218 protein-coding genes and 1 tRNA gene (2 of these 219 cut by a window edge) are annotated in these 230,686 nt (G+C 29.9%); 135 read left to right on the forward strand and 84 right to left on the reverse strand.

Features of this window, described 5'->3' with window-relative positions; genetic code table 11:
• A protein-coding gene (locus ACY2RX_RS04045; protein WP_490102681.1) for a mechanosensitive ion channel family protein crosses the window boundary here: on the reverse strand, positions 1-353 show its 5' end (the start). It extends 1,294 nt beyond the left edge of the window; only the first 353 of its 1,647 coding nucleotides appear in the window; its start codon is at positions 351-353; the stop codon falls past the left edge of the window.
• 263 nt (positions 354-616) lie between these two features.
• Here ACY2RX_RS04045 and ACY2RX_RS04050 point away from each other — a divergent pair, with 263 nt between their 5' ends.
• Positions 617-1,078, forward strand: a complete 462-nt coding sequence (locus ACY2RX_RS04050; RefSeq protein ID WP_490102682.1) for a hypothetical protein — start codon at positions 617-619, stop codon at positions 1,076-1,078.
• Positions 1,079-1,244: 166 nt separating this feature from the next.
• Here ACY2RX_RS04050 and ACY2RX_RS04055 read toward each other — a convergent pair whose 3' ends face one another.
• The 3 genes from ACY2RX_RS04055 to ACY2RX_RS04065 all read right to left on the reverse strand — a co-directional run bounded on the left by ACY2RX_RS04055 (position 1,245) and on the right by ACY2RX_RS04065 (position 4,866).
• Positions 1,245-1,760, reverse strand: a complete 516-nt coding sequence (locus tag ACY2RX_RS04055; protein ID WP_490102683.1) for a gamma carbonic anhydrase family protein — start codon at positions 1,758-1,760, stop codon at positions 1,245-1,247.
• A 52-nt stretch (positions 1,761-1,812) separates the two neighbouring features.
• A complete protein-coding gene (locus tag ACY2RX_RS04060; RefSeq protein WP_490102684.1) occupies positions 1,813-2,544 on the reverse strand; it encodes a LytR/AlgR family response regulator transcription factor in 732 nt (243 codons plus the stop codon).
• Between the two features lie 129 nt (positions 2,545-2,673).
• Positions 2,674-4,866: a tetratricopeptide repeat-containing sensor histidine kinase gene (locus ACY2RX_RS04065; RefSeq protein ID WP_490102685.1), complete on the reverse strand. Its 2,193-nt coding sequence runs from the start codon at positions 4,864-4,866 to the stop codon at positions 2,674-2,676.
• Positions 4,867-5,107: 241 nt separating this feature from the next.
• Between ACY2RX_RS04065 and ACY2RX_RS04070 the strand changes: the two genes are divergently transcribed.
• Positions 5,108-6,232, forward strand: a complete 1,125-nt coding sequence (locus ACY2RX_RS04070; RefSeq protein ID WP_490102686.1) for a VWA domain-containing protein — start codon at positions 5,108-5,110, stop codon at positions 6,230-6,232.
• Positions 6,233-6,288: 56 nt separating this feature from the next.
• On the opposite strand, the gene ACY2RX_RS04075 is transcribed toward ACY2RX_RS04070, so the two are convergent.
• Together ACY2RX_RS04075 and ACY2RX_RS04080 are read right to left on the reverse strand one after the other, a co-directional pair.
• On the reverse strand, positions 6,289-7,119 hold the full coding sequence (locus ACY2RX_RS04075) for a glucosaminidase domain-containing protein (RefSeq protein ID WP_490102687.1): 831 nt from the start codon (positions 7,117-7,119) through the stop codon (positions 6,289-6,291).
• On the reverse strand, positions 7,116-8,075 hold the full coding sequence (locus ACY2RX_RS04080) for a 1-aminocyclopropane-1-carboxylate deaminase/D-cysteine desulfhydrase (protein WP_490102688.1): 960 nt from the start codon (positions 8,073-8,075) through the stop codon (positions 7,116-7,118). Before ACY2RX_RS04080 ends, ACY2RX_RS04075 begins: the two co-directional genes overlap by 4 nt.
• A 288-nt stretch (positions 8,076-8,363) precedes the next feature.
• Between ACY2RX_RS04080 and ACY2RX_RS04085 the strand changes: the two genes are divergently transcribed.
• Genes ACY2RX_RS04085 through ACY2RX_RS04095 form a run of 3 tightly spaced genes read left to right on the forward strand, consistent with a single transcriptional unit; the run spans position 8,364 to position 11,521 of the window.
• The gene (locus ACY2RX_RS04085) at positions 8,364-8,570 is read left to right on the forward strand and encodes a helix-turn-helix domain-containing protein (protein ID WP_490102689.1); all 207 of its coding nucleotides are present in this window, start codon (positions 8,364-8,366) and stop codon (positions 8,568-8,570) included.
• Entirely contained in the window at positions 8,563-10,470 is a 1,908-nt protein-coding gene (locus tag ACY2RX_RS04090; protein WP_490102690.1) for an HsdM family class I SAM-dependent methyltransferase, read from the forward strand. Before ACY2RX_RS04085 ends, ACY2RX_RS04090 begins: the two co-directional genes overlap by 8 nt.
• The gene (locus ACY2RX_RS04095) at positions 10,460-11,521 is read left to right on the forward strand and encodes a restriction endonuclease subunit S (RefSeq protein ID WP_490102691.1); all 1,062 of its coding nucleotides are present in this window, start codon (positions 10,460-10,462) and stop codon (positions 11,519-11,521) included. The genes ACY2RX_RS04090 and ACY2RX_RS04095 overlap by 11 nt, the downstream gene beginning before the upstream one ends.
• A 249-nt stretch (positions 11,522-11,770) precedes the next feature.
• Here the strand turns inward: ACY2RX_RS04095 and ACY2RX_RS04100 are convergent, their stop codons facing one another.
• Entirely contained in the window at positions 11,771-13,687 is a 1,917-nt protein-coding gene (locus ACY2RX_RS04100; RefSeq protein ID WP_490102692.1) for an ABC-F family ATP-binding cassette domain-containing protein, read from the reverse strand.
• Positions 13,688-13,761: 74 nt separating this feature from the next.
• Between ACY2RX_RS04100 and ACY2RX_RS04105 the strand changes: the two genes are divergently transcribed.
• Positions 13,762-14,142 (forward strand): DUF983 domain-containing protein, encoded by a 381-nt coding sequence (locus tag ACY2RX_RS04105; RefSeq protein ID WP_490102693.1) that lies wholly within the window; start codon positions 13,762-13,764, stop codon positions 14,140-14,142.
• A gap of 12 nt (positions 14,143-14,154) precedes the next feature.
• On the opposite strand, the gene ACY2RX_RS04110 is transcribed toward ACY2RX_RS04105, so the two are convergent.
• The 7 genes from ACY2RX_RS04110 to topA form a co-directional block, all read right to left on the reverse strand.
• Positions 14,155-15,195, reverse strand: coding sequence for an NAD(P)/FAD-dependent oxidoreductase (locus tag ACY2RX_RS04110; protein ID WP_490102694.1), 1,041 nt, complete (start codon positions 15,193-15,195; stop codon positions 14,155-14,157).
• A 76-nt stretch (positions 15,196-15,271) separates the two neighbouring features.
• Entirely contained in the window at positions 15,272-16,126 is an 855-nt protein-coding gene (porN, locus tag ACY2RX_RS04115; RefSeq protein WP_490102695.1) for a type IX secretion system ring subunit PorN/GldN, read from the reverse strand.
• Positions 16,127-16,143: 17 nt separating this feature from the next.
• Positions 16,144-17,673 carry a type IX secretion system motor protein PorM/GldM gene (gene porM / locus ACY2RX_RS04120; protein ID WP_490102696.1) on the reverse strand — a complete coding sequence of 510 codons (1,530 nt, stop codon included), beginning with the start codon at positions 17,671-17,673 and terminating at the stop codon, positions 16,144-16,146.
• 46 nt (positions 17,674-17,719) lie between these two features.
• A complete protein-coding gene (gene porL / locus ACY2RX_RS04125; protein ID WP_490102697.1) occupies positions 17,720-18,343 on the reverse strand; it encodes a type IX secretion system motor protein PorL/GldL in 624 nt (207 codons plus the stop codon).
• 24 nt (positions 18,344-18,367) lie between these two features.
• Positions 18,368-19,741: a T9SS ring complex lipoprotein PorK/GldK gene (gene porK / locus ACY2RX_RS04130; RefSeq protein WP_490102698.1), complete on the reverse strand. Its 1,374-nt coding sequence runs from the start codon at positions 19,739-19,741 to the stop codon at positions 18,368-18,370.
• Between the two features lie 103 nt (positions 19,742-19,844).
• Entirely contained in the window at positions 19,845-21,005 is a 1,161-nt protein-coding gene (locus ACY2RX_RS04135; protein WP_490102699.1) for a formimidoylglutamase, read from the reverse strand.
• 36 nt (positions 21,006-21,041) lie between these two features.
• Positions 21,042-23,540, reverse strand: coding sequence for a type I DNA topoisomerase (gene topA / locus ACY2RX_RS04140; protein WP_490102700.1), 2,499 nt, complete (start codon positions 23,538-23,540; stop codon positions 21,042-21,044).
• Between the two features lie 203 nt (positions 23,541-23,743).
• Here topA and miaB point away from each other — a divergent pair, with 203 nt between their 5' ends.
• The 7 genes from miaB (at position 23,744) to groL (ending at position 30,436) form a co-directional block, all read left to right on the forward strand.
• Positions 23,744-25,201, forward strand: a complete 1,458-nt coding sequence (gene miaB, locus ACY2RX_RS04145) for a tRNA (N6-isopentenyl adenosine(37)-C2)-methylthiotransferase MiaB (RefSeq protein ID WP_490102701.1) — start codon at positions 23,744-23,746, stop codon at positions 25,199-25,201.
• Positions 25,202-25,310: 109 nt separating this feature from the next.
• A complete protein-coding gene (locus ACY2RX_RS04150) occupies positions 25,311-26,534 on the forward strand; it encodes a sigma 54-interacting transcriptional regulator (RefSeq protein WP_490102702.1) in 1,224 nt (407 codons plus the stop codon).
• Positions 26,535-26,537: 3 nt separating this feature from the next.
• Positions 26,538-27,044, forward strand: a complete 507-nt coding sequence (locus tag ACY2RX_RS04155; protein WP_490102703.1) for an LptE family protein — start codon at positions 26,538-26,540, stop codon at positions 27,042-27,044.
• A gap of 95 nt (positions 27,045-27,139) precedes the next feature.
• Complete coding sequence (locus tag ACY2RX_RS04160) at positions 27,140-27,904, forward strand: DUF8458 domain-containing protein (RefSeq protein ID WP_490102704.1); 765 nt, start codon at positions 27,140-27,142, stop codon at positions 27,902-27,904.
• Positions 27,905-27,907: 3 nt separating this feature from the next.
• Positions 27,908-28,240 (forward strand): preprotein translocase subunit SecG, encoded by a 333-nt coding sequence (gene secG, locus ACY2RX_RS04165; protein ID WP_490102705.1) that lies wholly within the window; start codon positions 27,908-27,910, stop codon positions 28,238-28,240.
• Positions 28,241-28,416: 176 nt separating this feature from the next.
• Positions 28,417-28,692 (forward strand): co-chaperone GroES, encoded by a 276-nt coding sequence (locus ACY2RX_RS04170; protein ID WP_488008178.1) that lies wholly within the window; start codon positions 28,417-28,419, stop codon positions 28,690-28,692.
• A 109-nt stretch (positions 28,693-28,801) separates the two neighbouring features.
• Positions 28,802-30,436, forward strand: coding sequence for a chaperonin GroEL (gene groL / locus ACY2RX_RS04175; RefSeq protein ID WP_490102706.1), 1,635 nt, complete (start codon positions 28,802-28,804; stop codon positions 30,434-30,436).
• 103 nt (positions 30,437-30,539) lie between these two features.
• On the opposite strand, the gene ACY2RX_RS04180 is transcribed toward groL, so the two are convergent.
• From ACY2RX_RS04180 to ACY2RX_RS04235, 12 genes are all read right to left on the reverse strand, one after another.
• Positions 30,540-31,526, reverse strand: a complete 987-nt coding sequence (locus tag ACY2RX_RS04180) for a PorP/SprF family type IX secretion system membrane protein (RefSeq protein WP_490102707.1) — start codon at positions 31,524-31,526, stop codon at positions 30,540-30,542.
• Between the two features lie 189 nt (positions 31,527-31,715).
• Positions 31,716-32,414: a sulfite exporter TauE/SafE family protein gene (locus ACY2RX_RS04185; RefSeq protein ID WP_490102708.1), complete on the reverse strand. Its 699-nt coding sequence runs from the start codon at positions 32,412-32,414 to the stop codon at positions 31,716-31,718.
• Complete coding sequence (locus tag ACY2RX_RS04190) at positions 32,414-32,860, reverse strand: FixH family protein (protein ID WP_490102709.1); 447 nt, start codon at positions 32,858-32,860, stop codon at positions 32,414-32,416. The genes ACY2RX_RS04185 and ACY2RX_RS04190 overlap by 1 nt, the downstream gene beginning before the upstream one ends.
• 58 nt (positions 32,861-32,918) lie before the next feature.
• Positions 32,919-34,340, reverse strand: a complete 1,422-nt coding sequence (ccoG, locus tag ACY2RX_RS04195) for a cytochrome c oxidase accessory protein CcoG (RefSeq protein WP_490102710.1) — start codon at positions 34,338-34,340, stop codon at positions 32,919-32,921.
• A gap of 38 nt (positions 34,341-34,378) precedes the next feature.
• Entirely contained in the window at positions 34,379-35,233 is an 855-nt protein-coding gene (locus ACY2RX_RS04200; protein ID WP_490102711.1) for a cbb3-type cytochrome c oxidase N-terminal domain-containing protein, read from the reverse strand.
• Between the two features lie 12 nt (positions 35,234-35,245).
• Positions 35,246-35,413 carry a CcoQ/FixQ family Cbb3-type cytochrome c oxidase assembly chaperone gene (locus ACY2RX_RS04205; RefSeq protein ID WP_490102712.1) on the reverse strand — a complete coding sequence of 56 codons (168 nt, stop codon included), beginning with the start codon at positions 35,411-35,413 and terminating at the stop codon, positions 35,246-35,248.
• A 4-nt stretch (positions 35,414-35,417) separates the two neighbouring features.
• Positions 35,418-37,613, reverse strand: a complete 2,196-nt coding sequence (ccoN, locus tag ACY2RX_RS04210; RefSeq protein ID WP_490102713.1) for a cytochrome-c oxidase, cbb3-type subunit I — start codon at positions 37,611-37,613, stop codon at positions 35,418-35,420.
• A gap of 22 nt (positions 37,614-37,635) precedes the next feature.
• Positions 37,636-37,803 (reverse strand): cbb3-type cytochrome oxidase assembly protein CcoS, encoded by a 168-nt coding sequence (gene ccoS / locus ACY2RX_RS04215; protein ID WP_490102714.1) that lies wholly within the window; start codon positions 37,801-37,803, stop codon positions 37,636-37,638.
• A gap of 94 nt (positions 37,804-37,897) precedes the next feature.
• A complete protein-coding gene (hemN, locus tag ACY2RX_RS04220; RefSeq protein ID WP_490102715.1) occupies positions 37,898-39,259 on the reverse strand; it encodes an oxygen-independent coproporphyrinogen III oxidase in 1,362 nt (453 codons plus the stop codon).
• A 59-nt stretch (positions 39,260-39,318) separates the two neighbouring features.
• A complete protein-coding gene (gene deoD, locus ACY2RX_RS04225; RefSeq protein ID WP_490102716.1) occupies positions 39,319-40,017 on the reverse strand; it encodes a purine-nucleoside phosphorylase in 699 nt (232 codons plus the stop codon).
• A gap of 55 nt (positions 40,018-40,072) precedes the next feature.
• Positions 40,073-40,408, reverse strand: a complete 336-nt coding sequence (locus ACY2RX_RS04230) for a cupin domain-containing protein (RefSeq protein WP_490102717.1) — start codon at positions 40,406-40,408, stop codon at positions 40,073-40,075.
• Between the two features lie 5 nt (positions 40,409-40,413).
• A complete protein-coding gene (locus tag ACY2RX_RS04235; RefSeq protein ID WP_490102718.1) occupies positions 40,414-42,789 on the reverse strand; it encodes a heavy metal translocating P-type ATPase in 2,376 nt (791 codons plus the stop codon).
• A gap of 102 nt (positions 42,790-42,891) precedes the next feature.
• Between ACY2RX_RS04235 and ACY2RX_RS04240 the strand changes: the two genes are divergently transcribed.
• On the forward strand, positions 42,892-43,578 hold the full coding sequence (locus tag ACY2RX_RS04240) for a Crp/Fnr family transcriptional regulator (protein WP_490102719.1): 687 nt from the start codon (positions 42,892-42,894) through the stop codon (positions 43,576-43,578).
• A gap of 15 nt (positions 43,579-43,593) precedes the next feature.
• Here ACY2RX_RS04240 and ACY2RX_RS04245 read toward each other — a convergent pair whose 3' ends face one another.
• Entirely contained in the window at positions 43,594-43,989 is a 396-nt protein-coding gene (locus tag ACY2RX_RS04245) for a hypothetical protein (RefSeq protein ID WP_490102720.1), read from the reverse strand.
• A 120-nt stretch (positions 43,990-44,109) separates the two neighbouring features.
• Here ACY2RX_RS04245 and ACY2RX_RS04250 point away from each other — a divergent pair, with 120 nt between their 5' ends.
• The 5 genes from ACY2RX_RS04250 (at position 44,110) to ACY2RX_RS04270 (ending at position 53,472) form a co-directional block, all read left to right on the forward strand.
• A complete protein-coding gene (locus tag ACY2RX_RS04250; RefSeq protein ID WP_490102721.1) occupies positions 44,110-44,496 on the forward strand; it encodes a hypothetical protein in 387 nt (128 codons plus the stop codon).
• 26 nt (positions 44,497-44,522) lie between these two features.
• Positions 44,523-45,374, forward strand: coding sequence for a universal stress protein (locus ACY2RX_RS04255; protein ID WP_490102722.1), 852 nt, complete (start codon positions 44,523-44,525; stop codon positions 45,372-45,374).
• Positions 45,375-45,480: 106 nt separating this feature from the next.
• A complete protein-coding gene (locus ACY2RX_RS04260; protein WP_490102723.1) occupies positions 45,481-45,888 on the forward strand; it encodes a hypothetical protein in 408 nt (135 codons plus the stop codon).
• Positions 45,889-46,136: 248 nt separating this feature from the next.
• Positions 46,137-49,688, forward strand: a complete 3,552-nt coding sequence (locus ACY2RX_RS04265; protein WP_490102724.1) for a GEVED domain-containing protein — start codon at positions 46,137-46,139, stop codon at positions 49,686-49,688.
• A 187-nt stretch (positions 49,689-49,875) separates the two neighbouring features.
• Entirely contained in the window at positions 49,876-53,472 is a 3,597-nt protein-coding gene (locus tag ACY2RX_RS04270) for a GEVED domain-containing protein (RefSeq protein ID WP_490102725.1), read from the forward strand.
• Positions 53,473-53,591: 119 nt separating this feature from the next.
• Here ACY2RX_RS04270 and ACY2RX_RS04275 read toward each other — a convergent pair whose 3' ends face one another.
• Both ACY2RX_RS04275 and ACY2RX_RS04280 read right to left on the reverse strand, forming a co-directional pair.
• On the reverse strand, positions 53,592-53,960 hold the full coding sequence (locus ACY2RX_RS04275; protein WP_490102726.1) for a DUF3127 domain-containing protein: 369 nt from the start codon (positions 53,958-53,960) through the stop codon (positions 53,592-53,594).
• A 5-nt stretch (positions 53,961-53,965) separates the two neighbouring features.
• A complete protein-coding gene (locus tag ACY2RX_RS04280; RefSeq protein ID WP_490102727.1) occupies positions 53,966-54,826 on the reverse strand; it encodes a flavin reductase family protein in 861 nt (286 codons plus the stop codon).
• 161 nt (positions 54,827-54,987) lie between these two features.
• Here ACY2RX_RS04280 and ACY2RX_RS04285 point away from each other — a divergent pair, with 161 nt between their 5' ends.
• Positions 54,988-56,136: a sensor histidine kinase gene (locus ACY2RX_RS04285; protein WP_490102728.1), complete on the forward strand. Its 1,149-nt coding sequence runs from the start codon at positions 54,988-54,990 to the stop codon at positions 56,134-56,136.
• Here ACY2RX_RS04285 and ACY2RX_RS04290 read toward each other — a convergent pair whose 3' ends face one another.
• Positions 56,137-56,523, reverse strand: a complete 387-nt coding sequence (locus ACY2RX_RS04290) for an HIT family protein (protein ID WP_490102729.1) — start codon at positions 56,521-56,523, stop codon at positions 56,137-56,139.
• A gap of 117 nt (positions 56,524-56,640) precedes the next feature.
• The gene (gene greA / locus ACY2RX_RS04295; protein WP_490102730.1) at positions 56,641-57,114 is read right to left on the reverse strand and encodes a transcription elongation factor GreA; all 474 of its coding nucleotides are present in this window, start codon (positions 57,112-57,114) and stop codon (positions 56,641-56,643) included.
• 97 nt (positions 57,115-57,211) lie between these two features.
• On the opposite strand from greA, the gene ACY2RX_RS04300 reads away from it, so the two are divergent.
• Genes ACY2RX_RS04300 through ACY2RX_RS04315 form a run of 4 tightly spaced genes read left to right on the forward strand, consistent with a single transcriptional unit; the run spans position 57,212 to position 61,496 of the window.
• Entirely contained in the window at positions 57,212-57,676 is a 465-nt protein-coding gene (locus ACY2RX_RS04300; protein WP_490102731.1) for a Rieske 2Fe-2S domain-containing protein, read from the forward strand.
• A 57-nt stretch (positions 57,677-57,733) separates the two neighbouring features.
• Positions 57,734-58,894: a 5-(carboxyamino)imidazole ribonucleotide synthase gene (locus ACY2RX_RS04305; RefSeq protein WP_490102732.1), complete on the forward strand. Its 1,161-nt coding sequence runs from the start codon at positions 57,734-57,736 to the stop codon at positions 58,892-58,894.
• A 51-nt stretch (positions 58,895-58,945) separates the two neighbouring features.
• Complete coding sequence (gene purE / locus ACY2RX_RS04310; protein ID WP_490102733.1) at positions 58,946-59,425, forward strand: 5-(carboxyamino)imidazole ribonucleotide mutase; 480 nt, start codon at positions 58,946-58,948, stop codon at positions 59,423-59,425.
• Between the two features lie 52 nt (positions 59,426-59,477).
• Positions 59,478-61,496: a M3 family metallopeptidase gene (locus tag ACY2RX_RS04315; protein ID WP_490102734.1), complete on the forward strand. Its 2,019-nt coding sequence runs from the start codon at positions 59,478-59,480 to the stop codon at positions 61,494-61,496.
• 43 nt (positions 61,497-61,539) lie between these two features.
• Here the strand turns inward: ACY2RX_RS04315 and ACY2RX_RS04320 are convergent, their stop codons facing one another.
• Together ACY2RX_RS04320 and ACY2RX_RS04325 are read right to left on the reverse strand one after the other, a co-directional pair.
• Positions 61,540-62,778 (reverse strand): glycosyltransferase family 4 protein, encoded by a 1,239-nt coding sequence (locus ACY2RX_RS04320; protein ID WP_490102735.1) that lies wholly within the window; start codon positions 62,776-62,778, stop codon positions 61,540-61,542.
• Positions 62,779-63,252: a heme-binding domain-containing protein gene (locus ACY2RX_RS04325; RefSeq protein WP_490102736.1), complete on the reverse strand. Its 474-nt coding sequence runs from the start codon at positions 63,250-63,252 to the stop codon at positions 62,779-62,781.
• Positions 63,253-63,350: 98 nt separating this feature from the next.
• Here ACY2RX_RS04325 and lpdA point away from each other — a divergent pair, with 98 nt between their 5' ends.
• The 9 genes from lpdA (at position 63,351) to ACY2RX_RS04370 (ending at position 75,479) form a co-directional block, all read left to right on the forward strand.
• Positions 63,351-64,751, forward strand: coding sequence for a dihydrolipoyl dehydrogenase (lpdA, locus tag ACY2RX_RS04330; RefSeq protein WP_490102737.1), 1,401 nt, complete (start codon positions 63,351-63,353; stop codon positions 64,749-64,751).
• Between the two features lie 184 nt (positions 64,752-64,935).
• A complete protein-coding gene (locus tag ACY2RX_RS04335; protein WP_490102738.1) occupies positions 64,936-66,159 on the forward strand; it encodes an acyloxyacyl hydrolase in 1,224 nt (407 codons plus the stop codon).
• 43 nt (positions 66,160-66,202) lie between these two features.
• Positions 66,203-67,504, forward strand: coding sequence for an anthranilate synthase component I family protein (locus ACY2RX_RS04340; protein WP_490102739.1), 1,302 nt, complete (start codon positions 66,203-66,205; stop codon positions 67,502-67,504).
• Positions 67,505-67,511: 7 nt separating this feature from the next.
• Positions 67,512-67,748, forward strand: coding sequence for a hypothetical protein (locus tag ACY2RX_RS04345; RefSeq protein ID WP_490102740.1), 237 nt, complete (start codon positions 67,512-67,514; stop codon positions 67,746-67,748).
• A 22-nt stretch (positions 67,749-67,770) separates the two neighbouring features.
• Complete coding sequence (gene tilS, locus ACY2RX_RS04350; protein WP_490102741.1) at positions 67,771-69,096, forward strand: tRNA lysidine(34) synthetase TilS; 1,326 nt, start codon at positions 67,771-67,773, stop codon at positions 69,094-69,096.
• A 48-nt stretch (positions 69,097-69,144) separates the two neighbouring features.
• Entirely contained in the window at positions 69,145-70,521 is a 1,377-nt protein-coding gene (locus ACY2RX_RS04355; RefSeq protein WP_490102742.1) for a TlpA family protein disulfide reductase, read from the forward strand.
• A gap of 188 nt (positions 70,522-70,709) precedes the next feature.
• On the forward strand, positions 70,710-73,289 hold the full coding sequence (locus ACY2RX_RS04360; protein WP_490102743.1) for a phosphoenolpyruvate carboxylase: 2,580 nt from the start codon (positions 70,710-70,712) through the stop codon (positions 73,287-73,289).
• A 242-nt stretch (positions 73,290-73,531) separates the two neighbouring features.
• Positions 73,532-73,915: a hypothetical protein gene (locus ACY2RX_RS04365; RefSeq protein ID WP_490102744.1), complete on the forward strand. Its 384-nt coding sequence runs from the start codon at positions 73,532-73,534 to the stop codon at positions 73,913-73,915.
• Positions 73,916-73,940: 25 nt separating this feature from the next.
• A complete protein-coding gene (locus tag ACY2RX_RS04370; protein ID WP_490102745.1) occupies positions 73,941-75,479 on the forward strand; it encodes a YifB family Mg chelatase-like AAA ATPase in 1,539 nt (512 codons plus the stop codon).
• A 255-nt stretch (positions 75,480-75,734) separates the two neighbouring features.
• Here the strand turns inward: ACY2RX_RS04370 and ahcY are convergent, their stop codons facing one another.
• A complete protein-coding gene (ahcY, locus tag ACY2RX_RS04375; RefSeq protein WP_490102746.1) occupies positions 75,735-77,051 on the reverse strand; it encodes an adenosylhomocysteinase in 1,317 nt (438 codons plus the stop codon).
• Positions 77,052-77,115: 64 nt separating this feature from the next.
• On the opposite strand from ahcY, the gene ACY2RX_RS04380 reads away from it, so the two are divergent.
• The 6 genes from ACY2RX_RS04380 (at position 77,116) to ACY2RX_RS04405 (ending at position 82,959) form a co-directional block, all read left to right on the forward strand.
• Positions 77,116-77,742, forward strand: a complete 627-nt coding sequence (locus ACY2RX_RS04380; protein WP_490102747.1) for a 4'-phosphopantetheinyl transferase family protein — start codon at positions 77,116-77,118, stop codon at positions 77,740-77,742.
• A 131-nt stretch (positions 77,743-77,873) separates the two neighbouring features.
• Positions 77,874-78,596 carry a phosphoglycerol geranylgeranyltransferase gene (locus ACY2RX_RS04385; protein WP_490102916.1) on the forward strand — a complete coding sequence of 241 codons (723 nt, stop codon included), beginning with the start codon at positions 77,874-77,876 and terminating at the stop codon, positions 78,594-78,596.
• A 6-nt stretch (positions 78,597-78,602) separates the two neighbouring features.
• The gene (pnuC, locus tag ACY2RX_RS04390; RefSeq protein WP_490102748.1) at positions 78,603-79,232 is read left to right on the forward strand and encodes a nicotinamide riboside transporter PnuC; all 630 of its coding nucleotides are present in this window, start codon (positions 78,603-78,605) and stop codon (positions 79,230-79,232) included.
• Positions 79,196-79,855 carry an AAA family ATPase gene (locus ACY2RX_RS04395; RefSeq protein ID WP_490102749.1) on the forward strand — a complete coding sequence of 220 codons (660 nt, stop codon included), beginning with the start codon at positions 79,196-79,198 and terminating at the stop codon, positions 79,853-79,855. Before pnuC ends, ACY2RX_RS04395 begins: the two co-directional genes overlap by 37 nt.
• Positions 79,855-80,259, forward strand: coding sequence for an alternative ribosome rescue aminoacyl-tRNA hydrolase ArfB (gene arfB / locus ACY2RX_RS04400; protein ID WP_490102750.1), 405 nt, complete (start codon positions 79,855-79,857; stop codon positions 80,257-80,259). The genes ACY2RX_RS04395 and arfB overlap by 1 nt, the downstream gene beginning before the upstream one ends.
• A 366-nt stretch (positions 80,260-80,625) precedes the next feature.
• Positions 80,626-82,959 carry a TonB-dependent receptor gene (locus ACY2RX_RS04405; RefSeq protein ID WP_490102751.1) on the forward strand — a complete coding sequence of 778 codons (2,334 nt, stop codon included), beginning with the start codon at positions 80,626-80,628 and terminating at the stop codon, positions 82,957-82,959.
• Positions 82,960-83,012: 53 nt separating this feature from the next.
• Here ACY2RX_RS04405 and ACY2RX_RS04410 read toward each other — a convergent pair whose 3' ends face one another.
• The 16 genes from ACY2RX_RS04410 to ACY2RX_RS04485 all read right to left on the reverse strand — a co-directional run bounded on the left by ACY2RX_RS04410 (position 83,013) and on the right by ACY2RX_RS04485 (position 101,835).
• Positions 83,013-83,222 (reverse strand): YgaP family membrane protein, encoded by a 210-nt coding sequence (locus tag ACY2RX_RS04410; RefSeq protein WP_490102752.1) that lies wholly within the window; start codon positions 83,220-83,222, stop codon positions 83,013-83,015.
• Between the two features lie 28 nt (positions 83,223-83,250).
• On the reverse strand, positions 83,251-83,517 hold the full coding sequence (locus ACY2RX_RS04415; protein WP_490102753.1) for a heavy-metal-associated domain-containing protein: 267 nt from the start codon (positions 83,515-83,517) through the stop codon (positions 83,251-83,253).
• 5 nt (positions 83,518-83,522) lie between these two features.
• Positions 83,523-83,888, reverse strand: coding sequence for a rhodanese-like domain-containing protein (locus ACY2RX_RS04420; RefSeq protein WP_490102754.1), 366 nt, complete (start codon positions 83,886-83,888; stop codon positions 83,523-83,525).
• A 4-nt stretch (positions 83,889-83,892) separates the two neighbouring features.
• Entirely contained in the window at positions 83,893-85,299 is a 1,407-nt protein-coding gene (locus tag ACY2RX_RS04425) for an MBL fold metallo-hydrolase (protein WP_490102755.1), read from the reverse strand.
• A 78-nt stretch (positions 85,300-85,377) separates the two neighbouring features.
• A complete protein-coding gene (locus tag ACY2RX_RS04430) occupies positions 85,378-87,105 on the reverse strand; it encodes a SulP family inorganic anion transporter (RefSeq protein WP_490102756.1) in 1,728 nt (575 codons plus the stop codon).
• A gap of 46 nt (positions 87,106-87,151) precedes the next feature.
• A complete protein-coding gene (gene ruvB / locus ACY2RX_RS04435) occupies positions 87,152-88,174 on the reverse strand; it encodes a Holliday junction branch migration DNA helicase RuvB (RefSeq protein ID WP_490102757.1) in 1,023 nt (340 codons plus the stop codon).
• A gap of 66 nt (positions 88,175-88,240) precedes the next feature.
• Positions 88,241-89,107 (reverse strand): mechanosensitive ion channel family protein, encoded by an 867-nt coding sequence (locus ACY2RX_RS04440; protein WP_490102758.1) that lies wholly within the window; start codon positions 89,105-89,107, stop codon positions 88,241-88,243.
• A 1-nt stretch (position 89,108) separates the two neighbouring features.
• On the reverse strand, positions 89,109-90,293 hold the full coding sequence (locus ACY2RX_RS04445; protein ID WP_490102759.1) for a hypothetical protein: 1,185 nt from the start codon (positions 90,291-90,293) through the stop codon (positions 89,109-89,111).
• 139 nt (positions 90,294-90,432) lie between these two features.
• Positions 90,433-92,214 carry a cytochrome c oxidase subunit I gene (locus tag ACY2RX_RS04450; RefSeq protein WP_490102760.1) on the reverse strand — a complete coding sequence of 594 codons (1,782 nt, stop codon included), beginning with the start codon at positions 92,212-92,214 and terminating at the stop codon, positions 90,433-90,435.
• A 39-nt stretch (positions 92,215-92,253) separates the two neighbouring features.
• Positions 92,254-93,261, reverse strand: coding sequence for a cytochrome c oxidase subunit II (locus ACY2RX_RS04455; RefSeq protein WP_490102761.1), 1,008 nt, complete (start codon positions 93,259-93,261; stop codon positions 92,254-92,256).
• A 40-nt stretch (positions 93,262-93,301) separates the two neighbouring features.
• Positions 93,302-94,711 (reverse strand): quinol:cytochrome C oxidoreductase, encoded by a 1,410-nt coding sequence (locus ACY2RX_RS04460; RefSeq protein ID WP_490102762.1) that lies wholly within the window; start codon positions 94,709-94,711, stop codon positions 93,302-93,304.
• A gap of 26 nt (positions 94,712-94,737) precedes the next feature.
• Positions 94,738-95,289 (reverse strand): c-type cytochrome, encoded by a 552-nt coding sequence (locus tag ACY2RX_RS04465; RefSeq protein ID WP_490102763.1) that lies wholly within the window; start codon positions 95,287-95,289, stop codon positions 94,738-94,740.
• A gap of 10 nt (positions 95,290-95,299) precedes the next feature.
• Positions 95,300-95,827 carry a DUF3341 domain-containing protein gene (locus tag ACY2RX_RS04470; RefSeq protein WP_490102764.1) on the reverse strand — a complete coding sequence of 176 codons (528 nt, stop codon included), beginning with the start codon at positions 95,825-95,827 and terminating at the stop codon, positions 95,300-95,302.
• A 2-nt stretch (positions 95,828-95,829) separates the two neighbouring features.
• On the reverse strand, positions 95,830-97,284 hold the full coding sequence (gene nrfD / locus ACY2RX_RS04475; protein WP_490102765.1) for an NrfD/PsrC family molybdoenzyme membrane anchor subunit: 1,455 nt from the start codon (positions 97,282-97,284) through the stop codon (positions 95,830-95,832).
• Positions 97,285-97,393: 109 nt separating this feature from the next.
• Entirely contained in the window at positions 97,394-100,453 is a 3,060-nt protein-coding gene (locus tag ACY2RX_RS04480; protein ID WP_490102766.1) for a TAT-variant-translocated molybdopterin oxidoreductase, read from the reverse strand.
• 92 nt (positions 100,454-100,545) lie between these two features.
• Positions 100,546-101,835, reverse strand: a complete 1,290-nt coding sequence (locus ACY2RX_RS04485) for a c-type cytochrome (protein WP_490102767.1) — start codon at positions 101,833-101,835, stop codon at positions 100,546-100,548.
• A gap of 195 nt (positions 101,836-102,030) precedes the next feature.
• Between ACY2RX_RS04485 and ACY2RX_RS04490 the strand changes: the two genes are divergently transcribed.
• Positions 102,031-102,399, forward strand: coding sequence for an SPOR domain-containing protein (locus ACY2RX_RS04490; RefSeq protein WP_490102768.1), 369 nt, complete (start codon positions 102,031-102,033; stop codon positions 102,397-102,399).
• Positions 102,400-102,637: 238 nt separating this feature from the next.
• On the opposite strand, the gene infB is transcribed toward ACY2RX_RS04490, so the two are convergent.
• From infB to rimP, 3 genes are read right to left on the reverse strand one after another with little or no spacing between them, the layout of a single operon-like run.
• Positions 102,638-105,448 carry a translation initiation factor IF-2 gene (gene infB, locus ACY2RX_RS04495; protein WP_490102769.1) on the reverse strand — a complete coding sequence of 937 codons (2,811 nt, stop codon included), beginning with the start codon at positions 105,446-105,448 and terminating at the stop codon, positions 102,638-102,640.
• Between the two features lie 59 nt (positions 105,449-105,507).
• Positions 105,508-106,764, reverse strand: a complete 1,257-nt coding sequence (nusA, locus tag ACY2RX_RS04500; RefSeq protein ID WP_490102770.1) for a transcription termination factor NusA — start codon at positions 106,762-106,764, stop codon at positions 105,508-105,510.
• 12 nt (positions 106,765-106,776) lie between these two features.
• Positions 106,777-107,241, reverse strand: a complete 465-nt coding sequence (gene rimP / locus ACY2RX_RS04505; RefSeq protein WP_490102771.1) for a ribosome assembly cofactor RimP — start codon at positions 107,239-107,241, stop codon at positions 106,777-106,779.
• A gap of 172 nt (positions 107,242-107,413) precedes the next feature.
• Between rimP and ACY2RX_RS04510 the strand changes: the two genes are divergently transcribed.
• From ACY2RX_RS04510 to ACY2RX_RS04525, 4 genes are all read left to right on the forward strand, one after another.
• Complete coding sequence (locus tag ACY2RX_RS04510) at positions 107,414-108,241, forward strand: universal stress protein (RefSeq protein WP_490102772.1); 828 nt, start codon at positions 107,414-107,416, stop codon at positions 108,239-108,241.
• A gap of 311 nt (positions 108,242-108,552) precedes the next feature.
• Positions 108,553-108,750, forward strand: coding sequence for a helix-turn-helix transcriptional regulator (locus ACY2RX_RS04515; protein WP_068452248.1), 198 nt, complete (start codon positions 108,553-108,555; stop codon positions 108,748-108,750).
• Complete coding sequence (locus ACY2RX_RS04520) at positions 108,751-110,754, forward strand: DNA methyltransferase (protein ID WP_490102773.1); 2,004 nt, start codon at positions 108,751-108,753, stop codon at positions 110,752-110,754.
• A 2-nt stretch (positions 110,755-110,756) separates the two neighbouring features.
• Entirely contained in the window at positions 110,757-113,324 is a 2,568-nt protein-coding gene (locus ACY2RX_RS04525; protein ID WP_490102774.1) for a DEAD/DEAH box helicase family protein, read from the forward strand.
• Positions 113,325-113,702: 378 nt separating this feature from the next.
• Here the strand turns inward: ACY2RX_RS04525 and ACY2RX_RS04530 are convergent, their stop codons facing one another.
• The 8 genes from ACY2RX_RS04530 to ACY2RX_RS04565 form a co-directional block, all read right to left on the reverse strand.
• Complete coding sequence (locus tag ACY2RX_RS04530) at positions 113,703-115,295, reverse strand: NADP-dependent glyceraldehyde-3-phosphate dehydrogenase (protein WP_490102775.1); 1,593 nt, start codon at positions 115,293-115,295, stop codon at positions 113,703-113,705.
• 110 nt (positions 115,296-115,405) lie between these two features.
• A complete protein-coding gene (gene ilvA / locus ACY2RX_RS04535; RefSeq protein WP_490102776.1) occupies positions 115,406-116,668 on the reverse strand; it encodes a threonine ammonia-lyase IlvA in 1,263 nt (420 codons plus the stop codon).
• Positions 116,669-116,740: 72 nt separating this feature from the next.
• A complete protein-coding gene (gene ilvC / locus ACY2RX_RS04540) occupies positions 116,741-118,216 on the reverse strand; it encodes a ketol-acid reductoisomerase (RefSeq protein ID WP_490102777.1) in 1,476 nt (491 codons plus the stop codon).
• An 86-nt stretch (positions 118,217-118,302) separates the two neighbouring features.
• Positions 118,303-118,833: an acetolactate synthase small subunit gene (ilvN, locus tag ACY2RX_RS04545; RefSeq protein WP_490102778.1), complete on the reverse strand. Its 531-nt coding sequence runs from the start codon at positions 118,831-118,833 to the stop codon at positions 118,303-118,305.
• 67 nt (positions 118,834-118,900) lie between these two features.
• Positions 118,901-120,634 (reverse strand): biosynthetic-type acetolactate synthase large subunit, encoded by a 1,734-nt coding sequence (gene ilvB / locus ACY2RX_RS04550; protein WP_490102779.1) that lies wholly within the window; start codon positions 120,632-120,634, stop codon positions 118,901-118,903.
• Positions 120,635-120,729: 95 nt separating this feature from the next.
• Positions 120,730-122,406 carry a dihydroxy-acid dehydratase gene (gene ilvD / locus ACY2RX_RS04555; RefSeq protein WP_490102780.1) on the reverse strand — a complete coding sequence of 559 codons (1,677 nt, stop codon included), beginning with the start codon at positions 122,404-122,406 and terminating at the stop codon, positions 120,730-120,732.
• 469 nt (positions 122,407-122,875) lie between these two features.
• Complete coding sequence (gene leuB / locus ACY2RX_RS04560; RefSeq protein ID WP_490102781.1) at positions 122,876-123,997, reverse strand: 3-isopropylmalate dehydrogenase; 1,122 nt, start codon at positions 123,995-123,997, stop codon at positions 122,876-122,878.
• 101 nt (positions 123,998-124,098) lie between these two features.
• On the reverse strand, positions 124,099-125,274 hold the full coding sequence (locus ACY2RX_RS04565; RefSeq protein WP_490102782.1) for a 2-isopropylmalate synthase: 1,176 nt from the start codon (positions 125,272-125,274) through the stop codon (positions 124,099-124,101).
• Between the two features lie 129 nt (positions 125,275-125,403).
• Between ACY2RX_RS04565 and ACY2RX_RS04570 the strand changes: the two genes are divergently transcribed.
• From ACY2RX_RS04570 to ACY2RX_RS04590, 5 genes are all read left to right on the forward strand, one after another.
• On the forward strand, positions 125,404-126,963 hold the full coding sequence (locus tag ACY2RX_RS04570; protein ID WP_490102783.1) for a hypothetical protein: 1,560 nt from the start codon (positions 125,404-125,406) through the stop codon (positions 126,961-126,963).
• Between the two features lie 321 nt (positions 126,964-127,284).
• Positions 127,285-129,726, forward strand: a complete 2,442-nt coding sequence (thrA, locus tag ACY2RX_RS04575) for a bifunctional aspartate kinase/homoserine dehydrogenase I (RefSeq protein WP_490102784.1) — start codon at positions 127,285-127,287, stop codon at positions 129,724-129,726.
• Between the two features lie 82 nt (positions 129,727-129,808).
• Entirely contained in the window at positions 129,809-130,732 is a 924-nt protein-coding gene (locus tag ACY2RX_RS04580; RefSeq protein WP_490102785.1) for a homoserine kinase, read from the forward strand.
• A 78-nt stretch (positions 130,733-130,810) separates the two neighbouring features.
• A complete protein-coding gene (thrC, locus tag ACY2RX_RS04585) occupies positions 130,811-132,094 on the forward strand; it encodes a threonine synthase (protein WP_490102786.1) in 1,284 nt (427 codons plus the stop codon).
• A 181-nt stretch (positions 132,095-132,275) separates the two neighbouring features.
• Positions 132,276-132,332 carry an integrase core domain-containing protein gene (locus tag ACY2RX_RS04590; protein WP_490102917.1) on the forward strand — a complete coding sequence of 19 codons (57 nt, stop codon included), beginning with the start codon at positions 132,276-132,278 and terminating at the stop codon, positions 132,330-132,332.
• Positions 132,333-132,448: 116 nt separating this feature from the next.
• Here ACY2RX_RS04590 and ACY2RX_RS04595 read toward each other — a convergent pair whose 3' ends face one another.
• Complete coding sequence (locus ACY2RX_RS04595; protein ID WP_490102787.1) at positions 132,449-132,889, reverse strand: cation transporter; 441 nt, start codon at positions 132,887-132,889, stop codon at positions 132,449-132,451.
• Between the two features lie 139 nt (positions 132,890-133,028).
• On the opposite strand from ACY2RX_RS04595, the gene ACY2RX_RS04600 reads away from it, so the two are divergent.
• A complete protein-coding gene (locus ACY2RX_RS04600) occupies positions 133,029-133,901 on the forward strand; it encodes a DMT family transporter (protein ID WP_490102788.1) in 873 nt (290 codons plus the stop codon).
• Positions 133,902-134,063: 162 nt separating this feature from the next.
• Here the strand turns inward: ACY2RX_RS04600 and ACY2RX_RS04605 are convergent, their stop codons facing one another.
• Complete coding sequence (locus tag ACY2RX_RS04605) at positions 134,064-136,112, reverse strand: M16 family metallopeptidase (protein WP_490102789.1); 2,049 nt, start codon at positions 136,110-136,112, stop codon at positions 134,064-134,066.
• A 19-nt stretch (positions 136,113-136,131) separates the two neighbouring features.
• A complete protein-coding gene (locus ACY2RX_RS04610; protein ID WP_490102790.1) occupies positions 136,132-137,454 on the reverse strand; it encodes a M16 family metallopeptidase in 1,323 nt (440 codons plus the stop codon).
• Between the two features lie 259 nt (positions 137,455-137,713).
• Here ACY2RX_RS04610 and rplU point away from each other — a divergent pair, with 259 nt between their 5' ends.
• From rplU to ACY2RX_RS04680, 14 genes are all read left to right on the forward strand, one after another.
• Positions 137,714-138,379: a 50S ribosomal protein L21 gene (rplU, locus tag ACY2RX_RS04615; RefSeq protein WP_490102791.1), complete on the forward strand. Its 666-nt coding sequence runs from the start codon at positions 137,714-137,716 to the stop codon at positions 138,377-138,379.
• Positions 138,380-138,419: 40 nt separating this feature from the next.
• A complete protein-coding gene (gene rpmA, locus ACY2RX_RS04620; RefSeq protein ID WP_109404024.1) occupies positions 138,420-138,680 on the forward strand; it encodes a 50S ribosomal protein L27 in 261 nt (86 codons plus the stop codon).
• Positions 138,681-138,813: 133 nt separating this feature from the next.
• The gene (locus tag ACY2RX_RS04625) at positions 138,814-140,730 is read left to right on the forward strand and encodes a sensor histidine kinase (protein ID WP_490102792.1); all 1,917 of its coding nucleotides are present in this window, start codon (positions 138,814-138,816) and stop codon (positions 140,728-140,730) included.
• A 32-nt stretch (positions 140,731-140,762) separates the two neighbouring features.
• Positions 140,763-141,485, forward strand: coding sequence for a LytR/AlgR family response regulator transcription factor (locus ACY2RX_RS04630; RefSeq protein WP_490102793.1), 723 nt, complete (start codon positions 140,763-140,765; stop codon positions 141,483-141,485).
• 249 nt (positions 141,486-141,734) lie between these two features.
• Positions 141,735-142,988: a 3-deoxy-D-manno-octulosonic acid transferase gene (locus tag ACY2RX_RS04635; protein ID WP_490102794.1), complete on the forward strand. Its 1,254-nt coding sequence runs from the start codon at positions 141,735-141,737 to the stop codon at positions 142,986-142,988.
• Positions 142,989-143,079: 91 nt separating this feature from the next.
• Complete coding sequence (locus ACY2RX_RS04640) at positions 143,080-143,637, forward strand: YeeE/YedE family protein (RefSeq protein ID WP_490102795.1); 558 nt, start codon at positions 143,080-143,082, stop codon at positions 143,635-143,637.
• 3 nt (positions 143,638-143,640) lie between these two features.
• Positions 143,641-144,054, forward strand: coding sequence for a YeeE/YedE family protein (locus ACY2RX_RS04645; RefSeq protein ID WP_490102796.1), 414 nt, complete (start codon positions 143,641-143,643; stop codon positions 144,052-144,054).
• A gap of 64 nt (positions 144,055-144,118) precedes the next feature.
• The gene (gene moaA, locus ACY2RX_RS04650; protein WP_490102797.1) at positions 144,119-145,111 is read left to right on the forward strand and encodes a GTP 3',8-cyclase MoaA; all 993 of its coding nucleotides are present in this window, start codon (positions 144,119-144,121) and stop codon (positions 145,109-145,111) included.
• A gap of 88 nt (positions 145,112-145,199) precedes the next feature.
• Positions 145,200-146,390, forward strand: coding sequence for a molybdopterin molybdotransferase MoeA (locus tag ACY2RX_RS04655; RefSeq protein WP_490102798.1), 1,191 nt, complete (start codon positions 145,200-145,202; stop codon positions 146,388-146,390).
• Between the two features lie 48 nt (positions 146,391-146,438).
• A complete protein-coding gene (locus ACY2RX_RS04660; RefSeq protein ID WP_490102799.1) occupies positions 146,439-146,795 on the forward strand; it encodes a four helix bundle protein in 357 nt (118 codons plus the stop codon).
• A gap of 25 nt (positions 146,796-146,820) precedes the next feature.
• A complete protein-coding gene (moaC, locus tag ACY2RX_RS04665) occupies positions 146,821-147,291 on the forward strand; it encodes a cyclic pyranopterin monophosphate synthase MoaC (RefSeq protein ID WP_490102800.1) in 471 nt (156 codons plus the stop codon).
• Positions 147,292-147,375: 84 nt separating this feature from the next.
• On the forward strand, positions 147,376-148,542 hold the full coding sequence (locus ACY2RX_RS04670; protein ID WP_490102801.1) for an NTP transferase domain-containing protein: 1,167 nt from the start codon (positions 147,376-147,378) through the stop codon (positions 148,540-148,542).
• Positions 148,542-149,624, forward strand: a complete 1,083-nt coding sequence (locus ACY2RX_RS04675) for a HesA/MoeB/ThiF family protein (RefSeq protein ID WP_490102802.1) — start codon at positions 148,542-148,544, stop codon at positions 149,622-149,624. Before ACY2RX_RS04670 ends, ACY2RX_RS04675 begins: the two co-directional genes overlap by 1 nt.
• Positions 149,625-151,394 carry a MutS-related protein gene (locus ACY2RX_RS04680; RefSeq protein WP_490102803.1) on the forward strand — a complete coding sequence of 590 codons (1,770 nt, stop codon included), beginning with the start codon at positions 149,625-149,627 and terminating at the stop codon, positions 151,392-151,394.
• Here ACY2RX_RS04680 and gldD read toward each other — a convergent pair.
• The 5 genes from gldD to mutY are packed head-to-tail and all read right to left on the reverse strand — an operon-like array spanning position 151,391 to position 155,435.
• Entirely contained in the window at positions 151,391-151,945 is a 555-nt protein-coding gene (gene gldD, locus ACY2RX_RS04685) for a gliding motility lipoprotein GldD (protein WP_490102804.1), read from the reverse strand. The two genes, ACY2RX_RS04680 and gldD, sit on opposite strands and share 4 nt — an antisense overlap.
• Complete coding sequence (gene gldE, locus ACY2RX_RS04690) at positions 151,938-153,266, reverse strand: gliding motility-associated protein GldE (RefSeq protein WP_490102805.1); 1,329 nt, start codon at positions 153,264-153,266, stop codon at positions 151,938-151,940. Before gldE ends, gldD begins: the two co-directional genes overlap by 8 nt.
• 18 nt (positions 153,267-153,284) lie before the next feature.
• Positions 153,285-153,719 carry a single-stranded DNA-binding protein gene (locus tag ACY2RX_RS04695; RefSeq protein WP_490102806.1) on the reverse strand — a complete coding sequence of 145 codons (435 nt, stop codon included), beginning with the start codon at positions 153,717-153,719 and terminating at the stop codon, positions 153,285-153,287.
• Positions 153,704-154,357, reverse strand: a complete 654-nt coding sequence (locus ACY2RX_RS04700; protein ID WP_490102807.1) for a hypothetical protein — start codon at positions 154,355-154,357, stop codon at positions 153,704-153,706. The genes ACY2RX_RS04695 and ACY2RX_RS04700 overlap by 16 nt, the downstream gene beginning before the upstream one ends.
• Before the next feature lie 34 nt (positions 154,358-154,391).
• A complete protein-coding gene (mutY, locus tag ACY2RX_RS04705) occupies positions 154,392-155,435 on the reverse strand; it encodes an A/G-specific adenine glycosylase (protein ID WP_490102808.1) in 1,044 nt (347 codons plus the stop codon).
• Between the two features lie 140 nt (positions 155,436-155,575).
• Here mutY and ACY2RX_RS04710 point away from each other — a divergent pair, with 140 nt between their 5' ends.
• Both ACY2RX_RS04710 and ACY2RX_RS04715 read left to right on the forward strand, forming a co-directional pair.
• Positions 155,576-155,866: an HU family DNA-binding protein gene (locus tag ACY2RX_RS04710; RefSeq protein ID WP_087521132.1), complete on the forward strand. Its 291-nt coding sequence runs from the start codon at positions 155,576-155,578 to the stop codon at positions 155,864-155,866.
• Positions 155,867-156,151: 285 nt separating this feature from the next.
• On the forward strand, positions 156,152-157,684 hold the full coding sequence (locus tag ACY2RX_RS04715; protein ID WP_490102809.1) for an Rne/Rng family ribonuclease: 1,533 nt from the start codon (positions 156,152-156,154) through the stop codon (positions 157,682-157,684).
• A gap of 88 nt (positions 157,685-157,772) precedes the next feature.
• On the opposite strand, the gene ACY2RX_RS04720 is transcribed toward ACY2RX_RS04715, so the two are convergent.
• The gene (locus tag ACY2RX_RS04720; protein ID WP_490102810.1) at positions 157,773-158,828 is read right to left on the reverse strand and encodes an endonuclease/exonuclease/phosphatase family protein; all 1,056 of its coding nucleotides are present in this window, start codon (positions 158,826-158,828) and stop codon (positions 157,773-157,775) included.
• A gap of 144 nt (positions 158,829-158,972) precedes the next feature.
• Here ACY2RX_RS04720 and ACY2RX_RS04725 point away from each other — a divergent pair, with 144 nt between their 5' ends.
• On the forward strand, positions 158,973-161,717 hold the full coding sequence (locus tag ACY2RX_RS04725; RefSeq protein WP_490102811.1) for a carboxypeptidase-like regulatory domain-containing protein: 2,745 nt from the start codon (positions 158,973-158,975) through the stop codon (positions 161,715-161,717).
• A 19-nt stretch (positions 161,718-161,736) separates the two neighbouring features.
• Positions 161,737-163,059 carry a DUF5689 domain-containing protein gene (locus ACY2RX_RS04730; RefSeq protein WP_490102812.1) on the forward strand — a complete coding sequence of 441 codons (1,323 nt, stop codon included), beginning with the start codon at positions 161,737-161,739 and terminating at the stop codon, positions 163,057-163,059.
• Positions 163,060-163,479: 420 nt separating this feature from the next.
• Here ACY2RX_RS04730 and ACY2RX_RS04735 read toward each other — a convergent pair whose 3' ends face one another.
• Genes ACY2RX_RS04735 through ACY2RX_RS04745 form a run of 3 tightly spaced genes read right to left on the reverse strand, consistent with a single transcriptional unit; the run spans position 163,480 to position 164,114 of the window.
• Complete coding sequence (locus ACY2RX_RS04735) at positions 163,480-163,617, reverse strand: hypothetical protein (protein ID WP_490102813.1); 138 nt, start codon at positions 163,615-163,617, stop codon at positions 163,480-163,482.
• A complete protein-coding gene (locus ACY2RX_RS04740) occupies positions 163,614-163,751 on the reverse strand; it encodes a hypothetical protein (protein WP_490102814.1) in 138 nt (45 codons plus the stop codon). Before ACY2RX_RS04740 ends, ACY2RX_RS04735 begins: the two co-directional genes overlap by 4 nt.
• Positions 163,752-163,757: 6 nt before the next feature.
• The gene (locus ACY2RX_RS04745) at positions 163,758-164,114 is read right to left on the reverse strand and encodes a hypothetical protein (RefSeq protein WP_490102815.1); all 357 of its coding nucleotides are present in this window, start codon (positions 164,112-164,114) and stop codon (positions 163,758-163,760) included.
• A 136-nt stretch (positions 164,115-164,250) separates the two neighbouring features.
• Here ACY2RX_RS04745 and ACY2RX_RS04750 point away from each other — a divergent pair, with 136 nt between their 5' ends.
• The 48 genes from ACY2RX_RS04750 to ACY2RX_RS04985 all read left to right on the forward strand — a co-directional run bounded on the left by ACY2RX_RS04750 (position 164,251) and on the right by ACY2RX_RS04985 (position 199,085).
• Positions 164,251-164,496, forward strand: a complete 246-nt coding sequence (locus ACY2RX_RS04750; RefSeq protein WP_490102816.1) for a hypothetical protein — start codon at positions 164,251-164,253, stop codon at positions 164,494-164,496.
• Positions 164,496-165,026 (forward strand): KilA-N domain-containing protein, encoded by a 531-nt coding sequence (locus ACY2RX_RS04755; RefSeq protein WP_490102817.1) that lies wholly within the window; start codon positions 164,496-164,498, stop codon positions 165,024-165,026. Before ACY2RX_RS04750 ends, ACY2RX_RS04755 begins: the two co-directional genes overlap by 1 nt.
• A gap of 2 nt (positions 165,027-165,028) precedes the next feature.
• A complete protein-coding gene (locus ACY2RX_RS04760; RefSeq protein ID WP_490102818.1) occupies positions 165,029-165,208 on the forward strand; it encodes a hypothetical protein in 180 nt (59 codons plus the stop codon).
• Positions 165,209-165,238: 30 nt separating this feature from the next.
• On the forward strand, positions 165,239-165,832 hold the full coding sequence (locus tag ACY2RX_RS04765) for a helix-turn-helix transcriptional regulator (protein ID WP_490102819.1): 594 nt from the start codon (positions 165,239-165,241) through the stop codon (positions 165,830-165,832).
• Positions 165,832-166,074: a hypothetical protein gene (locus ACY2RX_RS04770; RefSeq protein ID WP_490102820.1), complete on the forward strand. Its 243-nt coding sequence runs from the start codon at positions 165,832-165,834 to the stop codon at positions 166,072-166,074. The genes ACY2RX_RS04765 and ACY2RX_RS04770 overlap by 1 nt, the downstream gene beginning before the upstream one ends.
• A 10-nt stretch (positions 166,075-166,084) precedes the next feature.
• Positions 166,085-166,507, forward strand: a complete 423-nt coding sequence (locus ACY2RX_RS04775) for a hypothetical protein (protein WP_490102821.1) — start codon at positions 166,085-166,087, stop codon at positions 166,505-166,507.
• Between the two features lie 579 nt (positions 166,508-167,086).
• Positions 167,087-167,635: a KilA-N domain-containing protein gene (locus ACY2RX_RS04780; protein ID WP_490102822.1), complete on the forward strand. Its 549-nt coding sequence runs from the start codon at positions 167,087-167,089 to the stop codon at positions 167,633-167,635.
• A gap of 33 nt (positions 167,636-167,668) precedes the next feature.
• Positions 167,669-171,124: a DNA primase gene (gene dnaG / locus ACY2RX_RS04785; protein ID WP_490102823.1), complete on the forward strand. Its 3,456-nt coding sequence runs from the start codon at positions 167,669-167,671 to the stop codon at positions 171,122-171,124.
• 12 nt (positions 171,125-171,136) lie between these two features.
• Positions 171,137-171,427 carry a hypothetical protein gene (locus ACY2RX_RS04790; protein WP_490102824.1) on the forward strand — a complete coding sequence of 97 codons (291 nt, stop codon included), beginning with the start codon at positions 171,137-171,139 and terminating at the stop codon, positions 171,425-171,427.
• A gap of 18 nt (positions 171,428-171,445) precedes the next feature.
• A complete protein-coding gene (locus ACY2RX_RS04795) occupies positions 171,446-171,598 on the forward strand; it encodes a hypothetical protein (RefSeq protein WP_490102825.1) in 153 nt (50 codons plus the stop codon).
• Positions 171,599-171,830: 232 nt separating this feature from the next.
• Positions 171,831-172,067 (forward strand): hypothetical protein, encoded by a 237-nt coding sequence (locus ACY2RX_RS04800; protein WP_490102826.1) that lies wholly within the window; start codon positions 171,831-171,833, stop codon positions 172,065-172,067.
• Between the two features lie 13 nt (positions 172,068-172,080).
• The gene (locus ACY2RX_RS04805; protein ID WP_490102827.1) at positions 172,081-172,275 is read left to right on the forward strand and encodes a hypothetical protein; all 195 of its coding nucleotides are present in this window, start codon (positions 172,081-172,083) and stop codon (positions 172,273-172,275) included.
• Positions 172,268-173,452 (forward strand): DNA cytosine methyltransferase, encoded by a 1,185-nt coding sequence (locus ACY2RX_RS04810; protein WP_490102828.1) that lies wholly within the window; start codon positions 172,268-172,270, stop codon positions 173,450-173,452. Before ACY2RX_RS04805 ends, ACY2RX_RS04810 begins: the two co-directional genes overlap by 8 nt.
• Positions 173,453-173,511: 59 nt before the next feature.
• Positions 173,512-173,943, forward strand: a complete 432-nt coding sequence (locus ACY2RX_RS04815; protein WP_490102829.1) for a YopX family protein — start codon at positions 173,512-173,514, stop codon at positions 173,941-173,943.
• A 120-nt stretch (positions 173,944-174,063) separates the two neighbouring features.
• Positions 174,064-174,396, forward strand: coding sequence for a hypothetical protein (locus ACY2RX_RS04820; protein WP_490102830.1), 333 nt, complete (start codon positions 174,064-174,066; stop codon positions 174,394-174,396).
• Positions 174,397-174,684: 288 nt separating this feature from the next.
• Positions 174,685-174,987: a hypothetical protein gene (locus tag ACY2RX_RS04825; RefSeq protein ID WP_490102831.1), complete on the forward strand. Its 303-nt coding sequence runs from the start codon at positions 174,685-174,687 to the stop codon at positions 174,985-174,987.
• 162 nt (positions 174,988-175,149) lie between these two features.
• The gene (locus ACY2RX_RS04830; RefSeq protein WP_490102832.1) at positions 175,150-175,812 is read left to right on the forward strand and encodes an ATP phosphoribosyltransferase regulatory subunit; all 663 of its coding nucleotides are present in this window, start codon (positions 175,150-175,152) and stop codon (positions 175,810-175,812) included.
• Positions 175,813-176,173: 361 nt separating this feature from the next.
• On the forward strand, positions 176,174-176,401 hold the full coding sequence (locus ACY2RX_RS04835; protein ID WP_490102833.1) for a hypothetical protein: 228 nt from the start codon (positions 176,174-176,176) through the stop codon (positions 176,399-176,401).
• A 52-nt stretch (positions 176,402-176,453) separates the two neighbouring features.
• Positions 176,454-177,260: a tyrosine-type recombinase/integrase gene (locus tag ACY2RX_RS04840; protein WP_490102834.1), complete on the forward strand. Its 807-nt coding sequence runs from the start codon at positions 176,454-176,456 to the stop codon at positions 177,258-177,260.
• 587 nt (positions 177,261-177,847) lie between these two features.
• Entirely contained in the window at positions 177,848-178,093 is a 246-nt protein-coding gene (locus ACY2RX_RS04845) for a hypothetical protein (protein ID WP_490102835.1), read from the forward strand.
• A gap of 39 nt (positions 178,094-178,132) precedes the next feature.
• Complete coding sequence (locus ACY2RX_RS04850; protein ID WP_490102836.1) at positions 178,133-178,600, forward strand: hypothetical protein; 468 nt, start codon at positions 178,133-178,135, stop codon at positions 178,598-178,600.
• Positions 178,601-178,703: 103 nt separating this feature from the next.
• Complete coding sequence (locus ACY2RX_RS04855) at positions 178,704-179,177, forward strand: hypothetical protein (RefSeq protein WP_490102837.1); 474 nt, start codon at positions 178,704-178,706, stop codon at positions 179,175-179,177.
• Between the two features lie 36 nt (positions 179,178-179,213).
• Entirely contained in the window at positions 179,214-180,632 is a 1,419-nt protein-coding gene (locus ACY2RX_RS04860; protein WP_490102838.1) for a S49 family peptidase, read from the forward strand.
• 19 nt (positions 180,633-180,651) lie between these two features.
• A complete protein-coding gene (locus tag ACY2RX_RS04865) occupies positions 180,652-181,599 on the forward strand; it encodes a hypothetical protein (protein ID WP_490102839.1) in 948 nt (315 codons plus the stop codon).
• A 17-nt stretch (positions 181,600-181,616) separates the two neighbouring features.
• Positions 181,617-182,057, forward strand: a complete 441-nt coding sequence (locus ACY2RX_RS04870) for a hypothetical protein (protein WP_490102840.1) — start codon at positions 181,617-181,619, stop codon at positions 182,055-182,057.
• Positions 182,058-182,060: 3 nt separating this feature from the next.
• Positions 182,061-182,633, forward strand: coding sequence for a hypothetical protein (locus ACY2RX_RS04875; RefSeq protein WP_490102841.1), 573 nt, complete (start codon positions 182,061-182,063; stop codon positions 182,631-182,633).
• Between the two features lie 393 nt (positions 182,634-183,026).
• Complete coding sequence (locus ACY2RX_RS04880) at positions 183,027-183,470, forward strand: hypothetical protein (RefSeq protein ID WP_490102842.1); 444 nt, start codon at positions 183,027-183,029, stop codon at positions 183,468-183,470.
• 2 nt (positions 183,471-183,472) lie between these two features.
• Complete coding sequence (locus ACY2RX_RS04885) at positions 183,473-183,715, forward strand: hypothetical protein (RefSeq protein WP_490102843.1); 243 nt, start codon at positions 183,473-183,475, stop codon at positions 183,713-183,715.
• 87 nt (positions 183,716-183,802) lie between these two features.
• A complete protein-coding gene (locus tag ACY2RX_RS04890) occupies positions 183,803-184,552 on the forward strand; it encodes a hypothetical protein (protein WP_490102844.1) in 750 nt (249 codons plus the stop codon).
• On the forward strand, positions 184,545-185,165 hold the full coding sequence (locus ACY2RX_RS04895; RefSeq protein ID WP_490102845.1) for a hypothetical protein: 621 nt from the start codon (positions 184,545-184,547) through the stop codon (positions 185,163-185,165). The genes ACY2RX_RS04890 and ACY2RX_RS04895 overlap by 8 nt, the downstream gene beginning before the upstream one ends.
• Before the next feature lie 177 nt (positions 185,166-185,342).
• Entirely contained in the window at positions 185,343-185,615 is a 273-nt protein-coding gene (locus ACY2RX_RS04900; RefSeq protein ID WP_490102846.1) for a hypothetical protein, read from the forward strand.
• Positions 185,616-185,692: 77 nt separating this feature from the next.
• Complete coding sequence (locus tag ACY2RX_RS04905; protein ID WP_490102847.1) at positions 185,693-186,253, forward strand: hypothetical protein; 561 nt, start codon at positions 185,693-185,695, stop codon at positions 186,251-186,253.
• Positions 186,243-187,757, forward strand: a complete 1,515-nt coding sequence (locus ACY2RX_RS04910; protein WP_490102848.1) for a hypothetical protein — start codon at positions 186,243-186,245, stop codon at positions 187,755-187,757. Before ACY2RX_RS04905 ends, ACY2RX_RS04910 begins: the two co-directional genes overlap by 11 nt.
• Positions 187,758-188,072: 315 nt before the next feature.
• The gene (locus ACY2RX_RS04915; RefSeq protein WP_490102849.1) at positions 188,073-188,414 is read left to right on the forward strand and encodes a hypothetical protein; all 342 of its coding nucleotides are present in this window, start codon (positions 188,073-188,075) and stop codon (positions 188,412-188,414) included.
• Positions 188,414-189,760, forward strand: coding sequence for a hypothetical protein (locus tag ACY2RX_RS04920; RefSeq protein ID WP_490102850.1), 1,347 nt, complete (start codon positions 188,414-188,416; stop codon positions 189,758-189,760). The genes ACY2RX_RS04915 and ACY2RX_RS04920 overlap by 1 nt, the downstream gene beginning before the upstream one ends.
• On the forward strand, positions 189,757-190,701 hold the full coding sequence (locus ACY2RX_RS04925) for a DUF6712 family protein (RefSeq protein ID WP_490102851.1): 945 nt from the start codon (positions 189,757-189,759) through the stop codon (positions 190,699-190,701). Before ACY2RX_RS04920 ends, ACY2RX_RS04925 begins: the two co-directional genes overlap by 4 nt.
• 163 nt (positions 190,702-190,864) lie before the next feature.
• Positions 190,865-191,485, forward strand: coding sequence for a hypothetical protein (locus ACY2RX_RS04930; RefSeq protein ID WP_490102852.1), 621 nt, complete (start codon positions 190,865-190,867; stop codon positions 191,483-191,485).
• A gap of 11 nt (positions 191,486-191,496) precedes the next feature.
• Positions 191,497-192,018, forward strand: coding sequence for a hypothetical protein (locus tag ACY2RX_RS04935; protein ID WP_490102853.1), 522 nt, complete (start codon positions 191,497-191,499; stop codon positions 192,016-192,018).
• Entirely contained in the window at positions 192,018-192,449 is a 432-nt protein-coding gene (locus ACY2RX_RS04940) for a DUF1353 domain-containing protein (protein WP_490102854.1), read from the forward strand. The genes ACY2RX_RS04935 and ACY2RX_RS04940 overlap by 1 nt, the downstream gene beginning before the upstream one ends.
• A 1-nt stretch (position 192,450) precedes the next feature.
• Positions 192,451-192,717, forward strand: coding sequence for a hypothetical protein (locus ACY2RX_RS04945; protein ID WP_490102855.1), 267 nt, complete (start codon positions 192,451-192,453; stop codon positions 192,715-192,717).
• Positions 192,717-193,337 carry a PAS domain-containing protein gene (locus ACY2RX_RS04950; protein WP_490102856.1) on the forward strand — a complete coding sequence of 207 codons (621 nt, stop codon included), beginning with the start codon at positions 192,717-192,719 and terminating at the stop codon, positions 193,335-193,337. The genes ACY2RX_RS04945 and ACY2RX_RS04950 overlap by 1 nt, the downstream gene beginning before the upstream one ends.
• On the forward strand, positions 193,334-193,798 hold the full coding sequence (locus ACY2RX_RS04955) for a M15 family metallopeptidase (protein WP_490102857.1): 465 nt from the start codon (positions 193,334-193,336) through the stop codon (positions 193,796-193,798). Before ACY2RX_RS04950 ends, ACY2RX_RS04955 begins: the two co-directional genes overlap by 4 nt.
• A 4-nt stretch (positions 193,799-193,802) precedes the next feature.
• Entirely contained in the window at positions 193,803-194,303 is a 501-nt protein-coding gene (locus ACY2RX_RS04960; protein ID WP_490102858.1) for a hypothetical protein, read from the forward strand.
• The gene (locus ACY2RX_RS04965) at positions 194,300-195,040 is read left to right on the forward strand and encodes a hypothetical protein (protein ID WP_490102859.1); all 741 of its coding nucleotides are present in this window, start codon (positions 194,300-194,302) and stop codon (positions 195,038-195,040) included. Before ACY2RX_RS04960 ends, ACY2RX_RS04965 begins: the two co-directional genes overlap by 4 nt.
• Positions 195,033-195,551 carry a hypothetical protein gene (locus tag ACY2RX_RS04970; RefSeq protein WP_490102860.1) on the forward strand — a complete coding sequence of 173 codons (519 nt, stop codon included), beginning with the start codon at positions 195,033-195,035 and terminating at the stop codon, positions 195,549-195,551. Before ACY2RX_RS04965 ends, ACY2RX_RS04970 begins: the two co-directional genes overlap by 8 nt.
• Positions 195,552-195,563: 12 nt before the next feature.
• Positions 195,564-195,818, forward strand: coding sequence for a hypothetical protein (locus tag ACY2RX_RS04975; RefSeq protein ID WP_490102861.1), 255 nt, complete (start codon positions 195,564-195,566; stop codon positions 195,816-195,818).
• Positions 195,819-195,908: 90 nt separating this feature from the next.
• Positions 195,909-196,283, forward strand: coding sequence for a hypothetical protein (locus ACY2RX_RS04980; protein ID WP_490102862.1), 375 nt, complete (start codon positions 195,909-195,911; stop codon positions 196,281-196,283).
• A gap of 3 nt (positions 196,284-196,286) precedes the next feature.
• The gene (locus ACY2RX_RS04985; protein WP_490102863.1) at positions 196,287-199,085 is read left to right on the forward strand and encodes a phage tail tape measure protein; all 2,799 of its coding nucleotides are present in this window, start codon (positions 196,287-196,289) and stop codon (positions 199,083-199,085) included.
• Here the strand turns inward: ACY2RX_RS04985 and ACY2RX_RS04990 are convergent.
• On the reverse strand, positions 199,082-199,309 hold the full coding sequence (locus ACY2RX_RS04990) for a hypothetical protein (protein ID WP_490102864.1): 228 nt from the start codon (positions 199,307-199,309) through the stop codon (positions 199,082-199,084). The two genes, ACY2RX_RS04985 and ACY2RX_RS04990, sit on opposite strands and share 4 nt — an antisense overlap.
• Positions 199,310-199,410: 101 nt before the next feature.
• On the opposite strand from ACY2RX_RS04990, the gene ACY2RX_RS04995 reads away from it, so the two are divergent.
• The 4 genes from ACY2RX_RS04995 to ACY2RX_RS05010 all read left to right on the forward strand — a co-directional run bounded on the left by ACY2RX_RS04995 (position 199,411) and on the right by ACY2RX_RS05010 (position 203,937).
• Positions 199,411-199,941, forward strand: coding sequence for a phage antirepressor N-terminal domain-containing protein (locus tag ACY2RX_RS04995; RefSeq protein WP_490102865.1), 531 nt, complete (start codon positions 199,411-199,413; stop codon positions 199,939-199,941).
• A gap of 212 nt (positions 199,942-200,153) precedes the next feature.
• On the forward strand, positions 200,154-200,618 hold the full coding sequence (locus ACY2RX_RS05000; protein ID WP_490102866.1) for a JAB domain-containing protein: 465 nt from the start codon (positions 200,154-200,156) through the stop codon (positions 200,616-200,618).
• Positions 200,619-200,729: 111 nt separating this feature from the next.
• Entirely contained in the window at positions 200,730-201,794 is a 1,065-nt protein-coding gene (locus tag ACY2RX_RS05005; RefSeq protein WP_490102867.1) for a hypothetical protein, read from the forward strand.
• Positions 201,766-203,937: a hypothetical protein gene (locus ACY2RX_RS05010; RefSeq protein ID WP_490102868.1), complete on the forward strand. Its 2,172-nt coding sequence runs from the start codon at positions 201,766-201,768 to the stop codon at positions 203,935-203,937. The genes ACY2RX_RS05005 and ACY2RX_RS05010 overlap by 29 nt, the downstream gene beginning before the upstream one ends.
• Here ACY2RX_RS05010 and ACY2RX_RS05015 read toward each other — a convergent pair.
• Both ACY2RX_RS05015 and ACY2RX_RS05020 read right to left on the reverse strand, forming a co-directional pair.
• Positions 203,934-205,091, reverse strand: a complete 1,158-nt coding sequence (locus tag ACY2RX_RS05015) for a tyrosine-type recombinase/integrase (protein ID WP_490102869.1) — start codon at positions 205,089-205,091, stop codon at positions 203,934-203,936. The genes ACY2RX_RS05010 and ACY2RX_RS05015 overlap by 4 nt on opposite strands.
• Positions 205,092-205,218: 127 nt before the next feature.
• A tRNA-Met gene (locus tag ACY2RX_RS05020) sits at positions 205,219-205,291 on the reverse strand.
• Positions 205,292-205,401: 110 nt separating this feature from the next.
• On the opposite strand from ACY2RX_RS05020, the gene era reads away from it, so the two are divergent.
• Complete coding sequence (era, locus tag ACY2RX_RS05025) at positions 205,402-206,286, forward strand: GTPase Era (RefSeq protein WP_490102870.1); 885 nt, start codon at positions 205,402-205,404, stop codon at positions 206,284-206,286.
• Here era and ACY2RX_RS05030 read toward each other — a convergent pair.
• The gene (locus tag ACY2RX_RS05030) at positions 206,283-206,807 is read right to left on the reverse strand and encodes a GTP-binding protein (protein WP_490102871.1); all 525 of its coding nucleotides are present in this window, start codon (positions 206,805-206,807) and stop codon (positions 206,283-206,285) included. The genes era and ACY2RX_RS05030 overlap by 4 nt on opposite strands.
• Positions 206,808-206,886: 79 nt before the next feature.
• Here ACY2RX_RS05030 and der point away from each other — a divergent pair, with 79 nt between their 5' ends.
• The gene (gene der, locus ACY2RX_RS05035; protein ID WP_490102872.1) at positions 206,887-208,197 is read left to right on the forward strand and encodes a ribosome biogenesis GTPase Der; all 1,311 of its coding nucleotides are present in this window, start codon (positions 206,887-206,889) and stop codon (positions 208,195-208,197) included.
• Positions 208,198-208,275: 78 nt separating this feature from the next.
• Positions 208,276-210,663: a GAF domain-containing protein gene (locus ACY2RX_RS05040; RefSeq protein ID WP_490102873.1), complete on the forward strand. Its 2,388-nt coding sequence runs from the start codon at positions 208,276-208,278 to the stop codon at positions 210,661-210,663.
• Here ACY2RX_RS05040 and ACY2RX_RS05045 read toward each other — a convergent pair.
• The gene (locus ACY2RX_RS05045; protein WP_490102874.1) at positions 210,660-211,862 is read right to left on the reverse strand and encodes a Pycsar system effector family protein; all 1,203 of its coding nucleotides are present in this window, start codon (positions 211,860-211,862) and stop codon (positions 210,660-210,662) included. The genes ACY2RX_RS05040 and ACY2RX_RS05045 overlap by 4 nt on opposite strands.
• A gap of 191 nt (positions 211,863-212,053) precedes the next feature.
• Here ACY2RX_RS05045 and msrB point away from each other — a divergent pair, with 191 nt between their 5' ends.
• Genes msrB through ACY2RX_RS05090 form a run of 9 tightly spaced genes read left to right on the forward strand, consistent with a single transcriptional unit; the run spans position 212,054 to position 221,641 of the window.
• Positions 212,054-212,515, forward strand: coding sequence for a peptide-methionine (R)-S-oxide reductase MsrB (msrB, locus tag ACY2RX_RS05050; protein ID WP_490102875.1), 462 nt, complete (start codon positions 212,054-212,056; stop codon positions 212,513-212,515).
• Entirely contained in the window at positions 212,508-213,044 is a 537-nt protein-coding gene (msrA, locus tag ACY2RX_RS05055; protein ID WP_490102876.1) for a peptide-methionine (S)-S-oxide reductase MsrA, read from the forward strand. Before msrB ends, msrA begins: the two co-directional genes overlap by 8 nt.
• Before the next feature lie 40 nt (positions 213,045-213,084).
• Positions 213,085-213,327 carry a glutaredoxin family protein gene (locus ACY2RX_RS05060; protein ID WP_490102877.1) on the forward strand — a complete coding sequence of 81 codons (243 nt, stop codon included), beginning with the start codon at positions 213,085-213,087 and terminating at the stop codon, positions 213,325-213,327.
• Positions 213,324-214,880 (forward strand): protein adenylyltransferase SelO, encoded by a 1,557-nt coding sequence (locus ACY2RX_RS05065; RefSeq protein WP_490102878.1) that lies wholly within the window; start codon positions 213,324-213,326, stop codon positions 214,878-214,880. The genes ACY2RX_RS05060 and ACY2RX_RS05065 overlap by 4 nt, the downstream gene beginning before the upstream one ends.
• Before the next feature lie 60 nt (positions 214,881-214,940).
• Entirely contained in the window at positions 214,941-215,885 is a 945-nt protein-coding gene (locus ACY2RX_RS05070; protein WP_490102879.1) for an aldo/keto reductase, read from the forward strand.
• 44 nt (positions 215,886-215,929) lie between these two features.
• Positions 215,930-216,955: an XdhC family protein gene (locus tag ACY2RX_RS05075; RefSeq protein ID WP_490102880.1), complete on the forward strand. Its 1,026-nt coding sequence runs from the start codon at positions 215,930-215,932 to the stop codon at positions 216,953-216,955.
• Complete coding sequence (locus ACY2RX_RS05080) at positions 216,956-217,543, forward strand: nucleotidyltransferase family protein (protein WP_490102881.1); 588 nt, start codon at positions 216,956-216,958, stop codon at positions 217,541-217,543.
• 26 nt (positions 217,544-217,569) lie between these two features.
• Positions 217,570-221,253 (forward strand): metallophosphoesterase, encoded by a 3,684-nt coding sequence (locus tag ACY2RX_RS05085; protein WP_490102882.1) that lies wholly within the window; start codon positions 217,570-217,572, stop codon positions 221,251-221,253.
• Between the two features lie 4 nt (positions 221,254-221,257).
• Positions 221,258-221,641: a DUF423 domain-containing protein gene (locus tag ACY2RX_RS05090; protein ID WP_490102883.1), complete on the forward strand. Its 384-nt coding sequence runs from the start codon at positions 221,258-221,260 to the stop codon at positions 221,639-221,641.
• On the opposite strand, the gene ACY2RX_RS05095 is transcribed toward ACY2RX_RS05090, so the two are convergent.
• The 6 genes from ACY2RX_RS05095 to ACY2RX_RS05120 all read right to left on the reverse strand — a co-directional run bounded on the left by ACY2RX_RS05095 (position 221,638) and on the right by ACY2RX_RS05120 (position 225,893).
• The gene (locus ACY2RX_RS05095; RefSeq protein ID WP_490102884.1) at positions 221,638-222,480 is read right to left on the reverse strand and encodes a hypothetical protein; all 843 of its coding nucleotides are present in this window, start codon (positions 222,478-222,480) and stop codon (positions 221,638-221,640) included. The two genes, ACY2RX_RS05090 and ACY2RX_RS05095, sit on opposite strands and share 4 nt — an antisense overlap.
• 6 nt (positions 222,481-222,486) lie before the next feature.
• Complete coding sequence (locus ACY2RX_RS05100) at positions 222,487-223,329, reverse strand: TPM domain-containing protein (RefSeq protein ID WP_490102885.1); 843 nt, start codon at positions 223,327-223,329, stop codon at positions 222,487-222,489.
• Positions 223,326-223,763, reverse strand: a complete 438-nt coding sequence (locus ACY2RX_RS05105) for a TPM domain-containing protein (RefSeq protein WP_490102886.1) — start codon at positions 223,761-223,763, stop codon at positions 223,326-223,328. Before ACY2RX_RS05105 ends, ACY2RX_RS05100 begins: the two co-directional genes overlap by 4 nt.
• A 2-nt stretch (positions 223,764-223,765) precedes the next feature.
• Positions 223,766-224,377: a LemA family protein gene (locus ACY2RX_RS05110; protein WP_490102887.1), complete on the reverse strand. Its 612-nt coding sequence runs from the start codon at positions 224,375-224,377 to the stop codon at positions 223,766-223,768.
• Positions 224,378-224,494: 117 nt separating this feature from the next.
• A complete protein-coding gene (locus tag ACY2RX_RS05115; protein ID WP_490102888.1) occupies positions 224,495-224,824 on the reverse strand; it encodes a MerR family transcriptional regulator in 330 nt (109 codons plus the stop codon).
• A gap of 100 nt (positions 224,825-224,924) precedes the next feature.
• Positions 224,925-225,893 (reverse strand): peptidoglycan DD-metalloendopeptidase family protein, encoded by a 969-nt coding sequence (locus ACY2RX_RS05120; RefSeq protein WP_490102889.1) that lies wholly within the window; start codon positions 225,891-225,893, stop codon positions 224,925-224,927.
• 160 nt (positions 225,894-226,053) lie between these two features.
• Here ACY2RX_RS05120 and alaS point away from each other — a divergent pair, with 160 nt between their 5' ends.
• The 3 genes from alaS to ACY2RX_RS05135 all read left to right on the forward strand — a co-directional run.
• A complete protein-coding gene (gene alaS / locus ACY2RX_RS05125) occupies positions 226,054-228,672 on the forward strand; it encodes an alanine--tRNA ligase (protein WP_490102890.1) in 2,619 nt (872 codons plus the stop codon).
• 213 nt (positions 228,673-228,885) lie between these two features.
• A complete protein-coding gene (locus ACY2RX_RS05130) occupies positions 228,886-229,836 on the forward strand; it encodes a GSCFA domain-containing protein (protein WP_490102891.1) in 951 nt (316 codons plus the stop codon).
• Between the two features lie 72 nt (positions 229,837-229,908).
• A protein-coding gene (locus tag ACY2RX_RS05135) for a hypothetical protein (protein ID WP_490102892.1) crosses the window boundary here: on the forward strand, positions 229,909-230,686 show its 5' portion. Its footprint extends 215 nt past the window's final position; only the first 778 of its 993 coding nucleotides appear in the window; the start codon lies at positions 229,909-229,911; the stop codon falls past the right edge of the window.

Here is a 230,686-nt window from a genome sequence, read left to right on the forward strand (position 1 = left end):
ACAAAAACCTGAGGCATTCTTTGTGGGAATAACACATACCTTTTGTAAGATGTATAACCAATAGTATCTTTATAATTTGCATTTGTAGGAATTCTGTTTAAATCTACAAACAACCCTTTGCCATCTAAAACTTGTTTAATTTTTATGGCTTTTGCAATAGCTTGTTCTTCAGAAAGTCCAAAAATAGTTTTTGCTGCTTTTTTAGGTTGATAAGAATCTGACTGTAAAAAATATAAATGCGTATAAATTGCTGCGTGAGGATTGCTTAAATCTACACGAATACTATCTTTACTATTTGTTTGAGAAAAAACTAAAAAAGGAATACATAAAAATATCCAAAACACTTTACCCATAACTACTTATGTTAAAATCTTGTTAATAAAGAATGCAAATTTAAACCTTTTCCTTTTTTATGTGTCAAAGAAATGTAGATAATATAAAAAATAACTAGTTTTGGGTTGATTAGTTTTTTAAAAAACTCGGTTTCTTAATTGAAATCGAGTTTTTATTTTTTGTAACAATTATATGTTAAGCATCTGTTAAAGTAAAAACTAGATTAAACTTTTTTAAATTCTTTCTGTCTTAGGTATGTAATTAAAAAATAACATTTATACTTATGAAAAATTTAGCATCTATTTTAGCCTTCGTATTCGCATTTACATTTACTGCTCAAGCTCAGCAAAAAAGAATGCTTAAAAAACCAAATTTTACGGTAGAACAACACGCAAATTTGGCAATTAAAAAAATGACATTAGCCTTAGATTTATCTGAAAAACAACAAAAACAAATAAAACCAATTTTGATGACAAAATTTGCAGAAAAGAAAGCTGCAATGAATAAAAGAAAAGAAGCCATAAAAAACAAACAAAAACCTACTACCGATGAAATTTATGCAATGAAAAGCAAGCAGTTAGACAATCAAATTGTGATGAGAAACAGAATGAAAAACATTCTGAATAAAGAACAATTTGAGAAGTTTGAAAAAATGCAGAAAAGGAGAAAAATGAAAGGAATGAAAATGATGAAAATGATGAAAAAGAAAAAAAGAAATCGTAAAAATTCTGATAACAGAAAATAATCTATTTTGATTGGTTTAGTTGATTGCAAAACCCTAATTTCTTAGTTGAAATTAGGGTTTTGATTTTAACAGCATTTCTTTTGCGTTAGGGATTGAAGTGGCATCCTTTTATGAAGAATGAATAAAAGATATAACGTAAAGCCCGACCTTGTGTAACGCCCAAAATCTACTCTTTAAACCAACCAGAATATTTTACATAATTATTGGCAATTCTGTCTATTTCTCCAGAAATTAATTCCTCAGAAATATCTTTTACTTTTTTAGCAGGAACTCCTGCATATATGCTTCCGCTTTCTACGTGTGTATTTTTCGTAACAACAGCTCCTGCAGCAATAATTGAGTTGGATTCTACCACACAATCATCCATAATAATTGAGCCCATACCCACCAAAACATTATCGTGAATTGTGCAACCATGTACAATAGCATTGTGCCCAATTGAAACATTATTACCAATATTTGTGGGCGATTTTTGATAGGTTGCATGGATAACTGCACCATCTTGAATGTTAACTTTATTGCCCATTTTTATATAATGAACATCTCCTCTAATTACGGCATTAAACCAAATAGAACATTCTTTACCAAGTGAAACTTGACCAACAATTGTGGCATTTTCTGCAACATAACAATCTTCTGGTATTTGTGGATGCTTGTTATTTACGGGTTTTATTATGGGCATAGATTTAATTTTACAGACCTCACAGGTTTTGAAAACCTGTGAGGTCTTTTAGTTACTTAAAAAAAGAAAGCAAATTAGCTTTTTTTGAAGCAGAAACCAAAATTTCTTTTCCATTAGAAACAATTACGCTTCCACCTTTTCCTTTTTTGTATTTTGTAATTGCATTTACATTTACCAAATACGATTTATGAATTCTTGCAAAAGTATAATCCTTTAAAGCATCTTCAAAATACTTTAGCGTTTTACTTACCAATTTTTTGGAATTTGTTAAATGAATTTCTGTGTAATTGTCATCTGCTTTACAAAAAACGATGTCATTTATATCTAAAACTTCAAAACCATCTTGTTGCGGAATGGTAATTTTTCCTTTTGCTGAATTTGTTTTTGGAGCTAAAATTTGATGTTGTAATTCGTTCTCTTTTTCTTTAATTTCTGTAACAATATTTACGGCTTTTATCAACTCGTCTATAGAAATGGGTTTTAGTAAATAGTAACTTGCGTGATTGTTTAAAGCCTCTATTGCATAATGATCGTAAGCGGTTACAAAAACAGTTTCAAAAGTTCTGTTTGCTATTTTTTCTAACAAATCAAACGCGTTACCAAAAGGCATTTCTACATCTAAAAAGACCAAGTCTAATTCGTATTTTTGAATTAATTGATAAGCTTCCTCTATATTTTCTGCTTCGCCCAACAAATTTACATTTGGGCAATATTTGCCAATATAATTTCGGAGAATAGCTCTACTAACTTGTTCGTCTTCTACAATAATTGCTTTTAGTTTCATAGTTTTTGTGTTTTAGGTTTGTAGATGGGAGTGTGAAGAGTGAAGTGTGGAGTGTGAAGTTACTTTTCTTATTTCCAACCTCCAACTTCCTACCCCCAACTTCCTGCTTCCTGCTTCCAACTCCCTACTTCAATCTTCACGCTTTAATAACAATTCAACTTTTGTACCTTCTCCGCTTTTTAATGCATCAGAAACATTTACAGAAATTCGTTCTTTGTACATATCATTTAAAATAGCAATTCTGTTTTTTATGGTACTCATTCCTTTTGATTTTTGTTTTAATTGATGATTCGTTTTTATTTCTTGCGATTTTTTTCTTCCAATTCCATCGTCTTTTATCATAATTACAACCGTTTTTTCATCTTTACTATTGATGGATATTTCTAAAAAACCTTTTTCTTTTTTGTATCTCAATCCGTGCCAAATAGCATTTTCTATATAAGGTTGCAATAACATTGGCGGAATTGAAAATTGTTCTAAGTTGATGTTTTTATCAACAGAAATTGTATAATCGAACTTTTCTTTAAAACGATTGTGTTCTAATTTTGTGTACAATTCTAACAATTCAATTTCTTTTGATAACGGGATAAAATCTTCGTCAGAATTTTCTAAAACCGAGCGCATTAAAACCGAAAATTCGCTTAAATATCTGTTGGCATTTCTTTCGTCATTTACAGCAATAAAACTATTTACAGAGTTTAAAGCATTAAAAATAAAATGCGGATTCATTTGCGAACGCATAGATTTTAGCGCCAATAAATTGTTGGCTAATTTTTGTTGTTTTATATTTCTAAACATAAAAAAAGCCAACAAGATCATCAACAAAAAACCGCCAATTAAAGAGTAAATAATTAAACGTTGTTTTTGATTACTTTCTTCAGACAATTTACGATCTATATATGCCAAACTAATTTTACTTTGCGCCAATTCTTTGTCTTTTTCTAAACTTGTAATTCTATTTTGATGATCAGAAATTGTTTTAGAAAAACGTTTTACTTGTTGTATTTCTTGTTCTTTTCTAATGTATAAAGAATCTACCAACGCAACATATTCTTTGTAATTTTTTAAAGCTTTTTCTTCTTCTCCTAAATTGGCATAGACTTCAGACAATTTACGTGTTGCATCTTTTTGAATAACAATATCTTTTTTATTGTCTGCATCTTTTATACTCTTTTTTAAAAACGGAATTGCTTCTCTGTATTCTTCTTTTAAAATATAAGCATTTCCTATTTTATAATTTATTTTTTGTGATGTTATAGAATCCGTTTCTATCAATCTTTTTTGAGTTGATTTGTTCTTCTTGGTCTTCATCAAACTTTCTTTTCTAAGCTTAATTTCATCATCAAAACGCCTGTTAGAGTTATAGAAATCAGCTACTTTTTCTTCTTCTTTTAAAGCTCTATTTACGTTTTCTTTTAGGGCTAAATTTAGTGAATTTTTAAAACGAATATTGGCTTGAGTTGTATTGCCTTCAGCCGCAAAAACGTCTGCTAATTTTGAATTTAAATCTGTAATTTTTGGCGTTACTAAATTTTCTTTTGCAATAGTTAATGCTTTATTATAATTTGTTTTAGCGTTATTATATTTTTTGATAGCAAAACTTACATCTCCTAAAGCTTCTAAAACAATAATTTTTTGATAATTACTTAGTTTTTGGCTTAATAAATCTTTAAAATTATCTTCACAAAGTTCATACTCTTTTAAAAGAAATTGTGCTTTACCCAGTGCAATTTTTGTAGTAATATTTTCTTTTATCTGATTAGAAAGTTTGTAATTATACGCAGCTAAATCGTATTGTTTCCAAAACAAATAAATATCTCCCAACAATTTATAGGTTGCAGCATTTCTTTTTTTAGATTCTTTTTTTCTAAGCACTTTTTCTATAAAAGAAATACTTTTATTAATGTCTTGTTTTTTATAAAACTTGGCAGAATCTAAGTATAAAAAATAATGATCTACTTTTTTAGGAATGGTTTTTCTTTTCGAAGAAAAACGCTCTTTATCTTCAAATCCTTCTACTAAAATTTTTATTTCTTCATCAGATTTTATGGTATAATAAATGGTTTCAAAGTCTGGATGAGAAACTTGTAATTGATCGCCAATTTTTGCTTTTACTTTATAACAATTATAGATTTCAGAAAAATAGAATACAATTCCATTAACAGTAACATCGGCATTTTTTATAGATTTACCAGACTCTTTTTCTTCAACTTTTACTTGAAGAAAGAACTCTTTTTTTTCTTTAAAACTATTAGTATTCTGAGAAAAAATGACAGAATTAAAAAGTAATAGAATGTAAAATATGTTTTTTTTAAAATTCATTCTCTTAATTATTATTGTAAACATACACACAAAAAATCAACCAAAAAAACGTGTTTGGTTTTAAATAAAATCAAAAAAGCATTTAAAATATAGGTTTACTCATTCAACCGCCTTTTTACTCATTCAAAAAGAGTGTTTGCTCATTGTGGTTTTTATAAGAAATAAGTTGGTGGTATTATTGATGCATCAAACTAAAAACCAAACTTTTAAACATCTGTAAACTCAAAAAAACAATTTAATTATGAAAACACTTGTATTAAAAGTAATTGCATTCTTTTTGTTAATAATAACCACAAATAGTTTTGCAAATCATCAACCCAAAAAAACAAAGAAACAAACCATAAAAGTTGCGCTATTATTAGATACTAGCAATAGTATGGATGGTTTAATTAACCAAGCAAAAGCACAACTTTGGGAAATTGTAAACGAATTATCGTATGCAAAATATGGCATTCAAAAACCTAATTTAGAAATTGCATTGTATGAATATGGAAACTCGAATTTATCTTCTAGAGAAGGCTATATCAGACAGGTTTTACAATTTAGTAGCGATTTAGATGAAATCTCTGAAAAACTGTTTTCTTTAACTACAAATGGCGGAAATGAGTTTTGTGGACAAGTAATTAAAACATCACTTAAAGAACTTTCTTGGGGAAAAAACAAAAACGATTTACGTTTAATTTTTATTGCCGGAAACGAACCTTTTACCCAAGGAAAAATAAATTACAAAGAAGCTATTTCTGAAGCCAAAGAAAAAGATATTTTAGTAAATACTATTTTTTGCGGAAATTACAATAACGGAATTTCTGGAATGTGGAAAGATGGCGCAGATTTGGGTGGAGGAGATTATATGACCATCAATCAAAATAAAAAAATTGTACATATTGTAACGCCTTATGATGATGAAATTATCATCTTAAATAAAAAATTAAATAAGACTTATATTTATTTTGGGAGTCAAGGTTTTTCTAAATATTCTAATCAAAAAATACAAGATTCTAATGCTTTAGAATTAGAAGAAGCTATTGCCGTTAAAAGAACCATTAGTAAAAGTTCTAGATTGTATGACAATTCTAGTTGGGATTTGGTGGATGCTGATAAAAAAGGAAAAATAAATTATAAGAAAATTGAAAAGAAAAGATTGCCAAAAAATTTACAAAATAAATCTGATGTAGAAATTAAAGCTTATGTAAAAACAAAAGCAAAACAACGGGCTGATATTCAGAAAAAAATTAAAGAATTAGATAAAAAAAGAAGAAGTTATATTGCAAAAAAACAAAAAGAAGGTAGCAAGAATAATAAATTAGATAATGTGATGATTAAAGCCATTAAAAGACAAGCAAAACTTAAAAATTATTCTTGGTAAAATCTGTAAGATGATTGATTAGCGTAAGTTCGTAAAGCATAAGTTTTACGAACTTTTTACTTAGTAAGCAAATGCTGACCAATGCTTAACTCGTTACTTTTTAAACCATTTATTTCTTTTAATTTGGCAACAGTTGTGTTAAATTTTTTAGCCAAAGAATATAAAGTATCGCCTTTTTTTACTTGATAATAATTGCCAATTGTATATTCTGGTTTTGGCAGTTTGTTTGTTTTTTTTGCGTATTTAAAATCCTTCTTCTTAATCTTATCAAACTCATACAATTTATACCTTTCAATAATACCAATTAATTTAGAAGGATATTTTCTATCTGTAGCATAACCCGCTTTTTTTAATCCTCTTGCCCAGCGTTTATAATCTTTTGTCTTATAATTAAATAAAAAAGCATAACGCCTTCTTTTGGTTAAAAACTCTGAGTGATCGTTGTAAGAAGTTGCTACATATTGATATTTTCTAAAACATTCTTGATCTTTATCATCATCATAATAAACACGTTCTCCTTTCCAACCTGTATGGCATTTTATGCCAAAATGATTGTTAGATTTTAACGCCAAATTTCCTTTACCACTGCCAGATTCTAAAATACCTTGCGCCAAAGTTATACTTGCAGGAATTTTATGAATATGCATTTCATTTACAGCAATTGCAGCATATTTTTCTATATATTTTAGCGTTGTTTTATTAAGCCTTTTGTTCGCTTTTACAAGCTTTTTAATGTGTTTATTTTCTTTTACACTTGGTAATTTTACAGGTTTTGTTTCATTTAAAACGACACCCGGATTTTTCTTTTTTTGTACCGCTTTTTTCTTAGCCCCACAACTTGACAAAAATAATACCGAACATAAAAAAAATATAATTCTTAACTTCATAAACACTTTATTATCTGTTGACTTTTCTTTTTTAATTTTTGATTGAATCCTTCTATTCCTTGAATTCCCCCTGTGTGGATTGCCAAAATTTTTGTTTCTTTTTTAAAATGATTTTTTTTAATTAAATCTATAATTCCAAAAATCATTTTACCCGTATAAATAGGATCTAACAAAACACCTGTTTGTGCTGTAAAATCGTTTATAAAACGAACTAATTCTGAATTATATTTTGCATAACCTCCAAAATGATAATTGGTTTGTAAACTCCAATTTTCTTTTTTTACAAATTGATGAATTTCAAGATTTAAAAAATTACCTTTTAAAGCAGGAAAACCAATTACTTTTTGATGTTTTTTTGATGCATTTATCAACCCAGAAATAGTACCTCCTGTACCAACAGCGCAACAAATATAATTGAATTTAGAATCTTCTTTTGTTAAAATTTCTTCACAACCTTTTATAGCAAAATTATTGGTTCCGCCTTCTGGAACCAAATAAAAATCACCCAACTTTTCTTTTAACTGATTGATAAAATAACCATCGGTTTTATTTCGATAATTTTCTCTTGAAACAAACTCAAAAGTCATTCCGTTTTTACGAGCTTCTCTTAACGTATAGTTTTCTAAAAGTACTTTTTCTAAGTTATTAGCAAGTTCATCACCTCTAATAACTCCAATAGATTTAAAACCATTTGAATTTGCTGCAACTGCTGTTGCTAGAATATGATTAGAAAATGCACCCCCAAAAGTTAATACTGTTTTTTTATGTTGATTTTTAGCTTCTTGTAAATTGTATTTTAGTTTACGAAATTTATTTCCCGAAACAAAAGGATGAATTAAATCTTCTCTTTTTATAAAAAGCTTAATGCTTTTTTCATCAAGAATAGGAAGCTTTATTTGTTGGTTTTCAACCTTTATTTCCGAATTAAAAATAGACTGATGTTGTGTGCTTTTCATTAACAACAAAAATAATAGATATATTTTTGAAAACGAACAAAACTAACTTGACTTTCTAAATTTAAAACACGAACTTCGCTAACTTCGAGCATAACATTTAAACGTTGCATATTCGTTTTAATCTTGTGTTTCATACCCGAAAAGCCAACCCACAAAACAAAGAGTGCTATCGCACACATTGTTTTTACCCAACGCTTCGATAATGATAAAGTGGATTTAAATACTCATAAAATGATATAAAAAACAAACTTTTGCTATATTAGCAGATTGAATAAAATCATTTCTAAAATGAATCGAATTAAAGAAGTTTTAGACAGGAAAGGAATTAAACAAATTTGGCTTGCGGAGGAATTAGGGAAAAGTTACAATATGGTCAATGGTTATGTGAAAAATCGTAGACAACCAAACCTAGCAATTCTAAACAAGATTGCAGACATTTTAAATGTAAGCGTTACCGAACTAATTATAGACAACAAGAAAGAAAGTAATGGCTAAAAAGGAAGTTGTAACAGATTTGTGGGTAAATGACTTACTCAAAGAGGCTAATATAAAACTTGACCCACAAGGAAGTACAATTAGAGAAATTGACGAAGCGTTAAAAACCGCTTCTAAATCGGATACTGGAAATATTGGGTTTCCTGAATATTGTGGCGTAGTAAAAGACTTTCTTTTAGTAATCGAAGATAAGGCGGATGTTTCTTTTCACATTAAAAGAAATTCAAAAGATATAATTTGTAGCAATATTAAAAGTAAAAAAGATTATGCTATAAATGGAGCTTTGCATTATGGAAAACACCTTGCTAAAAACACAACCTACAAAAAAATCATTGCTTTTGGTGTTTCTGGGAATGAAAAGAGACACAGAATAACACCTTTATTTATCAATGAAAGAGGAGAGTATAAAGAATTAGAAGATGTAGAAACTTTTACACTTTTCAATGAAATAAACATTGATGAGTATTACACTAAAAACATTCTAAAAGAACAAACTCCTGAAGAACAAACCACGGAAGAAATTTTAAAAAATGCTAAGAGCTTACACGAAGACCTAAGAAATTACGGAAGTATTCAAGATAAAGACAAACCCTTAATTGTTTCGGGTATTCTTTTAGCTTTGCGTGAAATGGAATACAAAGGCTTTAGAATTGACGATCTTATAGGAGATAAAATTTCAACAGATGGTGAAAAAATTTATGAAGCCATTGAAAAAAACCTAAAAAGAGTTAATGTTTCTCCTCAAGTAAAAAAAGACAAATTATTAAGTCAGTTTTTAGTTATTAAAGATACTAAGGCTATTAATGTTATAGACAAGGGATTAAACAAAACCCCTTTAAAGCATTTTACAGAATTTCTCTATGAGAATATTTACAAAAATATAAAATACATACAATCAGCCGAAGATTATTTAGGACGGTTTTATGGGGAGTTTATGTCATACTCTGGTGGTGATGGACAATCTTTAGGTATTGTTTTAACACCAAAACACATAACAGAATTGTTTTGTGATTTAGCAGAATTAAAACCTATAGATAAAGTTTTAGACCCTTGTTGTGGTACTGGCGGTTTTTTAATTGCAGCAATGCACGATATGGTTCAAAAAGCAGAAAATTCTCACCAAGAAAGAAGCATAAGAAAAAATCAATTACACGGTTTAGAATTACAGCCATATATGTTTACCATTGCCACTACAAATATGATTTTGCGTGGTGATGGAAAAAGTAATTTAGAACAAGAAGATTTCTTAAAAAATAATTCTTTTCAGCTTCAAGAAAAGTCTTGTACAATAGGAATGATGAATCCACCATATTCTATGGGTAGCAAAAACAACCCAAGTTTATATGAAATCAATTTTACAGAACATTTACTGGACTCTATTGTTGAAGATGGTAAAGTAATTGTTATTGTTCCTCAATCTTCAATGGTTGGTAAAACCAAAGAAGAAAAAACCATTAAAGCTAATGTATTAAAAAAGCATTCTCTTGAAGGTGTAATAACATTAAATAAAAACACTTTTTATGGAGTAGGAACAAATCCTTGTATTGCAATATTTACTGCTGGTGTACCACACGACAAAGAAAAAGAAGTTAAGTTTATCAATTTTGAAAATGATGGTTTTGAAGTCCAAAAACATAGAGGTTTAGTAGAAACCATAAACGCTAGGGACAGAAAACAACATTTATTAGATGTTTGGTTTAATAGAATTGATGCTCAAACCAAGTTTTGTGTAAAAACCACAATAGAAGATACAGACGAATGGCTACATTCTTTTTACTATTTCAATGACGAAATACCAACCGAAGCAGAATTTGAAAAAACAATTGCTGATTATTTAACTTTTGAGTTTAATATGGTAGCACAAGGTCGTTCTGATTTATTTAAAGATAATGAAAACTAAGATGGATTTAACTTTAGGAAATAGAGAGTGGTTAGCGTTTAAAATAAGTGATGTTTTCAGAATATCAACAGGAGCAAATATTCCTAAGAATATATTACAAAAAGGAAACATTCCAAGAATTACAGCAACAGACAATAATAATGGAGTGTTTGATTTTTATAAAGAAACTAATCATAAAAATAATAGAATTGAGACTAATTTTATTTCTATTTCTTTTTTAGGGAGTGTTTTTTACCACCCATATCTTGCAAGTTTAGATATGAAAATACATTCTGTTAGAATACCAAACATTGAATTAAATAAATTTTTAGCTGAATTTCTTGTTTTGTGTTTTAAAAAGATGTCTGCTAAATTCTCTTACGGTAACCAATTATCTAGTAAAGATTTGCCTAAAAATAAAATTCTTCTTCCTTCAACATTAAAAGGTGAACCTGACTACGAGTTTATGGAGCAATATATGCGACATAAAGAACAAGAAAAACATAAAGAATACCAGCAGTTTATAAAGGAAAAAATAAGCCAATTAAAAAGCACTCCTAAAACAACTTCTTTAGACGAAAAAGAATGGGGTGAATTTGAATTAGAATCTATTTTTAATATTAAATCTGGTGTAAGATTAACAAAGTCTGATATGAAGGAGGGTAATAAACCTTTTATTGGTGCAACTGATTCGAACAATGGTGTTACTGAATTTGTTTCAAACATAAACAGCTCTGAAGATAAAAATGTACTTGGTGTAAATTATAATGGTAGTGTCGTTGAAAATTTTTACCACCCTTATACTGCAATTTTTTCTGATGATGTTAAAAGGCTTACATTAAAAAACATTGAAGGGAATGAATTTTTATACTTGTTTATAAAGACAATAGTTTTAAAGCTAAAGGTAAAATACAGGTATGGTTATAAGTTCAATTCAACTAGAATGAAAAGACAAAAAATAATGCTTCCTATAAATAAACATAGTGAGCCTGATTATCAATTTATGGAAAACTATATGAAAAACTTAGAATACAAAAAACTGACTGAGTATTTGAAGTTTAAGAATGAATAGCCAACGCAAAGTTCAAGCACATTTAAAGTTTGTTCGTGCCTCACAAATTTAAAAGAGCTTTCACGCCAACGCTGACAGATAAACAGAATGAAAATAGTACGAAAACACAATAATGTATAAAAGTAAAAAGTAATATCTGTTTAATTGCTAAATCGAAAGTAAATAAATATAAAAAGGTCTGTGTCTAACCGAAAAGTTAGTGCATAAAAATTCGCTACTATTCTTATACTAGACTGTTAGCGAAACAACCTAAAAACTAGAAATCAGTTCTTCGACTTTTTCCCATTCTTCCATAAGCAAATCTACTTTTGCTTTTTTAGCTTTATAGATTTCAAAAAAGTTGGGTCTAGTAGAAACCTCATCGTAATTTTGAGCCAATTCTAAATCTATCTTCTCAATTTCTGTTTCTAAATCTGCAATTTCTGTTTCTATTTTTGATAGTTTATTGTTTAGTTTTTTTAATTCTTTTTCTTGCTCTTTAGATAATTTATAAGCTTGCTTTTTATCAGAGGATTTATCCGTTTTTACAACCGTTCTTTTTTCAGCTTCACGCAAACTTTCCATTTTGTGTTGCTCTAAGAAATAATCTATATCGCCCAAATATTCTTTAATCACTTTATCTTTAAAACCATAAACTGTTGTGGTTAAACCTTGTAAAAATTCTCTATCATGAGAAACTAAAATTAACGTTCCGTTAAATTTTTTTAATGCTTCTTTTAATACATTTTTAGAGGCTATATCTAGATGATTTGTTGGCTCATCCATTATTAAAACATTAAATGGTTGCAACAACAATTTGCATAACGCGAGTCTGTTTCTTTCTCCTCCAGAAAGTACTTTTGCTTTTTTATCTACTGCATCTCCTCCAAATAAAAACGCCCCTAACATATCTCTAACACGCATTCTGTTAGTATCTGTAGCAGCATCTTCCATAATTTCTAACACAGTTTTGTTTGGTGGTAAATATTCTGATTGATTTTGCGCAAAATATCCTATTTCTACATTATGACCTAGTTTAAATTTACCATCAAAAGGAATTTCGCCAACCATCATTTTTGCTAAAGTTGATTTTCCTTGACCATTTTGACCTACAAATGCAATTTTACTATTTCTTTCTATTAGTAAATCTACATTTTCTAACACTTTTTTATTACCATAACTTTTTGCTAAATTTTCTGCCTCAACAATAATTTTACCTGGTTCTTTTGATATTGCAAAACGTACATTCATAGTTGCATTATCTTCTTGATCTACCTCAATTCGTTCTACTTTATCTAGTTTTTTTATTAAAGATTGCGCCATTGATGCTTTATTGGCTTTAGCTCTAAATTTATCTATAAGTTGTTGCGTTTGTTTTATTTCTTTTTCTTGGTTTTTCTGCGCTTGTAATTGTTTTTCTTTAATCTCTGCTCTCAATAATAAAAATTGAGAATATGGTTTTTTGTAGTCGTAAATCTGACCCAAAGAAATTTCTATAGTTCTGTTGGTTACATTGTCTAAAAACATTTTATCATGCGACACCAACACAATGGCACCTGCATAATTTTTTAAGAAGTTTTCTAACCAAATAATTGACTCTATGTCTAGGTGATTTGTGGGTTCATCTAACAATAAAATATCATTATTTTGTAATAATAATTTAGCCAATTCTATACGCATTCTCCATCCGCCAGAAAAAGTATCTGTGAGTTTATCAAAATCTTCTCTTTGAAAACCTAAACCCTGTAAAATTTTTTCTGTATCTCCTTGATAGTTGTAACCGCCTAATAATTCATATCGCTCTTGAAAATCGGTTAAATCGTGAATTAAATCGCTGTAAGCATTACTTTCGTAATCTGTTCTTGTAGCTAATTGATTGTTAATTTCATCTAACTTTAACTCAATTTCTTTAATCTCTTCAAAAGCTTGATAGGCTTCTTCTAAAATGGTTCTACCTTGTACAAAATCTATGTCTTGACGTAGAAAACCTATTTTAATCTCTTTATCAAAAGCCATTGTTCCTCCACTACTTTCTATGTCTTTAGAGAGTACTTTTAAAAGTGTCGATTTTCCTGCCCCATTTTTTCCTATCAGTCCAATTCTATCGCCTTTATTTAGTTTAAAAGTGATTCCAGAAAACAGATCCGTTCCCATAAAAGAAACTGTTAAGTTGTGTACATTTAGCATAAATTGTAATAATAGTTACAGATTTAAAGTGGTAAAAAAATTACCTTTGCAAAAGTATATAATTTAAGATTAAGATGTTTAAAAAGGGAACAAAGTTATACAGCATTGTAAAAGGGAAATGCCCAAGATGCCATACTGGTAATTTTTTTAAATATGGTTTTACTTTTAATCCTGCTAAAATTACAAAACTGCATAATAATTGCCCAAATTGTGATTTTAAATATATGATAGAACCTTCCTTTTTTTATGGCGCTATGTATGTAAATTATGCAATAACAGTGGCTTTATCTATCATTACTTTTTTTATAAGTTCATTTGTTTTTAACCTAACTCTGTTAGAAAGTTTTGCCGCAATTATTGCAGCTTTATTAATTTTTGCTCCCTTTAATTTGCGTTTGTCTAGAATTCTTTGGATAAATATGTTTGTGTGTTTTAAAGATGGAAGTTTGAAGTGAAAAGTTTGGTAGCTAAGAAAACCTTTTAATATCTGTTTCTAAATCTAAATCTGTATGAGTTTCTAAATGATAAAATAATTGTTTTGCAACGGTTGGAGCAATCATAACTCCGCGAGTTCCTAAACCGTTTAAAACAGCTAAATTTTTATACTTTGGATGCTTTCCTAACAATGGCCTTCTGTCTTTTACAGCGGGTCTAATTCCGGCAGACTGATTGATTATTTTATAAGAAACATTGATTACTTTTTTTAATTTTCCTACCAATTCTTCTTTTCCTTCTTTAGATGGATTAGAGGTTTTATCTTTCCAATTAAAGGTTGCTCCCACTTTATAATGATGGTTGCCAATAGGCAACACAAACAACGTTGATTTTAGTAAAAAATTGATGTTTAAATCTGGAGCGTATATTGTTAACAATTCTCCTTTTGCTTCATTTAAAGGCAAGTAATTAAAATATGGGTTTTGTTGAATTCCAAAACCTTCACAAAAAACAACTTTTGAAGCTTCATAGTTTTTGTAAACAATACTCTTTTCTTCAATCATTAAATTTTGATGCAAAAAACTTTCGTTGATTAAATTATTGGTTTTCTCCAAATAATTTCTGTAAGCCTCAATTAACTTTTTGGTTTTAATTCTACCTGTATGTTTTACGTTGCCGAAATTATACTCTGCTAAAACTCCTTTATAATTTGCAGTATCTAATTTTGGGTCTAAAAAATCTTTTAGTTTTGGTTTGTCTAATGCCGTAAACCAATTGTTTTGATCTTCTATAAACTTAAAAGATTTTTTAGTTATAAATTTTTCATCAATTTGTATAGACAGTTTTTCTTCTAATTTTTTGTAAAAAGGAATTGCTGTTTCTAGTTGTTCTTTACCATTCCAAACGGGTGTAAACCTTTTTAAAACCACAGGATTATAGACTCCACCTGCAACTAAAGACGAATTTTGGGAATTGTCTTCGAAAACAATAAATGTTTTTTTTGCTGCAATTAATTCTTCGCAAAAAGCCAACCCAGCTAAACCTAAACCAACAATAATATAATCTACTTTCACACTTTAAAAGTAATTATTTTAAACCAAAAAAGCGTCTCAAATTGAAACGCTTTTTTAAACTATTTTTATTAGAATTTTAATAATTCCACATATCCATTTCTCTGTTTCTGATTCCTTCTTTTATTTTATTGGCTTCTAACAATTGAAATAAAGAATTTCCTCTAACATAATCTTCTATAGCTCTGTTACCATAAATATTTTCTTCTCTAACAATTGTAGCACTAAATCTTCTTGCGTTTAGCATATGATCGAAAGAAATTGGTTGAGATGCATTTTTAGGGTTAAATACTTTTGCATTATGCAGTACTTCTCTTGTAGATGGATAAAAAACCCAAAAAAGTTCATACAAATTATCATCTTCAATATCTTGTACTCCAATAGTTTGTACATCTTTACCCATAGGTGCTAAGGCTAACAATCTGTATTTTAATTCACCTTGACGTTTATCAAAATACCACATTCCTTTAATCATATAACCTTCTACATCCTGAGTTTGTAGTCTAAGAGTATCAGTATATCCGTTTTCATCTCTAATACTTGTTAATCTGCTGTCAATCTCATTTTTAGTGATTTTAGAAGTAAAGAAAGAATCTGAATAAGCTTCTTTAATTTTACCTTGTTTTATCCCTTTAATTAAAGTATCAAACAAAGATCTTCTTCCGTTAGAAATATTAACGGTATCTATTGGAAAATAATAAGGAAGGTTTATTTTTTGATTTAAATCTATAAACTCCCAAACTACTTTAGACCACATAACATCTCTATCATCTATATATCCGTAAGGTATAGGACCGTCATTATCCGCAGCTAATTGTTGCTGACTCTTTTTTCCTATTTGATCTATATTTTTAGCGTTCAATAAATTTGCTTGTGCATTTATTGAAGAACTAATCATCAAACTGAAAAATAATATTAAAAAAATTTTAAACATATTCTATTTTTTTGCTTCTAATTTGTTAACTCTATATTAACTGGCAATACTCTTTTAAGGTTATAACCATTAGCTGTAGCCTTTATACCATAAATATTAATGATATCTCCTCTTTTTGCTCTTGATAGTTTTTGTTTTGCTGCTGCAGTTAATTTATTTCCATTAACTAAAATAGTTAATTGCCCAGGTACTTTAATTTTAAAACTTTGAATTTTAATTTTTAAATCGAACTCAAAATCTGGCAAGCCCGCTGCAATTGGTGCTGTTGCCAACCCAGATTTTGGCATTCTTACGGTACCATACTGTCCTCTTACAGAACCCATAGCTGCTGGTATATCTTTAATTCTAAAAGTTGCTTTAGAATTTACAGTTTTACCACTACTTAATTTAGCACTTACATTAATTGTAGCAATATTACCTGCTGCTGGTTTAATTATATATCCTTTACCTTTTTTGGTTAATTTACCCCCTGTAGCTGAAACTCTTAAATTGTTAGAACCAACGCCTGGCAATGATACAGAAATAGGATTATCTAAACCTCTATACACCACATTCATTTTATCGGCAGAAACAACTGCGCTACTTGGTTCTGCAATTACTGAGTACTTACTTTCAAAATTTACAGGAATTTCTTCGCCGTTTTCTGTAAAGAAAATGGTTCCTTTTATGGTTTTCTCTCCAACATTACCTGCTGGCATATCAATGATTACTTGTCCGTCTTTTACATTATTAGTAGCATCTTTTCCATTTAGAGTTACTTTGTTTGGTACTAAAGTAGCATCATAACGTCCTAAAACTATTTGACCTTTTACTCTCTCTCCTGCAAAATATGCAGTTTTATTTAAGCTAACAATTCCTTCGTAATTATTTAAAGATAATGCTTCCTCTAATTTACCTCCTAATAAATCAGTAACAATATCTGCTTCAGTATTTTTGATATCTGCTTGCATTTGTGTTAAGTTCGTTAAAGAAGCAATTAAAGGATATCCTTTATATCTATAATCTAGCCATTTTATCGATTTTCCATCTCTGTTTGTTTCGTCTTCAGTAGAGAATCTATTATTTAATACCGAAACAAACTTATTATCATTACCCAAAACATCAATTACATTGGATCTATATCCATTAATTTTATTGATAAATTCTTGTCCTGCAGAAGTATAGCTATCACCTTTAAAAAAATACTCGTCTAAGAAAGCGGTTTTATCCATAGATTCGTAATCTTCTTTATCTTTTACACTCGTCATCATTTCACTTTTTAGCTTATCTATATAAGCGTAAAAATCTGCAGAGTATTTTTTAATTTGATTTGCTTGTTCATTTAGCTTACCAAATTTTTCTTTTTGTTCTGAAGCTTTTGTGGCTAAATTAGCATAGGCTTCATTATTTTTTACTGTGGTAGATTTATTGTTTTCAGTTAACTTTTCGTTCATAAACCCAAAAGAAGACAAAACCTCTTTACTCATATTTAATGCTAACATTGCAATAAACACAAGGTACATTAAGTTAATCATTTTCTGCCTTGGTGACATTTTTCCTGAAGCCATTCTAATTAGTTTTTTTCAAGTTAATATTCATTTAAATCTAACTTAATTAGTTTTTTGACATTGCAGAAAGCATTCCTCCATAAACTCCGTTTAAAGAAGACAAATTCTGTGCTAAAGACTCCATTTGTTCTTTTAACCTTTCTGTATTTTCTACTACTGCAGCATTTAGTTGTGTTTGTTGATCAGCATTTTCTACTTGAACTTTATATAAATTATTTAAAGACTCCATTTGAATCGCAGCTAAAGACATTTGCTCATTGTATTTATTTGTAGATGAAACAGATTCTGATGCAGCAGACAAACCTTCGGCGGCACTTTGAAAGTTTTTCATACTATTACCTAAGCTTCCCATTAATTCAGCATCTATATTAGCTTCTTGCAAAAGGTTGTCTAATTTTTGAGACAATAAGCCTTCTGCTCCAACTTTTTCTTCTGCTATTAATCCATCATCACCCAACTCTGGGTATACTTTGGTCCAATCTAAATCATCTTCAATAGGTTCAAATGCAGATATTGCAAATACAATTGCTTCTACTATCATACCAATTGTTAATATTTCAGAACCATAATTCCAATGTTGAATTTTGAATAACGCTCCAACAATAACAACTGCAGCTCCAAGGCCATAGGCCATATTAAATAATTTCTTTGTAGATCTTGATTGTGCCATAATTTTATTTTTTCAGAATTGTTTTTATTTGTTAGTTGTACCTATGTAATTTTGAACGGTTCTAAAACCAATGTAACTTCTTGCGGTATCTGCGTACTCAAAATCTCTAGAACCAACTTCTAAGTAATAAGCTACGTCTTTCCAAGAACCACCTCGTATAATTTTTCTTTTATTTTTTCTATCTTCAACATTAGGGTTCATTGTTGATGCCATATAATATGAAGATAAGTTATAAGCTGTATTTGTCCATTCAGAAACATTTCCTGCCATATTATAAAGTCCGTAATCATTTGCATTAAAAGATTTTGCTTCCATAGTATATAAAGCACCGTCTACTGCATAATTACCTCTTACTGGTTTAAAATTGGCTAAGAAACAACCTCTGTCGCTAGTAGTTCCTCCACTACCCCAAGGATAGGTTGCAAACTCTAATCCACCACGTGCAGCGTATTCCCACTCTGCTTCTGTTGGTAATCTAAAATCTGGAACTGAAGTTGCATTTTTTCGTCCTCTTAAATAATCGTTTTTCTTTTTTGTTTTGTAATTACAATAAGCATTTGCTTGCCCCCAAGTTACACCAACTACTGGATAATCTCCGTAAGATTGATGATAAAAATAATCTTGATGCATTGGGTCATTATAAGAGTAATTAAAATCTTTTACCCAAACTGTAGTATCTGGATAAATGTTTAGTACTTCTGTTTTTACAAAATCTTTTCTGCTGCCTCCTTTTCTTGCTGCATTGTCTCTATCGAACCAAGAATATCTGTATTTTAAGAACTTGGTATTAAAAGTTCTTATACCGTCTATTGCTTCTTCTCTACTAATAAAAAGAGAATCCATTACTTCTACATAGTCTACATCTGGGAAATCTTCTTTTTTCCAAATAATTTCTGGTTCCCAATTTAATGGTTTAATAGAGTCTATACCATCGCCTAAACTATAGTAGTTTTCGTACATATACTTTTGGTAAGGTGTTGCATTTATAGTATCTGCAACCGCAAATTTAAACTCGTGTATACCTCCAGATAAAGGCTCACCATTTGGGTTAGGAGTTCCTCCCAATTCTGCAAACTCTTGTTGATATGCCAATCTAGTTCTAACTATAGAGTCTCTTACCCAAAATACGAATTCTTTATACTCGTTATTAGTTACTTCTGTTTCGTCCATAAAATAAGGTCTTACAGTAACTGTTTTTGGTGGAGTATTCATAGCTCCTAAATCGTCTTCATCTTGTTTACCCATTGTAAAAGAGCCTCCTGGTATTAATGCCATACCAAACGGTTTTTCTGAAAACCATTTCTTTTTGGCTTTAACCCCTACTAACTCACCTCTATCATTAGAGCCACAACTGTAAATAACAACTATTAAAAGTGCAAAAATTGCTGCTTTCTTCATATTTTAATATCTCTTTACTAAAAAGTTCGTAAACCTATTATTTTTTTTGTTAAAAAACAATGTTCAAATTGAATTTACGTACTATTTTTCTTAATTTATTTAATTATATCAACTTTCTCATTGCTTTATACCACTTTTCTGGCATTTGATGATTCGTTGCATTTGTATAATCTTTGTATGTACATGGTATTAACGTATGTCTTTTGTATTTATTATCTGATAAAATATTTATCTCCATCCACCATCTTCCAGATTTATTGCTTTTATAAAAAACAATAGGATCGTCATTTTCTAACAATACTGTAAATTTTTGATAATTATCTTTACCTGAAAACGGGTAATCTTTTACTCTAAAATTAACTCCTTCAATAAAATACCAAATCATTTGCGCAATTAAATTGGCAGTTTGATGATTGTTATCTAACTTTGAATTGTACTCGTAAATACCAAAAGATGAGACTTTATCGCTTAAACCTGCATATCTAGAAATTGCACAAATTTCTTCGCCATAAAACCCATTTGGTGAAGCATTGTTGTTTGCTGGAGCTTCACTTTGCCTTACTGCTCCTAAATCTATAGAAACTATATCTGCATTTCTAAAAGCGGGTTCTATATTTTCTAATTCTTTAGCTTTACCTAATCTATAAGCATCAAAAAATAAATTGTCTAATAATTTAATTTCATCTTGAGCATTATAATAAGTTTGATAACCTACATTGCAATAGTTGAACAAATTGTTAGGTTCTTGCATTATTATTTTACTCAAGTAAGATTGTGAGGTTAACTCATCATCTAAATTCCCTATATCAAAACGACTATCTACGGCTGTTATATTTACAGATTGTTCTAAAGCATCATAAGCCCTATAATTTACATAAGTAATATCTTGCCCACCACCAATAATAATTGGAATAATATTCTTTCTTAAAAGATTTTTTAAAATTTCTTGTACCGCAAAGTAAGTATCCGTAACTAAACTTCCTTTTAAAACATTTCCTAAATCTGCAATTTCTGTATGCCAATTTCCAGGAAATAGAGCGTATAACTTTCTTCTGATAAAATGCAAATCTTCTCCACAACCAAAATTATTTTCAGAATTTCTATCTTCTTGAACTCCAAAAATTGCTATTTGAACATTTTCTAAATCAGGAAAACCATCTTGTTGAGAGTGAAATCTTATTTTTTTTCCCAAACATAAAGGAGATTGCAACACCAAATGTGCTACAACCGAATCTTTTATAGGGGTTAAAAAGTCTTGGCTCATCAATTTTTGTTAAATCAGATGCAATATATAAAAATACTATTTCTTTTTAGTTGTTTTTTTTGCAGTAGTTTTTCTTTTAGTCGTTTTTTTCTTTGGGGTTTTCGCTTCAATCATCTTAATAGCCTCTTGTTTAGAGAGCTTTTCTATCTTAGTTGTTTTGGGTAATTCAATCTTAATTTTACCTTTTAAAACATTAAATCTACCCCACCTTGCTTTTTCTACACGAATGCCAACATCTTCCCAATTATGAATCACTTTATCTATTTCTTTTTGCTTCTTTTCTTCTATTAAAGTAACAATATCATCATCAGATAAATTATCAAAATCGTATTTTTTGTTAACGTTGATAAACATTGAATTCCATTTTATAAAAGGACCAAAACGCCCTACTCCTTTTTGCACAGGTAAATCTTCGTAATGATAAATTGGTGCATCTGCTTTTTGTTTGGCAACAATTAATTCTTCTGCTCTTGGCAAATCTACTTCCATAGGATTTTCTCCTTTTGCAAGAGAAACAAATAGTTGCCCAAAACGAATATAAGGTCCAAAACGCCCGTTAGCAACTACAACTTCTTCACCTTGGTAAGTTCCTAAAGTTTTTGGAAGCAAGAACAATTCTAAAGCTTCTTCCATTGTAATGGTTCCTAGATTTTGATCTTTATTTAAGCTTGCAAATTGTTTTTCTTCATCTTCTGGAGCACCAATTTGAGCAATGGGTCCAAATTTTCCTAAACGTACCAAAACTGTTTTTCCAGAAACTGGATGTTTTCCTAAAATACGTTCACCACTTTCTCTGTCTGCATTTTCTTTAACATCTTCTACATTATTATGAAATTTCTGATAAAAATCTTTTATCATTTCTGTCCAATTTTCATCACCTTCAGAAATATCATCAAAAGAACTTTCTACTTTTGCCGTAAAACCAAAATCTAAAATATTAGAAAAATTGGCTACTAAGAAATCATTTACAATATTGCCAATATCGGTAGGAACTAATTTATTTTTATCTGAACCTGTTTTCTCAGTCAAAGTTTCACTTTTAACATTTCCAGCAGATAAAATAATTTGCTCATAATTACGTTCAACTCCTTCATTCGTTCCTTTTTCTACATATCCTCTTCTTTGTACAGTAGAAATTGTTGGTGCATAAGTTGATGGTCTACCAATACCTAATTCTTCTAATTGTTTTACTAAAGACGCTTCTGTAAATCTGTAAGGTGGACTTGTAAAACGCTGTGTTGCATTGATAAAATTATAGTCTAATTGATCATTTACTTTTAAGTTTGGCAACATTCCTGCTTGTTCATCTTCTTCATTATCTGTTCCTTCTAAATACACTTTTAAGAAACCATCAAATTTTATCATTTCTCCATTTGCCGTAAAGATTTTTTCGTTTTCAGAATTTTCAATTTTTACGTTGGTACGTTCTAATTGTGCATCACTCATTTGCGATGCCAAAGTTCTTTTCCAAATTAAATCGTACAATCTATTTTGATCATATTCTGATGAAATAGTATGCATTTTCATATTGGTTGGACGAATGGCTTCATGCGCTTCTTGAGCTCCTTTTGCTTTCGATTTAAAAACACGTTGTTTGCTATATTCTTTTCCGTAATAATTTACAATTTCTTCTTCGGCTTCATTTCTTGCATCTACAGATAAATTTACACTATCTGTTCTCATATAAGTAATTAAACCCGCTTCATACAAACGTTGGGCAACTTGCATTGTTTTACCTACTGGATATCCTAATTTACGTGAAGCTTCTTGCTGTAATGTTGATGTTGTAAATGGTGCTGCTGGCGATTTTTTTGCTGGTTTTTTTGTTAAATCAGCAATAGAAAAATCGGCATTTGCACACGATTTTAAGAAATCCTCAGCAGATTTTTTTGAATCGAAATTCTTAGGAATGGTTGCTTTAAACTTCTTCCCTTCATTGTTCAGAAATTCTGCAACAACCTTATAATGTGTTTCCGCTTTAAAATCTAAAATACTTCTTTCTCTTTCTACAATTAAACGCACTGCTACAGATTGCACTCTACCAGCAGATAAGCCACCTTTAACTTTACGCCATAAAACTGGCGATAACTCATACCCAACAAGTCTGTCTAAAACTCTACGTGCTTGTTGTGCATTTACCATATTATAGTCTATATCTCTTGGGTTTTCGACTGCTTTTAGAATGGCTTTTTTAGTAATTTCATGAAAAACAATACGTTTTGTGTTTTCATCTTTTAAATCTAATTGCTCTTTTAAATGCCATGCAATTGCTTCTCCTTCTCTATCCTCATCACTTGCTAACCAAACTGTTTCTGCTTTTTTTGCTAAGGTTTTTAATTTTTTAACAACGGGTTTTTTATCGTCCGAAATAATGTATTTAGGACTAAAATCGCCCTCTACATCTATTCCTAATTCTTTGGATGGTAAGTCTGCAATATGCCCATAACTAGATGCTACAAGAAAATCTTTTCCCAAAAATTTTTCGATGGTTTTTGCTTTTGCTGGTGATTCTACAATTACTAAATTTTTTGCCATTTATCTTTCTTTTGCTGCATAAAACACAACACTAACTGCGTGTTTTTGGATTGCAAAAGTAGACAGTTTTTTGTAAAAAAAAATTTTTTCGTCAATTTTCAATCAATTATTAACAGAAATACAACATTATTTTTTCTGCCAATTTGTCATAAAAAATTAAATTTGGTTGTATCTTTGTACACCTTTAAATGATAAATTGAAAGATGGAACACGTAGAAAAAATCATAAATGAAAAAATACAAGGCAAAGCTCTTGTAACCGAAAATAAGGAACAAAATTCTAAAAAATTATTCATAGAAAGTTATGGCTGCCAAATGAATATGAATGATAGCGAGATTGTTGCATCAATTTTAGACAAACAAGGTTACAACACAACTCAGGTATTAGAAGATGCAGATTTAGTTCTAGTAAATACTTGCTCTATTCGTGAAAAAGCTGAAACTACCATCCGTAAAAGATTACAAAAATACAATAGAGTAAAACAGCAATTTAACAAAAAAATGAAAGTGGGTGTTTTAGGCTGTATGGCTGAACGTTTAAAAGAAAAATTTTTAGAAGAAGAAAAAATTGTTGACTTAGTTGTTGGTCCAGATGCATACAAAGATTTACCTAATTTATTAGAAGAAGTAAATGAAGGTAGAGATGCTGTAAATGTAATTTTATCGAAAGAAGAAACTTATGGAGATATTTCTCCTGTAAGATTAAATTCTAATGGAGTTTCTGCATTTGTATCTATTACAAGAGGTTGTGACAATATGTGTACTTTTTGCGTAGTTCCGTTTACTCGTGGACGCGAAAGAAGTAGAGACCCAAAAAGTATTTTAGAGGAAATTCAATCTATGGTTGATAAAAACTTTAAAGAGATTACACTTTTGGGTCAAAATGTAGATAGTTTTTTATGGTTTGGTGGCGGATTGAAAAAGGACTTTAAAAAAGCTTCTGAAATGGCACAAGCAACAGCAGTAGATTTTGCGCAATTGTTAGATATGTGTGCTACCAAATTCCCAAAAACACGTTTCAGATTTTCAACTTCAAATCCTCAGGATATGAGTTTAGATGTAATTCACACAATGGCTAAACACAAAAACATTTGTAAATACATTCATTTACCTGTACAAAGTGGAAGCAACGCCATATTAAAAGCAATGAACAGACAACATACTCGTGAAGAATATTTGGAGTTGGTAGATAATATCTACAAGATTATTCCAGAAATGGCATTATCACAAGATATGATTGTTGGTTTTTGTGGTGAAACTGAGCAAGATCATAAAGATACTTTAGCCTTGATGAAAAGCGTAAAATACGATTTTGGCTTTATGTTTGCCTACTCTGAAAGACCAGGAACTTTAGCCGGAAAAAAGATGAAAGATGATGTACCTGCGGATGTAAAAAAACGCAGATTAACAGAAGTCATCAACCTACAACAAAAACACAGTTTATACAGAACTCAGCAACATTTAGGAAAAACAGAAGAAGTTTTGATTGAAGGAACTTCTAAGAAAAATCCTAATGAATGGAAAGGAAGAAATACACAAAACACCGTAATTGTTTTTCCAAAAGAGCATTATAAATTAGGTGATTTTGTAAATGTAAAAGTAGAAGATTGTACCTCAGCAACTTTAAAAGGAACTGCTGTTGGATATTCTGATAATAATTAAAATAAGAGTTTCAAAGCTACAAAGTAAAAAAAAGTTACAAAGTTTGGTTTTACCTTTTTTTTAAACTTTGAGACTTTGTAACTATGAAACTTTGATACTCAAAAAAGAAATGGAAAACTTACAAACATTAAAACAACGTTTCGGAATTATCGGTAACGATATTCACCTAAATCGTGCTTTAGAAAAAGCCGTTAGAGTTGCACCTACAGATATTTCTGTTTTGGTAACTGGAGAAAGTGGTGTGGGTAAAGAAAATATTCCAAAAATTATACATTCTTTATCACACAGAAAACACGCAAAATATATTGCTGTAAACTGTGGTGCAATACCAGAAGGAACTATTGATAGTGAACTTTTTGGTCACGAAAAAGGTTCTTTTACAGGCGCAACCCAAGACAGAAAAGGATATTTTGAAGTTGCAGATGGAGGTACTATTTTTTTAGATGAAGTTGGAGAATTACCACTAACCACCCAAGTGCGTTTATTACGTGTTTTAGAAAATGGCGAATTTATAAAAGTAGGTTCATCAAAAGTATTAAAAACCAATGTTAGAATTGTTGCTGCCACCAACGTAAATATGCAATCTGCCATTGAAAAAGAAAAATTTAGAGAAGATTTATATTACAGACTTAGTACCGTTGAAATTCATTTACCAGCATTAAGAGAACGTAATGAAGATATTCATTTATTGTTTAGAAAATTTGCAGCAGATTTTGCGCAGAAATATAAAATGCCTTCTATTCGTTTAGATGAAAATGCAGTAAATGTTTTGCTAAATTATCGTTTTCCAGGAAACATCCGTCAGTTAAAAAATTTAGCAGAACAAATTTCTGTCATCGAAGAAAATCGCACTTTAAGTGCTTCAAAATTGCAACAATATCTTCCTGATAATAACGGAAATTTACCTGCCGTAATTAGAGGTAAAAAAGAAAATGATTTTTCTACTGAACGCGATATTATGTACAAAATTTTGTTTGATATGCGTAATGATATCAACGATTTAAAGAAATTAACATTAGACTTAATGAAAAACGGAAATGTTGATAAAGTACAAGAAGAACATCATCAATTAATAGAAAAAATATACAGAAATCAAGAAGCAGAAAATACAAATGTAGAAGTTTTAAACATTCCGCAAAAAACATCCGCAGAAAAAGATTATGATTTTATTGAGACTATAGAAGAAGATGAATCTTTATCTTTACAAGACAAAGAAATAGAAATGATTAAAAAATCTTTAGAAAAAAATAACAATAAACGTAAATTAGCTGCCAAAGAATTAGGAATTTCTGAAAGAACGCTATACAGAAAAATTAAACAATACGATTTATAATCGATGAAAAAAATAACATTTATTATTTTATTTTCTTTAAGTGCAATCTTATTTGTTGCTTGTGGTGCATACTCATTTACTGGCGGAAATACGGGGAAAGCAAAAACAATTCAGGTTGATTTTTTTCCGAATCAAGCTCCGTTAGTAGAACCTACTTTAAGCCAAACTTTTACAGAAAATTTAAGAGATTTATTTACGCGTCAAACCAATTTAACCTTAGTCACTTCTAATGGCGATTTGTATTTTAGTGGAGAAATAACAGGGTACAGAATTAACCCAATGAGCGCAACATCGCAACAAACTTCCGCTCAAAACAGATTAACTGTAACTGTAAATGTTAGATTTACAAATAAATTAAACGAAAAAGACGATTTTGAAAAACAATTCTCTTTTTATGCTGATGTTGACGCTACTGCACAATTAACAGGAGGCATTTTAGAAACAGCTTTAGAAGAAATTTTAGAACGAATTACACAAGATATTTTTAACGCTTCTGTAGCAAAATGGTAGCTAAAGTTAGAAGTTAGAAGTTAGAAGTTAGAAGTTAGAAGTTAGAAGTTAGAAGTTAGAAGTTAGAAGTTAGAAGTTAGAAGAAATTTAAGAATTTGAAAACAAATAAATTCATAGAAGTTTTAGAAAAAAAGCAAAACATTCAACAATTAGAAACTGTTGAATTAAAATCTATTGTAGAAGAATTCCCTTATTTTCAGGCCGCAAAAGCCTTGTATTTAAAAGGATTAAAAAATCAAGATAGTTTTAAATACAATAATGAATTAAAACTAGCTGCAGCCTATACAACAGACAGAACGGTTTTGTTCGATTTTATTACTGCAAATGATTTTAACACCAAAAAAGAAGATATTCATCAGCAGATTTCAGAGAAAATTTCTGAGCAAAAAACTCTAGAAACTACAAAAGAGGTTTTAGATGCTGTAAAAGAAAAACTGAAAACAGAAGAAAAAATAATTGTTAAAGCTAAAGAAGAATTAAATATTGGAAAACCTATTTCTTTCTCATCTTCAGAAAATCATTCTTTTAGTGAGTGGTTACAATTATCAACCCAAAAACCAATAGTTAGAGAAGAAAAAATTAAAAAAACTATTGACAAAAAAGAGGAATTAATTAACAAATTTATAAAAAACAACCCTAAAATAGAACCCTTAGCTAAAGATAAAACAATTGCTGTTCCTATTTCTAAAAACAAGCAAAATTCGTCTTTAATGACAGAAACTTTAGCCAAAGTATATTTAGAACAAAAAAAGTACGAAAACGCAATACAAGCATATCGAATTTTAAGTTTGAAATATCCAGAAAAAAGTGGTTTCTTTGCAGACCAAATTAAAAGAGTACAAATTTTACAAAAAAAATAAATTATGAGTTATACAGCATTTTTAATCCTAATTTTGATTGTTGCAATCGCTCTAATCTTAATAGTTATGGTACAAAACCCTAAAGGTGGAGGATTATCTTCTTCTTTTGGAGGTGGTGGAGCACAGTCTTTAGGTGGCGTGCAAAACACCAATAACTTCTTAGACAGAACAACTTGGACCTTAGCTATTGCTATGTTTGCGTTAATTTTATTAGCAAACTTTGCAATTCCAAGAGAAGGCAACAATAATTTTAAGTTAGATAATACTTTAGACGGAGTAGAAACGACAACTCCTGTTGATAACACAACACCATCAACCACTAAAGACAGTATTTAACAAATACAATATTGAATAAAAAAATGCCAACGAAAATGACACGTTGGCATTTTTTTATATCTAAATTTTAAACTTAAAATTCATCAAAAGAAAAATTGTCAGTTTTCTATTAATGGCATAATTTCTGACAAAACACTAATTGAAAAAATTAATTTAATTAATCAAAATTTATAAAAATGGGATTAAACATTAAACCTTTAGCAGATAGAGTTCTTGTAGAACCTGCTCCTGCAGAAACAAAAACTGCATCTGGATTAATTATACCAGACAACGCAAAAGAAAAACCACAAAAAGGAACTGTTGTTGCAGTTGGTAATGGTAAAGTTGACGAACCTTTAACAGTAAAAATTGGAGACACTGTTCTTTATGGAAAATATGGTGGAACTGAATTAAAATTAGAAGGTAAAGATTATTTAATGATGCGCGAAAGCGATATTTTAGCAATTATTTAAAAAAGCTATATGCTCTTGGTTATTAGCCTTTAGCAAGAAAATAAAAAAATAGTAAAATCTTTTTAGCGAAAAGCCAAGTGCTAAAAGCTAAATGCAAAATTTAAAAACAATGGCAAAAGACATAAAATTTGATATAGAAGCTAGAGACGGATTAAAACGTGGCGTTGACGCTTTAGCAAACGCAGTAAAAGTAACTTTAGGACCCAAAGGAAGAAATGTAATTATTTCTAAATCTTTTGGTGCACCAACAGTAACTAAAGACGGCGTTTCTGTTGCAAAAGAAGTAGAATTAGAAAACGAGCTCGAAAATATGGGAGCTCAAATGGTAAAAGAAGTGGCTTCTAAAACGAACGATTTAGCGGGTGATGGAACTACAACTGCAACAGTTCTTGCACAAGCAATTGTAAAAGAAGGATTAAAAAACGTAGCTGCTGGTGCAAATCCAATGGATTTAAAACGTGGAATTGACAAAGCTGTAACTGCAATTGTTTCTGATTTAGAAAAACAAACTAAAAAAGTAGGTAATTCTTCAGATAAAATTCAGCAAGTAGCTGCAATTTCTGCAAATAATGATAATACAATTGGAGATTTAATTGCACAAGCTTTTACCAAAGTTGGTAAAGAAGGTGTAATTACTGTTGAAGAAGCAAAAGGTATGGAAACCTATGTAGATGTGGTAGAAGGTATGCAATTTGATAGAGGTTATTTATCTCCATATTTTGTTACAGATGCAGATAAAATGATTGCTGATTTAGAAAATCCTTATATTTTATTATTCGATAAAAAGATTTCTAACTTACAAGAAATTCTTCCAATATTAGAACCCGTTTCTCAATCAGGTAGACCTTTATTAATTATTGCTGAAGATGTAGACGGGCAAGCTTTAGCCACTTTAGTTGTAAATAAATTAAGAGGTGGATTAAAAATTGCTGCTGTAAAAGCTCCAGGTTTTGGAGACCGCAGAAAAGCAATGTTAGAAGACATTGCAATTTTAACGGGCGGAACTGTAATTTCTGAAGAAAGAGGTTTTTCTTTAGAAAACGCAACTTTAGATTTATTAGGAACTGCTGAAGGAATTACAATAGATAAAGACAATACAACTATTGTAAATGGTTCTGGAGATGCTGATGCTATTAAAGCAAGAGTGAATCAAATTAAAGCGCAGATAGAAACTACCACTTCAGATTATGATAAAGAAAAACTACAAGAGCGTTTGGCTAAATTAGCTGGTGGTGTTGCTGTTCTTTACGTTGGTGCTGCATCAGAAGTAGAAATGAAAGAAAAGAAAGACAGAGTTGATGATGCTTTACACGCTACAAGAGCTGCAGTTGAAGAAGGAATTGTTGCAGGTGGTGGTGTTGCTTTTGTGCGCGCAAAAAAAGTGTTAGAAAAACTACCTACAGATAATTTAGATGAAACTACAGGAGTTCAAATTGTTAATAAAGCTATTGAATCTCCTTTAAGAACTATTGTAGAAAATGCGGGTGGTGAAGGTTCTGTAGTAATCAACAAAGTGCTAGAAGGTAAAAAGAATTTTGGTTACGATGCAAAATCTGACGAATATGTAGATATGTTAGATGCTGGAATTATAGACCCTAAAAAAGTAACACGTGTGGCTTTAGAAAATGCTGCTTCTGTTGCTGGTATGATTCTAACAACTGAATGTGCTTTGGTAGACATTAAAGAAGATGCACCTGCTGGCGGAATGCCACCAATGGGTGGTGGAATGCCAGGAATGATGTAACCCACAAGCGTGGGTTTGCAAGTATCTCATTCTTGCAAAAATTATATTTCAAAATAAAAATCCGTTAGAAATTCTAACGGATTTTCTGTTTTTTGGATACTCCCTAAAATCTACCATAAGGAGAATTTATATTTGGGCAAGCTGCTGCTCTTAGTTCTCTTGTCCATAAATTAATACCCAAAGAAATTTGATGAAAACCAGAGTTAGTTAACAGCACATCATTCATTTGATTAGTGTAAGTGTAAGAAATCATTAAATGCTTATAATTAAAGCCTATGATTGGCGAAATAAATTGTGAATCTTCTAATAAACTTCCATCAAAACTTCTTCTATAAGATAACGCCGCCCAAATACTACTAGAAGTTCCTACTTTTTTGTACGCTTTTAAATTAGCGTCGGCAATTCTTTCAGCTGTTCCTTGTTTAATTTGAAGCATTACAGACGGTTCTAATTGTATAAATTTATCTTCCCAAAAGTAATATCCAGCAGATAAAATATAATTTCTTAAGTTTAATGATTGACTAATATTTTGATTATTCTTAGCTGTTAAAAACAAATTTCTTATTGTAAAATATGAAGAAAATCCTTTGTAATGATACGCCATACTAAAATCTGCATTGTAATAACTGGTGCTTTCTATAATGGATGCAACTTTTTTATCGCCAGTAAAAGTTCTTTGATCTGATTGATTCTGAACAAAAGTAAATGCCAAACCAAAAGATAATTGACTAAAAACTTTTCTTGTGCTCATAGGTAAATGATAAGCATAACTTCCTTGAATTCCTTTTTGAGAATGATATCCATTTTCATCATTAAAAAACGTAAAGCCATACCCAGCTTTAGAATATTCATTAAATCTAGAATGAAAACTAATTGTTTGTAATTCTGGCGCATTAGGTATCCCTGCCCATTGCTTTCTACCTGTTAATCTTAATTTGCTAGAATTACCAATACCTGCAGCAGATGGGTGTAATAAATAAACATTATCGGATAAATAATCTTGGTAAATAGGCAAAGTGCCTTGTGAGTAAGAAACTCCTACAAAAAAAACTAAAAAGAGAATATTTAATCTGAGAAAAAATAACTTCATTAAAGGCAAATAAATTTAAAACTATCAAATATATTGTTTTTCTTATAAGAAACAATTTAATGATTAAGTTTTAACATAGTAATAAAAGTATTTAGATTCCCGTTTTCACGGGGATGACAATTTCAATGGAAATCCGAGGCAAAGCCTTGAGGGTTTTTTTTCGATTAAATATTGTTTTTTACAAAATCATTAATGACAAGGCTTAGCAACAGAAACTAAATCTATTACTGGTTCTGGAGAAACATAAGGGATTCCTAAACCTAAACCTCTTAAAATAAATAAAACTCCAATAAAAACAACAACAATTGGTATTGCTTTTTGTATGTTTTTTCTGAAAGCTCCTTTGGTAAAATTTCCTAAAAAAACTACTGTAGTCATTAATGGTATTGTACCTAATCCAAATAAAAACATATACAAACTACCAGAAAATGCATTTGTAGTTGCTAAAGCACCAAAAACAGCCATATACACCAAACCACAAGGTAAAAATCCGTTTAAAAAACCGAGGGCAAAAAAAGTGTCATTTCCTTTCTTTTTAAGTTCTTTTCCTAAAGCATTTTTTACTTTAAAAATGACTTTATTGATGCTTTTTGAAAAATTTATTTTAGAAAAAATTTTTGGAAAAATGATAATTAAAATCATACTAACTCCTACAATTATTGATAATTGTTGCTGAAATCCGAAGAAATAAAAGCCTTTTCCTAAAAATCCAAATAACAAACCTATAAGACTGTAAGTAAATAATCTACCAAAGTGATAACTTAAAACTTGAAAAAAACTTTTTGTTTTATTCTTTCTATCAATTGGTAACATAAAAGCAATTGGCCCACACATACCTACACAGTGAAAACTGCCCAATAAACCAAATATGATAGCAGAAAGTAACATTAAAAATGAAGCTCTTCCTTAAATAAATAATCTTTATTTTTATGGCTCCAAGAAACAGTAATGTTCCAACGACCATCTAACAAACGTTTCTCAGGCACGAGCAAATATGTATTAGTTATCGAAATAGGCATTTCGAAATCTAATTGTTTATTAGATGGTCTATACAGGAACACTTTTCCTTTAATTTCTTTTGAAGAAAATTCTTCTGGAAACTTTATTTTTAAACCTTCTTTGGTTTTAGATAACGTAATATTTTCTTTTAATGCTGATGCATTTTTTTCTGCATCAATTTGTTGTTGATATTCTAATTCTTGTTGATAATATTTATCGGTAACCAAATCATGACTATACGTTTTATCTGTACTCATAGTTATTACGAAGTACATAATAAAACCTATAAAACTTGCTATGGCAATTACAATTCCTGTTCCCCAGTTAAATTTCATACTTCTATTATTTAGGTCATTGCAAATTAAATAAAGTAACTTTTATCTTAATAAGAGATTAGTTATAACTTCTTGGTCCTAAAAAGTTAGTTACTGTTGTTTCTATCAATTTATCGCCACTAAATACACCTATTTTCAGCTTCTCTTTATCTTTCTTTAAAGCAGATGCATTTATCTCAATAAATAAAGTTCCTTCTGCTAAATCTTGTTTAGGAATCATAAAATGATGGTTAGAAACCAACTTTATTTTTCCTTTGTGAGAAATTAGTTTATAGCTAACATCATTTATATCTTTAGATGTTTTATTAATAACTTTATAGGTATAAACATTACTTATAATATTGTTTTCTTTGTGTTGATATAGTTGCCCTGGTAATCTTAGAATTGTAGCTTCTACATCATTTCTTAAAAATAACATTCCTATTAAAACTCCTACTAAAATAAATAACACTGCAGAATAACCTTTTATTCTTGCGGATAATTTGAAAGGTTTTTTCTTATCAATATTATCTTCACTTGCGTATCTGATTAATCCTTTTGGCAAGCCAACGTTTTCCATCATATGATCGCATTCGTCTATACAGGCTGTACAATTTACACACTCTAACTGTGTTCCGTTTCTAATATCTATACCTGTAGGGCAGACTACAATACATTGTTTACAGTCTATACAATCTCCTTTTCCGAGAGAAGCTCTATCTTCGTTTTTTCTAAATTTTGCTCTCCCTTTTTCTCCTTCTCCGCGTTTGTAATCGTAAGCTACATTTATGGTTTTATTGTCTAATAAAACACCTTGTAATCTACCATAAGGACATGCAATAATGCATACTTGTTCTCTAAACCAAGCAAAAACAAAATAGAAAACACAGGTAAAAATAATTAACGAAATTAGCGTGCTAAGATTGTTAAAAGGACTGCCTGTTATGTAACTTATTAAAGTGTCTCCACCAATTAAATAAGCTAAAAAAACGTTGGCAATAATGAAAGAAATGAAAAAGAAAATAAACCATTTTAAAAGTCTTTTTCTAATTTTTTCTGCGTTCCAGGGTTGCTTGCTTAATCGAATTTGTTTTCCTCTGTCTCCTTCAATCCAATATTCAATTTTTCTAAAAACCATTTCCATAAATATGGTTTGCGGGCAAATCCATCCACAGAAAATACGACCAAAAACAACTGTAAATAGAATGATAAAAACAACACCAACAATCATAGAAACTACCAATAAATGGAAGTCTTGTGGCCAAAATGGAAAACTAAAAATATTAAATTTACGTTCTAATACATTAAAGAGTAAAAATTGATTTCCGTTAATTTTAATAAATGGAGCAGAAAGTAAAATAAATAGTAAAAGGTAACTTACATAGCTTCTATATTTATAAAACTTACCACTTGGTTTTTTGGGAAAAACCCAAGAACGTTTCCCTTCTTGATTTATAGTAGCAATACTATCTCTAAATTGTTCGTTCTTGGGCTTATCCATTATCAATAAAATTGAAAGATACTTTTCTTTTAATTAGTTTATTCTTCCCATTTATCTCCTTGTGGGGCTTTTGGTTTTGCAGGTGTAGTGCCTTGTAAAGAAATTACATAACTAGATACTTTTGCTATATCTGCTGCTTTTAAAGTTTTGTTCCAAGCAATCATACCTTTACCATCTCTACCTCCATTAGAAATCGTTGTAAAAACGTTTTTAATTCCTCCTCCTAAAATCCAATACTCATCTGTTAAATTTGGTCCAATAGAACCTCCACCATCAGCTAAATGACAAGATGCACAGTTTAAATTATATACAGCTTTACCTCTATTTAAATCTTTAGCATCTGTTAGTAAAGTAACGCTTTCTGCTGTAATTAAATCTGGTGCTGTTTTTTTATATTCATTTAACTCAGCTTTTGCTTCTGCTACTGCTTTATTGTATTCTACTACTTGATTGTCTCCATCTAAAACTTCAAACCTTACTAGATAAATTACTGCAAAAATAATTGTTGCATAAAACATATATACCCACCATGGTGGAAGCGAATTATCTAATTCTCTAATTCCGTCGTAATTATGGTCTAATACAATTTCTTCTTCGTCATCAATATCTTTGGCTTTGGTCCAAGATTTTAATAATCTTCTTACCCAAGCATTGCTTTCTTCTGGAACAATACCGTCTTTTTCATTTTGAAGTTCTTTAGCTTTACTGTAGGCAACTACATTGACTACTTCTTTTAAAACAACAACTAAAAAAAATCCTATTAAAGCTAACCATACTAACGGATTTTCTGAAACATCAAATGGGTTTTCGTACACCATAAACGACTTTGCAAGTGCAATAAACGTAACAATTACAAAGATTATATAAATTATAGATTGAAAAGATTTTTTCATTTTATTTCGTTTTTAATGATCTAAAGGTAAGTTGCTTACTTTTTTTATATATTCTTTTTTTGCGGTAAAAACCCACCAAAATAAGACTACAAAAAAAGTAAAGAAAATGATTAAAGATATCATCGGATAAATTTCTATTCCGATAATACTCTCCATATGATTTTTTACAAACTTTAACATAATCTTAGTTTTTAGCAGTTTTTTGTTCGTCTTTTACTTTTATATCTGTTCCTAAACGTTGAATGTAAGCAATAATAGCTACTATCTCTCTGTTTTTCATTTCAACAAAAGTTTCACCGTTTTCTTGTGCATACTTTTTATCTGCTTCGTAATTACTAGCAAAATCTGGATCTGCATATAAGTTTTTCTCTATCTGAGTTCCTTGCTCTAACATACTTTGTTGCGCATTTGCAATATCATTATCTGTATAAGGAACACCCAAAGTAACCATAGCTTGCATCTTACTTTCTGTAGATGATTTATCTAGCTCGTTTCTAATTAACCATTTATAAGACGGCATAATAGAACCTGGTGATGTACTTTGTGGGTCGTACATATGGTTTAAGTGCCAACTATCAGAATATTTTGCACCTACTCTATGTAAATCTGGTCCTGTTCGTTTTGACCCCCATAAAAATGGATGATCATACACATACTCACCTGCTTTAGAGTATTCTCCATAACGTTCTACTTCACTTCTAAAAGGTCTTACCATTTGAGAGTGACATCCTACACAACCTTCTCTAATATATAAATCTCGTCCTTCTAATTCTAATGGAGTATAAGGTTTAACACTACTAATTGTTGGTATATTAGATTCTACCAATAGTGTAGGAATAATTTGAACAATACCTCCAATTAAAATAGCAACAGTTGCATAGATTGTTAATTTAATAGGTTTTCTTTCTAACCAAGTATGCCATCCTTCTCCTTTTGTTCTATGTTTAGGCACTTTAGTTAAAGCTGCTGCTTCTGCTAATTCATCTTCTACTCCGCTACCAGATTTTACAGTTTTTACAACATTGTACAACATTACAATTGCTCCAATTATAAACATAGTTCCACCAATAGCACGCATCCAATACATTGGTATAATTTCGTTTACGGTTTCTAAGAAGTTACCATAGGTTAAAGAACCATCAGGATTAAATTGTTTCCACATAGAAGCTTGTACAAAACCTGCAACATACATTGGCAGTGCATACATTATAATACCCAAAGTACCAATCCAGAAATGGAAGTTTGCTAAAGCTGTAGAATACAATTTTGTTTTAAACATTCTTGGTATCAACCAATACAGCATACCAAAGGTTAAGAATCCGTTCCAAGCTAATGCACCAACGTGAACGTGTGCAATAATCCAATCGCTAAAGTGCGCAATTGCATTTACATTTTTAAGCGATAACATTGGACCTTCGAAAGTTGCCATACCATAACCTGTAATTGCAACCACCATAAATTTTAAAGTTGGGTCTGTTCTAACTTTATCCCAAGCACCTCTTAAGGTAAGTAAACCATTAATCATACCACCCCAAGATGGCGCAATTAACATTACAGAAAATGCTACTCCTAAATTTTGAGCCCAATCTGGTAAAGCTGTGTATAATAAATGGTGAGGTCCTGCCCAAATATAGATAAAGATTAATGACCAAAAGTGAACAATAGATAATCTATAAGAATAAACAGGTCTGTTTGCAGCTTTAGGAACAAAGTAGTACATCAACCCTAAAAAAGGTGTTGTTAAGAAAAATGCCACAGCATTGTGTCCATACCACCATTGTACGAGTGCATCTTGTACACCCGCATAAACTGAATAGCTTTTTAAAGCACTTACTGGTAATTCTAAACTATTAAAAATATGCAAAACCGCAACTGTTACAAAAGTTGCTAAATAGAACCAAACTGCCACGTATAAATGACGTTGCCTTCTTTTTAAGATGGTCCAAATCATATTTACACCAAAAGCTACCCAAACTAAAGCAATGGCAATATCTATTGGCCATTCTAATTCTGCGTATTCTTTAGAAGTTGTATATCCTAAAGGCAGTGTAATTGCGGCAGCAACAATAATTAATTGCCAACCCCAAAAGTTAAACTTACTCAAAAAATCGCTTGCCATTCTAGTTTTTAGCAATCGTTGTAAAGAGTAATACACCCCAGCATACATTGCGTTACCAACAAAAGCAAAAATTACTGCATTGGTATGCAATGGTCTTAAACGACCAAAACTTAACCACGAAATACCGTCAGTTAAATTTGGGAATAAAAACATTAAAGCTAAAATTAGCCCAACTGTAAAACCTACTATACCCCAAAGTAATGTTGCGTAGATGAAATTTTTTACGATTTTATTATCGTAATAAAATTGTTGCATTTCCATATTTACTTAAATTTAATTCTATTTAGTTAGTTTCTTTTTTTTCTTTGACTAGCTCATCATCAAACAACATTCTTACAGATGGCGTATACATATCATCATACTGCCCACTTTTTGTAGATAGAATGAAAATTATAAAAAAAGCTATTGCTACAATAATACTTATAGAAAGTAGTAGGTAAATTACGCTCATATTTTGCCTGATAATTAATTAACCAAATTTAATATTGCCTAGATTCTTAAAATATGACAAATATCATATAAAATGTGAATATCTTAAAAAAATATTAAATAGTCATTGAGAACAATTGTGTTTTTGGTTTGTTTTTTAATAAACGAATATCAAAAGCCATACAAATATTTCTAACATATGGTCTCGCTTTCTCTGGCACTATTAATGTTTTGTCATCAATTGTAACCAAACCATCTTGCTCCATCTCTTTTAACAATGCTAAATGATTTTCTACATTATTGATTTTCATAGAATCATCTTCCCACGAAGTGGAAAAATGACACATAATATTTAAAATATGCTTTCTTATAATTCTATCTTCTGTTGATAATAAATGTCCTCTAAAAATTGGAATTTCTCCTGCATTTACCAATTTTTGATATTCTTTTACGGTTTTTACATTTTGGGCAAATGCATACCAAGAATCGGAAATTGCAGACATTCCTAAACCAATCATTAACTGCGTTTTACTGGCTGTATAGCCCATAAAATTTCTGTGCAATGTTTTGTTAATGGTTGCCTGATATAAGCTATCTGTTTTTAATGCAAAATGATCCATACCAATTTCTACATATCCTAGTTCTGCAAAGAGATCTTTGCCAATTTCATAGAGCTCTCTTTTTTCATCATTCTTTGGCAAATCACTTTCTTTAAAACCTCTTTGCCCTACTCCTTTTACCCAAGGAACGTGTGCGTAACTGTAAAAAGAAATTCTATCTGGCTGTAATTCTTTGGTTTTGTTAATGGTATGAATTACATTTTCTTTGGTTTGAAATGGCAATCCAAAAATTAAATCATGACTTACAGAGGTATAGCCAATTTCTCTAGACCATTTTGTAGCTTGTTCTACCGCTTCAAAAGGTTGCTCTCTATGAATTGCTTTTTGTACTTTTTCGTTATAATCTTGTACCCCAAAACTAACTCTTGTAAAACCGCAATCGAACAAAGTTTGCAGCTGTTCTTTAGTGGTATTATTAGGATGACCTTCAAAACTAAACTCTGATGCTGTATGTTTTTCTGCTATAGAAAAAATGCCATCCATTAAATATTTTAGGTTTTCTTTTGAAAAAAAAGTGGGAGTTCCACCACCTAAATGTAATTCTTTAACAATCGGTTTTTCATCAACCAAATCTGCATACAATTTCCATTCTTTTAAAACGGTTTCTATATAATCGTCTTCTACTTCATGGCGTTTTGTAATGTGTTTATGACACGCACAAAACGTGCATAAACTCTCGCAAAATGGTAAATGAATGTAAATGCTAATTCCTTCTGATTGATTGCTTTCTTTGAATGAAGTTTGAAAAGATTGAATCCAATCTTGTTTATCAATTCCTTCTTTATTCCAATAAGGTACTGTTGGGTAACTTGTATACCTTGGTCCAGGAATATTATATTTTTGTACTAATGATTTCATTTATTCTCGATACAATTTTGTTTCATTCTTTTACAAAATCACTCGAACTGACATCTAAACTAAGCCAATTCTAAAGCTATTTCAATCATTTCTTTAAAAGTCTGCTCTCTTTCGTCTGCAGTAGTTCTTTCTTTGGTTACCAAACTATCTGAAATTGTTAAAATTGCCAATGCATTTACATTGTGTTTTGCTGCAACTGTATATAAACCTGAGGTTTCCATTTCTACACATAAAACGCCATAATCTGCCCATTTTTTATAGCTATCAAAATCATCTGCATAAAACTCATCAGAACTTAAAATTCCACCCGCTTTTACTTTAATATTTTTTTCTTGAGCTACTTCAATTGCTTTTTGAAATAATTTAAAACTCGCTGTTGGTGCATAATCTGCTCCGTTAAAACGAATGGTATTTAGTCCAGAATTTGTTGAAGCCGCCATTGCCAAAACAATATCTCTAATTTTTACATCCTTTTGATAAGAACCTGCAGATCCTACTCTAATTAAGTTTTTAACTCCATATTCAGTAATCAGTTCAGTTGCATAAATTAATGTAGATGGAATTCCCATTCCTGTACCTTGTACCGATATTTTTTTTCCTTGATAGGTTCCTGTAAAACCCAACATTCCGCGAACATCATTATATTGCACAATATCTTTTAAAAAAGTTTCTGCAATCCATTTTGCTCTCATAGGATCTCCTGGCAATAAAACTGTTTCTGCAATTTCTCCTTTTTTTGCTTCTATATGTACACTCATCTTACTATGCTTTATTTTTAATATATTCTTTTTTTTCTAAAATTTAACACAAAGTTTATACTACTTTTTCTACTCTTTTTATACTATCTGTTTTTGATAAAGTTAATCTTACAACACTATCTTCTGTAGCTTTAAGATTATGAATAACTTGCGGTTTTAATGAAATTAAATCTCCATCTTTTAACTGCTCTACTTCATTATTTACACCAAAATTTATACTTCCTTTTATTACCTGAACAATAATTGCAAATGGCGCTTGATGATCTTCCATTACTTGTCCTTTTTTAAATACAATTCGTATTTCTTTAGAAAAAGCAGTGTCTGACAATAAAGATAAAGCTGGTTTTTTTTCGTTGAATTTTATGTTTTCTAAAAATGATGCAATTTCCATACTTCTTATTTTATTTTATTTCCTAATAAATTTGTTGATATCGTTGTAAAAACGACAATACTAATAGAACTCAATGGCATTAAAATAGCAGCAATTACTGGCATTAATTGCCCTGTTACAGCAAAATACAACCCAACCACATTATAACACAAAGACAAAATAAAGCAATATTTAATAATTTGTATTGCTTTTTTTGATGCATTTACAAAAATTCCTATTTTATGAAATTTTGATGCATCTAAAATTGCATCGCAAGCTGGCGAAAAAACATTAATGTTTTCTGATAAAGCTATACCAACATTACTTTGCGCTAAGGCCCCTGCATCATTTAAACCATCTCCAACCATAAGAATTTTTTTATTTTTATCTTGAAGTTTTTTAATCACTTCTAATTTATCTTCTGGTTTTTGATTGAATAACAGGTTTGTTCCTTCTGGTAAATTTTCTTCTAAATAGATTCTTTCACCTTCATTATCACCAGAAACAACAGCCAAATCATACTCACTTTTTAGAGAATTAAACAATGATTTTACTCCTTCTCTATACGAATTTTTAAACGTAAATTTTCCTTTATATTGGTCATTAAAACTAATATAAACAGAGGTATCTAAAGCTTTTTTATCTTCAATATTCTTTACAAAAATTGATGAGCCTAATTTTAAACAAATATCGTTATAAGTTACTTCAATTCCTTTACCAACAACTTCTTTATAATTAGAAATACTTATCGTTTCTACCTTATTAAAAGTGTTATATAAAGTTCTGCTTAAAGGATGATTTGAGGCTCTTAACGAGCTTTTTAAAATACTTTTTTCTTGAGTGTTTAGCGCAATTCCATCATAAGAAATCGTGTTTTCTTTATGCGTTGTAAGGGTGCCAGTTTTATCAAAAATAAAAGTATTAATTGCAGCTAATTGCTCTACAACTGTGGCATTTTTTAAATAAAATTTTTCTTTACCAAAAATACGCAACATATTACCTAAAGTAAATGGTGCAGCTAAGGCGATTGCACAAGGACAAGCAATAATTAACACTGCTGTAAATACATTTAATGCTTTAGACGAATCTGCATATAACCAATAAAAAGTTGAGATAAATGCAATAAACAAAACAACAATGGTAAAGTTTTTACTGATAGTATCTGTAATCGTTTTAAAGTGCGATTTTTTGTCTTTTTGAAATACATCATTACTCCACAACTGAGTTAAATAACTTTGCGAAACTGAAGCTAAAACTTCCATTTCTATAATACCAGAAAGCTGCTTACCTCCTGCAAAAAGTTTATCGCCAGATTTTTTAGCTACTGGTGCTGCTTCACCAGTTACAAAACTATAATCTATTGCAGCATTTCCGTTAATAAGAATACCATCTACAGGAATTAATTCTTGATTTCTAATGAGTAATCTATCGCCTTTTTCAACATCATAAATCTGTACATTTTCTTCTTTCTGATTTGATGAAATTCGGGTAACTGCAATTGGAAAATAGGATTTATAATCGCGCTCGAAAGACAAAAAATTATAGGTTTTTTGCTGAAAAAATTTGCCTAAAAGTAAAAAGAAAACCAAACCAGTTAAGCTATCAAAAAAACCGGTTCCTAAATCGAAAATAATTTCTACAGAACTTCTAATAAATAATACCGCAATTCCGAGTGCAATTGGCACATCAATATTTAAAATTTTAGAACGCAACCCTTTATAGGCAGATATAAAATAGTCTTTACCAGCATAAAAAACTACCGGTAGTGAAAATAAAAACATTAACCACCTAAATACATTTTTGTATTTTTCTAGCCAAAATCCATCTACTTCAAAATACTCAGGAAAAGACAAAAACATTACATTACCAAAAGCAAAACCTGCAATTCCTAGTTTATAAATTAAGCTTCTGTCTACTGCTTTTTTTCCACTTTCGTAATCTTCTAAACTTATGTAAGGTTCATAGCCAATAGAACTTAATAGAAGAACTATTTCTTTTAATGAAGTTTTATCAGAATTATAAGTAACTCTAACTTTTTTCTTTGGAAAATCTACTTGCGAAGATGAAATTTTAGTGTTTAATTTATGTAAATTTTCTAACACCCAAATACAAGAACTACAATGAATATGAGGTATAAATAACGTTGCAATTTGTACGTTACCGTCATTAAAATCTAATAATTTTTGAGCAATATCTTTATTGTCTAAGAAGTCATATTTGCCTTGAATTTCTGTTGGAATTGCACCTGGATTATCCTGAAAATCGTAATAACAAGTTAAATCGTTCTCAGAAAAAATTTCGTACACAGTCTTACAACCATTACAACAGAAAGGTTTTTCGTCGAATTTTATTAAATTATCATCACAAGAATCACCACAGTGATAACATTGTGTAGATTTCATATTTACTCTTTTGCCTTTCACAAATTTCTAATAAGAATATTAAAAATAATATGATATTTATCACTTTTTTAATATATTTGATAACATCAAACTCGCAGGCAAATGAGCAAATGTGAACAATGCATTATTCGTCAATTTAACACCTTAAAACACTTAAACAGAGAGGAGTTAATGAGGATATCTAATTGTAAAACTACTAAAACTATAAAAAAAGGTGAAGCCATTTTTGAAGAAGGAGAACGCTTAAAAGGCGTTTTTTGTATAAAAGAAGGGGTTTGTAAGGTTTCTAAAATGAGTGAAAATGGCAGAAACCAAATAATAAGTTTAGTTACTAAAGGTGATTTATTAGGTGAAAGAAGTTTAATTTCTGATGAGGCATCTAATCTTAAAGCCATTGCTTTAAATGATATGAAGGTTTGTTTTATTCCGAAAGAAGAGATTTTAAAAGATTTAGAAAAGAACCCAGCTTTTTCTATGAGTGTTTTAAAAAATATGGCAAATACTTTAAAACAAGCAGACAATGTAATTGTTGATATGGCTCAGAAAACAGTAAAACAACGTTTGGCGGAAACTATTTTAAAACTGCATACTAAATTTGGCACCAATAAAGAAAACACTATTGATGTACATCTTTCTAGAGAAGATATTGCCAACATAATTGGTACAGCTACTGAATCTGCAATTCGTTTATTATCAGACTTAAAAAAGAAAAAAATTATTGAATTTATAGGAAAAGATATTTCTATTATTGATAAAAATGAGCTTGAAAAAATAGCGCAAGGTTTTTAAACCAAACTTCTATAATTACTTTTCTTGTAATTGCTTTTCTAAATGAACAAGAATAATTAATTCTGATTTGTTTTTACTATTTACGCTAGAACTAATGGCACAAGCGGTTTTCCAAATCAACCTTTTTATTTCTTCTGAAAATAAAACCTTGTTTTTGTTTTTATAGATTACAAACTCATCAAAACAAACTCTAGCATTTGAGTTTTTATTTTTTAATAACTCAAACGTATTTATTATTTGATTTACTGAATATTCATCAACCATATCAGAATCTACCCAAACCGTATTTATTTGAGATACTAAAGTTTTGTATTCTTCTTCTCTAGCAGTACCATCTATAGCAGCAATTGCATAAAATAACTTACCTAAGTTGTGATAAAAAGAAAGGTTCTTTTTTAATCTTTTTTTCATTTTACATTACTCTATTAACTAATAAAGGCAATTCATAAAAACTTCTTAATATATGACTAAAATCATAGTAATCAATGTTTTATATATGTATTTTTGAAAAACTCTATAAATATAAATGATATGGAATCTTCTGTTTTTTTATTTAAGTTTTGGGGTTGGTATTGTCTAATTTTCTTTTTTATACTCAGTATAAATCCTAAAAGAAGTAAACAAATAATTAGTGATTTAAAAGATGAAAAGTTTTTAATTATAATTTCTCTTTTAGCAATTATTATTGGATTATTAAATATTCTATTTCATAATATTTGGGAATCAAATACTAAAGTAATTATTACTCTTTTTGGTTGGGTAGCTTTATTAAAAGGAGTTATGCTCTTTGCATACCCTAAATATGCCATTGGTTGGTTCGAAAATACAAATCTGAAACTTATACAGGTTCTGTATATGCTTTTATTTTTTATAGGTCTTTTTTTGCTAAATGAAGCCTATAAAATTGTGCCTTATTAGTTTCCTAGAACATAAAAATCTACAAAATGAAAAATATATTATTACCAACAGATTTTTCAGAAAATTCATGGAATGCTATAGAATATGCATTGCAATTGTTTTATAAAGAAAAATGTACCTTTTATCTTCTTAACACATTTATGCCCACTATTTATAGTATAGATTATATGCCTTCAGGAGTTGGTTATTCAGGATTGGCTGATAGCTTAAAGGAAGTTTCTTTAAGTAAATTGAAAAGATTTAAAGAGAAAATTTTTAAAAAGTATAATAACAAATGTAAAATTGAAAGCATCAGTTCTTTAAACACATTAATGTCTGAAATAAAACAAATAGTTGATGACAAAAAAATTGACTTAATAGTTATGGGAACAAAAGGTGCAAAAGGAGTAACAGAAACTATGCTTGGCACAAATACAATTCATATAATTAATGAAATTGATTGCCCAACCATAGCTGTTCCTGAAAATTATAAATTTTCTGAAATCGGCAAAATACTATTCTTAACAGATTATGATTTGTTTTATCAACCAAAACATCTTAACACAATTATTAATCTAGCCAAAGCAAACAGTTCTGAGGTTCATATTTTACATGTATTAGAAAAAAATACCGATAAATTATCTGAGATAAAAGAAAAAAACAAGTATAGATTACAATCTTATTTAAAAGATGTAAACTCTTTTTATCATTACACAGGACATAAATATATTCCTGATGCTGTAAATGATTTTTTATTAGATAATCATACCAATTTGTTAGTAATGATGAATAATAAGAATTCATTCTTTGATAACCTTTTTTTTAAGCCAATCATTAATAAAATAGGGTTTAATTTAAAGCTTCCTTTTTTAGTAATTCCTAGCCATAAAAAAGGATAAACTATATTTTTTATAGCTTTTTACAACAATCTTTTTAAGTATATAGCGTGTAATTTAAAAATATCAGAATTTACATTACAAGATTTAACAAATTAAAACTTTAAATATGAAAAATATTGGAATTTGGTTAGATAAGGAAAAAGCTTTTATTGTAACTATAAAAAATGAAGTAGAAACTATAGAAACTATTTTTTCTTCTATAGAGAATTATCATATTCATGGAGGATCTGGAACTCGATTAAAAGGAGGACCTCAAGATGTAGTTCAGGACAGCAAATACTTAGAGAGAGAAAAACATCAAACAAAAAAATACTTTAAAGAGTTGATTTCTAAAATTAAAGATGCTAATGCTATCGCCATTTTTGGACCTGCTAAAACCTGTGAAAAGTTAAAAAAAGAATTAGAAAATTCTTACAAAGAAATAAATCAAAAAGTAAAAACCGTACAAAGAGCCGATAGTATGACTACCAACCAAGTAAAAGCTTTGGTAAGAGTTTTTTTCGATAATGAATAATAAGTAAAAGTTTTTGAAAAAGTTGTTATTTATTCTTATAAAGAAGAAAGGTTTTCATTTTATGAAAGTCTTTTTTTGTTCATCCATTTGTTAAAAGTAAAAAAATCCTACAAATTTTATTATTATAACTAAGCAACAAAGACTTGTTTTTTAATAGGGTATAAAAGTTTTCACCTGTTATTACTAAAAATCGGAATGCATTTTTCCAATAACAAACAACTTAAATTTCAATAAACTTAACCCTAAAAATGAAAAAAACTACTCTAATTACCTTATTTCTAATCTGTTTGCAATCCTTTGCTCAACAATTTAAAATTGACACAATACAATATAAAGGTCATGAAGAATCTAAATACAACTTGGTTATTTTAGCTGAAGGCTATACTGCTAAAGAAATGGCTTTATTTAAAGCAGATGCAAAAAATGTAAAAAATGTATTTTTTGAAAATTATGCCTATAAAGAAAATGAAAATAACATTAATATTTTCGCTGTTGAAACTATTTCAGAAGAATCAGGTATAAGCTTAAAAACCAACAATTCATCTCCTTCAAATCCTATAAAAGTTAATGATATTAAAAATACTTTGTTTGGCATATATTTTTTAAACTCTTTTAGAGCTTATTTTATGGATGAAAAAAAAGCAGTAGTTAAAGCCAGACAAATAGCTGCAGAACATATTCCTTTTGCAGATGGAATCTTAATTTTAACAAACGATACAAAATATGGATCTGGAAGAGCTTCATCTACAGGAAAAGTAGCAGTTGCTTCTAGATGGAAAGGAAATAACCACAGAGATGCTTATGTTATCAACCATGAATTAGGACATGCACTGTTTGGTCTTTCAGATGAATATTCTAATCAAGTAGAAGAGAACTTTAACAAAAGTTCAAACTACAACCCTAAAACCATTCGTTGGAGCAAGCACTTATCTTCTTCAGAAGCAGGTATTTATAAAGTTGGAAACACTTATGTTCCTAGCAAAACATGTATGATGAGAGTGGGTACACATAAATATTTTTGCCCAGTTTGTAAATCACGTGTTGATAATCATTTTAGTACTTCAAAAACGAAGAAGATATTACCTCCTCACAGAGTGTACAAACAAAACATTAAAAATGGAGAAATACAACTAGCATGGGAGCCTGTACCTAAAGCTACACATTATGAAGTAAGCCTTTTAATTGGTGCTAACTACAAAAGTGTTTTTAAGACTACAACAACTAACAAAATTACACTTAAAAGCCCTTTTATTTTAAAAAATGAAGGGAATTTTGTAGCACAAATAAGGGCTTTTAATAACGTTCATAGTTCTCATTTTGTAAGCTATAGAATACATGGCGCAACATCTCCTCGTAGTTTCTACTCAATACCAGAAAATTTAAAAATTACTAATATTACTAATAACTCTTTTAAATTTAGTTGGACAAAAGATTCAAAAGCAACATTCTCTAAAGTAAGAATATTTAATAGTTATGGTGTAGCTTCAGAAATTTTAACTCTAAAAAATGAAATCGAATTTATAAATCTAATCCCTGGCGAAAAATACAGCGTGCAAGTTTCTGCACAAGTAAACTATAGTGATCTTGAAGCTAGTGATTTTAAAGATAGCGATTTTACAAAAAAACAACCTGTACAGTTAAAACAAAACAAGTACTGCTCTTCTAGCGCTAATGATTCTTCTAATGAATTTATACAAAAATTTACCCTTAACACTATTAATAATAGTCATTTAAAGAGTAATGGATATTCTAATTTCACTTCAATAATTACAAATCTAAAAAAAGGTGAAGCTTATAATATTGGTATTACACCTAAATGGAATAAGAATAAATTTGATGCCTCATATAGTATTTGGATTGATTTTAATAATAATGGATCCTTTAATGATAAAGGAGAACAGGTTTTTTCTCTAAATAACACTAGTAAAGATTTAATTAATGGTAACATAAAAATTCCTGCTAGTGCTTTAAACGGAAAAACTAGAATGCGAGTAATTATGAGCAGAAATAATACCCCAAACATATGTAATAATTATGATTTTGGTGAAACTCAAGATTACACCGTAAACTTAATTGGAGATGAACAACCACCAACAGCACCAACAAACCTAAAACTAACAAAACAAGACTTACTATTAACTAATATAAGTTTAAGTTGGGAGGCATCTACTGATAATATTGCTGTAGTTGCATACGACATTTATCAAGGAAGAAAAAAAGTAGGAACAACAAGCAAAAACGCTATAAACCTAAAAGATTTAAAAAATTCAGATGGCAATACATTCTATGTGATAGCCAAAGATGAAGCTAATTTGTTTTCTAAAAAAAGTAATACTGTAAAAGTAACCTCAAAATATTGCTCTTCTAAAGGATTAACAACTGTTTCAACTTCTATTAAAAATGTTAAAATTGGTACTATTAACAACCCAAGTGTAAATGATATAAACAAAGTAGGGTATAGCGATTTTACGCATATTAGCACAGATTTACAAATTGGAAATTCTTATAATCTTGATATAACTCCACATTGGACTGTCTTTATTTTTGATAATGGTTATAGTGCTTGGATAGATTTCAATCAAGATGGTGACTTTGATGATGAAGGCGAACAAATACTAAACCAAAAACCCACCAAAGCATCTGTTGTTTCTAACAAAATCATAATTCCTAAAACAGCAAAAACTGGAAAGACAAAAATGAGAATTTCAACAAGAACTTATAGAATTCCAAATGCTTGTGAAGACTTTCCTCATGGCGAAACAGAAGATTATGCTGTAAACATTATTTTGGGTAAAGACACTACAGCACCAACAATTCCAACTAATCTAATAGCATCTAATATAGGCTTAAATTCATTCGATTTATCCTGGACAGCTTCTAAAGATAATGTTGCTGTAACTGAGTATGAAGTACACTTAACAAGACCTAATATTTTTGATATTGTTGTAGAAAAAACAAACAAAACTACTTTTAAAGTAAATGGCTTAAAACCAGATACAAAATATCTTTATTATGTTACTGCTAAAGATGCAGCTGGCAATTCATCTAAAAGTGAAATTATTACCATAACAACCAAAAACAATAAAGCTACATATTGCAGTTCTAAATCTTCTAATACAGCTTACGAACATATTAAACACGTTTCTCTAGAAAGTATAAACAATGCTTCTAAGGGTGGTTCTGGATATCAAAATTTCAGCAAAATATCGACCAATTTAACCACAGGAAAAACTCATAATATTAAAATAACCAGATATGCATCTAAGTCATATTATGAAGAAGCCTTTGGAGTATGGATTGATTATAATCAAGATGGCGATTTTGATGACGCTAATGAAACCATTTTTGTTCAAGAAAAAACAACTATGGTAGAAATTAAAAAGAATTTTAGTGTTCCTAGTAATGCTAAAACAGGCAAAACAAAAATGCGTATTGTTATGCAATGGAATACTAAACCAAGTGCCTGTGGTGCATATGTTTATGGTGAGACTGAAGATTACACTGTAAACATTATTAACTCTAGTACAGCTCGTAACTTTAAAGTGGCTACACCGCAAGTTAGCCCAAAACCTTTAGCATTTAAAGTTTTTCCTAATCCTGCATCAGAAAACATTAAGCTTAAATTAGAAAATACTAAAAATATTCAATACGAAATATATAATAGTGCGGGATTTTTAGTTAAAAAAGGTAAACTAACTTCTAACAACAATATTAACATAAGTAATCTTAAAACTGGACTTTACAGTATTAAAGTTTTTGATAAAAAAAGTGTAAATACTAAAAAATTTGTTAAAAAATAATAATCCTATATACTTTTAAAACTAAACCTTGGAGCAGAAAAAAATCAGTCCCAAGGTTTTTTTAATTTCAGTAGAAAAAAATTTAATAAAAAAATAGGGTATACTAGTTTTTACTTGTTAATACTAAAAATTGGAATACCTTTTTCCAAAACGAACAACATCAATACCAATTAAATAAAACCTAAAAATGAAAAAAATTACACTAATTACTTTACTACTAATCTGTATGCAATCCTTTGCGCAACAATTTAAAGTGGACACATTGCACTTTAAAGGACATGAAGAATCAAAATACAATTTAGTTATTATGGCCGAAGGCTATACAAAAAATGAAATGGCTTTATTTGCAGCCGATGCAGAAAATGCAAAAAACATATTTTTTGAAAATGAAACTTACAAAGCAAATCAAAACAACATCAACATTTTTGCAATTCATACAGAATCGCAAGAATCAGGAATAAGTTTAGTAGCTGACAGACCTGGACCACGAGATCCTATCAAAGTTTCTGATATAAAAAACACGATGTTTAGTATCTATTTTCAGAATTCATTCAGAGCACATTTTATGGATGATAAAAAAACCGTACTAAAAGCGAGACGTATTGCTGCAGAACACATTCCGTTTACCGATAACATACTAATTCTTGTGAACGACAGTAAACACCCTATTTCAGGAAGAGCAACCGCTCAAGAAAATGTATCGGTTGCAACAAGATATAGAAGTGATATGGATGGTAGAGATAAATATGTTATTAACCACGAGCTAGGGCATTCTATGTTCGGTTTTGCTGATGCTTATTCGCCTACAAAAGAAGAAAGCTTTAACAAATCTGTGAATAACAATCCTTCTACCATAAGATGGAAAGATTTTTTATCATCTTCAGAAGTAGATATCATTGAAGTACATCCTGGTGCAAAAGTATATATTCCAAGTGATAAATGTATTATGAGGATTTCTTCTATGACGCCAAATGCTCACAAACATTTTTGTCCTGTTTGCAAATCGAGAGTTAATAATCAATTTTCTACTCCTAGAAATAAAAAGATGTTACCTCCCCATAGAGCCAAATACATATCTCACAAAAAAGGAAGACTTGAGATAGGTTGGGATGCCGTAGAAGGTGCTACACATTACGAAGTTTCAATGAAAATTAGCAGTGAAACTGTTGTTGTGCAAACTGCAACTACTACGAGTACTATTTTTAATCATCCAGAAATTTTAAAAGACAGTGAAAATGCCGCTTTTTACATCGCTATTAGGGCTTACAATAGTGTACATAGTTCCCGTTTTATGTCAGATGAAGTTCGTATAACAAGCAACACCGCCGAAATGCCGGTAGAATATCCTGTTCCAACTAATATAACAACTTCTAATATTACCCGTAATTCATTCAAATTAACTTGGAATAAACATACAAAAGCCACTTTCTCAAAAATTAGATTGTTTAATGCAGATAAAGGTTTTGTTGAAATTATAACCGATAAAAATGAATTTGAATTTAAAAATTTAAAATCAGGCGAATCATATAGCGTACAAGTTGCTGCTATGATAGGTTTAGAAGATAATGATTTTACAGATTTTGTAAATAGTTCATTTTCTAAAAAACAAAAGGTACAACTTACTAAAGTTGCTTATTGTGATTCTAAAAGCACAAATTCAAGTAGCGAATACATTCAAAACATAAAACTAGGAAGTATAAATAATACATCTAACAAGAATAATGGTTATAGCGATTACACCGCAATAGAAACCACTATTTTAAAAGGAAAACCACACACAATTAGTATTACACCTAAACGAAACAGCACACCAAAAAATGAGTCTTATAGTGTATGGATAGATTACAATCAGGACGGTAATTTTGATGCTAAAGAGCTTGTTTTTTCAAAAGAAAAGACAACTGAAGCTTCTATTACAGGCACTTTTGTCGCACCAAAATATTCAGAAATAGGAAAAACCAGAATGCGTATTGTTATGCAAAGAGGAGAACTTCCAAAAGCTTGCGGAGATTATGCTAATGGAGAAACTGAAGATTATACCGTTAATATAGTACCGGACACCGAAAAACCAACTGCACCTACTAATGTTTTGGTAACAAATCAAGATCTTTTATTAACGGCCATAACATTAAAATGGACAGCTTCTACAGATAATGCCGCAATTGCCGGTTATGATGTTTATCAAGGCACAAAAAAAATAGGTTCTTCTAAAGCAACATCCATAGATCTAAAAAACCTTAATGCAGCTAATGGAAATACATTTTATGTTGTAGCAAAAGATGCTTCAGGATTGAAATCGGATAAAAGTAAAGGCGTAAAAGCTATTTCTAAATATTGCGAATCTAAAGGAAATGATATCCTTTCTGTAAAAATTAAAAATGTAAAAGTAGGAAGTATAGATAATACGTCATCAAACGAAACTTCAGGATATTCAAATTTTGCACATTTGTCTTCAGATTTGAAAAAGAATACAAAGCAGACAATAACTATTGTACCTGAGCAAACTTCAGAAATAACCTCATTTAAATTTAGTAACGGTTATGGCGTTTGGATCGATTACAACCAAGATGGTGATTTTGATGACGCAGGAGAACACGTTCTGGACCAAGCACCAACAAATATCTCTGAAATAAGTAAAGAGTTTACGATACCAGAATCAGCAAAAAGCGGAAAAACAAAAATGCGTGTGGTTCTTCATATAGAAAACACTCCTAAACCTTGTGGTATAAATGATTATGGCGAAACCGAAGACTATACGATAAATATTATCTCTGATAAAGACACCACAGCTCCGACAATTCCGACAAACCTAACAGCATCCAATATAGCTTTAAACTCATTCGATTTATCTTGGACAGCTTCTACAGATAACGTGGCTGTAACCGAATATGAAATTCACTTAACACGACCAGGTATATTTGATGTGGTTGTTGGAAAAACAAACAAAACTACTTTTAAAGCAACTGGTTTAAAACCCGATACAAAGTACATCTATTATGTTGCCGCTAAAGATATGGCAGGTAATGTCTCCAAAAGTGAAACCATTACGATAACTACAAAAAATGATAGCGAAACATATTGTGGCTCTAAGGCTTCAAGTTCTGTTGATGAATATATTCAACAGGTAGTTTTAGGGGATATTAACAATACTTCAGCAGGTTCTGGTTATCAGGATTTCAGCAATAAAGCGACGGATTTAGCCATTGGTAAAGAACAAAGTATTTTTGTAAAAGGGTATAAATTTAGCCCATCATACCAAGAAACTTACGGTATGTGGATTGATTATAATCAAGATGGTGATTTTGACGATGAAAACGAAACCATTTTTATTCAGGAAAAAACAACAAATGCCGAAATAAAAAAGAGTTTTACAATCCCAAACAATGCCAAAACCGGTAAAACTAGAATGCGTATTGTAATGCAATGGGATAGTAACCCTTCAGCCTGTGGTGATTATTTAAATGGGGAAACTGAAGATTATACCGTAAATATTGTTAATGCCCCTGTAGCTCGTAGTTTTAAAGTTACTACGCCAAAAATTAAATCAGAGCCTTTAACACTTAAAGTTTTTCCAAATCCTGCAAAAGGAAATATTATAAAAGTTGAGTTAGTTAATGGGCAAAATTCAAGTTATAGAATTTCAAATTCTATGGGTATTACATTAGTTACAGGAAGATTTAAAGACTCTGATACGATTAATATTAGTCAATTAAAAAAAGGAGTATATATTATTGAAGTAGTTTCTAAAGGGAAAAAAGTCTCTAAAATATTCTTACGAAAATAAAATAATTTCTCCAGTTGTTTCACTATCAGATACAAAAAATAAGATTAAGTTATAAAAACAAAGAGAGCAAATTAAAATGCTCCCTTTGTTTTTATCTTGTTTCTAAAGTCTTGTTTCAATTAAAACGGTAAATCATCTGGTTCTTCGTTAGAAACGTTAGATGCTGGTTGAAATTGATCTACAGGAGGCAAGTTACTTGGAGCTGCAGCTTGAGATAAGTTTTCAATTCTCCATCCTTGAATAGAATTAAAATACTTAGCTTCTCCTTGTGGATTAATCCACTCTCTACCTCTTAAATTGATAGATACTTTTACATCTTGACCTACAGAATAATTATTTAACAAATCTGTTTTGTCTTGTACAAATTCAATCATTATCATTTGCGGATATTGATCATCAGTAGTAACAACCAATTCTCTTTTTCTGAATCCATTTGCTCCAAAAGTCTGTACCTCTCCAATAATTTTTATTTTTCCAATAACTTCCATAATTTCTAATTTAATAAAAGTACTTTCCAAGCACTTTCTACATCATTCTTTTTTAAATACTCTTGGGCAAATGTATGTTTTTTTGTGGTTTCTAACCCAATAAATTGGGGATGTTCTTTTGCAAAGTTATTAACAGTTTCTTCTGTTGGTAGTTGCCCTACATTACCTAACATTCCTAAATTGTTTCCTGTTAAAATAGTACTATTTCTAATTTCTTTCGGTATTGCATCTACCCCAATTCCTAAAGTAGCAATTGGTTTTGGAATTTCGAAAAAACCATCTCTGGCTCTAGAATAATAACTTCCTCCTGCTCTGGCAACCAAATCTATTTTATGCTGGTCTATGCTTCCATCATCAGCTAAAACAGCTTCGTTAATATGTAATTTTACAACTTCGCAAACAATTAAATTTCCTGCCCCACCTTCATTTCCTGTATAAATAATATCAATTACTTTGCATTCAAATTGTACAGGAGATTCTGCAACTCTAAACGGCTTTACTTCATCCGAAGGTAACATAGTTAAACCTGCTTTTTCAAACTCATTTACACCTTTTGGGTACATTGTACTACTCAAACTCATTTGTTGTACAATATCATAATTTACCACATTTATGACCACTTCTTTTGTAACTTCTGCATTGTCTAAAGTGTGTTTTGTGGTGTTATTTTTAACACTTCTTGCCGGAGAAAAAATTAGTATTGGAGGATTGGCACCAAACACATTAAAAAAACTAAAAGGCGATAAATTAGGATTCCCATCAGCATCAATAGTACTTGCAAAAGCAATAGGTCTTGGCGCAATTGCACCTAATAAATAACTGTGTAATTTAACTGTAGATATTTCTTTTGGATTGATAGTAAGCATTATAATTTAATTAACACCCGTCATTCCGAACAAAGTGAAGGAATCTCTAAGTTAAAGATTGCTTCGTCATTTTTCCTCGCAATGACAAATTAATATTCAATTGTAAATATACTATCAAATCTTTAAACAAGTTATAATGTGAAACCTTTATATTTGTTTTAATGAATTTTTTAACAAACAGTATTTTATTTAAAAGAATTGCTATTCTAATTTCTATTATTATTGTTTCATTAATATTATGGAACACTTATATTTTCTTTCAAAAATTTAAACAAGAAGAAAGGATAAAAATGGAAATTTTAGCGGCTGCTCAAAAAGAAGTTGCAAACAACCCAGATTTAAATGCAAATGTAGATTTACCTCTTAAAATTATTGAGAATATTAACAACATTCCTATGATTATGGTTAGCGAAAATGGCGAAATTGAACATCAACATTTAGACTCTATAAAACTTCAAAATCCTAGTTTTCTAAAAAAAGAACTAAAAAGAATGAAGTCTGAAAATGATCCTATAGAAATAAGTTTTAAAGGAAAAAATAAAAAGCTCATCTATTATAGAAATTCAGATTTATTAAACAAACTCACTTATTATCCATTAGCTTTAATCTTAATTTTAATTTTGTTTTTATCTGTAGTTTACTTGTTTTATAGTTCTAACAAAGCGGCAGAAACCAATAAATTATGGACAGGAATGGCTAAGGAAACTGCGCATCAAATTGGCACACCTTTGTCTTCTTTATTAGGTTGGATTGCCATTTTAAAAATGGAAAAAGTAGATGATAAATATGTTGAAGAAATAGAAAAAGATGTAACCAGATTAAACACCATTGCAAATCGTTTTTCTAAAATTGGCTCTGTTCCTGAATTAAAAAAAGACAACATTGTTTCGATTACAAAAACTGCTTTCGATTATTTAGAATCTCGAAGTTCTAAACAGATTTCGTTTTCTTTTTTTACAAATGATGATAAAATTTACGCCAATCTAAATACAGAACTTTTTGGTTGGGTTATAGAAAACTTAATTAAAAATGCAATTGATGCAATGTCAGGAAAAGGAAAAGTAGATTTAAAAATAGAAAACTCCACTAAAAAAGTAAAAATTACCATTTCTGATACAGGAAAAGGAATGCCAAAAAAATTATTTAAGCAAATTTTTAAACCTGGTTTTACCACAAAAAAACGCGGTTGGGGTTTAGGTTTATCGCTTTCTAAACGTATTGTTGAAGATTATCATAAAGGAAAAATATTTGTGCAAAAATCCGAAATTGGAAAAGGAACTACTTTTCAGATTTTGTTAGATAAGGTTTAATTAAAAATTATTCGCAATATCTTTAGCCAACTCCAAAAACTCTTCATTAGTTAGTTGTACTTTTTGTATAAACTGCATATCTGCCATAGAATTAATCGGAATTAAATGCACGTGAACGTGAGGCACTTCTAAACCAATAACGCTCATTCCTATTCTATTACAAGAAACCGTTTTTTCTAAAGCTTTGGCAACGCTGTAAGAGAAATCCATTAAGTCTCTATATTCTTGTTTTGATAAATCAAAAATCTTGTTTTCTTCTTTTTTTGGCACCACTAAAGTATGTCCTTTAGCATTTGGGTTAATATCTAAAAAAGCAATAAAGTTCTCATTTTCAGCAACTTTATAACAAGGAATTTCACCATTAATTATTTTTGTAAATAGGCTCATTTTTTAAGTTTAAGTGTTTATTTTTTAATAATGAGTTAAATATAAAAAAGAATTCGGGTTTTGGCGTAGCCAAAACCCGAATTTAGTATTTAATCTTTCGTCTTTATTCTTATTTTTTTATCTCGAAATCTCTATAATTTCAAACTTCATAATTCCGTTAGGAACTTTAATTTCTGCAATTTCACCAACTTCTTTCCCCAATAAACCTTTACCAATTGGCGAGTTTACAGATAGTTTTCCGTTTCTAACATCGGTTTCAGAATCTGCTACTAACGTGTAAGAAAACTCCATTCCGTTAGTAGTATTTTTAATTTTTACTTTAGAATGAATCAGTATTTTAGAAGTATCTAATTGACTTTCATCTAAAATACGAGCATTAGAAATTACATTTTTTAATTTTGCAATCTTAAATTCTAAATGAGATTGTTCTTCTTTTGCTGCATGATATTCTGCATTCTCACTCAAATCACCTTTATCTCTTGCATCTGCAATTTCTTGTGTTACTCTTGGTCTTTCAACTTGCTCTAGTTGCACCAATTCATCTTTCAATTTCTTTAATCCTTCTGCTGAATAATAAGATATGTTGCTCATCTTTTTTGTATTTAAAATTCATTTACTTTTTCTAAAAAAGAATATTTTTAAGAAAAAGAAATCTCATTACCTAAATAGGAATGAGATTGTACTACAAATGTACAAAATATTTGTAAATTGTCATCGTTTTTATAGAAACACATATTCTGTTATGATAAAAAAAATCCTTTTATTCTCTTTTATTCTCTTTTTCTCTTGTGTTGATAATACTAGTTTTAATGATTGTTTTAGAGATGTTAATGTAACTAAACTCATTGAATTTAAACTTCCTGCTTATCAGAAATTATTTATTAACGGAGGAAGTGTTACAAGTAGAATAAATGGAAGAACAATACATATTATTCGCAATAATTCTTCAGACTTTATTGCTTTTGACCTTGAGTGCCCTGAACGAACATGCAATGAACTTTTAGAAATAAATCTTCCAACAATAACCTGCAAATGCCATAATACTAATTATAATTATTTAGAAGGAGGAAGACCCATTGAAAAAGAAGGATGTAGTCTATTAATGTATGCTGTTTTCCCTAGAGGAAGTGAAGCAATAGAAATAAAAAATTAAAATTTAGAATACTTAATCTATGTTCCTTATTTTTGCCTAAATTCAACTTTATCAATCGTGAAAAACTACTTTTCTTCAGAATTTAAATTAGGCGTTTTAGGTGGTGGTCAATTAGGTAGAATGCTACTGGTAGAAACTCAAAAATTCGATATTCATACCTCAATTTTAGACAATAATAAAAATGCACCGTGTGCAGAAATCTGTAATACTTTTGTTGTTGGAGATTTGTTAGATTTTGATGCAGTTTATAACTTCGGAAAAAGGGTAGATTTGCTAACTATAGAAATAGAAAACGTAAATTTAGATGCGCTAGATAAATTAGAAAACGAAGGTTTAACTATTTATCCTAAACCAAAAGATTTACGAATTATTCAAAGTAAAGCAAGGCAGAAAAATTTTTATGTAGATCATCAAATACCTACTGCCGAATTCTTACATTACGCATATATAGAAGAATTAAAACATTCTTACGAAAACAATATTATTGATTTTCCTTTTGTTTGGAAAACTGCACGTTTTGGTTATGATGGAAATGGAGTTAAAATTGTTAGAAATACTGATGATTTAAACAGTTTGCCAAATGTAGAATGCATCACTGAAAAACTAATTCCGTTTAAAAATGAATTGGCAGTAATTGTTGCTAGAAATGCTGATGGTGAAACTACAACTTATCCTGTGGTTGAAATGGAATTTCATCCAGAAGCCAACCAAGTAGAATATGTAATTTGCCCAGCAAGAATAGATGCTAAAGTTGCAGAAAAAGCCAGAGAAATTGCTTTAAAAGTAGTCAGTGATTTAGATTTTGTAGGCTTATTGGCAGTAGAAATGTTTCAAACAATAGATGATAAAATCTTAGTAAATGAAGTTGCTCCTAGACCACATAATTCTGGGCATTATTCTATAGAAGCAAGTTATACCAATCAATTTGAGCAACATTTGCGTAGTATTTTAAATCTTCCTTTAGGAAACACAGAAAGTAAAGTTGCAGGAATTATGGTAAATTTAGTAGGAGAAGAAGGTTTTTCGGGAGGTGTTGTTTATAAAAATTTAAATGATATTTTAAAAATTGATGGAGTTACGCCTCACATTTATGGTAAAAAAGAAACACGTCCTTTCCGTAAAATGGGGCACGTAACTATTGTAAATAAAAATGTAAATAAAGCTAGAGAAATTGCGCAAAAAGTAAAGGAAATGATAAAAGTAATTAGTAAAGACTAATTACAATAAACAATATCATTTATATTGAAAACTTAATTTATAATTGAAATTATGATAGGAATAATAATGGGAAGCGATTCTGATCTTCCAATAATGCAAGAAGCAATAGATATTTTAGAGAGTTTTGATATTCAAATAGAAGTAGATATTGTTTCTGCTCACAGAACTCCAGAAAAATTATTTGATTATGCTAAAAATGCACAAAAAAAAGGTATAAAAGTAATTATTGCGGGTGCGGGTGGTGCAGCGCATTTACCTGGAATGGTGGCAAGTATGAGTCCTTTACCCGTAATTGGTGTACCCGTTAAAAGTAGAAATTCTATAGATGGTTGGGATTCTGTACTATCAATTTTACAAATGCCAGGTGGCGTTCCTGTAGCAACTGTAGCTTTAGATGGTGCCAAAAATGCAGGAATTTTAGCAGCGCAAATTATAGGAACTTCAGACAAATGTGTGTTAGATAAAATAATTGCCTACAAAGAAGGTTTAAAACTAAAAGTTGAAAAAACTTCTGAACGCGTAAGAAAATAACAGTATTTTACAATTACACTTTTAAACAAATAAACGATTACACATTTTTTAAATGAATCCACTTTTACAAGATTTTAATACAGCTCCTTTTACACAAATTAAACCTGAGCACTATAAACCTGCCATAAAAAAAGGAATTGAAATTGCCAAAGAAGAAATTCAAGAAATAATAAATAATCCAGAAAAACCAACTTTTACAAATACAACAGTTGCTTTAGATTTTACAGGTGAAAAATTAAACAGAATTACAAGTATCTTTTTTAATTTAAATGCTGCAGAAACCAATAATGAAATTCAGAAAATTGCGCAAGAAATTTCTCCTTGGTTAAGCGAATTTAAAAATGATATCACTTTAAATAAAGATTTGTTTAAAAGAGTAAAATTGGTTTTTGACAATAGAAAAAACTTAAATTTAACTCCTGAACAAAGTATGCTTTTAGACAAGCAATACAAAGGTTTTGATAGAAACGGAGCTAATTTAAATGATGACAAAAAAGCTACTTTAAGAGAAATTGATGCAAAATTATCTAAACTTTCTTTAAAATTTGGAGAAAATGTGTTGGCAGAAACCAATGCTTTTGAATTACATTTAACTGATGAAAAAAAACTATCAGGATTACCAGAAAGTGCAAAAGAAGCCGCAAAAGAAATTGCAAAATCTAAAGAAAAAGATGGCTGGGTTTTCACTTTAGATTACCCAAGTTATATTCCTTTTATGACCTATGCAGACAATAGAGAATTGCGAAAAAAATTAGCGATTGCTATGGGTAAAAAAGGTTTTCAGAAAAACGAATTTAACAACGAACAAGTTGTTTTAGACATTGTGAATCTTCGTAACAAAAGGGCAAATTTATTAGGCTATAAAACGCACGCGCATTTTGTTTTAGAAGAAAGAATGGCAGAAACACCAGAAAAAGTATTGTCTTTTTCTAATGATTTATTAGCAAAAGCGAAACTTGCTGCTAAACGTGAATTTATTAATTTAGAAAACTACGCAAAGAAGTTAGATGGAATAGATCAGCTTCAAAAATGGGATGGAGCCTATTATTCAGAAAAACTAAAAAAAGAATTATTCGATTTAGATCAAGAATTACTAAAACCATACTTTAAGTTAGAAAATGTAATTGAGGGTGTATTTGAAATTGCAAATCGCTTGTATGATTTAAATTTTGAAGAAATTAATGATATTGATAAATATCACGAAGATGTAAAAACTTACAATATAACAGATTCTAAAGGAAGGTTTATTGCTGTTTTTTATGCAGATTTTCACCCAAGAAAAGGCAAAAGAAATGGTGCTTGGATGACAAGTTACAAACCTCAACAAATTAAAAACGGAATTAACGAAAGACCTCACATATCTATAGTTTGCAATTTTACTAAACCTACAGAAACAAAGCCCTCACTTTTAACATTTAATGAGGTTACCACTTTGTTTCATGAATTTGGTCACGCTTTGCATGGAATGTTAGCAAATACAACTTACAACAGCTTATCTGGAACTTCTGTTTCTTGGGATTTTGTAGAATTGCCAAGTCAGGTTTTAGAAAATTGGTGTTACGAAAAAGAAGCTTTAGAAATTTTTGCCAAACATTATGAAACTGGAGAAATTATCCCAATGAAATATGTAGAAAAAATTAAAGATTCTGCTAGTTTTCACGAAGGAATGCAAACTTTACGTCAATTAAGTTTTGGACTCTTAGATATGAAATGGCACTCAGAAAAACCATCAGCAATAAAATCTGTAAAAGAATTTGAAAATGAGGCTTTTGCTGAAACAAAATTATATCCTGATGTTGCCGAAAATTGTATGAGTACCTCTTTTTCTCATATTTTTCAAGGTGGATATGCTGCTGGATATTATTCGTACAAATGGGCAGAAGTTTTAGACGCAGACGCTTTTGAATACTTTTTAGAAAAAGGAATTTTTAACAAAGATGTAGCCACAAAATTTAAAGAAAACATACTGTCTAAAGGCGGTACAGAAAAACCTATGATTTTATATAAACGCTTTAGAGGAAAAGAACCAAAACCAGATGCTTTGTTAAAACGTGCTGGACTGTTAAAATAAGTATTGAATTACGAATTATGGGTTTAAAACTTCAAATTCATAATTATTTATTCTTTTCTTCAATCCATTTACTCATATATTTTGTAGCTTGTAATGTTTGATGTTGCAACAAACTTCCTAAAAAGTTTTGAGTTCTATGCGTTTCTAAGTTTTGTTGAATTTTTATAATTTGATTGATAAAATCAACACCTAATTTCTCTTTATCATAAATATGATTGATGATTTTAATTCCGTTTTTTTGTGATTTTTCCCAACTATTTTTATCCGTGTATAATTGGGTTGCTTTTTTAGAGAATTTTATAAAGTCATCTTCAACAAACCCATTCCAAAGAGAACTTTTAGACATTCCTTCTGCTCCTATTGATGTTGTAACACTTGGTGTTCCACAAATCATTGCTTCTGTTAATTTTCCTTTAATTCCTGCTCCAAAACGCAAAGGAGCTAAAACAATTCTTGCATTTTTTACAACTTCTTGAGCATCTTCTGCAAAACCTTTAATTATAAAACCTTCTTTTGGGTTGTGTAATTCTTCTATTTGTTGATTGATGTATGCTCCATAAATATGAATTTCTGCTTTAGGAAGCATTTTTTTTATCGCTTTCCAAATATGGTTTTTTAGCGTTAAAACAGCATCAATATTGGGTTTATGAAAATAATTACCAATAAAAACAAAATGTTTTCTTTCTGCAAAAGATTTCCATTTTTTAGTTTGATGTTTATCAATCTTGTTTAATAAAAAAGGCAAAAAATACAAAAGATTTTCATCAATTTTAAAAACAGATTTTAATAAATTCATTTCGTAAGTAGAAATAATTAAAGATAAATCGCATCGTAAAATGGAGGCTATTTCTCTTTTAGTTTCATCAGATTTTAGCAAAGCTTCTGTTGTAAAAGTTTCTCCTTTTTTTAATTGTTGATGACGGGTTTTTCGTAAAAAATGTAAATCTTCTGTATCTAAAATTCTAATTGCATTTGGGCAATTTTCAGCAACCCTCCAACCAAATTGTTCTTCGATCATAAATCGATCAAAAAGTACAATTGTAGGTTGCAATTTTTTTATAAAATCATTAAAAGAAGCATTGTTTAATTCTATAGAAACCTCATTAATTTCTAAAGATTTTAAATCAATTGCTTTCTCACTTTTTTGTGCTGGAGAAGCAAAAGTAATTTTCCAATTATTATTTAAAAATTGCTCAATAAGTTGCATCATTCTACTACCTGCAGCAGAAGAATTTGGTTCTACCCAAATAGATCCAATAATTAAAACAGACTCTTTAGTCAATTATTTAGCTTTTAACTGTTGTTTGTAATTTGCTTGCACTTTTTTACCCCAAGCCACAACAGCTTCAATCTGCTCTTTTGTTAAATTTGCTTCAGAATGCGTCCATGTATAAGAATTTAATGGCATTTCTTTTTTTTCTACTTCCTCGTGCAATTCATCCATTTTATGTTCTTTCTTTTTAAGAGAATAATCACTCCATTTAGAAAAATTTAAATGTTTTTTTCCATCTTTAATATGATCTGCCAACCAATAATTTATGGGTGTAATTTTGTTGTACCAAGGATATTTTGTTTTATCAGAATGACAATCAAAACAAGTAGTTTTTAAAATTTTAAATACATCTTCTGACGGATTTGTTTCAGCAATAAAAGCATTTACAGTATCTATATTTCCTTCATTTTTTTGGGGTTTAAAAAACTGAGCAATTATTAAAATTATCAATAAAAACCATGCTATTTTTTTTACGTTTTTCATTATAAAAGTGTTTAAGCTTTTAAAGATAGTAAATCTCTAGAATTCTAATATCTATCTTTAAAAATATATGTATTTTTGTTTTTCAAATCACAATTAAAATGAAATACGATATTATTGTAATTGGTTCTGGTCCTGGTGGATATATCTCTGCAGTTAGAGCTTCTCAATTAGGTAAAAAAGTAGCTATTATAGAAAAATATGCTACTCTTGGTGGAACATGTTTAAATGTTGGTTGTATTCCTTCTAAAGCATTATTAGATTCTTCTCATCATTATTATGATGCTGTAAATCACTTTGAAGAACATGGTATTTCTGTAGAAAAACCATCTTTTGATTTTAGCAAAATGGTAGAAAGAAAAGCCAAAGTTGTAGAAACTACAACAGGTGGAATTAAATACTTAATGGACAAAAATAATATTGATGTTTATGAAGGTTTCGGTTCTTTTGAAGATGCAACTCATATTAAAATTACTAAAAATGATGGTTTATCAGAAATAATTGAAGGAACAAATATTATTATTGCAACGGGTTCTAAACCATCAACTTTACCTTTTATAACTCTAGACAAAGAGCGAATTATAACATCTACAGAAGCTTTAAAATTAAAAGAAGTTCCTAAACATTTAATTGTAATTGGTGGTGGTGTTATTGGCTTAGAATTAGGTTCTGTTTACAAACGTTTAGGAGCAGAAGTTACTGTAATTGAATATGCACCAAAAATTACCCCAACTATGGATGCTGATGTTTCTAAAGAACTCCAAAAAGTTTTAAAGAAACAAAAAATGAAGTTTAATGTTGGTCATGGCGTAACTTCTGTAGAAAGAAATGGCGATGAAGTAATTGTAAAAGCAACCAATAAAAAAGGCGAAGAAGTAGAGTTTAAAGGAGATTATTGTTTAGTGGCTGTGGGTAGAAAACCCTATACAGAAGGCTTAGGTTTAGAAAAAGTGGGTGTAGAAGTTAATGAGCGTGGGCAAGTTGCCGTTAACAATCATTTACAAACTAATATTAAAAATATTTTCGCCATTGGCGATGTTGTTAAAGGTGCAATGTTAGCACATAAAGCCGAAGAAGAAGGCGTTGTTGTTGCAGAATTTTTAGCAGGAGAAAAACCGCATATAGATTATAATTTAATTCCTGGAATTGTTTACACTTGGCCAGAAGTTGCTGCTGTTGGTAAAACAGAGCAAGAGTTAAAAGATGCTAATGTTGCTTATAAATCTGGAAAATTCTCTATGAGAGCTTTAGGTAGATCTCGTGCAAGTGGAGATATTGATGGTTTTGTAAAAGTTTTAGCAGATAAAAACACTGATGAAATTTTAGGTGTACATATGGTAGGTGCAAGAGTTGCAGATTTAATTATGGAAGCTGCTGTTGCTATGGAGTACAGAGCTTCTGCAGAAGATTTAGCAAGAATTTGCCATGGACACCCAACCTATTCTGAAGCTGTTAAAGAAGCTGCAAAAGCTGCTTGGGATGGCAAACCTTTAAATGCTTAGCTTTTTAAAATTATATAAAAAGAGGCTGTCTGAAAAGTAAATTTCGCTGTCATTTCGACTGTAATGGAGAAATCTAATTCATTGATTATTAATAATAAAGATTCTTCGACAAGCTCAGAATGACATAAATTACAACTTTTCAGACAGCCTCTTTTATTTTATAAACTTATGTTACTCTTAACAAATGAAAAAAAGAATTGCTTTCTTACTTTTTATTTTGTGCTCTGTAAGCTTCTTTAGTCAAGAAAAGAAAAGGTTAAAAAGTATGCCTACTAATTTTTTAGCAAAATCTTATTACAGCATTAACTTTGGTGGTATTTTTTATCCTTTTTCTAATGATAATTTAATAGATGGATACAAAACAAAAACTTTTAGTAGAAATTTTTTCTCTGGTAGATTATTATTAGGTCATAAATTAAATCAAAACCTAGCACTTCAATTCGGAACAATGAGACCTGCAGCGTGGTTTAAATACGACAACATTAATAATATTGGTTATGACAGAAGTGTTTGGATAAATATCTGGTCTTTATCGCTAAAAAAGAATTTTAACTTAAACAAAAAATTCTCATTATACGCAGAAGCTGGTATTGCAAATGTATCTAGAATTGGCTTTTCTATAAATGATAAAGTTATTTATCCAAGTGCGCGTTTTGGAAGTATTATTTACGGTTTTGGAGCAAATTATAAGTTAAGTAATAAATGGAGGTTATCTTTAAACGGAACTTTTATACCTGAATCAAAAAAGAAAAATCAACCTTCCATATCTCAATTTTCGGCAGGTTTTGAATATCATATTCAAAAGTTACCAAAAGACACAGCAATTGCTTATGCAAACAATAAAAAATATTTTTTTCCAAATAACATTTTACAAGTAAGTTATGGTTCTAGTAAAATTGGTTTTGGTGTGAATAAGTTTTTTAGTATGGGTTTAAAAATAGGCAATTTTGAAAGTTTTGGAATTCCTGTTTTTTGGGTTGGCGAAGTAAAAGCAAGAAATTCTTATTCCATAACATATCAAAGATTAATTTATCGTTCAGAAAGAATTTTTTCTTTAGATTGGGGCGTTAGCGTAACTGCTTTTGAAACAGAATTATCTAAAGAACCTATTTTTGCTTTTTCAATTTTTCCAACACTACGTTTCTATTTATTAAGAAAACCAGACTATGATTTGTATACAAATTACTCTATAATTGGGCCCACTTATTTAACAAAATCGAATATAGATAATTTAAAAACTGGTCCAAAAATAACTTACCAAGACACAATGGGTTTGGGTGTTTTCTTTGGCAAAAACCGCAAATACAACCTAGAACTAAGAATTATGCACTACTCAAATGGTAATTATTTTACCGAAAATTCTGGCGTTGCAGTTCCAATTCAATTTACCTTAGGAAAAACATTTTAACAATACTTTTCTATAAAATAAGATTTGTATTTTTGGCTAAAATATGCAAAGAACAATCCGTACTTTTTCTGTTGATAATTTAAAAGAATTCAAAAGCAATTTATTGTCTTGGTCTCAACAATTTGAAACGGTTATTTGGTTAGATTCCAACAAATATCATCAACAATATTCTAGTTTTGATTGCGCTTTAGCTGCAGATGATTTTACGTCGATAAAAACAGATTATTACAATGCTTTTGACAAGCTAAAAGAATATCAATCTATAACAAAAGACTATATTTTTGGGTACTTTACTTATGATGTTAAAAATGATGTAGAACAACTTTCTTCTACTAATTTTGATGGTTTAGATTTTGCTGATTTGTATTTTTTTCAACCTAAAAAACTTGTTTTTATCAAAGGAAATTTAGTTGAGTTTCATTATTTAAAAATGATTGATGATGAGATTGAATCTGATTTTCAGAAAATCCAAAAATCTAACAATCCAACAATCCAACAATCTGAATCAGATATCAAAATAAAACTCAGAATTCATAAAGATGAGTATCACTCTAAAGTAACCAAAGTTTTAGAACACATTTATAGAGGAGATATTTATGAAGCGAATTTTTGTCAAGAATTTTATGCAGAAAATGCCACTATAAATCCTGTTGAAGTTTACAAACACCTTAACAAAATTTCAGAACCTCCTTTTGCTTCTTTTTTAAAAGTTGATGATAAATACGCATTATGTGCATCACCAGAAAGATACCTTAGAAAAGAAGGAAATAAAATTATTTCTCAACCTATAAAAGGAACTGCAAAAAGATTGGTTAGCAAAATTGATGATGCGCAATTGGCAAACGATTTAATGCGTGATGAAAAAGAACGTGCAGAAAATGTAATGATTGTAGATTTAGTGAGAAACGATTTGTCTAAAACTGCCAAAAAAGGAAGCGTAAAAGTAGAAGAATTGTGTAAAGTGTATTCTTTTAAACAAGTGCATCAATTAATCTCTACAGTCGTTTCTGAGATTAAAGAGAATATTCATTGCGTAGATGTAATTAAAGACACTTTTCCTATGGGAAGTATGACAGGTGCTCCCAAAGTTTCTGCAATGAAAATCATAGAAAATTTAGAAGAAACCAAACGCGGTTTGTATTCTGGTACTATTGGTTATTTTACACCTGATAATGATTTTGATTTTAATGTAATTATCAGAAGTATTTTGTATAATTCATCAAAAAAATACATTTCTTATTCTGTTGGTGGCGCAATTACAGCAAAGTCATCTGCAGAAAAAGAATATGAAGAATGTTTGCTAAAAGCCAAAGCAATGAAATATGTTTTATTGAATTCTAAATAAATTTTTTATGATTACTGACAAGGAAAAAAAGTTTCAAAAAATTTTAGAAAATTTAGATAAAAAAACAACAGAACAAACTGTGTTTAGTGCTTTTTTAAAAATGTATCCAGAAGAATGGAAACAGCTAAAAATTACATTTTCTAAATTTAATAGAAGCAAACAATTTGGCAAAACAATTCCGTTAGCAAAACCAGAAGTTACTTTAAGAAAAGAGATTCGTTCTTGGTTAAAGTCTCAAAATTAAAAATAGTATTTTTGATGCAGAAATGTTATTAAAATTTACAAATCACGTTAACACAAAACTTCCTTTTTTAAAGGATAAAAAACTATTAATTGCCATTTCTGGCGGAGTTGACTCTGTAGTTTTAACACATCTTTTATCAGACTTAAATTTTGATATTTCTTTAGCACATTGTAACTTTAAGCTAAGAGAAAATGAAAGTGATTTAGATGAAGAATTTGTAACTAATTTAGGAAAAAAACTAAAGATTAAAACATTTACAACGCAATTTAATACTGAGCAATTTGCTAAAGAAAACAAACAATCTACCCAAATAGCGGCAAGAAATTTACGCTATTCTTGGTTTCAAAAATTAATTGAAAAACATCAATTCGATTTTGTTTTAACAGCACATCATACAGATGATAATTTAGAGACTTTTTTAATTAATTTAACACGCGGAACAGGTTTAGAAGGTTTTACAGGAATTCCTAAAAAAAATGGAAATATTGTAAGACCCTTACTCACTTTTTCTCGTGATGAGATCATCGCTTTTGCAAAAAAAAAGAAAATAGATTGGCGAGAAGATAAAAGCAATGCATCAACAAAATATATTAGAAATAAAATTAGGCATAAAGTAATTCCTATTTTAAAAGAAATTAACCCAAGTTTATTAGAAACTTTTGGTAAAACTTCTGAACACTTGCAAGAAAGCTTGCAAATTATTGAAGATAGAATTCAGAACATTTCTGCTAAAATTGTAGAAAAAGATTTCTCGACTACGCTCGAAATAACAAAAATTAACATCAAAAAAATACAACAACTTTCTAATCCAAAAGCGTATTTGTATCAACTTTTAAAAGCATATAATTTTACAGAATGGAATGATGTTTACAATTTACTTTTTGCACAATCTGGCAAACAAGTTTTTTCTAAAACACATCTTTTATTAAAAGATAGAAAGTTTTTAATATTGTCAAAAAATATTAAAATAAATAAAAAAGAGGTTTTTTTGATTGAAGAAACTCAATCAGAAATTACGGTTCCAATTCATTTAATTTTAGAAGAATCCGAAAATAAATCAACAGAAAACAGCCAAACTATTTGGGTTGATAAAACAAAGTTAATTTTTCCGTTAAAACTCAGAAAATGGCAAAATGGCGATTTTTTCTATCCTGCTGGATTGAAAGGTAAAAAGAAGCTGAGCAAATATTTTAAAGACAAAAAACTTTCTTTTTTACAAAAACAAAATACTTGGTTATTGTGCAATAACAATAATGATATTATTTGGGTAGTTGGTTATCGAAAAGACAACCGCTTTTTAATTGATAATAAGCAAATTAAAAATTTTAGGATTTCAATTAAAAAATAAACCAAAAAGGTTTTGTATCTTTAAAACTTAAAACAAACAAACTCTATTATGAAAAAATTATGGCTGTTAATAGCAGTAATTGCAATTGTTTCTTGTAAGCCTGAAAAGAAAGTTGATTATGCAATTATTTCAGGTAAAATTGAAAACCCTAATTCTAATAAAGCTACTATTTACAGTGCATTTAATAGAAGTAACAAAATTAAAATAACTTTAAATGAAGATGGTTCTTTTAAAGACACCTTAAAAATGGCTTCAGATTTCTATGTACTTAGACAAGATAGAAATTCAATAGATTTATATGCTCCTTCTGGTAGTGAATTAACGATTAGTTTTGATGCCAAAAAGAAAGATGCTACTTTACAAATTTCTGGTAACCAAAGCACAATTAATACATATTTATTTGAGAAAGAAAAGATTTCTAAATCTGTAAGAGGAGATCAAAATGTAATGTATTCAAAAAATGAAGTTGATTTTAAAGAACATTTATCAAAAATAAAAACTGCTCAAGAAAATTTATTAGCCTCTGTAAAAGAAATTTCTGAAAGTTTTAAGAAAAATGAACTTAAAAATATTAATTACGAATATTTATCTACACTAAATAATTACCCATCTTATCACAGATATTATAGCAAAGATAAAGCTTTTAAGGCTTCAGATAATTTTTTAGATCCACTAAAAAATATTGACTTAGAAAATGAAAATGATTTTATTTTTTCGCAAAACTATAGAAAGATTGTAAGTTCTACTTTAAGAAACAAAGCTGAAGAATTGGTAAAAAAAGACTCTATTACCGGTGACATTGCTTACTTAAAATCAATTGCTACCATAAAAAATGATAAAATTAGAAATAAGTTGTTATTTGATGATGCTAAATTTGGAATTACCTATACAGAAAATTTAGAAGAATATTACGCAGCATATGCAAAAAATTCTACCAACAAAGAAAACAACGCAATTATAGAAAAAGATTACAAAAAAAGAAAATCGCTTTCTAAAGGAAGTGCTTCACCTAAATTTATCAACTACGAAAACAATGCAGGTGGCACAACTTCTTTAGATGATTTAAAAGGAAAGTATGTGTATGTAGATGTTTGGGCAACTTGGTGTGGTCCTTGTATTGCAGAAATCCCTTCATTAAAAAAAGTAGAAAAACAATTTCATAATAAAAATATAGAATTTGTGAGTATTTCTATCGACAAGAAAAAAGACCACGAAAAATGGAAAAAAATGATTGTTGATAAAAAACTAAGTGGAATACAATTATTTGCTGATAATAGTGGAGATTCTCAATTTATTCAAGATTATATGATTTTAGGAATTCCGCGTTTTATATTAATTGATCCGCAAGGAAATATAATTTCTGCAAATGCTCCTAGACCATCAGAAAAAAGATTAGTTGAAACTTTAAATTCTCTAAACCTGTAATTAACTAGTTTAAAAAAAGACTCAAAACCTTCAGCATAAAAACTGAAGGTTTTTTAGTTTAAACAAAAAAAAGTGCCTTAAACACATAAATTTATATCGTTTTCGTAAATAATTTAGCGTTTATTGAGCAAAAAGTAGTCTTAATTATTTAAGTTTTTTGTAGTTTTATTTCGAAATAAATAAAAAATATGAATAGTTTACCTAAGTTAGAAAGATTTAATGAAAACGTACTTTCTAAGTATCAAATTTATAATAGTATTTTTACAACACTCCCTTTTGATACTATAGATGACACAGGAGTATTATTACCATTACTTCATAAAGTATGTGAAAAAGGTTTTGAATTAGAAAAAAACCCTACAGAAATTGTAGAACATTTTTTTAAAAAATATCAAGAAAATCCAACAAAAAAAGAAAAAGCAGATTTACTCTTTCGTTTTATTCAATTTATAGAACGTCAGGTGGTTTTATTTGATGCTATAGAAGATGCAGCTTTTCCTATTGTTAATAATATGGATGGTTATGGTTCTCTTAGAAATTCTAAAGAATCTGCAACTTTAAGTAACAAAAAAGACGAACTTAAAGCTCATTTAGAAGATTTTAAAGTTAGAATTGTACTCACTGCGCATCCAACTCAGTTTTATCCTGGTTCGGTTTTAGGAATTATTACAGACTTAGACAAAGCCATACAAAATGATGATTTGTTATTGATAAAAAAGCTGTTAGCACAGTTAGGCAAAACACCTTTTTATAAAAAAGCAAAACCAAGTCCTTTTGATGAAGCTGTAAGTTTAATTTGGTATTTAGACAATGTTTTTTATCATTCTGTAAGTAAAATATACAACTATATTCAGCACCATATTTATGACGGGAAACCCATAGATAATGAAATTATTGATCTTGGTTTTTGGCCAGGAGGAGACAGAGATGGAAATCCGTTTGTTACTACAAAAATAACATTAGATGTTGCAGAAAGATTGCGTCAAACCATTTTAAGAAGTTATTATAGAGATGTAAGACGCCTTAAAAGAAGATTTACTTTTGATGGCGTAAATGAAATATTGGCACGCATAGAAAAAAGGCTGTACAAACACGTAATAAGAAGTTATGCAAAAGTTAACTTTTCGCAAAAAATTCTTTTAGAAGAACTGTATGCTGCAAGAGATATTATTGTAAATGAACATCAATCTTTATTTGTTGAAGAATTAAATGATTTTATAAACAAGGTAAGAATTTTTGGTTTCCATTTTGCAACATTAGATATCAGACAAGACAGTAGAGTACATCACAAAGCATTTGTTCAAATTGTAAAAGATTTACAAAATATTGGCGATAAAACGTTCCCAGAAAACTATTTAAACCTTTCAGAAAAAGAACAAGTAAAAGTTTTATCAACCATAAAAGGTAGTATAGACCCAAGTATTTTAACAGATGAAGTTTCTGTAAAAACCATAGAATCTATTTATGCGCTAAAAACCATTCAGCAAAGAAATGGTGAACGCGGAGCAAATCGTTACATTATTAGTAACAACCAAACTGCTTTAAATGTAATGGAAACCTTTGCAATGTTAAATTTATGTGGTTTTAATGATGATTTATCTGTAGATGTTATTCCGCTTTTTGAAACGGTAGAAGATTTAGAAAATGCAGAAGATGTAATGCGTACTTTATACACTAATAAAACATATAGAGCACACGTTGCCAAAAGAAAAAACAAACAAACTATTATGTGTGGTTTTTCTGACGGAACAAAAGATGGCGGTTATTTAATGGCAAACTGGGGTATTTTTAAAGCCAAAGAAGCGCTAACAAAAGTTTCTAGAGAATTTGATATTGAAGTTATTTTCTTTGACGGACGTGGAGGACCACCAGCAAGAGGTGGAGGAAAAACACATCAATTTTACGCATCATTAGGCCCCACAATCGAAGACAAAGAAATTCAGCTAACCATACAAGGGCAAACTATTAGTTCTAATTTTGGAACTTTAGATTCATCGCAATACAACTTAGAACAATTAATAAGTTCGGGTATTAAAAATGAAGTTTTTAACAAAGACCAATTAAATAAAGAACATAGAATTTTAATGGACGATTTGGCGCAAACAAGTTACCAAACCTATGTAGATTTTAAAAATCACCCTAAGTTTTTATCGTATTTAGAAAAAATGAGTACGTTAAAATACTATGCAAAAACCAATATTGGTAGTAGACCAAGCAAGCGTTCTAACTCAGATACTTTAGACTTTTCTGCTTTAAGAGCCATTCCTTTTGTTGGTAGTTGGAGCCAGTTAAAACAAAATGTTCCTGGTTTCTTTGGGGTGGGTACAGCACTAAAAAAATATGAAGATGCTGGTAGATTTAATGAAGTGAAAGCTTTTTATAATTCATCAGATTTCTTTAGAACTTTACTAGAAAATAGTATGATGAGTTTAACAAAATCGTTCTTTGGTTTAACTGCTTATATGGCAGATAATCCTGAATTTGGAGAATTCTGGAAATTAATCTATACAGAATACCAAACAACTAAAAGATTACTTATTAAACTAACAGGAGATCATAAATTGATGCAAAATGCACCTGTTGCAAAAGCATCTATAGAAATTAGAGAAAAAATAGTATTGCCTTTACTAACAATTCAGCAATATGCTTTAAGAAAAATTCAAGAGCTGCAAAAATCGGAAAGAAAAGGTAAAGAAATAGAAATTTACGAAAAAATGGTAATGCGTTCTTTATTTGGTAATATTAACGCAAGTAGAAATTCTGCTTAATCTTTAGGGCAAACTCACACTTAATATAATACAAACTTTAGCCACAAATTCACGAATTTATAGATGACTATTCAAAAATAATTTTGCTAATTATAAAAACCTTTGGTTTTTATTAGTGAAATTAATAATTAAAGTAAAAATTTGTGAATTCGTGGCTAAAAATAAAAGTATGAGTTTGCCCTAGCTTAATCTTTTGTATTTCAAACAAATACTGTATCTTTATAACAGTATTTGTTTGAATTATGAAAAAACATCCTTTTTTAATATTAGCATTATTTGTTGGTAGTTTTTGTTTTTCTCAGCAAAAAACTACCAACAAAAATGTTTTACCCATAAGTATCTATACTACAATTTTTAATGTTAATACTGCTAAAAAACCATCTTATTCATCAATAAAGAAAAATTTAAACTTTAATTCTTTTTACAAGTTTACCACCATTTCTTTCGAAGATATAGATTCTAACCAATTTATAATTTCTAGTAATAATATTGGTAAAAAAACAACCCAATTTATTTATGATGATTATAAAAGTTATAGAGATGAATACCTTTTAAAAGGCTTTTTACAAAAGTATGATTTAACAAGATGGAGTCCTTGTAATTTTAGACAACCTAACATCAATTAATTTTCTTTATCTTTAAAGAAAAAAAATGCTCGTTAAAGTTTTCGGTTCTGCAGTTTTTGGCATAGAAGCCACCACAATTACAGTTGAAGTTAATATTGATAAAGGAATTGGTTATCATTTAGTGGGTTTGCCCGATAAAGCTGTAAGCGAAAGCTCTTATAGAATTTCTGCTGCACTTAACAACAATGCTTATAAACTTCCTGGTAAAAAAATCATCATAAATATGGCACCTGCCGATATCAGGAAAGAAGGAGCTTCTTATGATTTAACATTAGCCATAGGAATTTTAGCGGCTTCCAATCAAATAAAATCTGACACTATTGCTGATTATATTATTATGGGAGAACTCTCTTTAGACGGAAGTCTACAACCCATAAAAGGAGCATTACCAATTGCTATAAAAGCGCGTGAAGAAGGTTTTAAACATTTTATTCTTCCAAAAGAAAATGCAAAAGAGGCAGCCATAGTTAATGATTTAGATGTTTTAGGAGCTGATAATATTATAGAAGTTATCCATCATTTTAATGGTGATAAAAAAATTACTCCTACCATTGTTGATACACGTGCAGAATTTTATAAAAACATCGATTTCCCAGAATTTGATTTTTCGGATGTAAAAGGACAAGAATCTATAAAACGATGTATGGAAATTGCTGCTGCTGGCGGTCATAATATAATTTTGATTGGACCACCAGGTTCTGGAAAAACAATGTTAGCTAAAAGAATTCCAACAATTTTGCCTGCACTAAATTTAAAAGAAGCTTTAGAAACCACTAAAATACATTCAGTAATTGGCAAGGTTAAAAATACGGGGTTAATTTGCGAAAAACCTTTTAGAAGTCCACACCATAGTTGTTCTGATATTGCATTAATAGGAGGTGGAAATAACTTGCCTCAACCTGGTGAAATATCATTAGCGCACAATGGCGTTTTGTTTTTAGATGAGCTTCCAGAATTTAAAAGAAATGTGTTAGAAGTTTTGCGTCAACCACTAGAAGACAGAGAAGTTACCATTTCTAGAGCAAGATTTAGTGTTACTTACCCAAGTAGTTTTATGTTGGTGGCAAGTATGAATCCGAGTCCAAGTGGATTTTTTAACGATCCAAACTCACCTATGACATCTTCTCCACAAGAAATGCAACGTTATCTAAGTAAAATTTCTGGCCCGTTATTAGACAGAATTGACATTCATATTGAGGTTACTCCTGTTCCGTTTGCTAAATTATCTGAAGAACAAAAAGGAGAATCATCCGTAGCAATTAGAAAGCGCGTTACAGCTGCAAGAGAAATACAATCAATTAGGTTTAAAGATTTTGAAAATGTACATTATAATGCGCAAATGAGTGTAAAACAGATTCGTGAATTCTGCAAATTATCACCAGAAAGTTTATCACTTTTAAAAACTGCTATGGAAAAATTAAATCTTTCGGCAAGAGCTTATGACAGAATTTTAAAAGTTTCTAGAACCATTGCAGATTTAGCTAATAAAAAAGATATTTCTCCAGATCATATAGCAGAAGCTATTCAATATAGAAGTTTAGATAGAGAAGGCTGGTTAGGGTAAAATTTACTTTTTATAAAATCGGCTGGCAAACACACTTGCGTTAAGGATAGAAACGGCATCCTTTTTTGAGGAACGAAAAAAAGATATAGCCTTTCGACTTCGCTCAAGATAAATTCCAACCTGTTAAAACTCCCGTAAAAGAGATTGCTTCGTCATTCTTCCTCGCAATGACAACAAAAAAACCCTTACATTTCTGCAAGGGTTTCAAATATCTATAAGCGAAGTAATCTAAAAATCTTGCTTCTAATAATCTGATTAATATCTATAATGTTCTGGTTTATAAGGACCATCAACAGTTACACCAATGTAAGATGCTTGGTCTTCACGTAATTCTGTAAGCTCCACTCCTATTTTAGCTAAGTGTAATTTTGCTACTTTTTCATCTAAATGTTTTGGTAACATATACACTTGGTTTTCATAAGCATCTCTGTTTGTCCAAAGTTCAATTTGAGCTAACGTTTGATTTGTAAATGAGTTAGACATTACAAAACTTGGATGACCAGTTGCACAACCTAAATTTACCAAACGACCTTCTGCTAAAATGATAATATCTTTTCCTGCGATATTATATTTATCAACTTGTGGTTTAATAGTATCTTTTGTGTTTCCGTGGTTTTTGTTTAACCAAGCCATATCAATTTCGTTATCAAAATGCCCAATGTTACAAACAATAACTTTGTCTTTCATTGCTTCGAAATGACGACCTTGAATAATGTCTTTATTTCCAGTAGTAGTAATAATAATATCAGAATTACCAACAACAGTTTCTAATCTCTTAACTTCAAAACCATCCATAGCAGCTTGTAAAGCACAAATTGGGTCTATTTCTGTAACCGTTACAATTGCACCTGCTCCTTTAAAAGATGCTGCTGTACCTTTACCAACATCTCCATAACCACAAACCGTTACACGTTTACCTGCTAACATAATATCTGTTGCTCTTCTAATTGCATCTACTGCAGATTCTTTGCAACCATATTTATTATCAAATTTAGATTTAGTTACAGAATCGTTTACATTAATTGCTGGCATTGGTAAAGTTCCTGCCTTTACTCTGTCATACAATCTGTGAACTCCAGTTGTAGTTTCTTCAGATAAACCATTAATTCCGGCAGCTAATTCTGGATATTTATCCAAAACCATATTAGTTAAATCTCCACCATCATCAAGAATTAAGTTTAATGGTTTTCTATCTTCACCAAAGAATAACGTTTGCTCAATACACCAGTCAAATTCTTCTTCTGTCATATCTTTCCAAGCGTAAACTGGCGTTCCTGCAGCTGCAATTGCAGCTGCAGCTTGATCTTGCGTAGAAAAAATATTACAAGAACTCCAAGTTACCTCAGCCCCTAAAGCTTGCAAAGTTTCAATTAAAACGGCTGTTTGAATGGTCATATGCAAACATCCTGCAATTCTTGCACCTTTTAATGGCTGCTCGTTTTTATATTCTTCTCTTAAAGACATTAATCCAGGCATTTCTGCTTCTGCCAATTCAATTTCTTTTCTTCCCCAATCTGCTAAAGAAATATCTTTTACTTTAAAAGGAACGTATGTAGCGGTTTTTGTGCTCATATTATGTATATTTATATTCTAATTTTTTCGAGCTGCAAAGTTACGACATCCATTTTAAATACATATGCCTCTTTACAAAAGTTTAACGGTTGATAAAAACATTAAAGTTCTGATTTGGAAGATAGAAGAGTCTTTTGAATATTTATCTAAAGGAATTTCTTTGACAAATAATAGTCAGACACGTTTAGATAATATGAAATCAGAATTGCATCAAAAAGGATTTTTAAGTGTAAGACATTTACTAAAAAAAGTGGGTTATGCTGATGAAGATCTAATCTATGACGAGTATGGTAAACCGCATTTAAAAGACGGAAAACATATTTCTATTACACATTCTTTTACCTTTTCTGGGATTATAGTTTCTGATGGCAATCCTGTTGGAATTGACATTGAAAAACAGCGTGAAAAGATTTTGAAAATTGCGCATAAATTCACGCCATTTGAAGAATACAAAACCATTGCAAATGTTGATGCTTTAATCAGTAAACTAACCATTGTTTGGGGAGCAAAAGAGAGTTTGTATAAAATCTACGGAAAGAAAAAATTACTCTTTCTGCATCATATTTATATTGAAGATTTTAAGTTTGCAGATGAAAAAACTTCGGGTGAAATTCGTTATAATGGTGATGTTAGCTCTTACAATATTCACTTTTTAGAGTTTGATGGTTTTACGTGTGTATTTGCTTATTAAAAATAAGTTGTAAAGTTGAAAGTTACAAAATAACAAACTTTGTCATTGCGAAGAACGAAGCAATCTCTTCTTAAAAATAGATTACTTCGTTATTCTTCCTCGTAATGACATTTAGCTTTTGTATTTTCGCAATTGTGAATATTTACCAAAACATTTTATCAGCAAAAAAAGAAGGCAAAAAACTGTTAGCAGTTTTAATTGATCCTGAAAAATTTGAGGTTGAAAAAACAACTTCTTTTTTCGAGAAAGTACATAAATCAATTACTACGCATATTTTTGTTGGCGGAAGTACAGATAAAAACAATCAAACTTCAACTGTTGTTTCTATAATAAAAAAGGCAACAAAATTACCTGTTATTTTATTTCCTGGTGATGTAAAACAAATCACAAACAAAGCAGATGCAATTCTATTTTTAAGCCTGATTTCTGGTAGAAATCCAGAGTATTTAATTGAGCAACAAATTAAATCAGTTTCAATTTTAAAAAATGCTGATTTAGAAATTTTACCTACAGGTTATATTCTTGTTGATGGAGGAAAAGAAACTGCAACCCAAAAAGTAAGCAATACAAAACCAATTTCTCAAAACAATATAGAACTCATTGTAAACACAGCATTAGCTGGTGAATTTTCTGGAAAAAAAATTATTTACTTAGAAGCTGGAAGTGGCGCCACAACGCCTTTAGACGCAAGTATTATTTCTCTTGTAAAAAAAAACTTATCAATTCCTTTAATTGTTGGTGGCGGAATTCGTTCTAAAAAACAACTCGAAAATGCTTTTAAATCTGGTGCAGATTTAGTAGTTATAGGTACTGCTTTTGAAAATGATGAAACCTTTTTTAATCAACTTAAATAATAACAAATGTCAACTATTTTCGATTTTTTCCTAAACGCTTATCAAAATACACCAACCTCTTTTATTGTATTAGAAGCTATTGCTTTTGTTTTTGGAATAGCAAGTGTCTGGTATGCAAAAAAAGAAAATATTTTAGTGTATCCAACAGGATTAATTGCCACAATAATAACCGTTTATTTATTATACAAAGCACAGTATTTTGGAGATATGATGATGAACTTCTACTATTCTATTATGAGTATTTATGGTTGGTGGAACTGGTCTAGAAAAAGAAATAACAAAGTTGTTGTGCCAATATCTAGAACAACATTTAAAGAAAAAATAATTGGTATTGGCTTAGTAATTTTAACAATGTTAGTTACTTATGGGGTTTATAGGTATTTTGGAAATGAGATTAAAACCGAAAACTATTTAGACATTTTTACTTCTGGAGTCTTTTTTACAGCAATGTGGTATATGGCAAATAAAAAGTTAGAAAACTGGACTCTTTGGATTTTTGCCGATTTAATTACTGTGCCACTTTATGCTTATCGTGGTTTAGGAATGTTATCTTTACAATATCTAATATTCACTATTTTAGCTATTCAAGGTTATATCGTATGGAAAAAAAGCTTAGACAAAAACCAATCAATCTAGTAAAGGTTGTTTTATTTGGACCAGAATCTACAGGAAAAACAACGCTTTCTAGACAATTAGCACGCCATTACAATACGGTTTGGGCGCCAGAATTTGCTAGAGAATATTTACAAAACAAATGGAATAATGAACGTAAAACTTGCGAAAAGGACGATTTAATTCCCATTGCAATTGGGCAAATGAAATTAGAAAATAAGTTGGCTAAAAAAGCGGATAAAGTTCTAATTTGTGATACAGATTTACTAGAAACAAAAGTATATTCTGAAGAATTTTATGGTGGTTTTGTTGATAAAAAATTGAATGAAGCCGCTAATAAAAATCAATACGATTTATATTTGTTAACCTACATTGATACCCCTTGGCAAGAAGACGATTTACGAGACAGACCTGAACTACGTTTAGAAATGTTTACTGCTTTCGAAAAATCTTTAAAAGATCATAATAAATCTTACATTTTATTAAAAGGTGATAAAGAAACACGATTAAAAAAAGCTACAAAAGCTATTGATAAACTAATTGCAGAAAAAGAAAATTTATATTCTTTTTCAGATTCTTTAATTGATATAGATATGCATTTTTTACATCAAAATATAGATGATTTTAGCAATTCTTACGACTATTAATGAATTCTGAAAACATTTTAAAAGAATTAAAATTTAAAGCTATCAGAAGTTCTGGCGCTGGTGGCCAACACGTAAACAAAGTGTCTTCTAAAATTGAATTGACTTTTGATTTAGAAAACGCTAGCTCCTTATCTAAAGAAGAAAAAGAGCGTTTACAAAACAAGCTATCATCAAAACTAACAAAAGAAAATTTACTCATTTTATTTTGCGATGAATCTCGTTCGCAACACAGAAATAAAGAAATTGTTATTAAGCGGTTTTTAGATTTGTTAAAAACAAATTTAGTTAAACCCAAAAAAAGAAAAGCTACAAAGCCAACTAAGGCATCTATTAAAAGAAAAACAGAAAATAAAAAAAGGACTTCTGTTAAAAAAGCTTTAAGAAGAAAACCTAAAATTGAATAAAAAGTCATTTTTTTGTTTCTCTTTTAAAAAATCCGATTTACTTTTGCAGCGTTCTCATAAAGGGGTGCTTTTTAGTTCTTAGTTTTTAGGTTTTTAGTTTTTAGTTCTTAGTCTCATCAGACTTAATAACTTTTAACTTTTTAACTTTTTAACTTTTAACTTTTTTAGGCTGAGATCATACCCAAAGAACCTGGGCAAATAATGTTGCCAAGGGATTTATAACAATGTCATTGCGAAGAATTAAATTCTGAAGCAATCTTATTTTGATGAGATTACCACGTCGTAAACTCCTCGTAATGACAAATAATTATTCAATATTAATTACAAGAATAATTACCTCTTTTTATTCGTTTTAAATTTTTTAAAATGAAAAAAATTACCATTTTTTTATTCTTGTTTGCAAGTATACTTGTAAACGCCCAAACATTTACACTTAAAGGAAAAGTTGTAGATGAAAACAATGAATCTTTGCCAGGAGCAACTATTTTGGTTAAAGAAACAAACCAAGGAACATCAACAAATTTTGATGGAAAGTTCAGTCTAAACCTTACAAAAGGTAAGTACACAATTCAAGTTTCATTTATTGGTTACAAAACGATTTCTAAAGAAATTAATTTTACAAAAAATGATGAAATTAATTTTGCTTTAATCCCAATTTCTACTCTTTTAGACGAAATTTTGGTGTCTGCTGTTCGTGTAAAAGCGGATGCGCCAGTTACACATTCTAACATCACAAAAAAGGAGATTGCCAAACGTAATTTAGGACAAGATATTCCTATTTTAATGAACTATTTACCCTCAGTAGTTACAACATCTGATGCAGGTGCCGGTATTGGTTACACAGGAATTCGTGTTCGTGGTTCTGATGCAACTAGGGTAAATGTAACTATTAATGGTATTCCGTATAACGATGCTGAAAGTCAAGGAACTTTTTGGGTAAATATGGGCGATTTTGCTTCATCAACCCAAAGTTTACAGTTACAGCGTGGAGTTGGAACATCAACCAATGGTTCTGGTGCTTTTGGTGCAAGTTTAAATATTTTAACGGATGCAGTTTCTGAAGAAGCTGGTGGAGAGATCTCGAATTCTTTTGGTTCTTTCGGAACCAGAAAACACACTGTAAAATTTACCACAGGGAAAGTAAATGAGCATTTTGAATTTGCAGGACGTTTGTCTAATATTTATTCTGATGGATATATAGACAGAGCTTTTACTGATTTAAAATCATACTTCCTTCAAGGTTCTTATACAGATGAAAATACTTTAATTAAAGCATTGGTTTTTGGAAACAAAGAAAAAACATATCAAGCGTGGTATGGTTTAACAGCAGCTGAATTAAAAGTAAATCGCAAAAAAAACCCTTATACTTATGAGAATGAAACCGATAACTATTGGCAAGATCATTTTCAATTACATTGGAACCAAAAATTAAACAACAATTGGTCTACCAATGTTGGTTTTAATTATACTCGCGGTAAAGGATATTATGAGCAATATGAAGATGACACAGATGAAATTTCTCTTTATAACGGAATTGTAGTTGCTACAGATACTAAAACTAAAAAAGGTAAAATTATCCCTATTACAGATTTAATTAGAAGACGTTGGTTAGACAATCATTTTTATGTTTTAAATGCAAATGCAACCTATAAAAAAGAAAATTTAGAAATTATAGGAGGTACTTCTTTTAGTTATTATAAAGGAGACCATTTTGGTGAAGTAATTTGGGCAAAACATTTTGCACCATCAGCAAATATTAGAGATCGTTATTATTTTGGAGATGCCTCTAAAACAGATAATTCTACATTTATTAAATCAACTTTTTCTTTCTCAGATAATTTTAAAGCATTTGTAGATTTACAAGGTAGGTTTGTAAACTATAAAACAAACGGAGTTAACTCTAAAAGGAAACCTTTTGTTGTAAATAAAAATTTTAACTTTTTTAATCCAAAAGTAGGATTAACCTATTTTTATAACTCTAATCATAGTTTGTATGGTTCTTATGCAAGAGCAAATAGAGAGCCTAATAGAGATGATTTTAAAAACGGTACAGACACACACGAAACTTTAAACGATTTTGAATTGGGTTGGCGTTTTAAATCTGATAAAATTAAAGTTAATACAAACCTGTTTTATATGAATTATATTAATCAATTAGTATTAACAGGTGCAGTAGATGATGTTGGTAGCCCAATTAAAACAACAAGTGGACAAAGTTATAGAGCCGGTATAGAAATAGATGCTGATATTTCTTTGACAGAAAAAATATCTATAAAACCAAATTTTGCTTTTAGTAAAAATAAAAATGTTGATTTTTACATTACTAAAAATAAAAAACCTGTTAAGTTAGGCAATACTCCAATTTCTTATTCTCCAGAAATTGTTGCTGGAAATATATTAACTTATAAACCTTTACAAAATGCACAAATATCTATCTTGTCTAAATATGTTGGAGAACAATTATTAAATAATATTAATGATCAACAATCAAAATTAAAAAGTTACTTTTTAAATGATTTAAATATTGTGTATCAGATACCAACAAAAAAAGTATTTAAATCTATTATTATAACGGGTTTAGTAAATAATATTTTTAATGTAAAGTACGAATCTAACGCAATTGATTATGGAGGTGGTTATATCTATTATTTTCCACAAGCTGGCACAAACTTTTTAGCAGGCGTAACCTTAAAGTTTTAAGAATCATAAATTTTACTAAAGTAAAAATCCCAAACTTTCGTTTGGGATTTTTATTACTTTTTAATTTTACAAGTATTAATGCCAAATATTGAAAATATTGGGCATTTACTAGTTAAAGCAGTAAGTAATAAAATTATTGCAACTGCCCAAAGAAGATAACCTATCCAAGGAGATTCAAATTCTTTTGTGTAAGCAAAATATGTAGCAACCAATGCTAATATTATTCTTACCAGCTTGTCTATTGTTCCTACATTTTTAGTCATAATTTTACTTTTAACTATTATTAATATTTTAAGAATCTATTCTACCAACTGCACAACTTACAAAAGATTTTGCTTTGTGTACGATTGTATTTTTATCACCAACTTCTGGATAACCTAGTTTAGATAACTTTAATTTAATTTCTTCTAAGTTATCTTTTTCTGAGGCAATAGAAACTATAGATTTTTCAATATCTATTTCTACTTCTTTAACTCCTTTTAATGATAAAATTCCTTTTTTTATTGTTGATGCACAACCACCACATTTTAAGTTTTCTATTTGTATCTCTGTATTCATAATTCTTAATTTTCGGTTTTCCATTTTGTATAACCTCCTAGAACGTTATACACTTCAAATCCTTTTTCTTTTAAAATTTTAGCGGCTTTACCACTTCTATTACCACTTCTACAATAAAGGTAAACAGGTTTCTTTTTATCTATTTTTTTTATTGCTTTATTAGCAAAATCATCATCAAAAAAATTAATAAAAATTGAGTTTTCTATATTCCCTTGTGCAACTTCTTTGGGTGTTCTAACATCTATTAGTTGAATTTTTTCTTTTTCTAAAAGAACTTTTAATTCTTTTGTAGAGATAGTCTTAATTTCTTCTTGGGCATTACAATTAATTAAAAGAAAACTTAAACTAAATAGAAATATAAAACGTTTCATTTTTTTATTTTAAAGTTGATGGACAAACTGTTATTGTTCTTTTAATATTAGTATTTCTAATTGCAGCATAACCACCTGCAACATCAATTACCTTATGAAAACCTCTTGCTTTTAAAATTGAAGCTGCAATAACAGAACGATAACCTCCTGCACAATGCACATAAAAATCTTTATCTGTTGGAAACTCTGCAATATGATTATTTAAATAATCTAAAGGTGTAGAAGGCACATCAATAATATGCTCATTATTATATTCTCCTGGTTTTCTAACATCAAAAACCAATGATTTTTCATTTATTTTAGTTTCTAAAACATCAGCAGAAACAGACATTAAAGTATCGATTTCTTTATTTGCTTTTTTCCAAGAGTCAAAACTTCCTTCTAAATATCCTAAGACATTATCAAACCCAACTCTAGACAAGCGAGTAATGGTGTCTTCTTCTCTACCAATTGGAGTTACCAACAAAATTGGTTGGTTAATATCTTTAATTAATGCGCCAACCCAAGGTGCAAATCCGCCATCGATACCAATAAAAATTGATTGAGGAATAAATCCTTTTATAAATTCTGATTGATGACGCACATCTAAAACAATAGCATTTGTTTCGTTTGCAATTACTTCGAAATCTTTAACAGACAAAGGTTTTGCGTTTTTTTTAATTACTTCTGCAACATCTTTATAACCTTCTTTATTTAGTTTTACATTTAGAGGAAAATATGCTGGCGGAGGTAATAATCCGTCAGTTACTTCTTTAATAAATTCTTCTTTGGTCATATTAGCTCTTAATGCGTAATTGGTTTTTTTCTGATTGCCAATAGTACCCACAGTTTCTTTACTTAAGTTTTTACCACAAGCAGAACCCGCTCCATGCGCAGGATAGACTATAACATTATCTGCTAAAGGCATTACTTTATTGCGTAAACTATCGTATAAAAAACCCGCTAAATCTTTTTCTGTGATGTCTCCTTTTTGTGCTAAATCTGGACGTCCAACATCTCCTAAAAACAAAGTATCTCCACTAAAAATTGCGTGGTCTTTTCCGTTTTTATCTTTTAACAAAAAACAAGAACTCTCCATTGTATGACCAGGTGTGTGTAATACTGTAATGCTAATATCACCTAATTGAAACACTTGATTGTCTTCTGCTATAATTGCCTCAAAGTTTGGTTTTGCTGTTGGACCAAATACAATTTTTGCGCCTGTTTTTTCAGCAAGAGTTACGTGTCCGCTTACAAAATCTGCGTGAAAATGTGTTTCAAAAATGTATTTAATTTTTGCATTGTTTTTTTCTGCTTTATCAATATAATCTTGTACTTCTCTTAATGGATCTATAATAGCAACTTCGCCATTACTTTCTATATAATAAGCTCCTTGTGCTAAACAACCTGTATAAATTTGTTCTATTATCATTTTAATTCTCTTATCTATTTATGCATCAAAATAACATTGAAATTTAATTTTTATCAATGATATTTATCAGTCTTAATTTTAGTTATATGCTTGATGTATGTATTTAGAATATTTTTCTTGTTCTTCTCTATTGCCAGTTTTATAAAATATGACAGCATTATTTGAACGCATAAAAAAGTGATTAATGTCTATTATTGATAAAATTCCACTTTTAAATAGATCGTCTCTTACAGGACCTTTAACACCTGCAAAATAGAAAGTAACTCCTTTTTTCTTATAAAATTTAATTCGTTCTTTTAACATTTCTACACCTGTACTATCTACTCTATTTATGCTTTCTGCATCTAAAACAATGAGCTTTAAATTATCTCCTTTTTTATGCGCCAAATCATCTAATTTGTCTCTAAAATAACTTGAATTTGCATAAAAAATTTGTGCATCAAACCTAAAGATTAAAATATCGTTTTCTATAATAACTTCTTCAAAACGATTTCTATTTCTATAAAAATTTGAGTTGGGCACTTTTCCTAATTCAGCAACATAAGGTCTAGATGTTCTAAAAATTAATACGATTAAAGACAAACCTACTCCAACAATTATTCCATATTCTATTCCTAATAATAATGTTGATATAAATGTGGCAAACATCAACCAAAAATCTAAATGATTTGCTTTCCATAAAAAAGCAGCTTCTTTAATATTTACCAAACCAAAAACTGATACAATTATTATTGCTGCCAACACAGTTTTGGGTAAATAATAAAATAATGGCGTTAAAAACAACAAGGTTAAAACAACCATTATTACAGATATTAATGCTGCCATTCCTGTTTTTGCACCACTTTCTTGATTAATTGCTGAACGCGAAAAACTTGATGTACTTGGATATGCTTTAAACAAAGAACCCACCATATTGCTTAATCCTAATGCAATTAATTCTTGATTGGGTCTAATTCTATATTCATCTTGTTTTGCTTCTAATGATTTTCCTATGGATATAGTTTCTAAATAACCAACCATTACTAATGTTAATGCAATGGGTAATAATTCTCTAATTTGTTCTAAATCAAACTCTGGAACACCAAAAACTGGTAACCCTGAAGGAATGTCTTTTACAATGGCAACATCATTATAAGATTTTCCGAAGAATTTCATAATGATAATCCCCAGAATAACAACAATTAGTGCGTTGGGTATTTTTTTATTTATTTTTCTAAAAATGATAATTACAACTACAGAAACTAACCCTATTACAGTTGTATGATAATGATAACTTGAAATTTGAAGCCAAATATCTTCTACAACATATTGTATTTGATCACTTTGCACAAAATCTACGCCCAATAAATTTCGAAATTGATTGAAGCCAATAATTAATGCTACTGCAGATGTAAAGCCTGTTATAACTGGTTTTGATAGAAAGTTTACTATAAACCCTAAACTAAAAACTCCCATTATAAATTGAATGGCGCCTACCATTAATGCCAATAAAATTGCAATAGAAATATAACTTTCTGAACCTGCTAAAGCTAAAGTAGAAACACCTGTTGCCACTATTAAAGAATCCATTGCTACTGGCCCAATAGCAACTTGCCTAGAGGAACCAAAAATGGCATACATTACTTGCGGCACTAACCCACAATACAAACCATAGATTGGTGGCAATCCTGCAATTAAAGCATAGGCAATACCTTGCGGAATTAAAATAATACTCACTGTAATTCCTGCTACTAAATCGCCTTTAAAAAGTGATGTATTGTAGTTGGGTAACCATTCTAAAATTGGTATGATTTTTTTGAAATTCATAAGCCCATCCTAACCTTCCCAAAGGGAAAGAACTTTTACTCTCGTGTTAAAATAATTCTCCTTGGTTTTTTCCTTTAATTCTCCCTAAATGTTTGTATGCTAAACCTGTAGCTTCTCTACCTCTTGGCGTTCTCATTATAAAACCTTGCTGAATTAAAAAAGGTTCATATACTTCTTCTATGGTTTCTGTATTTTCTGATACTGCAGTTGCAATGGTTCCTAAACCTACTGGGCCTCCTTTAAATTTATCAATAATAGTTGCCAAAATTTTATTATCCATTTCATCTAAACCGTGTGCATCTACATTTAATGCTTTTAGTGCGTATTTTGCAATTTCTATGGTTATTGTTCCATCTCCTTTAATTTGAGCAAAATCGCGAACTCTTCTTAATAACGCATTTGCAATTCTTGGTGTTCCTCTACTTCTACCAGCAATTTCTATGGCTGCCTCCATAGAAATAGGAACCTTTAAAATATGTGCACTTCTTTGAATTATGGTAGTTAATAATTCTGTTTTATAATAATGTAATCTACTACTAATACCAAATCTAGCTCTCATTGGCGCAGTTAATAATCCTGAGCGAGTAGTTGCGCCTATTAAAGTAAATGGTTCTAAATTGATTTGAACTGTTCTGGCATTTGGACCAGATTCTATCATAATATCAATTTTATAATCTTCCATAGCAGAATATAAATACTCTTCTACTATTGGACTTAATCTGTGTATTTCATCTATAAAAAGCACATCTCTTTCGTCTAAGTTTGTTAGCAAACCTGCTAAATCTCCTGGTTTGTCTAAGACTGGACCAGAAGTAACTTTTATACCCACATCTAATTCGTTGGCTAAAATATGTGCCAAGGTTGTTTTACCTAATCCTGGAGGTCCATGAAATAATGTGTGATCTAAAGCTTCTGCTCTTTGATTTGCAGCTTCAACAAAAACTTTTAAATTATCTATGGCTTGCTCTTGCCCTGTAAAATCATCAAAAGAAAGAGGTCTTAATTTTCTTTCTACATCTAATTCTTCACTTGTAAAATGATTGTTTTCAGGATTTAAGTTTTGGTTCATAACTACAAAGATAAATGATTTTAAACTAGACTTTAGTCTCTTTTGTTACACAAATATTTTGTCTTTTTAACTATAAATACCTGCTTCTATAAATGCTTTTTTTGATGATTCTGTTACATCGCCTTCAAACAGTTTTTCGTAACGAGCATCTAAAACATAGGCTTTTACTACTACTTTTGTTGCAGCATGGTCATCAAAATAGTCAAAAAACAAAATGGTTATTGGTTTGTCTATATTTAAATATCTTGATGTAATTGCGGCTTCTTCTACAATTTTTCTGATTTGAGAAACATCAACATTAATGGGTAACCATAAATTTACAACTACCATACAATCTAAAGCGCCTGAATTTGCGTTAGAAATACTGTCGGAAATAATTGCCGAATTTGGGATGGTTACAGTATTATCATCTAAAGTATTTACAATCGTATTTCTTAAGCCAATATTTACAACTTCTCCATAATTTCCTTTAATATTAATTCTATCTCCTATCTGAAAAGGTCTGTCTAAGATAATTAACAATCCTCCAAAAATATTTTTTACAATGTCTTGTAATGCAAAACCTAATGCCAAAGCAGATGAACCCATTAAGGCGTAAATTGCTTCTGCTGATGGATTAAAAAGTGTAATTACGAGTGTGTAGATTGCCAATGTCCAAACTAAAATCTTTATAACGGGCTGTAATCTTAGAATTTTTAATCGATGTCTGTTAAAGTTTTTTACTAAGTTTTTAAAAAACCAATCTAGTAATTTTATTAATCCCCAAGTAAGTATTATAACAATAATTATAGTAAGTATTTTGGTAATAGAAATTACTTCTGTTGCTGTAGAAATTGTGTTTTCTACATTGTTTGTTACGTCTTTAACTGTTTTTTCTTGCGCAAAATTAGAAATCGTAGTCAAGAAAAATAATGTGTATATTCCTTTTTTCATTTTATCTAAAATTTCTATTTAATCGTTCTCTTAACAAATCTTTTAAAAGATCTAAAAACATTAAGTTGATTCTGTATTCTGTTTTACCATTAATGGTAGATGTGGTTCTAACCAGCTGTTTTTCTAATAATTTTTCGATGCTTAATCTGCTTTCTCTATCAGAATTTCTAAGCACAATATTCAATTCTTTTATTGATAATGATCTGTGTTGAAAAATAGCTTCGAGAATAAATAAATCACTTAAAGACAAATCATCTAAAACCTTAATTTCTAAAGGTTTTATAAAAACCGTTTTTTCTTTTACATTGTATGCAGAATTTCTAGCATACAAAATTGCTTTAGAGATGTTTCCTTTAGAAAAAGCAAATAACTTTTTAAAAAACAAGTTTTCTAATAACTTTTGCCTTTCTTTTTTTGTTGCTTTTTTTAATTGTTTATCTGTGCTTTTAGTAATCTTAGTTGGCTTTAGAAATATTGTTTGATATCCTTGATTTCTATCTAAAATTTCAGCTTTTAGCTGTTCATTAGAAATAGGTTTTAAATGTAAGATTGATGGAAAATGTGATGAAAAATATTTAACTCTATTTAGATAATAAAAAGAATATTTGTTGATAGAAATTATCCAATAAATTTTATTTTTTGTTGCGTGTAAAAACAATAAAAAATCTTCTAACAAATCAAAACCACGAATTCTTCTTATAAAAAGTCTTTCAATATTTTCTAGAATAATTATTTCGCTTTCTTCTGATGAATTGATAAACTTTTCTAAATCTTTTAAGGTTTTAAATTCTGCTTCTATTCTTAAAAGATTTACTAAAATTCCTATCAACTTTTTATAAGAATCTATTGCTTGGTTGGTTTCTAAAATTTTTGCTGATGGATAAATATAAGTACTTGCGTGTAGTAATGAAGTTCCGCCTTCACCTGGATCATCAACCACTAAAAGAGGCGATTTTACGATTTTCCAATTATCATAAGCCAATTCTAAACTTTTTAATTCTTCTTCTCTATTCTTTAAAGAATCTTTATTTTGAATTGGAAAAAGTGTAAATCGTTCTAAATATTCATCTGGTAATTGAATCTTTTCTTCAGCTTCTTCTATTATTGATATTTCTTTTTTATCTTCAATATCAAAGAGTTTATAAAGGAAACTTATACTATTTTGAATTTTTTCTAAAACAGCCATTTTTGTAATTTGTTAGTAAAAGCTAAGATAACAAATCAAAATGATACTTCTTATACAACAAAAAGCCTTTCCAAAAATTTGGAAAGGCTTTCACTTTATATATTAGATTCCTGTCTGCGCAGTAATGACAGTTTAATTCTTAAGATGGTTCTTCTCCATCTAATAAAGGCGTGGTTTGTAACACAAAATCTTGACCGTGTAAATAATCGCTATCATCATCATTAGGGTCAACTTTTTTACTATAATCATAAGCCCATCTATGAACTTCAGGAATTTTTCCTGGCCAATTTCCATGAATATGTTCTACTGGAGTTGTCCATTCTAACGTATTTGAATTCCAAGGGTTTTGCGTTGCTTTTTCACCTCTATAAATTGAGATAAAGAAGTTTGCGATAAAAAATATCTGAGCAAAACCACCTACCAATGCAAAAATTGTAATTACAACATTTATGTCTGCTAAATCATCAAACATTGGGAAATTTGTATTTGTATAATATCTACGTGGCAAGCCTGCTAAGCCAATAAAGTGCATTGGCCAGAAAACACCGTAAGCACAAATTATAGTTAACCAAAAATGCCAATATCCTAAGGTTTTATTCATCATTCTACCATACATTTTTGGAAACCAGTGATACACACCAGCAAACATCCCGAAAATTGCAGAAACGCCCATTACTAAGTGAAAATGTGCTACAACAAAATAAGTATCATGCACATTAATATCTAAAGCAGAATCTCCTAAAACCAACCCTGTTAAACCACCTGTAACAAATGTAGAAACCAATCCTATTGAGAATAACATTGCTGGGTTTAATTGTAAATTTCCTTTCCACAAAGTGGTAACCCAGTTAAAAGATTTTACTGCAGATGGAATTGCAATTAATAAGGTTGTAAATGTAAATACGGATCCTAAGAAAGGATTCATTCCAGAAACAAACATATGATGCCCCCAAACAATTGTAGATAAGAAAGCAATTGCTATAATAGAACCAATCATAGCCCTATATCCAAAAATTGGTTTTCTAGAATTTACAGATAGTATTTCAGAAACTATACCCATTGCTGGTAAGATTACAATATATACTTCTGGGTGACCTAAGAACCAAAATAAATGTTCAAATAAAACGGGCGACCCTCCTTGGTAATGTAAAACTTCTCCTGATATAAATATATCTGATAAATAGAATGATGTTCCAAAACTTCTATCAAAAATTAATAATAAAGCCGCAGATAATAATACTGGGAAAGAAACTACTCCAATAATTGCAGTCAAAAAGAATGTCCAAATTGTTAATGGCAATCTTGTCATTTTCATTCCTTTAGTTCTTAAATTGAATATTGTTACAATATAGTTTAACGAACCAATTAAAGATGATGCAATAAATATTGCCATAGAAACCAACCATAAAGTCATCCCTGCACCAGAACCTGGCATTGCTTGTGGTAAGGCAGAAAGCGGAGGATAGATTGTCCATCCAGCAGATGCTGGACCAGCTTCAACAAATAAAGAAATTACCATTATTATACTTGATAAAAAGAATAACCAATAGGAAATCATATTTAAGAAACCTGAAGCCATATCTCTTGCTCCTATTTGTAATGGAATTAACAAGTTAGAAAATGTACCACTTAAACCTGCTGTTAATACAAAGAATACCATTATAGTACCATGAATTGTTACTAATGCTAGGTACATATCTGGGTTCATTATTCCGTCTGTTTGATGTGGTCCTAAAAAAGCTTCAATAATTGAAAACGATTTTTCTGGCCATGCAATTTGCATACGGAATAACATAGACATAAGCACACCAATGATTCCCATAAACATACCAGTTACTAAAAACTGCTTAGAAATCATTTTATGATCTTGACTAAAAATATATTTTGTTACAAATGTTTCTTTATGATGATGTTCTGACATAATCCTTATTAATTAATTTGTAGTGTCTTTTAATTATAATTATTTAATAACTGATGCTAAAGTTGGTTGTTTTGCAATCCATTCTTTATATTCTTGTTCTTCTACAACAGTAATTTTCATTTGCATATTGTAGTGAGAAGCACCACAAATTTTATTACATAATAACAAATAATCAAATTCATAAGGTTCTTCTCCTTTGGCTTTTCTTATTTTATTAATCCCTTTTGTTTTTTCTATAACTTCAGATTGTGCTCTCATTTCTTCAGTTGTGTATTTTGGTGTAAAACCAAACTCTGTTACCATACCTGGTACACAATTCATTTGTGCTCTAAAGTGAGGCATATAAGCTGAGTGTAATACATCTTGAGAACGAAATTTGAAATGAATTTTTCTGCCTTTTGGCAAATACAATTCAGTTACTTGCTTATCATCTTGAGAGTTCTTGTCAGTCATATCAACACCCATTGTGTTAATACCTTTTATATAGTTTACGTTTCCAAAACCTAAAGTATTATCTTCTCCTGCATAACGTGCATCCCATCTAAATTGTTGAGAATAAACCTCTATAACAATAGGATCTTTATCGTCCGATAAATCCATAATATTGTTCCATTGCCATAATCCGTAACCAATTAAAACTACTAAAACTACCGCAGGCGTAATGGTCCAAATAGCTTCTAATTTATGACTGTCTGCATAAAATTTTGCTTTTTTATCTTTATTGCCTTTGTATTTAAATGTAAAGTAGAAAATTACAAATTGCATTACAAATTGTACAATACCAATTAGCCAAAAGGTAATATTAAAAAGGTTATCATCATGTTCTCCTTCTATAGAAGCAGATTCTGGTAACATAATAACATTCATAAAGATTAAGCAATAAATCATCATTGCATATAAAAAAACCATAAAATATATGGCGTTTTTACCTTGAGTAACATTGTCTTTATCTGTAGCAATAGTGCCTCTTAAGTTCAAAATTCTGGTAATTTGCCAGAAACTTACACCGATTGCAACACCGATAAAAATATAAAATAAAGCTAGCATATGTATCTCGTCTTAATTATTTTAATTTAATTATTATTTATTAATGATGATCTGTTGATCCTTCTCCTCTGTGTTCAATATTATAATAATGGAAATGTTCACTTTCTTTTAAGAAAGGATTTCCTTTTGGAATAGGATTTGCTTTTGCAAATGCACTAAAAGTAGCATAAATAAATATTCCTAAGAAGAACAATAATGCACTAATTTCTGCAATACCAAAAGACCATTGAGCCCCAACTGTAGCTGGCATAATCATTACAAAAACATCTACATAATGTCCTGCAAGTATAACTAAACCTCCTAAAACTACAAACCAAGGAATGCTCTTAAAATCACTATTAATTAATAATAATATAGGAAACACAAAGTTCATTACTACCATTGCTAAAAATGGTAATTTATATTCGTTAAATCTTGCTACAAAATAAGTAGTTTCTTCAGGAATGTCTGCATACCAAATTAACATAAATTGAGCAAACCATAAATAGGTCCAGAATACAGAGAAACCAAACATAAATTTCGCTAAATCATGAATATGACTGTCATTAACTGCAGGTAAAGCTCCTTTAGAGCGTAAATATATGGTTACAAAAGCAATTACAGTTAATGCACTTACTAATAAACTAGCTAATACATACCAACCAAATAATGTAGAAAACCAGTGTGGATCTAATCCCATAATCCAATCCCAAGACATCATTGTTTCTGTAAGCATAAATAAGAAAATAAACCCTACAGAAACATTGTAGTTTAATTTGTAGGTTTTACCACCATCATTTACAGTATCTTCTTTGATAGAATTTCTACGGATAAACCATCTGTAAGCATTCCATATTGCTAAATAAACAACACTTCTAATTGCCCAACCTGGCACATTCATCCACCAAGATTTTCCTGCAACAATAGCATCGTATTTTTCGCTTGTTGGGTCAAAAGTACCTTCTGCCATCCAAGGAAACAAATGATTCCAATGCATAACTGCAGCTACAACCACACCAATCATAATAATAGAAGTTGGTACTAGATTAGCCGTAATTGCTTCCATTACTCTAAATAAAACAACAGACCAACCAGATTGTGCTACTCTTTGCGATGCATAAAAAGCCAATACTAATAAGGTTATTCCTAAGAAGAAGAATAAAGAAACATATAAAGCTGACCAAGGTTTGTTTTGTAATTGATGTAAAACGTGTTCTGCGTGTTCATCACTATGATTTCCGTGAGTTTCAGCATCAGAATGGTGATTATTACCTTCTTGTACGTGCGCATCTTTTTTAACATCATCGTGAGAAGAACTATGTGCATCTCCGTGAGAAGCTTGATGTGCTATTATTTCTTTTGCTTGTTCTACAGTTTTTGGTGCTGTAAAAAAACTATATCCAATTCCTACTAAACCTACCAAGATTAGTATTAATGAGAACATTTTTAATTTACCTGAGAATTGATACATATCTTTCGTATTCTATCTTTTTGTAATTATTTTGCTAAATCTGAACGTAATTTTTCAACGTATTGTACTATCTGCCAACGCTCTTTATACGTTATTTGCGATGTATGAGAACCCATTAAGTTTTTACCGTGCATAATTACATGATAAATACTACCCGCATTAATATCTCTGTCTGCATAATTTGGGATTCCAGAAAACTTTTCTCTTTGAGATAAAAAACCATTTCCATCACCTTTAGTTCCATGACAAGTTGCACAATAAATATCGTACATTTTTTTTCCGTTTGCTAAATTTTCTTCTGTTGCCTCTAAAGGATTTGTTAATGTAGCCTTAGCTAACTCATAGCCATCATTTGTATTAGGAATATCATATACAGGATGACCTCCTCTTGCAATTGTACCAGCAACAGGTTTAAGATTTACCTCTCCTTTATTATAAGGCGCATCAGCTCCATTTACATTATAAGGTACAGACTCATACATATCTGGCATAAACTGTACTTGGGGTTTTCTTTTGTCATTGCAAGAAATAATACTTGCAAAAACTACTAAAGCGATAATTAATTTAAAATTCTTCATTATCTATATATTATTGCTTGTCTACTACATTAATTTCTACGGCACCTGTTTTTGCTAATAAGGCTGTTAGTTCAGCTTCATTATTGTGTACAGGAATTTCCATTAAAAAATGGTCATCTGTAGTTCTTGGATCTGGATTTTCTGCTTCTTTAAAAGGCCATAATCTACTTCTCATATAAAAAGTAATTACCATTAAATGGGCTGCAAAAAATACAGTCAATTCAAACATAATTGGCACAAAAGCAGGCATATTTGCCCACCAAGTAAAGTTTGGTTTTCCACCAATATCTTGTGGCCAATCTTGAATCATCATATAATTGGTCATCCAAATGGCTACTGCCAAACCTGTAATACCATACATAAAAGCGGTAATTGCTAATCTGGTTGGTGCCAATCCCATTGCTTTGTCTAATCCGTGAACTGGAAAAGGACAAAATACTTCTTCAATGTGATGATGTTCTGCTTTTACAGCTTTTACTGCATCCATCAGAATTTCGTCATCATTATAAAACGCGTGAATAACTTTTGATGATTCCATAATTATTCTTTATCTTTTTTATCTGATTTACCTTCTACATTCACTACGCTAATAGCTGGTTTAGTAGGTATACCTTGTTCTCTTCTCTTCTTGTAAAATTCACCCGAAGATTTTAATATCGTTTTTACTTCCGCTTGTGCGATAACAGGAAATGTTCTTGCATATAAAAGGAATAATACAAAGAAGAATCCTATAGTTCCTATAAAAATACCTACATCTACAAATGTTGGTTCAAAACGCCACCATGTTGATGGTAAATGACCTTTACTTAATACAATGGCAATGATATCAAAACGCTCAAACCACATACCAATATTAATAAATATTGAAATGATGAAAGACCATATAAAGCTTCTTCTTATTTTCTTAAACCATAAAAACTGTGGCGTTAAAATGTTAAAGAATAACAATGAATAGAATGCCCAAGCATAAGGCCCTGTTGCAGCACCCACAGACAAATAGGTGTAGTTTTCATAAGGTGATCCTGTATACCAAGCAATAAAAAACTCAGTTGCATAGGCTACAGCTACAATTCCACCAGTTAAAATGATTACGATGTTCATATATTCTACGTGTAAACGTGTAATATATTCTTCCATATTGGTTACCTTTCTCATAATACCTAATAAGGTTTGCACCATTGCAAATCCTGAAAAGATTGCCCCAGCTACGAAATAAGGAGGGAAAATTGTGGAGTGCCATCCTGGGTTGATAGACGTAGCAAAATCCATAGATACAATAGTATGTACAGAAAGTACTAATGGCGTTGCTAAACCTGCCAATACCAAAGATACTTCTTCAAAACGTTGCCAATCTTTAGCTCTACCAGACCAACCAAAACTTAATAATGCATATATTTTCTTTTGGAAAGGTTTTACAGCTCTATCTCTAATCATTGCAAAATCTGGTAATAAACCTGTCCACCAAAAAACTAAGGATACAGATAAATACGTTGAGATTGCAAATACATCCCATAATAATGGTGAGTTAAAGTTTACCCACAATGATCCGAATTGATTAGGAATTGGCAATACCCAATATCCGTTCCAAGGTCTACCCATATGAATGATTGGGAACAATCCTGCTTGAAAAACGGCAAAAATTGTCATTGCTTCTGCAGAACGGTTTATAGCCATTCTCCATTTTTGACGGAATAATAAAAGTACAGCAGAAATCAATGTTCCTGCGTGACCAATACCTACCCACCATACAAAGTTAGTGATATCCCAAGCCCAACCAATGTTCTTGCTTAATCCCCAAACTCCAATACCAGTTCCTACTGTGTAAAAGATACATCCAAATCCCCAAAGCATTGCTGCCAAAGAAATATAAAACGCCATGTACCAATTCTTATTTGCTTTCCCTTCTATAGGTTTTGCAATGTCTTCGGTAATATCGTGATAACTTTTATCACCTAATACTAAAGGTTCCCTTATGGGTGCTTCGTAATGAGACATATTTATTACTTAATTTTATAATTTTAGTTAAAAGTTGAATGTTTTTAAAGTTGAAAAGTAGTTTTTTTTTTGACTTTTTAACTCTGAACTTTAAAACTTTCTAACTCATTTACGCTTCGTTTGTGTTTTTAACTTTAACTTGATAGATTACATTTGGTTTTGTCTGTAAATAATCTAACACGCCATAAGCTCTTTTATCTGCTACTAATGCTGTTACTTTGTCTTTTTTGTTGTTGATATCACCAAAAACCATAGCTCCTGTTGTACAAGCTGATGAACAAGCTGTTTCGAACTCATCTGTATTTACAGCTCTTCCTTCTTTCTTAGCTTTTAAAATGGTTGCTTGTGTCATTTGAATACACATAGAACATTTTTCCATAACTCCTCTAGAACGAACTACAACATCTGGGTTTAATACCATTTTACCATAATCGTTGTTCATATTAAAATCGAACTCGTTATTATTTGCATAATTAAACCAGTTAAATCTACGAACTCTATAAGGACAGTTGTTTGCACAATATCTTGTACCTACACATCTGTTGTATGCCATTTGGTTTTGACCTTGACGTCCATGAGATGTTGCTGCAACCGGACAAACCGTCTCACAAGGAGCATGATTACAATGCTGACACATCATTGGTTGAAAAGTAACTTCAGGATTTTCTGCTTCAGTTTCTAATGCTTCATACATTTCACCTCTACTTAATCCTAATTCTTTAGCATCTTCTCTGGTTTCTACTTCAGATGAATAATATCTATCTATACGCAACCAGTGCATATCTCTACCTATTCTTACTTCATTTTTTCCAACTACTGGCACATTGTTTTCTGCGTGACATGCAACTACACAAGCACCACAACCTGTACAAGAAGTTAAATCTATTGATAAATTAAAGTGATGCCCAACTTCTCTGTTGTGTTCATCCCATAAATCTATAGTATTTGCTTCTACTTCTTTATGATCGTAAGAAACAAAAGCAGGTTTGTTCCAAGTGTGTTTTGGATCTACTTTACTATTGTATTCTTTTAAAGAAGCTACTTTTAAAATATCATGACGTCCTGCAATTGTTTTTTGTACTTGCGTACAAGCAAATTTGTGTGTTCCTGATACTTTTTCTATGGTTACTCCGTATTGAATATTGTTTCCGTTAGCGTACAATGGATACGCATTTACGCCTACTTGCATTTCTTCTTTTAATCCAAAAGTTTTACCAAAACCTAAAGCCAAACCTACAGAACCTTTTGCTTGTCCTGGTTGAATCATAACTGGTACAACTACTTCTACACCATTTACAGAAACTTTTGCATAATCTCCGTCAATAGCACCATTATCTTTTACAGGATTAGAAAAATCTAACGCTTTGGCATCTGCTATAGACATTGTTAAATAATTATCCCAAGCAGCTCTTGTTATTGGATCAGGAAATTCTTGTAACCAAGGATTGTTGGCTTGTTTACCATCGCCTAAACCAGTTTTCGTGTATAAGTTTAATTCGAAACCTGACGCTTTTTTAGCGGAATTTGCTAATTGTTTTGCAGCATCTGCAATTGTTATTGCTGGCTCAAAATCTTCAATAATTCCAAATTCTACTTCTTTTTTAAAGAAACCATTATGCAAAGCTTTGTTCCAAGAACTTCCGTTTAAAACGTTTTCTGATGCATAAGCTTTTAAATAATCGTAATATTTTGTTGAATTACCAGACCATTTTAATAATACGTCTTGAAATTGACGCGTATTAAATAATGGTTGAATTGTTGGTTGCATTAAACCATACGTTACTTCATCAAACTGTGTATCTCCCCAAGATTCTAAGAAATGAGGTGTTGGCAATGCAAAATTCATAGAATTTGCGGTAGCATTCAATTCTGTTGATAATGCTACAGATAATGCTACTTTTTTTAATCCTTCAGAAAAAGCTGAAGCATTTGATAATGTATACACTGGATCTACATTGTAAGTAATTAAACCTCCAACTTTACCAGCATTCATATCAGCAACTAATTGAGCAACTTCTACATCATTTCCTTGACGGATATTTAATGTATTGTTTGTATCAATAATTTCGCTATTTAATATTTTATTGATTTCAAACGCAATTAATTGCGCATTTTTATCATTTAAACCTGTTAAAACAACACCTTTAGAACCCGCTTTTCTTAATTCTTTAGCCATTCTTTTTACTTCAGCATCTGCAGAAGTTGCTTTAGAGGGAACATTTGCTCCTGTAACAGCGTTGTATAAATTTAACAATGCAAATACTTGATCAGAAGGTTTTACAACCACTCTTTTATCTGCATTAGCACCTGTTAAAGACATATTGCTTTCAAAATGAACGTGGTAAGACATTTTACCAGTTTCTGGTTTTCTACCAGCTACATATCCTTTTTCAAATCCTCCGTGAAAATCGCCTAAAAAGTCAGCTCCAAAAGAAACAATTGTTGCCGCTTTATCTAAATGATAATTTGGTAATGCACGTCTGCCATACATTGCCATAAAAGCATCTGCTGCGCCTGCTTCTGAAACTGCATCGTAAACAACGTGTTTTACGTTTGGATTTGCAACAATAAAATCATCAATAATTTTATTTGTTGATGGGCTTGCCATTGTTCCTGTTAATAATACAACAGGTTTATTTGCTTCTTTAAGTTCGTTTAATTTAGCAATAATTTTAGCATCAGCATCATCCCAAGTTAAATACGATTCTTTATCTTGAGGTTCTTTTAAACGTAATTTTTCATCGTATAAAGAAAGAACAGCTGCTTGCACTCTTGCACTGGTTGATCCGTTTGCTTCTTTATTTGGCATTATTTGTATTGGACGACCTTCGCGTGTTTTAACCAACACATTTGCAAAATCGTAACCATCTGCCATAGAAGTTGCATACCAGTCTGCTACTCCAAGAGTAACATCGTCTGGTTTTACAACATAAGGAATAGCCTTTCTTACTGGACCTTCGCAAGCAGCCAAAGAAGCTGCTGCAGTAGTGAATCCAACATATTTTAAGAAATCTCTACGAGAAGTTGAAGAGTTCTCTAACGTTTCTTTATCACCTAAAAACTGATCTGTTGGAATTTCTTCTACAAACTCGTTTTTACTTAACGTTTCAACAATAGAACTTTCTTTAAGTTCTTCAACACTTTTCCAGTATTTTTTGTTTGAAGCCATTTATACTTTTATTTAATGATTGAAAGATTTAAAAATTGAAAAACAATTTTGCTATCCTTTAATTTTTGAATCTTTTAATTCTTTAATTTTTATTAATAGTGACATTTACCACACTCTTTACCACCTAATTGTGCAATGGTAACTTGCTCTACTTTGTATTTCTTAGCCAAATCTTCGTGAATTTTTTGGTAATAATCATTCCCTTTTAAATTCACTTTTGTGTCTTTATGACAATCTATACACCAACCCATTGTTAATGGAGAATACTGATACATTTCATCCATTTCTTCTACAGGACCATGACATTTTTGACATTTTAAACCTGCAACAGTTACGTGTTGTGAGTGATTGTAGTACACAAAATCGGGTAAATTATGAACTCTCACCCATTTTATAGGTTTTGTTTTACCTGTATATTCTAAATTATCTGGATCCCAACCAGCTGCATCGTAAATTTTTGCAATTTCTTTATCTAAATCTTCTTTTACATAAGTTCTACCATCCCATTCAACTTTTGTATCTTCTGCAACTTCATAAATATTTTTATGACAGTTCATACAAACATTTACTGATGGAATACCAGAAGTTTTACTATGTTTTGCTGATGAGTGACAATATTGACAATCGATTTTATTGTCTCCTGTATGTATTTTATGCGAAAATGCAATTGGCTGAATTGGCTGATAACCTTCATCTACACCAATTTTAAACATCAACCCAAAAGCAACATACGCACCTATTAACAATAAAAAGATTGTTGTTAGCACTTTTAAGAAAGTGTTTTGTTTTAAACCTTCCCAAAGTTCTTTTAAATCTGAACCTCCTGATTGTTTATTTCCTTTTAACTCACTAATTTGTTTTAACAAACTAGCAATCATTAAAAAGGCAACTATAATTGCTGCTGCTAAAATGTAAATTAGCCATCCTGGAGCTGTTCCTGTTTTAGAAGCATTCCCTGTTGCATTATCTGCAACAACTTCTTTCTTTTTAATCTCACCAACAGTTGTATAATATAAAATATCATCGATATCTTTATCTGTTAATTGAGGAAAAGCAGTCATTGGAGAGCCTTTGTACTCATCAAAAATACTAATAGCATCTGCATCTCCAGAAGCTCTTAATTCTGCATTATTTTTAATCCAAGCTTTTAACCAATCATTTTCTCTACGATCTTCAATACCACCTAAAGCAGGACCAATTAATTTCTTATCTAACTTATGACAAGAAGCACATAAAGATTTAAATAGTTTTTTACCTTCTTTATGACGAACTTCGTCTATTTCTTGTGAAAAAGAAGACACGTTAAAAGCAAAAAACAAAAGGACTGTAAGACTTATACGAAGTATTTTGGCTAGTCTACTGTGCAATTCTACACTTTTCATATTTAAACTCTGTTTAAAAATATCTAAATTAAAATGATAAAAGTCATTTTTTTCGGTTTTACAAAAGTACTACTTATTGCCATATTCTGAAAAAGGAAAAGAATGTTAAACTTTAATTTATAACAATTCTAAATAAGAATATAATTCAATATATTATGTTACAACTCGTTATTTTTGTAGAAATATAAATTAAGTATGAAAAAAAGATTAAATCCACTTGTTTTAGTCGTTGTTTTATTGCTTTTGAGCACAAGTATTTATTCTCAAAATCAAACCAACAGCTCTAAAGAAATTAAACAATTAATTGCAAAGAAAAGAAGCTATAATAAAAAGTATGGTTTTGGCTATAGAATTCAACTTTATAATGGTAATGAACAAAAAGCAAGAAAATATAGAGCTCGTTTTAGAATAGAATTTCCTGGCAATTTTTCTAAACTGGTATACAATGCCCCTGAATGGAAAGTACAAGTTGGAAATTATAAAACAAAGCTAGAAGCTGACAAAGATTTAATTAAGTTTCAAGAAAAGTTTTCTGGAATTATAGTAATTCCTATGGGAAAATAATTTCTTTTTCTGATTTAAAATAACCCAAAAAAAAGTATCTTTTCTTTTCTATTTCAGAATAAAATAAAACCAGAATTAAGCTATATTTTTATTTTCTCTAGCAAAAATTTAAAACAACAAATGGTATAAATTTTAGTTAACAGAGAGCAGTATTATTTGCAAAAAGCAGCAAAAATTGAACATAAAAAAACGCCGAAGTAAAATTTACTTCGGCGTATTAGTTTATATAAAAATCAGTTTATTTCAACTTCTTTTTTACGGCTACTTCTTTGTATGCCTCTATAACATCGTATTGTTGAATATCATTGAAGTTCTTAATTTGAAGACCACAATCATATCCTTTTGCCACTTCTTTAACATCATCTTTAAAACGTTTTAATGATGATAAAACCCCATCGTGAACTACAATGCCTTCTCTAATAATTCTAATTTTAGAATCTCTAAAGATTTTACCTGACATTACCATACAACCTGCAATGTTACCAACTTTAGAAATTTTATAAACTTCTCTAATTTCTACATTACCCGTAACTTCTTCTTTCATTTCAGGAGATAACATTCCTTCCATTGCATCTTTTAAGTCATTTATTGCATCATAAATAATAGAATAGGTTCTAATATCTACTTCCTCTCTATCTGCAACTGTTCTTGCATTTCCTTGCGGACGCACATTAAACCCAACAATAATGGCATCAGAAGCTGTTGCTAATAATACATCACTTTCTGTAATGGCTCCAACACCTTTATGTAAAATATTTACTTGAATTTCTTCTGTTGATAATTTTTGGAATGAATTTGTTAAGGCCTCTACAGAACCATCTACATCCCCTTTTAAGATAATGTTTAATTCTTTAAAGTCTCCTAACGCAATTCTACGTCCTATTTCATCAAGTGTTAATGTTTTCTGAGTTCTTACAGATTGCTCGCGTTGTAGTTGAGAACGTTTTGTTGCAATTTGCTTTGCTTCTCTTTCATCATCAAAAACAACAAACTTATCACCTGCTTGTGGCGCGCCATCTAATCCTAAGATTGATACTGGTGTTGATGGTCCAGCAACTTTTAATTTGTTTCCTTTATCATCAAACATTGCTTTTACCTTACCGCTGTTTTTTCCTGCTAAGATATAGTCACCAATTTTTAAAGTACCAGCCTGAACTAATATGGTAGTTACATAACCTCTACCTTTATCTAACTGTGCTTCTACAACAGTACCCACTGCATTTTTATTAGGGTTTGCTTTTAATTCTAAAACCTCAGCTTCTAATAAAACTTTTTCTAATAACTCATCTATTCCTTGACCTGTTTTTGCAGAAATATCTTGCGATTGAATGTTACCACCCCATTCTTCAATTAATAAATTCATTGAAGAAAGTTGTGTTTTTACATTGTCTGGATTTGCGTTTGGTTTATCAATTTTATTGATGGCAAATATAATTGGAACTCCTGCAGCTTGCGCGTGCGAAATTGCCTCTTTTGTTTGCGGCATTACATCATCATCTGCTGCTGCAACAATAATTACTAAATCTGTTACTTGTGCTCCACGTGCACGCATTGCTGTAAAGGCTTCGTGACCAGGAGTATCTAAGAATGCTATTTTTTCATCACCAACATTTACAGAATAGGCACCAATATGTTGGGTAATTCCTCCACTTTCTCCTTCTACAATATTTGCATTTCTAATGTAATCTAATAAAGAAGTTTTACCATGATCTACATGACCCATTACTGTAATAATTGGCGCACGTTTTTCTAAATCTTCTGGTTTGTCTTCTACTTCTTCTATTGCTTCTTCTACTTCTGCACCAACAAACTCTACTTTATGATTGAATTCTTCTGCAACAATTACTAATGTTTCTGCGTCTAAACGCTGATTCATAGTTACCATCATCCCTAAAGACATACAAGCAGAAATAATTTCTGTTACACCAACTCCCATCATCGTAGCAACTTCACTTACGGTAACAAATTCGGTTACTTTTAAGATTTTGTTGTCTAAAACTTGTGCTTCTAATTCTGCTTCTGTTTGCTCTCTGTGAGCATCTCTTTTACTTCTTCTATATTTTGCTCCTTTTCCTTTAGAAGATTTTCCTTGTAATTTTTCTAAAGTTTCTCTTACTTGCTTTTGAATTTCTGCTTCTGTAGGTTCTTCTTTTTTAACTGCAGCTGGCCTATTACCTCTACCTCTAAAGCCTTTATTGCCTTGACCGCCTCTATTGTTCTGATTACCTCTATTCTGACCTCCTCTACTATTATTAGAAGTACTGTTGCCTGGCTTGCTAATTCTTTTACGCTTCTTTTTAGCGTCTGCACTAGCCTCTTTTTTAACCTCTGGTTTTTTCTTTTTAGGTCTTTCAAATTGTTTTAAATCAATTTTCTTACCTGTAAAGTTAGGTCCGTCTAATTTTTTATACTGAGTTTTAATTGCTTCAGCATTTTCTGGAGTAACTTCTTCAGTTTTTTCTTCTACTTTTGGAGCTTCTTTTTTATCTTCAGTCTTAGGTTTCGCTTTCGTTACAACTTTATCAACTTCAGAAATAGTTTTTACAACTTTTGGTTTATCTAGTTTTGGAGCTTCTGCTTTAACCACTGGAATTTCAGCTTTCACTAAAGGTTTTTCGACCTTAGGTTCTGGAACAGTTTCCTTAGACTGTTCCTTAACTTCTTCGGTTTTTACTGCAGGTTTTTTACCAACATTCTCTATGTCGATTTTACCAACGGTTTTAAATTCTAGTTTATCTGCTTTAGCTTTTAAAACTTCTTCCTTCTTAACCTCTTCCGCTCTTTTCTTTTCTAATTTAGCTTCAAGTTCTAAACGAATTGCTTCTTTCTCTTTACGCTTTTCTTCTCCAACTTCTTTAGATGCAGCTTTTTTGTTTGCATCTGTTTCGAAGCCATCTAGCAACACTTGATAAACATTGTCAGTAATTTTAGTGGTTGGTCTCGCTTCTATTTCGTGACCTTTATCCGCTAAATACTCAACAGCTCTATCAAGAGAAATATTTAACTCTCTTAAAACTTTATTAAGCCTCATTGTTTTGCCTACAGACATATAATTTTTTTAACTTATTACTTGTAAAAATATACTTTTTACTTTACTTCTTGCTATAATTAGTCCTCGAATTCTTCTTTTAAGATTCTTTGAACATCTATAATGGTTTCTTCTTCTAAATCGGTTCTTTTTACCAATTCTGCTACACTGGTTTCTAATACGCTTCTTGCAGTATCTAAACCAATCTTTTTGAATTCGGTGATCACCCAATCTTCGATTTCGTCGATAAATTCTGTTAACTCTACATCTTCTTCTTCTAAACCTTCTCTCTGAACGTCTATTTCATAACCTGTTAACTCACTTGCTAAACGAATATTTACACCACCTCTACCAATTGCTTTAGAAACTTCTTCTGGTTTTAAAAGTACACTTACTCGTCCTTTTTTACCATTTTTTTCTTCTTCATACATTTCAATTTCCATTGATGTCACTTTTGCAGGACTTAAGGCTCTTGAAATAAATAATTGTTCGTTTTTGGTGTAGTTGATTACATCTATATTTTCGTTACCTAACTCACGAACAATTCCGTGAATTCTTGAACCTTTTACCCCAACACAGGCACCAACAGGATCTATTCTGTCATCATAAGAATCTACAGCTACTTTTGCTTTTTCACCTGGTATTCTTGCCACTCTTTCTACGGTAATTAATCCATCAAAAACTTCTGGAATTTCTTGCTCAAATAATTTATTTAAAAATGCTGGCGATGTTCTCGATAAAATAATTGCAGGTTTATTACCTCTTAATTCTACCGATTTAATTACACCTCTTACAGAATCTCCTTTTCTAAAAAAATCTGAACGAATTTGTTCGCTTTTTGGCAATACAATTTCGTTTCCTTCATCATCTAATAAAATGATTGCGTTATGACGTATGTGATGTACTTCTGCACTGTATAAATCTCCTTCTAAATCTTTAAATTGTTTAAAGATGTTGGTGCTATCATGTTCGTAAATTTTAGAAATTAAATTTTGACGTAAGGCCAAAATAGCTCTTCTTCCTAAGTCGATTAATTTTACTTCTTCAGAAACATCTTCGCCAATTTCGAAATCTGGCTCAATTTTTCTTGCTTCACTTAATTCTATTTCTTCATTATCATCTTCAGAAAAACCATCTGCAACCACTACTCTATTTCTCCAAATTTCTAAATCTCCTTTGTCTGGGTTTATAATAATATCAAAATTATCATCAGACCCAAACTTACGTTTTAAGGCAGCTCTAAAAACTTCTTCTAAAATAGACATTAATGTTACTCTGTCTATACTTTTGTTATCTTTAAATTCTGAAAACGAATCAATTAATGCTATATTCTCCATTACATTTTTTGCTTAAAATACAATCTTCACTTTTGCTTCTTTAATATCTTTATATGCTAAAGTTGCTGCTTTTTGTACAGTAACTTTTCCTTTACCTATTGGTTTTGGTTCTCTTGCTTTCCAATTTAGTACAATTTTATTATCATCTGCTTCTATTAAAGTGCCTTCAAATTCTTCTTCTGAAGTTTTAACTTTTAATATTCTGTTGATGTTTTTCTTGTACTGCCTCTTTTCTTTTAACGGATGAGAAATATCTGGCGTAGAAACTTCTAACGAAAAATCTTCTTCTTCTCTGTCTAAATTATGCTCAACATTTCTACTAATTCTAATACATTCGCTTAATGGAACTCCATTATCTCCGTCTACAATAACCTGAATTTTGTTGTTTATTGAAATAGATAAATCTATTAAAAACAACGATTCATTCAGTGCTAATGCTTCATCTACTAAATCTCTTATCTTATTTTCCTGCTTCATAATCCTTAAAAAAAAGTATAAAAAGAGGGGACTTTTAAGTCCCCTTCCCTATCATTTATTCCTAATTTTCGCTGCAAATATACTAAATATTGGCGATTTACCAAATTAACTTATACTCAATTATTTTTTGTATCTTTATATACAGAGTTCTTCAATTTTAAATTTTTGTACTATGAAAAAAATTTTAGTTCCCATAGATTTTTCAAAGTCATCTGAATACGCTTCAAAAATGGCTGCAAAAATAGCTAAAAAAACGAATGCTACAGTGTATCTAATTCATTTAATAGAACTACCCAAAGGCGTCATAGATATGGGAGCAGGAAGTAGATTTAGCATTCCAGAAAGTATGTTGTATTTAAGAAAAGTAAGAGAAAAAGTATTAAAATTTAAAGATGCTATTTTTAATGAAAATATAGATGTAAAATACTTTATAAAATTAAGTAATCCTTTTGAAGGTATTCAAAAATATGCCAATAAAATTGATGCAGACTTAATAATAATGGGTTCTAAAGGGCATTCTGAATTTGAAGAAATGATTATTGGTTCTAATACAGAAAAAGTTGTGAGAAGCTCTAAACGACCTGTAATTGTTGTAAAAAAAGACAACGAAAAATTCAAATTAAAAAATCTAGTCTTTGCCTCTAACTTTAAGGAAGAAAACAAAGAAGTATTTGGTAAATTTGTTGATTTTGCAACTATTTTTAATAGTAAAATTCATTTACTAAAAATAAATACACCTGCAAATTTTCAAGGAACATCAGAAGCAAAACAGAAAGTTAAAGAGTTTATTACCGATTTTAATTTACCCAAACACAAAATAAATGTGTATAGTGATGTTTCTGTAGAAAAAGGTATTTTAAATTTTTCTAGAGATATTAACGCAGATTTAATTGCTTTAAGCACTCATGGAAGAAGTGGTTTAGCGCATTTGTTTACAGGAAGCGTAACCAAAAACTTATCTAAAAATGCTTTAAAGCCTATGCTAACTATAAAGGTTTAGTTTTAATTTAGTTTGTTTCTAAATTAAAAAAAATATAACTTCGCTAACGCCGAATATAAGTCATTAAAATGACGTCATATTCGTCTTGAGTTGTGTGTAATGTAAAAATCGTGCTAAAATTGAACATTTGAACTAAAAAAGCCAACGCACAAACAGCACATTTATTTTTTTGCCAACGCGAAAAGCCAAAGCTCAAAAAAATAAAAGAGCTGTTTCTTCCCAACGCTCAATCACGAGAATACAACGAACATTTCCACTACATTTCAGCGAATTATTATTACATTGCGTCTGATTAACCAAAAAGGTTACAAATGAACCGAATAAAAGAAGTTCTAAAAAATAAAGGAATATCTCAAACTTGGCTTGCAGACCAAACTGATAAAAGTTATACGACTATCAACGAGTACGCAAGAAACAAAAGACAGCCGAGTTTGGAAGACTTATACAAAATAGCAGAAATACTAAATGTACAGGTCAGCGAATTACTAATTGAAAGAAACGACCAATAAATGAAACTATACGAAGCGTTAGAAAAGCAACTTAAAAAGGAAATTAACTTTGTTTCCGACAACGGAGAATTAAAAAAATGGGTCGTAATTAATAAAGCACAAAATTATGATGTTGACTTAATTGCCATTTTACTGGAGGACAAAGAATTAAAAGAGAAGTTTTTTTTAGACATAAAAGGCACATTAGTTTTTAACCAAAATTTATTTGTACAGTTTCTGGAACAGAAAAATTACCTAAACGACAGCTATACACAATACAAAAACAAAGTTGGCTTAACGATTGATGGTAAATACCTAAAACAACGCAACTTCGTTGCGTTAGTTTGGCCATTTAAAGATTGTGTTTTGGAAGGTGGACAAAGTCGTGAAGAAGATAAACGAGAAGAAATTTTCTTTAATGAAACATTAGCACAAGACGAAATCACTCAACTTTTAGAACCAAAAGTTTTAACCAATGCTAAAACCTACGATAAAAATGGCGAAAAAGATTTTACGGGTTTTACGAGAGATGCTGAACTAAATAAGAAAAGAGGTTTACCAGAAGACACTATTACTGATAACCTAATAATAAAAGGAAACAACCTTTTAGCACTTCATTCGCTTACAACAGAATTTACTGCAAAAGTAAAATTGATTTATATAGACCCACCTTTTAATACTGGAAATGACAGTTTTCAATACAATGATAGTTTCAACCATTCAACTTGGTTAACATTTATGAAGAACCGACTTATTGTTGCGAAGCAATTACTAAAAGATGATGGACTCATTTTTATTAATGTTGACGATATTGAGGAAGCATATCTAAAAGTATTATGTGATGAAATATTCAAAGTTGAAAACTTTTTAAATGTTATAGCAGTTAAATCATCAACACCAAGTGGAACTAAAACAGCTCATAAAGACAAGACAATTATTAAACAAAAAGATTTAATTCTTGCGTATCGTAAAACCTCTTCGGCTACACTCAACCCACAGTATTCTGTTAGAGAAAAATGGGATAAACACTATTCTCGTTATTTGAAAGGTAATAACATAAACGATTATGAATTAGTAAGTATAATAGATGTTTTACTTGAAGAAAAAGTAATTAGCAAAAAAATAGCTGTTGGCAAACTTGATATTGACAATAAGGAATTTAAAAAATTCTATTTGAGCCATTCAGATAGAATATGTCGTTTGCAATCTCATAAAAATAAAGAAGCCGAAAAACAATCTCGATTAGAAGTTGACAAAGTTTACGAGCATTTCAAAGATGGAAATTCTCAAGGTTTATATTACAATGGACAAGTAATTACACCACTACAACAAGGAATAAAAAAGGTTTACAAAAATCAAAAATTCATCAATGATTTAGGAATGTTGCTTTGTGACTTTTGGTGGGACATTGATTTTCAAAACACTCAAAATGAAGGTGGAGTAAGTTTTCCAACTGCCAAAAAACCAGAAGTTTTACTTTCAAGAATAATAGAACTTGGAACTAATGAAAATGATATTGTTTTGGATTATCAATTAGGAAGCGGAACAACAAATGCTGTTTCAATGAAATCTAAAAGACAATTTATTGGCATAGAGCAATTAGACTATGGAGAAAACGACAGTACTAAAAGACTACAAAATGTAGTCAACGGAGAACAATCAGGAGTTTCAAAAGCATATAATTGGCAAGGTGGTGGTTCATTCACATATTTAGAATTAAAAAAATACAATCAAACATTTATAGACCAAATTGAAAAAGCCAAAGACAGTAAAGATTTATTGAAAATTTGGGAACAAATGAAAGCTAAATCTTTCCTTGATTACAATGTAGATATTCAAAAACAAGATGAACATATTGCCGATTTTAAAAAATTGGAACTGGCTCAACAAAAACAGCATTTAATAGAATTATTAGATAAAAACCAATTATATGTAAATCTCTCATCAATTAATGATAAAGATTTCGATTGTTCAACAGCCGAGAAAAAAGTTACAGAAGATTTTTACCAACTTAAAAAAGATTAATTATGGCATATTTATATGATACATTAATCAAAGAATTTGGTAAAAGAGAAGTTGCAAGAACGGAAGTACCAAATTACATTTCTGACAACATAAAATACGACATAAGACCTTATCAAGAAGGATCTTTTAAACGTTTTATGCTTTGTTACAACGAAGATTTTGACGCAAAACCAAATAAGCCTTTTCACCTACTCTACAATATGGCAACTGGTAGCGGAAAAACGTTAGTTATGGCTGGTTTAATGCTGTATCTCTATGAAAAAGGCTATCGGAATTTTTTGTTTTTTGTGAATAGCAACAACATTATTACAAAAACAAAAGACAACTTTTTAAATCCTCAAGCTTCAAAATACTTATTTAGTGATAAAATAGTAATTGACAATAAAGAAATTTTAATAAAAGACGTTGACAATTTTGAGGAAGCTGATAATGAAAACATAAATATCAATTTTACAACAATACAACAATTACATATTGACTTAAATAACACAAAGGAAAATAGTGTTACTTATGAAGATTTTAAAGACAAAAAAATTGCTTTAATTGCTGACGAAGCTCATCATTTAAGTTCTGGAACAAAAAGCGGAAATTTATTTGGAAGTTGGGAAGGAACAGTTGAGGAAATATTAAAACAGAATTATGATAATATTTTGTTAGAATTTACTGCCACATTAGATTATGACACACAATCAATCGTAGAAAAGTATCAAGATAAAGTTATTCAAAAATATGATTTAGCACAATTTAGAATTGATAAATTTTCTAAAGAAATCAATTTAATAAGGTCGTTATATGATGAACAAGAACGCATTATCCAAGCCTTAATTTTAAATTTATATCGTCAGGAATTAGCAACTTCAAACAATATTAACTTAAAGCCTGTTATTCTTTTTAAGGCAAAAAGAACGATTAAGGAATCAGAAGAAAATAAAGAAAACTTCCACAAACTTATTGATGATTTTTCTGCTAAAATGGTAGAAAACATTAAAAAGACTTCGACTATTGGTATTGTTCAAAAAGCATTTGACTTTTTTGCGAAAATCAATTTGTCAAGTAATGACATCGCAAAACGAATCAAGTCAAACTTCAAAGAAGAAAATTGCATAAGTGCAAATAATGATAAAGAAGCTGAACTAAACCAAATAAAACTAAACACTCTGGAAGATGAAAACAACCCAATTAGAGCAGTTTTTGCAGTTCAAAAATTAAATGAAGGTTGGGACGTTTTAAACTTATTTGACATTGTAAGATTATACGAAGGTCAAAATACAGGTGGAACTAATACAACAATCGGAAAAACAACTCTTTCAGAAGCCCAATTAATTGGTAGAGGAGCAAGATATTTTCCGTTTAAATTAGAAGAAGGACAAGACCTTTACAAACGTAAATATGATGAAGATTTATCTAACGATTTAAAAGTTTTAGAAGAACTTTATTACCATACAAAAGAGGACAATCGTTACATTTCAGAATTGAAAAAAGCCTTGGTAGAATCTGGGATTTATGAAGATGAAGATAAATCAATACAACTTAATTTATTTCTAAAGCCAGAATTCAAGAAGACTGATTTCTATAAAACTGGAAAAGTTATTTTTAATAAGAAAATTGAGAAAAGCTACGATAATGTAAAATCGTTTTCGGATTTAGGCGTTTCAAAAAGGAATATAAGTTTTACGCTATCTTCTGGAATGGGTAAAAAAAGTAGTGTATTCTTTGAAATGGAAAACCCTAAATCTAATGACGAAGTAATTAAAGAACGAGACGTAAAAATTTCTGATATTTCAAAGCATATTATTCGCTACGCATTAACTCAAAATCCCTTTTACTATTTTGAAAATTTAGAAAGGTATTTCCCAAATACAAAATCCTTATCAAATTTTATTGACAGTAAAGAATATTTAGGAGGTTTAGAAATAACATTAAGAGGAACAAAAACAAGACTTGACGAAATTTCTAATTTCGACTATTTGTTAGCAGTTCAAAAGTTATTGCAAACCATCGAATCTGAAATAAAATCGAACTTAACAGAATATGAAGGCTCTGAATACATCAACAAAAATGTTCACGAAGTCTTTAAAGACAAGGAAATTAAAGTTTACAAAGACAGCGAAAGAGCTGATGGACAATTTGACGTAGTAAGTGAACCAGAATGGTATGTTTATAATGCTAATTACGGAACGAGTGAGGAAAAGGAGTTTGTAAAAATGTTTGCAAGAAGATTTGAGCAATTAGAAAATAATTTTGAGAACATATACTTAATCAGAAATGAAAGAGAAATTAAAATCATTGATAAATTAGGTAGAGCATTTGAACCAGATTTCGTGCTATTCTGCAAACAAAAAGCTGGAAAAGAGTTGACTTATCAAGTTTTCATTGAACCGAAAGGAAATCATTTGAAAGCACACGATAAATGGAAAGAGGACTTTTTAAAAGAAATTAGAGAGGACAAAAAAACCATTGAAATCGATTCTGATAATTATTTAATAACTGGAGTTCCTTTTTACAATAACGAAAACGAAAATGAATTTAAGGAAACATTGGAAAACACTCTGAACAATGCCAACGCATAAGCCATACACATTTGCAATTCGCTACAGCCAACACACAAGCCCAAAATTGCAAAAGAGTATGTCTTGCCAACGCACACATTTGAACTAAATAACAAACATAGGAAAACCAAGCAGAACGCAAAACACTACACACAACAACGTGTATAAAACATAGCTATTATAGGCTTTCCGAGAGGTTTTTGCTTATTTATAAAGTCCGCCAAATTTTTATTTTTGTATATTTAAAATTTAAAAGATAAATAGAAAAAATAAAAATTTGGCTCGTGCTAAATCCGAAAAGTTAGCGTTTATTTATACGCTACGTTTCATACACAAGACCGTTAGCGAAAAAAACCTCGATTTTCCAGAGTTTTTTAATATCTAAAAACTCTAATTTTATTACAAAATATAATCTGTACTGATAAAATTAGATGCTTTTTTATCTAACAATTCTTCTAAAATTGCATTATTGTATTCTGTGTCTTTAGAAGCAACAAAAGTTCTAATAGAAAAAGAACGCAAAGCATCGTGTACACTTAAAGTTGATACCGCTGAATCTTTTCTTCCTGTAAACGGATACACATCTGGCCCACGTTGAGCAGCACTATTTAAGTTTACTCTACACACCAAGTTTACCAAAGTATCTATTAAAGGTGCTAACGTTTTTACTTCGCTACCAAAAACACTTACTTGTTGTCCGTAATTAGACTCTGCCATATCATCTAAAGGTTCTTGAATGTTTTTAAAAGAAACGACAGGAACTACAGGTCCAAATTGTTCTTCTTGATACACTCTCATCTCTTTATTTACAGGATATAAAACTGCTGGAAAAATGTAATTTTCAGTGGTATCTCCTCCTTTTTTATTCATCACTTTTGCCCCTTTTGCAGTAGCATCATCAATCAATTCTTGAATATATGCTGGTTTACTTGGTTCTGGTAAAGGTGTTAGTTTTACACCTTCTTCCCAAGGATTTCCAAATTTTAAGGCGTCTATTCTTTCGGCAAAACGTTTGTTGAATTTATCTACAATATGTTCGTGTACATACAATACTTTTAAAGCTGTACAACGTTGTCCGTTAAAAGAAGTAGAACCTGTAATACATTCGTTAATTGCCAAATCTAAATCTGCATCTGGCAACACAATTCCTGGGTTTTTAGCCTCTAAACCTAAGACCAAACGCAATCTATTTTTATAAGGATGATTTGCCTGAATTGCATTGGCAGATTTACTGTTTCCAATCAAAGCCAACACATCAACTTTTCCTGTTTTCATTATTGGTGTAGCTAAAACACGGCCTCTACCATAAATAATGTTTACGACACCTTCTGGAAAAGAATTTTGAAAAGCCTCTAGTAATGGCGATAGCAATAAAACTCCGTGTTTTGCTGGCTTAAAAACAGTAGTATTCCCCATAATTAAAGCAGGAATCAACAATGCAAAAGTTTCATTTAAAGGATAATTATAAGGTCCTAAACATAAAACAACCCCTAAAGGTCCACGTCTAACATGAGCATAAACTCCGCTGTTTTTCTCAAACTTTGCAGAATTTCTATCCATTTGCTTGTAATCTTCAATCGTATCGTAAATATATTCTACAGTTCTATCGAATTCTTTTTCAGAATCTGGTAACGATTTTCCAATTTCCCACATTAATAACTTTACCACTTCATCGCGTTTGGTTTTCATTTGCTCAGCAAATTCTTCCATACATTCTATTCTGTCTGCAACACGCATTGTTGGCCACAAACCTTGCCCTTTATCATAGGCTCTATAAGCAGAGTTTAAAGCTTCTATAGCTTCATAACCTGTTAAATTAGGAACGGTTCCTAATAAGGTTGGTTTGTATTCTTTAGTTGAAGAAATTGTTGAATATACTTCAGCCATTTCTCCTTTCCACTCTCTTAATTCACCTGCAATTAAATATGTTTTTTGATGTAAAAGTGATGTTATTTTATATGCTTCTGGAATTTCTGTAAACTTTGTTTTCATAAATTGTTATTTATCCGTTTCAAATTAACAAAAATTGTAAGATATAACACGATTTATCTACTACAAATCACGAAAAGGTTTTCGAGTTTTAATGATTGATTCATTGGTTTTTACACTAAAAACTGAAACAAATCGGGTTTATCATTTAGGTAATCACCAAAAAAGTTATTTTCTTTCATTCGTTGAATTAGAGGTGCCAAATCTTTTGAAGATTTTAATTCTAAACCAACAACAGCAGCACCATTTGTTCTGTTATTTTTTTTGGTATATTCAAAATGTGTAATGTCATCATTTGGACCTAAAATTTCTGCTACAAACTCTTTTAAAGCCCCTGCTCTTTGCGGAAATTTTACAATAAAATAATGTTTTAAATTGGCATATAACAAAGCACGTTCTTTAATTTCTGCAGTTCTTGTGATGTCGTTATTACTTCCGCTAACCACACAAACTACGTTTTTACCCTTTATTTTGTCAGCAAAAAAATCTAATGCAGCAATACTTAACGCGCCAGCAGGTTCTACAACAATGGCATCTTTGTTGTATAAATCTAAAATTGTCTGACAGATTTTTCCTTCAGGAACTGTAATTACTTCCTCTAAATTCTGTTGACAAATAGCAAAGTTTAAATCGCCCACTTTTTTAACTGCTGCACCATCTACAAAAGAATCAATTTTTTGTAATGTAGTATTTTTTTTATTTCTGATAGATGTTAACATTGAGGGAGCTCCTTCTGGCTCAACCCCAATTATTTTTGTTTCTGGTGATCGATTTTTAAAGACGGATGACAATCCTGCAGATAAGCCTCCACCACCAACAGGAATAAAAATATAATCGATTTTTTTTACAGATTGTTCTAATATTTCTAACCCAACAGTTGCTTGACCTTCTATTACTTTTTTATCATTAAAAGGATGAATAAAACTTTTATTTTTTGCATCACATTCTTTTATAGCAGCATTATATGCATCATCAAAAGTATCACCATTAATAACCACATCTATAAAATTTTCGCCAAACATTTTTACTTGGTTTATTTTCTGATTTGGTGTTGGCGATGGCATAAAAATGGTTCCTTTTATCTGCAACAACTTACAAGACAAAGCAACTCCTTGTGCGTGATTTCCTGCACTTGCGCAAACAATTCCTCGTTGTTTTTCATCATCATTTAAAGAAGACATTTTATTGTAAGCGCCTCTAATTTTATAGGAACGAACTACTTGTAAATCTTCTCTTTTAAAGAAAATATTAGCTTCTAATTCTTTAGAAAGATTGTAATTTTTACTTAAAGGTGTTTTAGCAGCAACTCCTTTTAAATTTTTAGCAGCTTGCTTTACAATTTCTAAACTCGGAAAATAAATTTGTTTTGCTGGCATCTTTTATCTGTAAAAAGAAACCTGCCAAACTTTAAATTTTGACAGGTTTTAAATTTTTAAAATCTTTTGTGTTTATGCAGATTTTATTACTTTCATTGCTGTCATAGAAGCTCTTAATTCTGCTCCTATTTTTTCTACAGGATGATTTCTAATAATCGCATTAACTCGAATCAGCTCTTTGTTATCAACCTCATTAGAATCTGAATACTTTTTACCAATTACATTTGTAGAAACGGTTTTCATAAAATCAGTTAATAATGGTTTACACGCGTGATCGAATAAATAGCAACCATATTCTGCAGTATCAGAAATTACACGATTCATTTCTGCCAATTTCATTCTTGCAATGGTGTTGGCAATTAATGGTGTTTCGTGTAAAGATTCATAGTAAGCAGAAGCATTTATAATACCTGATTCTGTCATTGCTTCAAACGCTAGTTCTACACCCGCTCTTACAAAAGCAACTAATAAGGTTCCGTGGTCAAAGTATTCTTGTTCCGAGATTTCTTGATTGGTAATTTGTTGTTTTTCGAATGCAGTTTCTCCTGTTGCAGCTCTCCATTTTAATAAGTTAACATCATCATTAGCCCAGTCTTGCATCATTGTTTTAGAGAAATGACCTGTCATAATATCGTCCATATGTTTTTGAAATAACGGACGCATAATGTCTTTTAATTCTTCAGAAAGTCTAAACGCTTCCACTTTGGCAGGGTTAGACAATCTGTCCATCATATTTGTAATTCCACCGTGTTTTAAAGCTTCAGTCACTGTTTCCCAACCATATTGAATTAATTTTGCAGCATAATCAGGCTCAATTCCTTCTTCTACCATTTTATCAAAAGATAAAATGGCACCTGTTTGCAACAAACCACAAAGTATAGTTTGCTCTCCCATTAAATCTGATTTTACCTCAGCCACAAAAGAAGATTCTAAAACCCCAGCTCTATGACCACCTGTTGCTACTGCATAGGCTTTTGCTTGTGCCCAACCTTTACCTTCTGGGTCGTTTTCTGGGTGAACAGCCGTTAATGTTGGTACGCCAAATCCTCTTTTATATTCTTCTCTAACTTCAGAACCAGGGCATTTTGGCGCCACCATAATTACGGTTAAATCCTTACGGATTTGCATTCCTTCTTCAACAATATTAAAACCGTGAGAATATGATAAAGTTGCTCCTTTTTTCATTAAAGGCATTACTGCTTTTACAACATTGGTGTGTTGTTTGTCTGGTGTTAGGTTGATAACCAAATCTGCTGTTGGCAATAATTCTTCATAAGTTCCAACGGTAAATCCGTTAGAAGATGCATTTTTAAAAGAATCTCTTTTTTGGTCTATAGCTGCTTGACGTAAAGCATAAGAAATATCTAAACCAGAATCCCTCATATTTAAACCTTGGTTTAAACCTTGCGCTCCACAACCTACAATAACAATTTTCTTTCCTTTTAATGCGGTTACGCCGTCTTCAAATTCTGAAGCGTCCATAAAACGACATTTACCTAATTGTTCTAATTTCTCTCTTAATGTTAATGTGTTAAAATAATTTGACATTTTTTTTGTTTTAGTTTTTTTGATAAGAACAAAGATTTGTACACGTAATATCTATTTTCTAAAATCTAAGTTCTTTTATCTTATTCTTAGTTGTTGTATGTTTTTAATATTGATGAAATTTTCATTTCTTGTTTTGTTACTGCAATTCTACCTGAACGTGTGTATTGCATAATACCGAAAACGCTTAATTGATTGTATAATTTTACAATTTCTTCTTTTTTACCAGATTTTTCTAGCACAAAAAAATCTTTGTTCACCGTAACAATTCTGGCGTTACTTTCTTTTATAATGTTTTGTATTTGACGTTCTTCGAACAATAATTCTGACTTAATTTTAAACAAACCAGAAACTTGATAAATAGTTTCTTCATCATTATGATAATAGGCTTTAATTACCTCTACTTGCTTTTCTAGCTGACCAATAATTTTCTTAATATTTACCTCTGTCATATACACAACAAGAGTAAATTTAGAAACGCCTTCAATTTCTGATGGAGATGTATTTAAACTTTCTATATTAATATGTCTTCTTTGAAAAATTGCTGAAATTCTGTTCAACAATCCTATATTATTTTCTGTATAAATTGATACTGTAAATAGTTGTTTTTCTGTACTCATTTTTTACTGTTTAAAGTTGAAAGTTATAAAGTTGAAAAGTTCACTAATCAAGAACTAACAACTAAATCTACTCTAATCTTATATCTGAAACACTTGCTCCTGTAGGAATCATCGGAAAAACATTATCCTCTTTTTCTACACAAACCTCTAAGAAATACGCTTCTTTACTCTCCATCATTTCTTTAACAGCTTCTGCTAATTCTTCTCTTTTGGTAACTTTCTTAGCTTTTATATAATACCCTTCTGCAATTGCCACAAAATTAGGATTTGTCATTTCTGTGGATGCATAACGTTTATCAAAAAACAATTGTTGCCATTGACGTACCATTCCTAAAAAATCATTATTTAAAACTACCACTTTTAAAGCTAATCTTTGTTGAAAAATAGTACCTAATTCCTGAATGGTCATTTGGTAACCTCCATCACCAGAAATTGAAACTACTTCGCGCTCTGGAGCCGCCATTTTTGCACCAATTGCTGCTGGCAAGCCAAAGCCCATAGTGCCTAAACCACCAGAAGTAATGTTGCTTTTAGACACGTTAAAATCTGCATATCTACAAGCAATCATTTGATGCTGGCCAACATCGCTTACAATTGCAGCTTTACCTTTACTTTGTATGTTGATTTCTTTTAACACCTCTGCCATTGTTAAGCCTTCTTTTGTAGGGTACAAATCATTTTTGATTACTTTCTCATATTCAATTTTGTACAAATCTTTAAACTTTTGATGCCACTCTTGATGAGAATTTTTTCTTAATAATGGTAACAATAAATCTAAACTTGTTTTTGCATCACCTAAAACAGCAACATCTGTTTTTACATTTTTATCTATTTCTGCTGGATCAATTTCAAAATGAATCACTTTTGCTTGTTTTGCATACGTTGCTAAGTTACCAGTAACTCTATCGTCAAAACGCATTCCTATGGCAATTAAAACATCGCATTCATTGGTTAAAATATTGGGTGCGTAATTTCCGTGCATACCCACCATACCTACATTTAAAGGATGTGAAGTAGGAATTGCTGATGCTCCTAAAATTGTCCACGCAGCAGGAATTCCTGCTTTTTCTATTACTGCTTTTAGTTGTTTTTCAGCTTCACTTAAAATAACGCCTTGCCCCCAAACTATTAATGGTTTTTTAGCATTATTCATCAACTTAGCAGCAGCTTCTACAGAAGCTATTTCTGTTTCTGGTACCGGATTATAACTCCTTACTTTTGTACATTTTTCATAAGAAAAATCGAATTCTTCAAACTGAGCATCCTTTGTAATATCAATTAAAACAGGACCTGGTCTACCGCTTTTTGCTATGTAAAAAGCTTTAGCCATTACTTCTGGAATATCAGAGGCTTTTGTAATTTGACAATTCCATTTTGTAACAGGTGTAGAAATCCCCACAATATCTGTTTCTTGAAACGCATCAGAACCTAATAAATGCGACCCTACTTGACCTGTAATGCAAACCATTGGAGTTGAATCTATTTGTGCATCTGCAATACCGGTAATTAAATTGGTGGCTCCCGGACCAGAAGTAGCAATAGCTACACCAACTTTACCAGAAATTCTTGCATATCCTTGGGCAGAATGTGTTGCGCCTTGTTCATGGCGTGTTAATACGTGATGAATTTTATCTTGATATTTGAATAATTCATCATACACAGGCATAATTGCGCCTCCAGGATATCCGTATAAAATAGCTACTCCTTCTTCGATTAAACATCTAACAATTGCTTCACTACCAGAAATACGTTCTGTAGTTTTGGTCGATTTTTTTGTGTTTTTTATGGTTTGTGTTTCCATTCTTTTATTTTTAGATGAAAGAATAGAGATAAAAGAACAAAGACTTTCCTATCTAACGTCTTTTTTCTATTTTCTATCCTCTCTTTTCTTCTATTTTACAAATCAGTAACACATCCTTTAGAGGCAGATGCTACTGTTTTTGCGTATTTGTATAAAATTCCTTTTTTGTGTTTCGGTTCTGGAGCTTGCCAATTTGCTTTTCTTTCTGCCAATTCTTCATCAGAAATTAAAACATTAATAGTGTTATCTTCTGCACTAATTCTAATTTTGTCTCCTGTTTTTAAAATTCCAATGGTTCCTCCAGATTGTGCTTCTGGTGTAATATGACCTACCACAAAACCGTGTGTTCCTCCAGAAAAACGACCATCTGTAATTAATGCGACAGATTTACCTAAACCTGCGCCCATAATTAAAGACGTTGGTTTTAACATTTCTGGCATTCCTGGACCACCTTTTGGACCTACATATCTAATGACGACTACATCTCCTTTTTCTACTTCACCGTTTGAAATTCCTGTATTTGCAGCTTGTTCTCCATCATAAACCACAGCTTTACCTTCAAACAGCAAGCCTTCGTTACCTGATATTTTTGCGACTGCTCCTTCTTCGGCAAGATTACCGTATAAAATTTGTAAGTTTCCTGATGATTTTAAAGCTTTATCTGTTGGATAAATTACATCTTGGTCTTCAAATTCCATTGCATCAACATCAGCTAAATTTTCAGCTAATGTTTTACCAGTTACTGTTAAACAATCTCCGTGTAAAAAACCGTTGTCTAACAAATATTTCATTATTGCAGGTGTACCACCAACGCCATGCACATCTTCCATTAAGTATTTTCCTGACGGTTTTAAGTCAGCAATTAATGGGGTTCTGTCTGAAACTCTTTGAAAATCTTCTAAAGTAAATTCGATATCAGCAGTGTGTGCAATGGCTAAAAAGTGTAAGACTGCATTGGTAGAACCTCCTAAAGCATTTACCAAAGCAATTGCATTTTCTATCGATTTTTTAGAAATGATATCTAAAGGTTTTAAATCTAATTCTAATAGATTTTTTATGGCTCTTGCTGTTCTTTCTGATTCTGATAATTTATTAGGATTTTCTGCAGGAATGGATGAATTGTATGGCAATGCAAAACCCATACATTCTATGGCAGAAGCCATTGTATTTGCAGTATACATACCGCCACAAGCACCTGCACCTGGAATGGCTCTTTTAATGATTTCTCTGTATTCTTCTTCTTCAATTTCGCCAGCAACTTTTTGACCTAAAGCTTCGAAAGCAGAAACAATATTTAGTTTTCTTCCTTTGTAATTTCCTGAGGCAATTGTACCTCCATACATCATAATTGATGGTCTGTTTAAACGCAACATTGCCATTAGTGCACCTGGCATATTTTTATCGCAACCAACAATAGCAATTAAGCCATCGTAACTTTGCGCATTCATAACCGTTTCTATAGAATCTGCAATAATATCTCTAGAAACTAACGAATAATTCATACCAGAAGTTCCCATAGAAATTCCGTCTGAGACACCAATTGTATTGAACCCTAAACCAACTAAATCTGCAATTTTACACTCGACTTTAACCTCGTCTTTTAAGCTATTTAAATGCATATTGCATGGGTTACCATCATAACCTGTGCTCGCAATTCCTACTTGCGCTTTTTGCATATCTTCATCTGTTAAACCTACAGCATACAACATAGCTTGAGATGCTGGTTGAGATTCGTCTTGGGTTAATCTGCTACTGTGCTTATTTAGTTTCATTTAATGGTTTCTTCGTTTTGTTATCAAAATTACTATGTTTCTCTATTTTATTTGAATTAAATTGAATACTTACCTTTACTTTCAATTGTTAAAAAAACACCATAAAAAACTAAATTACAGACACTTACAAAAACTCTACTATGATGTTCAATTGTTAAAATAAATGCAACAAAAAACCTTCCGTTTTACAGGAAGGTTCTATTTAAAATTTATGTATAAATATCACTTCCTTATCACACCATAATAATTACGATGACAACGATAATAGAAATAATATTTACGATTTGTTTTTTCATTCTGAGTGACAAATATTGTAATTTTTTATTTAAAATTCATTTTTTTTTATTTTTATTTTCTAAAAGCTCGCAAACAAGTTTAGCCCAGATTGAAACGGCATCCTTTTTTGAGGAACGAAAAAAAGATATAGTGAAAAGCTGGAAAAGCTTCTAAAAAAATAGATTCCTGTTTTTTAAATGATGGTACTTTGTCCCATATGAATATTTTTAAAATTCATAGTACTGTCGTCTTGATTTAAAATATAATCTGCAATAAAATCTCCTACTTTAGAAGTAAGTGCATAATATTTATTTTTACCTTTTAAGTCTTCTGTGGTTAAATTTAAATCTAAAGATTTTTCTACTGCTCTCTCTATTGCATCTGCTTCCTCATTCAATCCTAAATGTTCTAAAAGCATTGCTGCTGACAAAATAGACGCTAAAGGGTTTGCAATATCTTTACCTTTTGCTTCTGAGAAAGTTCCGTGAACTGGAGCAAACAAAGCGTTTTCATCTCCAATTGAAGAAGATGCCAATAAACCTATTGAACCCGATATTACACTTGCTTCGTCAGAAAAAATATCTCCGAATAAATTATCTGTTAGAATTACATCAAACTTTTTAGGATTTAAAATTAGTTTCATAGCTGCATTATCTGCATATAAATATTCTAATTCTATGTCTTTGTATTCTTTGGCTATTTCTGTAACAGTTTTTCTCCACAAACGTGACGTTTCTAATACATTAGATTTATCTATTAGTGTTACTTTTTTCTTTCTACTTTTAGAAGCTTTAAATGCTAAATGAGTAATTCTAGAAATCTCATCTACTGAATAGGATTTAACATCATAAGCCGTTTTACCATCTTTACTTAACTCTTTTTTACCAAAATAAATTCCGCTAGTTAATTCTCTAAAAATAACAATATCTGTTCCTTTAATAATTTCTCTTCTTAAAGGAGATTTTTTTATTAATTGATCGTAAGCTTTTACTGGATTAATGTTACAAAAAAGGTCTAATTTTTTTCTTAAATTTAACAACCCTTGCTCTGGTCTTATCTTTATAGTTGGGTCTTTATCGTATTTTGGATCGCCAATTGCACCAAATAAAATAGCATCAGAATTTTTACAAATCTCTATAGTTTCTTCTGGCAATGGATTTCCAGTTTTTTCAATTGCACAAGCCCCCATTTGAGCTTCTTTGTATAAAAAAATATGGTCATACACTTCAGCAATAGCGTCTAATGCTTTTTTTGCTTGATTGATTACTTCGGGTCCAATACCATCTCCAGGAATTACAGCAATTGTATATTTCATTGTTAATATTATCTAAGATTCTTGTCTTATCAAAGGTAGCTATTTATCTTAAACTTTTAATTAAAAAAAACAGCCACCATTGATGACAAAGTTTACTTACTTTATGCCATTAATATTTTTGATGTTTTACTCACAACTTTCATAATATCATGAATATCTTCATCTTTTACTTCTTTTTGTTGATCTGCAGTTTTTAAGAAAGCGGTGTAGGCGATGTCTAATTGAACCTTGGTTAATTCGTAACCAATCTTTTTTGCTCTGTAGGCTAAAGCGGCTCTACCACTTCTGGCTGTTAAAACAATGGCACTTTCTGTAACTCCAACATCTTCAGGATTCATAATTTCGTATGTTTCTCTGTTTTTTATCACTCCATCTTGATGAATTCCAGAACTATGCGCAAATGCATTTGCACCCACAATTGCTTTGTTTGGCTGTACAGGCATTCCCATACTTTCTCTAACCATCATACTTGTATCATACAACAATTTTGTATTGATACTGGTTTCTAAGTTTAAATATGGATGCTGTTTTAAAACCATTACCACTTCTTCTAAAGCTGTGTTTCCTGCTCTTTCTCCAATTCCGTTAACAGTACATTCTATTTGACGTGCACCATTAATTACACCTGCAATTGAGTTTGCTGTTGCCATACCCAAATCGTTATGACAATGACAAGAAAGAATTACATTTTCTATACCTTTTACGTTTTCACGTAAATATTTCATTTTTGCCCCATACTCTTCTGGCAAACAATAACCTGTTGTATCTGGAATGTTTAACACAGTTGAGCCGGCTTTAATAACTTCTTCACAAACTTTTGCTAAAAACTCATTATCGGTTCTACCAGCATCTTCTGCATAAAACTCTACATCTTCTACAAAAGATTTTGCGTAAGAAACTGCTTTAACAGCACGTTCTATTACTTTTTCTCTTGATGAATTAAATTTAAATTTTATATGAGAATCGCTCGTACCAATACCTGTATGTATTCTTGGATGTTTTGCATATTTAAGAGCTTCTGCAGCAACTTTTATATCATTTTCTACAGCACGAGTTAAACCACAAACGGTTGCATTTTTTACAATTTTTGCAATTTCTGTAACTGAATTAAAATCACCAGGACTAGAAACAGGAAAACCAGCTTCTATTACATTTACACCTAATACATCTAACCTTTCAGCAATTACTAATTTTTGTTTTGTATCTAACTTACAACCAGGAACCTGCTCACCATCTCTTAATGTTGTGTCAAAAATTTGTACTATATTATCTTGCATACTTTGTAAAGATTATCTTAATTAAACTCAAATGTATATATTGAGATAAAAATAAATAGTTATTTTTACCAAACTGTACGATTTCTAATAGCATTTAAAAAAACATAACTATTTGATTTTTAATTTTTTATGAGTAAAAGTGTTACATCAGCCAATTCTCAAAATGATGCTCTTTTTGTTTTAATTAAATCTTTAACTAAATCAGAAAAGCGGCAATTTAATTTATATGTAGGTAGGTTAGGTGGTAATATTGACGCTAAGTTTTTTTCGTTATTTAAATTTTTAGAAAAGCTAAAATCTTATGATGAAAAAGTAATTATAGGAAGTGGTATTGTATCTAAACAACAATTATCAAATTTAAAAGCGCATTTATATAAACAGATTTTAATTAGTTTGCGTTTGAATCCTGCTCATAAAAATGTACGAATTCAAATTAGAGAACAATTAGATTTTGCCACAGTTTTATATCAAAAAGGACTGTACAAACAAAGCTTAAAACTGCTAGATAAAGCCAAAAATATGGCTTTAGATAATGAGGAAAAAAATATTGCTTACGAAATTGTAGAACTCGAAAAAGTTATTGAAACCCAATACATTACAAGAAGTTTAAGCAACAGAGCAGACCAACTTTCTGTTCAAGCAAAAGAGCTTAGCCAACATAATGTAATTGCCAGTAAGTTATCTAATCTATCGTTACAATTATACAGCCATTTACTGCAAAATGGGTATGTAAAAAATGAAAAAGAATTACAGTTTATCAATACATATTTTAATGACAGAATGCCTAAATATGAGTATCAAAATTTAGGTTTTAGAGAAAAATTATGGCTCTATAAAGCACATCTTTGGCGTAGTTTTTTAATTCAAGATTTTTTATTGAGCTATAAATATGCTCGTAAATGTGTTGATTTATTTATTAGCGCTAAGTTGATAAATTTACATCCTGTTTTTTATTTAAAATCGAAAAATTATCTTTTAGAAGCTTCTTTTTTAATTAAAAATGTTACTGTTTTTAAGAAAGAATTAATCTCTTTTGAATCTGAAATTGATCAAAAATCAATTCCTATGAATACCAATACAGAATTGCTAATTTTCTTGTATTTCTATTCTAACAAATTGCATTTACATTTCTTAGAAGGTTCTTTTGAAAAGGGTGAATATTTGGTTGATATTATCAATAATAAAATTGAAAAATATAAAAACAGACTTGACAACCATTATGTAGTTTTATTCTATTATAAAATTGCTTGTTTGTATTTTGGTATGGGTAAAAACAAACTTTGCATTGCATATTTACAAAAAATAATACATTCTAAAAACTTAAGTTCTGCTGAAGATTTACAGTGTTTTGCGCGCATTTTAAATTTAATTGCGCATTATGAATGTGGTTTAGATTACGACCTAGAAAGACAATTTGTAGACACTTACAAATTTCTTTTAAAAATGGAAAACTTACAAGAAGTTCAAAAAGTATTTTTGACTTCTATTAAAGATTTAAGTGATGTTTTTCCGCACGAAATTAAGAATGAATTCAAGAAAATTTATGCTAAATTAAAAGTGTTTGAGAATCATCCTTATGAAAAAAGAGCCTTTTTATATTTAGATATTTTATCTTGGTTAGAAAGCAAAATTCAAAATAAAACCATTGCCTTAGTTATTAAAGAAAAAGCAAACCTGTTCTCTAAATAACACTAAATTGATATTTAAAATAGATGTTTTTTATCAATTATATATTAATTGATTATATTTATCAAATTAATCTTTACTTAAGCGCTTTAAATTAAATAATACTATTATTTTTGCATAGTGAATTATTCTAACACACACACTAATTCTACAAAAACTACAAATGTAGTTGGCACTTCTATGCGCACAATTTTTCGCACATCTACTACTATAATTACCCTTTAGGGGTTTTAGCTATATCATATTATCACAGGTTAATTATTGTTCTGAAAAACATCAAAACAAACACAATAAAAAATAAATCACACAAACTATTCATTAAAAATGAAAGTATTAAAATTTGGCGGATCATCAGTCGCAAGTTCAGAAAACATACAAAAAGTCTTAGCAATTGTTGAGGCAGCATCTAAAAACCAAAAAATTGCAGTGGTAGTTTCTGCTTTTGGTAAAACAACAAACGCATTAATTAAAGGTGCAAATTTGGCATCAAACAAAAACGAAGAATATAAAGATGTTTTACAGCAATTAGAAAATCATCATTTTGGAGTGATTAAAGATTTAATTCCTGTAAAAAATCAGAGTGCAATTATTAGCTATGTAAAACAACTTTTTAATCATTTAGAAACTATTTACGAAGGTTGTTATTTATTGCAAGAACTAACACCAAAAACATTGGCAAAAATATCAAGTTTTGGTGAATTGCTGTCTTCTTACATTATTGCTAAAGCTGCAAATTTGCAGTTTGAAACTGACTATAAAGACAGTAGAGAATTAATAATTGCTTCTGATAATTATTTGGGTGCAATTGTAGATTTTTCATCAACCAATAAAAATTTACAAGATTATTTTAACAGTGAAAATAAGCAAGTAACATTACTTCCTGGTTTTGTTGCCAAAACTCTAGAAGGAAAAACAACTACTTTAGGACGAGGTGGTTCTGATTATACTGCAGCCATTATTGCTGCTGCTGTAAATGCTGATGAATTACAAATTTGGACTGATGTTAGCGGAATGTTTACTGCCAACCCAAGTGTGGTAAAACAAGCGTTTCCAATTGCTCATATTTCGTATCAAGAAGCCATGGAATTGTCGCATTTTGGCGCAAAAGTTATTTATCCACCTACAATTCAACCTGTATTAAAAAAGGAGATTCCTATTTTAATAAAAAACACTTTTTCTCCTAAAGATTCAGGAACTTTAATTGCCAAAAAAACAAGCAACAAAAAGCCCGTAAAAGGAATTAGTCATATAGAAAACATCACTTTAATTACACTAGAAGGAAGTGGAATGGTTGGCATTCCTGGTTTTTCTAAACGTTTGTTTGAAGCACTTTCTTTACACAATATCAACATTATTTTAATTACACAAGCTTCTTCAGAATTGTCTATTTGTATTGGTATTTCTGATGAGGATGCTCAAAAAGCAAAAGCTATAATTGATGAAGTTTTCGAATTCGAAATTCAACAACAAAAAGTAAATCCTGTTAAATTAGAACAAGATTTATGTATCATTGCTTTGGTTGGCGATAATATGAAAAATCACCAAGGTTTAAGCGGACAAATGTTTAGTTCACTTGGTAAAAACAATGTAAATATTAGAGCCATTGCGCAAGGTTCTACAGAAAAAAACATTTCTGCGGTTATTAATAAAAGTGATGCAAAAAAAGCATTAAATACTTTGCATGAACAGTTTTTTGAAGAAAAAATTAAACAACTAAACTTATTTGTAACCGGTGTTGGTAATGTTGGCGAACGTTTTTTAGCGCAACTAGAACAACAAAATGATTTTTTAAAGAAAAATTTAAAACTAAATGTTCGTGTTATAGGTTTATCAAATTCTAGAAAAATGGTTTTTAATGACCAAGGTTTAGATTTAAAAAACTGGAAAGAAGCCTTAGAAAATGGAGAGTCAACAAGTTTAGAAAATTTCTTAAAAAAAACAAAAGAATGTAATTTAAGAAATAGCGTTTTTGTAGACAACACTGCTAACCAAGCTGTTTCAGAAATCTATGAAAATTATTTAAAACAAAGTATTGGCGTTGTAACTTGTAATAAAATTGCTTGTGCTTCATTATTAAACAATTATAAAACGTTAAAAGCAGTTTCTAGAAAATACAATGCACCTTTTTTATTTGAAACCAATGTGGGTGCGGGTTTACCAATTATAGACACCTTAAAAAATTTAATCAATTCTGGCGATAGAGTTCATAAAATTCAAGCTGTTTTATCGGGAAGTTTAAATTTTGTTTTCAATAATTTTGATGAAGATTCAACGTTTCATGATGTTGTTGCACAAGCTCAAAAAGAAGGCTATACAGAACCCGATCCAAAAATTGATTTAAGTGGCGTTGATGTTGCTAGAAAAATTTTAATTCTTGCCAGAGAAAGTGGTTATGATTTAGAATTAGAAGACATTGCTAAAAATGCATTTCTTCCTGAAGAAAGTTTAAACACAACTAATAATGATGATTTTTATGCGTCTTTAATAAAAAATGAAGCTCATTTTCAGCAGATTTTTAATGAAGCAAATGATAAAGATTGTCGTTTAAAATATGTGGCAGAATTTGTTAACGGAAAAGCAAATGTTGGTTTACAACACATACCAGCTGATCATCCTTTTTATAATTTAGAAGGAAGTGATAATATTGTCTTATTTTTTACAGACAGATATCCAGAAAATCCTTTATTAATAAAAGGCGCTGGAGCTGGTGCAGATGTAACTGCTTCTGGTATTTTTGCTGATATTATTAGAATTGGAAATGTGTAAATATTAAAAGATTAAAGAATTGAAAAATTCAATAATTAAAATGACATTTTTTAATCTTTGAGTTTTAAATCTTTGAATAACTATGAATAAAATAAAAATATTTGCTCCAGCTACAATTGCCAATGTTTCTTGCGGTTTCGACATTTTAGGATTGTGTTTAGACACAGTTGGAGACGAAATGATTATTAGAAAAACCCAACAAAAAGGAGTCAGTATCAGTAAAATTGTAGGACAAATTTTACCTTTAGAAACCAGTAAAAATGTAGCAGGAGTTGCAGCTTTGGCTTTACTAGAAAAAGTAGAATCCGATTGTGGTTTCGATATCGAAATTCATAAAAATATAAAACCTGGAAGCGGAATTGGAAGCTCTGCAGCAAGTGCTGCTGGAGCTGTTTTTGGCATCAATAAATTATTAGGAGAACCTTTTTCTTTAGAAGAATTAGTGCCTTTTGCTATGGAAGGTGAAAAATTAGCAAGTGGTTCTGCACATGCAGATAATGTAGCTCCTGCAATTTTAGGTGGATTTACTTTGGTTAGAAGTTACAATCCTTTAGAGGTTATAAAGATTAACTCGCCAGAAAAATTATATGCAACAGTAATTCATCCGCAGATAGAAATTAAAACAGCAGATTCACGTTCGGTTTTAAAACAACAAGTCACCCTAAAAACTGCCGTAAAACAAATGGGTAATTTAGGCGGATTAATTAGCGGATTATACACAGAAAACTACAATTTAATCAGTAATTCTTTACACGATGAAATTGTAGAACCTAACAGATCTATCTTAATTCCAGGTTTTGATGATGTAAAAGCTGCATCTTTAAAAGCTGGCGCTTTAGGAAGCGGAATTTCAGGTTCTGGACCATCAATATTTGCGCTAAGCAAAGGAGAAAAAACTGCGAAAAAAGTTGCCCTAAGCATGAGTAAAATTTATAAAAATATAGGAATAGATTTTGATGTTCACGTATCAAAAATTAATCAAAAAGGAATAAAAATTATAAAATAGTTTGTTAGTTATTAGTTTTTAGTTGTTCGTTTAATCGGCAACTCAAAACTCAAAACTCAAAACTCAAAACTTTAAAAAATGAACTATTACAGTTTGCACCATAAATCGCCCAAATCAAGTTTTAAAAACGCAGTTATACAAGGTTTGGCAAAAGATAGAGGAATTTATTTTCCTGAAACCATTACACCACTTTCAAAAGATTTTATAAAAAATATTTCTGAATACTCAAATCACGAAATTGCTTTTAAAGTTATCAAACAATTTGTGGGTGATGAAATTCCGACTAATATTTTAAAACAGATTATTAAAGAAACAATTTCTTTTGATTTTCCTTTAGTAAAAGTTGATGAGAATATTGCTGCTTTAGAATTATTTCACGGTCCAACAATGGCATTTAAAGATGTTGGCGCAAAATTTATGGCAAAGTGTTTAGAATATTTCAACCAAGATAATGATAATGAAGTTACGGTTTTAGTAGCAACTTCTGGAGATACTGGCGGCGCAGTTGCCAATGGTTTTTTAGGCGCAAAAGGTGTGAATGTTGTTATTTTATATCCATCAGGAAAAGTAAGTGATATACAAGAAAAACAACTCACAACTTTAGGTGAGAATATTACAGCTTTAGAAGTAGATGGCGTTTTTGATGATTGCCAAGAAATGGTAAAAACTGCTTTTTTAGATACAGAAATTAGCAGAACTTTAACTTCAGCAAACTCTATAAATGTTGCACGTTGGTTACCACAAATGTTTTATTTTTTCTTTGCTTATAAAGAATTGCAATCAAAAAATAAAGATTTAATTTTTTCTGTACCAAGTGGAAATTTTGGAAATATCTGCGCAGGAATTATGGCACAAAAATTAGGGTTACCTGTTAAACATTTTGTTGCATCCACCAATGTAAATGATACTGTTCCTAATTTTTTAATTGATGGAGTTTACAATCCAAAACCATCAAAAGCAACAATTTCTAATGCAATGGATGTTGGAAACCCGAGTAATTTTATCAGAATTCAAGAATTATTTAACAATAACTTAGAAGCTTTAAAAAGTACATTTTCTTCTTATAGTTTTACGGATGATGAAACTCGCGAAACAATAAAAAAAATCTACAGAAATTCTGGTTATGTTGCAGATCCACATGGAGCTGTTGGCTATTTAGGATTAGAAAAACACGGATTAAAAGAAAATGAGTTTGGAGTTTTTCTAGAAACGGCTCATCCTGTTAAGTTTTTAGATGTTGTGGAAGAAACTTTACCCGTAAACGTTGAAATTCCTAAACAAATAAAAAACGTAATTGATAAAAAGAAAGTTGCTATTAAAGCTAATTCTTATGAAGATTTGAAAGATTTTTTATCAAATTAAAACAACTCAACACTAAAATTTGTGGGGTAAAAAAGTAAGACAAACTGCTTTTAAAAGTTTTAACACTGTCAATACATTATAAAAATACACTCAACTAACTTTTGGAGTTACTACATTTACTCGGACAGAAATTTTAAGACTACTGGGGAAGCTAAATTAGCAGTCTTTGAGTATATAGAAGATATGGTATAATAGAAAGCGTTTGCATTCTTCTTTGGGATATAAAACGCCTAAATAAATGGAATTAGAATTTTATCAAATCAAAAATGTGGCATAGGCCTTAGAAAATTTGTCTGACTTTTTGTTGCAAGTTCAGGAATTCTAGTTACATAAAATCTTGGAGTGTCATTTTTATTAACTTTTTTTATCAGCACAGCAAGCCATTTTACAATCTTCTTTACAGGCTGTTTTTTCTTTTTTAGCTTCACACTTTTCTTTACAAGTATCAGAACATTTATGCGCTTGCTTTTTAGAACTTTCAGAAGCTTTGTACATTTCTCCACCAGCAATTCCATCAACAAAAGCAATTAAATCTTTTTTTGAGGTTGCGTTTGCATCAAATTCTATATTTGCAATACTATCTGTAAAAATTACTTTTGCATTTAAAACGCCTTCTTTTTTAGATAATTTAGATTCAATTGTTTTTGCGCAACCAATTTCGCAAGTCATCCCAGAAATTGCTAAAGAAACGGTTTCTTTTTTTACAGGTAAAGTTGTTTTGGGCTCACTTTTTTTACATCCTACTAATACAAAACAAGTAATAGCTATTGATAAGAATATGTTTTTTGTTTTCATAAAAATTGATTTTTAGATTATTTGTTAAACCACATTTTTGTGGTATCAAATTTAATTATTAAAAGATTGTACAAATTTATTAATAAAAGTGCTCACTTTTATTGATTTGTCGGATTTTTGCTTAAAATAAAACCTAAAGATGAATAATCAACAAAAAAAATGGTTGTATCTCATAATTCTTTCTATTGTTTGGGGGAGTTCTTTTATCTTAATGAAAAAAGCACTTTTGGGAGTAACACCAATTCAATTAGGTGCTTTAAGAATGATATTTACATCATTTTTTTTGTTGATAGTAGCTTTTCCATCCATTAAAAGAATACAAAAAAAACATTGGATTTATATTGTCTACACAGCGCTTTTAGGAACTTTTATTCCTGTTTTTTTGTTTTCGTATGCAATTTTAGGAATTGATAGTGCTATTGTTTCAATTTTAAATTCTTTTACTCCATTTAATACGTTTATTTTTGGAGCTATTGTTTTTGGTTTTTCTTTTAAAAAGAGACAATTTTTGGGTATTGTAATTGGTTTGGTGGGTACTTTACTATTGATTTTAAAAGGAGCAGATTTAAATCCGAATCAAAATTACTGGTATGCTTTATTGGTGATACTTGCTTCTGTAGGATATGCTTTTAATGTAAACATTGTAAAGAAATATTTATACGATTTAGATGCTTTGGCAATTACAACAGGTAATTTTTTATTATTACTGATTCCTGCAACAATTGTTTTAGTTTTTACAGGTTTTTTTACTTCTTTTGAAGCTCATAAAACAGGTATAGAATCTCTAGGTTATATAGCTTTACTTTCTATTGTTGGCACAGGAATTGCAAAAACAATGTTTAATAAATTGGTGCATATTTCCAATCCTATTTTTTCATCTTCTGTAACCTATTTAATACCAATTGTGGCTGTTTTTTGGGGAGTTTTAGACGGAGAAAAATTAAGTTTTATACAATTTTTTGCTGGCGTAATTATACTTTTAGGCGTGTATTTAGTAAATAAGAAAAAATAAAAAAAAGGCTGTTTTGAAAAGTGGTTTTATTGTCATTTTGAGCTCGGTCGAAAAATCTCAATTGTCTATAAATCAAAATTTTAATATTGTTGAGATTCTTCATTTTCATTCAGAATGACACATTTCAGACAGCCTTTTTCATCTTGAACTAAAAATTAATTTTTATTCAAAATCTTTATCAGTTACACCTTCATTAACTTTAACTTCTTTTACTTCAAATTTTAGATCCATAGGACCCATTTTTTGAGCAATTATATATGGGAATTTAACTCCGTTAACTTCTTTGTAATCAGAAAAAAGAGTAGGTACTTTTGTGTCTTTTCCTCCTGGACCTTTTACCGTTTTAACTTGTTTTACTTTTAATCCGGTTTTTAAATCATAATAGATTTCAGATTTTTTGTATTGTAAAACAATAGCATTTTTACCATCTAAAGGTTCTATTCTTATAAGTTTAGCAGAGGTATAATTTAAATCTGGGAAAAGCGTATTTTTTGTTTTTGCACTTTCTAAATCTTTTTCATCCATATCTTTTCTTTGTCCTCTTGCTTCAGAATATCCTTTTGTTCCATCAAAAACAGATTTTTGCATAACTTGTCCCATCACAGAAATTATTTGTGATGTTTTGTTGGGTGCAGAAGATTTTGATGTTAAAACCAAAGGTGTACCTTGTATAGTAGCGTTTGCAACAATCATAGTTGTTTTAATTGCTGCTACTTTGTCTTTACCACCAATAGCTTTTATGTATTTATCAACAACGTTTGCAGCGGTCATTCCTTTAGGAACAGGAATTGTCATTGGCGGTTTTACTGTAGCGTTTCCTTCTTTGTCAAAATACTTAATTACATAATCTGTTTTTTCAAGATTTTTTAAAACATCAATACCTTTACCTGTAATTACAATTCTTGCTTTGTCACCTCTAAAGTATTTAATAGCCGCATTTTGCACATCCTCTAAAGTAACTGCATTTATATTTTTAAGATAATTTTCGTAATAATCTTCAGGTAAATTATTTTGTAAAATGTTTAAAGCGTAACTCGCTATTGTTGATGGTTTTTCTACATTTCTAACAAAACTTCCAACATATTTAGCTTTGGCAATTTTTAATTCTTTTGGTGTCGCTTTTTTGTATCTTATTTTGTTAATTTCTTTCATAAATTCTACAACAGAACTATCAGTAACCATATTTCTAACAGATGCAGAAGCTTTAAAACGAGAAGCATATCTGCTTGCACTTATTCCTGAATAGGCTCCATAAGTATAGGCTTTATCTTCTCTAAGATTTTTAAAAACTCTACCTGTTCCGCCGCCACCTAAAATTTGATTTGCTAACAACGCAGCATAATAATCTTTATCGGTCATTTTTAAATTAACAGCATTAATAATAGCTATTTCAGACTGAACAGCATTTGGCATATTAATAAAATTTATTTCTGTAGTTGCTGGGTTTTCAACTTTTGGTAAAGTTGGAAAATTTAGAATTCCTTTTTTCCATCCGCTAAATAATTTTGAAACTTGTTTTTTAACGGTTTTAAAATCTACATCACCCATTATAACTAAGTAAGCGTTATTAGGTTTAAACAATGTATTATACAAATCTTTTACGTCTTGTAAAGTAATGTTTTTTAATGTTTTTTCTGATGTGTATTCTCCAAAAGGATGATTTTTACCATAGGTTAATAATTTATCAACTCTGCTGGCAATAGCTGAAACACTGTTTTCATTAGATTTTATAGCATCTAAAGATTGTTTCATTTGTTTATTAAACTCATCTTGTGTAAACACAGGGTTAAAAGCGGCATCTGCCATTAATTCTAAAACTCTAGGAAAATATTTTGATAAAGAACTTGCAAAAGCACTTTCTGAACCAAATGAAATATTGGCACCTAAATAATCTACTTCTGCATCAAATTTTTCTTTAGAAATATTTTTTGAACCCGTACCTAGCATACCTCCAACAAAAGTTTCAACTCCTTTTTTATCACCTTTTGCCATTGGCGGATTGTCTATATCAAGGGTTACAGAAACTCTTGGTAGTTTGTGGTTTTCTACAACCAAAACTTGTAATCCGTTTTTTAGTGTAAACTTTTTTGGAGTTCCTAAATTAATTTTTGGAGCTGGTCCAGATTCGGGTATTTGAGTTCTATCTACTTGCGCAGAAATGCTTACTGATAGAAATAATAATGTTATAATTGAATATATCTTCGTTTTCATTTTCTTCTGTTTGATTAAATTATTTCTTTTGAGATTCTGGTAAATATTCTAAAACTACACGTCTGTTTTTTGCTAAATATTTTCTAGCAACTTCTCTAATTTCTTCTTTAGTTATAGAATTTATTATATTTAATTCTTCATTAATTCTATTGGTATTGCCAACTAACATATAGTTTCTGGCTAAAGAATTTGCAATACCTGTTACATTAGAGTTAGATGCCACAAATTGATTTTCGAACTTGTTTCTTACTTTTTGTAAATCTTTATCAGAAATTAAATCAGTTTGTAGTTTTACAATTTCTTCATCCATTTCTTTAATTAAATCCTCTAAAGGAGTTTTTCCTAAAGGCATTGCTCCAACAATATACACGCTGTAATCTTCTAATTGTCTAGAAAAAGAAAATGCTTGTAAGGCTTTTTTCTTGTCATCTACCAATTTCTTATACAAACGAGAGCTTTTACCATTGCTTAAAACAGTAGAGATAACATCTAAAACTTTTGCCTCTCTATCTTTCATAGAAGGCGTTAAATATGCCAAATCAATTAAAGGAATTCTGATGTTTGCATCGTATTCTTTAACTCGTTTTTCTTTGGTTCTTTCGGGCTCAATAATTTTAATTCTGTTAGGTTTTGTTCTAGCAGGTATAGTTTCGAAATAATCTTTTATTAAAGATTTTGTGTTTGCTTTTTCAAAATTACCAGCAATAACTAAAACAGCATTGTTAGGCATATACCATTTGTTATAAAAAGCTTGAAATTCTTCTAGTGTTGAAGCGTCTAAATCTTTAATATAACCAATCATTGGTCTGCCATAATTGTGTTTGTCAAAAAGGTGTCTGTAAACATCACCATAAATAACTTTTCCGTAAGGAGCGTTGTCCATACGTTGTCTTTTTTCCTCTTTTACAACTTCGTTTTGAGTGTCTATTGCTTTTTGATCAATAATAGGATGTAGCAGTCTTTCAGATTCCATCCATAAAGCTAATTTTAATTCGTTAGAAGGATAAGTTTGGTAATAATAAGTTCTATCCCAATTTGTATTAGCGTTTCCTGTACCACCTTTTACAGATTGAATTTCTCTCCATTTACCGCGTTTAATATTTTTTGTTCCAGTAAATAACAAGTGCTCATAAAAATGTGCCATTCCAGTTTTACCTTCTACTTCATCTTTTGCGCCAACATGATACATTACACCCACAGTTACTATAGGTGCAGAGTTGTCTTGGTGTAAAATAACGTGCATTCCGTTACTTAAATCATACTCTTCAAACTCAACTTTTTGGGCATTTGTAACAAATACTATCAAAAAAATTGAAGCTAATGATAAAATACTTTTTTTCATTTATTTTTTTATTTAATTAGTAATAGATGTTTTGTTTGACGCACGCTTTTTGGTTTTGTTACAACAAACAATTAGCAATAGTACCAAAAATATAAAAGTTTCTAAGGAAATAGTGTTAAAACTGAGTTTTATTCTCTTGATTTTGATGTAATTATTTTACAAAAACAATATTGTTACATTCTAAAAAAGATGTATATTTGCATCCGCATTTTCAGCAAGAAGGTGTATAATTTAAGTATAAATACGCAAAACAAATAGTATGTACGCAATCGTAGAGATAGCAGGGCAGCAGTTTAAAGTAGCAAAAGACCAAAAAGTATACGTTCATCGTTTACAAGCAGAAGAAGGATCAAAAGTAACTTTTGATAATGTTCTTTTACTTGATGAAAAAGGAAATGTAACTATTGGCGCCCCAGCTATAGAAGGAGCTTCAGTAACAGCTCAAATTTTAAGTCACTTAAAAGGTGATAAAGTAATCGTTTTTAAAAAGAAAAGAAGAAAAGGTTACAGAAAGAAAAATGGACACAGACAAGCTTTCAGTGAGATTCAAATTGAATCTATTGTAGCATCTGGTGCTAAAAAAGCAACAAAAAAAGCAGCTCCAAAAAAGGAAGAAGCAAAAGTAGAAGCTCCAAAAGCTAAAAAAGCGGCTCCAAAGAAAGCTGCTAAAGCAGATGACTTAAAGAAAATTGAAGGTGCAGGTCCTAAAGCTGCAGAAGCTTTAGTAAATGCAGGTTTAGATACTTTTGTAAAGGTAGCAAAAGCAGATCCAGCTAAATTGAGTGAAATCTTAACGGAAGCAAGTTCTAGATTATCTCATATAGTTACTGCTACTTGGCCAAAACAAGCTGGTTTAGCTGCAGAAGGTAAGTGGGATGAATTAAAAGAATTACAAGATAGATTAGACGGAGGTATTGAAAAATAATCCAGAAAATTTAACTTTAACCTAATAAAAACTCAAGAAAATGGCACATAAAAAAGGTGTAGGTAGTTCGAAAAATGGTAGAGAATCAGAATCGAAACGACTAGGAGTAAAAATATTTGGAGGACAAGCTGCAATTGCAGGGAATATTATTGTTCGTCAAAGAGGAACAACTCACAATCCAGGAGAAAACGTTTACATGGGTAAAGACCATACTTTACATGCAAAAGTTGATGGAATTGTTGAATTCAGAAAGAAAAAGGACAATAGATCTTATGTATCTATAACTCCTTTCGAAGCTTAAAAAACTTAGCTTTTTAATAGATTAAAAAAACGCTTAAACAAAAAAATGTTTAAGCGTTTTCTTTTTTATAAGTTTTCAACTTTATAATAAAGAATAATTATGTAGCTTTATGAACCCTTATATTCAAAATAAAATGAAGCCACACATACTTGTATTTATATTTTTTTTTGCAATTAAATTTTATGGACAAAAAACTACCACAAATTACTATTCCAACAAGGTTGAAGAGCTGATTTTAGAAAAGAAGCTAGATTCGGTTAATTATTTTTTAGATTCAGTTGTAAAGAAATCTTATAAAGAAATTTTGGTTAGAATTGTTAAAAGCAATAACCCTACTTATAAGGATTATTATTGGTTTACCTCAAGATTAGGAAATAGACAATCAATTAAATATAAAAAAGTTTCAGATTTTATCAATAAAAAAATTATTGAACCTGGAGGAAAGAATATTAATTTAGATTATGTAGAAATAAAGTGGGTTCAAGTATCTAAGTTAAGAGACGAGGTTGGTTTAGACGAGGCATCTTTGGTTCAGAAAAAATTAGAAGCTTATATAAATAGGTTTAACAATAATGATGAAAATGTTTTAAAGGCTAAGACTAAGATTAGAACGCATCCTATTGTAATGTATTTGATTCAAAAGGATATAGAAAATGGCAAAAAACTTGTTTTAGAGAGCCTAGATATGGCAAAAAAAATGAATGATAAAGAATTACAAATTGTTTTTTTATATCATTTATCAGATTTTTTAATTCTAGAAAGAAAGTTACAAGAATATATAGATGTTAGTGAGCAAAGCCTTAAGTTAGAAAAAGAATTAGGAAAAAAAACCTCATACTACTATAGTACTATAGAGCATTTAATTGATGCATATATTTTTAAAGGTGGGAAAAATGAAAGAGTTGTTAGTTTAATTAATGAACTTTATGAGAGTCCTTCTTCTAAAATTTTTTCTTACCCACTATTTTTAAAATTAATTTCTCGTTTAAACAAAGAAACAGCATTAAAAAAAGAGATTTTAAAAAAGTTTGATGTAAAAACTGTACCAGAATTAGTTTCTAAATTTGAAATATTAAGTAAAGATTTAAATCCAAATGATTTTTATAATATTCTTAATGAAGGTTCTCACGCACTTTCGGCTAATAACAATAATAGATTAGCTTTAAGATATAAAGACAAAGCAATACAACTTACTAGAAAAATTTATTCAGAAGATTTAGCAAAATCTTTAGCAAATTATAAAACAGAACAAGCTATTAAAGAAAAAGAGTTAGAAATAAAATATGAAAAAGTAAGAACAACTCTTTATGGTATCATTGCAATTTTGGCTGTTGTTTTATTATTTATTTCGATGTTTGTAATTAGAAAAACAAAGAAACAATCTAAAGAACTTTCTAGTAAAAATAAAATTATAAAAGAAGCTCTAAAAGAAAAAGAATTGCTTGTAAAAGAAGTACATCATAGAGTAAAAAATAATTTTCAAATTGTATCAAGTTTATTAGAATTGCAAACTAAAGGAATTGAAGATGAAAAAGCCCTAGAATTGGCAAATGAAGGGAAAAATAGAGTAAAATCTATGGCGTTAATTCATCAAAAGCTGTATCAAAATGAAAACGGATTAATTGATTTTGACCAGTATATAAAACTATTAGTTAAAGAACTTTCTTCTATGTATTCTTCTAAGAATAGTGTTAAAACTTCAATTTCATCAGAAAATATAATGTTTGATGTAGACACAGCTATCCCTTTAGGTTTAATTATTAACGAAATAATTACCAATTCTTATAAATATGCTTTTAAAAATGATAAAGAAAATAATTTATCAATTTCAATTGAAAAAGAAAAAAATAAAGATTACAAGTTAATAATAGAAGATAATGGACCAGGATTATCAAATAATTTTGATATAAAAAAAGCAAAAAGTTTAGGTTTACGTTTGGTAAATAGATTGGTAAAACAGTTGCATGGTAAGTTAAATCAAACCAATAATAATGGTGCAAAATTTGAAATTTATTTTAAAGATAGTAATGCAAGGCAGTTGATAAATTAATTTTTGAGCAAATTTTATAAAAACAAAATAAAATGAATTTAATAAAAATTTTAGTTGTTGAAGATGAAGTTATTATTGCTGATAATATTTGTGATGCTTTAGAAGATTTAGGATACCAAGCATTAGAACCAGCTATAAGTTATACAGAAGCTATTGAAAGAATTGAAGAAGAAAAACCAGATATTGCTATTTTAGATATTCAACTGTCAGGAAAAAAAACAGGAATTGATATCGCAAAAAAAATTAGAGAATCTTACAATTTTCCTTTTATCTTTTTAACATCTAATTCAGATAAGTTTACACTAGAACAAGCAAAAGTGGTAATGCCTCCTGCGTATTTAGTAAAACCATTTTCTAAAGACGAATTGTACACATCTATAGAAATAGCACTTTCTAATTTTTCAAACAAGATAGGTCAGATAGATGATCAAAATCTAATAATTAAAGATTCTATTTTTGTAAAAGATAAAGGCTTCTATTCTAAAGTAAATTTTGATGAGATATTGTATTTAAAAAGTGCTCATGTTTATGTAGAGATATTTTTAAAATCACATAAAAAAATGCTTGTTAGAACAAGTTTAAACGATATTTTAGAAAAATTAAATGATAATTTTATTAGAATTCATAGAGGTTATATTGTCAATGCTAAGTATCTATCACAAATAACAAACACTTCAGTAAAAATTTTAAATGAAAATTTACCAATAGGTAAAAAATATAAAGAAGATATCGTAAAAAAAATTACTTTAATTTAATATGTAAACAATTTTGTTATTTAGAACATAATATTGATGTTAAGAACATAATTAAACGTTTAACTTCTATTATAATGTATCTTTGATAAAGAATTTAGATTGTTGCTAACATTTTTTCGGGGGGGAATAATAATGTTATTACAAGACTAAATTCGTTTAATAATATTAAAGCTATCCAATTTGGGTAGCTTTTTTTATGCAAGTAATTTATATAACTTGGCTTATTACTATTTCGTATTTTTGCCAACAATGAACTTCTTATACAACATCTTAATTTTCAAAGCTTCAATTATTTTGAAGTTTATAGCATTATTCAATAAAAAAATAAAATTATTTGTTGATGGTACAAAAGAAACTTTCCAAAAGCTTTCAATTTTAAAGAGTGATGATAAAGTTGTGTGGTTTCACGTTGCATCTTTGGGTGAATTTGAACAAGCAAGACCAATTATTGAAGAAATAAAAAACAAGTATTCTAATTATAAAATGATTGTTACTTTTTTTTCTCCTTCAGGATATGAAATTAGAAAGAATTATAACTTAGCAGATGTAGTTTGTTATTTGCCTTTAGATAGTAAATCTAATGCCAGAAAGTTTATACAAACTGTAAATCCTGATTTGGCAATTTTTGTAAAATATGAGTTTTGGCCTAACTTTTTAAACGAATTAAAAAGAAAAGAAGTTCCAACAATTTTAGTATCAGGAATCTTAAGAGAAAAACAACATTTCTTTAAATGGTATGGCGGTTTTATGCGAAAATCCTTAGAAGCATTCCATCATTTTTTTGTGCAAAATAATGTATCTAAAGAGTTACTAAATTCTATCAATCTTAAAAATGTAACTGTTGCAGGCGATACACGTTTTGATAGAGTTTCAAAAATTTTAGAACAAGACAATTCGCTTAGTTTTATATCAGAATTTAAAAACAATCAATACACAATTGTTGCAGGAAGCACTTGGAAAGAAGATGAAGAATTGTTGGTTAATTACATTAACAACAAAGCATCTGAATACGAAAAATTTATTATTGCGCCACATAATATTAAATCGGATGCAATTTTAGAATTACTGAAAACGATTAATAAAAAAACAGTTTTATACTCTAATGTCATTTCGAGCGCAGTCGAGAAATCTGAAAATTTAAAAAAATGTCAAGTTTTTATTATTGATACCATAGGAATTTTGACTAAAATTTACGCTTATGCAGATGTTGCTTACGTTGGTGGAGGTTTAAAAACTGGGTTGCATAATATTTTAGAACCCGCAACTTTTGGTGTTCCTGTAGTTATTGGTAATAATTACGACAAATTTAAAGAGGCTGTAGATTTGGTTTATTTAAAAGGATGCATTTCTATCAGTAATCAACAAGAATTTTCGAGTACATTTACCAAACTAAAATTCGATGAAAATTTTAGAAAAGTAACAGGAGAAATCAATAAAAAGTATATTCAAGAAAATTTAGGAGCCACAGAATTAATAATGAATTATTTACAAACGAAATTATAATATTACTGTCATTCAGAGGGAAGTATGACCGAAGAATCTTTTTTTAAGCTAAGATTCTTCACATCATTCTGAAAGACAAAAAAACATAACTATGGATTATATTTTACAACCTTGGGCTTGGTATATTGGTGGTCCATTAATAGCTTTATCACTTTTATTATATTTTTATTTTGGAAAGAATTTTGGAGCGTCAACCAATTTCGAAACATTATGTACAATGGTAGGAGCAGGTAAAGTTTCTGACTATTTTAAGAAAGATTGGAAAGAAAGAAATTTTGCCTTGTTGTTTGTAGTGGGGCTAATTATTGGCGGATTTATTTCATCAACTTATTTAATTTCGAATCAAGTAATCAATTTAAATCCGACTACGATTCAAGAACTTACAGATTTAGGTTTTTCTAACGTTGGCAATCAATATTTTCCTGATGAGATTTTTGGTGATGATGTTTTCTTTTCCTTAAAAGGATTTTTAATTCTTTTAGTTTCAGGAATTTTTATTGGGTTTGGAACACGTTATGCAGGTGGTTGTACTTCAGGACACGCAATTACAGGTTTAAGTAGTTTGCAATTACCATCTTTATTGGCTGTAATCGGGTTTTTTATTGGTGGTATTATTGCCACTTGGTTTATAATTCCAATTCTTTTTTAAGGTATGAAAAACATCAAATTTTTAATTTTAGGAATTTTTTTCGCAATTGTTTTAAGTAAAACACAAGCAATTTCTTGGTACAGGTTTTACGAAATGTTTAAGTTTCAATCCTTTCATATGTTTGGAATTATTGGTGGAGCAGTTACAATTTCTATGATATTTATGCAATTATTTAAACGTGGAATAATTAAAGATTATAAAGGCAATAAAATTTATCCAAAACAAAAGAAAAAAGGATTGTATAGAACAGTTTTTGGAGGAACATTTTTTGGTTTAGGTTGGGGAATTTCTGGAGCGTGTGCAGCACCCATTTTTGTAATTCTTGGGTTTAAATTAGTTCCAGCTTTAATATTGTTATTTGGTGCACTTTTAGGAGCTTTTATTTATGGATTGTTGAGTAAAAAATTACCAAATTAGTATACATATAAAATGATTTAAATCATATAATAAGGGTGTAAAAGACTCTAATTTAGCAGACTTAATGAGCAAATTAACAGACAGTTTTGGCAGACAAATAGAATATTTACGATTGGCAGTTACAGATCGTTGTAACCTGCGTTGTCAGTATTGTATGCCAGCAAAAGGAATAGAAATTGTTCCAAGAAAAGAGTTGCTTTCTTACAAAGAAATGTATCGCGTAATTCGTGTTTTAACGGAGTTAGGTGTAAATAAAGTACGTTTAACTGGTGGAGAACCTTTTGTGCGTAAAGATTTTGTTAGCTTTTTAGAAATGCTGTCTTATAACGATTTGTTAGATGCAATAAACATTACAACAAATGGCGCATTAATTTCTAAGCATATTCAGAGAATTGAAAAGTTAGAAAAAGTAAAAAACATCAACTTAAGTATAGATAGTTTACAACAAGATAAATTTGCAAAAATTACTAGACGCGATGTTTTTCCAGAAGTTTATAAAACCTTTGAATTGCTAGAAGAAAGCAACTTAAATTTAAAGCTGAATGTGGTTGTGCAATCGGGTTTTAATACAGATGAAATTGTTGATTTTGTTAGACTTACAAAAGATAAAAATGTTGCTGTTCGTTTTATTGAAGAAATGCCTTTTAATGGAAAAGGTCAGCGCGAAATGCAAGAAAACTGGACGTTTAAAAAGATTTTAGACGAAATTAAAACTGAGTTTAAAGTTGATGAAATTCAGTCTGAAAAATCATCAACTTCTAGAAATTATGCAATAGAAAATCATAAAGGAACTTTTGGAATTATTCCTGCTTTTACAAGAACAATTTGCAACGATTGTAATAGAATTAGAATTACAAGTACAGGAACTTTTAAAAACTGTTTGTTTGATGATGGTGTTTTTAATTTACGAGATTTTATTAGAAATGGCGCTTCTAACGAAGATTTAAAAGAACTTTTTTTAAGTTTGATAAAAGAAAAACCACAAAACGGTTTTATTGCAGAAGCAAATCGTAAAAAAGGAAATATTTCTGAAAGTATGAGTACAATTGGAGGGTAAAAATGTTGAATCGTGTAATTGTTTAAAAGTTGAAAATTTAAACGAAACAATTACACAATTAAACAAATAAACAAATAAACAATCAAAAATGATTTCATCAAAAGAAGCAAAAAATATCATTTTAGAAAACACACAAGATTTTGGTGTGGAAGAAATTTCGTTTATAAAATCTGTAGGAAGAATATTGAAAGAAGATATTCTTGCCGATAGAGATTTTCCTCCATTTAATAGAGTTTCTATGGATGGAATTGTTATTAATTATAGACATTTTAAAAACGGACAACGAGCTTTTAAAATAGAAGGAATTCAAGCAGCTGGAAGCAAACAATTGTCAATGCAGAATTCAGAAAATTGTATTGAAGTGATGACGGGAGCAGTTTTACCAAATAATTGCGATACCGTTATTAGATATGAGGATGTAACAATTGAAAACGGAAAAGCAATAATCAATGTTGATGTAATTAATGAAGCCCAAAATGTCCATAATAAAGGAAAAGATGGAAAAATTGGTGATTTATTAATCAAACAAAACACCAAAATTTCTGCAGCAGAAATAGGCGTTTTGGCAACTGTTGGTAAATCGACTGTAAAAGTTGCTAAACAACCTAAAGTGATGATTGTTTCTACAGGTGATGAATTGGTTGGAGTTGATGAAATTCCGTTAGCGCATCAAATTAGAAGAAGCAATGTTTTTACGTTGGTTTCTTTATTAGAAAAATTACATATTTCATCAGAAACAGCCCATATTACAGATGATAAACCTGTTTTAAAACAGAAAATAGAACGTTTTTTACAAGAGTATGATGTGTTGCTTTTTAGTGGCGCAGTTAGTAAAGGAAAGTTCGATTTTTTACCCCAAGTTTTTGATGAACTAGGAGTTGAAAAACTGTTTCATAAAGTTGCTCAAAGACCTGGGAAACCTTTTTTTTACGGAAAAACAGATAAATGCAATGTATTCGGATTTCCAGGAAACCCAATTTCTACATTTGTAAATTGTTTAGTGTATTTTTATCCTTGGTATTACAAATCTGTTGGATTAGAAGTTAAGGAAGAAACCGCAATTTTAAATGCTGATGTTACATTTAAACCCAATTTAACGTATTTTTTACAAGTAAAATTAAGTTCACGTTTCGGACATTTAATTGCAACTCCAATAAAAGGAAATGGTTCTGGAGATTTAGCAAGTTTAGTACATACAGATGCTTTTATTCAATTACCAAAAACTGAAGAAACAGAGTTTAAAAAAGGAGAAGTTTTTAATATAATTCGCTATCGCTAATTATAGTTTTAAATGATTAGTTTTGAGTGTTAAGTTTAAAATACAGCTATGAAAGAAAGTATCGTTCAGAAAAAGAGTTTTGAATTTTCATTAAAAATCATTTCTCTTTATAAAAAATTGCAACTAGAAAAAGAATTTGTAATTTCAAATCAAATTTTGAGAAGTGGAACTTCAATTGGAGCAAATATAGAAGAAGCATTAGCAGGACAAAGCAAGAGAGATTTTACTGCAAAAATGTCTATTTCCTCAAAAGAAGCAAGAGAAACTAAATATTGGTTACGATTATTAAAAGAAAGCGAATTAACATCTATTGATGTTACTAATGAACTTTCTGATATACATAAGTTAATTAGAATTTTAACTTCTATTGTTAAAACGTCTCAAAGCAATCTAACTAAAAACTAAACGTTTAAAATTAAAAACTATTTAAATGAATTTTACACATTTAAATTCGAAAAACAATCCTAAAATGGTAAATGTTTCTGATAAGAAAATTACCAAAAGAACAGCAATAGCAAAAGCAACTATGTTTTTAGGAACAGCAATAATTTCTCATTTTACAAATAATGAACTAATCACAAAAAAAGGACCCGTTTTTCAAACAGCAATTATAGCTGGGATTCAAGCAGTAAAAAAGACTTCAGAATTAATTCCTATGTGTCATCCGTTATTAATTAATGGTGTTGATATTGATATAGAAATTTTAGATTTAGAACATATAGAAGTGTTCTGTAAAGTTACTATTGAAGGAAAAACAGGTGTAGAAATGGAAGCTTTAACAGGAGCAAACATTGCTTGTTTAACCATTTATGATATGTGTAAAAGCATCAGTCAAAAAATGATAATTAAAGAAGTGAAGTTGTTAGAAAAAACAGGAGGAAAATCGGATATTAAAAATTAATGTCATTACAAGGAAGAATGACGAAGTAATCTCTTAACAAAAGGATTGCTTCACTTTGTTCGCAATGACAAAACAAATAAAATTTTGAAAAAACACAAAAAACATACAAATTTAGAAAAACGCTTCAATGATAATTTTGCGTCAAATGAAATTGCAATTTTGGGTTCAAATTGTAGTGTAATTTCTGATTTAGTTCATAAAGTTTCTAAGAAACTGTCAAATTATAAATTGGCTTATTTTGATGCTTCTCACGCAAAAGATGTAGAGAAAAATAAATTATCAGAATTTACTTTTCATCACCAAGGAAATTTGCAAATTACAACTTCTGGTAAGGTAAATAAGTTTGAACAGCGTTTGCAATTTGCACAATTTGATTATGTTTTTATCAACGGAAATCATTACCAAGGCGCAAAACAAATTTTGATTTTAGACGAAGCAAAAGAAGCTTCGGTTTTAAAAAGATTAGAACAATTAGATTCAATTCAGTTTGTTATTAAATTGAAAAATGAAACCGAATATTTTTCTTTTTTAGAAGATAAATATCCGCACATAAAAAACATTACTTGTTATACAATTGATGAAATTGATGAAATTTCAAATCATGTTAAAAATTTAATTCAAGAAAAAATTGCTCCAGTAAAAGGATTGGTTTTAGTAGGTGGGAAAAGTACCAGAATGGGAACTGATAAATCAGAACTCAATTATTATGGAAAACCTCAAAGAGAATATGCAAAAGAACTACTTGAAGCGTGTAATTTAGAAACTTTTTATTCAGTAAGAGATTTCTCGACTACGCTCGAAATGACAAAAAACAACTCAAATATTACCTTAAGCGCAGTCGAAAGGTCTCAAGCAACAAAAGAAATACCCGATACTTTTTTAAATTTAGGGCCTTTTGGCGGAATTTGTTCTGCGTTTCAAAAAAAACCAAACTCAGCTTGGTTAGTGATGGCAACAGATGTTCCTTTTATAAATGATGATATAATTCAATTATTATTACAAAAAAGAAATCCATCTAAAATAGCAACTGCAATTAAAGGTAAAGACAAGCAATTTGTAGAGCCATTAATTACAATTTACGAACCAAAAGCATATCCAATTTTATTACAATATTTAGCACAAGGTTATTCTTGTCCTAGAAAAGTATTAATTAATTCTGATGTTGAAATTGTAGAAGTTGATGATAATTTTATTAGAAATGTAAATACTCCAAAAGAATTTGAAGCAGCAAAAAAGGAGATTAATAGTTAATGGATAAAAATCAGCTTTTTAAACGTCAAACCACTTTAGCAGAAGTTGGAGAAGAAGGTCAGCAAAAATTACAGAATGCTTCTGTTTTAGTAGTTGGTTGTGGTGGTTTGGGAAGCCCAATTGCGGTTCGTTTAGCTTCTAGTGGAGTTGGTAAAATCCATTTGATAGATTTTGATACTGTAGATGTTACCAATTTGCACAGACAAGTTTTTTATAGCTTAGATGATGTTGGAAAACCAAAAGCTGAAGTTTTATCTACATTTATAAAAAAGCGCGCACCTTTTACTAAAGTCAGTTTTATTAACCAACCCATTACAAAAGAAAACGTTTTTGAGCTGATTTCTGATTACGACATAATTGTTGATGGTACAGATTCTTTACCAACAAAATATTTACTAAATGATGCTTGCGTTTTAAAAGATAAACCTTTGGTTTATGGTTCTTTATATAAGTTTGATGGTTATGTAGCTACTTTTAATGTCTTGGAAGAAAACGGAACTAGAAGTCCAAATTTAAGAGATACTTTCCCAGAAATGGCAACAGATATTCCTAATTGCGAAGAAGCAGGAACCTTAAATGCTATTGTTTCTATGATTGCAAGTTTGCAAGTAAATGAAGTTTTAAAATTGATTTTAGAAATTGGAAAACCGTTAACAAATCAATTGTTAATTTATAATTCTTTGCAGAATTCTCAGCTAAAAATGAAGTTAAAAAGTTCAATTTCTAAAGAAGATATTCAGCAAATTTTTGATAGAGAAACTTATTTTGATGTAAGTTGTGAAGTAAGAAACCAAGATTGGTTAATTACTCCTAAAGATTTAAAATTGTCAATTCTTACAAAAGAGAGAAATCTAGAAATTATTTCTGTAATTGCAAACCAAAAAGTAGAATATCCTTTTAAAATTGATAAAAATATTCCTTTATCAGAATTATCAAAATCTAATTTTATTCCAGAAGAAAATAAAAAATATGTGGTGGTTTGTTTAAAAGGAAACTCTAGTTATACAGCTACAAAATTGCTAAAAGAAAAATACCCAAAAGCAAAAATTTTTAGTTTAATTGACGGAATTACAAAGTTTTAAATGAAAAATCCACTAGACTTTTATATTCAAGAAAAATCGAATTTAGAGCAAGAAGCATCTCTTTTAAAAAAGAAATCTGTTAATTTAAGTGTGTTTAGATTTGCTGTTTTTTTAGCAACGTGTTTTTTAATCTATCTTACTTTTGGTAAATATCCAGATGTTTTTATTGTTGCTTTTTTAGGCGTTTTGCTGTTTAGTTTTTTAGTAACAAAACATCTTAATTTAAAAAGAAAAAGAGCCATTGTTAATGCCAAAATAAAAATTAATATTACTGAAATTAAAGTTTTAAATCGTGATTATTACGATTTAGATGCTGGAAAAGAATTTGTTGACGCGCATCATTTTTATAGTAATGATATCGATTTATTTGGTATTGGTTCTTTCTTTCAGTTTATCAATAGAACTACAACCCATCAAGGAAAAATTGCACTTGCTAAAACATTTACAGAAAATAAAATTGAAAATATTGTTGAGAAACAAAAATCAATAGAAGAGCTTTCTGAAAAAGTAAAATGGAGGCAACATTTTTCTGCTTTAGCAAGCTTGGTAACTGTAAAAAATAAAACTCAGTTTATTGTAAATTGGGTGTTGAATTATAAAAAACAATTTCCTTATTTTTTAAATGCTTTACCAATTATTTTTTCTAGCATATCTATACTTTTAATAGGATTACTTTCCTTTAGTATAATCCCTTTTTCCATTTTTTTAGGATGGTTTTTTCTTGGTTTATTTATTACAGGTAGACATCTAAAAAAGATTCAGAAATTATATAACGAAACAGATGCTGTTAGAGAAACATTTAAGCAATATCATCAATTGTTAAATGAAATTGAAAACGAAAAGTTTACTTCAAAAATCTTAAAAGAAAAGCAAGAAATCATTAATTCAGAAAAGAAAAAAGCATCCACTATTTTTAAAGAATTTTCTAAAATTTTAGATGCTTTTGATCAACGAAATAATCTAGTTATTGCGGTTTTTGGCAATGCATTATTTCTTTGGGATATTAATAATGCTTGTAAAGTAGAAAAGTGGATTTCTAAATACAATCATACTGTAGAAAATTGGTTTAATGTAGTTGCTTTTTTTGATGCACAAAACTCCTTGGCTAATTTTAAATTTAATCATCCAAAGTTTGTTTTTCCAGAAATTTCATCAACAAAAGAAATTATTAAATCTACCCATTTAGGGCACCCTTTGTTAGACGAAAAAAAGAGAATTGATAATAATTTTATAATTGATGATAAGCAGTTTTTTATTATTACAGGAGCAAATATGGCAGGTAAAAGTACGTTTTTAAGAACCGTTTCTTTGGCTATTGTTATGGCAAATTGTGGCTTGCCAGTTTGTGCAGAAACGTTTCTATATTCGCCAATAAAACTGATTACAAGTATGCGAACAACAGATTCTTTAACGGAAGATGAGAGCTATTTTTATTCAGAATTAAAACGTTTAAAATTTATTGTTGATAAAATAAAAGAGGACGATTATTTTATCATTTTAGATGAAATTTTAAAAGGAACAAATAGTAAAGACAAGGCAATTGGTTCCAAAAAGTTTGTAGAAAAGCTAACAAAATCAAAATCAACAGGAATAATTGCAACTCACGATGTTAGTTTATGCGAGTTAGAAAATGAGTTTTCAGAAATTAAAAACTACTTTTTTGATGCAGAAATTATAAAAGACGAATTGCATTTCGATTATATTTTAAAAAACGGAATTTGTAAAAATATGAATGCTTCTTTTTTATTGCAAAAAATGGAGATAGTTTAATTTTCTTTCCATTTTAAAGTTTCAATTAAGTGTAAAATATCTTCTTTAATGTAAGCTACTGCTGGCAAAATGGAATCGTAGTTTGGTTTTGCATAAAAATACAAGGAACCTTTTATAAAGTTTTTTGTACTGTCTGTAACGTGAAACTGAATATGAGAAGCAGCATTTCCTGTAATTTCATACAAACTGCCAAAGACTCTTTTTTCTTTGTTTACAAAATCTTTTGGAATAATTTGTTCTGCCTTTACTGTGTGTTTAAAAACCAATTTTTCAGCATCTGTTAACAATTCTTTTAAGTTGTTTTTTACAGGTCTATAGGTAATATCTATAGATGCTTTTAAGTTCGGGTACTTTATTTTTAACCAATTATTGGCATCATTAATAATTAAAGTATTTTTTAAAACATTAAAAGTATAAGGTCTTTCTAAGGATAAATTCTCATAAGATTTTTTTGGATACACCAAACTTAAATACGCTTTTGGTTTTGGTAAAACAGCTTCTTTACAGCTAATGAAAATCAATAAAAAAAGAAGGATAAAAAGGTTACGCATTTCTAGTTGCTTTTACTTGTTTAATGCGTTTTTTATCTAACGCTTCTATGGTAAACGTATAATTCTTAAAATTTATTTTCTCTCCTTTTTTGGGAAATTTTCCAGAAATCTCTAAAATAAAACCAGCTAAAGTTTCACTTTCACCTTTTTCTTCTTCAAAAATGTCTTCATCTTCATCATCTAAAACTCTACAGAAATCTTTAATCGTTGTTTTTCCATCAAAAATATAATTGTTGACATCAATTTTAGAATAACTTAAATCATCATCATCAAATTCATCATTTATATCGCCTACAATTTCTTCTATAACATCTTCTAGGGTTACTAATCCGCTTGTGCCACCATATTCATCTACAACAATAGCCAAATGATTTTTGCGTGCTCTAAAATCGTCTAATAAATCGTCTAATTTTTTATTTTCGGGCACAAAAAAAGCTTCGCGAAGTAAGTCTTGCCATTTAAAATCTTTCTTATCTAAATGTGCTAACAAATCTTTGGCGTACAAAACGCCAATAATATTGTCTATATTTTCTTTATAAACAGGATTTCTAGAATATCCGTTTTTTAAGATTTTCTCTAAAACAATATTATAAGATTCATCATCAGAAATTGCAAAAACATCTATTCTGGGTTTCATAATTTGCACAGTTTCTGTGTTTCCAAAATTTACAATTCCTTCTAAAATTTTTTGTTCGTCTTTTGTGGTTGCACCTTCTGAAGTTAGTTCTAATGCTTGCGATAATGTTTCTACAGAAAAGTTAGAGTTTTTGTTTCCTAGTTTCTTTTCAACCCATTTGGTTAAAGTAATTAATGGCAAACTAAAAGGTGTTAGTAAGATGTTTACAGCGTGAATAAATTTAGACATTGCCTTAGAAAAACGAAGCGCATTTCTAGAGGCATATACTTTTGGTAGAACTTCGCCAAAGAGTAAAATTAAAAAAGTAACTAAGACAATTTCAATTAAAAAACGGATAGGGGCAGTAAAAAAATAGAAGTTTAATTCGTAATTAAAATCGCCAAACAAAGTTTCTGCTAAAGAGGCAAAAAGTAAGACAATTAAAATATTAATAAAGTTATTGGTAATAAGAATTGTAGCCAACAATTTTCTTGGTTGCGCTAGCAAATTTACAACAATATTGTCCTCTTTTCCGTTGTTAGAAAGTTCGTTTAAATCGGTTTGAGATAATGAAAAAAAAGCAACTTCTGTACCCGAAATTAGGGCAGAACTTATAAGTAAAGCAACAAGAATTATAATGTTGATACTGGTAAGAACATCAACAGATGTAAAGAATAAAAATAAAAGTTCGGGATCTGGATCCAAATTTTAAAATTTAATGAATTAAAATGGTAAATCATCATTTTCTTCTGGTGCAACAGATTTTTGTGTTGGTGCAGAAAGTGGCTGATTTTGTTGAGGATTGTTAGGATTTTCGCTATTTTTTTTAGGTGATAACATGGTCATTTCATTTACTTGTATTTCTGTAGCATAACGTTTAATACCATCTTGTTCCCACTGTCTGTTTTTTAGTTTTCCTTCAACGTAAATTTTATCGCCTTTGGTTAAATACTTTTCGCAAACTTTTGCCAAACCGTTTCTAACCACAATATTGTGCCAATCTGTTGTGGTTACTTTTTCTCCTGTTTGTTTGTTGGTATAACTTTCTGAAGTTGCAATAGGAAAACGCCCAACACAATTTTGATCATCAAAATAATGCATTTTTACATCATCGCCTAAATTACCAATCAATATTACTTTGTTTATTGTGCCTGCCATTGTTTGTTTTGTTTTCTTAGTCTAATTAATTCAAGTTTTTCTTCATATAAGCTCAAGTCCCAAATCTTCTCAATTTTATTATCATTATCATCAAAAAAATATTGTTTCCAACTTTTATCTTTTTCAACAAAACAATAAATACTTTTATCTATTGGAGATTTAAAAGAATAGGTTTCATTAAAATCATCATTAAAAATTACAGTATAATAACCTTTTACATCTGTATTATTTTTAATTTTTTTAAATAGTTTTCTGTTTTGACTAAAGTAATAAGGAAAAGTCCAATTATTTATAGATGCAAGTTTGTTAACTTTTGTTCCTGCTATTTCATTTTTATGAAAAATAACAAAAGTTTTTGCATTGAACTTGATTTCCCAATCATTAAAAGTTTCGTTTATATTATTTAAAAAAATAGTTAAAGAATGTGATGGTGTTTTACTGTTATTTAAATGCCATATTGTCATAGGATTAATAAAAACAAGTATTAAAGGACCATCAAGATTATTAAAAATTTTAGTTGAAACTTTTTTTCCTTTTACATTTTTTAATTTTGCTTTATATGGGAAAATAGTTTCTTTTTGAGCAAAAGAAATAGCAACATTAAATGCCAAAACTAATAATATTATGTTTTTTTTCATATAAATTTATAATAATCAAATATATAAAATTTTGTTATTTAGTTGATAAATAGTTGTCTAAAAACTTAGAAATTAATACAGGAACAGGGTGTTTTTCTATATCTTTCCAATTAATTTTTGCTTTAGATAAATTTTTAGTCTCTACAATCCAGAATTGTGTATATAAATGTTGATGCGATAATTTATGAACAATTTCCTTTTTATTAAAGAGTGAAATTTTTGTTTCATCTGCAAATAAATTGATAAATTCTTCTGACGAAATTAATTCTTTTATATTGATTTTTTTATCCGTTTCAATTAACGGAAATTGATACAAACCTTGCCAAATTCCTTTTCCTTTTCTAATCTGTAAAATGGTTTTTTTGTCATCCGTTTTAACGACAAGGAAATTAAAATAGCGATTTCTAACGTTAAGTTTTTTCTCTTTTACAGGTAATTCTTTGATTATTTTTTTCTCTAAAGCTACACAACTACCAGAAAACGGACAAGTTTCACATAGCGGATTTTGAGGCTTGCAATGCAATGCGCCAAAATCCATAATTGCTTGATTGTAAGTTCCAGGCTGTGTGTTGTCAATTAAAGATTGAGCTAGTGTTTTAAATTCTTTAATTCCGGCTGATGAATTGATAGGAGTTTTAATTCCGAAATAGCGAGAAAGCACTCTATAAACGTTACCATCTACAACAGCAGTAGCTTCATTAAAACAAATAGAAGCAATGGCAGATGCTGTGTAATCTCCAATTCCTTTTAATTTTATAATCTCTTTATAAGTTGATGGGAATTCTCCTTTTAATTCATCAACAATATATTTTGCTGTAAAATGAAGGTTTCTTGCGCGAGAGTAATAACCCAAACCTTGCCACATTTTTAGAATAGTATTTTCATTTGCTTTAGCTAGATTAAAAATTGTAGGAAAGGTTTCTGTAAATTTTAAATAATAAGACAAACCTTGAGCAACTCTTGTTTGTTGTAACATAATTTCTGACAACCAAATATAATATGGGTTTTTGGTTTTACGCCAAGGTAAATCTCGGTTGTTCTGTAAATACCAGTAAATTAAAGTGTTAGAAAATTTCATCAAAATTTTTTTGAAATACAATATTACATTATAAAATTCATATAAATTTAAGTCTTTATCTTTTTGGAATTGATTAATTATCATATATTTGCATCCGCATTTTTGAAATTAAATTAATAAAATATAGTAAAAACAGAGACATGACGAAAGCAGATATCGTATCGAAAATTTCAGATAAATCAGGAATCGAAAAAACAGATGTTTTAGCAACTGTAGAAGCATTTATGACTGAAGTTAAAGATGCATTAGAAAATGGTGATAACGTTTATTTAAGAGGTTTTGGTAGTTTTATTATTAAAACTAGAGCAGAAAAAACAGGTAGAAATATTTCTAAAAATACAACTATTAAGATTCCTGCACATAATATACCAGCTTTTAAACCCGCAAAAACTTTTACTGAAGGAGTAAAAAGTAAAGTAGCAGTAAAGTAACAAAATACTAATCTAAACCCTAAAAGGTTTAAAAACATCAGAACATTATGCCAAGTGGTAAAAAAAGAAAGAGAGCTAAAATCTCTACACACAAAAGAAAGAAAAGAGCTAGAGCAAATAGACATAAGAAAAAGTAAGCAATCGCTTACTTTTTCGTTTATAGTTTAGCAAAAAAACAAAAAGTTCATTGACATTAGAGGTTAAACTAACCTCGCACGGTATTTATATACCTGACAATATTAATCCATCTACACAATTATGTGTAGTGTTAAAACCAAGTTCAGTATGAAAACAGAATTAATAATTCGTTCAAATTCATCTGATATTGATTTTGCCTTATTAAGAGATGGAAAACTTATTGAATTAAATAATGAAACAACTGATAACAAATTTTCTGTTGGCGATATTTTTTTAGCCAAAATAGGAAAAGTGTTAACAGGATTAAATGCAGCCTTTGTAAATGTTGGTTATCCTAAAGATGGCTTTTTGCATTATCATGATTTAGGCGCGCAAGTAAACTCATTAAATTCATTCATTAAGAAAGTAAGCACAGGTAAGTATAAAGAATTCACTTTAAAAAACTTCCGCAAGGAAGAAGACATTAACAAAGACGGTAGTATTAACAGTGTACTAAAAACAGGACAAAACCTATTAGTACAAATTGTAAAAGAACCTATTTCTACAAAAGGACCCAGATTAAGCTCTGAGTTGTCTATAGCAGGTAGATTTTTGGTTTTAGTTCCTTTTTCTAACCGAGTTTCTGTTTCTCAAAAAATAGCAGACCCAAAAGAAAAAGAACGTTTAAAAAGATTAGCAAAAAGCATTAAACCAAAAGGGTTTGGTGTTATTTTAAGAACTGTTGCCGAAGGCAAAAAAGTAGCAGAATTAGATAAAGATTTGCAAAACTCATTAGATCGTTGGAAAACAATGTGTAAAAGAATACCCAACACAAATACACCAACAAAAATTTTAAGCGAGTTAAACAGAGCATCTTCTATTTTAAGAGATGTAATGAACGAGTCTTTTACGAGTATTGTAACAAATGATGAAACTTTGAAAGTAGAAATTAAAGAGTATTTACAAGAAATTTATCCTGAAAAGGAAAAAATTGTAAAATTACATAGATCTGAAACTCCTATTTTTGAAAAATACGGAATAGAAAGACAAATTAAAACATCATTTGGTAAAACAGTTTCTATGAGCAAAGGTGCCTATTTAGTTATAGAACACACAGAGGCTCTCCACGTTATTGATGTAAATAGCGGTAACCGTTCTAACAAAGCAGGTTCTCAAGAAGATACAGCATTAGAAGTAAATTTAATTTCTGCAACCGAAATAGCACGTCAATTACAATTGCGTGATATGGGAGGAATTATAGTTGTAGATTTTATTGATATGCACAAAGCTGAAAACAGAAATAAACTGTATCAACATCTAAAAGAACAAATGGCTTTAGATAGAACAAAACACAAAATATTACCTCCAAGTAAATTTGGATTGGTACAAATTACAAGACAAAGGGTAAGACCTGAGTTGAGTATAAAAACTACCGAAACCAACCCAAATAAAGATGGACAAGTAGAAGCTCCTATAGTTTTGTTAGACAAAATTGAAGCAGATTTAGAGAAATTTATGTCAAACTCTAAAGACAATAAAAAAGTACAATTACATGTACATCCTTTTATTGCTGCGTATTTAACAAAAGGAATAAATTCTATACGTTTTAAATGGTATTTAAAACACAAAAAGTGGATTACAATTATACCTCGTGACGCTTACACATACTTATATTATAGATTTAAATCTGTGAAGAATTAAATTATATCTTATAAAGGCAATAATTTTTTATCAAAAAACCCCGCAACTTTTAAGTTGCGGGGTTTTGTTTTTTTAAAAAAAGAAGAATTTATTTTTTCTCTTTAATTAAATACATATAAACTGGGTAATGATCTGAATAACCACCTGTATATGCGCCATTAGAAAAACTTCTAAAAGGATATCCTTTATATTTGCCTCTTTTACTTGTTAAAAAACGTTTATTAAAAATCATAGCTTTAAACATTTTATAAGTAGAAAAATCTTTTTCTCCTCTATCTAAAAGAGGAGATGAAATTAATATTTGATCAAATAAATTAATATTATCTCTATAGCCTAAAGTGTTAAAACCTCTTCTGTGCATATCTTCATAAGGGTTGTAAATGTCATTTAAACCAACGTTTTTCTTTTTACTTTTTGTTTTTAAAACCTTTTTAAAACTAGAATTTATTGGGTCGTCATTAAAGTCGCCCATTGTTATAATTTTAGCGTTAGCATCTTTTTCTCTAATTTGAGCTATAATTTTTGTGTTTTGGTAAGCTGCTTTTTCTCTTAAAGGTCTACTTTTAGCCTCACCTCCACTTCTAGAAGGCCAGTGATTTACAATAATATGTATTAACTCATCATCTAAATAACCAGAAACTAACAATTGATCTCTAGTGTACACAGGATAATTGTTTCTGTATATTCTGGGATTAAAAGCTTCATGATGAATAGGCTTAAAATATCTTTTTTGATACAATAAAGCAACATCAATTCCTCTTTTGTCAGGAGAATCATAATGTATAATTCCATAGCGTTTTTTTATTAAATGTTTAGATTTTACTAAATCTTCTAAAACACTAAGGTTTTCAACTTCAGAAACTCCAATTATTGCAGGGCTTGTATTTGCTTTTTCTGTACCAATTTGAGCGATTGTACTTCCTAATTTATCAATCTTGTCCCAATAGACTTTAGATTTGTTAGATTTTAGCTCCATCATTGGACTTGCTTCATCATTTTTTGTAACATCATTTATGGTGTCAAACAAGTTTTCTAAATTGTAAAATGCAATGGTTCTTATGTTGTATTTCTTTCCCTTTTTTTGAGAAAAAAGTAAGGTTGTTGATAAGAAAAAAAAGAGTAATAAGTATGCGAATTTCTTCATTTTTAAAATTTTATGATACAAACATATAAAACAAAAGTTAAGCCAAAAATTATATATTGATTTTTAACACTATAATTTGTTAAAAATCGTTAATTTTGTTGGCAATTTAGCAAAAAAATTTATTAAAAATTCAAACAAACATTTATGAGAAAAATTGTTTTATCAATATTTGTGATGCTATTCCTCGTTGTTGGAATAAATGCTCAAAATATTGTGAAAGGAATTGTTGTAGATAGCGATTCTGAAGAACCTCTAAAAGATGTTTCGGTTACCATGAAGAATAATAACTCTTATGCATTGAAAACCAATGAAAAAGGAGTTTTTGTTTTACAAAAATTGAATAACGGAAATTATATTTTAGAAATTAAATTTACTGGTTATGAAACTCAAAGCTTCCCTGTTTCACTTTCTGGTAAAACGGTAGATTTAGGTACAATTCTACTTTACAAAGATTTTACCGAAGATCAAGATTTAAGTTTAGTTACTATTACTGACGATGAACTAAGTGATGATGCAAGTTCTGCAGATAATATTTCTGGGTTGTTGCAAGCGTCTAGAGATGTTTATTTAAGAACGGCTGCTTTTGAATGGAGTGGTTCTTTTTACAGAATTAGAGGTTTAGACTCAGAAAACGGTAAAGTATTGATTAATGGAATAGAAATGAATAAACAATACAACGGAAGACCACAATGGAGTAACTGGGGTGGTTTAAACGATGTATTAAGAAATCAGGAGCTTAGTAATGGTTTTACTCCGTCAAATTATACTTTTGGTGGTGTTTTAGGCTCTACGAATATTAATACTAGAGCTTCTCAATATAGAGCTGGTAGTAGAATTTCTTTGGCTTCTTCTAATAGAAGTTATACACAAAGAATTATGGCTACTCACGCTTCTGGTTTAATGGATAATGGCTTTGCTTACGCTATTTCTCTTAGTAGAAGAGCAGGAAATGAAGGTTATGTAGATGGTTCTTCTTATGATGCTAATTCTATCTTTTTATCTTTAGAAAAAGTATTTAATGAAAAACACAGCTTAAATTTTACTTCTATAACAGCATTAAATAAAAGAGGTAAGTCAGCACCAAATACACAAGAAGTTTTCGATATTAAAGGTACTAGATATAATTCTTACTGGGGAAATCAAGTTGGCAAAGCAAGAAACTCTCGTATTAAAAGAGTAGAAGAACCAATTTTAATGTTAAATCATTATTGGACAATTAATGATAATACCACGTTAAACACAAATGTAGCTTATCAATTTGGAGAAATAGGTAATAGTAGATTAGAATATAATGGCGCTACAAATCCTGATCCTGTTTATTATAGAAAATTACCTAGTTATGCTTTAGCCAATCCAAGAGGACCAGATTATGAAAATGCATATAAATCTTTAACAGCATTTCAAGATTACGGACAAATTAATTGGGATGATTTGTATATTGGTAACCAAGGAACGCCAAATGATATTAGATTTTTGCTTTACGAAGATAGAAACGATGACAAACAAATTACAGCGAATACAATCTTAAATTTAGATGTAAATGATAATATTACCATTAATGGTAGTTTAGAGTATAGAAAATTAGAATCTGAAAACTTTGCAAATGTTTTAGATTTGTTGGGCGGTAAAGGTTATAAAGATATAAATACCTTTGGTGTTACTTTTGATGAAAGACAAAGCGATTTATTAAACCCTAACAGAACTGTAAGAAAAGGAGATCATTTTAAATATAACTTTAACTTAAATTCAGAAGTTTATGGTGGTTTTGCGCAAGCACAGTTTAAATACAATAAAGTAGACTTTTATGTTGCTGCTTCTGCATACAATACAACTCATCAAAGAGAAGGTTTATATCAAAACGGATATTTTAAAAATAACTCTTTAGGTAAATCAAAAAAATTAGACTTTTTTAATTATGGTGCAAAAGGAGGTTTAACTTACAAAATATCTGGACGTCATTTATTAGATTTTAATGGTGGTTATATTACCAAAGCACCATCATTGCGTAATTCATTCGCAAACTCAAGATCTAACAACGTTACTGTTGCAGATGTAAGCAATTTAGATAGTGAAAAGATTTTATCTTTTGATGCAAGTTATATTTTAAGAACTCCTTTTGTAACATCAAAAATAACAGCATATTATACAGATATTAAAGATGCAACTGAAATATCTTTCTTCTTTGCTGATGGTATTAATGGTGATACATCAGAATTTGTTCAAGAAATTTTAACAGGAATAGATAAAAGACATTTTGGAGTAGAATTTGGAATAGAAGCGCAAGTAACTTCTACCATAAAACTAAAAGGAGCAGCAAATATTGGGCAATATACATATAACAATAATCCAGATTTAGTTTTAACTTCAGACGATATTAATTTTAATTTTTCTCAAAGAAAATCGTATCTTAAAAATTATAAAATCGCTGCAGGACCTCAAACAGCATATTCTGTAGGGTTTGAATATAGAGATCCAGAATACTGGTTTGTAGGAGCAACCGCTAATTATTTAGACAATGCTTATGTAGATATTTCTCCATTAAGAAGAACTAATAATTTTATTAATGATAAAGATGGGCAAGCATTTGCAGATTACGATCCAGTTTTAGCAAAAAAATTGTTAAAACAAGAAAAGTTTAACGACTACATAGTTGTAAATGCTATTGGTGGTAAGTCTTGGAAAGTAGGAAACAATAAATTTATAGGTGTGTTTGCCAGTGTAAGTAACCTATTTAATCAAACATACAAAACTGGTGGTTTTGAACAAGGTAGAAATGCTAATTATAGAGAAGTAAGAGACGATAACGCTTTAACTACTCCTGTATTTGGAAACAAATACTGGTTTGGTAGAGGAACCACTTATTTCTTAAATGTAAATTACAGATTTTAATTAAAAAAAACTTATAAAAATGAAAACTCAAAAGTTATATAAATTCTTTGCAATTTTATTCATTGCAACATCTTTGGTCTCTTGTATAGAAGATTCAGACTACGAAATTCCTTCTATATCAGAAGACAAACAATACGAAAATCTAAAACCTTTAAATGAAATTATTTCATTGCATAGAGGTAGTAATGTAGACTTTAAAGAATATATCAAAAACTCAGGTATAAAGGATATTAATACTTATGGTTATGTAATATCTAATGATAGATCTGGTAATTTCTATAAAACAATTAAGTTACAAGACAAAGCAGAAAATCCAACTGCCACTGTAGAAATAGTTGTTAATGCAACTAACTTAAATGCAATCTACAATGTAGGTAGAAAAGTTTATATAAAATTAAACGGATTAGCTTTAGGAAAAAGATTTGATAATTATCAAATAGGTTTAAATGGCGGTAATAGTATTAATAGAATTGGTGAAAACGATTATATTAAGTTTTTGGAGAGATCTAAAGAACTAGTTGACATTGTACCAACAACATTAACTATAGATAAAATTACTGATGCACACCTTAATACTTTAATTAAATTAGAAGGAATGCAGTCTGAAAACAAAGGAGAAACATTTGCCAATACAGACAATACTTTTTCTGTAAACAGAAACTTTAAAAATTGCGATACTGATAAGAAAATTGTAATGAGAACGAGTGGTTTTGCTTCTTTTAAAGGAATTCCAATTCCAGAAAAAAAAGGAAGTATTACTGCTATCTTAGGAAAATTTAGAAATACATATCAACTTTATATTAGAGATTTAAACGATTTAGATTTTACTGAAAATAGATGCGACCCTTTATTTGAAGAAGGATTTCAATCTACATCTTCAGGAGCTATTTCTTTAACAGGATGGACAAATGTTAACGCTAATAGTGGAGCTAGAAAGTTTATCTCTAAAACTTATAGAGGAAACACATATGCAGAAATATCTGCTTATAAGAGCAATGAAAATCCTTTAGAAGCTTGGTTAGTAACACCTGCTATAGATTTAGATAACACTTCTAATGAGGTATTAACTTTTCAAACAAAAACGGGTTTTAACAAAGGGAAAGCTTTATCTGTTCACTATTCTACAGATTTTAGTGGTGATGTTAAAAAAGCTACATGGAGTAAAATTAATGCAATTTTAGCAGATGGTCCCTCTAGCGGGTTTAGCAACTTTGTAAGTTCTGGAGATATAGATTTATCGGCAGTTAAAGGAAAAGTTTATATAGCTTTTAAATATGAAGGAGCTAGTAATGGTGTAACAACTACTTTTCAAATAGATAATATAAAAATTGCTGGAAAATAAAACCTAATAGCTTAGACGTAAAAAACCGATAAAGAATTTTCTTTATCGGTTTTTTTATTAAATAATGGACACTGTCCAGAATTTTGTGTAAATAGAATTTCAGAGGGTTTAACTATTTATAGTTTTACCCTTTGTTCAAATATAGTAAGTCCAATGGCACCTAATTATAATTAGTGTACTCCTAATTGTGCACCTAAATATTTAAACTTTGTGGAATTATATAATTGACAAAATTTAATAAAGTGAAGTATTGCTGAATTTAGTGCATAAAAAAACCTAACTCAATTAAGAATTAGGGTTTTAGTAGCGGGAACTGGACTTTATATCCTACCCTGTAATCTCTTACATCGTTGTTTTTCAATTAATTGCAATTGGGTGATCTTATTATTTTTAGGTTATTTGAGCCGAATATGAGACGGTTTAAAAGTCATTTTTCACTTTATTATTAAGGGTTTGTTGCTTATCCATTTTTTTTGAATTCTCCTTTTTTAGCACTTTTTCAATATCTTTTGATAATCTGCCTTCTCTGTCTTCTGTAAGTTTAAATGTTAGTTTCATTTTGAGATTTTTTTCACTAAAAGAGTTAATTTATCTATTTTATTATGTAATGATTTTACATCATCACACAACTCTTTTTGTTTTTTAATCTCTGGATTTGTTAAATAATCTGTATTTTTTTTAATTTGACTCATTTTTTTTTAACTATTATTAATTATTTCTAAATCTGTTTTCCCAATTAATTGTTTTAGTATCTTATCTTTTTGCTTGTTTTTTAGCTCAATTTGAATAACTGCTTTAATATTATCTTCAGCGAAATAATCATTCGCTGAGTACAATATTTTTACGCCAAAATGCCTTTCTATTGCCTCAATTTCTTCAAAAGTCCAATCATCTTTTTTAAATCTTAATTGAGCAGTCCTAACACTAGTATTTATAATAGGGGCAAAGTCTTTTTCGTTAAGATTCTTCTCTATTCTTAACTTTAAAATATGCCTACTTACTTTTTGTCTTAACATACTTAAATTTAACATCTTATTTATTTGTCTATCAATCATATAGCGTATTTTTTTTAATAAAAACGTAATATTTTTTCGTTTTTATTTTTTATAACGAAATTTTATTACGTTATTTGCATAACAATTATACAACCAAAGTATAACAAAAAGATTAATATACAAATAGGGTTTTTCTATGATTTCAGAACAAGAACAAGAGGCTATTAAAAGCATTTTAGGACACAGATATTCTAAACACATACAAGCTAAACTACAAGAACAAGGCTACTGCAACTCAAATAAAGAGCCTTACTCTACTGCACAAATACGAAATGTAATGAATGGCGTACCACACGCTATTATAGAAAATGCCATTTGGGAAGTAGTAGCAGAACAAAAAGCCATTCAACAAAAAAGACAAGAACTTTTAAACTTAAATTAATGAAAACAAAAGCTACCGAATTTATCTATCAAGACACTAAAATACATTTTGCATTAGCTACCAATAAAAATGTAATGGTAAACGCCACAGAAATGGCAAAAGCATTTAATAAGAAAACAGAATTATTTTTAAAATCTGAACACGCAAAAAAGTTTATAAAAGCATTAGAAAATAAAATTAATCTCCAACCAAATGGTGGGCGAATAATCGAAAATAAAGGTCGGAACGGAATCTATTTTGATAGACGTTTAGCCTTAAAATTTGCAGCTTGGTTAGATGTAGATTTTGAATTATGGGTTTACGATACCATAGACGAAATAATGTTTGGCGAATATAAAATTCACGAACAAGCATTACAAGCTACAATAAAAGCCGAAAAAGAAATTGAAAAGTTAGAAGTAGAATTGGCGCAAAATTCGGCGTTTCAAAAAATACAAAAACTACAAAGCTTTATTAAAACTAAAAATTCTGAAAAATTAAAAGCTTTAAGAGAAAAGAAAAATCAAATAGAAATGAATTTTAAATCCTAAAAATGTCATTTCAAAAACATTTAATAGAAAGCCATAACGAATTACTAGCAATAGTAAGAGCGCATTATGAAGTGAATAAAACTGAAATATCTAAAAGTAAATATTTAAAAAACAAACTAGAAAGAGCAATTATAAGAGGTGCTCAAATAAAAAAATCCGTAGTTGCTGCTACGGACTCTTAAATTTTTAATTAATCACAAAATCTTACAACTATGATTAACAACAGCGAAATTACAAATTTTAGTCCTTACCCACAAATAGCTGGGGTAATGCCTAATGATTCTAGTATTGAATTTATTGGAATCAGAAAAACAAAGCAAGTTCTTTGGATGCAAAACGGCAGTAATCACTATTTCTGTGATCTACCTATCGAACATTATACACTTTTAAAAAATGCTTACCTAAAGGATCATAAAGCTATTCGCTTTTTATCTGGAGTTACTGATCATCTTAATCAACAAGTAGAACTATACACTTATTATATGTATGGAGAAGTAGACGGAACTCCAGATATTTCTAATGGTAAACTTTCTGAATCTGAAAACTTTAGAGATACTAGAAACTGCCCAAGCTTACTTTGGAATTCAAAAAACATAAACATAGGAAGCCACATACTTACTTCTAAACAACTGGTAATTATAGATTTTATGTTAATACAAGATTTGCCAGATAAAGCTATTGCAAGTGCTTTAGGTATTTCTCACAAAACTCTGGACTTCCATAAGCATAAACTTTACAAAGCAGTAGGTGTTTCAACTAAAATGGAACTTCTAAAATTATCAATGAAATATAAAATCGTAGCGTAATGGCAAGAGAAAAAATAAGTGTTCCAGATTTTTTGAAGGCTTGCTTAATCTATTACAAAGATTTAGGTAAAACTTACTTTGAATTTGAAGACAAAGACTTCAATCTATTTGTTTTACAAGAAGTGAATAATTGGGGGTTTTGGAATTTAAATGATTTTATGGTTGACTACAGAAAGTGGACAATACATAATCAAATAGAACTCTATTATAAAAACAACACGCTATTTCTAAAATGGCTTTAAAATAAAAAGTATGTTAGTAAAAATCACACCTACAGAAGCAAACAGTTACATGGTAAACAACGTAGAAGTTTATCAAGACTCTGAAAACAATTGGTTAAGTCGTGGAGAATTAACTCCAGAAGAAAATAATGCTTTTCTAAACTATATAAAACCGATTACTGCTGAAAAAAAAAACAATTCGAAGAAGAAGCTTTTCGGTTTGGAATGCCTTAAAGCACAACTTAAAAAGGTTGATGATACTATTGAGAAAATTACAAAACAAAGAAAAATTTTAGACTCTAAAGAAGATTTGTTTTCTGATGAAAGTTTAACTCTTAGGAAGTATTATGAAAACAAGCTACAACAGTACCAACAAATGCGAGACACGATTATTAATAATATCACTGTTACGTTCAAAACTGTTACAGTTAACAGACCCAAGGAAGCCATTTAAAACAGATAGCAAAAACTCGGTAATCGCTTTGAAGAAAACATATGATGTATATCAAAAATTGCACAACCCAACCCATAGAAATTTAACTGTTAAAGATTATTGTAATACAAAATTAAAATGAGTAAACTAATTTTTTATATATTTGCAATGCGACATTCATTTAATTGTAGAGTAAAACAATTAGATTTTACTTTTAAATTACCCATAGGCGTAGTTTCTCTCATTTCCTTTTGCTCTGCAATTGGTGGGTGTCGCAACTTAGAGGGAGCTACGCTCTACTTTTTATTTAATGTAAATTATTTTCTAAATGCGATACCCGGAAAACAATTTACACTTAACGCAACAGTTGCGTATTTGTGTAACGTCTGGTTTACGAAACGAACCCAATTACTACAATTTTTTACTAAAATTAATCAAAGACTTTGGCTGTGGCTGGTATGTGCTCAATCTTTCCAAAAAGGGCTGTATTATAAAACTACGCACCAAAGACAAACTTTTCTTTTTAGGCAAAGGCAAAACCCTACAATTGGCTTTAGACCATTTATTAAACTCTCTTATTAACCATTACAATTAAAAATTATGAATACACTAGAATTTATTTATCAAGACACTCAAATTCATTTTGCATTACACAACCAAGGTAACGTAATGGTAAATGCTACAGAAATGGCAAAAGCATTTAATAAAAGAGTAGATGATTTTACAAGATTATCATCTACAGAAAATTTTATTAATGAAGTTTTAGAAGATTTTAATCTACAAAATAATCACGCAGATGTGCGTGATTATAATCGCGAAAATGTTATCAGTTCAAATAAAAAAAGAGGCACTTATATGTGCGATGTTCTTGCTTTAAAATTTGCGGCTTGGTTGGATGTAAAATTTGAATTATGGATATATAAAACCATAAATAATATTTTATTTGGTAACTACAAAAAGCATTGGGATGCTCACCAAGAGCAAGTAAAAGCTGAAAAAGTTATGGAGAACTTAAAACCAAAACTTTTAACTGCTCCTACTCCAGAAATGATGTTAGAATATTTTGAAGCAGAAGAAAAGGTTAAAAATTCTAAATCTGCCAAACAAAAGGCGATTAGAAATCAATATAAAATAGATTTTAAAAACTAAACCTTTTTCATTCATCTTATTATCTACAATTAAATGAGATACACCAAATCGTCAGTAGACAGAGTTAGAGAAGCAGATATTGTTAAAACTATAGGAGACTTTGCAGCACTTAAAAAAGTTGGGGGCAATTACAAGTGCTGTTCTCCTTTTTCAGAAGAAAAAACACCATCTTTTACAGTTTCTCCTGTGAAGCAAATTTTTAAATGCTTCTCAACAGGATTGGGAGGCGATGGAATAAAGTTTGTAATGCAACACAAATCTGTAGAATTTGTTGAAGCAGTAGAAATTATTGCAAAAATTCACAATATCTATTTAGAAAAAGAAGAAGTTACTCCAGAGATACAACGTAAGCTAGACCAGAAAGCAGAAATGTATAATCTTACAGATAAAGCTGCTAGAAGTTTTGTGAATGCTTATAAAAAATTAGATGTAAATCACTGGGCAAAACAACTAATTGCTGAACGTGATTTTACAGATGAAAGCGTATTAACCTTTCAATTAGGATTTAATGGAGATGAAAACAAACTCACAAAGTGGACCATTGCAAACGGTACACTAGCTGTTAGTAAAGAATTAGGCTTATCAAAAACAAAAAATAGCACTTCTTACGATATTTTTAAGAACCGTATAATGTTTCCTATTCATAACGAAAAAGGAACAGTTGTTGGTTTTGGTGGCCGACAATCAAATGATCCTAAATTAGATAAAGGCTTTAAATATATAAACTCTAAAGAAAGTTTAATCTATGATAAATCTGCTGTTTTATATGGTTTATTTCAAGCGAAGCATATCATAAATAAATTAGGATCTGTAATTCTAACAGAAGGTTATACTGATGTTATTGCAATGCATCAAAACGGATGCGAAAACACAGTAGCTTCTTGTGGTACTGCTTTAACAGATAGACACGTTCAATTGCTTAAAAAGTATGCAGAAGAAGTTGTTTTATTACGTGATGGAGATGCAGCAGGATTAAAAACAATGCTGAAAAAAGATGGCGATATTGATATCTGCTTATCTCACGGTTTAAATGTTTCTATCTGTTTATTGCCAGATGGAGAAGACCCAGATACTTTTTCAAGAACGCAATTAGATATGCACACTTGGGTGCATGACAATAAATATGATGCCATTTTATATAAAGTTTCTCAATATGATTTAGTTAGAGATAGGTACGAAGCAGATGTAGTTTCTATGAAGGAATCTTACAAGCTTTTAATAGATGATGAACTTTCTAATAAAATTGAGGTAAAGGATTTAGAAGGAGACGAATTAAAAACCGCCAAAGAAAACAACAAAGAAGTTGCTAAAAATGTATCAACTCTAAAAAAGGAACAAGAAAAAGAGTTAAAAGAAATTCAAAAAATAGATCCTTACAAAAAAGCTGCAGCAGTAACTGAAATAGCAGAAACATTATTTAAAATAAAGCACGAAGTAAAACGTGCAGAATATGTAAAACAAGTAGCCAAATCTTTAAAAATAGCTACTACTGCATTAAAAGCTGAAATTGGAAAATTTGAAATTAAAGCTCAAGAAGAAGATAAAAAGAAGAAAGAAGAAACAGGCGAATTATATTCTACAAGAAACTTAAAGTTACCAAAAGGTGGAGATATGGAAGAATATTTACAATATGGATTTTTAACTATTGGTAATCAATTTCATTTTCCTGTTAACGGATATTTTATAGAAGGTACAGATTTTAAGTTCGAGCCATTATTCCAAATAATGGGAGAAAAAGAAAACAAACGTTTAGCTGAAATTACAAATACAGCCAATCAGAAAAAAATTATTGAGTTTGATTCTGAAATGTTAGCCAGTTTTGGGGAATTTAGACGTTTCCTTTTTAGACAAAATGGATTTTTATTCTACACTGACAATGGTGTAAAAACAGAGCATTTTGACAGATTTGTTAGACGCTTCAATCGTGCTTTCGAACCAGCTAGAGAATTGCTGTCAATGGGTTGGAATCCTAAAAACTTTTTTGCATTTGCTAACGGTGTGGAATGGAAAGGGAAATTTAGACCTGTAAATAAATATGGTATTATGAATTTAGAAGGTATAGATACTTCTGAAGATGAATACAATCAAAAAATAGACAACTACTACTCGCCTGCTTTTTCTGTAATGTATAAAGATGCACAAGAAGGAGATGATTTATATGAGAATGACAGATACTTTGTGTACAAAGAGTCTCCTATTTCTTTAGTTGATTGGATGAATAAAATGATTACTGTTTTTGAAGATAAAGCAATTATTGGCATTCTTTTTAATTTCGGGAGTCTTTTTAGAGACTTGTTTCTTAAACATTATACCTCATTTCCTTTATTGGGTGGTTTTGGCGAAACTGGTTCTGGTAAATCTGCCTTTGGTTTAATTTTACAAAATTTCTTTTACTACAGAATGGCAGGTGTGGATTTAACCCAAGTAACACCTTCTGGACTTTCCAAAACATTAACAAGAACTACAAATACAGTCGTTTTTTGTGATGAATTTCAAGATAAAAACATCAAAGAAGATGTTGCCAACTTGATAATGGGTGGTTGGAATGGAAATGGACGTGTAAAAAGTAAAGACATAGGTAGCACCAGAACCACCATAGAAAAAATATTATCCGCTATTTATTACTGTGGACAGTTTATGCCAACCTTTAAAGATGGAGCTTTAGGAAATAGAACTATTGGACTATACTTTAAAAAAGAAAATAGAACTAGTCAACAAAAAGAAAACTTTACAGATTTACAAAATGTAACTAACGAAGGAGTAAATAGTTTGGTTTGTAAAATTATTGAACACAGACAATACTTTGAAAAATCATTACCTCGTGTTTACTCAGAATCTGAACGTACTTTAAAAGCAACTTTAGAAAAAGAACAATTTGATGAACGTGTTTTTAAAAACACCTCAATGTTACTGGCCACTTACGAAATACTAAAAACCAAAATAGATTTTCCTTTTGATGATGCTAAAGTTTTAGCCCTTTGCAAAGATTTAATTATCAATAATTCAGAACAAATATCTGATAGTAGTGGTTTAAATGAGTTCTGGAACATCATTACTTGGTTGTTTGAACAAAAGAGAATTAAAGATCATCAAGAGTTTGTAATTGCTAGAGATATTTCTTTTAAAATTATTGGAGAAAAAAGAGTTGAATCTACACACGATAATCAAGAACGAAATCAGATACTCTATTTGCGATTAAAATCTGTTTATCAATTCTATAACAAAGAAGCTACAACACGTGAAGGTGTTGATGTATTAAATCAAACAACGTTAAGAAATTACTTTAAATCACGCCCATATTTTATTGGTCTAATAAAAGGAAAACGATTTGGAACAGCAGGAACACAAAGCTGTTACGCTTTTAACTACACAATGATGGTTGAAAAAGGATTAGTAACCCTTGAAGAAGATACTTCTTTATTTAAGAAAGCTGAAGATACAGCTTCAGAAAAACCTACTAACGATGAACCAGATGATTTACCATTTTAAAAAATAAACACTATGCCAACAGCCACAGCAATGCAACTACGTCCTTATGTTTTTCCAAGAGCAATCGCTAAAGTAGAATTAGTCCAGGCCTTACCAGAAGACTTAAAAGAATTTATTGGTTACGATGAATTAGAAAGAAAGCAATATAGCTTAAGGCTTGGTTTAATTTATTGGGTAAAATCTTCAATTACAGGACAAATAGAAGGAACCCCTTTTATAATAACAGAAAATACAGATGTCAATCATTTAAAGGAAATGCTTGATTGCAAAATGATATGGATTTCAAAAGATCCTTTTAATTAATCTTAACAACAAATTACAATGAAAAAACCACATAATATGAAACCCGGAGACAAACGCATCTTTAAACATCTTGGAGAAATACAAGAGTTTGCTGAAACCTACGAACACAAAGCCGAAGAATTCAAATTTAATTGTGATTCTAACGGTCAACTAGAAATGATAAAACGCTAAAATTTTAATTATGAATGAAACAATTCCAATTCAAAAGGAATTGCTAAAACCGAAATACAAACAATTAAACATACTATAAAATGACACTTCTTGAAAAATTAAAGTTTACCTCAAAAATGTACCATCAAAATATAGATGAATTAACAATTAAGATTGAAAAACTGAAATCTAAACGTAAAGAGAAAATTGAGGCAGTAGAAAATATCGATATCATTATTAAAGAAGAGATACAATGAAGATTACAAAATCACACAAATTCATCATTACAATAAGGTGGTATAAAAATGACAATGGTGGAGACCGTAGATCTATCTGCATTGATTATACAGATGAAGCAAATAAAAAAGAACAGATAAATAAAATTCTGAAAGATTTTAGAACGCTTCCTATGGATATAGGAGAAAATAGAGGAAGAATTCCTTATTCAGTAACAACAGCTAGTCCTAATTGGACAAGAAACTATTATTAAAAAACATAAGATTATGAAAAACCTAATAATGAATGATGTTTCTAGATGTGATAATGATAAGTGTATTTTCAAATCTACATGTAAAAGGCATTTGCAAGTAGAAATTGACAAAAAGAATAAAACATCTTCTTGGACTACCATTTTTGGAAACAAAACGAATCAATATGGAATGACTGTAAGTTGCCAAAACAGAATACCAAATGAATAAACTCGAATTATTTAGTGGTATTGGTGGCTTTACTAAGGGCTTTGAAGAAGCAGGATTTAAGTTTGATAATGTTTACTTCAGTGAAGTAGACAAACACGCAATCGCTAATTATAAATACAATAACCCAAATGCAATACACATCGGATCAGTTAAACATTTTCAGCAATGGAAAAATCAACTTGGAAGAATCAATATACTCTCCTTCGGATCGCCTTGCCAAAATTTTTCGTTGGCTGGTAATAGAAAAGGGCTTAAAGGAAGGAGTAGTTCACTCATCCACTATGCCATTATGGCTATCGAATGGTTTAGACCTGATGTTTTTATTTGGGAAAACGTTAAAGGAGCTTACTCCTCAAACAAAGGCGAAGATTTTCAAGCAATCTTTGAAAGGCTTGCCAACATTGATGGTTACCGACTCGAGAAACAATTGCTTAATACAAGCTGGTTTTTACCCCAAAATAGAGAGCGAATATATCTTATTGGACATCTTACAGGAAGAAGTGCCCCAGGAGTATTTCCTTTCGGAGAAAATGATAAAACATTTACTAAAAGAAAAGGAAACCAATCACAAACCCAAGTATGTACAACAGTAGGCACTAAAATGGGCAATCGTGCTGACAGCACCTTTGTTATTCCTAAAAAGTCCGGGACACTTACCGCAGGAGGAAACTCTGGAGGCTTACACAGCGATATGACTGTTATACCCGTACTAACACCCAATCGTAAAGAAAAACGTCAAAACGGGCGACGTTTTAAAGAAAATGGCGAAGCTGCATTTACTTTAAATTGTCAAGATCAACACGGAATAATGATTAAGTCTACACATTTTGGACCACACCAACAGGATCGATTTTATGACGATGATGGATTAATGAGTTGCTTACCATCAGCTCGTGCTGAAGACAAAATTAAGATTAACACAAATAATCAAATCAGAAGGCTAACAGAAATAGAATGTGAGCGTTTACAGGGTTTTAATGATGATTACACAAAATATGGCAATTACGATGGTGTAATAAAAAAGATAAGTAAAACTCAAAGATATAGAATGTTAGGCAACGCTGTAAGTGTACCAGTTGTAAAAGCTATTGCTTTACGCTTAACGGACTCGGCTAAGAAGCGTAGCCTTAATCACGCTTCATTAAATGTAAAAAAGTCGCATGGCTATGCTTTTTAGCCTTTGTTAACTACTGTACTTTTTGTGCGGTGGAAATTTGAAACTAAAAACTTAATAAAATGAAGAATATAAAATTTAGAGCTTGGAGCAAGAAAAACAATAGAATGTTTACTGTTACAGAATTGCGATTTGTAGCAGAGGAAGTAACACTTGATAAAACGTTAAGTGAAGTAAGGATTAATGACCAATACGACACTTTTCAAGATTTTAATGATGTTGAATTGATGCAGTTTACAGGGTTGTGTGATAGGTTTTGTCGTGAAATATACGATGGCGATATTTTAAGCGATTGGGTAGATACTGACGAGGGTAAAATACAGAGCAAAATGCAAGTGTTTTGGAATGAACCTACTGGAAGTTGGCATTTAGATAATAGTAGTGAACAAGATAAAACCTATTCTACTGAATTATGGCAAGAACTGAATGATTTTGAATATAAAGTAACTGGAAATATCCACGAAACTGAAAGCGTTGACGAAAAAGTATTGTAGTTAACGGTTAGCGTATGAAAAGTGCGTGGACTTGACCTAAAATTAGAAAATAAGCACTAAAAATAAACCCTTTTCGAGCGTGGGGATTTAACGCTCTTAACCTTAAATTATATTAAACAAATGGAAGATTTAACACCAAAATTTGAAACTTGGGCAGTAGTTGAGCTTTTTGGACACACACAACTATCTGGGAAAGTAACGACCCAAACAATCGCAGGACAGGAATTTGTTAGAATTGATGTGCCTAAAACAAAAAGCGTACCTGAATTTACTAAATATCACTTGCCAAGTGCTGTTTATGGAATGACACCTGTTGATGAAGATTACGCAACTCGAATGGCTGAAAGATTAAGTGCTAAACCAATAAATGACTACAAGCACAATGAAGTTATTAGAGAAATCATTAAAGAGAAATTGTCTGAAATGGCAACCACTAAAGCACTTGACTTTTAAGCGGTGGAAAAAAGGGTTTATTTTTCTTTGGATAAGGAACTGACCTTAATAGTTAAACCAGTACATAGCATTTTTTATACGCATTGTTATGTACTGGCGCAACTAACCGTTTTGAGTGCGTACAGATATTGCGTTTGTACATAACGTTACAGGTATATGAATAGGTGCGAAATTCGGCAGAATTTCCACCGTATAAACAAGAACAGAACATTGAATTAAAACAAATAATAACCAAATACTAAAAGCACTTATTTATATACGGTGTTGGCTGTAGTTAAATTTTTAAAAATGGGATTTCAAGACTTAAAAAAAACAATACAAAAATACTATCCAATTCATAGAGAAGCAACGGAAGTAGATTATAAAAACGAAAATGAATTTTTGGTAAGTAGGCAACTTTATAAAAAAGAATACTACAACGATTATTGTGCAGTAAAATTACGCAAAGGTTATTGCTTAATTGATTTTTTCAAGTCGGATAATAGGCATATTGATAAAATAGAAAGTGATTGGGCAGATTACTCTTTCAGTTTAAAAATAGAAGAAAAAGATTATTCAAATGCAGAAAGTTTTTTTAGTTGGTTAGTATAATTACTGCCAACGGATATGTGTATGAAACGTAGCCTTGAAATGCCGAAACTTCAAGTAAAACACTAAACTAATAATTGTCAATTTTCGAGCGTTGGCAAAATCACAAAGTAGTAAAGGGTTGCATTTTTCTTGCAACTGTTTACGGTAATTAAAATACAAAATATGAAAATTATAAAACAAGATTGTTATAAAGGAACTCGAATAATTTTAGGTAATGAAAAACCTAATTATTTGCAAAAATGTAGAAAATTACTAATTGAAAAAGGTTATGTAGAAATACAATTGCCAATTATACAATTAGCTGATATGTTTACTGACAAGGTTGGTGAAGAAAATAATAATATGATGTATAATTTTAAAGATAGAGGACAAAGAAGTATTTGCCTTGCTCCAGAATATACAGCAGTAATTCAAAACCTTTCTGATACATACTTTAAAAATCAAAAAAATGTAAAAGTGTTTTATGTAGCAGAATGTTTTAGAGGCGAAAAGCCACAATTAGGTAGATATAGACAATTTACCCAATTAGGTGTTGAAATAATTAATAATGAAAGTTTTGCAGGAATGCCAGAGTTAGCGTATAAACTAATATTGCAGGCGATTCCTGAAAAAAGCTACCAATGGTTAGAAGAAAATATAATAGTTAACAGAAACGCTAAAAGAGGTTTAGATTATTATAATAATGGAAAAGGTTTTGAAATATCTTGCAATGAGTTAGGAAGTTCTAAACAAATTTGTGGTGGTGGAAGTTATGAAGGTGGAATTGGTTTTGCGGTTGGTGTAGATAGATTGTTAGAATTAAATAACTTAAATAAAAGCCAATAGTTAGTAAAGCGTAGGCGGATAAAAAATAAATGTGCCATTTTTCTTGGTTCTTTTATTTTGTGCGGTTGAAAAAAGCGTTGGCAAAAAATTGACAATTATGGGCAAATACAGAAAGAACATTGAGTTAAGTACAGACTTTAGCTATGTTTTATACACAGTGTTCTTAACTGGTGCGCCCTTTTCATAATGAGTGCGCACAGATTGGGCGCACTTGTTTAGAACGTAAATGTTTATGGTTAGGCTGTTTTCCGAAGGAAAACTGACGTAACCAAACATTTACAAAGATTAAGATAAAAACAAAGAATATTAACACGCTACAGCTTAACTATAAACGGTGTTGGCAGTAGTTAATAGCGATAAGATGGAAAAAATAGCACTTAAACTAAAAATCATACAAAAAGTTTCTAACGAACAAAGAATAAAAAAGGGGTTAAAAAAGATTGGTAAAGGGTATTTTAACGCTTATAGATTTAACCCTTACAACCCCTTAAGTTATTTAATAGTGTTAGTAATTGCTTTAGGTGGTTTAATAATGTATGGGGTAGTTGGTTTGTATGAAAAAGCAGAAAACCCTTTTTTATGGAATTAATTTAATTACTGCCAACACCTATATATAAAAACCTTTAATTAACTAATTGATTATGAGAAATAAACAAGATAAAATTTTAAAGATGTATTCTGAAAAGCTAAAATATTTTAGATACTCAAAAAACACGGTTAAGTGCTATCATCATTATGTAGCGGAATTTTTGGAGTTTACAAAAAAGAACTACCAACATTTAACCAGTAATGATTTTACTTTTTATTTAAATCATTATAAGTTTAGTTCTACATCACAACAGAATCAAGTTATATCTGCTATTAAGTTTTTGTTTGAAAAGGTTTTAAATAAAAAATACGCCAAAATTGATTTCTCTAGACCTAGAAAAGAGCGAAAACTTCCTCAAATAATTGATAAGACTATTTTACGAGAAAAAATATTATCGATAAAAAACTTAAAACACAAAGCTGTTTTAAGTTTAGCATATAGCTGTGGACTAAGAGTTTCTGAAATTATAAACTTAAAAATTGTAAATATAGATTCCGATAGAAACTTAATTCATGTTGAATTAGCAAAAGGCAAAAAAGACAGGGTAGTTCCGTTATCAGAAAATCTATTAAAAATTTTGAGAGATTATTATACGGAATTCAAACCAAAATTTTACTTATTTAACGGTCAGTTTCATTTGCAATATTCAGCAACTTCTTGTAATAAAATTATTAAAAAATACATTGCTTCAGATGCACACATGCATCAGCTACGCCATAGTTGTTTTACGCATTTATTAGAAACTGGTACAGATTTAAGAACCATACAATCTATTGCTGGGCATAAATCTTCTAAAACAACTGAAATCTATACACACGTTTCAAATAATCATTTACAAACTGTAGAAATGCCTATTTAACAAAATCCTCCACCCAAATTACATACACCTTTAAAAACCGCTTTTTCTGCGGTTTTTTACATTTCTCTTAGTTCAACTAGTTCAACTCACATTCTTTTCACACACAAAGAGTTACGTTAATGTTGAACCGTTGAAACTCACAATCGAATTTCTACCTTTTCTATGGTATTTTCAAACTCTCAAAATTCATACTCTCAAAAACAACAAAACCCCCAACCCAATAATAAAAAACATTTAGGGAGAAAAGTGCGGAGATTTAGCGTTCAACCGTTCAACTTTTCCAACACTATAGATTTTATTTATACTAACTATTTAATTAACAAAGAGTTATCCTTTATTTTATTGATTAAAAAAGTTTTTATTTTGTTGGAAAATGTTGAACGGTGTTTTTAGCGTTCCAACATTTTTAAAGTGCGTTCAACATAGTCCAACAGTCTTTAAAATAATAAGTGTTTGATTTTTAGATATTTAGTTGATTTGTTGGAAAAGTTGAACGGGAATCCAACAAAATTAAATAGGATTGGAAACCAGTCCTATTTTAATATTTGGAATGCAATTATTTTTGTATCAACGTAAAAATTTAAAATATGGCATCTAAAAAAAATATTACTGTTTTTAAAAGAGTAACTAGAACTGTAAAAGGAAAATCAGAAAATCAATTAGTAGCAGTAAAAACTGATGGTACAGAAAATGCATCTAAAGAGGCTATTGAAAAAATGGCAAACGAAGGTGTAATTTACTTTGAAGTAGTAGATTCAACAAAAGGGATTAAAAGCAAATACAGCAAGCTATTATCTGGCAAAAATTATGAAATAAAACTGGAGAAAATTTAAAGAAATATAGTATATTAATCCTTTAAATTACCGTAAAAAATGATTACTCTAGAAATACCAATTAAGCCTTATTTAAAGAAATACCTAACCAAAAAATATGGCGAAATCCATCACGTTAAAAAAAACTCTTTACTTGGCGGAATTATTATTGATATTCTAGACAAACAATACAGAAAACAAGTTATTGATGTTGATCGAAAGTCTTGTTATAAAGTTTCAGTTCCTGCAACCATAGTTAAAGAGGTTGGTTTTGATATTTCTTTTTTAAAATTAAAAAAGTTAGCCGAAAAAATTTACACCATTTTTTACAATGATCTTGAGACCTATATAAAACTATCGATTGAAAATGATTTAAAGTTTCATAATGAAAAACACGACTCAATCAATAAACAAAACCGTTTAAAAGCAATCGCTCAATTTTTAGATTTTTATGATATTACTGAAGAAGAATTGAAATTAGATAGCGTGTATAGAACCATTGATAGACGTTTAAAATCGGACAAATAGTGTATTTTGAAATTTAAGAACCTGCCTAAAACACTTATAAATACTGCATTTATTTAGTAGGACAGTTTTCAGAAATCTTTTTTTTGTCCTAAAATGATATAAAATGAACACCATAAAAACAGAGAATTTAGAGCAAACAGGAGGTTTTTTTAATGCTCAAATTGTAGCTATTGATGAACTAACTTCTTGTCCATCTATTTTAACCAATAACAATGCAAAAGATATTGTTATCACTCCTTCCACTACTTATTTAGATATTTTACCAGTTGCAGAAAACATAAAAATTACCGAAAAATCTACGAAAACAAAATCTGGAACTCTTTACACTATTAATGGAGAATTTGAACTCCCTGTACAATCATCTGAATTAGATACTTACTTTAACAGTTACTTGTATAAAAAAGTTATTTTGATTGGTGTTAAACATTATGGCCAACAAAAAATGTATGGCTCTAAAAAATTTCCTTTAAAATTTTCTTACCAGTTTATTAATGGAAAAAAACTAGAAGACGGGAGTAAAATAATGGTTAAAGTATCTGGTAAAATACCGCAAAAGCCAGTATTTATAAACGATTAGGCGTTTTCTAATTTCCTGTCCTATTTTAAAAATAGGATGAAAACTATGTTTGTATTGTGCAAAAAGCATATTACAGATATGAGTATTTCAAATTTACACACCTTACTTAATAGACCTTGGTACATAGAGCAAAATTATGGCGCTTCTCATTTACCAATATTATTCAATCTATTAGAAGGGAAAAATATTACTTCTAAAAAATCAAAGAAGAACAAAACACTTTCTTTTATTGATTTAAACGGAAACAATACTTCAAGTTCTTCAACTTCTAAAAGTGTTGCAATACTTAATATTAAAAATCCAATTGTTAAACATGATCAGTTTTGTGGGCCACAAGGCACAAAATCAATGATGCGCCAATTGGATAAACTAAAAACAAATGAAAGTATTGCAGGTGTTGTTTTAGATGTAGATTCTGGAGGTGGTCAATCTTATGGTACACCAGAATTTTATGATTACATCTTAACATACCCAAAACCTATAGTATCGTATACCGATGGATATATGTGTTCAGCTGCTTACTATATATCATCAGCATCAAAACATATTGTTGCTAATAAACGAGCTGAAGCTATTGGAAGTATAGGCGCATATTCTCAAATATTAGACCTTACTGGCTACTATAAAAAACAAGGTGCGAAACTACATACTATCTATGGTACAAAATCTACTGAAAAGAACAAAGCCTACAGAGAAGTACTTAAAGGAAATTACACCGATTATATAAAAGAAGAATTAGATCCACTAATTGACACTTTTATTTCTGATATGAAATCGGCACGTCCAGGTATTAATGAAGATGTTTATAAAGGTGGTACTTTCTCTGGTCCAAACGCTAAAGAAAAAGGATTGGTAGATGAGATTGGCACAATTCAAACCGCAATTAATAAAGTATTCGAGTTAGCAGAAGCTACCAATAATAATTCAAACACAAATAATTCTAAAAACAAGACAATGAGCAAATTAAATGTGCCTTTGATTGAAGCTGTTATTGGCAGTTCTTTTTCTGAAGGCGAAACTGAAAACGGCATCATCTTAACAGATGACCAAGCATTGGCAATTGAAAACAGATTATCAGAAAATGATACTGCTATTGCAAATTCGGAAACAGAAGCAACAACAGCTTCTGAAAGAATAACCGAATTAGAAGCTGCTAATACAACTGTAACTACTGCTATTCAAAATGCATTAGCAGCTTCTGAAAGAATAACCGAATTAGAAGCTGCTAATACAACTGTAACTACTGCTATTCAAAATGCATTAGCAACTGCTGAAGTAGAAGGAGCTGCTACAATGAGTAATGAAGAAGGTATTACTGCATTAATCAATTTAGTTGCAGAATATGGTGCAGAAGATGGAGCAAAAGCTACAAACAATTTAAAAAATAACGGTGTAACAGAAGGTAACCCAAATGTAATTGGTGGTATTGATGTTAGTGCTGCAATGAATAATTAATCTTTTAAAATTAAAAAAAATGTCAATCGTAAAAACTGATTTAGTTACTCAATTTGGTGGACACTACATTCCAGAAGGACAAAACGAAAAACGTTTACTTTCTGCATTACGCCAAAAATCTGTAACGGCAAGTTATGCAAAACCACTAATTTATGATGGCGATACGTATCGTTTTTCTAATGTGGTTTTAGGAGAAATTGTACAACAATTTCAAAAGCAATTCACTCCGAAAGGGAATATTGAATTCAAACCAAATGAAATTAAACTAAGAAACTTAAAGATAGATTTAGCTTTATATCCAGACGATGTAAAGGCTTCTTGGTTAGGATTCTTAGAAGGCCTTAATGAACAAGAACGTGCAAAGTGGCCAATTGTTCGTTATATGATAGAAAATGAGGTTATACCTCAATTAAAACAAGATTTAGAACTTAAAGGTTACTTTAAAGGACAATATGTTACTCCTAATATTGGAACTGCTGGTACAACTGCAGCTTCAATTGATGGTGTTAAAACTCTTTTAGATGCTGGAATTGCAGATAGCTCTATGCAAAACATTGCATTGTCTGCTGCTGTTACACCTGCTAATGCATTTGATATGGTAGAAGAGTTTGTTGATAATATTGATCCATTGTTAGACAGCGTTAAAAAACGTGTATATATGGATGAAAGAATCTTACGTTGGTATCATAGAGATAAGCGTAATACACATGGAACTGATGTTAATTACAATGCAGAGAAACCTACTGTAGATTTTACTAATGTTGAATTGATTGGTTTACCTTCTATGGCAGGAGAAAAATATTTTTGGATGTCTCCTGTAGATAATTTCTTGTATTTAAGAAGAGTTAACGGAATGAAAAAACCAAAAGTAGAAGAGCATTTAAGACAAGTTTTCTTAATGTCTGATTGGTGGGAAGGTTTAGGCTTTGGACACAATGAGTTGGTTTATGTAGCTAAGTGGGTATAATCTTTAAAAAGTAAACAATGAACAAAAAACAATTATTAGCACGTGCAAAGGAACTTCAAGTAGAAGTTCCTGACGGTGCTACAAATCCAGAAATAAGTAATTTAATTAAAATTGCTGAACATCCTATTCTAACTAAAGATTTAGCTACTGCTAAAAATGAATTAGAAGGACAAAAAGAACTTACAGAAAAAGCAATACAAGAACGTGATGCTGAAACTGAAAAATTAGCAACTGCTTTTGAAGAAATCACTTCTTTAAAAGAAAAATTAGCAGAAGCAACTGCAACTCCAGAAGTAGCAAAAGGTGATACTTACGAAAACGAGGAAGGAGTTTTTGAATTTACGGTTACTAACTTTAGATTTAAAGGAAATAAGTACACATCTGCTGATGCTGTTGCTGATAAAGATTTAATGGAGTCTTTAATAGAATCGAATTTTATTTATCTAAAAAAACACTAAACCATGAGTATTAAAGTAGAAAAAATTGGAGAACCAGGTTGTGAAGTATCAGGTGGTTTTTCGCACACAGAAGTTTATGTAGCTTTACTATCAACTTTTGCTTCATTAACAGAACCAAAAGAACTATGTGGAGATGGTGCTGCAACAACTTTAGAAGAGTTGATTACTATTACAACTGCACACACATTTAATACTGGTTATGGCTTCACTAAAATGAGAGCTATACAAGAAAGTGTTGGATTAGAAACAACTCAAATTGGTGATCCTAATAAATCGCCAATGCAAGAAAATAAATTAACTGTACAACTTTTAGGTTCTAAACCAGAATTATTAGGATTTAAAAGACAGTTTAAAGGTCAAGATATTGTGGTGTTAGCTCCAGAATTTGGCAGTGGTAATTTAAGACAGATTGGATCTGCTAAATTTGCTGGTAAAATTTCTGAATCTAGCAGTAAAATAGAAGCTACTGTAGATGGCGAAAATACAACTACATTAGTTTTTATGGATAAACAAAAATATGATGCACCAATTTATAGTGTAACTGGAGGTGGTATAACTTCACAACCTTCTGCATAATTTTTCATTAGTTAATTAGTTTGTTATAATTAGGAAAACCACTCTTTTAAACAGAGTGGTTTTTTTTATTTTTTATATTTATTTTTACGAATGTAATCGTTAAAAAACAAACCCAATATCCATAATACTATAAAAATTGGTATGTGCCACCACTCTAAATTTTCCATAATGGCAATTTATAAATAAATTTCCGTAACAAAAGCGTAACAAATAAAAAAAGTTTTGTATGTTTGCAATGCAACAATTATTAAAATAGATTACAATGCAATCTTTAAACAAAATTTTTATTAATCTTAGCCCAAGTAAGCCAACTATAAAGTTGGGATTCTTTAATGCATTTGTATTTCTGATGATTGTTGCAAACTTGCTTGGGTCTTTTAAAAACAATTTATTATGCAACAATCATCAGAAGCAACAGCAGTTGCACCAACCCAATTTACTTTTATAAGTAAAACAGACACCAGTTTAGGTATTTTACAATTTGCACAAAATTTGGTGCAAGATAAAATGACCTACCAATTTTTTAAAGCCACAAGCTTACAAAAAGCGTTGTTGATAGCTACAGAAAATTATGAGGTACACAACCTTATTAATACCTTTGTTACTGCTCTAGAAAAAGAAGATTATGCTTTTACAGAAATTTTTAAAAACTACAATATTGCCTTTGTTTTAGAAGTTTTAAATGGTTTAAAAAAAGAAACTCAAAAACAATACAAGCAAATTATTATGCAATATGGTACAAAGAGTTTAAAGCAAGATCAAAAAGATTTTGCAAAAGAAAACAAAGCTTTTTTTAAAGAGTTAATTGGTTATTTTAATCTTAAAAACGTAGCATAGTTATGGAAAATGTAAATATAAAAGATACAATTATAGATGCGTTTACTGTGGTTGGCGATAATTTAAAAAAACACCAACACGCATTACAGCGTTTACACAACACTAATTTATGGTTAAAAGAAAATGAAACCCACGCTTGTATAGATAATAAAGAGTTAATTACAGATGTTTTAAACACATTTATACATCTTGGCTTTATGGTGCAAAACCAAGAAAAACAAATAACAATTTTTACAGAAAGTTAGTTCATTTTTAAAAATTTAAAAGACACTCAATTAGAGTGTCTTTTTTTTGTCCTATTCTAAACTGCTGACAATTGCCATTTTTACACTATGAAAGTAAACGAATGGTTCTCTAATGGTTTTGATTATAATGCAGGTATTTTACTATACGCTTCATTAAAAGGGCATAGCCCTAATTTAGTGCGCTTATTCTTAAGAAAAGAAAGTCCTTCTAATTTTGAAAAGTTAAAATATGAGTTGGGTAAGTTTAGAGAAAAAGGCACAATAGCAAAACCTCTTATTGTGAAAAAAACAAAAAAATCACAATTAGATCCTTCTATTATTCTTCCAAAAATTGAAAAAACAACCAAGAATACATCATTCTATTTTTACAGATTAAATGAATTGCATGTTGATTTACACCCTTTATCACAACAACAACGTGCTAATTTTCAAAAAGCAATCTCTCTAAAACTCCAATTAAATCAATTGCATCCATCAGAAGAAGGTGCAGCACTTTCTTTATGTATCGAAATAGAAGATTTGTTTGATTCTATAGAAACTGCTCAAAAAGTTTTAAAGCACTATGTAGAGCATAAAGTAGTGTTGAATATTGCTCCAAGAAACTACAATTCTTTAACTGCTGCACAATTAATTCAATCAAGAAATAATAAGAGAATTTCTGTATCTAAATGCAAAAAAACGGTTGAAATTTTTGAAAATGATTTAGGACAAAATTTGTCCAAATCTGAAACCACTAAACAAGCAATTGCTTTAGAAAAAGCAAAAAGTAAATTATTAGAACACGAACTTGATTTACAACAATTAAATGAATTGATAAATACACCAAAGAATGATTAAGATAGAAAATTTAGGAACTGAATTTGACGAAGTTACAGCAGCTTTCAATCACGAAGAAATATATGTTGGTTTGGTAGATGAAATGCTAAATATTACAGAGCCAATAGAAATTAAAAAGCTAAAACCAGATAGTGTAATTGATGATTTAATTGTGATAAAAAACAATCATACTTTTATAGATGGCGTAAATTTTACCAAAGTAAAAGCAATACAAGAAAGTGTTTCTTTAGAAACAACTCAAATTGGTACAGCTACAAAATCTCCATTACAAGAAAATAAATTAACTGTACAGCTTTTAGGCTCTAAAGCAGATTTATTAGGTTTTAAACGTTGGCTTAAAGGAAAAGATTTAATTGTATTAGCACCAGAGTTTGGAAGCAATTTTAAAAGACAATTTGGTTCTAAAAAGCAACCTTGTAAGTTAATAGAAGCCAGTAGTAAAATAGAACCTACCAAAGATGGAGAAAATGTAACAACTCTGGTTTTTGGAGATTCTCAAAAATATGATGCTCCTTATTATTTAGGAGATTTAAGTGGTGTTGTATCGTACTTTACAACAGATTATGAAACCATAACTTCAGATCGTGATGATGTGAGCTGTGATATAGATTAAATTATTTTTTATATATTTGTAGTGCGACAATAGTACAATTAAGTAATTAAAAAATGCTTTTTAACACAAAATTTATTAATCAAATCCCAAGTAAGGCAATAGTAATATTGCAGTCTTCAATTTTTAATTGCTGTACTTTGTCGCAGACTTACTTGGGTATTTATAAAACAATTTATTATGCGACAAAGTACAGAACAAATCCAAGACGAAGAACCTATAGAAAGAAAAATAGCTTGGTGGTTAGATAGTTTTGAAGGTCACGTTAATTACATTAAAGATTCTCAACAATTATTACACGATTGTATTACAGAAATGAACGACCAATGTTTTAATGAAGCACAGAAAAAGGCGTGTGCTACTTTTTTAAACAATATTTTATCACTTACTTTTTTGGTTAAAAATTATCCAGAAGAAATTACAAAATTTGTAAAGTACCATACACATCATTAAAAATTAAAAACCACTCATTAATTCGAGTGGTTTTTTTTGTCCTATTCTAACATTTTGACAATTGCCACTTTTGGAGTATGGCAGAAGAAAATATAGCTTTAATAAATAACGGAGACACTTCTTTAGATAAAGTTTGGGCACATTATAAAGACCCAAAAAAACACAAACTTACACCAAACCAAAAGTTAGTAAATGAACGTTGGTTAGCGGCTTGGACAGCATTAACAAAATATAAGAATAAAACAAAAGTTGCTCAAATTCTACAAAAAGCATATCCAATTAAAAGAGCGCAAGCTTTTAGAGATATTAGAAATGCAGAAAAATTGTATGGTAATGTCTTACGAGCAGATTTAGATGGGCAAAGAGCATTATTGTATCAATTTGCTTTAGAGGGCTTTAAAAAAGCAATGGCAAAAGGAGATATGAAATCTGCTAAAGGTTTTCACGATGCTTTAAGAGATTGTTTGCCAAATGAAGAAGCTGCTAATTTTAATCCAGAAAAATTAGAATACAAAAAAGTAGTTATTTCTGCTCCACAAATAGTTATTGATAGAATAGTAGCTCGTGGAAAATCTGGTGTAGGAGATTATAACAAAATAGTAGATGCTGAAGCAATTGTTATAAAAGATGAAGAATAAAATTAAATTTGAGCTTAATGATGCGCAATTAGATGTTGTAATTCAAATAGAGTTTGGTGGTAAAAAAGTAATCTATTTAGAATGGGGACGTGGAACAGGTAAGTCTTTTATTCTTGCTTATATAATGTTACGAATGGTACAACAAATGCCTGGTGCTTCTTTTGCTTTTGTGGGTCCTACTTATCAGCAAATTTTAGCAACTATGTTGCCATCAACAAAAAATGCCTTAAAAAAATTAAACATTTTTGAAAATATCGATTATGTAATTGGTAAAGATGGAACTAAGTTAGGTTATGATGCGCCAATTTATTCCCCAGATAAATGGAACAATATAATGCATTGGTCTAACGGTTGTACATTTCAATTTGTTTCTATGGACAACACCAGTTCTGGACGTGGCTTAAATTCTTTTGGAGAAGTTGGCGATGAAGCTGTTTTGTTTGATCCTGTAAAATTATATAATAATGTAACCATAACCAACAGAGCAAAAGAGGCTCGTTTTGAAAACTGCTCTTTATTTGGGGCAAAGATATATGCTTCTTCTACTGCAATGACAAAGCGTGGAAAATGGTTTACAGATAAAGAAGATTTTTGCAAATTACCAGAAAACAGAAAAACACATTATTTTATAAAAGCATCTGCAGAAGTAAATATGCATAATTTACAGGATGGTTATTTAGAGCAAATTAAAGCAGAAGCACCAAGTGAACTGCATTATAGAGCAGAAATTTTAAACGAACGACCAACTGAAATATTAGACGGCTTTTATCCGCAATTAAAACCACACCATTATTATGTGGACCAGGAGAATGATTATCTCATAAATATTACTGGTAATTACACAAAGGCATCATTCAACTGTAAACAAGATTGTGATATAGATAAGAGTAGGCCTTTAATCTTATCTATTGATTGGGGGACTTTTTCTGGAGCAGTTGTACAGCAAAAACTCCCCAACAAACATAGAATCTTAAAAGAGTTTTGGGCATCACAACAAAGTGAGTCTAAAGATGAAGAAGATTTAATTAATGATTTTGTAGAGTATTATGCTCCACTTCCAAACAAAACCGTTCATTTATACTATGGTCATGATGGTAATGCTAAAGTAAAGAAAGGTACAAATGAAACCTATGGAGATGTATTAGTTTCTCTACTACAAAAGAAAGGATGGATTGTGTATGATAAGAGTAAACGTAAACCTGTAGCTCCACATAATGATAAGTACATACTTATCAATATGATGTTTAAACAAAGCAACTCACGATATCCTGCTATAGAAATAAACGAATACAATTGCCCAAATCTTATCATTGGTTTAGAACGTGCAGAAGCTAAAGAAGGGAAGAATGGTATAGAGAAAGTAAAGAAAGATGAACGTAATAGTTCTATGAATCAAGCACACACCACTCACCTACCAGATGCGTTCGATATCCCTATATGGGATATCTATAAGCACTTGCTTAAAGGCAAGAAAGAATACTGGGACCTACCAACTACGATGTAGCTATTTTACAACTCAATTTTCATATATCCTCTTTTTTTGACTATGGCAATTGTCATTCGTCAAAGGACGAGGCGTAAAGAGAATGTATAAAAGAGATTCTACAAGAATTTTTTAACCTTTAAGTATTTGAAAATAAAATACTTACTTGTTAAAAAATGAGATTATCAGTAGAAAAACAATGTAAATAGTTTGTTTTTTAATCTTATCCTAATAAAAAAACGTGCTTTTATTATAAATAATCTTCTTTTCTACTACAAAAATGATTAAAAATATTCTGTCCTATTTTAAAATGACTAGTCGCACGAAATTAGCATTATGGAAGAAAATATTTCTTTAAAGGATGCACTTGCGATAATCGATAAAAAAAATAAAGAAGGTAACGCTTATCCTTTTGATATCACATTTCGTTCGCTTCAAAGAAACTCTAAAACTGGAGGTAAACTTTATGAGTATAAGCAAGTAAAAAAATTACGCTCTAAAAAAGGTATACCATCCAAAAATTCTTTAATAAAAGCGGTGCAATCTGGCACAACCTCAAAAAGAAATCCGAACCATTTTGAAAATAGAACTAGGAATTTAGAACTACAAAATGGACAAAAGAAAAAAATTCATATTCGATTAATTATTTCAATTAACGGTAAAAAAGTTATTTATTAATGAGTACAACATTTATAGGCGATGTAGCCATTACAGGAGGAAATACCAAAGCTATAGTTTCGTTCGCTTCTACTAAAAAAGCAGATGCAAATGTAACTAGTGTAATTCTGCATACCGAAAATGCTTCTGGTAAAATTGCAGCTTGGGGTGCTAACAATGATTATCCTCAAAAAATAACAAAGAAAATAAAACCCACAGGAACGTTAAGAAGGGGTTTAAGAGTTAATATAAATGCACACTATGGTTCTGGTTTTATTTTGGCAGAAGAAACATACGAAAATGAAAAACGAATTATAAAACAAATTCCTTTACACAAGCATCCAGAGATTAATGCTTTTTTTAAACGCAACAGAATGAAGCGTTTTTTTAAAGAAATTATTTCTGATGAAGAATACTGGCATTTTGCATGTCCAGAATATGTTTTGTCTAAAGATTTCAAAAAAATAAATCGAGTAAAACGACAATTCGCAGCAGATAGTCGTTTTGAAATTATGGACGAAAACACTCGTACAATAAATAATTTGTACATTTCTTCTAAATGGGAAGAAGGCGTTGATGTTGCATCTAAATATGTAGATAAAATTCCTTTAATCAACTCTTTTTTATCAGCTGAAGAAGTAAAAGAATACTGCAAAAAACATAAAATACACAACTTTGTTCGTCCTGTTTGTTTTCCAATGCTTACTAGCGGTTATTATCCAGATCCAGAATGGCAGTCAATAGAAAGTAGTGGTTGGTTAGATATTATTAATTCCATACCAAAATTTAAGAAAGCCTTTTTAGAAGAAAAAATGAACGTGAATCTACACGTTGAAGTCTTTGAAGAATACTTTGAAAGAAAGTATAATAATAAATGGGAAGGTTTTACTCCAGAAAAGCAAGATGAAATTAGAAAAGAATTTATTGAACAATTAGATCAATCATTACGTGGTGTAGAAAATGGAGGTAAAAGTATTATGTCAATTATTTATAAAGATGATAATGGTACACCACAACCTGGACTAAAAATTACTGAAATCGAAAAAGGTAAAAAGGATGGTGCTTATTTAGATGATACAGCAGCAGGAATACAAGCAGCGTTAACAGCAGCAGGAGTTTCTCCTTCTTTAATTGGTGCAGGAGTACCTGGTACTAAAGACGGTGGTGGTTCTGGAAGTGATAAAAGATTAGATTGGTTCATTCTATCCGCTTTAAAAAAACCAGACAGAGAAACCACTCTAGAAATTTTTGAATTTATTCAAGATTACAACGATTGGGATGAAAAACTAGTTGGTGGTTTTGAAGAAACAACTTTTACAACTTTAGACCAAAACCCTACAGGAACACAAAAAGCAGCTCAATTATGATTATAAAAGATACAGCAACACTTCGAGAATATATTTCTGTAAATGGTTCAGTAGATTTTGACAATGTTAAATCTTCTTTAAGAATTGCAGAACGTGAATTTGTGAAACCTTTAATCGGTTCAGCACAGTTAACCGTATTCGAATCAGAACAAACTGACCCCATTATAAAAGAGGCGCAAGCATTAGCACAAGAAGCAGTTGCTAATTTTGGGTATCATTTATACTTACCTATAAATGCTGTTCAAATTTCAGACAATGGTATTCACGTTACTTCTAATGAAAATACTAAATCAGCATCAGACAAACAATTTAAGGAATTGCAACGATCTTTTAAATCAGCAGGACATAAAGCACTAGACGAATTACTAGATGTAATGGAAAAATCCGCAGATAAATTTTCAGCGTGGTTTAGTTCAGATTGCTACACAGTTTACAAAGAATTATTAGTAAACAAAACGTCAATTCTTAATAAATACTATCACATCTTTAACAGCAGGCAAACTTTTGTTGCTATGAAACCTACGCTTAAAGTTGTAGAAGATCAATTTATAAATCCAGTTATAGGGTCAAGTTTGTTAGTAGCCTTAAAGATTAACCAAACAGATACTGTAAGAAAACAAGTAAAAGAATTATTACAGCAATCTATTGTTGCTTTTACAATAATGAAAACAGTAGATAACGGAATGTTTGTTTTAGATGCTAAAGGAATGCACATGCGCTTTGATGTATTGCCTTATGAAAAACACATATCTTTTTCTCAAATGAAAACTTCAGACTTTTTAATTCATACAAAAAAAAGTAAGAAAGTAGAAGGCGAAGAATATTTAAAAATGGCAATTAAGCTAATAGTTTCGAATACTGCAAAGTTTCCAGAATATCAGATTAAAGAAGCACAAAAGCATATAACACTAACCAATACCAAGTCTTTAGTTGGCTTGTAAAAAGTTGTCCTATTTTAAAAATGGGATTAGCTAGATATTTGAATTATGATACGAATTTTTAGTGTTTTAAAACAAGGAGTTAATCGTGTCGCCTCCTTTTTTAAGAGCGATTCGGAAACAATTACTTGCGATAACGAAAATATAACTTGTGATATAGATTAATATGGCATTTCACGATACAATTAATACAGGGGTTACACCTAATGATGGTCAAGGCGATGGTTTAAGAACCAATATTCGTAAACTTCATGATAATACTAAAAACAACAAACAACGTCTGGATGATTTGAATGGAAATACACCTTCATCTGTTAGTTATGGAAATGTAACGCAATTAGAGCCTTTAGATGCTGCAGTAGGTTACTCAAATTCTCAAACTGGGGCTATAAAAATTAAATTACCTGTAAATAATTCAGGTTCAATGATAAAGGTTTTTATAGAAGTATATAATTTCTCTACAGATAAATCTTTTTCTGTGATCGTAAGTGGTTACTTAAATCCAAGTTCTAATTTATGGATGCCTAGTTCTTGTCAAATATTGGGCTCCAAAATAGAAATTAACTTCCCAATAAGATTAGGTTCTTCAGGAGGAAAAGCATGTATATATATTGGTGACTTGAATTCAACTTGGTCATATCTAAAAGTAAAAGTTTCTAAATTAATAGCAACTCATTCTTCTATTTTACCAGCTACTTGGTTAACTGGTTGGAATATTTCTTTAGAAACAACCGCTTTTGAAAATATAACATCTACTCATACAAACAATCTACCAGTATCACAATAAAATTTAAGAATATGAAACTAGTATTAAAAAATAGCAATTACGTTCATCCAATTACAAAAGAGATACTCAAAGATATATTTGTCTCTGATGGCGAATTTTCAGACATTCCTTTATTAGATAAGTTAAAAATTTCATTTTGGTTATGTCAAAACTACAAAGACATTCAATTCAAAGATGAAAATGGAGAATTAAAACCATTCGAAGTAGATAAAGTTAAAGTACTAGATACTGATACTTTAGAGTTCACGCCAAATAGTTATGCTCCAACGTATGTCACAAAAGACGGAGAAACAAAAGACTTATTTGTATTTCTAGAGGCAGGAGGTCAATTAGATGGTACAGAGCCTATTGAAGTTGGTTATCCTAATTACCAATCTATTCAAAAGTACCTTTTAAAAGATAATATTGGAGATGCTTTGGTATTCAAACCAAACCTTGATGCAATCGGATTACAATTAGCAAAAGCATTCGTTATAAAATCTTGGAAATTAAATGGAGAACCTTTAGGTGTGCAATTCAAATTTGAAGAGTAATGAAATTGCAATTCCTCCAGACACCAACCTATATACCTATAAGGTACATTCCTCATTTCAATGGAGAACGCACCTTTGAAGTTACTGAAGATATAGAAGTTACTTTATCAGATGGTTATGTATTAACTATCGAAAAAGGTTTTATAACAGATTTAGCTTCAGTACCAAAATGGGCGTGGTCTATTTTTTATCCAATCGACAAAGGTTTTCTGGGAGATTTAATTCACGATAAATTATGGGTTGATAAAGTTGGACAAATTCAGCACTTCAATAATAGCTTTTATGAGGCTCGTTTATTCGCTGATAAAGAGCGTACACTTTGGCGTAAAAAACTAGCTCCTAAAAAGAAATTTAAAAACTGGTTAACACACGCTGTAATCAGGTTAATTGGCGGTTTTTTCTATTCAAAACAAATTTCAATACCTAATTAGTATGAAAAACTTATATAAACTCATTCAAAAATTCACTCCTAAAGCAGATAAGTTAGGTCACTTTTATTGGGGATTTCTATACTCCATTGCAGGAGTAATTGGCTTCTTTATTTTTGATGCGCTTTGGTTAATTGCTTTACCAAGTATTGTATTAGCAGCTTCAAAAGAATACTTTGATTCTAAAGGTCATGGAAATGTTGAGTTTTTAGATTTCGTATTTACCATTATACCCGGATTAATAATCACTTTTATAATTTATCTTTTATAATGGAATATTCTTCTATAATAGTACCTATTGTTACTGCTATTTTTGGTGGTGGTATTGGCGTATTTTTTTCTTTTAGAATTAACTCGAGAAAGCAAAATGTAGATGAATATCAGTTTTTGTTAAATGAACGAAAAGAAATTACCACAGCCTTAAGTAAAAGAATAGATTTATTAGAAGAAGAAGTTAAAGATTTACGAAAAAAAGAGTTTGAAAGTAAAGAAGAAATTTCACTATTAAGAAATCAGTTAATATTATTTGAGGGTAGCCATACAGACATTCCTTTACCAATGTGGTTAAAAGATACAAATGGTAAAATGTTGTACTTAAACAAACCTTATGAAGAAATGTTTTTACTTCCAAGAAATTATACTTCAGAAGATTATATAGGGAATGATGATTATTCTGTTTGGAGCGATGAAATAGCTGCTGGTTTTATAACTTTTGATAAATCGGTTGTAAGAAGCAAAAAACACACACGAAGAATTGAAACCATAGAAGATGTAAATGGAGATTTGTACTATGCTTTGGTTTTAAAATATCCAAGAAAAATAAATGATAAAGTAATTGGTATTTCTGGCATCATTTTAAGGACGTCAAAAAATAAAGAAGATTTAAAATGACAACAAACCAAATTATAGCAAAATATGGGCGTCCAAACGAAACTGGAGCAGGTTATTTAACAGTTATTCAATTACCATACCCAATGCGTTTAGCTTGGGATATAGAAGTTTCTGTAACTCGAATGAGTTGTCATAAATTGGTTGCAGACAGGTTTTTAGCTGTATTTAATGATTTGCTAGATCACTATGGCTATGATGAAATTGTACGTTTAGGAATAGATTTGTATGGCGGTTGTTTCAATTATAGAAGAATGCGAGGTGGTTCTGCTTGGTCTACACACGCTTGGGGTATTGCTATTGATTTAAATCCTGCAAGAAATCGACTAAGAGAAACAAGTGCTACAGCTCGTTTTGCAAGGCCTGAATACAAGCCAATGATTGATATTTTTTACAAACACGGCTTTGAAAGCTTAGGAGTTGAGAAAAATTATGACTGGATGCATTTTCAAATTAAAAATTAATATTATGAAAAAAACAATCTACACCTTACTAATCTTAATAACATTTACCTCTTGCTACACTTTAGAAAAAGCACAAAAACAAGTAGTTAAAGCACATTTTAAATTTCCAATAGTTACCTCTGGTTTTTGCGCAGAAACTTTTCCTGTTAAAGAAAAAATTGTAGAGAAAACAAAATTAATTAAAGGAGATACTGTAGTAAAAAAAGAAACGATTACTGTAGATTGTGATAGTGTAGTTTCTGATGATAAAATTGAAAACAAAGTTTTAATTCAGTATAAAACCATTTACCAAACAGACACTCTTGTTAAGACTAAAACAATTGTAAAAGAAAATACTGCTAAAGTCAAAAATTTAGAATTACAAATTGAAAAACTTGAGGCTATTCAAAAAATAAACGAAACCACTATTTCTAATTTAGAAAATAAGAATAGTTCACTTTGGAAATATTTAATTTTGTCAGTAATAGCAAATGTTGTTTTAGTAATTGTAGTAATAAAAAAATGACAATAAACATTAACATACCTACTAATTGGAATGATTTAACTGAACGTCAACTAAAGAAATTGGCTAGTGTTTTTCACTGTAAAAAAAATGCTATACAAGATGTTTTGGTGTTTTTTACATTATTAAATGTACGTTGGTGGCAATTTTTAAAAGCGTATAAAGCTGGTAAAGTTTTAAAAAACGTACCAATTTCAGAACTTAAAAAACACTACAATTTTATTTACGAAAAGCAAGAACGTACAAAATTCATCAAGAGTATAAAAATCAAAAACAAACAATTGTTTGCTCCAAATGAAAGAATTACAAATTTAAATGTAGATGAATTTGCTCACGCAGAAGATTTGTATTTAGGATGGCACAAAACAAAAGATATTGAATACTTACAATATTTAACCGCTGTTTTATACAGAGAAAAAGACGAAAAAGGAAAACGTTTATTGTTTGATAAAACCGAACTAGAAGAGCGTGCAAAAGCACTCTCTAAAATTAATAAGCCAATTTTGTTAGCTACTGCGATAACATATCAAGGTTGTAGAGAATATTTGTACACGCAATTCCCTGTTGTATTTCCTAAAACCACTAAAAAGCAAAAAACACCAAATAGTAGTGGTTTTGGTAAATTAATACTGCATTTATCTGGTGCAAAATTTGGTTCTCATAACGAAACTAAAACTACCAATGTATATACTTTTTTAAGTGAATTTGAAGAGCAACTAAAAAAAGAGCCAAATGCCTAGAGTATCATTATTAACAGTTGTCAATTATCTAGAAGCATTAGCAGATGCTCATAAAGATATTAAAGGAAAATATCGTTGGAATGTTTCTGAAGTTACAGGAGCATTGCGTAAAGGTGTAGAATTACCTGTAAAATTAATTGATGCTGTAGAAACTCAAACCTCTGGAGATAAAACCAAAACCAAGCACACCAATACAACTGCATTTACCATTGTAGGAAAGCCAAATAACAAAACTGGTAATTTAGATGAATACAATGCGCAAAATGAAGTACTTGATTTTTGCCAACAAATCTGTTTTGATATTGAAACCAGAATTTTACACGATGCTAGTTTACCAAAGATTAATGGAGTTAAGAATTGGTTGTATGGTATGGTCGATAAAAATTCATTCCATCATTTTAAAGTAGGACCTTTATTTTCTGATGCATTGTATGGTTATAGATGTGAAGTCTCTTTAAAAAACCAAGTATGTACTATACCAGATGTTTCTAAATGGGATGATTTGGATTAAAATAATTTTAAAATGGAAAAAATATTTATTATTAATTTATTCATCACTTTTATAATAGGCTATTTGATTAATTGGTACTACAGCTATAAAAAAATGTTTCAAAAAGTTGTTATTGATAATTTTTATAATGTTGACTGGATACATTTAAAAGAACCAGGTATGAACATTTATTTAACTAATGATTTAGATGATAATATTGTGTATGCTATAGGAGGTACTTTTATTGATGAAGTAAGCATAAAAATATATTGCAAATTGATGAAATAATTTTTAAGAACTCATTAATTTGAGTGGTTTTTTTCTGTCCTATTTTAAAAACACCAACGCACCTAAATTGCCATATAAATTAGGTGTAAAATGTCTCGAGAAAACTTCCAACAATTAGAAAAACAAGCTGGTCAAAAAGCAGCTTTAGTTTTAAGAAAATCTCTTAAAAGTGAAATTCGTAATCTATTTGAAACTACGCAAGGTAATAGCGAAATACTACGATCTACCGTTGTAAAAAAAATGAAAGGAGGCGAATTACAACGATTAGTAATTAAAATACCTCATTACGGTTTTAAACAACATTTTGGATTTGATGGCGTAAAAAATAATGGCGTGAAACTTCGATTATTAAGCAACACCAATTTTTTAAATGATGCTTTACAAGCAAACAATGCTTTAGAAACTTTGGCTTCAGAAATAGGAAGCATTAGAGGTGAAAAAGTAGTATCAAAAATCAATTTTTAAAAAATGGCTAACAAAAAAATTACAAGACAATTATCCATTTTTATAAATGACAAGGAAGTTCAAAATAGCCTTGGTCATATCGGTAAAAAAATTGCTGAAATTAAGGGTAAACTTAAATGGGAGGTTAAGCCCGATAAAATAAAAGAGTATAAAGACGAGCTCCAACAGTTAACTTTAGCTCAAAATAATGTAAAGGAAGAAATATATGATACAAATATTTCTTTACAAGAGGCTCGTGGTCATTGGAGTAATTTAATAAACGGTTTAATTACCGGAGATTTAGATTCTGTAAGTGCAGGTCTAAAAGGTATTGCTGGTAATATAAAAGGAATAACCAAAGCAGCTTGGGCATTTATTGCTACACCAATTGGTGCTGCAATTGCTGTTTTGTCTGGTGTTGCTTTAGGAGTAAAAAAATGGGTAGATTATAATTTAGAAATAGAAAAAACAAATCAACTTATTCGTGATTTAACTCAAGAAACTGGTACAGCTGTAGATGCTATTCGTGTACGTGCAGAAATCTTAAAAGACACCTTTGAAGTTGATATTAATAAATCTGTAGAAACTGCAAAAAGTTTAGTAAAAGGCTTTGGTATTTCTTATAACCAAGCTTTTGATTTAATAGAAGATGGTGCTATACGTGGTAAGCTAAAAAATGATGAATTTTTAGATAGTTTAAAAGAATATCCTATCCAATTTAAAAACGCAGGTTTTTCTGCACAAGACTTTGCAAATATCGTAAGTACTGGAATCGACCTTTCTATATATTCTGATAAGTTACCAGATGCTATAAAAGAATTTAACCTTTCTATTGTAGAACAAACAGATGCAGCTAAAGAGGCTTTAACCAATGCCTTTGGCGAAAAATTTACATCTAAACTGTTAATAGGTCTAAAAAACGGTTCTGTAACTGCAAAAGATGCATTGGCTACAATTTCTGCTGAAGCTGAACGAATTGGTCTAAATTCTCAACAAGCACAATTATTAACAGCAGATTTATTTAAAGGAGCTGGAGAAGATGCAGGTGGTGCTTTAAAAATATTTGAAGCTGTTAATATTGCTCTTAACAAACAAAAAAAACCGCTTACTGAAATACAACAAATTCAAAAAGAACAATTAGATACAAATAAAGAATTGAATAGTGTTTATACACAATTATTTGCTTCAGGTTCAAAAGGCTTTAATGTTTGGATTCAAAAAGGAAAACTATTTGCAACACAAACACTTTTAAAAATTCTTAAAGGCGGTGTAGATGTCTATAATTGGTTTGTTGAACTTAATAATGAGTCTGGCTTATTTTCAGCTTTGTTAAGTGCAATAGGTCAAATAGCTGTTACACCTTTTAAAGTTTTAGGTAAATTAATTTCTGGTGCTTGGAATAGTTTTAAAGGTTTAGGAAACATAGTTGCTGGTATTTTTACTTTTGATTTAGACAAAATTAAAAAAGGTTTTTCTCAAGGCTTTGGTGCTTTAAATAAAACAATCAAAGAAGTTGCTAAAGTAGGTGTGGATGCTGTTTCTAAAGTTTATGATGCTTTTAATGACAAAAGCAAATTAGAAAAAGTGTCTTTAGCTGATTTTTTAAGTGATGATACAGGAGAAGTCACGTCTACTGATGAAGACACTCCAATAGTTACAAATACTAATGGAGAAGATTCTGAATTAACCCCAGAAGATAAAAGGGTTATTGAATCTAAAAAGAAGTTAGCCGAATTTTTAAAGGAATGGCAGGAAAACAAGAAATTACAAGAAGAACTCGAAAAAATAGAAGTACAATTTAGAGCAGAAGAAGAAGAAATTTTAAATCTAGAATCCAAACTTCTTAAAATGGAAGAAGAAGCTGGAATTTTGGGCTTAAAAAACGAAGAGTTGAGTGAAGCTGATAGAATTTTAAAAGAAGGTTTAGAAACAGCTAAAGAAGAAGGTATTGCTGCTATTCGAAAAAAATATGCAGATAAAAGACAAAAAGAAAAAGATAAATCCGATAAAGAATACGAAGAAAAACTAAAAAAACACCATAAACGTTTAGCAGATGCAGAACTCGAATTAGAAAATGCAAAAGCGAATGCATTAAGATTTGGAGTTAATACTTTAAAAGGAATATTAGGTGAAAAATCGGCTATTTACAAAGTGCTTTTTGCATTAGAAAAAGCTATGGCAATAAATAATATTATTGTAGGTGCTTCAAAATCTATTGCAACAATTACTGCTTCTACTGCTGCTGCAAATGCAAAGGCAATAGCAGCTTCTCCACTAACAGGAGGTTTACCTTGGACTGGAATTAATACAGCAATAGCAACTAAACAAATTTTAGCTACAAAAATAAATGCAGGAGTTCAAATAGCTTCTATTGGTGCATCTGCAATAAGTGGTTTTTACGATGGAGGTTTTACAGGCGACAAACCAATTAGATACGACTCTCAAGATGGAGTAGCAATGGACACGCCTAATGGTCCTTATCATATAAATGAATGGGTTTCTCCAAAATGGATGACTGAAAGTCCACGATATGCGCCAACAATTCAATATTTAGAACGTGAACGTTTAAAAGGCCCTGGCTTTTTTGATGGCGGATTAAATACTACTTCTTCTACACCTGCTCCAATTTTTGATGATGAAGATAGTAATGAAACTTCAGCTAACAATGAAACGAACCAAATGTTAATGAGCCTTTTATTGAAGTTAGACTCAAAGCTTGATGCAGGATTTAAAGGTTATGTAGTAAAGGATTACGAGGATTTTTTAAGGCAAAAAGAAATTGACCAGGAACACGAAGATATTTTTAATAATACCAGAAGTTAAACTTTACCATTATTCATTTGCAGTTCTTGAATAATATAATCTTTTATTTTGATAGGTTCTGATTTGTCAAGTTTAACAATTGTCCAATATGAAGGAAAGCTATTATCTTTTTCTTTCATTTCTTCACAAAGTTTACGAAGATTACTAAACACTCCTAATGTTAAGTTTTCCTTATTAATAGTGTAATATTTCTTCTTTTTTAATTGCTCTTTGTATGTAACCATATTGCGAATATATAAAAATATTCGAGTTTTTTTGTAAAAAAACTTGTTTTGTAAATATTTTCGAGTATATTTACCGAAAATTAATTTTTAAACTAAAATTTATGAGCGCACAGATTATTACAGTAAATGAAAAAGAAATCCCAATAGCAACAATTAATAATGAAAAATTTGTTGCAATTAAACCAATTTGCAATGCTATTGGAGTGGATTTTCAAAAGCAATTAGAGAAAATAAAAGCCGATGAAATTATAGGTCAGTTATATACCCTGAGGGGTATAACTGGAGCAGATGGAAAAACGTATAAAATGGGAACAATCCCTTTAAGGTATGTTTTTGGTTGGTTGTTTACAATTAACCCAAAAAATGTAAAACCAGAAATAAAACAAAATCTAATAAATTATAAAAAAGAATGCTATGATGCTCTTTTTGATACATTCACAAAAAGAACAGCTATCTTAAAAGAAAAGACAGGATATCAAGTAAAAGTTTCTCAATTAGAAGACGAACTTAAACAAGATGATAGGTATAAAGAAATTCAGAAATACAAATCTTTAATTAAAAATGCGTCTGAAAGAATGAATAAACTTGATAAAAATGTAATTAACGAACAATTAGACCTATTCAAAAAATAATAAATGTAAAATTCAACTATGGGCTTCAAGCCCATAGTTGATATTAAAATAATTCATATATTTACAACGTCAAAAATCCACGAATACTATGATATTCAAAAACAATTTTATTAATATAGGTAGGAGTTCTGAAGCGGTAACGCCCAGACAGTTAGTTTTACTTCGGTATTCGTGGACTGGACAGCTCCTGCCGTTTTTAAATCTTCTTAATTATGTCAAACCACGAAGAAAAAAACGAATGGCTTTTATCTGAAATAAAAGTCGATTACAAACCAGGTAAATTAAATAATGTAGCACATCACAGTAGAGATGCGTTTCATATTTTCCATAAAATTTGGGATTCTGCATTACTACACGTCCAAGAACAATTTTATGTTTTGTTTCTAAATAGTCAAAATCAAGTATTGTGTTGGCGTTGTTTAGGTACTGGCACAAGTAACACTTGTCTTATAGATGTAAAACTGCTAGTTGCATTGGCTTGTAAAACATTAGCGTCTAGTATTATTGTTGCTCATAACCATCCAAGTGGTAGTTTACGCCCATCAATAGCAGATAAAAACATAACTACCAAACTTAACAATGCATTAAAATTTGTAGATATAAAATTGAGCGACCATTTAATAATGGGAAGCTATAACTATTATTCTTTTGCAGATAACAATATGATACAATTTTAAGGTTGCGAAACACAATTGCTCAATTGTGGTAAAACCATTCATTAATTTGGGTGGTTTTTTTTGTCCTATTCTAAAATAAAAATCACTTATAAATTGCTAAAAATTTAGGCAATGAACTATTTAGGAAATTACGAAGAGAATAAATTATACGGTACTTTAGAGAACAATAAAATTTTAGTTACTACTGTAAATAATGCTAATTTTTTAAAAGTAGAACTATCTGTTGTTTTTGGTGCATTTAATTGGAATCATAATTTTGAAATTCCTTTTTTTAACAATGAAGCAGAAATCTATTTTGAAAATTATATACATTCTATCATAACTCAAAAACTGGAAGTATCTGAAATTAATACTACAGATTTTAATTTTGCTTCTTTTGATATAGCAGGTATTACCTGTGTGTTAAAAGAAATGGAAAACAATACTGAATTAGATACTAAAACTATAAATTTTTCAATGGTTTTAGGAGATGTAAGTTTTGTTAATTTTAGTAATGTAGTTGATGCAGGTAAATACTTTTTACCCATTAAGCACTCTACAACTACTACTTTTAAAAACCTTTTGTCATTTTCTTTTTATGCGACATTATTTCCTGTTAAAGTTCGATTAGAAATTAACGGTGTAGTATCAGAAATCAATTTACCAAGCTATATATCTTCTAAAAAGTTACACACGTTGTTTATTCCTGTTGAAAAAATAATAGGAGCCAACATTGATTCTTTTGCCTTATCATTAGTTTTTTCTGATAATTCAGTTTTTACTTTTGGTAAGTTTTACGTTTTACCTCCAGAAGTAGATCATTCTTTATTAGTCTATCAAAATTCTTACGGAACATTAACTTCTATAGAATTTACCGGAGCAAAAAAATCTCCTATTTCTTTTAAATCAAAAGAGAACATTTTTGTTAGAAATAATAAAACAGTTTCTACCACTAATACAACTGAAGAAAAATCAGAAATTATTATAAATACCGGATATATCAGAGATCTCTATAAGCATGATATGCTTATTGATTTATTAAGGTCGTTTAATATTTATGAGCTGCCAACTCTTAAAAAGTTAACTAAAAAATTATCTCAAAAAATAACACCATTTGACACAGATAACTATACTCAAAATGAAACACTAACATTTAAATATTCAGAAAATGACAATATTTATTACAGAGGATTTTAGATTAGATCTTTCTCATTTGGATATTAAGTTTTCTGATGAAAATTCTTTCTTTGAAAAAGATTTGATTAAACAGCAATCATTCCCTTTTAACATTCCAAACGAACGTGGCTTTATTCCTTTTTTTGAATTTGTTAGCTCACATAATAGTGTAGAAGGAAATCAAGTTGTTGCAGGTTTTTTATTTAGAAATGACAGGTATTACGATGCTGAACTAATGATTTTAAATATTGATAATAGTATAAAATCAATTTTTTACTACAGTCCAGACAAATTAACAATATTTGATATTCCTCTAAAAATGCTTCCATGGCCAGTTTTAAATATTGGCGATGATATTTACCAATATGCAAAAGATACTATTACAAAAGATTATCCAGATACTTTAATTAATTTTTCAGAAGTATATCATCCAGAAATCTATAAAGACAATGATTGGGGAGCTTATTTAGGATTTCTAAATAAAAACATAAATGGAGATTTTGAAAAAACGCTAGAGTATGCTTACAGCATTCCTTTTAAAAAGATGAATGAAATGCGACCTTTTATTTATGTTAAAGAAATAGTGAAATTTATATTTTCTCAAATAGATTATACTGTTGTTGGAGATTTTAACACGCACGCATCCATTAGCAAAGCATTGCAATATCATAATAATTCTATTTTTTACACTAATAAAGACTACTTATTAAACAACAATTTAACAGTAACGTTAAGTCAATCTAATATTTCTGGATATTCTCCATCTACTGTAACCTATAATAAGTATGTAAGAATTTTTGCTTTATACTCAAAAGGATCATATTCTATAGAATTAAATGTAAAAGGTTCGTTTACTGTTGCAAACGAAGAGTTTTATATTCAAGTTTATTTTGACAATCAATTATTAGGAGCTGCCATAGCAAGAAACAATGATGATAACACTTTTGAAAGAACTATAAACACTGAAATTCATGTTGCTGCAGCTGACGTTGGTAAAGATTTAGAAATAAGAGTTATTTGTTCATCAAATACCGAAAATACTCTTGAAGGAGATTATGAAATAACAGGAACTGAAAGGCCTTTGTATAAAGATTTTATTGATTTGAAAGATTTACTTCCAGATAAAAGTGTTGGAGAATATATTTCAGATTTAAAAGAAAGTATGGCTTTAACATCTGTTTTTGATGAACCAACAAAGACTGTTAAGTTTAATTTTTTCAATTCATCACAAAGTTCGAATGAACAAATAGATTTATCAAAATATATGACAAAATCTATTGCTAGAAAATTAAATAAATCTTTAGGGTATAAGATTTCTTTTGATGATGGCGAAACACTTTATATGAATAAGAAAGGAGAGTTCATACCTTCTGCTATCGGTTATTCTTCCTTTTCTTTGCCTTTACAACCGTTGAAATCACTATTTATTGAAGGTCAACCAGTAGTTTGTAATCAAGAAAGTAATTCTATTTTGTTTTTTCAGAGCAATGCAAATGCAAAACCACTCGTAAATGATGGAGATAATTTATACTCTAGATTAGGTTTTATTCATTTGTTTTTAAGACGTTGGATGTTTCAACTTTTAAATTCAGAAGAGTATAATCAAACTTTAAAATTACCTATCTATGTATCTTCTAAATTGAATTCAGAAAGTATTATTTGGTTTTACAACAATTCATTTTTAGTACATAATCTGCAAAGAACAAATCTCAATTCATTATTTGAAAGCGTTAAATTTCGCCTCTTTAAATTAAAAAGTTATCCAGATTTTAATTTAGTGATAGATAATGGATCTGGTAACACTACTTATTTACCTCCTGTTGCTTTTACTTCTTCAACTTCATGGGGAACAACTCTTGTTACACGATTCAATGCATCAATTTCCATAGGTCAATTTGGTTTCCCAAGTTCATTTTACATAGATATTTATGCAAACAATTCAACCGACCCTCAAAGTTTAGACTTATCCTTTGGATGGGAAGTATTAAGTAGTCCTGATGGAAATGCCTCTGGTATTTTTCAATCTCAAAATACAGTTCACTCTATAACTCGTTTTACAAATAGTGGTTATATAAATTTAGCAGGGGATTATGTTATTAGATTAACAGTAGTTAATTCTGTTGGTTTAACAAATACTATTGATATTACAGTTACAGCAAGTTAAATCTTTACTGTCTTAATATCTACATTTGCTTTTAAAATCTCTTTAGGAGTATAAGCTTCTGTTTGTGTAATGCTATGATGACGTGCTTGGTCTCTTACAGCTATTGGAGGAACTCCTGCCTTTAATAAATTTGTAATACCTGTATCTTTTAGACTATACCATTGATATTTTTTAGGTAAATTCAAGGCAGTTCTTACTTTTACCCATTCGTCAGATATTTTTTTAGGAGGTAGTTTATTTCGTCCGGGTAAATAATTATCAGAAAACAAATAATCGCCCATTTCTGCATTCTTTAAATGGTTTACCAAAAAAGGAATTAAAACATCTGGAATAGTAACCGGCATACTTTTTTTATTTTTAGACACATTCTTATTCACATAAATTACTCCATTTTTTAAAATAACATCGCTTACCTTAAGTTTAGTTATTTCGGTTCTTCTGACTAAACAATAGTAGCAAATCAAACAAACCATATAATAATTCTCTTTTTTCTCTTTTAAAAATTTGAAAATTTCTTTTAAAGTTCCGTCTGGAATTATTTCACGTTCTTTAGTTTTTTCTGGGATTAGTTCAATTCTTGTAGTAGGGTTTTGAGATATATATTTATGACGAATTAACCAATCACTAAACGTTTTGATAAAATTTAAATAATTGTTACGAGTTCTTGCAGAATTATCTCGATCGTAATAAACAACATCTAAAAAATCTCGCACCAATTCATCTTTGAATTTGATAACGAACATATCTTGCTCTTTAATTTCCTCAAGATAATCTGAAATGTTTTTTATAAAGGACTTGTAACTTCTTAAAGTATCAACTCTTTTATCTTGATTTTTTACCTCCTTAACAGTTCTATCTAAAAATAAACGTGCAGCATCAGAAAATTTAACAAAACCTCTAATCTCATTATCGTTTAATAATGGATTCCAACCTCGTTCTAATTTTTTGTTAAGCTCTAAAACCATTTTTCTGGCCAGCTTTCTTCTTTCTGTAATACTTTTTAATGGCTTGACTCTATTTTGCTTTCTCTTAAGTTTATTATCAATAGGGCATTTAACGTAGTAAACTATCTTCCAAGTTTTGTTTTCTCTTAATTCTGCTGGAACAAAATCTACAAGAACTAATACATTTCTGATTTTTTGAGTAGTGGACATTTTTTTTTTACATCAGGTTTTTAAACCAGTTGCAAAAAGTTAAACATCAATGTGAGACAAATTTGAGACGGTAATTTGTCTAAAATCAACAAAGCCCTTATAAATAAAGGGCTTGTGCTATTTCTAGTAGCGGGAACTGGACTCGAACCAGTGACCTTCGGGTTATGAGCCCGACGAGCTACCTACTGCTCTATCCCGCGATTTGGACTGCAAATATACAATACAATGTAAACATTTTCCAAACTTTATTTCAATTATTTTTTATTCGCTTAAATTGTAGTCACTTAACAAAACAAACTATCTTTGCAATATGATACATAAAGCTGGTTTTGTAAATATTATTGGAAATCCGAATGTGGGTAAATCTACTTTAATGAATGCTTTGGTGGGCGAAAAACTATCTATAATTACACCAAAAGCGCAAACTACTAGACACAGAATTTTAGGAATCGTTAATCACGATGAATATCAAATCGTGTTTTCTGATACGCCAGGAATTTTAAAACCTGCTTATGAACTACAAGCATCTATGATGGATTTTGTAAAATCTGCCTTAGATGATGCTGATGTATTGATTTATATGGTAGAAATTGGTGAAAATGCTTTAAAAAACGAAGCTTTTTTTAATAAGATTATCAATAGCAAAATACCTGTTATTTTATTATTGAATAAGATTGATAAATCATCGCAAGAAGAAGTTGAGGAAAAAGTACAATATTGGAAAGAAAAAGTTTCAAATGCAGATGTTTTTGTAATTTCTGCTTTAGAAAATTTTAATGTCACAACAGTTTTTGAGAAAATAAAAGAATTACTACCAGAAGGTCCTCCTTATTATCCAAAAGATCAATTAACAGATAAACCAGAACGTTTTTTTGTCAATGAAAAAATTAGAGAAAAAATTCTAACACATTATAAAAAGGAAATTCCATATTCTGTAGAAGTTGAAACAGAAAGTTTTGTAGAAGAAGAAAACATTGTTAGAATTCGTTCTGTAATTATGGTAGAAAGAGATACCCAAAAAGGTATTATTATTGGACATAAAGGGACTGCTATAAAACGAGTTGGAGCAGAAGCAAGAAAAGATTTAGAACGTTTTTTTCAGAAAAAAGTTTTTATTGAATTGTATGTAAAAGTGAATAAAAACTGGCGTAGTAATAAAAATCAGTTAAAACGCTTTGGCTACAATCAAAATTAATGGTTGATAACTTCTATCATAAAATCGTGTAATTCTCTCATTTGATTTTTACCTGTGTCTTTTCCTATTTTTCCTAAAAAATACAAAAGCACCCAAACTAAGGGCAAAAAAACCATCATTATTAACGGAAAAACAATCTCTTCTTTTAAAGATAATTTACTGTAAAGCATTACTGCAAAACCGAAAAAAGAAACACCAATTACAAAATGAACAAACATAAAAAGTGTCCAAACTTGTGGTTTTGGTCCAAATAATCCTTTTAAAAGAGAAGTATTTTCAGATGCTTCTAAAATTTCTAAATGCAATTGAGGAGACCAAAAATGTTCATCCTTTTTAGGAACAGAAATAAAAATATGACCATCAACAATTTTTCCTCTAATTTTACAATCATCTTTCTTAAATTCTTCAGAAAAATGATTAATAACATCAAGATTATTTTCATCCAAATCAATAGAAAACCTTGGTCTTAAGTGAATTTCACTATTTCTTTTTTCTATTAAAATATTTGTTTTTTTATTCATAAACTTCATTTTATCAACGCTTAAATTTACAATTAATTATCATATAGTAAATTGTATCTTTGCAAAAAATAAATTCAAAATGAATAGCATAGTTGCCATTGTAGGAAGACCAAATGTAGGGAAGTCAACACTTTTTAACAGATTAGTTCAGCGTAGAGAAGCCATTGTAGATTCTGTAAGCGGAGTTACAAGAGACAGACATTATGGAAAATCTGATTGGAATGGAAAAGAATTTTCGGTAATTGATACTGGTGGATATGCTGTTGGTTCTGATGATATTTTTGAAGAAGAAATTAGAAAACAAGTTGCTCTTGCAATTGATGAAGCAGATATTATTGTTTTTGTGGTTGATGTAGAAGATGGCATAACACCTATGGATGCTGAAGTTGCAAAACTTTTACGCAAAGTAAAAAAGCCAATTTTTACGGCTGTAAATAAAGTTGACAACGCAATGCGAGCTGCTGATGCTGTAGAATTTTACAATTTAGGTTTGGGTGATTATCATACTATTTCTTCAATTAATGGAAGTGGTACCGGAGATTTACTAGACGCTCTTGCAAAAGAAATGCCAGCTCCCGAAGAAGTAGATTTAGAGAAAGAAGAATTACCAAGATTTGCAGTTGTTGGTAGACCCAATGCAGGAAAATCATCTTTTATCAATGCTTTAATTGGCGAAGAAAGAAATATTGTAACCAATATTGCAGGTACCACAAGAGATTCTATAGACACAAAATACAACAGATTTGGATTTGACTTTAATTTAGTTGATACTGCAGGAATCAGAAAAAAATCGAGAGTAAAAGAAGATTTAGAATTCTATTCTGTAATGCGTGCTGTACGTTCTATAGAATATTCTGATGTAATTATTTTAGTAGTTGATGCCACTCGTGGTTTTGAAGGTCAAGATCAAAATATATTTTGGTTGGCAGAAAAAAACAGAAAAGGTGTTGTAATTTTAATCAATAAATGGGATTTGATTGAAAAAGAAACCAACACAATGCGCGATTTTGAAGCAATGGTTAGAAAACAAATTGAGCCGTTTACAGATGTGCCAATTGTATTTATTTCTGCATTAACAAAACAGCGTTTATTTAAAGCCATAGAAACTGCTGTTGAGGTTTTTGAAAACAGAAAAAACAGAATTCCTACAAGTAAATTTAACGACACAATGTTAGAGATTGTTAAGAGCTATCCACCTCCAGCAACAAAAGGAAAATTTGTAAAAATTAAGTACTGCATGCAGTTACCAACTCCAACACCGCAGTTTGCCTTCTTTTGTAATTTGCCACAGTATGTTAAAGATCCTTACAAACGTTTTGTTGAAAACAAATTAAGAGAAATTTATAACTTTACAGGAATACCAATTACTATTTATTTTAGACAGAAATAACTCATTCCTTGTAACTTTAGTTACCTTAATACGTCTAAAAACATAGTAATATTTTAAAACTAATACTGCTTAAAAGATATGAAGATTATAAAATCGAGTTTAGTTTCTGAGGTAGAATTACCTCTTCAATTAAATATATCTTTTAAAAAAGTATCTATTTTATTTGAAAAATATGCTCATAAAGATTACGAAAATCATCCTTTTCATACTTCTGCAATTAAGATGGTTCATCTTTTTAAAAAGCATCCAGAATTAAATGATGGTTTTTCAGATTATACTTTATTAGAAAAATACAAAGACCAAATAGATTTATTATTAAATCCTTTATTTCCAGAAATACTTCAATCTAACGAAATTAAAGCGGCAAGTATTCCTTTTTCTTTTACCTCTTTTAAGTTTACAGAACGTTTTGAAAATATCTTAAAAAATGCAGATGAAGATTTCGAATTAAATGTTCGTAATTTTGAAGATGATAGTATGTACATTATGAGTTGTACATTTATTTTAGGCTTTGTATATGGTTATTTTATTGATGTAAAAAGACCTTTTTATTTTGATATTCCAGACAAAACAACCGGAACAATGAAATACTATAGAGCTGCTTTTAATGGCGATTTTTCAGAAATTACTGCCACCGAAAATGCTCCAAAAATAACTGAGGAAGACTTTAAAGATTTAGTAAACAATTTTGACAACATCAATTTATGGAAAGAAAAATTTCCGCCAAACAGCTATATTTTTAAAGGTTTTGGTCTCATCAATTTATTTGATGTTACCGCAGAAGAAATGATTTCTTCTATAAAAGCAAACCTATTGGCTGGTGGAGACGATTTAATATTTAGGCTTCAAAATAATTTAAGAGATTTTTATAGCATTAAAGATTTACAATTAGGCTTCTCTGTTTATCATAATATAAACACACAAATCTGTGATACTGTTGTAAAAAAATCGCGCAGTATTTTCTTAAAAAACATAAAAGGAATCAATTGTAAAAATGGTTATTTCTGTAATGAAATTATGCAAAAAGTTTTTACCAAATACGAAACCTTTGTTATTTCTGATGTAGAAGAGTATGGATTACAAACTAACAAAAATTCTTTTTATCAAAATTTACACAACTTAGGTATACAAAGTATCGTGTTAATTCCTATAAAAGTTGACGTAAATCAAGATTTAGCTTTATTAGAAATTGCATCCTCAAGAGCTTATGAATTAAATTCTGTAAACATTAATAAATTAAAAGATATTATTCCTGTTTTTGAAGCTGCAGTAAAAAGAACTTCTGAAGAAAGGCAAAATATTTTAGAAGCTACTATTCAAGAAAACTATACTTCTATTCATAATTCTGTAAAATGGCGCTTTTATGAAGCTGCAGAAAAATATCACGCAGAACATCAATCTGATAAAAATGCACAACTAGATGAAATTGTTTTTAATAATGTATATCCTTTATTTGGTCAGAGTGATATAAAAGGTTCTTCAAACGCAAGAAACCAAGTAATAAAACAAGATTTAACCACACAATTATCTTTAGCAATTACTGTATTAAAAGACGCTTGTAAAACAGAAAAACTTCCTATTTATAATGAGTTAATGTTTAGAGTTTCTACTTATTTAAAGGACGTAAAAAAAGGTTTAAACGCTGGTGATGAGGTTAGTATTTTAGAGTTTTTAAATAGAGAAATCTACCCTGTTTTTAATCATATAAAAAACATTAATTCTCAGCTTTCAAAAAAGGTAGCGGTTTACCTGAATCGTTTAGATAAAAATCTAAATGTTGTGTATGAAAAAAGGAAAGAATACGAAAACAGTGTTACACTTTTAAATGATAAACTAGCCAATTTTTTAGACCATAAACAGAAACAAGCACAAGAAATGTTTCCTCATTATTTTGAGCGATACAAAACTGATGGTGTAGAATACAATATGTATATAGGACAATCTATTACAAAAGAAAAAACTTTTGATAATTTGTACTTATACAACCTGCGTTTATGGCAATTACAGATTACTTGCGAAATGGAAAATATTGCTTTCTACGAACGTAAAAATATGCAATATGATTTACGAGTTGCCTCATTAATTCTAATTCATAGTAATGCTATGGCTATAAAATTTAGAATGGATGAAAAGCAGTTCGATGTAGATGGCGCATACAATATTAGGTACGAAATTATAAAAAAACGCATAGACAAAGCTCACATTAAAGACACAAAAAAAAGATTAACTGTTCCTGGTAAAATTGCTATTGTATATTCTCAAGAAAAAGATGCTTTAGAATATGTAAAATACATTAATTACTTGCAATCTAAAAATCAATTAGGTAAAATTGAGTTCTTAGAGTTAGAAGATTTACAAGGAGTTTCTGGCTTAAAAGCATTAAGAGTAGAAGTTATTTATCAAAAAGATTTTGACGAAAACAACACCATCACTTTTAAAGATTTAATTAAAGAAATTGAAGCTTAAACAGCCATTGCTTGATAATAAAACGAAATTGCAAAAGCTAATACACTTACAATAATACCTATCATAAATACTGTATAAGTTATTCTAAGTAGGTTATATTTTCTATTTAAAACCAATCCTAAAAAATATAAATCTTTGGTTAAAGAACCATATAGATATTCTCTATCTTTCATCATTTCTTTCATTCCCCATTCAAAATCTTCTAATTTCATTTTATGAAAATTCCCAAAAAAAAGTAAATTTACTTTTTTATTAGCAACATCTTCTTTAGAAAACTTTCCGCCAGTAACATTAGGTCTTGTAGCTAAAACAGACAAAACAATTGAGGCAACTGTAAAAGTGATAAAAATTATTGTAGGAATAAATAAATGTTCATTAGAAGGATTATCTAACTTTGGCAATAAGTTAGATAAAGCCAAAGAAATAATAATAGCATTTACAGATAGCAAAATATTGGCTTTTGTATCTGCAATATCACTTAATGTAATATGATTTCTAAGCGCAACTCTAAACATAGTTTCTACACCACGTTCTGGCACATCTCCTTTTTCTTTCTTTAACTCTAAAGCTTCTTGCTTCTGATTAAATTTTTTAACATCTTCTTTTAAATCTTTCTGATTCTTTATTAATTTCGATAAGTTTTTCTCTTTGGTTTTTGTCCAATTTTTTAAAGCATATTCTGTATTATAGCGATGTTTTTCAGTAAAAAAAACAATATTTGCAGCAATCCAATCCGCATCAGAAACATTTTTTAAACCAGTTAACTCCCATTCTTTTCTTAATAAAGAAGTATAATCAAAAAAGTTTTTTGATGCTAAATGAGCACAATCTGCATCAGCAATTATTTTTTCTAAATCATCTTTAGGTTGATGATTCATTTTTGTGGCTAATATCAATTTAGAAATAGCTTCAATTCTTTTATCAGCAACTTTATGACGCTTTAAAAAATCTGCAGCAATTCTAACACTTTCTTCTTCGTGATTTTCTGCTCCTTTTACAAAACCAGTATCATGAAACCAAGCCGCTATTTCTAAATTTTCGGCTGCTGTTTTAGCCACTTTTAAATTTTCAATAAGTTCTTTTGTATATTCAACTACACGCTGAGTATGTGCCAAATTATGATATACATACTTTCTTTCTAAATCCGTATTTAATAAGTTAAAAACGTGTTTTTCAACATCAACAATTAATGTGCTCATTGTAAAGTTATTTTATAAATGAATAAAAAGAAATGATGACACCTTTTTTCTTCTCATCAATATTCGTCGTAAATTTATGCAATGCTTTCAAAGCTTACAAATTAAGAATTATTTGTAAGGTAACAAGTGTTTTTACGTCTAAAAAACAGTTAGCATAACCATACTAATTTAGAAAAGAAAGGAAATAAAATATGCTTACTTGGAAAGATGTAATACACTTCGCAACAAAAGGAAATCTAACTCCTAACCAAAGAGTTGAAAAATCTGAAACAGAATGGAAAGCTCAATTAACCCCAGAGCAATTTAGAATTACAAGAAAAAAAGGTACAGAAAAACCACATAGTGGTGATTTATGTAGTATTTATGATAAAGGACAATACAACTGTGTTTGTTGCAATACACCTTTGTTCGATTCTACAATTAAATTTAGTTCAGGCACTGGCTGGCCAAGTTTTACACAACCCATTAAAGAAAATGCCATTAAATATCATAAAGATATTTCTTTTGGTATGATTAGAGTCGAAGTTTTATGCAATACTTGCGACGCTCATTTAGGACACGTTTTCCCAGATGGACCTGAACCAAGTGGATTGCGTTATTGCATTAATTCTGAATCTATGCAATTAGAGAAAGGGAATTCTAAAAATGAGTAAAAATATACAAATTGCCACTTTAGGAGGTGGATGTTTTTGGTGTACAGAAGCTGTATTCCAAGAAGTAAAAGGTGTAGAAAAAGTAGTATCTGGTTATGCTGGTGGTAACGCTCCAGAAAAACCAACTTACAGAGAAATTTGTTCTGGCTTAACAGGTTACGCAGAAGTAATTCAAATTACTTTTAATGCAAATATCATTTCTTTTAAAGACATTCTAGTCATTTTTATGACCACTCACAACCCAACAACTTTAAATAGACAAGGAGCAGATAAAGGAACTCAATATCGTTCTGTAATTTTTTATCACAATGAAAATCAGAAGCAGATTTCTGAGGAAGTTTTAAAGCAAATTCAAGTTTACTATGAGAATAAAATTGTGACCCAAATTAGTCCATTAACTATTTTTTATGAAGCAGAAGATGAACATCAAAATTATTATAGAGAAAACACTCAGCAAGGATATTGTAGTTTTGTAATTGCACCAAAATTGGCTAAATTGAGAAAATTACATTCAGATAAATTGAAGTAATTTTTTGTCATTCCTGCACAGGGAATCTATTTTAAATAATATGATAATTAAACTTTATGGCACAGAAAGATGTCATAAAACTCAATATTACAAAACATTTTTAGAAACGAGTAACTTAAATTACGTGTTATTAGATATTGAACAAAATGAAACGTTTGCAGAAGAATTGTGTAACTTGTATAAAAATAGAAAACTAAATTTTCCTACAATTACTATTAATGATAAAAAGTTGAGAAATCTTTCTGGCAAAAAACTTCAAAAATGGTTAGATAAATTAATATGAAACTAAACATAAAAGAAACTTTTATAAAAGAATTACCTTCAGATTCAAATCTTGAAAACTCAAGAAGACAAGTTACAGAAGCTGTTTTTTCGTATGTAAATCCTAAGAAAACAAAAGCTCCAAAAGTAATTCACGTTTCTCAAAAAATGGCTGATGAGTTAGGAATCTCTGAGGAAGAAACAAAATCAGAATTCTTTAAAAATATTGTTACAGGAAATGAAATATATCCAAATACAAAACCATATGCAAAGTGTTATGGAGGTCATCAATTTGGCAATTGGGCAGGACAATTAGGCGATGGAAGAGCTATTAATTTATTCGAAATTCAACAACAAAATAAAAATTGGAAAGTACAATTAAAAGGCACTGGCGAAACCCCTTATTCTAGAACTGCAGATGGTTTGGCGGTTTTACGTTCATCAATTAGAGAATATTTGTGTAGCGAAGCAATGTTTCATTTAGGTGTTCCAACCACAAGAGCTTTGTCATTAAGTTTATCTGGCAATAAAGTTTTACGTGATGTGTTATATGATGGAAATCCAGCGTATGAAAAAGGCGCAATCGTTTCTCGAATTTCGCCAAGTTTTTTACGTTTTGGTAATTATGAAATTTTTGCTGCAAGAAAAGATGTAAAAAATTTAAAAGTTTTGGTAGATTATACTATCAAACATCATTTTTCACATTTAGGAAAACCATCCAAAGAAACCTATATCCACTTTTTTAAAGAAGTTTCAGAATCCACTTTAGATATGATAATTCATTGGCAAAGAGTAGGTTTTGTACACGGAGTTATGAATACTGATAATATGTCTATCTTAGGTTTAACAATAGATTATGGACCTTATGGTTGGTTAGAAGGTTTCGATTTTAGTTGGACACCTAATACAACTGACAGACAACATAAACGTTACAGATATGGAAATCAACCAAATATTGGTTTGTGGAATTTATATCAATTAGCAAATGCTTTGTATCCGATAATTGAAGAAATTAAACCTTTAGAAACTATTTTAAATCAATATAAAGTTGATTTTGAAAAGAAATCTTTACGAATGATGCAATCTAAATTGGGATTATTTATTGATGATGAAAATGATTTAAAATTGATTCAGAATTTAGAAGACACTTTACAGTTAACAGAAACTGATATGACTATTTTCTTTAGAAGTCTAAGTAATTTCTCTGATGAAAAAACTGGCTTTCAATTAATAGAAAAAGCATTTTATAATTTAGATGATATTTCTGATGAAGTTAAAAATCAATGGACTTTATGGTTCGAAAACTATGCTAAAAGATTAGAAAAAGAAACGATTTCATTCGAAGAAAGAAAAGAAAAAATGGATGCCGTAAATCCTAAATACGTTCTTAGAAATTATATGGCACAATTAGCCATTGATGCTGCAGATAATGGAGATTATTCTTTAATTGATGAATTCTACAAACTCTTAAAAAAACCCTATTCAGAACAACCAAAATATCAAAAATGGTTTGTAAAACGCCCAGAATGGGCAAGGCATAAAATAGGTTGCTCTATGTTATCTTGTAGCTCTTAAAATAAAGAAGACCTCACAGGTTTTAAAAACCTTTGAGGTCTGAAACCAAATAAAAAAAATATGAAATTAGGTTTAGGAACAGCTGCTTTAGGCAGACCTCAATACATTAATGTGCGTCAAGAAAATTGCGATAATTCAAATTTAGAACTCTTTAGAAAACAAAGTTTTGCTGTTTTGGAAGATGCTTACAATTCAGAAATCAGATATTTTGATACGGCTCCTGGCTATGGTTTGGCTGAAGAATTGCTCTTAGAATGGTTACAAACCAAAAACGATAAAACCATTGAAGTCGCCACAAAATGGGGATACACCTACACTGCAAATTTTGATACAAATGCAAAAATACACGAAGTAAAAGAACACAGTTTTACAAAATTACAAGAACAATGGAATTCCTCTAAACAACTCCTGCCCTACTTAAAAGTCTATCAAATTCATTCTGCAACTTTAGAAACTGGCGTTTTAGAAAATGTTGCTATTCTTAAAGAATTAGGACGTTTAAAAAAAGAACATCATCTTAAAATTGGATTGACTACAACAGGAACAAATCAAGTAGAAGTCATTAAAAAAGCGTTAAGTGTTTTGGTTGATGGAGAGCAACTTTTTGATGTTTTTCAAGTAACGTATAATTTTTTAGACCAAAGTTTATTAGAAATTGTTGATGAATTAATCCATCAAAATAAATCGATTGTTATTAAAGAAGCTTTGGCAAATGGACGTGTGTTTCGCAATAAAAACTATCCTCATTATCAAAAAATATATGCAACTTTAGAAAGTTTAGCAAAAAAACATACAGTGGGTATAGACGCAATTGCATTAAAATATTGCGATCAAACCATTCCTAAAAGTATTGTTTTAAGTGGTGCTGCAAACACAAATCAACTGCAAGAAAATATAAAAGTAAATTCTTTTACTCTTTCTGATGACGAAATTGAATCGCTAAAATCTTTCCAAACTTCTCCAGATTTTTATTGGGATGAAAGAAAACTATTGGAATGGAATTAAATAACTTTTTAAATTTTTATATTCGTAAAATCATTACAAATTAAATGATTCACGAACTCAAAGAAATTATCAATAAAGCTGTTATCAATCAACAAATAGGATTGAAAAATGTCTTGGCAACTGTGGTTCATTTAGAGGGTTCTTCTTACAGAAAACCTGGTGTTAGAATGTTAATTTCTGAAGATTTAAATTCTGTTGGCGCAGTTTCTGGCGGTTGTGTAGAAAAAGAAATTATACAAAGAGCAAAAAGTATTTTTGTTGATAGTAAACCCAAAATAATTACTTACGATGGTAGATATAGATTAGGTTGCGAAGGAATTCTGTATATTTTAATTGAGCCTTTTTTTGTTTCTGATAATTTTTTAAAAACATTTTCGAATGCAAATAAAAACAGAGAACCATTAAAAATTGAAAGCTCTTTTATAAAAAAAGATGAAGCTTTTGGTAATTTTGGTTCTTTGGTTAGTTTTCAAAATAATAATCAGCTGTTTACTTTCTCAAATTCTTTTACCTTAAATTTAAAAGAAAACCCTGCTATTTTTACTCAAATTTTACAACCTGCTTTTAAACTCATTATTATTGGAGGTGAACACGATGCTGTAAAATTATGTAAAATAGCATCTAATTTAGGTTGGGAAATTGATGTAATAACCTCCGCAAAAGAAAGTAAACAAATCTATGATTTTACAGGTGCAAATTCGGTTATTGACGATTCTCCAGAAACCATTCAATTTTCTGATATTGAAGAAAATACAGCCATTGTAATTATGAATCATAGTTATGTGCAAGATTTAAAATATGTGGTAAAACTCTCTGAATACAAGCCTAAATATATTGGCATTTTAGGAGCCCCAAATAGAAGAGAACGTTTATTTAATGAACTTTTTGAATTTGTACCTGATATTTCTGATGATTTTTTAGAATGTATTTACACGCCTGCTGGTTTGCATATTGGTGCTCAAACCCCAGAAGAAATTGCGATTTCTATTGTGGCAGAAATTTTAGCTGTCATCAGAAAAAAAGAACCTTTTTCTTTAAGAAAACTGAATGATAAAATTCATAATTCTTAAATGAAACATCTTGCTGTTTTGGTATTAGCCGCCGGAAAATCATCTAGAATGAATGCGATAAAACAGCTTCTAAAAATCAACAATAAAACGCTTTTAGACATCACTTTAGAAACTGCCAAAACCATCTTTTCTTCTAATGTGTTTTGTGTTTTGGGTGCAAATGCTGAGAAAATTAAAGAAGAAATTACCACAAAAAACATCAAATTTATTTATAATAAAAATTTTGAATCTGGTTTAAGTTCTAGTATTGTTGCTGGCATTCATCATTTTAAAAAAGAAAACTTATATTTTGATGGAGTTTTAATTTTGTTGACAGATCAACCTGAGGTTAACCCAGAGTATTTACATAAATTAGTAACTCTATTTCAAAAAGATAATAGTAAAATTATTGCATCAAATTATAAGAATAAAGCGGGTGTTCCTGCAATTTTTCCAAAAAAATATTTTAAAAATTTATTACTCCTAAAAGGCGATAAAGGTGCAAAAGAATTTTTACAAAAACACACTTCTAAAACTATCATTATAAAAAGAAAACATTCTTTTATAGATATAGACACGCCAGAAGATTATCAATCTTATATAAAATAGTATTTTTACTTTTTAACTTGCCAACTATGAACTCATTTAAATCATTTTTATATTTTATTTCTATTATATTGTTTACAAGTTGTGCAACTTATAAAGCACAATTTTCTGGTGATAAAAAAACCGTTTCTAAAAACAATTCTTCTAAAATAGAACATAGTTTTTATTTGATTGGAGATGCTGGAAATTCTACAATGCAAGAAAATTCTCCTGCCTTAAAATATTTAGAAAAACACATTAAAAATGCTTCAAAAAACGCTACACTTCTTTTTTTAGGGGATAATGTTTATGAATCTGGTATTCCTAGTAAAAAATCTAAAAACTATACATTGGCAAAAAGAAGAATTGAAGCCCAAACAAATCTTGCTAAAAAGTTTATTGGAAAATCAATTTTTATTCCAGGAAATCACGATTGGTATAATGGTTTAAAAGGATTAAAAAGAGAAGAAAAATTAGTTGAAAAAGCATTGGGTAAAAAATCTTTTTTACCACAAAATAGTTGTCCGTTAGAAAAAGTAACCATTTCTAAAAACATCGTTTTAATAATTGTTGACACACATTGGTATTTAACAAATTGGGACAAACACCCAACAATAAATGATAATTGCGAAATTAAAACGAGAGTAAAATTCTTTGATGAGTTAGAAGGTTTGATTAAAAAAGCAAGAGGTAAAACCACGATAATTACAATGCATCATCCAATGTTTACAGATGGTTCTCATGGAGGTAAATATTCTTTTGGCAGTCATATGAATCCTTTACCGGTTTTAGGTTCTGTAAAAAACTTGATTAGAAAATCATCAGGATTATCAAATACAGACATCCAAAACAAAAAATATAATGAGCTAAAAAAACACATTGTAACCCTATCTCAAGAAAACGATAAAACCATTTTTGTTTCTGGTCATGACCATAATTTACAATATATTGTTAAAGACAACCTTCCGCAAATTATAAGCGGTTCTGGCTCTAAAACCAATGCAACAAAATTAACAAAAGGAACCAAATTTACTTATGGCGCGCAAGGTTTTGCTAAATTAGATGTGTATAAAGATGGTTCGTCTAAAGTAAGTTTTTATACGGTTAAAGATGATAAAATGGTTTATGAAACTAATGTTTTATCACCTAATAAAAAGAAGGTTTTTACTACGTTTCCTAAAAATAACATCACACATAAAAAAGCAGCTGTTTATACTGATAAAGAAGTTGCTAAAAGTGGTTTTTATAGATATTTATGGGGAAATCGTTATCGAAAATATTTTGGCACAAAAGTAAACGCGCCAACAGTAAGTCTAGACACCCTTTTTGGCGGATTAAAACCTGTTAGAAAAGGTGGTGGACATCAATCTAAATCGTTAAGATTAAAAGACAAAAAAGGACGAGAATATGTTATGCGTGCTTTGCGCAAAAATGCGGTGCAATATTTACAAGCTGTTGCTTTTAAAGATCAATATATAGAAGGTCAGTTTAATAATACTACCACAGAAGATTTATTAAATGATGTTTTTACTGGCTCACATCCGTATGCACCTTTTACTATTGGAAAATTGTCTGATGCAGTTGGCGTTTATCACACAAATCCTGTTTTGTATTACATTCCAAAGCAAAATAGTTTAGGTCATTTTAATGCTGATTTTGGTGATGAATTATATATGATTGAAGAAAGAGCAGCTTCTGGTCACGGAGACAAAGCAAGTTTTGGTTTTGCCAATAAAGTAATTAGTACAGACGATTTATTAAAAAATTTAAGCAAAAATGAAAAACATATTTTAGATGAAAAAGCATACATAAAAGCACGTTTATTTGATATGTTAATTGGCGATTGGGACAGACATGAAGATCAATGGAGATGGGCCGTTTTTAAGGAAGAAAAACAAACAATTTACAGACCCATTCCTAGAGATAGAGACCAAGCTTTTTCTATAATGGGAGATGGTGCTTTGCTAAAATTTGCCACAAATAATGTTCCTGCTTTACGTTTAATGAGAGCTTATAGCAAGGAATTAAAAAGTCCTGCTTGGTTTAATCTAGAGCCTTATCCACTAGATATGTTTTTAATCACAAAATCAAATAAAAAAGATTGGGATGCTCAAGTTAAACTAATTACTTCTAACATTACTGATGCAATTATAGAGGATGCTTTTTCACTTTTTCCTGATGAAGTTAAAGGTGAAACCATCAATAAAATAAAGAAAAAACTACAAGGTAGAAGAGCAAATCTTCAGAAAATTTCTGATGTTTATTATAAGTATATGAATCAGTTTTTAGTGATAAAAGGTACTCATAAAGATGATTGGTTTGACATTGAAAGATTAAAAAATGGGCAAACAAAAATTACTGGATACAGAATTAAAAAAGGCAAAAAAGGAACCATTTTTCATCAAAAAACATACACTAAACCAGAAACTAAAGAAATTTGGATTTATGGTTTAGATGATGATGATACTTTTGTGGTAAAAGGTGATGCTTATAATTTGATAAAAATTAGAATTATTGGCGGACAGAATAACGACACTTACAATATTTTAAACGGTAAAAAAATAAAAATTTACGATCAAAAATCAAAGAAAAATACTTTTATTACCAAAAAAGGAAGCGTAAAATTAACGGATAATTATGAAACCAATGTGTACAATTATAAAAAGCTAAAAAATAGTTTAAACATCATAAATCCTGCAATATGGTTTAACCCTGATGATGGTATTAAATTGGGTTTATCAAATGTATATACAGTAAATGGTTTTGAAAGGAATCCATATTCTTCTCAACATATTATTTCGGGCTATTATTACTTTGCCACTAAGGGTTTTGAGTTAAATTATTCGGGTGAATTTGCTAATGTTTTTTCTAATTGGAATCTTGGTTTAGAAGCCAGTTTTACAAGTCCTAATTTTGCAATTAATTATTTTGGATTGGGTAATAACACTGTCAATCTTCAAGCAAAAAATTTAAAAGAACAAGATTACAATAGAGTAAAAATAAAGCAATTAAACGCTAAAACTTTTATAAAATGGGAAGGAGATTTAGGAGCACAAATTAAAATTGGTGCAGCCTTTCAAAACTTTAAAGTAGAAAATACCCCAAGTAGATTTATAGGAACAAAATTCTCTCCAAATGATGCAATTTTTAACAATCAAAACTTCTTTAATACAGAAATTAGTTATCATTTTGAAAATAAAGACAATGCTGCTTTTACCACAAATGGAATGGAAACCGAATTAAAAATCGGTTATACTTCTAATCTAGATAATAAAAATAGTTTTTCTTATGTAATTCCTACTATTGCTTTCAATCAAAAAATTGCCTCAAATGGCAAGTTCGTTTTTGCCACAAAATTTCACTCTCATTTAACTTTTGGAAATGGATATGAGTTTTACCAAGTTGCTAGTATTGGAGGTAATAAATTTGGACTAAGAGGATACAGAAATCAACGTTTTACGGGTAAAAACTCATTTTATCACACTTCAGATTTACGCTGGTTACTCAGCAAAGTTAAAACTAGTTTAGTGCCATTAAATATTGGTCTGTATGCTGGTTTTGATTATGGTAAAGTTTGGGGCGGATTTCCTAGAACAGCAAATAGCAATGATTGGAACACTTCTTACGGAGGTGGCTTTTTCTTTAACGCTGCCAATATGTTAGGAGCAAATATGGCTCTTTTTAAAAGTGATGATGGCACACGAATTGCCATAGGATTAGGTTTTAAATTTTAAAAATATGAACACACTTGCCTTAATTTTTGGAACATTTTTCGGTTTAACTGCAGTAATTTTTGGAGCTTTTGGAGCTCATCTATTAAAAAAGAAACTGAATTCAGAACAACTACAAAGTTTTGAAACAGGTGTAAAATACCAAATGTATCACGCTATTATCTTGCTTGTTTTGGGTTTTAATTTTGATAAAAATCAAACTATAAATAACTCTATAATTTACGCTTTTATAATAGGTACTTTTTTGTTTTCTTTTTCTATTTATGGTTTGGTTATTTCATCAGCAAAAAACAAAAAGCTAAAATTTTTAGGGCCTGTTACTCCTTTAGGTGGATTGTTTTTAGTTTTAGGTTGGGGATTACTTTTATGGAAATTTATCACTATGAGTTAAAATTTTAACGCATACAAATTGCCACCTGTTCCGTGCGCTTTTTCATCAGTAATTAAAAGTGTGTTGTTGTCTTTAAAACAAATTCCTTCTTTTTGAGAACGATTGTTAAATTCTATTTTCTGTACTTTATCTGACAAGAAATTATCATTTTTAAAATCAGAAAAAATAAGAATGTTTTTTTGTGATAAAAGTGCCACTTTTTTACCATCATCAGAAATATCTGCAGCTGTAATCCAACATTCTAAATCTTTACAATTTTCATATTCGTCAATGAATTTGGCTATATGTTTCCCTTTTATAGCTGGAATTTTATACAACGAAGTTTTGCCATATTTCTTTTTTACTCTGCCTTTTGTAAAGATATAAAGGTTGCTTTTAAAATAGAAAAAAGCTTCCGTATCAAAAAATAAGTTCTTTTTCTTAGGTGGAAATTTATATTGATTTGGGTACTTAAATCTTATTCTTTCTACCTCTGCATTCTTTCTATTTAAGTACTTTTTATCAACTTTTAGAATCACCAAATCTTGTCTTTTATTTAGATTATTTCCAAAATCACCAATATAAAGATTTCCATTTTTATCAGAAGTTAAATCTTCCCAATCGCTATTTTTAGCTTTCACATAAACTTCTTTTTTAATGTTTCCTTTTTTAGAAATTCCATATAATTTAGGAGGATTTCCACCATCATTCAACATCCAAATATATTTTGAATCTTGCACAATTTCTGTACCAGAAACTTCTTCTAAAACTTTTGGTAAATCAGCAAGTATTTTTAGTTGACTAGAACTCTGACAACTTAAAAGAAAAAGAAAACTAAAAAATAAAAGTATTTTTTTCATAGTATTTTACCAACCACCAGAAGCTCCTCCACCACCAAAACTTCCTCCACCAAAGCCGCCACCAAAACCGCCTCCACCAAAACTACCACCTCCTGAAGAACTTCCGAAACCACCACCAAAACTTCCTCCACCTCTACCAGCGTTGCTTAAAATAATGGTTTCTAAAATATCGCCAGCAACAGAACGTTTTCTGTAACGTCTGCCTCCTCCTCTATTATTTTTATTTCCTCTAGAAATTAAAATGAAAAGAATGATAATAAAAATGATAAATACAATAATTCCTGGGTCAAAACCACCAGAATCATTTTTACGAGTTCCTTTAAACTCTCCATTTAAAGTTTTAAAAATATAGTCAGAACCTTTGTCTAAACCGCTATAAAAATCTCCTTTTTTAAATTCTGGAATAATTACTCTTTCTATAATTCTTTTGGATTGAAAATCTGTAAGTAAGTGCTCTACTCCTTTACCTGCTTGAATGGTGATTTTTCTATCATCCTTTGCTAAAAGCATTAAAACACCATTGTCTTCTTTTGCTTGTCCAATTCCCCATTTTTCTCCCCAATTTGCTGCTAAATAATTAATGTTTTCACCTTTGGTAGATGAGATAATAGCCACTACAATTTGAGTTGATGTAGTATCTGAATAACGAACTAATTTAGCTTCTAAATCCTTTTTTTGATACTCTGTTAGAAGATTTGTATAATCATAAACACTGGTCTGAAATTTAGGTTTTTCAGGAATTTTATATCCTTGTGAAAAAAGATTTAATGTAAATAATAGCGTAAGAAAAAAGAGGCTTTTTTTAAAAAAAACTGAAAACTGAAAACTGAAAACTTTTTGTAACATCATCCTTTAGAAATCTCGTTAGAAAGTTCGTTTTCATCATTAATTTGCCAAGGAAAATGTGCTTGTAATTCTTCTCCTGTTTTTAAAATACCATCAACTAAACCCTGTTTAAAATTACCTTTTTTAAAATGATGTTGCATTACATCTTTAGTAGAATTCCAAAAGTTTTTAGGAACCACTTTGTTAATGCCTTTATCGCCATAAATCACAAATTTCTTATCAGTTACAGCAACGTAAATCAGCACTGCATTTTCGTCTTTGGTGTTGTTCATTTTTAAGAGATGAAATACTTCTAATGCCCGTTCTGTGTAATCTTTCTCAGAAGAAGATTCTATATGTACACGTATTTCGCCAGAAGTATTTTTCTCTGCAATTCGAATAGCAGAAATAATTTCTTGTTCTTCATCAGTTGTAAGAAATGCTTCTACTTTAGACATTTTTATTCTTTTTTCTTATTAAAATCGAAGTTTACATCGGGTGCATTTTCTGAACCTGGATTTGCTTTATAACGAGCCATTTCTTTAAAACCAAACATACTTGCTAATAATTTTCCTGGAAATTTTGTAGTAAAAATATCGTAAGTATTTACTTTTTCGTTAAAACGGTCTCTGGCAACATTAATTCTATTTTCTGTGCCTTCTAATTGGCTTTGTAATTCTAAAAAGTTTTTGTTGGCTTTTAAATCAGGATAACGTTCTACTACCAATAATAATTTTGACAAAGCACCACTTAATCCTGCTTGAGCTTGCTGAAACTGTGCCATTTTTTCTGGCGATAAATCATTGGCATTTATTGTTGTAGATGTTGCTTTAGAACGCGCCTGAATAACTTGCGTTAACGTTTCTTTTTCAAAATCTGCAGCCCCTTGTACCGTTTTTACTAAATTACCAATTAAATCGTTTCTACGTTGATAAGCACTTTCTACATTAGACCAAGCTGTTTTAGCATTTGCTTCATATTCTACTGCAGTATTATTAAAGCCTACTGCCCAATTATAGATTCCGAAAACAATAACTGCGATTACTATTACAGGAATTAACCATTTTTTCATAATTTCTAAATTTTAATTTTTGTTGATTTTTTTGTCTTACAATATTACCCAATATTCTTGAGATTATAAAGAATATTAAAGCGATTCACAAAATTAGACACAGAAAAAAAGAATTTGTTACAATTGGTTTTTAATTTTAACCAACTCTGCTTTAACCCCTTCTAATCTGCTAATAATTTCGTGTTTATGAAAAGTAGATTCAGGATTCTTTTTTAATTTTTGTTTTGCCCCCTCTAAAGTAAACCCTCTTTCTTTTACTAAATTAAAAATAAGTTTAAAGTTTTTAATATCTTCTTGCGTAAACAAACGGTTTCCTTTGGCATTTTTTTTAGGCTTTATAATCTCAAATTCTTTTTCCCAAAAACGAATTAAAGACGTATTTACATAAAAAGCTTTTGCTACTTCTCCTATTTTGTAATAACGTTTTTCTGGTAAGTTTACGTGCATTTTTAGTCTTTAGTCTTTAGTCTTTAAAACTAAAAAAAGAAGTCTAAAGTAACTTCTCTTTTTTCTTTTATCTATTTTCTTATATCTTTTAGTACAAATACTAATCGTAAGATTGTCCTTCTTCTTCTGCTGCTTTTTGCATTGCTGCAAATTCTTCTGGGGTTAAATCTCCGTAGTAAAAATTAATAGGATTTAATGCTCTATCGTTCTTATGCACTTCGTAATGTAAATGCGATGAAACAGAACGACCCGTGTTACCAACATAACCAATTAAATCGCCACGTTTTACTTTTTGTCCTTTTTTTGCTTTCATTTTACTCATATGCGCATAAATAGTTTTGTAACCATACCCATGGTCTATATAAACTACATTACCAAAAGTAGCACTTCTTTGAGCTCTTATTACAGTTCCATTTCCTGATGCATAAATTGGTGTTCCTGTTGGAGCTGTAAAATCCATTCCTTTATGAAACTTTCTAATTTTTAAAATAGGATGCATTCTCCATTTATAACCCGAAGCCATTCTTGTTAAATGTTCTAATTTTACGGGTAAAACAGCAGGAATAGATGCCAACATTTTTTCCTTTTCTTTGGCTAAAGCTACTATTTCATCTAAAGATTTAGATTGCACCACCAATTGCTTAGACAGTATATCTATATCTTTGGTTAACTTTTTAATCATCTTAGAATTATCAAATCCTTCTAAGTTTTTGTAACGATTTACACCACCAAAACCAGCTTTTCTTTGTTCATCTGGTATTGGGTTTGCTTCAAAATATGTTCTATAAATATTGTTATCTCTTTCTTGTAATTGTGCTAAAATTTTAGAACTTTCTTCCATTCTTTTAGAAAGTAGTTCATAATGCAATTTTAAGTTTTCTAATTCTCTTTTATCTGTTTGATGGTTAGGCGTAATAATAAACTGACTTAACACAATAAAGCCAATAAAGGCGATTAAAAAAACACCTAAAATTCCGAAAATAGTTCTTTTGTAGTAATCACTCTTCTTAACAGTTATTTTCCTGTAAGAGAGTGTGTCAGAATCGTAATAATATTTTACTTTCGCCATTATACTAAATATACTATTTTTGTATTATTAAAAGAGCTTTTAATTAAAAACTCTTTTTTTTAGAACTCACAAATTTACAAAATGTTTTACAACTGCTTTTTTTAGGCGGTTTTTTTAAAGATAAATTAACATAATCCAACTTGTTGGAAACTCATTTTTTATGAAATCACAAGAAATTCGCGCTACTTTTTTAAACTTTTTTCAAGAAAAAAAACATTTGGTAGTTCCTTCTGCACCAATGGTAACAAAGGATGACCCAACATTAATGTTTATAAATTCTGGAATGGCTCCATTTAAAGAATATTTTTTAGGAAATGGAACTCCTAAAAGTAACAGAATTGTAGATTCTCAAAAATGTTTGCGTGTTTCTGGTAAACATAATGATTTAGAAGAAGTAGGTTATGACACCTATCATCACACATTATTTGAGATGTTAGGAAACTGGTCTTTTGGCAATTATTTTAAGAAAGAAGCTATTGCTTGGGCGTGGGAATTATTAACGGAAGTGTACAAAATTGATAAAGACATTTTATATGTAACTGTTTTTGAAGGTTCTGATGATGCAGACAACTTAAAAATGGACATAGAAGCATACGATTTATGGAAGCAGTACATTTCTGAAGATAGAATTTTAAAAGGAAATAAAAAGGATAATTTTTGGGAAATGGGTGAACAAGGACCTTGTGGACCTTGTTCTGAAATTCACGTTGATATTCGTTCAGCAGAAGAAAAAGCAAAAGTAGATGGTAAAACTTTAGTGAATGAAGATCATCCACAAGTGGTAGAAATCTGGAACTTGGTTTTTATGCAATACAACCGTAAAGCCAATGGTACTCTAGAAAGTTTACCCAACAAACACATAGATACAGGTATGGGTTTTGAACGTTTGTGTATGGTTTTACAAGGCGTTCAATCGAATTACGATACAGATGTTTTTACCCCAATTATTAGAGAAATTGAAACTATAACCAATACAGAATATGGCAAAAACGAACCACAAGATATTGCAACGCGTGTAATTTCTGACCACGTTAGAGCCGTTGCTTTTTCTATTGCTGATGGTCAATTGCCAAGCAATACTGGTGCTGGTTATGTAATTCGTAGAATTTTAAGACGTGCAGTTCGCTACGGATTTACTTTCTTAAATAAAAAAGAACCTTTTATTTATAGATTGGTAGATGTTTTAACTAAAAAAATGGGCGAAGCTTTCCCTGAGTTAAAAGCACAAAAACAATTAATAGAAAACGTAATTAAAGAGGAAGAAACGTCTTTTTTAAGAACTTTAGACCAAGGATTAATTTTATTAGATAGAATTATTGAAAACTCGACTACTAAACAAATTTCTGGTAATAAAGCTTTTGAATTGTACGACACTTACGGGTTTCCAATAGATTTAACAGCTTTAATTCTTTCTGAAAAAGGATTAACATTAGACGAAAAAGGTTTTGAAACTGAATTACAAAAACAAAAAAACAGATCTAGAGCTGCTAGCGAAATGTCTACTGATGATTGGACTGTTTTAATGGAAGATGCTGATGAAGAATTCGTGGGTTATGACACTTTAGAAGCCAATGTAAAAATTACTAGATACAGAAAAGTAACCTCTAAAAAAGATGGAGAAATGTATCAATTGGTCTTTAATTTAACACCATTTTATCCAGAAGGTGGAGGTCAAGTTGGCGATAAAGGTTACTTAGAAGATTCTCGTGGAGACGTGGTTTATATTTTAGACACTAAAAAAGAGAACAATGTAATTATTCATTTCACTAAAAATTTACCTAAACACGTAACTGAAATTTTTAAAGCAATTGTAGATAAAAAACAACGTTATAGAACAGAATGTAATCATACAGCAACACATTTATTGCATCAAGCATTAAGAGAAGTAGTAGGAACGCACGTAGAACAAAAAGGTTCTGCTGTACATTCTAAATATTTACGTTTCGATTTTTCTCATTTTTCTAAATTAACGGTTGATGAATTACGTGAAGTAGAAAACTTTGTAAACCGAAGAATTGCTGGCAAACTCTTATTAGAAGAAAGCAGAAACATACCTATGGAAAAAGCAATTGCAGATGGAGCAATGGCTTTGTTTGGCGAAAAATACGGAGATACAGTAAGAGCTATAAAATTTGGAAAATCTATTGAATTGTGTGGCGGAACACACGTTAAAAACACAGCAGATATTTGGCATTTTAAAATTAAATCTGAAGGTGCAGTTGCTGCCGGAATTAGAAGAATAGAAGCCATTACTAATGATGCTGTAAAAGATTTTTACTTCGAAAACAACAGAGCTTTGTTTGAAATTAAAGATTTATTAAACAACACCAAAGAACCTGTAAAAGCTGTAAAAGTTTTACAAGACGAAAACGCATCACTTAAAAAACAAATTGAGCAATTGCTAAAAGATAAAGCTAAAAATTTAACTGGCGAAATTAAGAATCAATTGCAAGAAATTAATGGTGTTCAATTTTTAGCAACAAAAATAGATTTAGATGCAAACGGAATTAAAAATTTAGCTTTTGCTATTGGTAAAGAACATCAAAATTTATTCTTATTATTTGCAACTGCTCCAACAAAAGAAAAAGCAATGTTAACTTGTTATATTTCTAAAGAACTAGCAAATGAGCGTGGTTATGATGCAGGTAAAGTTGTTAGAGAATTAGGTAAATTAATTCACGGTGGTGGTGGTGGTCAAAACTTTTTTGCAACTGCTGGTGGTAAAAATCCTGGTGGAATTCCTAAAGTTTTAGAAAGAGCAAAAAATTATTTAGTGTAAAACAAACCATTTCTTCGTTAAATGTGAGGCTGTCTAAAAAGTGGTTTTATTGTCATTTTGAGTACAGTTTAAAAACCTCAATTATTTATAAATCAGAATTTTAATATTGTTGAGATTCTTCATTTTCATTCAGAATGACACTTTTTAAACAGCCTCTCTAACATCAAAGATTCAGAATTTTATTTTGAGCCTTTTTTATTTTACCTTTATCTTATGCAACTCCAAACCAAAATCAACTTAAAAAAAGAAACTCTAAATCAAATAGATTATAATTCTAAATTGCTTTTGCTAGGCTCTTGCTTTTCTGATAATATTGGTAATAAACTAAATTATTACAAGTTTCAATCTGTACAAAATCCTTTTGGCATTTTATTTCAACCAAAAGCAATAGAAACTTTTATTACAAATGCTATTAATAAAAAAGAATATTTTGATAATGATTTAATTTATCAAAACGAACGTTGGCATAGTTTTGATGCACATTCTAATTTAAGCTCACGAAATAAAAATGAAATTTTAGACAACTTAAATGCTGCCATTACACTAACAAACAAAAAACTTAAAGAAGCAACTCATATTATAATTACACTAGGAACTTCTTGGGTTTACAGATGTATTAGTGATGATAAAATAGTGGCAAATTGCCATAAAATTCCGCAGAAAAAATTCTTAAAAGAAATCCTTTCTGTTGATGAAATTTCGCAAAGTTTAGATGCAATTATCTCGCTTATAAAATCAACTAATAAAAACGCGTCTGTGACACTTACAGTTTCTCCTGTTCGTCATTTAAAAGATGGTTTTATAGAAAACACACAAAGCAAATCGCATTTAATTGCTGCAATTCATCCGATTGTAGATACCAGAAAAAATATTCATTATTTTCCTTCTTACGAAATTATGATGGATGAATTACGAGATTATCGTTTTTATACAGAAGATATGATGCATCCAAATAAAACAGCCATTCATTATATTTGGAAAAAGTTTGTAAACGCTTGGTTTTCTGATGATTCAAAATTATTGATGAAAGAAATTGACACAATTCAAAAAGGAATGCATCACAAACCTTTTAACGAAAACTCAGAGCAACATCAACAATTTTTAAAAAATTTAGAGGATAAAAAAAATACGCTACAATCTAAAATTCCACATATCAATTTTTAAAATACGGCATTTGACGTATTGATTGCTACTTTTTCTTTTCTCACTTTTGTAGATGAATCTTTATATTGAATTATGAAAAAGCGTATCTACTTCTTCAGCATTCTTATTATTTCTGTTTTTTTAGTTGCAAACTCTGCTCAACCTGGAGTTTGGAATGCTGGCGGAAGTGGTAGTTTTACCTTATTATACCCAGAAGACACCATTGCTTACAAAAAAATTCAGATGAAATCTGAAGATATTTTTATGCAAATTTACAATGGTTTTGCAACTGTAAAAGGAAACTATTATTTTAAAAATACTGCTTCAGATACTTTAAAAATTAAAGTGGGCTACCCAGTAAACAACGTTTTTGAAAATGTAGATTTTCATCATTCTGTAAACGAAGTTAGAGTAGATGGTTTGTATAAAATAAAAGGATTCGTAAACGGAAAAAAGAACCCTCTTTTTGAAAAACCCAACCAAGAAAATGAAAATTGGTATGTTTGGGAAGTTGCTTTTCCTCCCAATAAAATTACTGAGTTTACGGTCTACTTTTTGGTAAACACTAACAATGCAAAAATTACAGAAGGTTATGAATCTGACAAAAAAAATGCGTTTATTTATTTAATTGAAACAGGTTCTCTTTGGAAATCTCCCATAGAAAAAGGAAATTTTTATACTCAATTAAAGAACGATATTTCTATTGATAATATAAAAGCAAGTTCTCCCAGCTCACTATTTTTTGATAAAGAGAATTCAGTTTTAAAATTCTCTTTATCAGATTATGGTAAAAAACCAGACCCAAATTTTGTAATTACTTATGGTAAAACTTTAAGAAAATTCAACTTTAAAGAAATCACAAAAAACAGTG

Source organism: Polaribacter sp. 2405UD43-2 (assembly GCF_058147125.1).

Excerpts from the sequence above, each read along its gene's own strand:
- ACY2RX_RS04050 (WP_490102682.1), top strand. The coding sequence starts at position 617 with ATGAAAAATTTAGCATCTATTTTAGCCTTCGTATTCGCATTTACATTT.
- ACY2RX_RS04055 (WP_490102683.1), bottom strand. The coding sequence starts at position 1,760 with ATGCCCATAATAAAACCCGTAAATAACAAGCATCCACAAATACCAGAA.
- ACY2RX_RS04060 (WP_490102684.1), bottom strand. The coding sequence starts at position 2,544 with ATGAAACTAAAAGCAATTATTGTAGAAGACGAACAAGTTAGTAGAGCT.
- ACY2RX_RS04065 (WP_490102685.1), bottom strand. The coding sequence starts at position 4,866 with ATGAATTTTAAAAAAAACATATTTTACATTCTATTACTTTTTAATTCT.
- ACY2RX_RS04070 (WP_490102686.1), top strand. The coding sequence starts at position 5,108 with ATGAAAACACTTGTATTAAAAGTAATTGCATTCTTTTTGTTAATAATA.
- ACY2RX_RS04075 (WP_490102687.1), bottom strand. The coding sequence starts at position 7,119 with ATGAAGTTAAGAATTATATTTTTTTTATGTTCGGTATTATTTTTGTCA.
- ACY2RX_RS04080 (WP_490102688.1), bottom strand. The coding sequence starts at position 8,075 with ATGAAAAGCACACAACATCAGTCTATTTTTAATTCGGAAATAAAGGTT.
- ACY2RX_RS04085 (WP_490102689.1), top strand. The coding sequence starts at position 8,364 with ATGAATCGAATTAAAGAAGTTTTAGACAGGAAAGGAATTAAACAAATT.
- ACY2RX_RS04090 (WP_490102690.1), top strand. The coding sequence starts at position 8,563 with ATGGCTAAAAAGGAAGTTGTAACAGATTTGTGGGTAAATGACTTACTC.
- ACY2RX_RS04095 (WP_490102691.1), top strand. The coding sequence starts at position 10,460 with ATGAAAACTAAGATGGATTTAACTTTAGGAAATAGAGAGTGGTTAGCG.
- ACY2RX_RS04100 (WP_490102692.1), bottom strand. The coding sequence starts at position 13,687 with ATGCTAAATGTACACAACTTAACAGTTTCTTTTATGGGAACGGATCTG.
- ACY2RX_RS04105 (WP_490102693.1), top strand. The coding sequence starts at position 13,762 with ATGTTTAAAAAGGGAACAAAGTTATACAGCATTGTAAAAGGGAAATGC.
- porN (WP_490102695.1), bottom strand. The coding sequence starts at position 16,126 with ATGTTTAAAATTTTTTTAATATTATTTTTCAGTTTGATGATTAGTTCT.
- porM (WP_490102696.1), bottom strand. The coding sequence starts at position 17,673 with ATGGCTTCAGGAAAAATGTCACCAAGGCAGAAAATGATTAACTTAATG.
- porL (WP_490102697.1), bottom strand. The coding sequence starts at position 18,343 with ATGGCACAATCAAGATCTACAAAGAAATTATTTAATATGGCCTATGGC.
- porK (WP_490102698.1), bottom strand. The coding sequence starts at position 19,741 with ATGAAGAAAGCAGCAATTTTTGCACTTTTAATAGTTGTTATTTACAGT.
- ACY2RX_RS04135 (WP_490102699.1), bottom strand. The coding sequence starts at position 21,005 with ATGAGCCAAGACTTTTTAACCCCTATAAAAGATTCGGTTGTAGCACAT.
- topA (WP_490102700.1), bottom strand. The coding sequence starts at position 23,540 with ATGGCAAAAAATTTAGTAATTGTAGAATCACCAGCAAAAGCAAAAACC.
- miaB (WP_490102701.1), top strand. The coding sequence starts at position 23,744 with ATGGAACACGTAGAAAAAATCATAAATGAAAAAATACAAGGCAAAGCT.
- ACY2RX_RS04150 (WP_490102702.1), top strand. The coding sequence starts at position 25,311 with ATGGAAAACTTACAAACATTAAAACAACGTTTCGGAATTATCGGTAAC.
- ACY2RX_RS04155 (WP_490102703.1), top strand. The coding sequence starts at position 26,538 with ATGAAAAAAATAACATTTATTATTTTATTTTCTTTAAGTGCAATCTTA.
- secG (WP_490102705.1), top strand. The coding sequence starts at position 27,908 with ATGAGTTATACAGCATTTTTAATCCTAATTTTGATTGTTGCAATCGCT.
- ACY2RX_RS04170 (WP_488008178.1), top strand. The coding sequence starts at position 28,417 with ATGGGATTAAACATTAAACCTTTAGCAGATAGAGTTCTTGTAGAACCT.
- groL (WP_490102706.1), top strand. The coding sequence starts at position 28,802 with ATGGCAAAAGACATAAAATTTGATATAGAAGCTAGAGACGGATTAAAA.
- ACY2RX_RS04180 (WP_490102707.1), bottom strand. The coding sequence starts at position 31,526 with ATGAAGTTATTTTTTCTCAGATTAAATATTCTCTTTTTAGTTTTTTTT.
- ACY2RX_RS04185 (WP_490102708.1), bottom strand. The coding sequence starts at position 32,414 with ATGTTACTTTCTGCTATCATATTTGGTTTATTGGGCAGTTTTCACTGT.
- ACY2RX_RS04190 (WP_490102709.1), bottom strand. The coding sequence starts at position 32,860 with ATGAAATTTAACTGGGGAACAGGAATTGTAATTGCCATAGCAAGTTTT.
- ccoG (WP_490102710.1), bottom strand. The coding sequence starts at position 34,340 with ATGGATAAGCCCAAGAACGAACAATTTAGAGATAGTATTGCTACTATA.
- ACY2RX_RS04200 (WP_490102711.1), bottom strand. The coding sequence starts at position 35,233 with ATGAAAAAATCTTTTCAATCTATAATTTATATAATCTTTGTAATTGTT.
- ACY2RX_RS04205 (WP_490102712.1), bottom strand. The coding sequence starts at position 35,413 with ATGTTAAAGTTTGTAAAAAATCATATGGAGAGTATTATCGGAATAGAA.
- ccoN (WP_490102713.1), bottom strand. The coding sequence starts at position 37,613 with ATGGAAATGCAACAATTTTATTACGATAATAAAATCGTAAAAAATTTC.
- ccoS (WP_490102714.1), bottom strand. The coding sequence starts at position 37,803 with ATGAGCGTAATTTACCTACTACTTTCTATAAGTATTATTGTAGCAATA.
- hemN (WP_490102715.1), bottom strand. The coding sequence starts at position 39,259 with ATGAAATCATTAGTACAAAAATATAATATTCCTGGACCAAGGTATACA.
- deoD (WP_490102716.1), bottom strand. The coding sequence starts at position 40,017 with ATGAGTGTACATATAGAAGCAAAAAAAGGAGAAATTGCAGAAACAGTT.
- ACY2RX_RS04230 (WP_490102717.1), bottom strand. The coding sequence starts at position 40,408 with ATGGAAATTGCATCATTTTTAGAAAACATAAAATTCAACGAAAAAAAA.
- ACY2RX_RS04235 (WP_490102718.1), bottom strand. The coding sequence starts at position 42,789 with ATGAAATCTACACAATGTTATCACTGTGGTGATTCTTGTGATGATAAT.
- ACY2RX_RS04240 (WP_490102719.1), top strand. The coding sequence starts at position 42,892 with ATGAGCAAATGTGAACAATGCATTATTCGTCAATTTAACACCTTAAAA.
- ACY2RX_RS04245 (WP_490102720.1), bottom strand. The coding sequence starts at position 43,989 with ATGAAAAAAAGATTAAAAAAGAACCTTTCTTTTTATCACAACTTAGGT.
- ACY2RX_RS04250 (WP_490102721.1), top strand. The coding sequence starts at position 44,110 with ATGGAATCTTCTGTTTTTTTATTTAAGTTTTGGGGTTGGTATTGTCTA.
- ACY2RX_RS04255 (WP_490102722.1), top strand. The coding sequence starts at position 44,523 with ATGAAAAATATATTATTACCAACAGATTTTTCAGAAAATTCATGGAAT.
- ACY2RX_RS04260 (WP_490102723.1), top strand. The coding sequence starts at position 45,481 with ATGAAAAATATTGGAATTTGGTTAGATAAGGAAAAAGCTTTTATTGTA.
- ACY2RX_RS04265 (WP_490102724.1), top strand. The coding sequence starts at position 46,137 with ATGAAAAAAACTACTCTAATTACCTTATTTCTAATCTGTTTGCAATCC.
- ACY2RX_RS04270 (WP_490102725.1), top strand. The coding sequence starts at position 49,876 with ATGAAAAAAATTACACTAATTACTTTACTACTAATCTGTATGCAATCC.
- ACY2RX_RS04275 (WP_490102726.1), bottom strand. The coding sequence starts at position 53,960 with ATGGAAGTTATTGGAAAAATAAAAATTATTGGAGAGGTACAGACTTTT.
- ACY2RX_RS04280 (WP_490102727.1), bottom strand. The coding sequence starts at position 54,826 with ATGCTTACTATCAATCCAAAAGAAATATCTACAGTTAAATTACACAGT.
- ACY2RX_RS04285 (WP_490102728.1), top strand. The coding sequence starts at position 54,988 with ATGAATTTTTTAACAAACAGTATTTTATTTAAAAGAATTGCTATTCTA.
- ACY2RX_RS04290 (WP_490102729.1), bottom strand. The coding sequence starts at position 56,523 with ATGAGCCTATTTACAAAAATAATTAATGGTGAAATTCCTTGTTATAAA.
- greA (WP_490102730.1), bottom strand. The coding sequence starts at position 57,114 with ATGAGCAACATATCTTATTATTCAGCAGAAGGATTAAAGAAATTGAAA.
- ACY2RX_RS04300 (WP_490102731.1), top strand. The coding sequence starts at position 57,212 with ATGTACAAAATATTTGTAAATTGTCATCGTTTTTATAGAAACACATAT.
- purE (WP_490102733.1), top strand. The coding sequence starts at position 58,946 with ATGATAGGAATAATAATGGGAAGCGATTCTGATCTTCCAATAATGCAA.
- ACY2RX_RS04315 (WP_490102734.1), top strand. The coding sequence starts at position 59,478 with ATGAATCCACTTTTACAAGATTTTAATACAGCTCCTTTTACACAAATT.
- ACY2RX_RS04325 (WP_490102736.1), bottom strand. The coding sequence starts at position 63,252 with ATGAAAAACGTAAAAAAAATAGCATGGTTTTTATTGATAATTTTAATA.
- lpdA (WP_490102737.1), top strand. The coding sequence starts at position 63,351 with ATGAAATACGATATTATTGTAATTGGTTCTGGTCCTGGTGGATATATC.
- ACY2RX_RS04335 (WP_490102738.1), top strand. The coding sequence starts at position 64,936 with ATGAAAAAAAGAATTGCTTTCTTACTTTTTATTTTGTGCTCTGTAAGC.
- ACY2RX_RS04340 (WP_490102739.1), top strand. The coding sequence starts at position 66,203 with ATGCAAAGAACAATCCGTACTTTTTCTGTTGATAATTTAAAAGAATTC.
- ACY2RX_RS04345 (WP_490102740.1), top strand. The coding sequence starts at position 67,512 with ATGATTACTGACAAGGAAAAAAAGTTTCAAAAAATTTTAGAAAATTTA.
- tilS (WP_490102741.1), top strand. The coding sequence starts at position 67,771 with ATGTTATTAAAATTTACAAATCACGTTAACACAAAACTTCCTTTTTTA.
- ACY2RX_RS04355 (WP_490102742.1), top strand. The coding sequence starts at position 69,145 with ATGAAAAAATTATGGCTGTTAATAGCAGTAATTGCAATTGTTTCTTGT.
- ACY2RX_RS04360 (WP_490102743.1), top strand. The coding sequence starts at position 70,710 with ATGAATAGTTTACCTAAGTTAGAAAGATTTAATGAAAACGTACTTTCT.
- ACY2RX_RS04365 (WP_490102744.1), top strand. The coding sequence starts at position 73,532 with ATGAAAAAACATCCTTTTTTAATATTAGCATTATTTGTTGGTAGTTTT.
- ACY2RX_RS04370 (WP_490102745.1), top strand. The coding sequence starts at position 73,941 with ATGCTCGTTAAAGTTTTCGGTTCTGCAGTTTTTGGCATAGAAGCCACC.
- ahcY (WP_490102746.1), bottom strand. The coding sequence starts at position 77,051 with ATGAGCACAAAAACCGCTACATACGTTCCTTTTAAAGTAAAAGATATT.
- ACY2RX_RS04380 (WP_490102747.1), top strand. The coding sequence starts at position 77,116 with ATGCCTCTTTACAAAAGTTTAACGGTTGATAAAAACATTAAAGTTCTG.
- pnuC (WP_490102748.1), top strand. The coding sequence starts at position 78,603 with ATGTCAACTATTTTCGATTTTTTCCTAAACGCTTATCAAAATACACCA.
- ACY2RX_RS04395 (WP_490102749.1), top strand. The coding sequence starts at position 79,196 with ATGGAAAAAAAGCTTAGACAAAAACCAATCAATCTAGTAAAGGTTGTT.
- arfB (WP_490102750.1), top strand. The coding sequence starts at position 79,855 with ATGAATTCTGAAAACATTTTAAAAGAATTAAAATTTAAAGCTATCAGA.
- ACY2RX_RS04405 (WP_490102751.1), top strand. The coding sequence starts at position 80,626 with ATGAAAAAAATTACCATTTTTTTATTCTTGTTTGCAAGTATACTTGTA.
- ACY2RX_RS04410 (WP_490102752.1), bottom strand. The coding sequence starts at position 83,222 with ATGACTAAAAATGTAGGAACAATAGACAAGCTGGTAAGAATAATATTA.
- ACY2RX_RS04415 (WP_490102753.1), bottom strand. The coding sequence starts at position 83,517 with ATGAATACAGAGATACAAATAGAAAACTTAAAATGTGGTGGTTGTGCA.
- ACY2RX_RS04420 (WP_490102754.1), bottom strand. The coding sequence starts at position 83,888 with ATGAAACGTTTTATATTTCTATTTAGTTTAAGTTTTCTTTTAATTAAT.
- ACY2RX_RS04425 (WP_490102755.1), bottom strand. The coding sequence starts at position 85,299 with ATGATAATAGAACAAATTTATACAGGTTGTTTAGCACAAGGAGCTTAT.
- ACY2RX_RS04430 (WP_490102756.1), bottom strand. The coding sequence starts at position 87,105 with ATGAATTTCAAAAAAATCATACCAATTTTAGAATGGTTACCCAACTAC.
- ruvB (WP_490102757.1), bottom strand. The coding sequence starts at position 88,174 with ATGAACCAAAACTTAAATCCTGAAAACAATCATTTTACAAGTGAAGAA.
- ACY2RX_RS04440 (WP_490102758.1), bottom strand. The coding sequence starts at position 89,107 with ATGAAAAAAGGAATATACACATTATTTTTCTTGACTACGATTTCTAAT.
- ACY2RX_RS04445 (WP_490102759.1), bottom strand. The coding sequence starts at position 90,293 with ATGGCTGTTTTAGAAAAAATTCAAAATAGTATAAGTTTCCTTTATAAA.
- ACY2RX_RS04450 (WP_490102760.1), bottom strand. The coding sequence starts at position 92,214 with ATGTCAGAACATCATCATAAAGAAACATTTGTAACAAAATATATTTTT.
- ACY2RX_RS04455 (WP_490102761.1), bottom strand. The coding sequence starts at position 93,261 with ATGCTAGCTTTATTTTATATTTTTATCGGTGTTGCAATCGGTGTAAGT.
- ACY2RX_RS04460 (WP_490102762.1), bottom strand. The coding sequence starts at position 94,711 with ATGTATCAATTCTCAGGTAAATTAAAAATGTTCTCATTAATACTAATC.
- ACY2RX_RS04465 (WP_490102763.1), bottom strand. The coding sequence starts at position 95,289 with ATGAAGAATTTTAAATTAATTATCGCTTTAGTAGTTTTTGCAAGTATT.
- ACY2RX_RS04470 (WP_490102764.1), bottom strand. The coding sequence starts at position 95,827 with ATGGAATCATCAAAAGTTATTCACGCGTTTTATAATGATGACGAAATT.
- nrfD (WP_490102765.1), bottom strand. The coding sequence starts at position 97,284 with ATGTCTCATTACGAAGCACCCATAAGGGAACCTTTAGTATTAGGTGAT.
- ACY2RX_RS04480 (WP_490102766.1), bottom strand. The coding sequence starts at position 100,453 with ATGGCTTCAAACAAAAAATACTGGAAAAGTGTTGAAGAACTTAAAGAA.
- ACY2RX_RS04485 (WP_490102767.1), bottom strand. The coding sequence starts at position 101,835 with ATGAAAAGTGTAGAATTGCACAGTAGACTAGCCAAAATACTTCGTATA.
- ACY2RX_RS04490 (WP_490102768.1), top strand. The coding sequence starts at position 102,031 with ATGAAAAAAAGATTAAATCCACTTGTTTTAGTCGTTGTTTTATTGCTT.
- infB (WP_490102769.1), bottom strand. The coding sequence starts at position 105,448 with ATGTCTGTAGGCAAAACAATGAGGCTTAATAAAGTTTTAAGAGAGTTA.
- nusA (WP_490102770.1), bottom strand. The coding sequence starts at position 106,764 with ATGGAGAATATAGCATTAATTGATTCGTTTTCAGAATTTAAAGATAAC.
- rimP (WP_490102771.1), bottom strand. The coding sequence starts at position 107,241 with ATGAAGCAGGAAAATAAGATAAGAGATTTAGTAGATGAAGCATTAGCA.
- ACY2RX_RS04510 (WP_490102772.1), top strand. The coding sequence starts at position 107,414 with ATGAAAAAAATTTTAGTTCCCATAGATTTTTCAAAGTCATCTGAATAC.
- ACY2RX_RS04515 (WP_068452248.1), top strand. The coding sequence starts at position 108,553 with ATGAACCGAATAAAAGAAGTTCTAAAAAATAAAGGAATATCTCAAACT.
- ACY2RX_RS04520 (WP_490102773.1), top strand. The coding sequence starts at position 108,751 with ATGAAACTATACGAAGCGTTAGAAAAGCAACTTAAAAAGGAAATTAAC.
- ACY2RX_RS04525 (WP_490102774.1), top strand. The coding sequence starts at position 110,757 with ATGGCATATTTATATGATACATTAATCAAAGAATTTGGTAAAAGAGAA.
- ACY2RX_RS04530 (WP_490102775.1), bottom strand. The coding sequence starts at position 115,295 with ATGAAAACAAAGTTTACAGAAATTCCAGAAGCATATAAAATAACATCA.
- ilvA (WP_490102776.1), bottom strand. The coding sequence starts at position 116,668 with ATGCCAGCAAAACAAATTTATTTTCCGAGTTTAGAAATTGTAAAGCAA.
- ilvC (WP_490102777.1), bottom strand. The coding sequence starts at position 118,216 with ATGTCAAATTATTTTAACACATTAACATTAAGAGAGAAATTAGAACAA.
- ilvN (WP_490102778.1), bottom strand. The coding sequence starts at position 118,833 with ATGAGTACAGAAAAACAACTATTTACAGTATCAATTTATACAGAAAAT.
- ilvB (WP_490102779.1), bottom strand. The coding sequence starts at position 120,634 with ATGGAAACACAAACCATAAAAAACACAAAAAAATCGACCAAAACTACA.
- ilvD (WP_490102780.1), bottom strand. The coding sequence starts at position 122,406 with ATGAAACTAAATAAGCACAGTAGCAGATTAACCCAAGACGAATCTCAA.
- leuB (WP_490102781.1), bottom strand. The coding sequence starts at position 123,997 with ATGAAATATACAATTGCTGTAATTCCTGGAGATGGTATTGGACCCGAA.
- ACY2RX_RS04565 (WP_490102782.1), bottom strand. The coding sequence starts at position 125,274 with ATGCAAGATAATATAGTACAAATTTTTGACACAACATTAAGAGATGGT.
- ACY2RX_RS04570 (WP_490102783.1), top strand. The coding sequence starts at position 125,404 with ATGAGTAAAAGTGTTACATCAGCCAATTCTCAAAATGATGCTCTTTTT.
- thrA (WP_490102784.1), top strand. The coding sequence starts at position 127,285 with ATGAAAGTATTAAAATTTGGCGGATCATCAGTCGCAAGTTCAGAAAAC.
- ACY2RX_RS04580 (WP_490102785.1), top strand. The coding sequence starts at position 129,809 with ATGAATAAAATAAAAATATTTGCTCCAGCTACAATTGCCAATGTTTCT.
- thrC (WP_490102786.1), top strand. The coding sequence starts at position 130,811 with ATGAACTATTACAGTTTGCACCATAAATCGCCCAAATCAAGTTTTAAA.
- ACY2RX_RS04595 (WP_490102787.1), bottom strand. The coding sequence starts at position 132,889 with ATGAAAACAAAAAACATATTCTTATCAATAGCTATTACTTGTTTTGTA.
- ACY2RX_RS04600 (WP_490102788.1), top strand. The coding sequence starts at position 133,029 with ATGAATAATCAACAAAAAAAATGGTTGTATCTCATAATTCTTTCTATT.
- ACY2RX_RS04605 (WP_490102789.1), bottom strand. The coding sequence starts at position 136,112 with ATGAAAACGAAGATATATTCAATTATAACATTATTATTTCTATCAGTA.
- ACY2RX_RS04610 (WP_490102790.1), bottom strand. The coding sequence starts at position 137,454 with ATGAAAAAAAGTATTTTATCATTAGCTTCAATTTTTTTGATAGTATTT.
- rplU (WP_490102791.1), top strand. The coding sequence starts at position 137,714 with ATGTACGCAATCGTAGAGATAGCAGGGCAGCAGTTTAAAGTAGCAAAA.
- rpmA (WP_109404024.1), top strand. The coding sequence starts at position 138,420 with ATGGCACATAAAAAAGGTGTAGGTAGTTCGAAAAATGGTAGAGAATCA.
- ACY2RX_RS04625 (WP_490102792.1), top strand. The coding sequence starts at position 138,814 with ATGAAGCCACACATACTTGTATTTATATTTTTTTTTGCAATTAAATTT.
- ACY2RX_RS04630 (WP_490102793.1), top strand. The coding sequence starts at position 140,763 with ATGAATTTAATAAAAATTTTAGTTGTTGAAGATGAAGTTATTATTGCT.
- ACY2RX_RS04635 (WP_490102794.1), top strand. The coding sequence starts at position 141,735 with ATGAACTTCTTATACAACATCTTAATTTTCAAAGCTTCAATTATTTTG.
- ACY2RX_RS04640 (WP_490102795.1), top strand. The coding sequence starts at position 143,080 with ATGGATTATATTTTACAACCTTGGGCTTGGTATATTGGTGGTCCATTA.
- ACY2RX_RS04645 (WP_490102796.1), top strand. The coding sequence starts at position 143,641 with ATGAAAAACATCAAATTTTTAATTTTAGGAATTTTTTTCGCAATTGTT.
- moaA (WP_490102797.1), top strand. The coding sequence starts at position 144,119 with ATGAGCAAATTAACAGACAGTTTTGGCAGACAAATAGAATATTTACGA.
- ACY2RX_RS04655 (WP_490102798.1), top strand. The coding sequence starts at position 145,200 with ATGATTTCATCAAAAGAAGCAAAAAATATCATTTTAGAAAACACACAA.
- ACY2RX_RS04660 (WP_490102799.1), top strand. The coding sequence starts at position 146,439 with ATGAAAGAAAGTATCGTTCAGAAAAAGAGTTTTGAATTTTCATTAAAA.
- moaC (WP_490102800.1), top strand. The coding sequence starts at position 146,821 with ATGAATTTTACACATTTAAATTCGAAAAACAATCCTAAAATGGTAAAT.
- ACY2RX_RS04675 (WP_490102802.1), top strand. The coding sequence starts at position 148,542 with ATGGATAAAAATCAGCTTTTTAAACGTCAAACCACTTTAGCAGAAGTT.
- ACY2RX_RS04680 (WP_490102803.1), top strand. The coding sequence starts at position 149,625 with ATGAAAAATCCACTAGACTTTTATATTCAAGAAAAATCGAATTTAGAG.
- gldD (WP_490102804.1), bottom strand. The coding sequence starts at position 151,945 with ATGCGTAACCTTTTTATCCTTCTTTTTTTATTGATTTTCATTAGCTGT.
- ACY2RX_RS04695 (WP_490102806.1), bottom strand. The coding sequence starts at position 153,719 with ATGGCAGGCACAATAAACAAAGTAATATTGATTGGTAATTTAGGCGAT.
- ACY2RX_RS04700 (WP_490102807.1), bottom strand. The coding sequence starts at position 154,357 with ATGAAAAAAAACATAATATTATTAGTTTTGGCATTTAATGTTGCTATT.
- mutY (WP_490102808.1), bottom strand. The coding sequence starts at position 155,435 with ATGAAATTTTCTAACACTTTAATTTACTGGTATTTACAGAACAACCGA.
- ACY2RX_RS04710 (WP_087521132.1), top strand. The coding sequence starts at position 155,576 with ATGACGAAAGCAGATATCGTATCGAAAATTTCAGATAAATCAGGAATC.
- ACY2RX_RS04715 (WP_490102809.1), top strand. The coding sequence starts at position 156,152 with ATGAAAACAGAATTAATAATTCGTTCAAATTCATCTGATATTGATTTT.
- ACY2RX_RS04720 (WP_490102810.1), bottom strand. The coding sequence starts at position 158,828 with ATGAAGAAATTCGCATACTTATTACTCTTTTTTTTCTTATCAACAACC.
- ACY2RX_RS04725 (WP_490102811.1), top strand. The coding sequence starts at position 158,973 with ATGAGAAAAATTGTTTTATCAATATTTGTGATGCTATTCCTCGTTGTT.
- ACY2RX_RS04730 (WP_490102812.1), top strand. The coding sequence starts at position 161,737 with ATGAAAACTCAAAAGTTATATAAATTCTTTGCAATTTTATTCATTGCA.
- ACY2RX_RS04735 (WP_490102813.1), bottom strand. The coding sequence starts at position 163,617 with ATGAAACTAACATTTAAACTTACAGAAGACAGAGAAGGCAGATTATCA.
- ACY2RX_RS04740 (WP_490102814.1), bottom strand. The coding sequence starts at position 163,751 with ATGAGTCAAATTAAAAAAAATACAGATTATTTAACAAATCCAGAGATT.
- ACY2RX_RS04745 (WP_490102815.1), bottom strand. The coding sequence starts at position 164,114 with ATGATTGATAGACAAATAAATAAGATGTTAAATTTAAGTATGTTAAGA.
- ACY2RX_RS04750 (WP_490102816.1), top strand. The coding sequence starts at position 164,251 with ATGATTTCAGAACAAGAACAAGAGGCTATTAAAAGCATTTTAGGACAC.
- ACY2RX_RS04755 (WP_490102817.1), top strand. The coding sequence starts at position 164,496 with ATGAAAACAAAAGCTACCGAATTTATCTATCAAGACACTAAAATACAT.
- ACY2RX_RS04760 (WP_490102818.1), top strand. The coding sequence starts at position 165,029 with ATGTCATTTCAAAAACATTTAATAGAAAGCCATAACGAATTACTAGCA.
- ACY2RX_RS04765 (WP_490102819.1), top strand. The coding sequence starts at position 165,239 with ATGATTAACAACAGCGAAATTACAAATTTTAGTCCTTACCCACAAATA.
- ACY2RX_RS04770 (WP_490102820.1), top strand. The coding sequence starts at position 165,832 with ATGGCAAGAGAAAAAATAAGTGTTCCAGATTTTTTGAAGGCTTGCTTA.
- ACY2RX_RS04775 (WP_490102821.1), top strand. The coding sequence starts at position 166,085 with ATGTTAGTAAAAATCACACCTACAGAAGCAAACAGTTACATGGTAAAC.
- ACY2RX_RS04780 (WP_490102822.1), top strand. The coding sequence starts at position 167,087 with ATGAATACACTAGAATTTATTTATCAAGACACTCAAATTCATTTTGCA.
- dnaG (WP_490102823.1), top strand. The coding sequence starts at position 167,669 with ATGAGATACACCAAATCGTCAGTAGACAGAGTTAGAGAAGCAGATATT.
- ACY2RX_RS04790 (WP_490102824.1), top strand. The coding sequence starts at position 171,137 with ATGCCAACAGCCACAGCAATGCAACTACGTCCTTATGTTTTTCCAAGA.
- ACY2RX_RS04795 (WP_490102825.1), top strand. The coding sequence starts at position 171,446 with ATGAAAAAACCACATAATATGAAACCCGGAGACAAACGCATCTTTAAA.
- ACY2RX_RS04800 (WP_490102826.1), top strand. The coding sequence starts at position 171,831 with ATGAAGATTACAAAATCACACAAATTCATCATTACAATAAGGTGGTAT.
- ACY2RX_RS04805 (WP_490102827.1), top strand. The coding sequence starts at position 172,081 with ATGAAAAACCTAATAATGAATGATGTTTCTAGATGTGATAATGATAAG.
- ACY2RX_RS04810 (WP_490102828.1), top strand. The coding sequence starts at position 172,268 with ATGAATAAACTCGAATTATTTAGTGGTATTGGTGGCTTTACTAAGGGC.
- ACY2RX_RS04815 (WP_490102829.1), top strand. The coding sequence starts at position 173,512 with ATGAAGAATATAAAATTTAGAGCTTGGAGCAAGAAAAACAATAGAATG.
- ACY2RX_RS04820 (WP_490102830.1), top strand. The coding sequence starts at position 174,064 with ATGGAAGATTTAACACCAAAATTTGAAACTTGGGCAGTAGTTGAGCTT.
- ACY2RX_RS04825 (WP_490102831.1), top strand. The coding sequence starts at position 174,685 with ATGGGATTTCAAGACTTAAAAAAAACAATACAAAAATACTATCCAATT.
- ACY2RX_RS04830 (WP_490102832.1), top strand. The coding sequence starts at position 175,150 with ATGAAAATTATAAAACAAGATTGTTATAAAGGAACTCGAATAATTTTA.
- ACY2RX_RS04835 (WP_490102833.1), top strand. The coding sequence starts at position 176,174 with ATGGAAAAAATAGCACTTAAACTAAAAATCATACAAAAAGTTTCTAAC.
- ACY2RX_RS04840 (WP_490102834.1), top strand. The coding sequence starts at position 176,454 with ATGAGAAATAAACAAGATAAAATTTTAAAGATGTATTCTGAAAAGCTA.
- ACY2RX_RS04845 (WP_490102835.1), top strand. The coding sequence starts at position 177,848 with ATGGCATCTAAAAAAAATATTACTGTTTTTAAAAGAGTAACTAGAACT.
- ACY2RX_RS04850 (WP_490102836.1), top strand. The coding sequence starts at position 178,133 with ATGATTACTCTAGAAATACCAATTAAGCCTTATTTAAAGAAATACCTA.
- ACY2RX_RS04855 (WP_490102837.1), top strand. The coding sequence starts at position 178,704 with ATGAACACCATAAAAACAGAGAATTTAGAGCAAACAGGAGGTTTTTTT.
- ACY2RX_RS04860 (WP_490102838.1), top strand. The coding sequence starts at position 179,214 with ATGAAAACTATGTTTGTATTGTGCAAAAAGCATATTACAGATATGAGT.
- ACY2RX_RS04865 (WP_490102839.1), top strand. The coding sequence starts at position 180,652 with ATGTCAATCGTAAAAACTGATTTAGTTACTCAATTTGGTGGACACTAC.
- ACY2RX_RS04870 (WP_490102840.1), top strand. The coding sequence starts at position 181,617 with ATGAACAAAAAACAATTATTAGCACGTGCAAAGGAACTTCAAGTAGAA.
- ACY2RX_RS04875 (WP_490102841.1), top strand. The coding sequence starts at position 182,061 with ATGAGTATTAAAGTAGAAAAAATTGGAGAACCAGGTTGTGAAGTATCA.
- ACY2RX_RS04880 (WP_490102842.1), top strand. The coding sequence starts at position 183,027 with ATGCAACAATCATCAGAAGCAACAGCAGTTGCACCAACCCAATTTACT.
- ACY2RX_RS04885 (WP_490102843.1), top strand. The coding sequence starts at position 183,473 with ATGGAAAATGTAAATATAAAAGATACAATTATAGATGCGTTTACTGTG.
- ACY2RX_RS04890 (WP_490102844.1), top strand. The coding sequence starts at position 183,803 with ATGAAAGTAAACGAATGGTTCTCTAATGGTTTTGATTATAATGCAGGT.
- ACY2RX_RS04895 (WP_490102845.1), top strand. The coding sequence starts at position 184,545 with ATGATTAAGATAGAAAATTTAGGAACTGAATTTGACGAAGTTACAGCA.
- ACY2RX_RS04900 (WP_490102846.1), top strand. The coding sequence starts at position 185,343 with ATGCGACAAAGTACAGAACAAATCCAAGACGAAGAACCTATAGAAAGA.
- ACY2RX_RS04905 (WP_490102847.1), top strand. The coding sequence starts at position 185,693 with ATGGCAGAAGAAAATATAGCTTTAATAAATAACGGAGACACTTCTTTA.
- ACY2RX_RS04910 (WP_490102848.1), top strand. The coding sequence starts at position 186,243 with ATGAAGAATAAAATTAAATTTGAGCTTAATGATGCGCAATTAGATGTT.
- ACY2RX_RS04915 (WP_490102849.1), top strand. The coding sequence starts at position 188,073 with ATGGAAGAAAATATTTCTTTAAAGGATGCACTTGCGATAATCGATAAA.
- ACY2RX_RS04920 (WP_490102850.1), top strand. The coding sequence starts at position 188,414 with ATGAGTACAACATTTATAGGCGATGTAGCCATTACAGGAGGAAATACC.
- ACY2RX_RS04925 (WP_490102851.1), top strand. The coding sequence starts at position 189,757 with ATGATTATAAAAGATACAGCAACACTTCGAGAATATATTTCTGTAAAT.
- ACY2RX_RS04930 (WP_490102852.1), top strand. The coding sequence starts at position 190,865 with ATGGCATTTCACGATACAATTAATACAGGGGTTACACCTAATGATGGT.
- ACY2RX_RS04935 (WP_490102853.1), top strand. The coding sequence starts at position 191,497 with ATGAAACTAGTATTAAAAAATAGCAATTACGTTCATCCAATTACAAAA.
- ACY2RX_RS04940 (WP_490102854.1), top strand. The coding sequence starts at position 192,018 with ATGAAATTGCAATTCCTCCAGACACCAACCTATATACCTATAAGGTAC.
- ACY2RX_RS04945 (WP_490102855.1), top strand. The coding sequence starts at position 192,451 with ATGAAAAACTTATATAAACTCATTCAAAAATTCACTCCTAAAGCAGAT.
- ACY2RX_RS04950 (WP_490102856.1), top strand. The coding sequence starts at position 192,717 with ATGGAATATTCTTCTATAATAGTACCTATTGTTACTGCTATTTTTGGT.
- ACY2RX_RS04955 (WP_490102857.1), top strand. The coding sequence starts at position 193,334 with ATGACAACAAACCAAATTATAGCAAAATATGGGCGTCCAAACGAAACT.
- ACY2RX_RS04960 (WP_490102858.1), top strand. The coding sequence starts at position 193,803 with ATGAAAAAAACAATCTACACCTTACTAATCTTAATAACATTTACCTCT.
- ACY2RX_RS04965 (WP_490102859.1), top strand. The coding sequence starts at position 194,300 with ATGACAATAAACATTAACATACCTACTAATTGGAATGATTTAACTGAA.
- ACY2RX_RS04970 (WP_490102860.1), top strand. The coding sequence starts at position 195,033 with ATGCCTAGAGTATCATTATTAACAGTTGTCAATTATCTAGAAGCATTA.
- ACY2RX_RS04975 (WP_490102861.1), top strand. The coding sequence starts at position 195,564 with ATGGAAAAAATATTTATTATTAATTTATTCATCACTTTTATAATAGGC.
- ACY2RX_RS04980 (WP_490102862.1), top strand. The coding sequence starts at position 195,909 with ATGTCTCGAGAAAACTTCCAACAATTAGAAAAACAAGCTGGTCAAAAA.
- ACY2RX_RS04985 (WP_490102863.1), top strand. The coding sequence starts at position 196,287 with ATGGCTAACAAAAAAATTACAAGACAATTATCCATTTTTATAAATGAC.
- ACY2RX_RS04990 (WP_490102864.1), bottom strand. The coding sequence starts at position 199,309 with ATGGTTACATACAAAGAGCAATTAAAAAAGAAGAAATATTACACTATT.
- ACY2RX_RS04995 (WP_490102865.1), top strand. The coding sequence starts at position 199,411 with ATGAGCGCACAGATTATTACAGTAAATGAAAAAGAAATCCCAATAGCA.
- ACY2RX_RS05000 (WP_490102866.1), top strand. The coding sequence starts at position 200,154 with ATGTCAAACCACGAAGAAAAAAACGAATGGCTTTTATCTGAAATAAAA.
- ACY2RX_RS05005 (WP_490102867.1), top strand. The coding sequence starts at position 200,730 with ATGAACTATTTAGGAAATTACGAAGAGAATAAATTATACGGTACTTTA.
- ACY2RX_RS05010 (WP_490102868.1), top strand. The coding sequence starts at position 201,766 with ATGACAATATTTATTACAGAGGATTTTAGATTAGATCTTTCTCATTTG.
- ACY2RX_RS05015 (WP_490102869.1), bottom strand. The coding sequence starts at position 205,091 with ATGTCCACTACTCAAAAAATCAGAAATGTATTAGTTCTTGTAGATTTT.
- era (WP_490102870.1), top strand. The coding sequence starts at position 205,402 with ATGATACATAAAGCTGGTTTTGTAAATATTATTGGAAATCCGAATGTG.
- ACY2RX_RS05030 (WP_490102871.1), bottom strand. The coding sequence starts at position 206,807 with ATGAATAAAAAAACAAATATTTTAATAGAAAAAAGAAATAGTGAAATT.
- der (WP_490102872.1), top strand. The coding sequence starts at position 206,887 with ATGAATAGCATAGTTGCCATTGTAGGAAGACCAAATGTAGGGAAGTCA.
- ACY2RX_RS05040 (WP_490102873.1), top strand. The coding sequence starts at position 208,276 with ATGAAGATTATAAAATCGAGTTTAGTTTCTGAGGTAGAATTACCTCTT.
- ACY2RX_RS05045 (WP_490102874.1), bottom strand. The coding sequence starts at position 211,862 with ATGAGCACATTAATTGTTGATGTTGAAAAACACGTTTTTAACTTATTA.
- msrB (WP_490102875.1), top strand. The coding sequence starts at position 212,054 with ATGCTTACTTGGAAAGATGTAATACACTTCGCAACAAAAGGAAATCTA.
- msrA (WP_490102876.1), top strand. The coding sequence starts at position 212,508 with ATGAGTAAAAATATACAAATTGCCACTTTAGGAGGTGGATGTTTTTGG.
- ACY2RX_RS05060 (WP_490102877.1), top strand. The coding sequence starts at position 213,085 with ATGATAATTAAACTTTATGGCACAGAAAGATGTCATAAAACTCAATAT.
- ACY2RX_RS05065 (WP_490102878.1), top strand. The coding sequence starts at position 213,324 with ATGAAACTAAACATAAAAGAAACTTTTATAAAAGAATTACCTTCAGAT.
- ACY2RX_RS05070 (WP_490102879.1), top strand. The coding sequence starts at position 214,941 with ATGAAATTAGGTTTAGGAACAGCTGCTTTAGGCAGACCTCAATACATT.
- ACY2RX_RS05075 (WP_490102880.1), top strand. The coding sequence starts at position 215,930 with ATGATTCACGAACTCAAAGAAATTATCAATAAAGCTGTTATCAATCAA.
- ACY2RX_RS05080 (WP_490102881.1), top strand. The coding sequence starts at position 216,956 with ATGAAACATCTTGCTGTTTTGGTATTAGCCGCCGGAAAATCATCTAGA.
- ACY2RX_RS05085 (WP_490102882.1), top strand. The coding sequence starts at position 217,570 with ATGAACTCATTTAAATCATTTTTATATTTTATTTCTATTATATTGTTT.
- ACY2RX_RS05090 (WP_490102883.1), top strand. The coding sequence starts at position 221,258 with ATGAACACACTTGCCTTAATTTTTGGAACATTTTTCGGTTTAACTGCA.
- ACY2RX_RS05095 (WP_490102884.1), bottom strand. The coding sequence starts at position 222,480 with ATGAAAAAAATACTTTTATTTTTTAGTTTTCTTTTTCTTTTAAGTTGT.
- ACY2RX_RS05100 (WP_490102885.1), bottom strand. The coding sequence starts at position 223,329 with ATGATGTTACAAAAAGTTTTCAGTTTTCAGTTTTCAGTTTTTTTTAAA.
- ACY2RX_RS05105 (WP_490102886.1), bottom strand. The coding sequence starts at position 223,763 with ATGTCTAAAGTAGAAGCATTTCTTACAACTGATGAAGAACAAGAAATT.
- ACY2RX_RS05110 (WP_490102887.1), bottom strand. The coding sequence starts at position 224,377 with ATGAAAAAATGGTTAATTCCTGTAATAGTAATCGCAGTTATTGTTTTC.
- ACY2RX_RS05115 (WP_490102888.1), bottom strand. The coding sequence starts at position 224,824 with ATGCACGTAAACTTACCAGAAAAACGTTATTACAAAATAGGAGAAGTA.
- ACY2RX_RS05120 (WP_490102889.1), bottom strand. The coding sequence starts at position 225,893 with ATGGCGAAAGTAAAATATTATTACGATTCTGACACACTCTCTTACAGG.
- alaS (WP_490102890.1), top strand. The coding sequence starts at position 226,054 with ATGAAATCACAAGAAATTCGCGCTACTTTTTTAAACTTTTTTCAAGAA.
- ACY2RX_RS05130 (WP_490102891.1), top strand. The coding sequence starts at position 228,886 with ATGCAACTCCAAACCAAAATCAACTTAAAAAAAGAAACTCTAAATCAA.